Annotated in this window: 208 protein-coding genes, 5 tRNA genes, 1 other RNA gene and 3 pseudogenes (1 of these 217 running past the window's edge); 117 read left to right on the top strand and 100 right to left on the bottom strand. The window is 61.4% G+C overall.

The window, feature by feature from the left end:
- Positions 1-131 precede the first annotated feature (131 nt).
- A complete protein-coding gene (locus tag REH34_RS11920; protein ID WP_226506382.1) occupies positions 132-1,871 on the bottom strand; it encodes an IlvD/Edd family dehydratase in 1,740 nt (579 codons plus the stop codon).
- A gap of 329 nt (positions 1,872-2,200) precedes the next feature.
- On the opposite strand from REH34_RS11920, the gene REH34_RS11915 reads away from it, so the two are divergent.
- Positions 2,201-3,526, top strand: a complete 1,326-nt coding sequence (locus REH34_RS11915; protein ID WP_226506383.1) for an MFS transporter — start codon at positions 2,201-2,203, stop codon at positions 3,524-3,526.
- A 232-nt stretch (positions 3,527-3,758) separates the two neighbouring features.
- Positions 3,759-5,423 (top strand): energy-dependent translational throttle protein EttA, encoded by a 1,665-nt coding sequence (gene ettA / locus REH34_RS11910; RefSeq protein ID WP_226506384.1) that lies wholly within the window; start codon positions 3,759-3,761, stop codon positions 5,421-5,423.
- A 133-nt stretch (positions 5,424-5,556) separates the two neighbouring features.
- Here the strand turns inward: ettA and REH34_RS11905 are convergent, their stop codons facing one another.
- The 4 genes from REH34_RS11905 to REH34_RS11890 form a co-directional block, all read right to left on the bottom strand.
- The gene (locus REH34_RS11905) at positions 5,557-6,054 is read right to left on the bottom strand and encodes a GreA/GreB family elongation factor (RefSeq protein WP_226506385.1); all 498 of its coding nucleotides are present in this window, start codon (positions 6,052-6,054) and stop codon (positions 5,557-5,559) included.
- 292 nt (positions 6,055-6,346) lie between these two features.
- Positions 6,347-6,727, bottom strand: coding sequence for a hypothetical protein (locus REH34_RS11900; RefSeq protein ID WP_311971744.1), 381 nt, complete (start codon positions 6,725-6,727; stop codon positions 6,347-6,349).
- A gap of 184 nt (positions 6,728-6,911) precedes the next feature.
- Complete coding sequence (locus REH34_RS11895; protein WP_311971742.1) at positions 6,912-8,765, bottom strand: DUF4105 domain-containing protein; 1,854 nt, start codon at positions 8,763-8,765, stop codon at positions 6,912-6,914.
- Positions 8,766-8,914: 149 nt separating this feature from the next.
- On the bottom strand, positions 8,915-9,403 hold the full coding sequence (locus REH34_RS11890; protein ID WP_226506388.1) for a DUF3015 domain-containing protein: 489 nt from the start codon (positions 9,401-9,403) through the stop codon (positions 8,915-8,917).
- A gap of 269 nt (positions 9,404-9,672) precedes the next feature.
- On the opposite strand from REH34_RS11890, the gene REH34_RS11885 reads away from it, so the two are divergent.
- The 5 genes from REH34_RS11885 (at position 9,673) to REH34_RS11865 (ending at position 14,613) form a co-directional block, all read left to right on the top strand.
- The gene (locus REH34_RS11885) at positions 9,673-12,114 is read left to right on the top strand and encodes a Lon protease family protein (RefSeq protein WP_226506389.1); all 2,442 of its coding nucleotides are present in this window, start codon (positions 9,673-9,675) and stop codon (positions 12,112-12,114) included.
- Between the two features lie 384 nt (positions 12,115-12,498).
- Complete coding sequence (locus REH34_RS11880; RefSeq protein ID WP_311971741.1) at positions 12,499-12,825, top strand: hypothetical protein; 327 nt, start codon at positions 12,499-12,501, stop codon at positions 12,823-12,825.
- Between the two features lie 196 nt (positions 12,826-13,021).
- Entirely contained in the window at positions 13,022-13,510 is a 489-nt protein-coding gene (locus tag REH34_RS11875) for a TIGR00645 family protein (protein ID WP_226506391.1), read from the top strand.
- Positions 13,511-13,542: 32 nt separating this feature from the next.
- The gene (locus REH34_RS11870) at positions 13,543-13,854 is read left to right on the top strand and encodes a DUF6482 family protein (protein ID WP_311971740.1); all 312 of its coding nucleotides are present in this window, start codon (positions 13,543-13,545) and stop codon (positions 13,852-13,854) included.
- A gap of 141 nt (positions 13,855-13,995) precedes the next feature.
- Positions 13,996-14,613, top strand: coding sequence for an FKBP-type peptidyl-prolyl cis-trans isomerase (locus tag REH34_RS11865; protein ID WP_226506393.1), 618 nt, complete (start codon positions 13,996-13,998; stop codon positions 14,611-14,613).
- A 189-nt stretch (positions 14,614-14,802) separates the two neighbouring features.
- Here REH34_RS11865 and REH34_RS11860 read toward each other — a convergent pair whose 3' ends face one another.
- The 3 genes from REH34_RS11860 to REH34_RS11850 form a co-directional block, all read right to left on the bottom strand.
- Positions 14,803-15,069: a hypothetical protein gene (locus REH34_RS11860; RefSeq protein ID WP_226506394.1), complete on the bottom strand. Its 267-nt coding sequence runs from the start codon at positions 15,067-15,069 to the stop codon at positions 14,803-14,805.
- A gap of 115 nt (positions 15,070-15,184) precedes the next feature.
- The gene (locus REH34_RS11855; RefSeq protein ID WP_311971739.1) at positions 15,185-15,526 is read right to left on the bottom strand and encodes a zinc ribbon domain-containing protein YjdM; all 342 of its coding nucleotides are present in this window, start codon (positions 15,524-15,526) and stop codon (positions 15,185-15,187) included.
- Between the two features lie 161 nt (positions 15,527-15,687).
- A complete protein-coding gene (locus REH34_RS11850) occupies positions 15,688-16,656 on the bottom strand; it encodes a polyprenyl synthetase family protein (protein ID WP_226506396.1) in 969 nt (322 codons plus the stop codon).
- Between the two features lie 240 nt (positions 16,657-16,896).
- Between REH34_RS11850 and rplU the strand changes: the two genes are divergently transcribed.
- The 8 genes from rplU to REH34_RS11810 all read left to right on the top strand — a co-directional run bounded on the left by rplU (position 16,897) and on the right by REH34_RS11810 (position 23,037).
- Positions 16,897-17,211 carry a 50S ribosomal protein L21 gene (gene rplU / locus REH34_RS11845; RefSeq protein ID WP_003176051.1) on the top strand — a complete coding sequence of 105 codons (315 nt, stop codon included), beginning with the start codon at positions 16,897-16,899 and terminating at the stop codon, positions 17,209-17,211.
- A gap of 36 nt (positions 17,212-17,247) precedes the next feature.
- Positions 17,248-17,505, top strand: coding sequence for a 50S ribosomal protein L27 (gene rpmA, locus REH34_RS11840; protein ID WP_226506397.1), 258 nt, complete (start codon positions 17,248-17,250; stop codon positions 17,503-17,505).
- Positions 17,506-17,698: 193 nt separating this feature from the next.
- Positions 17,699-18,925, top strand: a complete 1,227-nt coding sequence (gene cgtA / locus REH34_RS11835; protein ID WP_226506398.1) for an Obg family GTPase CgtA — start codon at positions 17,699-17,701, stop codon at positions 18,923-18,925.
- Positions 18,926-19,135: 210 nt separating this feature from the next.
- Positions 19,136-20,254, top strand: coding sequence for a glutamate 5-kinase (gene proB / locus REH34_RS11830; protein WP_311972078.1), 1,119 nt, complete (start codon positions 19,136-19,138; stop codon positions 20,252-20,254).
- Between the two features lie 13 nt (positions 20,255-20,267).
- Complete coding sequence (locus REH34_RS11825; protein ID WP_226506399.1) at positions 20,268-20,732, top strand: CreA family protein; 465 nt, start codon at positions 20,268-20,270, stop codon at positions 20,730-20,732.
- A 213-nt stretch (positions 20,733-20,945) separates the two neighbouring features.
- Positions 20,946-21,326, top strand: a complete 381-nt coding sequence (locus REH34_RS11820) for a carboxymuconolactone decarboxylase family protein (RefSeq protein WP_311971738.1) — start codon at positions 20,946-20,948, stop codon at positions 21,324-21,326.
- Positions 21,323-22,675, top strand: coding sequence for a thiamine pyrophosphate-binding protein (locus tag REH34_RS11815; RefSeq protein ID WP_311971737.1), 1,353 nt, complete (start codon positions 21,323-21,325; stop codon positions 22,673-22,675). Before REH34_RS11820 ends, REH34_RS11815 begins: the two co-directional genes overlap by 4 nt.
- The gene (locus tag REH34_RS11810) at positions 22,576-23,037 is read left to right on the top strand and encodes a thiamine pyrophosphate-dependent enzyme (RefSeq protein ID WP_311971736.1); all 462 of its coding nucleotides are present in this window, start codon (positions 22,576-22,578) and stop codon (positions 23,035-23,037) included. The genes REH34_RS11815 and REH34_RS11810 overlap by 100 nt, the downstream gene beginning before the upstream one ends.
- A 75-nt stretch (positions 23,038-23,112) precedes the next feature.
- Here the strand turns inward: REH34_RS11810 and rpsT are convergent, their stop codons facing one another.
- The gene (rpsT, locus tag REH34_RS11805) at positions 23,113-23,388 is read right to left on the bottom strand and encodes a 30S ribosomal protein S20 (protein ID WP_226506402.1); all 276 of its coding nucleotides are present in this window, start codon (positions 23,386-23,388) and stop codon (positions 23,113-23,115) included.
- Between the two features lie 256 nt (positions 23,389-23,644).
- Here rpsT and murJ point away from each other — a divergent pair, with 256 nt between their 5' ends.
- From murJ to ispH, 6 genes are all read left to right on the top strand, one after another.
- A complete protein-coding gene (gene murJ / locus REH34_RS11800) occupies positions 23,645-25,183 on the top strand; it encodes a murein biosynthesis integral membrane protein MurJ (RefSeq protein ID WP_311971735.1) in 1,539 nt (512 codons plus the stop codon).
- A 128-nt stretch (positions 25,184-25,311) separates the two neighbouring features.
- Entirely contained in the window at positions 25,312-26,235 is a 924-nt protein-coding gene (gene ribF / locus REH34_RS11795; protein WP_226506404.1) for a bifunctional riboflavin kinase/FAD synthetase, read from the top strand.
- Between the two features lie 37 nt (positions 26,236-26,272).
- Entirely contained in the window at positions 26,273-29,104 is a 2,832-nt protein-coding gene (ileS, locus tag REH34_RS11790; RefSeq protein WP_311971734.1) for an isoleucine--tRNA ligase, read from the top strand.
- Positions 29,097-29,606 carry a signal peptidase II gene (lspA, locus tag REH34_RS11785; RefSeq protein WP_226506406.1) on the top strand — a complete coding sequence of 170 codons (510 nt, stop codon included), beginning with the start codon at positions 29,097-29,099 and terminating at the stop codon, positions 29,604-29,606. The genes ileS and lspA overlap by 8 nt, the downstream gene beginning before the upstream one ends.
- Positions 29,599-30,036, top strand: coding sequence for a peptidylprolyl isomerase (locus REH34_RS11780; RefSeq protein ID WP_226506407.1), 438 nt, complete (start codon positions 29,599-29,601; stop codon positions 30,034-30,036). The genes lspA and REH34_RS11780 overlap by 8 nt, the downstream gene beginning before the upstream one ends.
- Before the next feature lie 16 nt (positions 30,037-30,052).
- A complete protein-coding gene (gene ispH, locus REH34_RS11775) occupies positions 30,053-31,000 on the top strand; it encodes a 4-hydroxy-3-methylbut-2-enyl diphosphate reductase (RefSeq protein ID WP_226506408.1) in 948 nt (315 codons plus the stop codon).
- Here the strand turns inward: ispH and REH34_RS11770 are convergent.
- Positions 30,984-31,514: a GspH/FimT family pseudopilin gene (locus REH34_RS11770; RefSeq protein ID WP_226506409.1), complete on the bottom strand. Its 531-nt coding sequence runs from the start codon at positions 31,512-31,514 to the stop codon at positions 30,984-30,986. The genes ispH and REH34_RS11770 overlap by 17 nt on opposite strands.
- Before the next feature lie 179 nt (positions 31,515-31,693).
- Here REH34_RS11770 and REH34_RS11765 point away from each other — a divergent pair, with 179 nt between their 5' ends.
- From REH34_RS11765 to thiO, 7 genes are read left to right on the top strand one after another with little or no spacing between them, the layout of a single operon-like run.
- Positions 31,694-32,164 carry a GspH/FimT family pseudopilin gene (locus REH34_RS11765; protein ID WP_226506410.1) on the top strand — a complete coding sequence of 157 codons (471 nt, stop codon included), beginning with the start codon at positions 31,694-31,696 and terminating at the stop codon, positions 32,162-32,164.
- Positions 32,161-32,637: a type IV pilus modification protein PilV gene (gene pilV / locus REH34_RS11760; RefSeq protein WP_226506411.1), complete on the top strand. Its 477-nt coding sequence runs from the start codon at positions 32,161-32,163 to the stop codon at positions 32,635-32,637. Before REH34_RS11765 ends, pilV begins: the two co-directional genes overlap by 4 nt.
- A complete protein-coding gene (locus tag REH34_RS11755; RefSeq protein ID WP_311971733.1) occupies positions 32,634-33,380 on the top strand; it encodes a prepilin-type N-terminal cleavage/methylation domain-containing protein in 747 nt (248 codons plus the stop codon). Before pilV ends, REH34_RS11755 begins: the two co-directional genes overlap by 4 nt.
- A gap of 59 nt (positions 33,381-33,439) precedes the next feature.
- Positions 33,440-33,895: a PilX N-terminal domain-containing pilus assembly protein gene (locus REH34_RS11750; RefSeq protein ID WP_260524887.1), complete on the top strand. Its 456-nt coding sequence runs from the start codon at positions 33,440-33,442 to the stop codon at positions 33,893-33,895.
- Entirely contained in the window at positions 33,876-37,082 is a 3,207-nt protein-coding gene (locus tag REH34_RS11745) for a PilC/PilY family type IV pilus protein (protein ID WP_311971732.1), read from the top strand. Before REH34_RS11750 ends, REH34_RS11745 begins: the two co-directional genes overlap by 20 nt.
- Before the next feature lie 11 nt (positions 37,083-37,093).
- Positions 37,094-37,492 (top strand): type IV pilin protein, encoded by a 399-nt coding sequence (locus REH34_RS11740; RefSeq protein ID WP_226506415.1) that lies wholly within the window; start codon positions 37,094-37,096, stop codon positions 37,490-37,492.
- Between the two features lie 53 nt (positions 37,493-37,545).
- On the top strand, positions 37,546-38,649 hold the full coding sequence (gene thiO / locus REH34_RS11735; protein ID WP_311971731.1) for a glycine oxidase ThiO: 1,104 nt from the start codon (positions 37,546-37,548) through the stop codon (positions 38,647-38,649).
- Between the two features lie 130 nt (positions 38,650-38,779).
- Here thiO and REH34_RS11730 read toward each other — a convergent pair whose 3' ends face one another.
- The 4 genes from REH34_RS11730 to REH34_RS11715 form a co-directional block, all read right to left on the bottom strand.
- Positions 38,780-40,120, bottom strand: a complete 1,341-nt coding sequence (locus tag REH34_RS11730; RefSeq protein ID WP_311971730.1) for a sigma-54 dependent transcriptional regulator — start codon at positions 40,118-40,120, stop codon at positions 38,780-38,782.
- The gene (locus REH34_RS11725) at positions 40,117-41,715 is read right to left on the bottom strand and encodes an ATP-binding protein (protein ID WP_311971729.1); all 1,599 of its coding nucleotides are present in this window, start codon (positions 41,713-41,715) and stop codon (positions 40,117-40,119) included. Before REH34_RS11725 ends, REH34_RS11730 begins: the two co-directional genes overlap by 4 nt.
- A complete protein-coding gene (locus REH34_RS11720; protein ID WP_226506418.1) occupies positions 41,705-41,947 on the bottom strand; it encodes a PP0621 family protein in 243 nt (80 codons plus the stop codon). The genes REH34_RS11725 and REH34_RS11720 overlap by 11 nt, the downstream gene beginning before the upstream one ends.
- Before the next feature lie 260 nt (positions 41,948-42,207).
- Positions 42,208-43,227 carry an outer membrane protein assembly factor BamD gene (locus tag REH34_RS11715; RefSeq protein WP_226506419.1) on the bottom strand — a complete coding sequence of 340 codons (1,020 nt, stop codon included), beginning with the start codon at positions 43,225-43,227 and terminating at the stop codon, positions 42,208-42,210.
- A 150-nt stretch (positions 43,228-43,377) separates the two neighbouring features.
- Here REH34_RS11715 and rluD point away from each other — a divergent pair, with 150 nt between their 5' ends.
- From rluD to REH34_RS11680, 7 genes are all read left to right on the top strand, one after another.
- Positions 43,378-44,340: a 23S rRNA pseudouridine(1911/1915/1917) synthase RluD gene (gene rluD / locus REH34_RS11710; RefSeq protein ID WP_226506420.1), complete on the top strand. Its 963-nt coding sequence runs from the start codon at positions 43,378-43,380 to the stop codon at positions 44,338-44,340.
- Complete coding sequence (gene pgeF, locus REH34_RS11705; RefSeq protein WP_311971728.1) at positions 44,337-45,083, top strand: peptidoglycan editing factor PgeF; 747 nt, start codon at positions 44,337-44,339, stop codon at positions 45,081-45,083. The genes rluD and pgeF overlap by 4 nt, the downstream gene beginning before the upstream one ends.
- Before the next feature lie 193 nt (positions 45,084-45,276).
- On the top strand, positions 45,277-47,841 hold the full coding sequence (gene clpB, locus REH34_RS11700; protein ID WP_311971727.1) for an ATP-dependent chaperone ClpB: 2,565 nt from the start codon (positions 45,277-45,279) through the stop codon (positions 47,839-47,841).
- Positions 47,842-48,292: 451 nt separating this feature from the next.
- A tRNA-Asn gene (locus REH34_RS11695) sits at positions 48,293-48,368 on the top strand.
- Positions 48,369-48,378: 10 nt separating this feature from the next.
- A tRNA-Pro gene (locus tag REH34_RS11690) sits at positions 48,379-48,455 on the top strand.
- A 5-nt stretch (positions 48,456-48,460) separates the two neighbouring features.
- A tRNA-Lys gene (locus REH34_RS11685) sits at positions 48,461-48,536 on the top strand.
- 97 nt (positions 48,537-48,633) lie between these two features.
- Positions 48,634-48,710, top strand: a tRNA-Pro gene (locus tag REH34_RS11680).
- Between the two features lie 147 nt (positions 48,711-48,857).
- Here the strand turns inward: REH34_RS11680 and hutC are convergent.
- From hutC to pilB, 20 genes are all read right to left on the bottom strand, one after another.
- Positions 48,858-49,592 (bottom strand): histidine utilization repressor, encoded by a 735-nt coding sequence (gene hutC / locus REH34_RS11675; RefSeq protein WP_226506423.1) that lies wholly within the window; start codon positions 49,590-49,592, stop codon positions 48,858-48,860.
- A gap of 94 nt (positions 49,593-49,686) precedes the next feature.
- Positions 49,687-50,493, bottom strand: coding sequence for an amino acid ABC transporter ATP-binding protein (locus tag REH34_RS11670; protein WP_311972077.1), 807 nt, complete (start codon positions 50,491-50,493; stop codon positions 49,687-49,689).
- A gap of 74 nt (positions 50,494-50,567) precedes the next feature.
- Complete coding sequence (locus REH34_RS11665) at positions 50,568-51,239, bottom strand: amino acid ABC transporter permease (RefSeq protein ID WP_226506424.1); 672 nt, start codon at positions 51,237-51,239, stop codon at positions 50,568-50,570.
- Complete coding sequence (locus REH34_RS11660; protein WP_311971726.1) at positions 51,236-51,895, bottom strand: amino acid ABC transporter permease; 660 nt, start codon at positions 51,893-51,895, stop codon at positions 51,236-51,238. Before REH34_RS11660 ends, REH34_RS11665 begins: the two co-directional genes overlap by 4 nt.
- A 234-nt stretch (positions 51,896-52,129) precedes the next feature.
- A complete protein-coding gene (locus REH34_RS11655) occupies positions 52,130-52,975 on the bottom strand; it encodes a transporter substrate-binding domain-containing protein (RefSeq protein ID WP_311971725.1) in 846 nt (281 codons plus the stop codon).
- 209 nt (positions 52,976-53,184) lie between these two features.
- The gene (gene hutH, locus REH34_RS11650; protein ID WP_226506427.1) at positions 53,185-54,714 is read right to left on the bottom strand and encodes a histidine ammonia-lyase; all 1,530 of its coding nucleotides are present in this window, start codon (positions 54,712-54,714) and stop codon (positions 53,185-53,187) included.
- Between the two features lie 485 nt (positions 54,715-55,199).
- Positions 55,200-56,501, bottom strand: coding sequence for an NAD(P)/FAD-dependent oxidoreductase (locus tag REH34_RS11645; RefSeq protein ID WP_311971724.1), 1,302 nt, complete (start codon positions 56,499-56,501; stop codon positions 55,200-55,202).
- 343 nt (positions 56,502-56,844) lie between these two features.
- A complete protein-coding gene (locus REH34_RS11640; protein ID WP_226506429.1) occupies positions 56,845-57,474 on the bottom strand; it encodes a DUF1780 domain-containing protein in 630 nt (209 codons plus the stop codon).
- Between the two features lie 210 nt (positions 57,475-57,684).
- A complete protein-coding gene (locus REH34_RS11635) occupies positions 57,685-58,908 on the bottom strand; it encodes an acyl-CoA dehydrogenase family protein (RefSeq protein WP_311971723.1) in 1,224 nt (407 codons plus the stop codon).
- Between the two features lie 111 nt (positions 58,909-59,019).
- Positions 59,020-60,396 carry an LLM class flavin-dependent oxidoreductase gene (locus tag REH34_RS11630; RefSeq protein ID WP_311971722.1) on the bottom strand — a complete coding sequence of 459 codons (1,377 nt, stop codon included), beginning with the start codon at positions 60,394-60,396 and terminating at the stop codon, positions 59,020-59,022.
- Positions 60,397-60,411: 15 nt separating this feature from the next.
- Positions 60,412-62,133, bottom strand: coding sequence for an ABC transporter ATP-binding protein (locus tag REH34_RS11625; RefSeq protein ID WP_311971721.1), 1,722 nt, complete (start codon positions 62,131-62,133; stop codon positions 60,412-60,414).
- Complete coding sequence (locus tag REH34_RS11620; RefSeq protein ID WP_311971720.1) at positions 62,130-62,990, bottom strand: ABC transporter permease; 861 nt, start codon at positions 62,988-62,990, stop codon at positions 62,130-62,132. The genes REH34_RS11625 and REH34_RS11620 overlap by 4 nt, the downstream gene beginning before the upstream one ends.
- A gap of 52 nt (positions 62,991-63,042) precedes the next feature.
- Positions 63,043-64,002: an ABC transporter permease gene (locus REH34_RS11615; protein WP_311971719.1), complete on the bottom strand. Its 960-nt coding sequence runs from the start codon at positions 64,000-64,002 to the stop codon at positions 63,043-63,045.
- A 100-nt stretch (positions 64,003-64,102) separates the two neighbouring features.
- Entirely contained in the window at positions 64,103-65,731 is a 1,629-nt protein-coding gene (locus REH34_RS11610; RefSeq protein ID WP_311971718.1) for an ABC transporter substrate-binding protein, read from the bottom strand.
- Positions 65,732-65,755: 24 nt separating this feature from the next.
- Complete coding sequence (locus REH34_RS11605; RefSeq protein ID WP_311971717.1) at positions 65,756-66,895, bottom strand: LLM class flavin-dependent oxidoreductase; 1,140 nt, start codon at positions 66,893-66,895, stop codon at positions 65,756-65,758.
- Between the two features lie 478 nt (positions 66,896-67,373).
- On the bottom strand, positions 67,374-67,577 hold the full coding sequence (gene yacG, locus REH34_RS11600) for a DNA gyrase inhibitor YacG (RefSeq protein WP_226506437.1): 204 nt from the start codon (positions 67,575-67,577) through the stop codon (positions 67,374-67,376).
- Entirely contained in the window at positions 67,574-68,194 is a 621-nt protein-coding gene (coaE, locus tag REH34_RS11595; RefSeq protein WP_311971716.1) for a dephospho-CoA kinase, read from the bottom strand. The genes yacG and coaE overlap by 4 nt, the downstream gene beginning before the upstream one ends.
- Entirely contained in the window at positions 68,195-69,064 is an 870-nt protein-coding gene (locus REH34_RS11590; RefSeq protein ID WP_311971715.1) for an A24 family peptidase, read from the bottom strand. It abuts the gene before it with no gap.
- Positions 69,065-69,068: 4 nt separating this feature from the next.
- The gene (locus REH34_RS11585; protein WP_311971714.1) at positions 69,069-70,286 is read right to left on the bottom strand and encodes a type II secretion system F family protein; all 1,218 of its coding nucleotides are present in this window, start codon (positions 70,284-70,286) and stop codon (positions 69,069-69,071) included.
- Between the two features lie 3 nt (positions 70,287-70,289).
- Entirely contained in the window at positions 70,290-71,990 is a 1,701-nt protein-coding gene (pilB, locus tag REH34_RS11580) for a type IV-A pilus assembly ATPase PilB (protein ID WP_311971713.1), read from the bottom strand.
- 229 nt (positions 71,991-72,219) lie between these two features.
- Here pilB and REH34_RS11575 point away from each other — a divergent pair, with 229 nt between their 5' ends.
- The 3 genes from REH34_RS11575 to REH34_RS11565 all read left to right on the top strand — a co-directional run bounded on the left by REH34_RS11575 (position 72,220) and on the right by REH34_RS11565 (position 73,253).
- Complete coding sequence (locus REH34_RS11575; RefSeq protein WP_311971712.1) at positions 72,220-72,615, top strand: pilin; 396 nt, start codon at positions 72,220-72,222, stop codon at positions 72,613-72,615.
- 74 nt (positions 72,616-72,689) lie between these two features.
- Positions 72,690-73,115: a pilin gene (locus REH34_RS11570; protein WP_311971711.1), complete on the top strand. Its 426-nt coding sequence runs from the start codon at positions 72,690-72,692 to the stop codon at positions 73,113-73,115.
- A 62-nt stretch (positions 73,116-73,177) separates the two neighbouring features.
- A tRNA-Thr gene (locus REH34_RS11565) sits at positions 73,178-73,253 on the top strand.
- Between the two features lie 132 nt (positions 73,254-73,385).
- On the opposite strand, the gene REH34_RS11560 is transcribed toward REH34_RS11565, so the two are convergent.
- Both REH34_RS11560 and REH34_RS11555 read right to left on the bottom strand, forming a co-directional pair.
- Positions 73,386-73,670, bottom strand: a complete 285-nt coding sequence (locus REH34_RS11560; protein WP_311971710.1) for a type II toxin-antitoxin system RelE/ParE family toxin — start codon at positions 73,668-73,670, stop codon at positions 73,386-73,388.
- 10 nt (positions 73,671-73,680) lie between these two features.
- Entirely contained in the window at positions 73,681-73,914 is a 234-nt protein-coding gene (locus tag REH34_RS11555; protein WP_311972076.1) for a type II toxin-antitoxin system Phd/YefM family antitoxin, read from the bottom strand.
- Between the two features lie 953 nt (positions 73,915-74,867).
- Between REH34_RS11555 and REH34_RS11550 the strand changes: the two genes are divergently transcribed.
- The gene (locus tag REH34_RS11550) at positions 74,868-75,146 is read left to right on the top strand and encodes a DUF3077 domain-containing protein (protein ID WP_311971709.1); all 279 of its coding nucleotides are present in this window, start codon (positions 74,868-74,870) and stop codon (positions 75,144-75,146) included.
- A gap of 377 nt (positions 75,147-75,523) precedes the next feature.
- On the opposite strand, the gene REH34_RS11545 is transcribed toward REH34_RS11550, so the two are convergent.
- On the bottom strand, positions 75,524-77,146 hold the full coding sequence (locus REH34_RS11545) for a methyl-accepting chemotaxis protein (RefSeq protein ID WP_311971708.1): 1,623 nt from the start codon (positions 77,144-77,146) through the stop codon (positions 75,524-75,526).
- A 213-nt stretch (positions 77,147-77,359) separates the two neighbouring features.
- Between REH34_RS11545 and REH34_RS11540 the strand changes: the two genes are divergently transcribed.
- Entirely contained in the window at positions 77,360-78,031 is a 672-nt protein-coding gene (locus tag REH34_RS11540) for a hypothetical protein (RefSeq protein WP_311971707.1), read from the top strand.
- A gap of 489 nt (positions 78,032-78,520) precedes the next feature.
- Here REH34_RS11540 and REH34_RS11535 read toward each other — a convergent pair whose 3' ends face one another.
- The 4 genes from REH34_RS11535 to REH34_RS11520 form a co-directional block, all read right to left on the bottom strand.
- Positions 78,521-79,930, bottom strand: a complete 1,410-nt coding sequence (locus tag REH34_RS11535) for a hypothetical protein (RefSeq protein ID WP_311971706.1) — start codon at positions 79,928-79,930, stop codon at positions 78,521-78,523.
- A gap of 3 nt (positions 79,931-79,933) precedes the next feature.
- Positions 79,934-81,178, bottom strand: a complete 1,245-nt coding sequence (locus REH34_RS11530) for an AAA family ATPase (RefSeq protein ID WP_226507358.1) — start codon at positions 81,176-81,178, stop codon at positions 79,934-79,936.
- Positions 81,179-81,188: 10 nt separating this feature from the next.
- Complete coding sequence (locus tag REH34_RS11525) at positions 81,189-81,809, bottom strand: hypothetical protein (protein WP_311971705.1); 621 nt, start codon at positions 81,807-81,809, stop codon at positions 81,189-81,191.
- Between the two features lie 131 nt (positions 81,810-81,940).
- Positions 81,941-82,420 carry an OsmC family protein gene (locus REH34_RS11520; protein WP_226507360.1) on the bottom strand — a complete coding sequence of 160 codons (480 nt, stop codon included), beginning with the start codon at positions 82,418-82,420 and terminating at the stop codon, positions 81,941-81,943.
- Between the two features lie 105 nt (positions 82,421-82,525).
- Here REH34_RS11520 and REH34_RS11515 point away from each other — a divergent pair, with 105 nt between their 5' ends.
- Positions 82,526-82,927, top strand: coding sequence for a cupin domain-containing protein (locus REH34_RS11515; protein ID WP_311971704.1), 402 nt, complete (start codon positions 82,526-82,528; stop codon positions 82,925-82,927).
- A 43-nt stretch (positions 82,928-82,970) separates the two neighbouring features.
- Here the strand turns inward: REH34_RS11515 and REH34_RS11510 are convergent, their stop codons facing one another.
- The 4 genes from REH34_RS11510 to REH34_RS11495 form a co-directional block, all read right to left on the bottom strand.
- Positions 82,971-83,900 (bottom strand): sulfonate ABC transporter substrate-binding protein, encoded by a 930-nt coding sequence (locus REH34_RS11510; RefSeq protein ID WP_311971703.1) that lies wholly within the window; start codon positions 83,898-83,900, stop codon positions 82,971-82,973.
- Positions 83,901-83,911: 11 nt separating this feature from the next.
- Entirely contained in the window at positions 83,912-84,949 is a 1,038-nt protein-coding gene (gene mgrA / locus REH34_RS11505; RefSeq protein ID WP_311971702.1) for an L-glyceraldehyde 3-phosphate reductase, read from the bottom strand.
- Positions 84,950-84,957: 8 nt separating this feature from the next.
- Entirely contained in the window at positions 84,958-86,289 is a 1,332-nt protein-coding gene (locus REH34_RS11500) for an LLM class flavin-dependent oxidoreductase (protein ID WP_311971701.1), read from the bottom strand.
- Positions 86,290-86,445: 156 nt separating this feature from the next.
- Positions 86,446-88,662 carry a TonB-dependent receptor gene (locus tag REH34_RS11495; RefSeq protein ID WP_409373284.1) on the bottom strand — a complete coding sequence of 739 codons (2,217 nt, stop codon included), beginning with the start codon at positions 88,660-88,662 and terminating at the stop codon, positions 86,446-86,448.
- A gap of 222 nt (positions 88,663-88,884) precedes the next feature.
- Between REH34_RS11495 and REH34_RS11490 the strand changes: the two genes are divergently transcribed.
- Both REH34_RS11490 and REH34_RS11485 read left to right on the top strand, forming a co-directional pair.
- On the top strand, positions 88,885-89,934 hold the full coding sequence (locus REH34_RS11490) for a LacI family DNA-binding transcriptional regulator (protein WP_311971700.1): 1,050 nt from the start codon (positions 88,885-88,887) through the stop codon (positions 89,932-89,934).
- Between the two features lie 115 nt (positions 89,935-90,049).
- Positions 90,050-90,313: a hypothetical protein gene (locus REH34_RS11485; RefSeq protein ID WP_226507367.1), complete on the top strand. Its 264-nt coding sequence runs from the start codon at positions 90,050-90,052 to the stop codon at positions 90,311-90,313.
- On the opposite strand, the gene REH34_RS11480 is transcribed toward REH34_RS11485, so the two are convergent.
- Positions 90,299-90,493: a hypothetical protein gene (locus tag REH34_RS11480; protein WP_311971699.1), complete on the bottom strand. Its 195-nt coding sequence runs from the start codon at positions 90,491-90,493 to the stop codon at positions 90,299-90,301. The genes REH34_RS11485 and REH34_RS11480 overlap by 15 nt on opposite strands.
- A gap of 182 nt (positions 90,494-90,675) precedes the next feature.
- Here REH34_RS11480 and REH34_RS11475 point away from each other — a divergent pair, with 182 nt between their 5' ends.
- A complete protein-coding gene (locus REH34_RS11475; protein ID WP_226507369.1) occupies positions 90,676-90,897 on the top strand; it encodes a hypothetical protein in 222 nt (73 codons plus the stop codon).
- Positions 90,898-91,107: 210 nt separating this feature from the next.
- On the opposite strand, the gene nadC is transcribed toward REH34_RS11475, so the two are convergent.
- Complete coding sequence (gene nadC, locus REH34_RS11470; protein ID WP_311971698.1) at positions 91,108-91,956, bottom strand: carboxylating nicotinate-nucleotide diphosphorylase; 849 nt, start codon at positions 91,954-91,956, stop codon at positions 91,108-91,110.
- 373 nt (positions 91,957-92,329) lie between these two features.
- Here nadC and REH34_RS11465 point away from each other — a divergent pair, with 373 nt between their 5' ends.
- The 3 genes from REH34_RS11465 to ampE all read left to right on the top strand — a co-directional run bounded on the left by REH34_RS11465 (position 92,330) and on the right by ampE (position 96,006).
- Positions 92,330-94,537 (top strand): DUF1631 domain-containing protein, encoded by a 2,208-nt coding sequence (locus REH34_RS11465; protein ID WP_311971697.1) that lies wholly within the window; start codon positions 92,330-92,332, stop codon positions 94,535-94,537.
- A gap of 72 nt (positions 94,538-94,609) precedes the next feature.
- Entirely contained in the window at positions 94,610-95,173 is a 564-nt protein-coding gene (gene ampD, locus REH34_RS11460) for a 1,6-anhydro-N-acetylmuramyl-L-alanine amidase AmpD (protein ID WP_311971696.1), read from the top strand.
- Positions 95,170-96,006, top strand: coding sequence for a regulatory signaling modulator protein AmpE (gene ampE, locus REH34_RS11455; RefSeq protein ID WP_226507373.1), 837 nt, complete (start codon positions 95,170-95,172; stop codon positions 96,004-96,006). Before ampD ends, ampE begins: the two co-directional genes overlap by 4 nt.
- Here the strand turns inward: ampE and REH34_RS11450 are convergent.
- Positions 96,000-96,812 (bottom strand): TatD family hydrolase, encoded by an 813-nt coding sequence (locus REH34_RS11450; protein ID WP_311971695.1) that lies wholly within the window; start codon positions 96,810-96,812, stop codon positions 96,000-96,002. The genes ampE and REH34_RS11450 overlap by 7 nt on opposite strands.
- 2 nt (positions 96,813-96,814) lie before the next feature.
- Positions 96,815-97,810 carry a catabolite repressor/activator gene (gene cra, locus REH34_RS11445; protein ID WP_311971694.1) on the bottom strand — a complete coding sequence of 332 codons (996 nt, stop codon included), beginning with the start codon at positions 97,808-97,810 and terminating at the stop codon, positions 96,815-96,817.
- Between the two features lie 394 nt (positions 97,811-98,204).
- Between cra and ptsP the strand changes: the two genes are divergently transcribed.
- From ptsP to REH34_RS11430, 3 genes are read left to right on the top strand one after another with little or no spacing between them, the layout of a single operon-like run.
- Positions 98,205-101,072, top strand: coding sequence for a phosphoenolpyruvate--protein phosphotransferase (ptsP, locus tag REH34_RS11440; RefSeq protein WP_311971693.1), 2,868 nt, complete (start codon positions 98,205-98,207; stop codon positions 101,070-101,072).
- Complete coding sequence (gene pfkB, locus REH34_RS11435) at positions 101,072-102,013, top strand: 1-phosphofructokinase (RefSeq protein ID WP_311971692.1); 942 nt, start codon at positions 101,072-101,074, stop codon at positions 102,011-102,013. The genes ptsP and pfkB overlap by 1 nt, the downstream gene beginning before the upstream one ends.
- A gap of 11 nt (positions 102,014-102,024) precedes the next feature.
- Positions 102,025-103,761, top strand: a complete 1,737-nt coding sequence (locus REH34_RS11430) for a PTS fructose-like transporter subunit IIB (RefSeq protein ID WP_311971691.1) — start codon at positions 102,025-102,027, stop codon at positions 103,759-103,761.
- A gap of 230 nt (positions 103,762-103,991) precedes the next feature.
- Here REH34_RS11430 and REH34_RS11425 read toward each other — a convergent pair.
- Positions 103,992-104,114: pseudogene (locus REH34_RS11425) on the bottom strand (hypothetical protein); the annotation flags it as partial.
- A 337-nt stretch (positions 104,115-104,451) separates the two neighbouring features.
- Here REH34_RS11425 and REH34_RS11420 point away from each other — a divergent pair.
- The gene (locus REH34_RS11420; protein WP_311971689.1) at positions 104,452-104,892 is read left to right on the top strand and encodes an HNH endonuclease signature motif containing protein; all 441 of its coding nucleotides are present in this window, start codon (positions 104,452-104,454) and stop codon (positions 104,890-104,892) included.
- Entirely contained in the window at positions 104,889-105,137 is a 249-nt protein-coding gene (locus REH34_RS11415) for a bacteriocin immunity protein (RefSeq protein ID WP_311971688.1), read from the top strand. Before REH34_RS11420 ends, REH34_RS11415 begins: the two co-directional genes overlap by 4 nt.
- 205 nt (positions 105,138-105,342) lie before the next feature.
- On the opposite strand, the gene REH34_RS11410 is transcribed toward REH34_RS11415, so the two are convergent.
- Together REH34_RS11410 and REH34_RS11405 are read right to left on the bottom strand one after the other, a co-directional pair.
- Positions 105,343-107,913, bottom strand: a complete 2,571-nt coding sequence (locus REH34_RS11410; RefSeq protein WP_409373283.1) for a PepSY domain-containing protein — start codon at positions 107,911-107,913, stop codon at positions 105,343-105,345.
- A 121-nt stretch (positions 107,914-108,034) separates the two neighbouring features.
- Positions 108,035-110,278 carry a TonB-dependent siderophore receptor gene (locus tag REH34_RS11405; protein WP_311971686.1) on the bottom strand — a complete coding sequence of 748 codons (2,244 nt, stop codon included), beginning with the start codon at positions 110,276-110,278 and terminating at the stop codon, positions 108,035-108,037.
- A gap of 205 nt (positions 110,279-110,483) precedes the next feature.
- Between REH34_RS11405 and REH34_RS11400 the strand changes: the two genes are divergently transcribed.
- Positions 110,484-111,164, top strand: coding sequence for a Fe2+-dependent dioxygenase (locus tag REH34_RS11400; RefSeq protein WP_311971685.1), 681 nt, complete (start codon positions 110,484-110,486; stop codon positions 111,162-111,164).
- 1 nt (position 111,165) lies between these two features.
- Positions 111,166-111,927, top strand: coding sequence for a tetratricopeptide repeat protein (locus tag REH34_RS11395; protein WP_311971684.1), 762 nt, complete (start codon positions 111,166-111,168; stop codon positions 111,925-111,927).
- A 176-nt stretch (positions 111,928-112,103) separates the two neighbouring features.
- Here REH34_RS11395 and REH34_RS11390 read toward each other — a convergent pair whose 3' ends face one another.
- The 5 genes from REH34_RS11390 to REH34_RS11370 form a co-directional block, all read right to left on the bottom strand.
- The gene (locus REH34_RS11390) at positions 112,104-113,267 is read right to left on the bottom strand and encodes a type III PLP-dependent enzyme (protein WP_226507383.1); all 1,164 of its coding nucleotides are present in this window, start codon (positions 113,265-113,267) and stop codon (positions 112,104-112,106) included.
- A 494-nt stretch (positions 113,268-113,761) separates the two neighbouring features.
- A complete protein-coding gene (locus tag REH34_RS11385) occupies positions 113,762-114,919 on the bottom strand; it encodes an ABC transporter ATP-binding protein (protein WP_311971683.1) in 1,158 nt (385 codons plus the stop codon).
- Complete coding sequence (locus REH34_RS11380) at positions 114,916-115,569, bottom strand: ABC transporter permease (RefSeq protein WP_226507385.1); 654 nt, start codon at positions 115,567-115,569, stop codon at positions 114,916-114,918. The genes REH34_RS11385 and REH34_RS11380 overlap by 4 nt, the downstream gene beginning before the upstream one ends.
- On the bottom strand, positions 115,566-116,483 hold the full coding sequence (locus tag REH34_RS11375) for a glycine betaine ABC transporter substrate-binding protein (protein ID WP_311971682.1): 918 nt from the start codon (positions 116,481-116,483) through the stop codon (positions 115,566-115,568). The genes REH34_RS11380 and REH34_RS11375 overlap by 4 nt, the downstream gene beginning before the upstream one ends.
- 14 nt (positions 116,484-116,497) lie before the next feature.
- A complete protein-coding gene (locus tag REH34_RS11370; protein WP_226507387.1) occupies positions 116,498-117,211 on the bottom strand; it encodes an ABC transporter permease in 714 nt (237 codons plus the stop codon).
- A gap of 637 nt (positions 117,212-117,848) precedes the next feature.
- On the opposite strand from REH34_RS11370, the gene REH34_RS11365 reads away from it, so the two are divergent.
- The 4 genes from REH34_RS11365 to REH34_RS11350 all read left to right on the top strand — a co-directional run bounded on the left by REH34_RS11365 (position 117,849) and on the right by REH34_RS11350 (position 121,346).
- On the top strand, positions 117,849-118,592 hold the full coding sequence (locus tag REH34_RS11365; RefSeq protein ID WP_311971681.1) for a phosphatase PAP2 family protein: 744 nt from the start codon (positions 117,849-117,851) through the stop codon (positions 118,590-118,592).
- Between the two features lie 98 nt (positions 118,593-118,690).
- A complete protein-coding gene (locus REH34_RS11360; protein WP_226507389.1) occupies positions 118,691-120,274 on the top strand; it encodes a peptide chain release factor 3 in 1,584 nt (527 codons plus the stop codon).
- A 140-nt stretch (positions 120,275-120,414) separates the two neighbouring features.
- Positions 120,415-120,573, top strand: coding sequence for a hypothetical protein (locus REH34_RS11355; protein ID WP_311971680.1), 159 nt, complete (start codon positions 120,415-120,417; stop codon positions 120,571-120,573).
- A 179-nt stretch (positions 120,574-120,752) separates the two neighbouring features.
- Positions 120,753-121,346 carry a TetR/AcrR family transcriptional regulator gene (locus REH34_RS11350; protein ID WP_226507390.1) on the top strand — a complete coding sequence of 198 codons (594 nt, stop codon included), beginning with the start codon at positions 120,753-120,755 and terminating at the stop codon, positions 121,344-121,346.
- Here the strand turns inward: REH34_RS11350 and REH34_RS11345 are convergent.
- The 18 genes and pseudogenes from REH34_RS11345 to REH34_RS11265 all read right to left on the bottom strand — a co-directional run bounded on the left by REH34_RS11345 (position 121,343) and on the right by REH34_RS11265 (position 147,643).
- The gene (locus REH34_RS11345) at positions 121,343-122,563 is read right to left on the bottom strand and encodes a hypothetical protein (protein WP_311971679.1); all 1,221 of its coding nucleotides are present in this window, start codon (positions 122,561-122,563) and stop codon (positions 121,343-121,345) included. The two genes, REH34_RS11350 and REH34_RS11345, sit on opposite strands and share 4 nt — an antisense overlap.
- Complete coding sequence (locus REH34_RS11340) at positions 122,560-125,703, bottom strand: outer membrane lipoprotein-sorting protein (RefSeq protein ID WP_311971678.1); 3,144 nt, start codon at positions 125,701-125,703, stop codon at positions 122,560-122,562. Before REH34_RS11340 ends, REH34_RS11345 begins: the two co-directional genes overlap by 4 nt.
- Positions 125,696-126,163 (bottom strand): SRPBCC family protein, encoded by a 468-nt coding sequence (locus REH34_RS11335; protein WP_311971677.1) that lies wholly within the window; start codon positions 126,161-126,163, stop codon positions 125,696-125,698. Before REH34_RS11335 ends, REH34_RS11340 begins: the two co-directional genes overlap by 8 nt.
- Positions 126,160-130,143 (bottom strand): amino acid adenylation domain-containing protein, encoded by a 3,984-nt coding sequence (locus tag REH34_RS11330; RefSeq protein WP_311971676.1) that lies wholly within the window; start codon positions 130,141-130,143, stop codon positions 126,160-126,162. The genes REH34_RS11335 and REH34_RS11330 overlap by 4 nt, the downstream gene beginning before the upstream one ends.
- A complete protein-coding gene (locus REH34_RS11325; protein ID WP_311971675.1) occupies positions 130,140-130,415 on the bottom strand; it encodes an acyl carrier protein in 276 nt (91 codons plus the stop codon). Before REH34_RS11325 ends, REH34_RS11330 begins: the two co-directional genes overlap by 4 nt.
- Positions 130,396-132,192, bottom strand: a complete 1,797-nt coding sequence (locus REH34_RS11320; RefSeq protein ID WP_311971674.1) for an acyl-CoA dehydrogenase family protein — start codon at positions 132,190-132,192, stop codon at positions 130,396-130,398. The genes REH34_RS11325 and REH34_RS11320 overlap by 20 nt, the downstream gene beginning before the upstream one ends.
- Entirely contained in the window at positions 132,189-133,106 is a 918-nt protein-coding gene (locus REH34_RS11315) for an AMP-binding protein (protein WP_311971673.1), read from the bottom strand. Before REH34_RS11315 ends, REH34_RS11320 begins: the two co-directional genes overlap by 4 nt.
- A pseudogene (locus REH34_RS30190) lies at positions 133,060-133,947 on the bottom strand (AMP-binding protein); the annotation flags it as partial. The gene REH34_RS11315 and the pseudogene REH34_RS30190, both read right to left, overlap by 47 nt.
- A gap of 340 nt (positions 133,948-134,287) precedes the next feature.
- On the bottom strand, positions 134,288-135,256 hold the full coding sequence (locus REH34_RS11310; protein WP_311971671.1) for a peptide ABC transporter ATP-binding protein: 969 nt from the start codon (positions 135,254-135,256) through the stop codon (positions 134,288-134,290).
- Positions 135,256-136,224 carry an ABC transporter ATP-binding protein gene (locus tag REH34_RS11305; protein WP_226507395.1) on the bottom strand — a complete coding sequence of 323 codons (969 nt, stop codon included), beginning with the start codon at positions 136,222-136,224 and terminating at the stop codon, positions 135,256-135,258. Before REH34_RS11305 ends, REH34_RS11310 begins: the two co-directional genes overlap by 1 nt.
- Positions 136,225-136,234: 10 nt before the next feature.
- Positions 136,235-137,146 (bottom strand): ABC transporter permease subunit, encoded by a 912-nt coding sequence (locus tag REH34_RS11300; protein WP_311971670.1) that lies wholly within the window; start codon positions 137,144-137,146, stop codon positions 136,235-136,237.
- A gap of 10 nt (positions 137,147-137,156) precedes the next feature.
- Entirely contained in the window at positions 137,157-138,167 is a 1,011-nt protein-coding gene (locus REH34_RS11295) for an ABC transporter permease subunit (RefSeq protein WP_311971669.1), read from the bottom strand.
- A 77-nt stretch (positions 138,168-138,244) separates the two neighbouring features.
- Entirely contained in the window at positions 138,245-139,840 is a 1,596-nt protein-coding gene (locus REH34_RS11290) for an ABC transporter substrate-binding protein (RefSeq protein WP_311971668.1), read from the bottom strand.
- 69 nt (positions 139,841-139,909) lie between these two features.
- Positions 139,910-141,313 carry an OprD family outer membrane porin gene (locus tag REH34_RS11285; RefSeq protein WP_311971667.1) on the bottom strand — a complete coding sequence of 468 codons (1,404 nt, stop codon included), beginning with the start codon at positions 141,311-141,313 and terminating at the stop codon, positions 139,910-139,912.
- 64 nt (positions 141,314-141,377) lie between these two features.
- Complete coding sequence (locus REH34_RS11280; RefSeq protein ID WP_311971666.1) at positions 141,378-142,973, bottom strand: ABC transporter substrate-binding protein; 1,596 nt, start codon at positions 142,971-142,973, stop codon at positions 141,378-141,380.
- A gap of 217 nt (positions 142,974-143,190) precedes the next feature.
- A complete protein-coding gene (locus REH34_RS11275; RefSeq protein ID WP_226507401.1) occupies positions 143,191-144,789 on the bottom strand; it encodes an ABC transporter substrate-binding protein in 1,599 nt (532 codons plus the stop codon).
- A gap of 252 nt (positions 144,790-145,041) precedes the next feature.
- Positions 145,042-146,631: an ABC transporter substrate-binding protein gene (locus tag REH34_RS11270; protein WP_275948763.1), complete on the bottom strand. Its 1,590-nt coding sequence runs from the start codon at positions 146,629-146,631 to the stop codon at positions 145,042-145,044.
- A 313-nt stretch (positions 146,632-146,944) separates the two neighbouring features.
- On the bottom strand, positions 146,945-147,643 hold the full coding sequence (locus REH34_RS11265) for an SIMPL domain-containing protein (protein ID WP_226507403.1): 699 nt from the start codon (positions 147,641-147,643) through the stop codon (positions 146,945-146,947).
- Positions 147,644-147,877: 234 nt separating this feature from the next.
- Between REH34_RS11265 and REH34_RS11260 the strand changes: the two genes are divergently transcribed.
- The 6 genes from REH34_RS11260 to REH34_RS11235 all read left to right on the top strand — a co-directional run bounded on the left by REH34_RS11260 (position 147,878) and on the right by REH34_RS11235 (position 154,672).
- The gene (locus REH34_RS11260) at positions 147,878-149,143 is read left to right on the top strand and encodes an ATP-binding protein (protein WP_226507404.1); all 1,266 of its coding nucleotides are present in this window, start codon (positions 147,878-147,880) and stop codon (positions 149,141-149,143) included.
- On the top strand, positions 149,136-149,696 hold the full coding sequence (locus REH34_RS11255) for a response regulator transcription factor (RefSeq protein ID WP_226507405.1): 561 nt from the start codon (positions 149,136-149,138) through the stop codon (positions 149,694-149,696). The genes REH34_RS11260 and REH34_RS11255 overlap by 8 nt, the downstream gene beginning before the upstream one ends.
- An 82-nt stretch (positions 149,697-149,778) precedes the next feature.
- A complete protein-coding gene (locus REH34_RS11250; RefSeq protein ID WP_311971665.1) occupies positions 149,779-151,509 on the top strand; it encodes an ABC transporter ATP-binding protein/permease in 1,731 nt (576 codons plus the stop codon).
- A gap of 104 nt (positions 151,510-151,613) precedes the next feature.
- Positions 151,614-152,363 carry a FadR/GntR family transcriptional regulator gene (locus REH34_RS11245; RefSeq protein WP_226507407.1) on the top strand — a complete coding sequence of 250 codons (750 nt, stop codon included), beginning with the start codon at positions 151,614-151,616 and terminating at the stop codon, positions 152,361-152,363.
- 234 nt (positions 152,364-152,597) lie between these two features.
- A complete protein-coding gene (gene kdgD / locus REH34_RS11240) occupies positions 152,598-153,509 on the top strand; it encodes a 5-dehydro-4-deoxyglucarate dehydratase (RefSeq protein WP_226507408.1) in 912 nt (303 codons plus the stop codon).
- Positions 153,510-153,730: 221 nt separating this feature from the next.
- The gene (locus REH34_RS11235; RefSeq protein ID WP_226507409.1) at positions 153,731-154,672 is read left to right on the top strand and encodes an AEC family transporter; all 942 of its coding nucleotides are present in this window, start codon (positions 153,731-153,733) and stop codon (positions 154,670-154,672) included.
- Positions 154,673-154,877: 205 nt separating this feature from the next.
- Here REH34_RS11235 and REH34_RS11230 read toward each other — a convergent pair whose 3' ends face one another.
- From REH34_RS11230 to gatC, 6 genes are all read right to left on the bottom strand, one after another.
- Positions 154,878-155,336, bottom strand: a complete 459-nt coding sequence (locus REH34_RS11230) for an REP-associated tyrosine transposase (protein ID WP_311971664.1) — start codon at positions 155,334-155,336, stop codon at positions 154,878-154,880.
- A 617-nt stretch (positions 155,337-155,953) separates the two neighbouring features.
- Positions 155,954-156,991: a calcium/sodium antiporter gene (locus REH34_RS11225; RefSeq protein ID WP_409373280.1), complete on the bottom strand. Its 1,038-nt coding sequence runs from the start codon at positions 156,989-156,991 to the stop codon at positions 155,954-155,956.
- 57 nt (positions 156,992-157,048) lie between these two features.
- Complete coding sequence (locus tag REH34_RS11220) at positions 157,049-157,426, bottom strand: septal ring lytic transglycosylase RlpA family protein (RefSeq protein ID WP_226502866.1); 378 nt, start codon at positions 157,424-157,426, stop codon at positions 157,049-157,051.
- 75 nt (positions 157,427-157,501) lie between these two features.
- Complete coding sequence (gatB, locus tag REH34_RS11215) at positions 157,502-158,947, bottom strand: Asp-tRNA(Asn)/Glu-tRNA(Gln) amidotransferase subunit GatB (protein ID WP_311971663.1); 1,446 nt, start codon at positions 158,945-158,947, stop codon at positions 157,502-157,504.
- Positions 158,948-158,958: 11 nt separating this feature from the next.
- Positions 158,959-160,410 carry an Asp-tRNA(Asn)/Glu-tRNA(Gln) amidotransferase subunit GatA gene (gene gatA / locus REH34_RS11210; RefSeq protein WP_311971662.1) on the bottom strand — a complete coding sequence of 484 codons (1,452 nt, stop codon included), beginning with the start codon at positions 160,408-160,410 and terminating at the stop codon, positions 158,959-158,961.
- Between the two features lie 16 nt (positions 160,411-160,426).
- Entirely contained in the window at positions 160,427-160,714 is a 288-nt protein-coding gene (gatC, locus tag REH34_RS11205) for an Asp-tRNA(Asn)/Glu-tRNA(Gln) amidotransferase subunit GatC (RefSeq protein ID WP_226502869.1), read from the bottom strand.
- Between the two features lie 204 nt (positions 160,715-160,918).
- On the opposite strand from gatC, the gene mreB reads away from it, so the two are divergent.
- From mreB to tldD, 8 genes are all read left to right on the top strand, one after another.
- Positions 160,919-161,956, top strand: coding sequence for a rod shape-determining protein MreB (gene mreB, locus REH34_RS11200; RefSeq protein WP_008371426.1), 1,038 nt, complete (start codon positions 160,919-160,921; stop codon positions 161,954-161,956).
- A gap of 194 nt (positions 161,957-162,150) precedes the next feature.
- Positions 162,151-163,344 carry a rod shape-determining protein MreC gene (gene mreC, locus REH34_RS11195; protein ID WP_409373321.1) on the top strand — a complete coding sequence of 398 codons (1,194 nt, stop codon included), beginning with the start codon at positions 162,151-162,153 and terminating at the stop codon, positions 163,342-163,344.
- Complete coding sequence (gene mreD, locus REH34_RS11190) at positions 163,344-163,832, top strand: rod shape-determining protein MreD (protein ID WP_226502870.1); 489 nt, start codon at positions 163,344-163,346, stop codon at positions 163,830-163,832. The genes mreC and mreD overlap by 1 nt, the downstream gene beginning before the upstream one ends.
- 49 nt (positions 163,833-163,881) lie before the next feature.
- Positions 163,882-164,466, top strand: coding sequence for a nucleoside triphosphate pyrophosphatase (locus tag REH34_RS11185; RefSeq protein ID WP_311971661.1), 585 nt, complete (start codon positions 163,882-163,884; stop codon positions 164,464-164,466).
- Between the two features lie 86 nt (positions 164,467-164,552).
- Positions 164,553-166,010 carry a ribonuclease G gene (rng, locus tag REH34_RS11180; protein ID WP_226502872.1) on the top strand — a complete coding sequence of 486 codons (1,458 nt, stop codon included), beginning with the start codon at positions 164,553-164,555 and terminating at the stop codon, positions 166,008-166,010.
- 142 nt (positions 166,011-166,152) lie between these two features.
- A complete protein-coding gene (locus tag REH34_RS11175) occupies positions 166,153-170,049 on the top strand; it encodes a YhdP family protein (RefSeq protein ID WP_311971660.1) in 3,897 nt (1,298 codons plus the stop codon).
- Positions 170,050-170,092: 43 nt separating this feature from the next.
- Entirely contained in the window at positions 170,093-170,944 is an 852-nt protein-coding gene (locus REH34_RS11170) for a carbon-nitrogen hydrolase family protein (RefSeq protein ID WP_226502874.1), read from the top strand.
- Between the two features lie 2 nt (positions 170,945-170,946).
- A complete protein-coding gene (gene tldD / locus REH34_RS11165) occupies positions 170,947-172,389 on the top strand; it encodes a metalloprotease TldD (RefSeq protein ID WP_226502875.1) in 1,443 nt (480 codons plus the stop codon).
- 99 nt (positions 172,390-172,488) lie between these two features.
- On the opposite strand, the gene yjgA is transcribed toward tldD, so the two are convergent.
- Positions 172,489-173,010 carry a ribosome biogenesis factor YjgA gene (yjgA, locus tag REH34_RS11160; protein ID WP_226502876.1) on the bottom strand — a complete coding sequence of 174 codons (522 nt, stop codon included), beginning with the start codon at positions 173,008-173,010 and terminating at the stop codon, positions 172,489-172,491.
- Between the two features lie 108 nt (positions 173,011-173,118).
- On the opposite strand from yjgA, the gene pmbA reads away from it, so the two are divergent.
- From pmbA to REH34_RS11130, 6 genes are all read left to right on the top strand, one after another.
- On the top strand, positions 173,119-174,465 hold the full coding sequence (gene pmbA, locus REH34_RS11155) for a metalloprotease PmbA (protein ID WP_226502877.1): 1,347 nt from the start codon (positions 173,119-173,121) through the stop codon (positions 174,463-174,465).
- Positions 174,466-174,642: 177 nt separating this feature from the next.
- Entirely contained in the window at positions 174,643-175,038 is a 396-nt protein-coding gene (locus REH34_RS11150) for a FagA protein (RefSeq protein ID WP_311971659.1), read from the top strand.
- Positions 175,031-176,407, top strand: coding sequence for a class II fumarate hydratase (locus REH34_RS11145; protein WP_311971658.1), 1,377 nt, complete (start codon positions 175,031-175,033; stop codon positions 176,405-176,407). The genes REH34_RS11150 and REH34_RS11145 overlap by 8 nt, the downstream gene beginning before the upstream one ends.
- A gap of 42 nt (positions 176,408-176,449) precedes the next feature.
- Positions 176,450-176,899, top strand: coding sequence for a hypothetical protein (locus REH34_RS11140; RefSeq protein ID WP_311971657.1), 450 nt, complete (start codon positions 176,450-176,452; stop codon positions 176,897-176,899).
- A 1-nt stretch (position 176,900) separates the two neighbouring features.
- Entirely contained in the window at positions 176,901-177,512 is a 612-nt protein-coding gene (locus REH34_RS11135) for a superoxide dismutase (protein WP_226502881.1), read from the top strand.
- A 35-nt stretch (positions 177,513-177,547) separates the two neighbouring features.
- Complete coding sequence (locus REH34_RS11130) at positions 177,548-178,441, top strand: ZIP family metal transporter (protein ID WP_311971656.1); 894 nt, start codon at positions 177,548-177,550, stop codon at positions 178,439-178,441.
- Between the two features lie 38 nt (positions 178,442-178,479).
- Here REH34_RS11130 and REH34_RS11125 read toward each other — a convergent pair whose 3' ends face one another.
- The 10 genes from REH34_RS11125 to REH34_RS11080 all read right to left on the bottom strand — a co-directional run bounded on the left by REH34_RS11125 (position 178,480) and on the right by REH34_RS11080 (position 185,506).
- Positions 178,480-178,752, bottom strand: a complete 273-nt coding sequence (locus REH34_RS11125; RefSeq protein ID WP_226502883.1) for an HPr family phosphocarrier protein — start codon at positions 178,750-178,752, stop codon at positions 178,480-178,482.
- A 16-nt stretch (positions 178,753-178,768) separates the two neighbouring features.
- Positions 178,769-179,626, bottom strand: a complete 858-nt coding sequence (gene rapZ / locus REH34_RS11120; RefSeq protein WP_226502884.1) for an RNase adapter RapZ — start codon at positions 179,624-179,626, stop codon at positions 178,769-178,771.
- A 2-nt stretch (positions 179,627-179,628) separates the two neighbouring features.
- A complete protein-coding gene (gene ptsN, locus REH34_RS11115) occupies positions 179,629-180,093 on the bottom strand; it encodes a PTS IIA-like nitrogen regulatory protein PtsN (protein WP_311971655.1) in 465 nt (154 codons plus the stop codon).
- Positions 180,094-180,104: 11 nt separating this feature from the next.
- Positions 180,105-180,416 carry a ribosome hibernation-promoting factor, HPF/YfiA family gene (gene hpf, locus REH34_RS11110; protein WP_226502886.1) on the bottom strand — a complete coding sequence of 104 codons (312 nt, stop codon included), beginning with the start codon at positions 180,414-180,416 and terminating at the stop codon, positions 180,105-180,107.
- Between the two features lie 77 nt (positions 180,417-180,493).
- Entirely contained in the window at positions 180,494-181,987 is a 1,494-nt protein-coding gene (locus tag REH34_RS11105) for an RNA polymerase factor sigma-54 (protein ID WP_226502887.1), read from the bottom strand.
- 182 nt (positions 181,988-182,169) lie between these two features.
- Positions 182,170-182,895 carry an LPS export ABC transporter ATP-binding protein gene (gene lptB, locus REH34_RS11100; RefSeq protein ID WP_226502888.1) on the bottom strand — a complete coding sequence of 242 codons (726 nt, stop codon included), beginning with the start codon at positions 182,893-182,895 and terminating at the stop codon, positions 182,170-182,172.
- Complete coding sequence (lptA, locus tag REH34_RS11095) at positions 182,895-183,437, bottom strand: lipopolysaccharide transport periplasmic protein LptA (RefSeq protein ID WP_311971654.1); 543 nt, start codon at positions 183,435-183,437, stop codon at positions 182,895-182,897. The genes lptB and lptA overlap by 1 nt, the downstream gene beginning before the upstream one ends.
- Positions 183,424-183,999: an LPS export ABC transporter periplasmic protein LptC gene (lptC, locus tag REH34_RS11090; protein WP_226502890.1), complete on the bottom strand. Its 576-nt coding sequence runs from the start codon at positions 183,997-183,999 to the stop codon at positions 183,424-183,426. The genes lptA and lptC overlap by 14 nt, the downstream gene beginning before the upstream one ends.
- Positions 184,000-184,007: 8 nt before the next feature.
- Positions 184,008-184,532 carry an HAD family hydrolase gene (locus REH34_RS11085; protein WP_226502891.1) on the bottom strand — a complete coding sequence of 175 codons (525 nt, stop codon included), beginning with the start codon at positions 184,530-184,532 and terminating at the stop codon, positions 184,008-184,010.
- A complete protein-coding gene (locus REH34_RS11080; protein ID WP_226502892.1) occupies positions 184,532-185,506 on the bottom strand; it encodes a KpsF/GutQ family sugar-phosphate isomerase in 975 nt (324 codons plus the stop codon). Before REH34_RS11080 ends, REH34_RS11085 begins: the two co-directional genes overlap by 1 nt.
- 230 nt (positions 185,507-185,736) lie before the next feature.
- Between REH34_RS11080 and REH34_RS11075 the strand changes: the two genes are divergently transcribed.
- The 10 genes from REH34_RS11075 (at position 185,737) to hisC (ending at position 193,639) form a co-directional block, all read left to right on the top strand.
- The gene (locus tag REH34_RS11075; RefSeq protein WP_226502893.1) at positions 185,737-186,546 is read left to right on the top strand and encodes an ABC transporter ATP-binding protein; all 810 of its coding nucleotides are present in this window, start codon (positions 185,737-185,739) and stop codon (positions 186,544-186,546) included.
- The gene (mlaE, locus tag REH34_RS11070) at positions 186,546-187,343 is read left to right on the top strand and encodes a lipid asymmetry maintenance ABC transporter permease subunit MlaE (protein WP_226502894.1); all 798 of its coding nucleotides are present in this window, start codon (positions 186,546-186,548) and stop codon (positions 187,341-187,343) included. The genes REH34_RS11075 and mlaE overlap by 1 nt, the downstream gene beginning before the upstream one ends.
- Positions 187,343-187,819: an outer membrane lipid asymmetry maintenance protein MlaD gene (gene mlaD, locus REH34_RS11065; RefSeq protein ID WP_226502895.1), complete on the top strand. Its 477-nt coding sequence runs from the start codon at positions 187,343-187,345 to the stop codon at positions 187,817-187,819. The genes mlaE and mlaD overlap by 1 nt, the downstream gene beginning before the upstream one ends.
- 11 nt (positions 187,820-187,830) lie before the next feature.
- Entirely contained in the window at positions 187,831-188,484 is a 654-nt protein-coding gene (locus tag REH34_RS11060; RefSeq protein WP_226502896.1) for a phospholipid-binding protein MlaC, read from the top strand.
- Positions 188,481-188,783, top strand: a complete 303-nt coding sequence (locus REH34_RS11055) for an STAS domain-containing protein (protein ID WP_311971653.1) — start codon at positions 188,481-188,483, stop codon at positions 188,781-188,783. Before REH34_RS11060 ends, REH34_RS11055 begins: the two co-directional genes overlap by 4 nt.
- Before the next feature lie 117 nt (positions 188,784-188,900).
- A complete protein-coding gene (locus REH34_RS11050) occupies positions 188,901-189,140 on the top strand; it encodes a BolA family protein (protein ID WP_226502898.1) in 240 nt (79 codons plus the stop codon).
- Between the two features lie 22 nt (positions 189,141-189,162).
- Positions 189,163-190,428 carry a UDP-N-acetylglucosamine 1-carboxyvinyltransferase gene (murA, locus tag REH34_RS11045; protein ID WP_226502899.1) on the top strand — a complete coding sequence of 422 codons (1,266 nt, stop codon included), beginning with the start codon at positions 189,163-189,165 and terminating at the stop codon, positions 190,426-190,428.
- Positions 190,429-190,496: 68 nt separating this feature from the next.
- Entirely contained in the window at positions 190,497-191,132 is a 636-nt protein-coding gene (gene hisG, locus REH34_RS11040; RefSeq protein ID WP_226502900.1) for an ATP phosphoribosyltransferase, read from the top strand.
- Between the two features lie 144 nt (positions 191,133-191,276).
- Positions 191,277-192,599, top strand: a complete 1,323-nt coding sequence (gene hisD / locus REH34_RS11035; RefSeq protein ID WP_226503664.1) for a histidinol dehydrogenase — start codon at positions 191,277-191,279, stop codon at positions 192,597-192,599.
- The gene (hisC, locus tag REH34_RS11030) at positions 192,596-193,639 is read left to right on the top strand and encodes a histidinol-phosphate transaminase (RefSeq protein ID WP_311971652.1); all 1,044 of its coding nucleotides are present in this window, start codon (positions 192,596-192,598) and stop codon (positions 193,637-193,639) included. The genes hisD and hisC overlap by 4 nt, the downstream gene beginning before the upstream one ends.
- Before the next feature lie 102 nt (positions 193,640-193,741).
- Here hisC and algW read toward each other — a convergent pair whose 3' ends face one another.
- The gene (gene algW, locus REH34_RS11025) at positions 193,742-194,905 is read right to left on the bottom strand and encodes a Do family serine endopeptidase AlgW (RefSeq protein WP_226502902.1); all 1,164 of its coding nucleotides are present in this window, start codon (positions 194,903-194,905) and stop codon (positions 193,742-193,744) included.
- 115 nt (positions 194,906-195,020) lie between these two features.
- Between algW and REH34_RS11020 the strand changes: the two genes are divergently transcribed.
- The 6 genes from REH34_RS11020 to REH34_RS10995 all read left to right on the top strand — a co-directional run bounded on the left by REH34_RS11020 (position 195,021) and on the right by REH34_RS10995 (position 201,180).
- Complete coding sequence (locus REH34_RS11020; protein WP_226502903.1) at positions 195,021-195,779, top strand: Nif3-like dinuclear metal center hexameric protein; 759 nt, start codon at positions 195,021-195,023, stop codon at positions 195,777-195,779.
- Between the two features lie 168 nt (positions 195,780-195,947).
- Positions 195,948-196,865 carry a sulfate adenylyltransferase subunit CysD gene (cysD, locus tag REH34_RS11015; RefSeq protein ID WP_226502904.1) on the top strand — a complete coding sequence of 306 codons (918 nt, stop codon included), beginning with the start codon at positions 195,948-195,950 and terminating at the stop codon, positions 196,863-196,865.
- A 13-nt stretch (positions 196,866-196,878) separates the two neighbouring features.
- Positions 196,879-198,777: a sulfate adenylyltransferase subunit CysN gene (cysN, locus tag REH34_RS11010; protein WP_311971651.1), complete on the top strand. Its 1,899-nt coding sequence runs from the start codon at positions 196,879-196,881 to the stop codon at positions 198,775-198,777.
- 555 nt (positions 198,778-199,332) lie between these two features.
- Positions 199,333-199,821, top strand: coding sequence for a type VI secretion system tube protein Hcp (locus REH34_RS11005; RefSeq protein ID WP_311971650.1), 489 nt, complete (start codon positions 199,333-199,335; stop codon positions 199,819-199,821).
- Between the two features lie 11 nt (positions 199,822-199,832).
- Positions 199,833-200,804, top strand: a complete 972-nt coding sequence (locus REH34_RS11000; RefSeq protein ID WP_311971649.1) for a hypothetical protein — start codon at positions 199,833-199,835, stop codon at positions 200,802-200,804.
- Positions 200,788-201,180 carry a hypothetical protein gene (locus REH34_RS10995; protein ID WP_311971648.1) on the top strand — a complete coding sequence of 131 codons (393 nt, stop codon included), beginning with the start codon at positions 200,788-200,790 and terminating at the stop codon, positions 201,178-201,180. The genes REH34_RS11000 and REH34_RS10995 overlap by 17 nt, the downstream gene beginning before the upstream one ends.
- Before the next feature lie 49 nt (positions 201,181-201,229).
- On the opposite strand, the pseudogene REH34_RS30185 reads toward REH34_RS10995, so the two are convergent.
- Positions 201,230-201,343: pseudogene (locus REH34_RS30185) on the bottom strand (DUF3077 domain-containing protein); the annotation flags it as partial.
- Between the two features lie 138 nt (positions 201,344-201,481).
- Here REH34_RS30185 and REH34_RS10990 point away from each other — a divergent pair.
- On the top strand, positions 201,482-201,646 hold the full coding sequence (locus tag REH34_RS10990) for a hypothetical protein (RefSeq protein WP_311971647.1): 165 nt from the start codon (positions 201,482-201,484) through the stop codon (positions 201,644-201,646).
- Between the two features lie 130 nt (positions 201,647-201,776).
- Here REH34_RS10990 and REH34_RS10985 read toward each other — a convergent pair whose 3' ends face one another.
- Positions 201,777-202,214, bottom strand: coding sequence for a YhcB family protein (locus REH34_RS10985; RefSeq protein WP_226502908.1), 438 nt, complete (start codon positions 202,212-202,214; stop codon positions 201,777-201,779).
- Between the two features lie 139 nt (positions 202,215-202,353).
- On the opposite strand from REH34_RS10985, the gene REH34_RS10980 reads away from it, so the two are divergent.
- The 3 genes from REH34_RS10980 to zapE all read left to right on the top strand — a co-directional run bounded on the left by REH34_RS10980 (position 202,354) and on the right by zapE (position 205,550).
- On the top strand, positions 202,354-202,989 hold the full coding sequence (locus REH34_RS10980; protein ID WP_311971646.1) for a thioesterase domain-containing protein: 636 nt from the start codon (positions 202,354-202,356) through the stop codon (positions 202,987-202,989).
- A gap of 25 nt (positions 202,990-203,014) precedes the next feature.
- Positions 203,015-204,370, top strand: coding sequence for a tryptophan--tRNA ligase (locus REH34_RS10975; RefSeq protein ID WP_226502910.1), 1,356 nt, complete (start codon positions 203,015-203,017; stop codon positions 204,368-204,370).
- Positions 204,371-204,455: 85 nt separating this feature from the next.
- Positions 204,456-205,550, top strand: a complete 1,095-nt coding sequence (gene zapE / locus REH34_RS10970) for a cell division protein ZapE (RefSeq protein WP_226502911.1) — start codon at positions 204,456-204,458, stop codon at positions 205,548-205,550.
- A 183-nt stretch (positions 205,551-205,733) separates the two neighbouring features.
- Here zapE and REH34_RS10965 read toward each other — a convergent pair whose 3' ends face one another.
- Positions 205,734-206,753 carry a GlxA family transcriptional regulator gene (locus REH34_RS10965; protein ID WP_311971645.1) on the bottom strand — a complete coding sequence of 340 codons (1,020 nt, stop codon included), beginning with the start codon at positions 206,751-206,753 and terminating at the stop codon, positions 205,734-205,736.
- A gap of 356 nt (positions 206,754-207,109) precedes the next feature.
- On the opposite strand from REH34_RS10965, the gene rplM reads away from it, so the two are divergent.
- From rplM to REH34_RS10930, 7 genes are all read left to right on the top strand, one after another.
- Complete coding sequence (rplM, locus tag REH34_RS10960) at positions 207,110-207,538, top strand: 50S ribosomal protein L13 (protein ID WP_226502913.1); 429 nt, start codon at positions 207,110-207,112, stop codon at positions 207,536-207,538.
- 14 nt (positions 207,539-207,552) lie between these two features.
- Positions 207,553-207,945 carry a 30S ribosomal protein S9 gene (gene rpsI / locus REH34_RS10955; RefSeq protein ID WP_226502914.1) on the top strand — a complete coding sequence of 131 codons (393 nt, stop codon included), beginning with the start codon at positions 207,553-207,555 and terminating at the stop codon, positions 207,943-207,945.
- 127 nt (positions 207,946-208,072) lie between these two features.
- A complete protein-coding gene (gene petA / locus REH34_RS10950) occupies positions 208,073-208,666 on the top strand; it encodes a ubiquinol-cytochrome c reductase iron-sulfur subunit (RefSeq protein ID WP_311972073.1) in 594 nt (197 codons plus the stop codon).
- Positions 208,666-209,874: a cytochrome bc complex cytochrome b subunit gene (locus REH34_RS10945; protein WP_311971644.1), complete on the top strand. Its 1,209-nt coding sequence runs from the start codon at positions 208,666-208,668 to the stop codon at positions 209,872-209,874. Before petA ends, REH34_RS10945 begins: the two co-directional genes overlap by 1 nt.
- A gap of 2 nt (positions 209,875-209,876) precedes the next feature.
- Positions 209,877-210,524, top strand: a complete 648-nt coding sequence (locus REH34_RS10940) for a cytochrome c1 (protein WP_409373320.1) — start codon at positions 209,877-209,879, stop codon at positions 210,522-210,524.
- 188 nt (positions 210,525-210,712) lie between these two features.
- Positions 210,713-211,330 (top strand): glutathione S-transferase N-terminal domain-containing protein, encoded by a 618-nt coding sequence (locus tag REH34_RS10935; RefSeq protein WP_226502916.1) that lies wholly within the window; start codon positions 210,713-210,715, stop codon positions 211,328-211,330.
- Positions 211,331-211,347: 17 nt separating this feature from the next.
- On the top strand, positions 211,348-211,779 hold the full coding sequence (locus REH34_RS10930) for a ClpXP protease specificity-enhancing factor (protein ID WP_226502917.1): 432 nt from the start codon (positions 211,348-211,350) through the stop codon (positions 211,777-211,779).
- 67 nt (positions 211,780-211,846) lie between these two features.
- Here REH34_RS10930 and REH34_RS10925 read toward each other — a convergent pair whose 3' ends face one another.
- The 4 genes from REH34_RS10925 to REH34_RS10910 form a co-directional block, all read right to left on the bottom strand.
- Positions 211,847-212,425, bottom strand: a complete 579-nt coding sequence (locus tag REH34_RS10925) for a BON domain-containing protein (protein WP_311971643.1) — start codon at positions 212,423-212,425, stop codon at positions 211,847-211,849.
- Positions 212,422-213,015 (bottom strand): phosphoheptose isomerase, encoded by a 594-nt coding sequence (locus REH34_RS10920; RefSeq protein ID WP_226502919.1) that lies wholly within the window; start codon positions 213,013-213,015, stop codon positions 212,422-212,424. Before REH34_RS10920 ends, REH34_RS10925 begins: the two co-directional genes overlap by 4 nt.
- A gap of 137 nt (positions 213,016-213,152) precedes the next feature.
- Entirely contained in the window at positions 213,153-213,539 is a 387-nt protein-coding gene (locus tag REH34_RS10915; RefSeq protein WP_311971642.1) for a YraN family protein, read from the bottom strand.
- Positions 213,539-215,317, bottom strand: coding sequence for a penicillin-binding protein activator (locus tag REH34_RS10910; RefSeq protein WP_311971641.1), 1,779 nt, complete (start codon positions 215,315-215,317; stop codon positions 213,539-213,541). The genes REH34_RS10915 and REH34_RS10910 overlap by 1 nt, the downstream gene beginning before the upstream one ends.
- A 232-nt stretch (positions 215,318-215,549) precedes the next feature.
- On the opposite strand from REH34_RS10910, the gene rsmI reads away from it, so the two are divergent.
- From rsmI to murG, 12 genes are all read left to right on the top strand, one after another.
- On the top strand, positions 215,550-216,401 hold the full coding sequence (gene rsmI / locus REH34_RS10905; protein ID WP_311972071.1) for a 16S rRNA (cytidine(1402)-2'-O)-methyltransferase: 852 nt from the start codon (positions 215,550-215,552) through the stop codon (positions 216,399-216,401).
- A gap of 159 nt (positions 216,402-216,560) precedes the next feature.
- Positions 216,561-216,921, top strand: an RNA gene (gene rnpB, locus REH34_RS10900) — RNase P RNA component class A.
- 314 nt (positions 216,922-217,235) lie between these two features.
- Positions 217,236-217,691, top strand: coding sequence for a division/cell wall cluster transcriptional repressor MraZ (gene mraZ / locus REH34_RS10895; protein ID WP_226502922.1), 456 nt, complete (start codon positions 217,236-217,238; stop codon positions 217,689-217,691).
- Positions 217,688-218,635, top strand: a complete 948-nt coding sequence (rsmH, locus tag REH34_RS10890; protein WP_409373279.1) for a 16S rRNA (cytosine(1402)-N(4))-methyltransferase RsmH — start codon at positions 217,688-217,690, stop codon at positions 218,633-218,635. The genes mraZ and rsmH overlap by 4 nt, the downstream gene beginning before the upstream one ends.
- A 35-nt stretch (positions 218,636-218,670) precedes the next feature.
- Complete coding sequence (gene ftsL / locus REH34_RS10885; RefSeq protein WP_226503668.1) at positions 218,671-218,964, top strand: cell division protein FtsL; 294 nt, start codon at positions 218,671-218,673, stop codon at positions 218,962-218,964.
- Positions 218,964-220,706, top strand: a complete 1,743-nt coding sequence (locus REH34_RS10880; protein WP_226503669.1) for a penicillin-binding protein 2 — start codon at positions 218,964-218,966, stop codon at positions 220,704-220,706. The genes ftsL and REH34_RS10880 overlap by 1 nt, the downstream gene beginning before the upstream one ends.
- The gene (locus REH34_RS10875) at positions 220,706-222,169 is read left to right on the top strand and encodes a UDP-N-acetylmuramoyl-L-alanyl-D-glutamate--2,6-diaminopimelate ligase (RefSeq protein ID WP_409373278.1); all 1,464 of its coding nucleotides are present in this window, start codon (positions 220,706-220,708) and stop codon (positions 222,167-222,169) included. The genes REH34_RS10880 and REH34_RS10875 overlap by 1 nt, the downstream gene beginning before the upstream one ends.
- On the top strand, positions 222,162-223,529 hold the full coding sequence (gene murF, locus REH34_RS10870) for a UDP-N-acetylmuramoyl-tripeptide--D-alanyl-D-alanine ligase (RefSeq protein ID WP_311971640.1): 1,368 nt from the start codon (positions 222,162-222,164) through the stop codon (positions 223,527-223,529). Before REH34_RS10875 ends, murF begins: the two co-directional genes overlap by 8 nt.
- Entirely contained in the window at positions 223,529-224,611 is a 1,083-nt protein-coding gene (mraY, locus tag REH34_RS10865) for a phospho-N-acetylmuramoyl-pentapeptide-transferase (RefSeq protein ID WP_311971639.1), read from the top strand. Before murF ends, mraY begins: the two co-directional genes overlap by 1 nt.
- A gap of 5 nt (positions 224,612-224,616) precedes the next feature.
- On the top strand, positions 224,617-225,963 hold the full coding sequence (gene murD, locus REH34_RS10860) for a UDP-N-acetylmuramoyl-L-alanine--D-glutamate ligase (RefSeq protein ID WP_311971638.1): 1,347 nt from the start codon (positions 224,617-224,619) through the stop codon (positions 225,961-225,963).
- On the top strand, positions 225,960-227,174 hold the full coding sequence (gene ftsW / locus REH34_RS10855; RefSeq protein WP_260524665.1) for a putative lipid II flippase FtsW: 1,215 nt from the start codon (positions 225,960-225,962) through the stop codon (positions 227,172-227,174). Before murD ends, ftsW begins: the two co-directional genes overlap by 4 nt.
- Positions 227,164-228,073, top strand: partial view of an undecaprenyldiphospho-muramoylpentapeptide beta-N-acetylglucosaminyltransferase gene (gene murG, locus REH34_RS10850; protein ID WP_226502927.1) — the 5' portion only. The gene runs 161 nt beyond the window's last position; 910 of the gene's 1,071 nt are visible here — the first part of the coding sequence; the start codon lies at positions 227,164-227,166; the stop codon falls past the right edge of the window. The genes ftsW and murG overlap by 11 nt, the downstream gene beginning before the upstream one ends.

The raw sequence follows: 228,073 nt of genomic DNA, 5'->3' as shown, positions 1-228,073 counted from the left end.
TCGCCGTCGGAGGGGATTTCGACGAAAACGCGGCCCCCTGTGGGAGCGAGCGCTGCTCGCTAGGGGCGTTATGCGGTGTAAGGGCCGGCTTCTTCGCTCGCAACGTTCGCTCCCACAGGGTTTGATGTGCCTCAGTGAGAATGCCGCGGCACCGCCGAGCCGCGGCACCCGACCAGGAAGTCGAAGTCGCAACCCTGATCGGCCTGCAGCACATGATCGACGTACAAGCGTGCGTAGCCGCTGGAGAAGATGTTGGCGCTGGTGTCCGGTTGCAAATCGCTGAGGCGTGCGGCCAGCTCCGCGTCGCTGATATCCAGATGCAGGCGGCCACCGGCGCAATCGAGCTCGATGAAATCGCCGTTGCGCACGGCTGCCAACGGGCCACCGGCGGCTGCTTCCGGGGCGACGTGCAACACCACGGTGCCATAGGCGGTGCCGCTCATGCGCGCATCCGATATGCGCACCATGTCGCTCACGCCTTTGGCCAGCACCTTGGGCGGCAGGCCCATGTTGCCGACTTCGGCCATACCGGGGTAACCCTTGGGGCCGGCATTCTTGAGCACCAGCACGCAGGTTTCATCGACATCCAGGTCGGGGTCGGCGATGCGGGCCTTGTAGTCGTCGAAGTTCTCGAACACCACCGCGCGGCCGCGATGCTGCATCAGTGCCGGGGTCGCCGCCGAGGGCTTGAGCACCGCGCCCCGTGGCGACAGGTTGCCGCGCAGGATACACAGGCCACCGTCGGCGACCAGCGGCTTGTCGAGGGGGCGGATCACTTCGTCGTTGTACTGCGGCGACGCCTGGCAGTTCTTCCACAAGCTCTGACCGTTGGCGGTCAGCGCCTCGGGGTTGGGCAACAGGCCGGCCTCGCCGAGACGACGGATCACCGCCGGCAGGCCGCCCGCGTAGTAGAACTCCTCCATCAAAAAGCGCCCCGAGGGCTGCAGATCGACGATGGTCGGTGTGCCGCGGCCGATGCGGGTCCAGTCTTCGAGGTCGAGCTCGACGCCAATGCGCCCGGCAATGGCCTTGAGGTGAATGACGGCGTTGGTCGAGCCACCGATGGCGGCGTTGATGCGGATAGCGTTCTCGAACGCCGCCTTGGTGAGGATTTTCGACAGGCGCAGATCTTCGCGGACCATGTCGACGATACGCATGCCCGACAGGTGCGCAAGCACATAGCGGCGCGAGTCCACGGCGGGGATGGCCGCGTTGTGCGGCAACGAGGTGCCCAGCGCTTCGGCCATGCAGGCCATGGTCGAGGCGGTGCCCATGGTGTTGCAGGTGCCGGCCGAGCGCGACATGCCGGCTTCGGCGGAGAGGAACTCGTCCAGGCTGATCTGCCCGCCTTTATAGGCTTCGTGCATTTGCCAGACCACCGTGCCGGAGCCGATGTCCTTGCCGTGGTGCTTGCCGTTGAGCATCGGCCCGCCGGTGACCACGATGGCCGGCACGTCGCAGCTGGCAGCGCCCATCAGCAGGGCAGGGGTGGTCTTGTCGCAACCAGTGAGCAGCACCACGCCGTCGATCGGGTTGCCGCGGATGGCTTCTTCGACATCCATGCTGGCGAGGTTGCGGGTGAGCATGGCGGTCGGGCGCAGGTTCGATTCTCCGCTGGAGAACACCGGGAACTCCACCGGAAAGCCGCCGGCCTCGAGTACACCTTTCTTCACGTGTTCGGCGATCTTGCGGAAGTGGGCGTTGCAGGGGGTCAGCTCCGACCAGGTGTTGCAGATGCCGATGATGGGTTTGCCCTGGAATTCGTGGTCCGGGATCCCTTGGTTTTTCATCCAGCTGCGGTACATGAAGCCGTTCTTGTCGGCGGTACCGAACCATTGCGCGGAGCGAAGCGGAGTCTTTTTGTCGGTCATGGCACGGATCACTCTTATTGTATGACTATATTGGAGAGCTATAGGGCGACTTTACCGGATAAAAAACCGTTTTGAAACGATTGCGGGCTAAATAGTAATACTATATTGTCTTTGCACTTGACCCGTGTCGTTGCGGTACGGGTGCTGGCCTCTTCGCCGCCGCCGCATGCAAGCTCGCTCCCACAGGTTTGACTCAATACCGTGGCTTGGCTTTCGCGCGAATGAGGCCCGTGCCGCCTGACTAGAGCCATGAAGCCTTGCGCAGATCGGCACTGCGAGCGGTCGGTAAAACGCTTCCATCCATTACAAAAATAATTATGGAGAAGACTATGCATCCGGAAGCTCGGATCATTCGCACGCTCACGCTCAGGTTGATCCCCTTCCTGGTGCTGCTGTACCTCGTCGCCTACGTCGACCGCTCGGCGGTGGGCTTCGCCAAGCTGCACATGAATACCGATCTCGGTATCAGCGATATAGCCTACGGTTTCGGCGCAGGGCTGTTCTTCATCGGCTATTTCCTTTTCGAAGTCCCCAGCAATCTGTTGCTGGAGCGCTTTGGCGCGCGCCGTTGGTTCGCGCGGATCCTCATCACCTGGGGCGCGATCACGGTAGGGATGGCCTTCGTCCAAGGCTCGCAGAGCTTCTATGTCATGCGGTTTCTGCTGGGCGCGGCGGAGGCGGGATTCTTCCCCGGGGTGCTGTACTACATCACCCGCTGGTTCCCAGTGCGCAACCGCGGCAAGGTGCTGGGGTTCTTCATTCTGTCGCAGCCCCTCGCGCTGCTAGTGACCGGGCCCTTGGCGGGCGGCTTGCTGGGGCTCGATGGGGTGCAGGGGCTGGCCGGCTGGCAGTGGCTGTTCATCGCCATCGGTGCACCGGCCATCGTGCTGGCCTGGCCAACCTTGAAGTTTCTGCCTGATACGCCGAAGGATGCACGTTGGCTGCCAGAGGCGGATCGCCAATGGTTGCTGGCTGAACTGGAGAGCGATCGCAAGCAGTACGGTCAGACCGAGCACAGCAACCCGCTGCGCGCGCTGACCGATCGCCGGGTGCTGATCCTGGCGCTGTTGTACCTGCCGGGCACGCTCAGCATCTATGGCTTGAGCATGTGGTTGCCGACTCTGGTGCATCAGTTTGGCGGCAGCGACCTGACCACCGGCTTCGTCTCGGCCATTCCCTATCTGTTCGGCGTGATCGGCTTGTTGCTCGTGCCGCGCAGCTCCGACCGCTTGAACGACCGTTACGGCCACCTCACCGTGCTGTATATGCTGGGCGCACTAGGGCTGTTTCTGAGCGCCTGGTTCGCCTTGCCGAGCCTGCAACTGGCAGCGCTGTGCCTGGCGGCGTTCAGCCTGTTCTCGGTGACGGCGATTTTCTGGATTCTGCCAGGGCGTTTTCTGTCCGGTGCCTCAGCCGCTGCGGGTATCGCCTTGATCAATTCGTTTGGCAACCTGGGCGGCTATATCGGCCCGTTCGGGATCGGCGCCTTGAAGGAGTACACCGGGAGCTTGTCGTCGGGGCTGTATTTTCTGTCGGCGGTAATGCTCAGCGGCGTGGTGCTGACCTGGATCGTCTATGCGCGACTGGAGAAAAAGGCCGTAGCACCTGTAGCGGCGGGGCTCGCCCCCGATCCGGCCCCCCAGACACCTCGATAAGACGGTATTTCTCGGCGGCGAGCCGCCTCGCAACTTGGTGTTAGACTCAGACGGCGTCCCGCCTTAGGGGCGCCGTTCGTCGTTTATGCCGAGAGCAGTTTTGGCCTATAAAGGCGGCTGACTACCCTAGAGTCAGTTAAAAGCGTTTGTTTCCCCTCATCGCGAATAGTCGCCCCTGTGCTTTTGTCTTATGCTTCGCGCCTATTTTCACCGTTCCAGCGAGGTCCAGATTTTGGCTCAATACGTTTACACCATGCATCGGCTGAGCAAAGTTGTTCCGCCGAAGCGGGAAATCCTCAAGAACATCTCCCTGTCCTTTTTCCCAGGCGCCAAGATCGGCGTGCTGGGCCTCAACGGTTCGGGCAAGTCCACGCTGCTGAAGATCATGGCCGGCGTCGACAAGGAGTTCGACGGCGAAGCCCGGCCGATGCCTGAGCTGAACGTCGGCTACCTGCCGCAGGAACCGCAGCTGGACCCGAGCAAGACCGTGCGTGAAGTGGTCGAAGAGGCCGTCGCAGTGATCAAGAACGCCCAGGCACGCCTGGACGAGGTCTACGCCGCCTACGCTGACGAAGACGCCGATTTCGACAAGCTGGCCGCCGAGCAGGCCAAGCTTGAAGCCATCTTGCAGGCCAGCGATGGTCACAATCTGGAGCGCCAGCTGGAAGTCGCCGCCGATGCGCTGCGCCTGCCAGCCTGGGATGCAAAGATCGAGCACCTGTCCGGTGGTGAAAAGCGCCGTGTGGCCCTGTGCCGCCTGCTGCTGTCGGCTCCGGACATGCTGCTGCTCGACGAACCGACCAACCACCTGGACGCCGACTCCGTTGCCTGGCTGGAGCACTTCCTGCACGACTTCCCGGGTACTGTGGTCGCGATCACGCACGACCGTTACTTCCTCGACAACGTCGCCGGCTGGATCCTGGAGCTCGACCGCGGCGCCGGTATCCCGTACGAAGGCAACTATTCGGGCTGGCTCGAAGCCAAGTCGGATCGTCTGGCCCAGGAATCCAAGCAGCAATCGGCCCATGAAAAGGCCATGAAGGAAGAACTGGAGTGGGTGCGCCAAGGCGCCAAGGCCCGCCAGTCGAAATCCAAGGCACGTCTGCAGCGCTTCGAAGAGATGCAGTCGCAGGAATTCCAGAAGCGCAGCGAAACCAACGAGATCTACATCCCGGCCGGGCCGCGTCTGGGCGACAAGGTCATCGAGTTCAAGAACGTCAGCAAGGGCTACGGCGACCGCGTATTGATCGACAACCTGTCGTTCGTGATGCCCAAGGGCGCAATCGTCGGCGTGATCGGCGGTAACGGTGCCGGTAAATCGACCCTGTTCCGCATGCTGATGGGCAAGGAACAGCCGGATTCGGGTTCCATCGAGGTGGGCGAAACCGTGCAGCTGGCCTGCGTGGATCAAAGCCGCGACGATCTGGACGGCAGCAAGACGGTGTTCCAGCAGATTTCCGACGGCTCCGATCAGATCCGCATCGGCAACTACGAAATCCCTTCGCGCACCTACGTGGGCCGTTTCAACTTCAAGGGCGGCGACCAGCAGAAGTTCGTCAAGGACCTTTCCGGTGGTGAGCGTGGACGCCTGCATCTGGCGCTGACGCTGAAGGAGGGTGGTAACGTCCTGCTGCTCGACGAACCGTCAAACGACCTTGACGTCGAGACCCTGCGTTCGTTGGAAGAAGCGCTGCTGGACTTCCCGGGCGCCGCCATTGTGATCTCTCACGATCGCTGGTTCCTGGACCGTGTGGCGACCCACATCCTGGCTTACGAGGACGACTCACAGGCGGTGTTCTTCGAGGGTAACTACACCGAGTACGAGGCCGATCGCAAGAAGCGCCTCGGTGAAGCAGCGGCGCAACCGCACCGCGTGCGTCACAAGAAGCTGGCGTAACACCGGCTGGCGGCGGTACGCATACCGCCGCCTTCGCCAGCAAGCTGTGCTGCGGCAGTGCAAACGGATCCAGAATCGTACGTCTGTGGGAGCAAGGCTTGCCTGAGAAGGGGCTCGCCCAGGCGCTACGAATTCAAGGTGTGACCGAAATCTCGGTCACTTCCAGAGTCACGTTCCCCGCGGGACGTTCCCACAGCACCTCATCACCTACCGCTGCACCCAGTAGCGCTCGCCCCAGCGGCGACGCCCAGTTGATCAACCCCAACGCGACATCGGCCTGATCCTCGCCCACCAGGCATACCTGCTGCTGCGCGCCGGTTTCATCGACGAAGGTCGCCCAGCTGCCAATCTGAATGGTTTCGGTGCAGGTCACCGGCGGTACCAGCTGCGCGCTCTGCATCCGCTGCTGGAAGTAGCGCAGGTCGCGCTCGAGTTCGGCAACCAATTGCTGGTCGGCCTTGTCGCCGCAGGTTGCCTGTTCGGCGTGCAGCTCCTGCACTTCATCCACTCGGGCGCGCAATTGCGCCATCCCGCTCTCGGTCACGTAATTGGGTTGCATGCTGATCGGTCGTTCCACCGGAGGGCTGGCGTGCGCGGTGGCGTGATCTTCGTTGACGAATGCGCGGCTCATGGCAAGTCTCCAAGTCGAGTTTGGTCGATGCCTGTGGTGTATGGCGCTCCTGCCCGCAGGAGATTCCATGGTGCTTAGGCAACCTTGTAGCGTGGGGGATGGCCCCCATGGCAGCACGTCAGCCGGGCAGATGAAGCAGGCTGACCGCAATGGCATGCTTGCCCCTCGCGATGGGGCCGACGTGCCGAAAAACCATAATTGCTTGTAACTTTTTTTGGCGCATTGAACGCCGGTTACATAAACTTGGGCAGGCGAAACGATCAATAAGTTGCATCCAGATACGTGTTATCTATCAGTGTGACCGATAGGCTCTGGCTTCGCCCTGGGCTTTCTCCTGGTCCCAGTTGCGATCTCGATCACTCCAGAAATGCTGGTCGAACTGCTGTTTGTCGCTATTGGTCAACTGCGCCTGGCATTGCCGGAAGCCATCGTCCCAACCGCCGCTATAAAAGGTTTCGCTGGTATAGCGCGGTACGTCCTTGTTGAAAGTGGCCATCGCCCCCGCTGCCTGGCGTCCGCTGCCGCAGCCGTCCTTGTAGCCATCGGCATAGGCGGGCGGGTAGCCACGAGACAACAAATCATCATGGGTCGATTGGCACCCTGCCAGTGCGGCCAGCACCGTCAAGACTCCAGCTAACGACAACAACGCGACTTTACTACTGTGCCGGCGCATGTTTGATGCTCCCGATAGACCACAGCCAGTGCAGCGCCGAAAAGCACTGCACCTGTGGTTGATTATAGACGGCGGGAGTGTGGCGGCGGATCTGGCGACAGTCGGTCAAGTAATTGTCAAAAAACTGTATTGCACATCGCCCTGGCGAGGGGACGAGCCCCCTCGCGCAGAGTTCGCAGTGGGTTTAGTAGTGATACCACTTGAGCGATACCATCACCTCGTTCTGCGCCGAGGTCAGCCCGCTGAACTGGCGTTGGGCGCTCAGGCGCAGGCCCAGGTTGCGGCTCAATTCCCACTGCTGATTCAGGCTTAGGGTGCGGCGCACCTCGCCGTTGAGGAAGTAATCCCCTTGCGCTTCGACGCTGAAGTTGCCCAGCGGATTGCGCCACAGCAAGCCAGTATCGAACCCCGCCGCAGGGCTGATGAAGGCGTCGAAATCGGCGTTGTGCTCGACCCTCACGGTGCCCAGCGCGAAGCCCAGCGTTTGCTCGCTCAGCTGCCAGGTACCGCCCGCGCCACCGTTGACATGGCTGACCAGGGTTTCGTCGCCGTGCTTGCTCAGCACCCGCTCCAGCCCGCTGCTCACCTGCCAGGACAGCGGCTGGAGCATTTGATTACGCGGCGTCAGCGAGCGAATGGTGGCCAGATCCAGACGCTGCAGCTGCCATTGGTTGCCCTCGTACTGGCGCACCTTGAGCCCGAGAATCTCGATCTGCGCGCCCAGTGGGAAACCATAGGCGTTGTCGTTGAGGTCGTGATAAGCCATGCGCAGGCCATATTCGGCGTAAGCACGGTCGTCGCGGCTGCCCGCGCCAAGTTCCCAAGTTCGCGAGTCGTGGCCGTTTTCCGGCAGGCCTGGACGTTCCAGGGTGAGCGGTGGTGGCGGATTCTGGTTGATGGCGCGCAGCAGTTCGAAGCTGCGCCGGGTACGTGCCGGATCGCGCTCCTGCCCGGTCGCTCGGTAGCGTTCGAGGCGAAACGCGGTGTCCTGGATCAACGCTTGGCGCGCCTTGGGCAACGCAACAAACGCCGGGTTTTGCAGTTGGCCGGTCTCTTCGCTGAGCGCTAGTGCCTGCGCTTGCTCCGCGCTGCTCAGCGGCTTGGCGCGCCCCAGCAGTTCGCGTTCGCGAGACGGGCGGTAATTGATCTTGTCGACCAGGCCAGCGTCTTTGACCGCCTTGACCGTATCGGTGGGGATCGCCGTCAGCGGGAATTGATCGGTCAGGTGCAGCCCCGGTCGCGCTACTTGCAGCAACTCCAGCAAGCGGTACGAGCAGTTTTCGTCGAAGAAGAAGTAGTCGAAGCGTACCTGCTGCAGCTCCCAGACATGCTCGACCATGCGCGCGGTTTCGGTCGGCGTCAGGTTAAGTCGGTATTCCCACAGATCGCGGTTTTCAAGGCGGCTGTATTCGGCGAGTTTCTGCTGATAGGGCACCATCGAGAACAGGCCGGGATAGCCCCCCGCCAAGCCCTTCCAGGCATACAGGATGCTGTTGTCGCTGCCCTCGATATAAGCGCCGAAGTTGATCGCGTAGCTGAGCAGCGCGGTCTTGTCGGTTTCGACATCGGCCTGATCGACCCGCAGCAGGGTATGGCCGAACATCGACGACGGGCTGTTGAGGTAGGCCGCCGGAAAAATCAGCACCGTGCTGTGCGGCGAGACATCCTTGAACCAATCGTTGAAACCCTTGCAGTCGACCGTCGGCAGGTCAGTGAGATGCAGTTGGTCGCGCAGCCAGCGAGTGCGGGCCGGATACACGCATTGCGCCTGCTTGTCGCCCAGCGTCGGTGAATCGTAGAGCGCTTGCAGCGTGGCTTGCAGCTCTTGATCCGGATGATGGGCGCCGTCAGCGGCGAGGAAGAATTTGGCATCGTCGACATAGCTGCGCCAGCCGCCGAACTTGCCGGGGGTGTAATGCCCCAAGGCAATCCAGTACGGATCTTTGGCCAGTTGCTGAAGATGGGTAGAGTCCACCGCCGTGGCGGCATGCAGAGGGGCACAGGCACAGAGCGCCAGATAGGCGAGGCGTTTGAGCATGGAGGTGGCGGCGTCCGGAAATCGAAAGTCTATTATGCGGATTCAAATGTAGCGAGGGGGCTTGCCCCCGAATACGGCCCATCAGTCACTACTATGTTGGCTGGCGGGTCGCAATCGGGGGGCAAGCCCCCTCGCTACAGATGTTTCAATTACGCTTGGGTAGCGTATTTGGCCAGGCGTGGATCGCCTTTGATCACAGCCAGGGTGTTGTTGTGTACATCTTCGGCAGTCGCTTCGCTGCTGGTGAAGATCTGCTGGAAGTGCTGGTGAGTGACGGATTCGAAGTAAGTGCGATCTTCCGGCGCAACACCCATGACCACTGCATAGGTGGTCAGCGCTTCGCCTTGACCCTTGGCCATGTCTTCGGAAAGCTCATCCATCATGCCGTTCATGGCCAGCCACGATTTGCCGCCGTAGGTCAGTGGCGCATTGGTGGAGCAGCCGTTGGTGCCGGAGGTCATGCCGAAGGTGGCGTTGCCCGAGGAACCGTTGGTGGTGGAGGCCAGGAAGTGCGCAGGGGTGCCGCGCTGGCCCTCGAACAGCAAGTTGCCCCAGCCGCAATCCGGACCGCCTGGCGCTTGGGCCATGGCATTGAGAGAGGCGGCGGCTAACAGAGTACCCAGAAGAATCCGTTTCATAGCGTTTATCTCTTTGTGTGTTGATCAAGGTCGGTTGGCCAGTACAGCTGCAGGCCCAGGGCTGGTTATCGATCCAGCCGCGAAGGTTGGAGTTTAGGCACGATCTTCAGGTTCCGCGTTTAATTGCAAATTATTGCTAGAAATTTTCGGGTTAAAGCCAATCTCTACCTTGACGCGGATATGTTTCAAAACTGTGCGATGTGCCTTGCCAGCCGTTGCCGAGCGGCGCCAGAATGCCGTCATCTGCCCCGCCGAAGTAAGGAAGCCCGATGCCTGATCCTGTAGCTGCCAGCCTGCGTCTTGCGCCCGAGGCGCTGACGCGCCCGTTCTCCGCTGAACAGTTCAGCTTCTCTACCACCAATGATCTGGAGCCTTTTCGCGGTGTACTGGGGCAGGAGCGCGCTGTCGAAGCCCTGCAATTCGGGGTGGCCATGCCGCGCCCTGGTTACAACGTATTCGTCATGGGGGAGCCGGGCACCGGCCGTTTCTCGTTCGTCAAACGCTACCTCAAGGCCGAGGGCAAGCGCCTGCAAACCCCGTCGGACTGGGTGTACGTCAACCATTTCGACGAGCCCCGCGAACCTCGCGCCCTGGAGTTGCCACCCGGCACTGCGGCGGATTTCATCGCCGACATCGGCGTGCTGATCGATAACCTGGTATCGACGTTCCCCGCGGTGTTCGAGCATCCGTCGTTCCAGCAGCGCAAGAGCGCCATCGATCGCGCCTTCAATCAGCGTTACGACCGGGCGTTGGACGTTATTGAACGCTTGTCGCTGGAAAAAGACGTCGCCCTCTATCGCGACAGCAGCAACATCGCGTTCACGCCGATGCTCGACGGCAAGGCCTTGGACGAGGCCGAATTCGCGCAACTGCCCGAGGCCGATCGCGACCGTTTCCATAAGGACATCTCCGACCTCGAAGAGCGTCTCAACGAGGAGCTGGCCAGCCTGCCGCAGTGGAAGCGCGAGTCGGGCAATCAGTTGCGCGAGCTGAACGAAGAAACCATCACCCTGGCGCTGCAGCCATTGCTCTCGCCGTTGTCGGAAAAGTACGCCGAAAACGCCGGGGTCTGTGCGTATCTGCAGGCCATGCAGGTGTACCTGCTCAAGACTGTGGTCGAGCAACTGGTCGACGACAGCAAGATCGACGCCCAGGCGCGCAAGCTGCTCGAAGAGCAGTACAGCCCCAGCCTGGTGGTCGGCCATCACTTCAGCGGTGGCGCGCCAGTGGTGTTCGAGCCGCACCCGACCTACGACAACCTGTTCGGCCGTATCGAGTACAGCACCGACCAGGGCGCGCTCTATACCACCTATCGGCAGCTGCGCCCCGGCGCACTGCACCGCGCCAATGGCGGCTTCCTGATTCTGGAAGCCGAGAAAATGCTTGGCGAGCCGTTCGTGTGGGATGCGCTCAAGCGCGCCCTGCAATCGCGCAAGCTGAAGATGGAATCGCCACTGGGCGAGTACGGTCGCCTCGCCACCGTGACCCTCACGCCGCAGCACATTCCGTTGCAGGTGAAGGTGATCATCATCGGTTCGCGCCAGCTGTACTACGCGCTGCAGGATCACGATTCGGACTTCCAGGAGATGTTCCGGGTGCTGGTGGATTTCGATGAAGACATCGCCATGCACGACGACAGCCTCGAGCAGTTCGCGCAGTTGCTCAAGACCCGTACTTCGGAGGAGGGCATGGCGCCGCTGACGGCTGATGCGGTGGCGCGCCTGGCCACCTACAGTGCACGCCTGGCCGAGCACCAGGGGCGTTTGTCGGCGCGTATCGGCGATCTGTTCCAATTGGTCAGCGAAGCGGATTTCATTCGCCATCTGGCCAACGACGAAATGACCGACGCCGGCCATATCGAGCGCGCGCTCAAGGCCAAGGCCACGCGCACCGGGCGGGTGTCGGCGCGCATTCTGGATGACATGCTGGCGGGGATCATTCTGATCGACACTGCGGGCGCGGCGGTGGGCAAGTGCAACGGCCTGACTGTGCTGGAAGTCGGTGACTCGGCGTTTGGCGTGCCGGCGCGGATCTCGGCGACGGTGTACCCCGGCGGCAGCGGCATCGTCGATATCGAGCGCGAGGTCAACCTGGGGCAGCCGATCCATTCCAAGGGGGTGATGATCCTCACCGGGTATCTGGGCAGCCGGTATGCCCAGGAATTCCCGTTGGCGATTTCGGCCAGTATCGCGCTTGAGCAGTCTTACGGTTACGTGGACGGCGACAGTGCGTCGCTGGGCGAGGCGTGCACACTGATTTCGGCGCTGTCGAAGACGCCGCTCAAGCAGTGCTTCGCCATCACCGGCTCGATCAATCAGTTCGGTGAAGTGCAGGCGGTGGGTGGGGTCAACGAGAAAATCGAAGGCTTCTTCCGCCTTTGCGAAGCCCGCGGCCTGACCGGCGAGCAAGGGGCGATCATTCCCCAGGCCAACGTCGCCACATTGATGCTTGACGAGCGGGTGTTGCAGGCCGTACGCGCAGGCCAATTCCATGTGTATGCAGTGCGCCAGGCCGATGAAGCCCTGAGCCTGCTGGTGGGCGAGCCTGCCGGTGAGCCGAACGCCGAGGGGGAATTCCCGGAAGGCAGCGTCAATGCCAGGGTGGTGGAGCGCCTGCGGGCGATTGCCGAGATGATCAGCGAGGAGGACCTCAAGGAGGCCGAGAAGGAAGCCGCTGTGGAGGCGTTGGTGGAGGTCAAACCAACGCTGTAGAAGCAATGCTTGTTGGCGAAGACGTCAGCTGCACCCGCGAATGGCCGGCGATTTGCGCCGGCCTTGACGGCCTCTTCGCGAGCAAGCTTCACTCCCACAGGTGTACGACTCAGGACCAGTCCACTCTGTGGGAGCAAAGCTTGCCCGCGAAGGGGCCAGTCTTTTGGAGCAAATCCATAGAGTCTTGCTGAGAGGCGAGGCTTGAGCATTTCAAGCGTCAGCCTCCCGCTGCCTGACCATTCGGCGCCCGCCGATGCCATGCATTGGCCATACTCGAAATTTTCCTCTATTCTGCAAAGAGATCTCCACTGGTCGTCGGAGCGAACCGACCTTTGCCGCGAACGCGTTGAAGGTTGAAAGCAGGCCCTCCCGAGGAACGACGCCATGCCGCGCAACCTCTGCCTCACTCGCCAATGCCTGGGTCTGGTGACCCGCATTGAATGCAGTATCCGCCCGCTGACGGGCGAAAACGGTTTGTGGACCTTGCTGTTTGCCGCTGGCATGAGCGGCGAGCAACCCACTGCACTGAAATCCCAGGGCCCCTTTAACGGTCCGCAAGCTGCCGAGTCGGTACTGACAGCTATTGTCGACAGCCTGACGCTGCATGGTTATTGCGTTGAGGAACAGGCGCCGCCGATCTGGTCGCTGCACCTGCAAGCGCAATGGCGCAAGGTGTGTGGCGGCCACACGGGTGGCCTGTCGCTGGGCTAGCGAAGCTTTGAGGGGCGGGAAACAATTGGTGACAGAGTCATACTGCCTCGCCCAGAGCTGCGGCGATCGTGCCGGCCCGCGTGTCTTGGGCTGTCGGCCTGTTGGCTGCAGTATTGCGGCTGTGACTACAGGTCGCACCTGTTTGAAACATCCATCGTTATAATCGGGGCCATTTTCAATCGCTCTGTGAGTTGCAATGGAACGTTTTGTCGAAAAAACCATGTACGCCTCGCGCTGGTTGCTGGCGCCGATCTATCTGGGGCTGTCGCTGGGCCTGCTGGCACTGGCAGTGAAGTTTTTCCAGGAAATCATTCATGTCATGCCGCTGTTGCTGGAAACCTCCGAGGCTGACCTGATTCTGCTGCTGTTGTCGTTGATCGACATGGCACTGGTCGGCGGCCTGCTGGTGATGGTGATGATCAGCGGCTATGAGAACTTCGTCTCGCAACTCGATATCGATGACGACGCCGAGAAGCTCAGTTGGCTCGGCAAGATGGACTCGACCTCGCTGAAAGCCAAGGTTGCAGCGTCGATCGTGGCCATTTCGTCGATTCATCTGTTGCGGGTGTTCATGGACGCCGCCAACCTCGAAGTGGAACATTTGAAGTGGTACGTGATCATCCATATGACGTTTGTGGTGTCGGCGTTCGCCATGGGCTACCTGGACAAGCTGACCAAGCATTGATCCAGTCATTTATCGGGTGACGAGGGGACGGGATGAATCTGCAGGAATTGACTGAGCACGTTCACGCTGGCCGTGTCGATGAGCTGAACCTCATCTCCATCGAAGGCGGTATCTATCTGCTGGAGGTGCGCCACGGTGAGCGCGCCCATCCCCTCAACGACGCCAAGGGCAGGGCAGTGCGGCTCCGCTCGGTGGAGCATGCGCGGACGTTTCTGGAGAACGTGCCAGTCGTGCCCTTTCATCTGGTGCACGCCAGTGCTCATGATGAGATGTGCGGACTGGGCAGTCGCGCCGACGAGCCGTTGAAGGTGGCTATCTCTTTGCGTTCGGCGCTGTATCGCTGAAACGCCCGAGTGAGTAGGCAGGCGGGTTACAGGCGCTGGTGCTGAATCCTGGTGGCGCTCTGTGCTAGTCTGCTCGCCCTTTTGATCAAGGGCGCAGCGGCTGCTGACCAGCCCATTGCGACCCTTCTGCGGAGCGAAGACATGTCCGAAGTAAACCTGTCGACCGACGAAACCCGTGTCAGCTACGGCATCGGCCGTCAGCTGGGTGACCAGCTGCGCGACAACCCGCCACCGGGTGTTGCCCTGGACGCCATCCTGGCCGGTCTGACCGACGCCTTCAACGCGCTGCCGAGCCGTGTCAGCCAGGAAGACCTGTCCGCCAGCTTCAAGGTGATCCGCGAAATCATGCAGGCCGAGGCCGCCGTCAAGGCCGAAGCCGCCGCAGGTGAAGGCCTGGCGTTCCTGGCTGAAAACGCCAAGCGCGATGGCATCACCACTCTGGCCTCGGGCCTTCAGTTCGAAGTGCTGACCGCCGGTGAGGGCGCCAAGCCAAGCCGTGACGACAGCGTGCGCACCCACTACCACGGCACCCTGATCGACGGCACCGTGTTCGACAGCTCTTACGATCGCGGCCAGCCGGCTGAATTCCCGGTCAGTGGTGTGATCGCAGGCTGGACCGAAGCCCTGCAACTGATGAACGCAGGCAGCAAATGGCGCTTGTACGTGCCGAGCGAGCTGGCTTACGGCGCCCAAGGCGTCGGCAGCATTCCGCCGCACAGCGTGCTGGTGTTCGATGTAGAGCTGCTGGACGTTCTGTAAGTAGAACCTGGCGAGTTCGGCTGGCCTCTGCGCCGCCGAACGCGCTCCCTTGCTCCCACATTGTTAGCCGAACCGGCGACGCGCCCCTGTGGGAACAAGGCTTGCCCGCGAAGGCGTCGGCAGCCCTGACAAGAATGCCAGGGCCATGCTGATGGCCTGTTCGCGAGCAAGCTCTCACAGTCTTTCGCTTCAGAAATAATGCTGTGCCTTGGCCGGGAACCCTGCGCCAATCGGGCGCAAAGCCCGCGCATAGCAGAAGAGGAACAGGTTGCGCACCAGCTCCTTGAGGACTACCGGTTCGCTTGAATTCAGCCCGGTCAGGTCCAGATCACCCTGATCACGCAGTTCGTCCAAGGCTTCCTCTTCCAGCACCGCACACACTTCACCGGTTTCGCGGTGAAGAATGCGCAGATAGGGGTGTGGGCGATCCAGCCAGGCGTCGATCAAATAAGTCATGTCTTTCTCCGTGGGAACTTCCTGAAGCACCCAATGAGAATAATTCTTATTCAAATAATAGCAAGTCGCATTTGCAGATTTCTTGCTTCAGATCATTACCGCCTGACGGATGGGATCATACCTTGCGTACGAATTCGGACTTGAGCTTCATGGCCCCGATGCCATCGATCTTGCAATCGATGTCGTGATCGCCATCGCACAGGCGGATGTTCTTGACCTTGGTGCCAACCTTGACCACCAGGGAAGAGCCTTTGACCTTGAGGTCCTTGATGACCGTGACGGTGTCGCCGTCCTGCAGCACGTTGCCTACCGAATCCTTTTTCACCTCGGCGCTACCGGCCGCTTCGCTCTCACCTTGGGCAGACCATTCGTGGGCGCATTCGGGGCAGATCAGCTGGGCGCCGTCTTCGTAGGTGTATTCGGAATTGCAGTTAGGGCAGGGTGGCAAAGTGCTCACAGGTATCCTCGACAAGGCGGCGCAAATAAAGGCGCGCATTGTATAGGGTTTTTGCTGTGACTGCAGGACGGCATATAGCACTGTGGGAGCGAGCTCTGCTCGCGAAGCTTTTAACGGCTTCGCGAGCAGAACTCGCTCCCACAGGGAAAAGACCGGGGCCTTTAGTGCGTGCGTGCGACCGCGAACTCGCTGAGCTCGACCAGGGCGTCGCGGTACTCGCTGGCGGGCAGGGCGTCGAGGCAGGCGATGGCGCGTGCCACGTAATCACGGGCCAGTTGCGCGGTGTAATCCAGCGCCCCTGAGGTTTCGACGGCTTCGCGAATGCTTTCCAGGTCCTCGATGCCGCCTTTCTGGATCGCCCGACGTACCAGCGCTGCCTGTTCGGCAGTGCCTTCACGCATGGTGTAGATCAGCGGCAAGGTCGGCTTGCCCTCGGCCAGGTCGTCGCCGACGTTCTTGCCCAGGGTCTCGGCATCGCCGCGGTAATCGAGCAGGTCGTCGACCAGCTGGAAGGCTACGCCCAGATGATCGCCGAAGGTACGCAGGGCTTCACGCTGGACTTCGCTGGCATCGGCCAGGGCCGCGGCGCTGTGGGTCGAGGCCTCGAAGAGCATCGCCGTCTTGCCGCGGATGACCTCCATGTAAATCTCTTCCGTGGTGCTGGCGTCACGCACCTTGGACAGCTGCAGCACTTCGCCTTCGGCGATGATGCGCGTGGCCTTGGACAGGATGCGCATGACCGGCATCGAGCCTAGCTCGACCATCATTTCGAACGAGCGGGAATAAAGGAAGTCGCCCACCAGTACGCTTGGCGCGTTGCCCCACATGGCGTTGGCGGTCGAACGGCCGCGGCGCATGCCGGACATGTCGACCACATCGTCGTGCAGCAGTGTGGCGGTGTGCAGGAACTCGATGGTGGCCGCCAGCAGATTCAGGTCCGGGCCTTGATGGCCAAGCGCCTTGCCGCACAGCAACACCAGCAGCGGGCGCAGGCGTTTGCCCCCGGCCGAGGTGATGTAATCGCCGATTTTCGACACCAGCGGCACGCGCGACGTCAGCTGCTTCTTGATGATTTCGTCAACGGCGATAAAATCATCCGCCACCGCGCGGTAGAAAGCTTGGGGTTGCATCAGCGAAAGGCGCTCCAGAAGGGTTGCGCGGCATGCTAGGTCGGGGGCGGGAGCCTGTCAAGGCGACACTTTCGACCTCTTGCGCCGCAGGCAAAGCTTACGTACAATCGCGCACCCTGAACTTCCTGGGCATCACCTGCCTTACGCAATTGCATTTGGGCCGTTCCAGCCCCGTGCAGCCATGCCAGCCGACACTCTACTTATAAAGAGCTGGGTGAGCAGGATTATCGGAGAAATACCATGTCTTATGCAGTAATCGTTACTGGCGGCAAGCAGTACAAAGTCGCCCCAGGTGAATACCTGAAGATCGAAAAACTGGAAATCGCCACTGGCGAATCCGTAACTTTTGATCGCGTTCTGTTGGTTGCCAACGGCGACGACGTGAATATCGGTGCTCCAGTCGTTGCTGGCGCTACCGTTGTGGCTGAAGTGATCTCCCAAGGTCGTCACGATAAAGTCCGCATCATCAAGTTCCGTCGTCGTAAGCACCACATGAAGCGTATGGGCCACCGCCAGTGGTACACCGAGATCAAAATCACCGGTATCCAGGCTTAATTCAGCCTCGACACCCTCTACTGGAGTATTGAACTCATGGCACACAAAAAAGCTGGTGGTAGTACCCGTAACGGTCGCGACTCAGAAGCCAAACGCCTTGGCGTGAAGATGTATGGCGGCCAGGCTATCATCCCAGGCAACATCATCGTGCGTCAGCGCGGTACCCAGTTCCACGCCGGTTACGGCGTTGGCATGGGTAAGGATCACACCCTGTTCGCTAAAATCGGCGGCGTGATCAAGTTCGAAGTAAAAGGCGCCTTCGGTCGTCGTTACGTGAGTGTTGTCGCGGCCTGATCGCGTTGACGCTGGAGAAGCCCTGTCTCGCGACGGGGCTTTTTCGTTTGTGGGGTGAGTCTCTTGCAAAGCTGTTTGTATGGGCTGCCGGCGCTGGATTCTACGGTCGTTGACGGGGGCCGCCGCGCTCATCTTTGCAAGAGCCTTATGTCTTTAAGTTTTTCAGCTCGCCCATGTGGCGAGGGGCGTGTCTATGAAGTTTGTTGATGAAGTGTCCATCCGCGTCAAGGCGGGTGATGGTGGTAACGGTTGCATGAGCTTCCGTCGGGAAAAGTTCATCGAGAACGGTGGCCCGAACGGCGGTGATGGCGGTGATGGCGGTTCGATCTACCTGGTGGCTGACGAAAACCTCAACACCCTGGTCGACTATCGCTATACCCGTCACTTCGACGCGGAGCGTGGCTCCAACGGCGGCAGCACTGACTGCACCGGTAAAAAAGGTGATGATCTGCTGCTGCGCGTGCCGGTCGGCACCACGGTGATCGATGCTGGCACCCAGGAAGTCATCGGCGACCTGGTCAAGGCCGGTCAGCGTTTGATGGTGGTGCAGGGTGGCTGGCACGGGCTGGGCAACACCCGCTTCAAGTCCAGTACCAACCGCGCGCCGCGCCAGACATCACCAGGCAAGCCGGGTGAGCAGCGTGACCTCAAGCTGGAGATGAAAGTGCTGGCCGACGTGGGCCTGCTGGGCTTGCCGAACGCCGGTAAGAGTACCTTCATTCGCTCGGTGTCCGCCGCCAAGCCGAAAGTGGCCGATTATCCGTTCACTACCCTGGTGCCGAACCTGGGCGTGGTCAGTGTCGACCGCTGGAAGAGCTTCGTCGTAGCCGACATTCCAGGCTTGATCGAAGGCGCTTCCGATGGCGCGGGTCTGGGGATTCGTTTCCTCAAGCACTTGGCCCGTACGCGCATCCTGCTGCACCTCGTCGACATGGCGCCGCTGGATGACACCAGTGCAGCTGACGCGGCTGAAGTGATCGTCAACGAGTTGCAGAAATTCAGCCCGGCATTGGCTGATCGCGAGCGTTGGCTGGTGCTGAACAAGGCTGACCAGTTGCTCGAAGAGGAGCATGAGGAGCGCATCAAGGAGATCGTCGATCGCCTGGAGTGGGAAGGTCCGGTCTACGTGATTTCGGCGATTTCCAAGCAGGGCACCGAGAAGCTCAGCCAGGACATCATGCGCTTCCTCGAGGATCGTGCTGACCGCCTCGCCAATGACCCGGCGTACGCTGCTGAATTGGCTGACCTGGATCAGCAGATCGAAGACGAAGCCCGTGCGCAGTTGCAAGCGCTGGACGACAAGCGTGCGCTGCGCCGCAGTGGCGTCAAGAGCGTGCACGACTTCGGCGAAGACGATAGCGACGATTGGGATGAAGAAGACGCCGAAGACGGTCCGGAAATCATCTACGTGCGCGACTGATTTTGATGTTGTGGGGTGGCTGATGGCCTCTTCGCGAGCAAGCTTTGCTCCCGTCTATGGGGGCAAGGCTTGCTCACGAAGGCATCGGTACGGCTGGCGTCGTCTTAACTGACGCACCGCAGTCACCCAGACCCGTAGTAAACTACAACGCCGCTCACTCGAGCGGCGTTTTGGTTTCTACGATTTCTACCGGGTAAAGGTTGGAAGATGATGCGGAGCAAGGTGACGGGTGCGCAACGCTGGGTCGTGAAGATCGGCAGCGCTCTGCTGACGGCAGACGGCAAGGGCCTGGATCGCGCGGCGATGAGCGTCTGGGTCGAGCAGATGGTGGCCCTGCGTGAGGCGGGTGTCGAGTTGGTGCTGGTTTCCTCGGGGGCGGTGGCTGCAGGCATGAGTCGGCTCGGCTGGACTGTACGACCGAGCGCCATGCACGAGCTGCAAGCCGCCGCCGCCATCGGCCAGATGGGGCTGGTGCAGGCCTGGGAGTCGAGCTTCGCCGAGCACGGTCGCCATACCGCGCAGATCCTGCTGACCCACGACGACCTCTCCGACCGCAAGCGCTACCTCAATGCCCGTAGCACCTTGCGGGCGCTGGTGGAGTTGGGCGTGGTGCCGGTGATCAACGAAAACGACACCGTGGTCACCGACGAGATCCGCTTTGGCGACAACGACACCCTCGCGGCGCTGGTCGCCAATCTGGTGGAGGCTGACCTGCTGGTGATCCTCACCGATCGCGATGGCATGTTCGACGCCGATCCGCGCAACAATCCCGATGCCCAGTTGATCTACGAGGCCCGCGCCGATGATCCGGCCCTGGATGCGGTCGCCGGTGGCACCGGCGGTGCGCTCGGTCGTGGCGGTATGCAGACCAAATTGCGCGCAGCGCGTCTGGCGGCCCGTTCCGGGGCGCACACCATCATCGTCGGTGGTCGCCTGGAACGTGTCCTGGATCGCCTCAAGGCGGGTGAGCGCCTCGGCACGCTGCTGTCGCCCGAGCGGGAGATGCTGGCGGCACGCAAGCAGTGGCTGGCAGGGCATCTGCAGACTCGTGGCACGCTGGTGCTCGATGATGGCGCGGTCAAGGCGTTGATTCAGGATCACAAGAGCCTGCTGGCCGTCGGGGTCAAGACCGTACAGGGTAGTTTCCGCCGTGGCGAGATGGTGGTGTGCGTGGCGGCGGACGGTCGTGAAATCGCCCGCGGCCTGACGAACTACAGCGCGCTTGAGGCGCAGAAAATCATCGGTCTGCCGTCGGACGCCATTGAAGGCGTGCTGGGCTATATGGCCGAGCCGGAGTTGCTGCATCGCGACAATCTGATTCTTGTCTGAGGGGAAAGCCGTCATGCGATTGATTCATGGAGTACTGGGCGCGCTATTGGCGTTGCCACTGCTGGCGTCGGCCGAGGAAATCGGGCAGGTGTCGACGGTGTTCAAGTTTGTCGGGCCCAATGACCGGATCGTCGTCGAGGCCTTCGATGATCCCAAGGTGCCAGGGGTGACCTGTTACCTGTCGCGCGCCAAGACGGGTGGCGTCAAAGGTGGGCTGGGTCTGGCGGAGGATCGCGCCGAGGCGTCGATTGCCTGCCGTCAGGTCGGGCCTATCCAGCTGCCGGCCGATCTCAAGGATGGCGAAGAAGTGTTCAAGGAGCGCACCTCACTGGTATTCAAGACCATGCAGGTGGTGCGCTTCTATGATCAGAAGCGCAATACGCTGGTGTACCTGGTGTACAGCGACAAGGTGATCGAGGGCAGTCCGCAGAATGCGGTGACGGCGATTCCGATCATGCCGTGGCCACATCAGCAATAAGTCCGTGTATCAAACGCAGATAACGAATCAGTTGAAAGTTTAAATTCAAGTTTGCCCTGTATGAATTAATACAGGGCTTTGATGTTGTGGCTGTTATCGCCATTAAGTATAAGTGGGATAGGTTGTTTTTTTGGGTCGCCTGCTAGGCTGGTTTTGAACTGTGCACCTGGATCAATAATAAGGTGCCGCTTAAATAACCAGTGGAGGCCTGTTGTGTCCGGCGATCATGAAAAAAAATCCCTTGGCATGGATGAGCTGAAAAATAAATATCACCCCGAAGACGTTGCCGAGCTGCAGCGATTAACCGAGTTCTTCCCTGATTATATGAACATGGTGGTCGAATTCGGCTTGGGTGAGATTTGGCAGCGTGCTGGTTTATCTGCTCGAGAAAAAGAGTTGGTTGTGCTCTCCAGCCTGATATCGCAGGGAGACGCCGAGCGCGCGCTACGGCAGCATGTATATACCTCTTCTCAGCGGCAATTGCCCCTTGAGGATATTCTCGAGTGCTTGCTGCTACTGTCCCTGTATCTGGGTATTCCGCGCACATACAACGCCTTGGAGATTATCCGTTCGGCCAGTGAGGCGCGGCCATGATCGTCGCGGCAGCGGTGCTCGATGTCATGCGTCAAGAAGGGGCGTCCCATATTTTCTGTGTGCCTGGGCAGTCCATCGATTGCTTCCTTGAGCGCCTAAGCGAAAGCCACAAACTGGTGACGATAGTCGCTGCGCATGAGGCGGGTGCTGCATACATGGCCGACGGCTACAGTCGCGCCAGCGGGCGGTTTGGTGTCTGCCTGACGATTGGTGGGCCCGGCGTCACCAATACCGTTACGGCAATGGCGACGGCTCGCACCGATCGATCGGCGGTATTCTTGATCACGGGCGAAACCGGCACCGAAGTGCAAGGCTGCGGCGGGCTTCAGGATTCCAGTAGCGCGGGTATCGATGCTTCGGCGATCCTCTCGCCGCTATTGGTCGCTCAGCGGGAGGCGGCATCCGCGCAGATTTATCGCCAGTTGGCTTATCTGTTTCGCAGGATGCTAAGTCCTGATTCTCGGGGGGCCGTGCGTCTGTCAGTACCGATGGATGTGCAGGTGTCGGATGTTGCTGGTCAGTGGAAGGCGTTGCCTGGGGCGTTGTACTGTCCGCGATTTATCGATGTTGAGGCGTGTCGCTCATTCTGGAGTCGGGTAGGAAGCAGTCCCAGGATTGCGATTCTGGCGGGCTCGGGTTGCGTTCAATCGGCTGCGGATGGCGAGCTGCTTCGTTTTGCCGAACGCTTCAGTATCCCGGTCGCAACTACGTTGGCGACCAAGGGTATATTTCCTGAGAATCATCCTTTGAGCATGGGTGTTTTTGGTTGGTATGGCAATGACCCCGCTATTAGAGCGCTGGGTACGCAGGCGCTGGATGTCCTGATAGTCATCGGCTCTCGGCTGAACATGCTCAGTACTTTGCGCTGGGTAAAGGAGTTTCAGCCAGTAGCGGCGTTAATTGTCAACGATATAAATGTCAGCGCAGTGTTCAATATTTTTTCTATTGAACTGGCAGTGCACGGCGATGCACGCACTTTTCTTGCGACTTTAAATTCGGTGGGTGAGGATGAATGCTCGGCATGTTTAAAAAGTGCGTCCCAGCGAAGAGTGTGGTGGTCGGACCTGACGAATGTTACCCCTCGCTATAAGCCGATAATGCCTGAAGACCAGGATCAGGTACTGATTCATCCCGCACGAATAGTGACTGCTTTACAGCAGGTTATGCCGAGCAACGGCATGGTGTTTTCCGATAGCGGCGCCCATGCGTTTTTCGTTGGCCATTATTTTTGTAGTTGTAGTCCGGGAGGGTGGTATTCATCGATCAAGTATATGGGGGCGATGGGTTGGGCAATTCCTGCGCTATTGGCGCGCTCCTGGCTCGGCCAGATAAGCCTTGTGTGGTTGTGACCGGTGATGGCTGCATGTTGATGCACGGTATTGAAATGCAGACGGCGGCCCGATACGGCATCCCATTGATTTGTATTGTCATGAACAATGCTGCCTTGGGCAATCCTAAGCTTCGTGCTGAGCGGATTAGTCCGGCGATGGGTAAACTTCATGAGTTGCCCCGGCACGATTGGGCGGGCTTTGCTCGGGCTTTGGGTGTGGAGGGGGTAACTGTTACTGAGGTATCCGAGCTTTTACCTGCACTGGCCCTGGCGTTTAGCGCAAAGAAGGCCATCGTGATCGACGTGTTCTGCGAGAACTCTCCCGCCCCCACTGATCGATTCGATGCGGTGGGGGGTGGGGAATCGCTGCATTTTGAGTAAGACGTCAGTGTCGCGCTACTCGCACGCACAAAAAAGCCGACCCTGGGGTCGGCTTTTTGTACATCAAGCGACTAATCAGGCAGCAGCCTGGCTCAGTGCTTTGATGTGGCCGTTCAGGCGGCTCTTGTGGCGAGCAGCCTTGTTCTTGTGGATGATGCCCTTGTCGGCCATACGGTCGATGACAGGCACAGCCAGAACGTAAGCAGCTTGTGCTTTTTCGGCGTCTTTTGTGTCGATGGCTTTGACTACATTCTTGATGTAGGTGCGAACCATGGAACGCAGGCTGGCGTTGTGGCTGCGACGCTTCTCAGCCTGTTTTGCACGTTTTTTGGCAGAAGGTGAGTTGGCCACCGTCGAGCTCCTCGAAAGACTTGGTAAATATAGCGAACAAAATAGGCCGCGAATAATGCCGATGCACTGACGCGTTGTCAAGAGCATGGCGGACGTTCCGCTGAGCGGTCAACGTTGCCAGTGAAGTGATTCACTTATTGCCCGCGACCTGTAAACTCGCGGATCTTTAGGCTCTGCCTGCTTTAGCGGCGCGCAGTATTGCACAACTGGGCGCTGCACGGGCCTGCTCTTTGTCCATAGGCGCAAAAAACTTTCGATGAACCTCCTCAAATCCTTGGCTGCAGTCAGCTCCATCACCATGGTTTCGCGGGTCCTGGGCTTCGTGCGCGATACATTGGTCGCGCGAATTTTCGGTGCCGGCATGGCCACCGATGCCTTCTTTATTGCCTTCAAGTTGCCCAATCTGTTGCGCCGCGTGTTCGCCGAGGGCGCTTTCTCCCAAGCGTTCGTGCCGATTCTGGCCGAATACAAGAATCAGCAAGGCGAGGAGGCAACCCGCACGTTCATCGCCTATGTCGCCGGCTTGCTGACCCTGATGCTGGCCGTGGTGACGCTGATCGGTGTGTTGGCCGCGCCGCTGGTGATCTGGATCACGGCCCCCGGTTTTGCCGATACGCCCGAAAAGTTCAAGCTCACCAGCGATCTGCTCAGGGTTACGTTTCCTTATATATTGCTGATCTCGCTGTCGTCTTTCGTCGGCGCGATCCTCAATACCTGGAATCGTTTTTCGGTCCCGGCCTTCACGCCTACGCTGCTCAATGTCAGCCAGATCATCTTTGCCCTGTTCCTCACGCCGTATTTCAACCCGCCCATCATGGTGCTGGCCTGGGGGGTGCTGGCCGGTGGCCTGGCGCAGTTGCTGTACCAACTGCCGCACTTGAAGAAGATCGGCATGCTGGTGCTACCGCGTCTCGATCTGCGCAACAGCGGCGCCCTGCGGGTGATGAAGCAGATGGGGCCGGCGATTCTCGGGGTGTCGGTCAGCCAGATTTCGCTGATCATCAATACCATCTTCGCCTCGTTTCTGGCGGCCGGATCGGTGTCGTGGATGTATTACGCCGATCGCCTGATGGAGTTGCCTTCGGGCGTGCTGGGTGTGGCCTTGGGCACTATCCTGTTGCCGACGCTGGCCAAGACCTATGCCAACAAGGATCGCCACGAGTATTCGCGCATCCTCGACTGGGGCCTGCGCCTGTGCTTCGTGCTGGTGCTGCCGTGTTCGCTGGCCCTGACGCTGTTGGCCGAGCCGTTGACAGTGGCGCTGTTCCAGTACGGCAAGTTCGGCGCCTTCGATGCGGCCATGACCCAGCGCGCGCTGGTCGCCTACGCCGTTGGTCTGCTTGGCATCATTCTCATCAAAGTGCTGGCGCCCGGCTTTTATGCGCAGCAGAACATTCGCACACCGGTGAAGATTGCGATTTTTACGCTGGTGGCCACGCAGGTGCTGAATCTGCTGTTCATTAGTCATCTGCAGCACGCCGGGCTGGCGTTGGCTATCAGTGGCGGCGCGTGCATGAACGCCGGGCTGTTGTTCTGGCAGTTGCGCAAGCAGAATATGTTCGAACCACAGCCGGGTTGGGCGGTGTTCCTCGGCAAGTTGGTGATTGCCGTGCTGGCGATGTCGGCGGCGCTGCTGGGGATGATGCATTACATGCCGGCCTGGAGTGATGGCAGCATGCCGGAGCGTTTCCTGCGCCTGGGGCTGTTAGTGGGCACCGGGGTAGTGGTTTATTTCGGCATGTTGCTGCTGTTGGGCTTTCGCCTCAAGGATTTTGCCCGCCGCGGCCTGAGCTGATCGACGCTTGGCAAATTCATGACCCAAACGTCGGTTTCTCGATTTCAAAGTGAAAGCATGCTCGCGTCGCCTGTCGTCGGGGCCCGGGTGTGGTTATAATCGACCACTTTATGAGCAAGAAGCGTGTTATGCAGCTGGTTCGAGGTCTCCACAACCTGCGGCCCCAGCATCGGGGCTGTGTCGCCACCATTGGCAATTTCGACGGCGTTCATCGCGGTCACCAGGCTATCCTGGTGCGGCTGCGCGAGCGTGCCGTGGAGTTGGGCGTGCCCAGCTGTGTGGTGATTTTCGAGCCTCAACCGCGCGAGTATTTTGCGCCCGAGAGTGCACCGGCCCGTTTGGCCCGCTTGCGCGACAAGCTCGAGCTGCTAGCCGCCGAGGGCGTCGATCAGGTGCTTTGCCTGGCGTTCAACCAGCGCCTGAGCAAACTGAGCGCCGCTGAATTCGTCGATACCATTCTGGTCGACGGCCTGGGCGTCAAGCACCTCGAAGTCGGCGATGATTTTCGCTTCGGCTGCGACCGCCTGGGGGATTTCGATTTCCTCACTCAGGTCGGCAGTGCCAACGGCTTCACCGTCGAGGCCGCCCGTACCGTCGAGATGCAAGGCGTTCGCGTCAGCAGCACCCAGGTGCGCAAAGCGCTGGCCGTCGCCGATTTCAAGCTGGCCGAGGCTTTGCTCGGGCGGCCGTTCCAGATCACGGGGCGAGTGCTGCATGGCCAGAAGCTCGCCCGACAGCTGGGCTGGCCTACTGCCAACGTCCAGCTCAAGCGCCGTCGCGTGCCGTTTACCGGGGTGTACCTGGTGAGCGTCGAGATCGATGGCAAGCAATGGCCGGGAGTCGCCAACATAGGCGTGCGGCCAACCGTTGCAGGTGATGGCAAAGCCCACCTGGAAGTGCACCTGCTGGATTTTGCCGGCAATCTTTACGACCGGCGTTTGACGGTGGCTTTCCACCACAAGCTGCGCGATGAGCAGCGTTTCGCCTCCCTGGAGGCGCTGAAGTCGGCGATCGATGCGGATGTTGCCGCCGCACGAGCCCACCGCCCTTAACTGAAAGCAGCGGCCAGCCGCTATTGAAGAGCCTGAAATGACCGACTACAAAGCCACGCTAAACCTTCCGGACACCGCCTTCCCCATGAAGGCCGGCCTGCCCCAGCGCGAGCCGCAAACGCTTGAGCGCTGGAACAGCATCGACCTGTACCGCAAGCTTCGCGAAATTGGCAAGGATCGTCCGAAATTCGTCCTGCACGATGGTCCTCCTTACGCCAACGGCACTATTCACATCGGTCACGCGCTCAACAAGATTCTCAAGGACATGATCACGCGCTCCAAGACCCTCTCGGGTTTCGACGCGCCTTATGTCCCGGGTTGGGACTGCCACGGCCTGCCGATCGAGCACAAGGTCGAGGTCACGCACGGCAAAAATCTGCCCGCGGACAAGACTCGCGAGCTCTGCCGCGCCTACGCCACCGAGCAGATCGAAGGGCAAAAAGCCGAGTTCATCCGTCTGGGCGTGCTGGGTGACTGGTCCAATCCCTACAAGACCATGAACTTCACCAACGAAGCCGGCGAGATCCGTGCCCTGGCGGAAATGGTCAAGGGCGGCTTCGTGTTCAAGGGCCTCAAGCCCGTCAACTGGTGTTTCGATTGCGGTTCGGCCCTGGCCGAGGCCGAGGTCGAGTACGCCGACAAGAAATCGCCGACCATCGACGTCGCCTTCCCGATCGCCGACCAGCAAGCTCTGGCTGACGCCTTCGGCCTGCCAGGCTTGAGCAAGCCGGCCGCGATCGTCATCTGGACCACTACCCCGTGGACCATTCCGGCCAACCAGGCGCTCAACGTGCACCCGGAATTCCAGTACGCCCTCGTCGATGTCGGCGACCGCCTGCTGGTGCTGGCCGAAGAGCTGGTCGAATCCTCGCTGGCCCGGTTCGGCCTGCAAGGCACCGTTGTGGCGCTGACCGAAGGCGCCAAGCTTGAGCTGATCAACTTCCGTCACCCGTTCTACGACCGTCTGTCGCCGGTGTACCTGGCCAACTACGTCGAGCTGGGTGCTGGTACCGGCGTGGTCCACTGCTCGCCTGCCTATGGCGTCGACGACTTCAATATCTGCAAGCAGTACGGCCTGAGCAACGATGACATCATTGGCCCGGTGCAGAGCAACGGCGTTTACGTCGACTCGCTGGAGTTCTTCGGTGGCCAGTTCATCTTCAAGGCCAACCAGAACATCGTCGACAAGCTGGCCGAAGTCGGCGCGTTGATGCACACCGAAGTCGTCAGCCACAGCTACATGCACTGCTGGCGCCACAAGACCCCGCTCATCTACCGCGCCACCGCGCAGTGGTTCGTGGGCATGGACAAGCAACCGGAAACCGGCGACACCCTGCGTGTGCGTGCGGTCAAGGCCATCGAAGAAACCAAGTTCGTCCCGGCCTGGGGCCAGGCGCGCCTGCACTCGATGATCGCCAATCGCCCGGACTGGTGCATCTCGCGTCAGCGTAACTGGGGCGTACCGATTCCGTTCTTCCTGCACAAGGCCACCGGCGAGTTGCACCCGCGCACCGTCGAACTGATGGAGCAGGTTGCACAGCGCGTCGAACAAGAGGGCATAGAGGCCTGGTTCAAGCTCGACGCCGCCGAACTGCTGGGCGATGAAGCCAACCAGTACGACAAGATCAGCGATACTCTGGACGTGTGGTTCGACTCCGGTACCACTCACTGGCACGTGTTGCGCGGTTCGCACCCGATGGGCCACGAGACCGGCCCGCGTGCCGACCTGTACCTCGAGGGTTCCGACCAGCACCGCGGCTGGTTCCACTCCTCGTTGCTGACCGGTTGCGCCATCGATAACCACGCGCCGTACCGCGAACTGCTCACCCACGGCTTCACGGTCGACGAGAACGGCCGCAAGATGTCCAAGTCGCTGGGCAACGTTATCGCGCCGCAAAAGGTCAACGACACCCTGGGTGCCGACATCATGCGTCTGTGGGTGGCCTCCACCGACTATTCCGGCGAAATCGCCGTGTCGGAAACCATCCTGCAGCGCAGCGCCGACGCCTATCGGCGGATCCGCAACACCGCGCGCTTCCTGCTCTCCAACCTGAGCGGTTTCAACCCGGCCACCGACCTGCTGCCCGCCGATGAAATGATCGCCCTGGACCGCTGGGCCGTCGACCGCACCCTGCTGCTGCAGCGCGAGCTCGAAGAGCACTACGGCGAATACCGTTTCTGGAACGTCTATTCCAAGGTGCATAACTTCTGTGTGCAGGAGCTGGGCGGTTTCTACCTGGACATCATCAAGGACCGCCAGTACACCACCGGCGCCGACAGCATCCCGCGGCGTTCCTGCCAGACCGCGCTGTACCACATCAGCGAAGCGTTGGTGCGCTGGATCGCGCCGATCCTGGCGTTCACCGCCGACGAGCTGTGGCAGTACCTGCCGGGCGAGCGCAACGAATCCGTCATGCTCAACACCTGGTACGAAGGCTTGACCGAGCTGCCGCAAGGCTTCGAGATGGGCCGCGAGTACTGGGAGCGGATCATGGCGGTCAAGGTCGCGGTCAACAAGGAAATGGAAAACCTGCGCGCGGCCAAGGTCATTGGCGGCAACCTGCAGGCCGAAGTGACCCTGTATGGCGACGAAGCCCTGAGTGCCGACCTGAACAAACTTGGCGACGAGCTACGTTTCGTGCTGATCACCTCCAAGGCCGCCGTAGCGCCGTTCGTGCAGGCACCGGCCGACGCCGTGGTCACCGAAGTGCCTGGCCTCAAGCTGCAAGTGGTCAAGTCCGGTGGAGTCAAGTGCGCTCGTTGCTGGCACTTCCGCGAAGACGTCGGCGTGAATCCCGAGCATCCGGAGATCTGCGGTCGCTGCGTCGACAACATCAGCGGTGCCGGCGAGGTGCGTCACTATGCCTAACTCTGCGGGGCGCTTCGGGCGCCTTGGCTGGCTGTGGATCAGTGTGCTGGTGTTCATCGTCGATCAGACCAGCAAGTACTACTTCGAGCACAGCCTGGATCTGTACCAGCAGATCGTGGTCATCCCCAACTACTTCAGTTGGATGCTGGCCTACAACACCGGTGCGGCCTTCAGCTTTTTGGCGGACGGCGGCGGCTGGCAGCGTTGGCTATTCGCGATGATCGCGGTGGTGGTCAGCGCCGTGCTGATCGTCTGGCTCAAGCGCCTGGGGCGCAACGACACTTGGCTCGCCGTCGCCCTGGCGCTGGTGCTGGGTGGCGCGCTGGGCAACCTGTACGACCGCATCATGCTCGGCCATGTGATCGATTTCATCTTCGTGCACTGGCACGAGCATGGCTTTCCGGCCTTCAACGTCGCTGACAGCGGCATTACCGTGGGCGCCATCATGCTGGCCCTGGATATGTTCAAAACCAAGAAGTCGGGAGCGCCTGTCCGTGACTGAACAACGTATTTCGCAGAACACTGAGGTGACTCTGCACTTCGCTCTGCACCTGGAAAACGGTGACACTGTCGACAGCACGTTCGACAAGTCGCCGGCGACTTTCAAGGTCGGCGACGGCAACCTGCTGCCCGGCTTCGAGGCCGCGCTGTTCGGCTTCAAGGCCGGCGACAAGCGCACAGTGACCGTGCTGCCAGAAAACGCCTTTGGCCAACCGAACCCGCAGAACGTGCAGATCATGCCGCGTTCGCAGTTCGAGGGCATGGAGCTGTCCGAAGGCCTGTTGGTGATTTTCAACGACGCCGCCAACACCGAGCTGCCGGGCGTGGTCAAAGCCTTTGACGCCGCCCAGGTGACAGTCGACTTCAACCACCCGCTGGCGGGCAAGACCTTGAGTTTCGAGGTTGAAATCCTTTCGGTTACGGCCCTTTAAGGGCCCCGAGGCAAGCATGCACATCAAACTCGCCAACCCCCGTGGCTTCTGCGCTGGTGTGGACCGGGCGATCGAAATCGTCAACCGCGCCCTTGAAGTCTTCGGCCCACCGATCTACGTGCGCCACGAAGTGGTCCACAACAAGTTCGTGGTCGAAGACCTGCGCAATCGTGGCGCGATCTTCGTCGAAGAACTCGACCAGGTACCGGACGACGTCATCGTCATCTTCAGCGCCCACGGCGTCTCCCAGGCCGTGCGCCAGGAAGCGGCAGGGCGCGGCCTCAAAGTCTTCGACGCCACCTGCCCGCTGGTCACCAAGGTGCACATCGAGGTCGCCCGCTACAGCCGTGACGGCCGCGAGTGCATCCTCATCGGCCATGCCGGTCACCCGGAAGTCGAAGGCACCATGGGCCAGTACGACGGCAGCAATGGCGGCGCGATCTACCTGGTCGAAGACGAGCAGGATGTCGCCAACCTGCAGGTGCGCAACCCAGAAGCCCTGGCGTTCGTGACCCAGACCACCTTGTCGATGGACGACACCGGCCGCGTCATCGACGCCCTGCGCGCGCGCTTCCCCAACATCGGCGGCCCGCGCAAGGACGACATCTGCTACGCCACCCAGAACCGCCAGGACGCGGTCAAGCAACTGGCCGACGAGTGCGACGTGGTCCTGGTGGTCGGCAGCCCCAACAGTTCCAACTCCAATCGCCTGCGCGAACTGGCTGAACGGTTGGCGACGCCGGCATACCTGATCGACGGCGCCGAAGACATGCAACGCAGCTGGTTCGATGGCATCGAGCGCATTGGCGTTACGGCCGGGGCGTCGGCGCCTGAGGTGCTGGTGCGCGGTGTGATCGAGCAGTTGCAGGCCTGGGGCGCTACCGGGGCTGATGAGCTGGCTGGGCGGCCGGAGAACATCACGTTTTCGATGCCTAAAGAGTTACGCGTCAAGACCATTGGCTGACGCTGCACGGCTCGGTATTGTCCGGGCCCGCGAGCAGTTGTACCCGCCCGGGAACGTTTATAACGACCCGGGAGTGGGTCAGCCCGGTACCCTCATCGCAGATGAAGAGGGTGCCATTGCCGGGTGATGCCCCGGCGTAAGACGGTGTCCCCATGCCGTTGAAGCGAACCCATTTCTCCAGTCGGTAATTACCGACGATCCGCACCTTGCCGCCACTCTGGCGTACCGCCAGCACTGGATTGTCCGGATCGCTCAGGCCCTTGCCGCTCACATCCGCAATCATCCTCCAGCCGAACGCCCAGTCGCCCTCGAGCGGCTGAATGATCACCGACTGATTTCGCAGGACCGCTTCCGTACGGGCGGAACGCACAGCGTTCAGCAACTCGTTCGCAGCGACTTGTTGCCGATTGCTGTTGATCAACTGGCGAAACGACGGCATCGCCAGGTGCAGCAAAATGGCGAGGATAGTCACGGTAGCGAGCAGTTCGATCAGGGTGAGGCCGCGTTGATGCATGGTAGATACCGTCCTTGGAATGAGAATTGCTGGAGCAGGGGATAGGTGTCAAAAGCCCGGCGAGAATTGAATCAACATGTTCCATCACGCTGATCCAGCCGGAACAACCGTATATTCTGATGTGCGCTTGCCAAGCGGCACAGTTGGCTTATAGTCGCCGGGTCTCGGGGAGTATCGCAATGCGGGATCGTAACAAGGGGTTTTCATTGATCGAGTTGATGGTGACGGTGGCCGTCATCGCTATCGGCGCGAGCATTGCGATCCCGTCGTTCAGCACGCTCATTCGTAACAACCGGGCCGATTCGGATACCGGCGACTTTTATCGGGCGCTCAACTATGCGCGCCTTGAAGCGATCAATCGTGGCGTCAATGTGCGGATTACCCCCGCCACTACCGGGGCAACCTGGGTCACCAGTCTCAACGTGCAAACTACCAGTAGCCCTCCTTCTGTGCTGCGGGTCATCGCCCCCATGTCGCCCGGTTCAGCGTTGGCCCCTTCGGTCACGGCGACCTATATCGAATTCAATAACCTCGGGGCCTTGGCGTACCCGGCGACTGCGCTGACGATGGTCTACACCAACGGCTCGACCAGCCGTAATGTCGGCATTTGCCTCAACGGCCGGGTCATCCTCAACGGAGCCTGCCCATGAGCGCGCGCCAGTCAGGGTTCAGCCTGATCGAAGTGCTGGTGGCCTTGCTGGTCATGTGCATTGGCCTGCTCGGGGCTGCAGCCATTCAGTTGAATGCCCTGAAATACACCGACAGCTCCTCGATGAGCAGCCAGGCGAGCTTTATCGCTTACGACATGATGGACCGCATTCGCGCCAATACCGACAACGCCAGCCAGTATGCGCTGGCGAATCTTGCTGCGGCTCCCACCACGGCCGGCAGTACCGCCGCGGTGAGCCAGGATTTGAGTGATTTCGGCAACAACATCAGGGCCATGAATGGTACCGAGGCGAGCATCGTGCTCAAAGGCTATGTGGTGACCATCACTATCAAATGGGACGACACACGGGCAGGCAAGCTGGTGCGGGCCGATAACAGTGTCGACGCCAATTCACCGATCCGCAGTTTTGTCTTGGTCAGCCGAGTAGCAGCCGATGGGACGGCTTATCCATGAAGACACCAGCCAAGGGTTACGGCCTGGTCGAGCTGATGGTCGCCATGGCGATCGGCTTGATCATCGTGTTGGGGGTGACGCAGATTTTTATCTCCGCGAAAAACACCTTCATGTCGCAAAATGCTGCCTCGACCATGCAAGAAGACGCCCGTTACGTGCTCAGCCGCATGGTGCAGGAACTGCGCATGGTCGGCATGCAGGGGTGTATCGCACAAGGCACCACTTCGTTCACCGATGCGAGTAACGGACTGTCCTTCACCGCGGCGACCATAAACCCGATCATCTACACCTCGGTGACCAGCGGTGGCGCTACCAGCAACGTCCTCACGCTGGTGACGGGCGATGTGGGCGCCAACGGCGGTGTGCCGACCTGGACCATCGTGTCCGATTGCCTGACCACCGCCAAGGCCTACACCGGTACGGCTGCTGCGAACGCCTCCGCTGGCGAGTTAGCCTTCCCCATCCGCAAAGTGATCTACACCTTTGCCAACAGCCAACTGTCCACCACGGTGAATGGCACCACCTCGGTGCTGATCAACGGCGTCAAGACCTTCAACGTAAGCTTCGGGATGGCCACGGCGGCTTCGCCCTATGCCGTGCAGTCTTATACGGCCGCGCCTGCGCTGGCGGACTACGGCAACATCCGTAGCGTGCGCATCAGCATGATCCTCACCGACCCTAATAGTCGCGTCCGTGATCAGCCCTTCAATGTCGTGGCCTCGCTGCGTAATCGGTTGCGCTAGGGATGAGAGATATGAAGAGGCGATCCTCTGGTTTTGATTCCTCCGCGCGGCAACGCGGCATGGCATTGCTGATCAGCCTGATCATGCTGCTGCTGCTGACCATGATTGGCATCTCGTCGATGCAGAACGCGACGATGCAGGAGAAGATGAGCGGCAGCGTGATGAACCGCAACCAGTCGTTTCAGGTGGCCGAGGCATCATTGCGGGTGGGCGAAAATGTTGTGTCCGCCTCGGCGTACGCACAGGTGAAGTGTGCTTCCGTGGCGGCCTGTGCACCGCCTACGGACGCCACTAGTGTGGAAAACGCAGGCGCGGGTGCCAACGGCAACACTTGGGTCGCAGCCGCCACCGGGTTCTATGCCATCCAGAACATCGGCAGCAACGGCGCGCCGGTCAATATGCCATCGGGTTGCAGCTCCTCATCCGCCATCACCCTGTATCGAATCACCGGTGTCGCGCTGGTCGGCAGCAGTCGCTCAATTGTGGAGAGTATTTATGCCAAATGCAGCGGCTGAGGGCAGGTCGTACTGGCGACGTTTGAAGGCGGCGTTGCTGGGTAGTGCGCTGGCCATGTATCTCGCTGCTCCGGCCATGGCGGCGTTCACGCCGTCTTCGGCACCTTTGCTCAGCACCGCCGCGGTCACGCCGAACGTGATGCTGCTGGTGGATGACTCCGGCAGTATGAACAACTTGATTCGTGCTACCGCCTTCGACCAGTCCGTCGACCGGGCGCAGGTGTACAACTGCAGTAGTGATTTAAGTTGCAATAGAATTACCGCGCTGGATATGGACAGTGAAAACCTGTTCATCGGCGATCTCAACCGTGGTGGCTGCAGTAACCTCTATTACGGTTTCTACCGTTATTCGAACAACACGGTGTTGTGCCTGAAGCTCCCAGACCCGGTGGGTAGCGGGAATACCCGCTATTCGAGCAAATACATCGCGTACTTGATCGGCCTGGTTTCAAACTCGGTGAACTCAAAGGACTACACCGACGGCAGTATCCCCAACGACTACCGCATCAATGTAGCCCGCTCCGTGTCCAGCACGCTGGTCACCGCCAACCGCGCGTTGCGTATGGGGCTGGCCACCTTCAACCCGCCGGCGTTTGGCGACTCCGGGCCCGGTGGCTATATCGCCCGCACCGTCGCCGACCTGCAGGCAACGACCAACACGACGACAGCCCAGGCGACCACCAACTACAACAACCTGATCTCGTCGATCAATGGCTTGGGCGCCGTGGCCAACACGCCGTTGGCGGAAACCTACTATGAGATATCCCGTTACTTCCGGGGAATGTCCTCTTATTACAACTCGGGTGTTTCTTACACCAGCCCTATCCAATATCGCTGCCAGAAGAACTACGGCATCGTCATCACCGATGGCTTGCCCACCTACGACCGCACTTTCCCCACGGCGGTCAGCAGCGTCGAACCCAACAACACCGCCACTATCAAACTGCCGAACTGGGATAACAAGGCCAATGACGGCGACAACCTCAATGGCGATGGTGAAGGGGACACCTTGTATCTCGATGACCTGGCCAAATTTGCCTACGACATCGATATGCGCTCGACGGGTAACGATGCCGCTGGCAAGAGCTGGGATGCGACCGACTTTCCCAAACAAAATCTGCTGACCTACACCGTAGGTTTTACCGCCGCCAACCAGATGCTATCGGATGCAGCGGCCTATGGGCAGGGCAAGTACTACCAAGCCACGGACAGCGCTTCGTTGACCACAGCGCTGACGGCGGCGCTCAACGCGATCAGTTCGACCGCCGGATCCGGTGGAGGCGGCGCGGCCAACAGCACCACCCTGACCAGTAACACATTTTTCTATCAAACCGCCTACGATCCGACTGACTGGCGCGGCACGATCGGTGCCTATGCGATCAGCACCGCAGGGGTCATCAGCGATACGCCAACCTGGAGTACGGATATCAAGGTGGCGGTGGGTACCACTACCCCGACCTACGAGTCATTCAATACCACGACCAACCTTCCTATCGCTCTGGCGTTCGCCAACTTTTCGGCCACCCAGCAAGCCACCCTGAACACCTCGGCCACCTCCAATTTCGGCGCTACGTCCGGTATCACTGGCGCCAACCTGGTGGACTGGTCGAAGGGCATCAACAAGACCGGCCTCAAGCAGCGCACTGTGTTGCTCGGCGACATCATCAATTCGCCGCTGGTGCTTGCCTTGCCAAGTACCCAAACGTCGTCGTCGGCCGATAGCGGCTATTCCGACTACCTGACGGCCAAAGCGGCGGCGATGGTGCCGAGTCTGGTGGTCAATTCCAACGACGGCATGACCAGCGTCATCAACGCCAACACTGGCGCTCGACTCTATGCCTACATGCCTTCGAGTGCAGTGCCGAACCTGTACGCGGTAGCCGACCCCGCCTATATCAACGGTACATCGCACAAATTTCTCGACGACGGCCAGATCACGGTTTCTGACGCCAAGACCAACAGTTCCTGGAAGACTCTGGCAGTAGGCGGCACCGGGGCCGGGGGCAAAACGTTCTTTGCCCTGCAGCTCTACAACCAGGGCAGTGGCAGTGCGCCAAAGGCACTATGGGAAATCAGCGCACCGGCGACGGCTTCCACAACCGCCACTTTCAATGACCTCGGTTACGCCTATGCCAAACCCGAGATTGCTCAACTGGCCGACGGTACCTGGGCTGCGTTCATCGCCAACGGCTATGGCAGCAACTCGGGCGTCGCCGCGCTTTATGTGGTGAGCCTCACCGATGGGTCGCTGATCAAGAAGATCGTCGTCGACAGCACCGAGACCACTAACGGCTTGTCCTCGGTCAAACTCACGGTCAACGCCTCCAACGTCGTGCAAGCGGCCTATGGTGGTGACCTTAAGGGCCGCATGTGGAAGTTCGATTTAAGCGCTGCGTCGCCTACCAGTTGGGGGGTGGCATTCTCGAACAAGCCGTTGTTCACGACCCCAGGCGCAGCGACGCAACCCATCACTGCCCAGCCGCTGCTGGTGGCCTACCCCACCACCGGCTATATGGTGTATTTCGGTACGGGCAAGTTCAACGAGGTGACGGACAAAGCCACCACTGACCCGCAAGGTTTCTACGCGGTCTGGGATGCCGGCACCGGCGCCGTGGGCAACTACACCACCGCTAATCTGCGTGCCCAGGCCGTGGTCAGCACGTTCGCCGGCACTGGGGGACAGTACGTCACCAGCTCCGCCAATACGGTCGATTACACCACCCAGAAGGGCTGGTACCTGCCCTTGGTGTACGGCACCACCATGGTCGGTGAACGGGTGATTTACCAGGCCCAGATCAAGTTGGGCCGGATACTGTTCACCACCGCCAAGGTCGACTCTACCGACCCGTGCGCCAGTAGCGGCTCCGGGGAGTTCTTCGAGCTGGACGCGTTGTCAGGGGGGATGCTGAGTTATCAGGTCATCGATACCAGCGGTGATGGGTTGATCAACGCCAGTGACACCGTCACTTCCGGGCTGATCATCTCTACGGGTATTCCGACGTTGAGCGCAATCATCGACAAGCCGACGACCACGACGAACTCGGACGGCTCGGTTAGGACGGTATCCAGCGCGACAGACCCCAGCGAGAAGGTCATCATCGATTCCAAAGGCAACCGGATCATCATCGATGAAAAAGGCGGGGCTGGTAGTGGCGCTGGCCGCATCATGTGGCGACAAATTCAATGAGGACTAGAGACATGGCAGCCAGAAGCAGAGGTTTTTCATTGATTGAACTGATGATCGTTGTGGCGATCATCGGTATTATCGCCGCTATTGCTTACCCCAGTTACACCAAATATGTCCAGCGCAGCCATCGGGCGGAAATTGCCGAGGTGCTGGCGGAGAGCGCGCAGACGTTCGAGCGTGTTTATTCGCGGCTTGGTACCTATGTCGATGCGACTACGCCCAATCCAGCGAGTAATAACTGGTACACGGTGGCGACGACTCGCAACGCTCAAGACTTCACTATCGTAGCAACGCCAGTTGCGGGTGGGCTGATGTCGTCCGACGCCTGTGGCGCGTTCACGATCACCCAGACGGGGGCCCGTACGGTATCAGGCACGACCATAACCGCCGCTACTTGCTGGGGGCGCTGAGCCCGATATGCCGAATATCCCTCAGGCCGCTCGGTTTCAACATTGGATTCTGCATGTCTGATTCAAGTCATATTCTAATCATCGGCGGCGGCGCCATCGGCCTGCTCACGGCCCTGAATCTCGCCCCCCACGTTGGCTCGATCACCATCCTCGACCGCAGCGAAGCTGGACGTGAATCCTCATGGGCAGGCGGCGGCATCGTCTCGCCGCTGTATCCCTGGCGCTACAGCGCCGCCGTCACCGCTCTGGCCCACTGGTCCCAAGACTTTTATCCACAGCTGGCTGACGAGCTGTTCAGCCGCACCGGCATCGATCCTGAGGTGCACGTGACCGGCCTGTACTGGCTGGATCTGGATGACGAAGCCGAAGCATTGACCTGGGCGCAGCGTCTGCAGCGGCCGTTGAGTGCCGTGAACATCGATGCCGTTTACCAGAAGGTGCCAGTACTCGGCACAGGCTATGAGCGAGCGGTGTACATGGCCGACGTCGCCAACGTGCGCAACCCACGCTTGGTCAAATCGCTGAAGGCGGCGCTGCGTGCTCTGCCGAATGTGGACATTCGCGAACACTGTGCGGTCACCGCCTTTCTCCGTGGTGGCGACCGTATCGTCGGTGTGCAGACCGAGCAGGGTGATCTGCTGGCCGATCAGGTGGTCCTGACGGCAGGCGCCTGGAGCGGTGATTTGCTGAAGACCCTGGGCATCGACCTGCCGGTGGAGCCGGTCAAGGGCCAGATGATCCTGTTCAAATGCGCTGATGATTTCCTCCCGAGCATGATCCTGGCCAAGGGCCGTTATGCGATCCCGCGGCGCGACGGGCATATTCTGGTAGGCAGCACCCTGGAGCATGAGGGCTTCGACAAAACGCCGACCGTACCCGCGTTGGAAAGTTTGAAGGCTTCGGCAATCGAGCTATTGCCGGCACTCAGGGATGCCGAGTTGGTGGGCCATTGGGCAGGGTTGCGGCCAGGGTCCCCGGACGGCATTCCGTTTATCGGGCCGGTGGCAGGGCAGGAGGGGTTGTGGCTGAACTGTGGGCATTACCGTAACGGACTGGTGCTGGCGCCTGCGTCCTGCCAATTGTTCGCGGATTTGCTATTGGGGCGTAAGCCGATTATCGATCCGGTGCCTTATGCGCCGGCAATTCGCCTGGCTTGATAACGGTATCGTTTATGCGTGCCTCTTCGCGGGCAAGCCTTGCTCCCACAGGTGTACAACTCATCAACTGTCGAATCTGTGGGAGCAAGGCTTGCCCGCGAAGGGGCCAGTGAACCCCGCGCAAGCCCCCTCAGTCCAGCCCTAGCTTCTTGAGCCGATAGCGCATCGACCGAAACGACATATTCAACCGCTGCGCCGCCGCAGTGCGGTTCCAGCGAGTTTCTTCGAGGGCTTGGAGGATCAGTTTGCGCTCCACGCTCTCCAGGTAATCCTCGAGATTATCCACCTCCGCCAAGCTCGGCTCCCCGGCTTCGACACTGGCAGTCTGATCGGTCACCCGCAAGTCACCGGCATCGATCCGGTCGTCCTCGCACAGCGTGTAAGCCCGCTCAAGCATGTTCTCCAGTTCCCGCACGTTCCCCGGAAATCGGTAGTTTTTCAGGGTGTCCATCGCGCCAGGAGTCAGTATCGCGGGCGGCAATCCGCTGGCGGATGCGAGGCGCTTGAGCACGGCATCCGCCAACTGCGCGATGTCTTCGCGGCGCTCGCGCAGTGCCGGTACGCGCAGTTCGATGACGTTGAGCCGATAGTACAGATCCTGACGAAAGCGCCCGGCCGCCACTTCGGCGGCGAGATCCTTGTGGGTAGCGCACAGAATCCGCACATCCACCACCACCTCGGCTTGCCCGCCCACGCTGCGGATGGCCTTTTCCTGAATGGCGCGCAGCAGCTTGACCTGCATGGCCAGCGGCAGGTCGGCGACTTCATCGAGGAACAGCGAGCCACCGTTGGCGGCCTGGAACAGTCCGGGTTTGTCTTCGGTGGCGCCGCTGAAGCTGCCTTTGCGATGGCCGAAGAACTCGCTTTCCATCAACTCCGACGGAATGGCGCCGCAGTTGACGGGTACAAAGGTGCCTTCGGAGCGTGGGCCTTGTTCGTGGATAGAGCGGGCCACCAGCTCCTTGCCGCTGCCGGATTCGCCACTGATATACACCGGCGCCTGGCTGCGGGCGAGGCGGGCGATCTGTTTGCGCAGCGCGGCCATGGGCGGGGACTCGCCCAGCAGGCGGCCGTCGATGGGCGCCGCGGCAACGGCGGGCCCTTGCAGGCGCAGGGCGGTGCCGACCAGTTCGCGCAGGCGGATAAGGTCTACGGGCTTGCTCAAGAAGTCGAATGCGCCGGCCTTCAACGCAGCGATAGCGGTATCGACGCTGCCAAACGCGGTGATCATCGCCACTGGCACCTGTGAATAGCGCTGCTGAATGTGCTGCACGAGCTCAAGGCCCGTGCCATCGGGCAGGCGCATGTCGGTCAGGCACAGGTCGAAGGGTTCACGGGCCAGCCAGTCACGGGCTTCCTTGACGTTGCGGGCGCTGCGCGTGTCGAGCTTCATCCGGCCCAGGGTGATTTCCAGGAGTTCGCGGATGTCCGGCTCGTCGTCGACAATCAGGATCTTTTGCCGTGGGCTCATGTTCGACTCTGCTTTTTGGCGTGGGCGAAGGTAATGCGCATGCAGCTGCCGCCTTGTTCACGTGGCTTGTAGTCTAGGTGCGCCTGGTTGCTTTCGCACAGCTCTTTGGAGATATACAGGCCCAGCCCCGTTCCCTTGGCCTCGGTGGTGAAGAAGGGCTCGAAAATGTGCTGCAGGCGGTCCGCCGGGAAGCCGGGACCGTCATCGAGCACGTCGAGGATCGGCAGGCCGTTGGTCGGTTCGATGAACAGGTTCAGCCACACTTGCGCTTGGCCGTGTTGCTGGCCGCTGTAGCGCAGGCCGTTCTGTACCAGATTGTTGAGTACCTGATGCAGCTGGCTGGGGTCCATGCGCGTTTCGATCGGGTCGTCCGCCAGATAGATGTACAACTGCTCGCTGGGCTTGGCGATTTCGCGGAATTCTGTGACGTACTGCTGCAGCCATTGGCTGAGGTTGATGACTTCAGGCTCGGCCTCGCGTCGGCGGGAGAGCTGCAGCACGTTCTCGATCACCAGGTTCATGCGCCGGGACTGGTCGATGATGATCTGCGTCAGGCGTCTGTCGGCATCGGGCAGCTCTTCGGATTCCTGCAACAGCTGGCCGGCGTGGCTGATGGCGCCCAAGGGGTTACGGATTTCATGGGCAATGCCGGCGGTCAGGCGGCCGAGCGCGGCCAGCTTGAGTTGCTGCGCTTGCTGGATGATTTGCGACAGGTCCTCGAGAAACACCAGCGTTTGCTGCTCTTCGCGCCGGTTGAGGGCGATGAAGTTGACCTGCACCGAGGGGCCGGTAGAGGTCAAGCGCAGGCTCTTGATGCGCAGGCTCGGGTTGACCTGCCACTGCAACAGCCGCTCGATCAGGTCCGGGGCGAAGTGGCTGATGTCTTCACCGATCAACTGGTCGCGCTTGAGCAGGGTCAGCGCGCCTTGGTTGGCGAGCAGCACCCGTTGCTGGGCGTCGAGCACCAGAATGCCGGTGCGCATGCGTTGCAGGATCAAGGCATTGAGGGCTTCGAGATTGGTCAGGTCCCCCGCGCGTTTTTCCGCCAGGGTTTCGCTGGTCCGCAGCAGATGGCTCAGGCCCTGCACGATCAGGGCTACGGCGAAGCACAACACCCCCAGGGTGCTGGCCTGCAGGTAGTCGTTGGCTGCGGTGGGGCGAGTGAAACTCAGGTAGAAGGTCAGGTAGATGATGCCGCTGGAGGCCACCGCCGCAATCAGCAGGCCGAGGCGGTTACGTAGCAGCAGGTTGCCCATGGCCACCGAGGCGATCATCAGGTTGCCAATGCCGCTGGGCGTGCCACCGCCCGCGTAGAACACCGCGCTGAGCAGGACTATGTCGGCCATGGTCAGCGCGAAGACCTTGGCGGGATGGCGCAGGTTGCCGAAAAACAGCACCGTGGCGATGTTGAGTATCAGGTAAAACCAGCTGCAGGCGCGGAACAGGTGGACGTTGGCCAGTTCCAGCAGGCTGCTGTCCATGTCGCTGGAGATCAGCGCCACCAGGCAGATGCCGATCAGCAGCCGATACAGGTGGTACAGCCGCAGCATGCGCTGCGCTTGGGTGTGGCCGGCAGTCAGTGACTCAGCGAGCACGCGGGCGTGGGCCTTCTTGCAGATGTGGCTGGGTGCAATACCAGTCGCCGTCCTGCTGCAGAGCGCGGGTTTGCAGGAGGTGCACGCCGCAATTGGCGCAGCGAACCATGGGTGGCGCGTGCTCGTCGGGGTTGCTGCGCGGTTGGGCAGATTGCCGAGCCGGCGCCTTGAAGCGTCGCCAGGCCCAGAAGGCGATGTAGATCAGGGCAGCCCAGAAAACGATGCGGATCATGTTGGCCAGCTTCAGCGGAGAGAGTTCGCCAGTTTAGCTGTGGGCGGGGGCGTGGGACAGGGGCTATCGGGTAATAAAATCTGTACGTTTCGTGTTGGGGCTGCCGGCCTCTTCGCGGGCAAGCCTTGCTCCCGCAATGGTAAGTCCTAACCCTGTGGGAGCAAGGCTTGCCCGCGAAGAGGCCATCAGCGCCCCGACAAAATCCCGACAAAAAAAGAGGCCCTGTTCACAGAGGGCCTCTTTTTCATCGCAGCATCAGATCAGTCAAACAGACCAAAGGTCGCGTAACTGAACCACGAGCGGCTTTTCTTCACTGGCTCGCCAGGTACCTGGTCTTCCAAGTTGCCGCCTTCGTCCTTGGGCAGCAGCTCTTTAGGAATGGATTCCTTGTAGTCGCGATACTGCTTGGTCAGCTCTTCGTTGGCGCGGGTTTCACCCGGTGGCAGCGGCGGGGTGCTGCCGATCCAGCCAAGCGTTGCCTTGGACAGCCACGAACGGTTGTCGGCCTCTTGCTGCTGCGGCACGAACTTGCCGTCCTTGAGGCTCGGGTGGGTCGGGTAGTTGAGCTTCAGGGTCTCGAGGCTGGTGGCGGCCAGGTCGTCCAGGTGCAGACGCTGGTAGGCCTCGGTCATCACTGCCAGGCCGTCGCCGACCGACGGGGTCTCCTGGAAGTTTTCCACCACATAACGGCCACGGTTGGCGGCGGCAACGTAAGCCTGACGGGTCAGGTAGTAGTCGGCAACGTGAATCTCGTAGGCGGCCAGCAGGTTGCGCAGGTAGATCATGCGCTGCTTGGCGTCCGGCGCGTAGCGGCTGTTGGGGTAGCGACTGGTGAGCTGCGCAAACTCGTTGTACGAGTCGCGGGCAGCGCCAGGGTCACGCTTGGTCATGTCCAGCGGCAGGAAGCGGGCGACGATGCCCCGATCCTGGTCGAACGACGTCAGGCCTTTCAGATAATAGGCGTAGTCGACGTTCGGGTGCTGGGGGTGCAGGCGGATGAAACGTTCGGCAGCGGACTTCGCGGCCTCGGGCTCCGAGTCCTTGTAGTTCGCATAGATCAGCTCGAGCTGCGCCTGATCGGCGTAGCGACCGAACGGATAGCGCGAGTCCAGGGCCTTGAGCTTGGCCACGGCGCTGGTATAGCTATGGTTGTCCAGGTCGGCCTGCGCCTGCTGGTACAACTCGACCTCGCTGAGGTTTTCGTCGACGACTTCCTTCTTCGACGAGCAGGCAGCGGTGAGTCCGAGGATGGCGATCAGCAGCAGGTGTTTCACTTGCATGGCGGCTTGCGTCCCTATGACGGCCGCTGTCTCGGGCGTGGCCGTCCTGTTATGATGTGCACCCCGAGCAACCCTCGGGACAAAAGACGCCGTATTTAACCACAAGCGTGCAGCTGAAACCAAAGGCTGTGCCCGCCGCCTAGTCCGAGCATGTCCGATATAATCAAACTCAGCGCCGAGGTGACCTCCGAAATGGGCGGTCAGCGCCTCGATCAAGTCGCCGCACTACTCTTCGCAGAGCACTCACGCTCGCGCCTTTCCGCCTGGATCAAGGAGGGCCGCCTGACCGTGGACGGTGCGGTGTTGCGTCCGCGCGACATCGTGCACGGCGGCGCCCTGCTGGAGCTCGAAGCCGAGCAGGAGGCCCAGGGTGAGTGGGTCGCTCAGGACATCGCGCTCGATATCGTCTATGAAGATGACCAACTGATGGTCATCAACAAGCCGGCCGGCCTGGTGGTCCATCCGGCTGCCGGTCACGCCGATGGCACGCTGCTCAATGCCTTGCTGCACCACGTACCGGACATCGTCAATGTGCCGCGTGCGGGCATCGTCCACCGTCTGGACAAGGACACCACTGGTCTGATGGTGGTGGCCAAGACCATTCAGGCGCAGACCGCCCTGGTGACGCAGCTGCAGAATCGCTCGGTCAGCCGCATCTATGAATGCATCGTGATCGGCGTAGTGACCGCTGGCGGCAAGATCAACGCGCCCATCGGTCGCCATGGCCAGCAGCGCCAGCGCATGGCGGTGATGGAAGGCGGCAAGCCGGCCGTCAGCCACTATCGCGTACTGGAGCGCTTCCGCTCGCACACCCATGTGCGGGTCAAGCTCGAGACCGGTCGCACCCACCAGATTCGCGTACACATGTCGCACATCAACTTCCCGTTGGTGGGTGATCCGGCCTACGGCGGGCGTTTCCGCATTCCGCCAGCGGCCAGCGCGACCATGGTCGATGCCCTCAAGACCTTCCCGCGTCAGGCCCTGCACGCGCGCTTCCTGGAGCTGGAACACCCGGTGACCGGCGAGCGCATGAGTTGGGAATCGCCGCTGCCGGATGATTTCGTCTGGTTGCTGTCGCTGCTCAAGCAGGATCGCGAGGCGTTTATCGGATGAGTGGCTTCGCGCAGACCCTGCTGATCCCCGACTGGCCCGCGCCGGCATCGGTGCAGGCCTGCGTGACCACACGCGCTGGCGGTGTCAGCGCTGCGCCCTATGACAGTCTCAATCTGGGCGACCATGTGGGCGATGCGCCTGAGGCCGTGGCGATCAACCGCCGACGTCTGACCGAGCATTTCGACATCCAGCCCGCGTGGTTGAGCCAGGTGCACGGTGTAGTCGTCGCCGAGGCGGATCCGGCGCGAATCGTCGAAGCCGATGGCAGCTGGACCGCGACGCCGGGCATCGCCTGCACGGTGATGACCGCCGATTGCCTGCCCGCGCTGTTCTGCGACCGGGCTGGCAGCCGTGTCGCGGCGGCTCATGCCGGTTGGCGCGGATTGGCCAATGGCGTGCTGGAAGCCACGGTTGAAGGCATGGCCGTGGCGCCCGAGGAGATCCTCGTGTGGCTGGGCCCGGCCATCGGACCGCGCAACTTCGAGGTCGGCAGCGAGGTGCGTGAAGCCTTCGTCAGTTGCCATCCGCACGCGGCGGAGGCGTTCGTGCCCGGTGCTGCGCCGGGCAAGTACCTGGCGGATATCTACCAGCTGGCGCGGGTGCGGCTGGCGGCAGCAGGGGTGACGGCGGTGTATGGCGGTGGCTTATGCACCATCGACGACACCCGCTTCTTCTCATACCGCCGCGCCAACCCCACCGGCCGCTTTGCTTCCTTGATCTGGCTAAACACGCCTGACGCATAAACACATAACCCTGTGGGAACGCGCAAGTTCGCTCCCATGGGTGCCAAGTGCTGCTTTAGTTGACCTGCATCAGCAAATCTTGCCCTACCGCTTGAATCTCCCCCAATCCCCCCCATCTAACTGATCATCTCAGGCAGGTTTTCTTCATCAGGTGTGTCCATCGCTCCGGCCTGCCCTTTCAGGAAGGTGACTCATGCGTATTGACCGTTTGACCAGCAAGTTGCAATTGGCCTTATCCGATTCTCAATCCTTGGCGGTGGGCCTCGACCATCCGGCCATCGAGCCCGCGCACCTGATGCAGGCGCTGCTCGACCAGCAAGGCGGCTCGATCCGCCCACTGTTGATGCAGGTGGGCTTCGATGTCCCCAGCCTGCGTCGCGAGCTGACCAAGGAGCTCGACCAACTGCCGAAAATTCAGAACCCGACGGGCGACGTCAACATGTCCCAGGATCTGGCGCGCCTGCTCAATCAGGCCGATCGCCTGGCGCAGCAAAAAAGCGATCAGTTCATCTCCAGCGAGCTGGTGCTGCTGGCAGCCATGGATGAGAACAGCAAGCTCGGCAAATTGCTGCTGGGCCAGGGCGTGACCAAAAAGGCCCTGGAAAACGCCATCCTCAACCTGCGCGGCGGCGATGCGGTCAACGACCCCAATGCCGAGGAATCACGCAAGGCGCTGGAAAAATACACCGTCGACCTGACCAAGCGCGCCGAAGAGGGCAAGCTCGACCCGGTGATCGGCCGCGACGACGAAATTCGCCGCACTATTCAGGTCCTGCAGCGCCGCACCAAGAACAACCCGGTGCTGATCGGTGAGCCCGGCGTCGGCAAGACCGCCATCGCCGAAGGCCTGGCCCAGCGCATCATCAATGGTGAGGTGCCGGATGGCCTCAAGGGCAAGCGCCTGCTGTCGCTGGACATGGGCGCACTGATTGCCGGTGCCAAGTTCCGCGGCGAGTTCGAGGAGCGCCTCAAAGGCCTGCTCAACGAGCTGTCCAAGCAGGATGGGCAGATCATCCTGTTCATCGATGAGCTGCACACCATGGTCGGCGCAGGCAAGGGCGAAGGCTCCATGGACGCGGGCAATATGCTCAAGCCGGCCCTGGCCCGCGGCGAGCTGCATTGCGTCGGTGCCACCACGCTCAACGAGTACCGGCAATATATAGAGAAGGACGCTGCCCTTGAGCGGCGCTTCCAGAAGGTCCTGGTGGAGGAGCCGAGCGAAGAAGACACCATCGCCATCCTCCGTGGCCTCAAGGAGCGCTATGAGGTGCACCACAAGGTCGCTATCACCGATGGCGCGATCATCGCCGCGGCCAAGCTGAGCCATCGCTACATCACCGATCGCCAGTTGCCGGACAAGGCCATCGACCTGATCGACGAAGCGGCGAGCCGTATCCGTATGGAAATCGACTCTAAGCCCGAAGTGCTCGATCGCCTGGAGCGGCGCCTGATCCAGCTCAAGGTCGAGGCTCAGGCCCTGAAGAAGGAAGACGACGAGGCGGCGATCAAACGCCTGGAAAAACTGAAGGAAGAAATTACCCGGCTGGAGCGCGAATACGCCGATCTCGAAGAGATCTGGACCTCGGAAAAAGCCGAAGTGCAGGGCTCGGCGCAGATCCAGCAGAAAATCGAACAAGCCCGCCAAGAGCTGGAAGCCGCGCGGCGCAAGGGCGATCTGAGCCGCATGGCCGAGTTGCAGTACGGGGTCATCCCCGATCTGGAGCGCAGCCTGCAGATGGTCGACCAGCACGGCAAGCCTGAAAACCAGCTGTTGCGCAGCAGGGTCACCGAGGAAGAAATCGCCGAAGTGGTCTCCAAGTGGACCGGCATCCCGGTCGCCAAGATGCTCGAAGGCGAGCGCGACAAGCTGCTGAAGATGGAAAGCCTGCTGCACCAGCGCGTGATCGGTCAGCACGAGGCGGTGGTGGCGGTTTCCAACGCTGTGCGCCGTTCCCGCGCGGGGCTGTCGGATCCGGACCGCCCGAGCGGCTCGTTCATGTTCCTCGGCCCTACCGGTGTGGGCAAGACCGAGCTGTGCAAGGCCTTGGCGGAGTTCTTGTTCGATACTGAAGAGGCCATGATACGCATCGATATGTCCGAGTTCATGGAGAAGCATTCCGTGGCGCGGCTGATCGGTGCCCCGCCTGGCTATGTGGGCTACGAGGAGGGCGGTTACCTGACCGAGGCGGTGCGTCGCAAGCCATATTCGGTGGTGCTGCTGGATGAGGTCGAGAAGGCTCACCCTGACGTGTTCAACGTGTTGCTGCAGGTGCTGGAAGATGGCCGCCTGACTGACAGCCACGGGCGTACGGTGGATTTCCGCAATACCGTGATCGTGATGACCTCCAACCTGGGGTCTGCGCGGATTCAGGAGCTGGTGGGTGATCCCGATGCCCAGCGTGCGGCGGTGATGGACGCGCTGGGTTCGCACTTCCGGCCGGAGTTCATCAACCGTGTGGATGAAGTGGTGATCTTCGAGCCGCTGGCCCGCGATCAGATTGCCGGCATCACGCAGATCCAGTTGGCGCGCCTGCGCAGTCGGCTGACCGAGCGCGAGCTGACCCTGGAGCTGAGTTCCGAGGCGTTGGACAAGTTGATCGCCGTGGGGTACGACCCGGTCTATGGTGCGCGGCCACTCAAGCGCGCGATTCAGCGCTGGATCGAGAATCCGTTGGCGCAGTTGATTCTGTCGGGGCAGTTTCTGCCTGGCACGTCAGTGACCGCTACGCTCGACAACGACGAGATCGTCTTCGCCTGACGCATAGGCCCCTCCAAACCCCTGTGGGAGCGGGCTCTGCCCGCGAAGCTTCAAAGGCTTCGCCGGCAGAGCCTGCACCCACCGGAACGGCGGTGTAGGCTCAGTTGAATATTTTCCTTTGCATTTTCGCTTCGCTGCTTCTAAAATGCGCCCCGCTGTACGGTCACCTGCAGAAACACCGGCTCTGTCGGAATTCTGAAAAAAGTTGCAAATTCAGTGTCTTGAAAGCGATTTAAGGGTTGACAGAGGTTTTGAAACTTGTAAAATAGCGCGCCTCAGAGGCACTAACGTAGCGATACGGAAGGGTCGAAGAGTTCAAGGCGGTAGTGATACAGCTTTTGAAATTGCAGTAATGAAGTTGCAGTAATGAAGTTGCAGTAATGAAGTTGCAGTAATGAAGTTGCAGTAATGAAGTTGCAGTAATGAAGTTGCAGTAACTGAAATTGATAGTTCCGTGATAGCTCAGTCGGTAGAGCAAATGACTGTTAATCATTGGGTCCCAGGTTCGAGTCCTGGTCACGGAGCCAAATTTCATATCGGGGTATAGCGCAGTCCGGTAGCGCGCCTGCTTTGGGAGCAGGATGTCAGGAGTTCGAATCCCCTTACCCCGACCATTTTTGGGTCGTTAGCTCAGTTGGTAGAGCAGTTGGCTTTTAACCAATTGGTCGTAGGTTCGAATCCCACACGACCCACCATTTTTGATTCCGGTTCGCTGGGTCAGATCTTAAAAAGTCCTTTGATGTAACAGTTCAAGGCATCAGAAAAGGCGCCTTATGGGTGCCTTTTTTGTACCGGGGTATAGCGCAGTCCGGTAGCGCGCCTGCTTTGGGAGCAGGATGTCAGGAGTTCGAATCCCCTTACCCCGACCATATTCAGCAAAAAGGCGTCCTGCAAAGGACGCCTTTTTTGTTGCGCTTAATAATGTGCTGGCAGTGCCGACGCCTTCGCGGTCTAGCCTTGCTCCCACAGGTGTACATCGAGGGCTCTGTTTGCATTGTGGGAGCAAGGCTTCTGATTCAGCCATCCCGCTGTGCGCCGTTAACGGCCATCCGGCTGCCCAGCCTATACCGCGACGACGGGTGCACCAGGCGCACATAGGTCACCACCTTGCCGCTGTTCCAGGTGCGGCGCATCAGCACCAGGCAGGGCTCCGTAGCCTCCACCTGCAAATGCCGGCTTTCATCGCTGGAAGGATGCGCCGCCTCGACGATGTGCTCCATTTCATCCGGGCTGATCACCTGCAGCAAGTACCGCGCCGGCTGCAGTTGCCCGCCGAACTGCTGTTGCAGGAACTCCGGCACCAGCTCCGGGCTGACGTAACGGTCTTCGAGTTGCACCGGTACGCCTTCTTCAAGGTGCACGCACACCAGGTGGAACACCGAGGCGCCCGTGGGCAGCGCCAGCGCTGCCGCGACCGTCATCGAGGCGGCCTCGCGGGAGAGCTGCAGCACCTGGCAATCGTAGCGATGGCCGCGGGCGGTGATCTCGTCGGCGATATTGGTGATGGTCAGCAGATTAGACTTGGGCTTGCTCTCGGCCACAAAGGTGCCGACGCCGGAGACCCGCAGCAGCAGGCCTTCTTCGGTGAGTTCGCGCAGCGCACGGTTGACCGTCATCCGCGACATGCCCAATTCCACCACCAAGCGGTTTTCCGACGGGATCAGGTCGCCGGTCTTCCATTCGCCGGCGCGCAGTTTGCTCTGCACGTAATCCTTGGCCCGTTGGTAAAGCGCTTGTGGAGGATTCTTCATCGGCCCGTGTTCCCGGTCATGGCCGCAAGTGCGGCAAAAGGCGTCGCAAGGTACCGCAAATGCGGGGTGCAGGGAACCGCTTCAAGGGACGATCTCATGGTGCGGCGGCGTCCTTGCCGTCCTGCCAGAACGCATTGCGATCCAGATAATTCTGTAGAAACTGCTGCAGGCGTGGGTGCTCGGCCTGATGGAAAATCTGCTGCGGCGTACCGCGCGCGACCACCTCACCCTTGTCGAGGAAAATCACCGAGTCGGCGACCTGCGCGGCAAAGCCCATCTCATGGGTGACCACGACCATGGTCATGCCTTCCTTGGCCAGGTCCTTCATCACCTGCAACACTTCGCCGACCAGCTCGGGGTCGAGGGCCGAGGTCGGTTCGTCGAACAGCATGATGTGCGGCTCCATGGCCAGCGCCCGGGCGATTGCCACGCGCTGCTGCTGGCCGCCGGACAACTGCACCGGCCAGGCCTCGGCCTTGTGCGCCAGGCCGACCTTGTCGAGCATCGCCAGAGCGCGCTCGCGGGCTTGCGCCTTGCTCTGTTTGCGCACCTGTTGCAGCGCTTCACAGACGTTACCGAGCACGGTCATGTGTGGCCACAGGTTGAACTGCTGGAACACCATGCCGACGTTCTGGCGGACCTGGTTGATCTTCGATTGCGCCGCCCGTTTGCGCGCGGGGCCCTCGACATCGACGTTCTGCCAGCCAAGCAGCTGGCCTTCGATATGGATCTGCCCCTCGTCGTACTCCTCGAGGAACGCCATGCTGCGCAGCAGCGTGCTCTTGCCGGAGCCGGAAGGGCCGATCAGGCACACCACTTCGCTGTGATGGATAGTCAGGTCGATGCCCTTGAGCACCCGCAGTGGCCCGAAATGCTTGCCGACGTTGCGCAGCTGCACCATGGCCTTGCGGCTGTCGGGAGCATTGCTGGCGGAGTGCTTGTCGGGGGCCAGCGTAAGGGAAGCGTTGCTTTGATTCATCGAGGTTGCCTCTGCATAAAGCGTCCGACCCGCGTTTCCAGGAGCATGCCCAGGCGCGAGCAGGCTTCGACCAGTATCAGGTAGCCGATGCACAACGCCAGCAGGGTTTCGACGAAGGCGAACGTCTGCGAGCCGATACCGGTCAGCACCATGGTCAGTTCGGGGATTGTGATGATCGACAGCACGGCGGTTTCCTTGCACAGCACAGTCACCAGATTGACCAGCGCTGGCAGGATGATCACCAGCATCTGCGGCAACTGGATGCGCAGGATGCAGCGCAGTCGGCCGATGCCCAGGCAGTCTGCCGCCTCCAGTTGCCCGCGCGGGATGGACTCGAAGCCACCCCGAAAGATTTCCGCGAAGTACACGCTGCCATACACCGCTAGGCCGAGAATGCCGGCGGGGATCGGGTCCAGTTCGAGGCCGAACGACGGGCCGCCGTAGTACAGCAGAAACAACTGCACCAGAAACGGCGTGCTGCGGATGATCTCGATGAATACCCGCAGCGGGGCGCGCACCAGGCCGTTACCGAATACCTGGGCCAGGGCAATCAGCAGCCCCAGCAGGAGGCCGAGCACTACACCGCTGCTCCAGGTGGCAAGGGTCATCAGAAAGCCGTTGCCGATGTCATCCAGATGATCGGTGAGGATGTGCGGATCGAAATTCATGCGCCGCGCTCCTTCAAGCGTTTTTCCAGGCGCCCGCCGGCGTAGGCCAGGGGGATGTTGATCAGGCAGTAGAACGCCGCCAGCATCAGGTAGTCCTGGACGAACATGTAGTCACTGGCGGCGAGGTTCTGGGCGGTGCGGGTGAGGTCGGCCAGGCCCACCACCGAGACCAGTGACGAGGCCTTGATCAGCAGGATCATTTCGTTGATCAGGCCCGGGAGGGTCAAGCGTACGGCCTGGGGCACGCGGATGCGCACCAGCATCTGCCGGCTGTTGAGGCCTAGCAGCCCGGCGGCTTCCAGCTGCCCGCCTGGGATGGCGAGCAAGCCGCCGCGCAGGATTTCGGCGATATAGGCCGCGCAGCACAGCGCCAGGCTGATGATCGCTGCCGCCATTGGCGACATGTTCGGCAGGCCGGCGCGAGGCAGGAAGTAATAGATGAACAGCAACTGCACTAGCAGCGGGATGCCGCGGAACACGAAGATATAGGCGCCGCCGAGACGTCGCAGAATGGGGTTGGGCGACAGGCGCATGGCTGCCACGCCGATGCCGATGAAAAAGCCGATGAACAGCGCGGCGGCGGACACCTCGGCGGTGGTCCGCAGCGCGCCGAGCAGTAGCGGGAAATTCTGTTGGAGCAGTGGCCAGTCGAACATCGTTTATTCGTCCATCAATGCACGGTACCGGGATCTGTGGCGGTCATTCTGGCCTCTTCGCGAGCAAGCCTTGCTCCCACAGGTGTGCGCACTGGCATTGGCGGACACCTATCAGAGCAAGCTTTGCTTCCACCGTGCGAGCCGGTCCCGCGCCGTACAGTTGTGGGAGCAAGGCTTGCCGCGAAGAGGCCAGCACGTTCACTCGCATGCCAGCGCCCTGCGCGCACCCAAATATCACCAGCTCGGGGTGAAGTCCGCCTTCGGCACATCCATCTCGGCACCCAGCCACTGTTTCTGCAACGCGGCCAAGCGGCCATCGGCATGCATTTTCAGCAAGGCGGCGTCGAGCGCTGCGATCAGGCTGTCGGCATCGGCGTCCTTGCGACCTAGGAAGGCGAAGTAGGACTTCTTGCCGAACGGCGGCTGCACCACTTTGTACAGATTGCTCTTCTGCGCGGCCACGTAGGAGATGTTCGGCAGCGAGTTGGCCACCGCCGACAGGCGATGGGCCGCGAGGTCGGCGTACGCCTGGTTGTTGTCGACGTATTCGCGGATGGTGACCTTCTCCGGCAGCGTCGCCGCATAGGCCTTGAGCTCTTCAAGCTGCGCCGAGCCCTTGCCGGCACCGACCGTTTTGCCGGCGATATCGGCAGGTTTGGTCAGCTTGTCATCCTTGGCGCCGGCCATCAGCGATACCGTGGCTTCGGCGATCGGCAGCATGAAGTGGTAGCGCTCCTGGCGCGCCTTGGTCTCGATGATCGGCCCGGCGACCACGTCGAATTTTTTCGCCTCAAGGCCTGGCAGCACGCTAGGCCATGGCAGGTCGATGAACTTGATCTTGACCCCCAACTCCTTGCCCAGCTCGGCAAAGAGTGCCTTGTTGAGGCCGTCCTGCTCGCCCTTGGTGAGAAAGTCGAACGGCGCAAACTGCATCTCGGTACCGACCACCAACTCGCCGGCCTGTTTCACGTCGGCCAACTGATCGGCCTGCGCGGCCATGGATCCCATTGCCATCGCCAAGGCCAGAGCCAGGCCGCCGGCGGTTTTGCTGAGCTTGCTGTACTGGGAATCGAGTTGCATGGATCACTCCTTCATCAGACGGTCAGTCGTGTGGCGTTCGAGATGGATGAGTGCCTGCAGTTCGCGTGCCATACCGGTATATACAAGTTGTGTGCGGGGCGCGGATCGGTCAGCGGGCCAGGGGTGATCAGGAATGAGTCACCAGCTTAACGGCTAGCACCGTTTCAGGTCATTCCCCCGCTCTCACAGGGGATGGCGTATGACCGCTCTTAGTCATACAAACGAGCGAATGCCAGCCATTGCGCAAACTTGCCATCCTCTACCCACGCCCGCGCTGCGGCGATATCCGGGGCGAAATAACGGTCTTCATCATAATGCGCGACATCAGCGCGGATCATCGCCAGCACCTCTACCAGAATCGGCGAGGTTTTCAGCGGTGCATGCAGATCGACACCTTGAGCCGCGCCGAGCAACTCGATGGCCACCACCGCGCTGCTGTTGCCGGCCATGTCCAGCAGGCGGCGGGCGGCGAAGGTCGCCATCGACACGTGGTCTTCCTGGTTGGCCGAAGTCGGCAGGCTGTCGATCGATGCCGGGTGGGCGAGGGTCTTGTTCTCCGAAGCGAGTGCGGCGGCGGTCACCTGGGCGATCATGAATCCGGAGTTGAGACCGCCTTCCAGCACCAGAAACGCCGGCAGGCCGGACAGCGCCGGGTCCACCAGTTGGGCGATGCGCCGTTCCGACAGCGCGCCGATTTCCGAGATAGCCAAGGCCAGCACGTCAGAGGCCATGGCCACCGGTTCGGCGTGGAAGTTGCCGCCCGACAGCACGTCACCGTCGGCACTGAACACCAGTGGGTTGTCCGATACCGCGTTGGCTTCACGCAGGAACACCCCGGCGGCAAAGCGCAGGTGATCCAGGCAGGCGCCCATCACCTGTGGCTGGCAACGCAGCGAGTACGGGTCCTGTACGCGGGCGCAGTTGACGTGGGATTCGCTGATCTCGCTGGTGGCCAGCAACTCGCGGTAAAAGGCTGCCACGGCGATCTGCCCCGGTTGACCGCGCACTGCCTGAATACGCGGGTCGAATGGCACGCGCGAGCCCTTGAGCGCCTCGACGCTGAGGCTGCCGGCGACCACGGCGGCGCTGAACAGTTTTTCCGTGGCGAACAGACCGCGCAATGCCAGCGCGGTGGACACCTGAGTGCCGTTGATCAGCGCCAGGCCTTCTTTCGGCCCCAGCTCCATCGGCTCCAGGCCGGCCAGCGCCAAGCCTTCGACCGCATCCATCTCGCGACCCTGATGACGCACGCGGCCGACGCCGATCAGCACCGCCGACATATGCGCCAGCGGGGCCAGGTCGCCGGAAGCGCCCACCGAACCTTGCGACGGAATGCACGGGAACACCTTGTGCGTGTACAGCGCGTTCAACGCTTCGATCAGCTCCCAGCGTACCCCCGAGAAACCTCGGGCCAAGGACGCGACCTTGAGCGCCATGATCAGGCCGACACTGGCATCATCCAGCAGTGGCCCGGTGCCGGTGCAGTGGGATAGCAGCAGATTGCGCTGCAGTTTGGCCAGCGACTGGTCCGGGATCGACGTGCGTGCCAGCAGCCCGAAGCCGGTGTTGATGCCGTACACGGTGCGTTTGTTTTCGATGATCTGCGTCACGGTGCGCGCCGCCTCGTCCACCACCGTGCGCGCGGCCGGATCGAGGCTGAAGTCGACCTGCTGCTGGTAGATAGCACGCAATTGGTCGAGGTCGAAGTGGCCGGGCTGGATGACGAGGGGCGCTGGCATGGCGATGTCCTGGATGAGGTGAAAAGAGGTGGCTATCTAAACCTGTATATACAGGTAAGGCAAGATGCAGGCCAGAAATCTTTCTCACTAGCCTAGACCAGGGAAGGCGGGGGCAAGGCGGGATACGGACGGAGTGTCGAAGGGGAAGGATGTCACCGAAAGTTGCACCGTGGCGGTACCTGACGCACCGCAGCAGTGCCCGAGTAACGTGCAACCTGTGGAAGCGGCCGCTGTCCGCGAATGGGCCAGCAGGGTAATGGAGCATTGTTCGAAGGGATTTTAGCTGTGTGGTGCCTGCTCTGACGCGTTTCTGGCTGCGCCCAGTCCCACGCTGACCGCAGTCGGCTCAGGATTCTTGCTGTATATACCGGTAACCACCCCCTCTGTAGTGAGCGGGCTTGCCCCCGATACGGAGTGTCAGGCACGAATGTGCATCTGATACACCGCAATCGCAGGCAAGCCGCCTCGCTACAGGGCAGACGATATCAGTGCAGTTTGAGCCGCGGCTCGGTCCCGCGGCCGATCCGGCTACCGAGCATCAACATGGCCGTGCGGAATATCCCGAACAGCGCCATCTGGTGCATGCGGTACAGCGACACATAGAACATCCGCGCCAACCAGCCTTCGAGCATCACGCTGCCGGTCAGGTTGCCCATCAAGTTGCCCACCGCCGAGAAGCGCGACAGCGAGATCAGCGAGCCGTAATCCTTGTAGGTAAATTCCGGCAGGCTGCTGCCACCCTCGATGCGCAGCTTCAGCGACTTCACCAGCATCGACGACTGCTGGTGCGCGGCCTGGGCGCGCGGCGGCACGTTGCGGTCGGTGCCGGCTTGCGGGCAGGCGGCGCAGTCACCGAAGGCGAAGATATTCTCGTCGCGGGTGGTCTGCAGGGTCGGCAGCACCTGCAGTTGATTGATGCGGTTGGTCTCCAGGCCGTCGATGTCCTTGAGAAAGCCCGGCGCGCGGATGCCCGCCGCCCAGACTTTCAACGCCGCGGGGATTTCCTTGCCGTCGGCGGTGCGCAGGCCATCGGCCGTCACCTCGCTCACGGACGCGCCAGTCAGGACCGTCACGCCGAGTTTTTCCAGGGTCTTGTGCACCGGCGCGCCGATACGCTCCGGCAACGCTGGCAGTACCCGTGGGCTGGCCTCGATCAGGGTAATGTGCATGTTCTCGGGCTTGATCCGCCCCAGGCCATAAGCCGCCAGCTCCTGTGCGGCGTTATGCAGCTCGGCGGCCAGCTCGACCCCTGTAGCACCGGCGCCGACGATGGCGACGCTGATCGAGGCGATCTGATCCTCGTCACCGGCGTGGGCGCGCAGGTAGTGGTTGAGCAACTGCTGGTGAAAGCGCTCGGCTTGCTTGCGGGTGTCGAGGAACAGGCAGTGCTCGGCCGCGCCCAGGGTGCCGAAGTCGTTGGTGGTGCTGCCAACGGCCATGACCAGGGTGTCGTAGTTGAGCGAGCGTGCCGGCACCAGTTCGTCGCCATTCTCGTCGAGGGTGGCTTCGAGGTGAATGCGCTTGGCGGCGCGATCGAGCCCGCCCATGCGGCCCATCTGGAAGGTGAAGTGGTTCCACTTGGCCTGGGCGACATAGTTGAGCTCGTCTTCAGACGAGTTCAAGGAGCCGGCCGCGACTTCGTGCAGCAGCGGTTTCCAGATGTGCGTGAGGTTGGCATCCACCAGCACGACGCTGGCCTTGCCCTTCTTGCCCAGGCTGTTACCCAGGCGGGTCGCCAGTTCCAGGCCGCCGGCGCCGCCGCCGACAATCACGATACGATGAGTCATAGGGATATCTCATAAGGTTTACGGAATTCGGCCGAGTCCCCTGGGCGAGCGCGAAGCAGCTCACAGCGCCAGGGAGATCGGGGGAGGCTTGGCTGCGACCGGCCGGATCACAACGACGATCGCCCTGGGCAGGAGCATAGGCTCGACTGCTGGCACAGGGCTGATCATCGGGGTTCAGGCGGCGGGTCATGCGGGCCTCGGGGGGTAGACGTTTGTGACTGCGCGAATGTTACACGGTTCAATGCTGGGGAGCGTATACCCTGTGGCGACGGGGGGGCTGCCTGACCACAGGGTCGGCTTTGAAACTTTGTACCACTGCTGCAGATCCTCGGCAATCAATGCCTCAAAGACTGATCCCCACATCGAAGACGATGCTGCGCCCTAAGTTGTTGCGCAAGAAATCCGGCGCATCCGGATGGGCGAACAGCACCCGCGCGAAGGTCGGCCCCACCAGCGACAGCGAACGCCAGCCCTGACGCAGGTATTCGGTCGGCGGCGGGAAGTGGCTGTTGAGGTCGAGCACTTCGCGCTTGAGGCTGGTGAAGGCGATGATGTCCAGCTCGCCCAGGTCAATATCGCGCTCCTGGTAGTTGTGCGCCTTCTTGCGCAAGGTCGGCCCCAGGCGCTGCAGCAACTCCGGGGCGCGAATACGCTTGGGCCGGGCCTCGCGGCGCACCAGCTGGCTGAGGGAAAAGGCACTGCGGCGGCGTTGCAGTTCTTCGCGCCATTCGTCATTGAGGCGCCGGCCTTCGTCGAGCACGAAGAACACCTCGAAGCACGCCTCGCGAAACAGCACGTCCGGCGGCTCCTGGCCGGCGGGCACGAACTCTTCAGTACGGTAAGGAATGTTCAGCCCTTGCAGCAGGCGCTCGCAGACCCAACGCTCGCGCTCCCATTTGCGGGCATTGGACAGGAACGCATTGGCTTGTTCGGCCTGGTTGGTCAGCAGGCGCAGGTAATCTGAGTCATCCATGAGCTCAAGCTTAGCGCTCAAATGTGACGGTGAAGAATAAAAAACTCGGGGTGTTGCGTTGTGCTTACAGGCCTCTTCGCCGCCGAACGCACCCCCCTTGCTCCCACAGTGTTGGCGGATCTGGAGTCGTACACCTATGGGAGCAAGGGGGCGCGTTCGGCGGCGAAGAGGTCGGTAGCATCAAAGCCATTCCCGACCTGAACCTTACCTTCAAGCAATCCCGATCTTCCACTGCGCCGGCGGCGGGGTGCCGTTGACGGCGAAGTCGCCGACGATGCGGTCCTTGTAGATTCGCGGGTTGTGCGACGCCAGGGTCCGGGCGTTGCGCCAGAAGCGATCCAGCCCATGGGGACGCAGGGTCGCCGAGGCGCTGAGGGCGTCGAACAGCCGCGAGCTGGCGTCGATGATCAGGTCGCTGACGATGGTCTGCGCCTGGGCGACTTCCAGTTCGGCGATATTCACCGCATGAGTCAGGGCGGCGGCGTCGTCCTGCTGGCTGGCCTCGTACGCGCGCTGCAGCGCCTCGGCGTTTTTCAACACGATGGCGCCGGCGCTGTACGCCGCCGCGCGCACGCTGCCGACCACTTGCAATACCTGCGGGTCCTGAGCCACCCGTGGCGCGTTGCCGTGGCTGAAACTGCGCGTGCGTTGCCCCACCGCCGCGGCCAGTTCACCACTCAATGCGCGGCCGATACCGGCGAGGTTGGCGAGGTGGAAGATCTGGTAAAAAGCCGGTGAATACTGGAAGCGCTCTTCGTTACTCACGATATGACGCGGGTCGACCGCCACGCTGCGCAGGTGCGTGGTGCCGCTGGCGGTGAGGGTCTGGCCGAAGCCGTCCCAGTCGTCGATCACCTCGACGCCCGGGTCATCGCGGCGCACGGTGACGAACATGCGCTTGCCCTCGTAGTCGCTGACGGTCACATCGAGCCAATCGCTGTACAGGCACCCGGTGGTGTAGAACTTGCTGCCGTCGATGCGCCATTGTTCGCCATCCAGATACAGCCGCGAGTTGTGTTGCGCCTGGGCGGCCTGGCCGATTTCACCGGTGGCCGGGCCCACCGTTTCGCCGCGGGCGATGCGCTCCAGCCACAGCTGCTGGCGCGCCGGGTCGCGGCTGTTGAGGACGTTTTCGGTAAAGCCGAAATGGCCACGCAGGGCCTGCACCAGGTTGGAGTCGGCTTCGCCCAGTTCGATGAGCAGGTTGGTCAACTCGGTCAGGCTGGCGCCCGCGCCGCCATAGGCCACCGGCACGCGCACGGCGGTGAAGCCAGAGGCTTTGAGCTGTTGCAGTTCTTCCACGGGCAAGCGCCGCTGCCGTTCACGGTCGATGGCGCCTTCGCGTAACTGCGCGAACAGCGGCCGGAAGCGTGCGGCGAGTTGTTCGTATCCGGGGGTAGGGCCTGCGCCCCATGCTGCGTCGATTTGGGTCATGGTGGGTCTCTCTGAATTTGCGGTGGCCATACCGGCCTCTTTGAGTCGTACACCTGTGGGAGCAAGGCTTGCCCGCGAAGAGGCCGGTATGGCCAAAAAAAAAGGTGGCAGTCAGATCGCGATCGACCATTCCTGCAGTTGAACCTGCGCCGGGTGCCGCGGATACGGCAGCCCTAGCCGCTCACGCAATGTCTTGCCCTGCGGCCCCTCCACCGGCACCAAACCGCGGCGGCGCAACTCCGGCAGGATCAGCGCAATAAAATCATCCAGCCCCTCCGGATAGGTCGGCGGCAAAATATTGAAACCATCAGCGCCGCGGCCTTCGAACCAACTCTGCAATTGATCCACTACCTCGGTCGGCGAGCCCACCAGCGTCCAGTGCCCGCGTGCGCCGGAGAGCTTGAGATACAGCTCGCGAATGCTCAGGCCTTCGGCCGCCAGTTTTTGAATCAACAGCTGGCGGCTTTTCGAGGCGTTGGTAACGGGCAGCTCCTTGGGCAGCGGGCCGTCCAGCGGCAGTTGCGAGAGGTCGACGCCGCCCAGCAGGCTCGACAGCAGCGCCAGGCCCACCTGTGGATGCACCAGGTCCTGCAGGCGCTGGTGCTTGGCGTGGGCCTCGGCCGAGGTCGGGGCGGTAAAAATCGTCACCCCCGGCAGAATCTTGATGTGCTCGGGGTCGCGGCCCAACGCGGCGGCCTGGGATTTGACGTCGCTATAGAACTCCTGAGCATCTTCCAGCGATTGATGCGCGGCGAAAATCGCTTCGGCGGTAGCAGCCGCCAGCGCGCGGCCATCCTCCGAGGCCCCGGCCTGTACCAGCACCGGCTTGCCCTGCGGCGAGCGCAACACGTTCAGCGGCCCGCGCACATTGAAATGCTCGCCCTCATGATGGGCGAAGTGCAGTTTGTTGCGGTCGATGAACACCCCGCTGGCCTTGTCAAGCAACAACGCGTCGTCTTCCCAGCTGTCCCACAGCTTGCTTACTACGTCGTGGAATTCCCGCGCGCGGCTGTAGCGATCGGCATGGGCGGCCTGTTGGCGCTGGCTGGCGCCGCCGAAGTTCTTGGCGGCTTCCGGGTCGCTGCTGGTCACCAGGTTCCAGCCGATACGCCCGCCGCTGATCTGGTCCAGCGAGGCGAACTGGCGGGCCAGGTTGTAGGGTTCGCTGTAGCTGGTGCTGGCGGTCGCGATCAGGCCGATCTTTGAGGTCACGGCAGCCAGCGCGCCGAGCAAGGTCAGCGGTTCGAAACTCAGGCTCGGGGCGATGACGCGGTCGAAGGTCGGCGCATCGATGCCGCGGATCGACACGCTGTCGGCGAGGAACAGCGTGTCGAAACCCGCTGCCTCGGCCTTGCGCGCCAGGTCGACATAGTGGTCCAGACGAATGCCGGCGTCGGCCTGCGAACCACTGTCGCGCCAGGCCGCCAGGTGGTGCCCGGTGGCGCGCAAGAAGAGGCCGAGCTTGAGCGTGTCTTTACGTTGGGGCATGAAAAGGCTCCTTGGTTAGCAGGCCACAGCGAACGGCAAGCGCTGCTGGGCCAGTGGCAGTGGGCTTTGGATCAATGCAGGCACCCGCGTGCCGGGGATCGCCGCCAGCAAGCGTCGGCTGTACGCATGCTGAGGGTTCTCCCACAGGCTGTGGGGCGTGGCCTGTTCAACGATGCGTCCGTCATGCATGACCAACACTCGGTCAGCGAAATAGCGCACCACGGACAGGTCGTGGGAAATGAACAGATAGGACAGGTCGAAGGCCTCGCGCAGCTCCACCAGCAGGTTGAGGATCTGCGCCTGGGTCGACACGTCGAGCGCCGACACCGGCTCGTCGCAGATCACCAGCCGCGGCCTGACGATCAACGCCCGCGCGATACCGATGCGCTGGCGCTGGCCGCCGGAAAACTGATGGGGCAGGCGGTTCAGGCTGCTGCGCGGCAAGCCCACGGCGTCGAGGATCGATTCGCGCGCGCGTTGCCGCTGGCGAGCATCGTCCTGGCCGTGCAGGCGCTGCACGCGGTCGAGCAGGGTCTCGACGCTGTGGCGTGGGTTGAGCGCCGCGTAGGGGTCTTGAAAGACCATCTGCAATTGGCTGCGCCATTGGCGTCGTTCCACCCTGTCGAGGGTGGCGATGTCACGTCCGGCGAACTCGATATGGCCTTCGCGCGGCGCCAGCAGACCGAGCAGTGCGCGGCTCAAGGTCGACTTGCCGCACCCCGACTCGCCCACCAGCCCGACCGTCTCGCGCGCGCCGATGCGAAACGACAGTTGGCTGAGCACATCGCGCTGGCCATAGGCGAAGCTCAGGTTGTCGGCGCGCAACAGCGCCGTGCTCTGCGCGGGCGTTGCCTGCGGCGTCTTGCCGGGCGCGTGCAAGGTGCTGCTGATGGTGTAGCTGTTGGGCTGCCCGGCACGGCGGGTGACCTGGATCTCGGCCAGGCGATTGTGCCGGTAATGCTGGTCGTGATCGCGGTCCAGCGAGGCATTGAGCAGGCCGTGGGTGTAGGGGTGCGTCGGACAGCGGAACAGCTCGGCAGTCGGTCGGTGCTCCAGCGCGACGCCATCGTGCATGATGATCACCCGGTCGGCCTGCTGCTTGACCACGCCCAGGTCGTGGGTGATCAACAGCAGGCCCATGCGCAACTCGCGGCGCAGGCGGTCGAGCAATTCGAGGATCTGCGCCTGCACGCACACGTCCAGCGCGGTGGTCGGCTCGTCGGCGATGAGCAATCGTGGTTCGCAGGCGATGGCCATGGCGATCATCACCCGTTGCCGCTGGCCGCCCGACAAATGCTGCGGGTACTCGCGCAAGTGCGCGGCGGGGCGCGGCAACTGCACTAGCCCGAACAGTTCCTCGGCGCGCTGCCAGGCCTGACGGCGAGTCAGGTTCGTGTGGGCGAGCAGGGTTTCGGTCAATTGCTCGCCAAGGGTGAGCACCGGGTTGAGGCTCGACAGCGGCTCTTGAAAGACCATGGCCAGGTCCTTGCCCTGCACCTGGCGCAATTGCCGAGGCGACAGGCGCAGCAGGTCGCGGCCTTCGAACAGCACCTCGCCGCTCAGTTGCGCGTTGCCCGGCAACAGCCCCATCAACGCCAGCGCGGTGGTGGACTTGCCGCAGCCCGATTCCCCCACCAGCGCCAAGGTTTCGCCTGCTGCGAGGCTGAAATCCAGGCCCTGCACCGCTTCGACACCTTGATACCCCACGCGCAGCCCGCGTACTTCGAGCAGGCTCATGGGATGTACCGGCGCAGGCGCGGGTTGAGGGCATCGTTGAGGCCGTCGCCGAGCATGTTGAAGGCCAGTACCACGAGGATGATCGCCAAGCCCGGCAGCGCAGTGAGGTACCAGGCGCTGGCGATCTGCTCGCGGCCGGCGCCGATCATGCCGCCCCAACTCGGCCGGTTGGGGTCGCTCATGCCGAGAAACGCCAGGCCGGCTTCGATGAGGATCGCCGAGGCCACCAGGATCGAGGTGGTGACGATCAGCGGCGCCAAGGCGTTGGGCAGAATCTCGTCAAGGATGATGGTGCGCGTACTGAAGCCCTGAGCACGCGCCGCCGTGACGAAATCGGCTTCGCGCAGGGTGCGAAATTCGGCGCGGATCAGCCGGGCGATGGTCGGCCACGACGAGATGCCGATGGCCAGGGCGATGATGTTCACCGTGGGGTTGCCGATGGCGACGATGACGATCACCAGCAAGAATGACGGCACCGTCTGGAACACTTCGGTGATGCGCATCAGCACGTCCCCGAGGCGACCGCCGTGGTAGCCGGCGATAGCCCCGACGAACACGCCGATGACCACGCTTAGCAAGGTCCCGGACACCGCGATCAGCAACGAGGCCCGCGCGCCATAGGCGATGCCCGCCGCCACGTTGCGGCCCAGCGAATCGGTGCCCAGTGGATAGGCCGGATCGGCGCCGGGCCACAGCAGCGGCTCGGCGACCATGTCCGAGGGATCACCGGGGAAGAAGTAGCTCGCGCTCAGCGCCATGGCCAGCATCGCCAGCAGCACCCCGGCGCCGATCAACGCCGCCGGGCTGCGCCGCAAGGCGGCCCAGAGGCTTTCGCTATGGCCTGTAGTCATCGACATTGCGCACTCACTCATCAAATTGTCCGGTTACCTGTAGCGCGGGGGGCTGCGTTCATTGCACCTGGATACGCGGGTCGAGCCAGGCTTGCAGCAGGTCCATGGCGACGTTGACCACCACCACCAGCATCGACGACAGCAGCAGAATCCCCAGCAGCAGGTTGTAGTCGCGCGACAGCACCGCATCGAGGGTCAAGCGCCCCAGCCCGGGCCAGCCGAACAGCGTCTCGGTGACCGCGGCGCCGCCCAGCAGCGCGGCGAAATGCAGGCCCGCCAAGGTGGTCACCGGCAGCAGCGCATTGCGCAGTACATGGCGCACGGCGATACGGGCGGGAGGCAGACCCTTGGCGCGGGCGGTGCGCACGAAATCCTGACGCTGCACCTCGAGCATCGAAGCGCGAGTCAGGCGTGCATACAGCGCGATGTAGAAGGTCGCCAGGGTGAGGATCGGCAAGATCGCGTGCTTGAAGCGGTCGAACAGCCAGGCGCTGCCGTGCAGGTCCAGCCCGAGGGTTTCGATGCCGTCGCTGGGCAGCCAGCCCAGCGTCACCGAGAACAGCACCACGGCCATCAAACCGATCCAGAAACCCGGCGTCGAATACAGCAGCAATACCGTCAGCGACAACAATCGATCGGGCCAGCGCCCGACGCGGCTGGCCATGATCACCCCGGCGCTGATCCCGATCGCCAAAGCCAATGCCAGGGCGCCGACCATCAGCAACAAGGTGTTTGGCAGGCGCTCGGCGATCAACTGGCCCACCGGCAGGTTGAAGCGCGGCGACACCCCCAGGTCCAGGTGCACCAGATGATTGAGGTAAGCGAGCAACTGCTGCCACAAGCTCAAGTCCAGGCCGAAGTGGCTGCGCCATTGCGCCAAGGTCGCCTCGGTGGCGCCGCCAGACTCGCTGGCCAGTACGTCCACCGCGTCGCCGGGAATCAAGCGCAGCAGCAAAAAGTTAAGCACCAGAATGCCCAACACCGTGGGTATCGCCTGCCATACAGTGCGCCGCGCCAACCTGAGAATCCGCCGCGCCTGCCCTCGATTACCACGCTGCGCAGTCTCGGGCCCCGAAGGCGCCTGTGGGAGCGGGCTCTGCCCGCGAAGCTCCAAAGGCTCACCCATTAGCCAGCGCCGTATTACCCAACTGCACCAACGCCAGGCTGCCATCCAGCCCGTTGCCATCCCCCTCGAAACCCGACACCCGAGCGTTGTAAACAGTCACCTGCTGCTGCATCACCAAGGTCAGCGACGGCACTTCCTCGATAACGATCTTCTGGAACGCCTTGAACAACTCGCCGCGCTTCTGCTCGTCGGTCTCCACCGCAGCGGCCTCCAGCAAACGGTCCACCTCGGGATTGTTGTAGTGGGTACCGTTGGAGAAGGGCAGGCCCTTGCGGAAGTTCTTCGACCAGAACAACCGCTGCACGCCCACCGTCGGGTCGAACATGGTGCCCATGCCGACCACAGCGAAATCGAAATCGCGGTCGGTGTAGATGCGCTTGCTGTAGGTCGGGAAATCCTGCGAGCGCAGTTGCACGTCGATGCCGATGCGTGACAGGGCCGTGCGGATATAGGCCGCCGTGCGCGCATAACTGTCGCCATAGGGCAGCGGATCGAGGGTCAGGCTGAAGCGCGAAGTGCCCTTTTTCGGCAGATTGGCCGCATCCAGCAGGGCGTTGGCCTTGGCGATGTCGAAGGGGTACGGGTCCGGCCCGGTGTATACGTACTGCGGGAAATTCTTGGGAATCGGCGACACGCTGACATCGGCATAGCCGTAATACACCACCTTCTTGATCACCTCGCGGTCGATGGCGTGAGCGATGGCCTGACGCACTTCGAGGCGCGACAGCAGCGGGTTGTCGAGGTTGAACTCGAGCATGGTCGGCGTGATGCTGTAGTTGTAGCCGCGGGTGGTGAACTTCAGCTTGCCGGACGCGGTGATACGCGCCAGGTCGCTCAGCGGCACCGGGCTTTGCCCGCCGGCGTCGAGGCTGCCGTTTTCGAAGGCAGCCAGGCGCGAGGCCGAATCCGGCACCACTTTCAGGTACAGGGTATCGACGCCCGGTGGGTTGGCGCCCCAGTAATCGGCGTTGCGCTCGAACTCGATGTAGCTGCCGCGCTGCCACTGCTTGAAACGATACGGGCCGGTGCCGATGGGCGCGTTGTTGTGCGGGTTGCTCAGCGGGTCGCCCGAATCGTAAAGATGCTTGGGCAGGATCGGCGTTTCACCACCGGCGAAGGCGCGGATCAGGTACGGCGCCGGTTTGGCAAGGCGCACGATGGCGGTATGTTCGTCCGGCGTTTCCACCGTGGTCAGGTTGGCGAAGGTGCTGCCGCCGCGGGGGTGATAGCGCTTGATGAGGTCCAGCGAGAAGGCCACGTCGGCCGAGGTGAACGGCTGGCCGTCATGCCATTTGACCCTCTGGCGCAGATCGAAGTGATAGCTCAGGCCATCGTCGGCGACCTTCCAGGCCACCGCCAGCCCCGGCTGCGGCGCCAGTTGTTCGTTGTAGCCGAGCAAGCCTTCGAGGACCTTGCTGCTGGCGGTGATAGTGGTGCCCGCCGTGGTGTTGAACGAGCTCAGCGACGGCGGCTCGGGATTGACCAGCAGGTTGAAGATCCGCTTGCCGCTCGCCGCTTCGGCAGTGGCGGCGGCGAGGGCGCTGGGCAGGAACGGCACGCTGGCACCGAGCAAGGGGAGAGCGGACAGCCCAGCGATAAATTGACGACGAGAAAAGGCCATGCACAGTCATCCTTGAAGAGTTGATCAGTGGCGCAGACCGGCCTGGTACAGCAGCGGCAAGACGCGCGCGCCGAACTGTTCCAGATCAGGGGCAAAATCGAAGAAGCTCAGTTGAATGCCATCGATACCGGCTTGCCTGAGGCGGATGATGTCGCGCACCACCGTCTCGGGGCTGCCCACCAGCTGGATGTTGCCGCCCACGTAACGGTGCGCCGCCTGATGGCCACGCCAGGCATGGGCATCGCTGGCCTCGCGGGCATGGCCTTCGAGGGTGCCAGGGTCGCCGGCGGCGGTGATCGCGGCGTGCACTTCCCAGGCTTCGGCGTCGGTGTCGCGGCAGATCACCAGCGGGTTGATGAGGGTCCGCACTTCGCGGCCGTAGCCCTTGGCGGCCTGTTTGATGCGCTGCAGGTGGTCGGGCAGCTTGGCCAGCGCGTCTTCGATCTCGGCGCTGCCGGGGCTGGTGGTAAAGATGATGTCCGAGTGCCGCGCGGCGAAATCGATGCCGGCCGTGGAGCCGGTGGCATTGACCAGCACGGGCCGGCCGAAGCGCGGCTTGACGCTGCTGTAGGCTTCTTCGAGGCGGTAATAGTCGCCGTTGAAATCGAGGTTTTCGGTGCCGGTCCAGAGTTGCTGGACCACGCGAATGAATTCATCGGCTTGATGGTAACGCTGGTCGTGCTCGATGGGTTCCTGACCGAAGCGGCGGTGCTCGCGATGGCGGTGGCCGGTCACCAGGTTGAGGCCCCAGCGGCCGTTGCTGATATGGTCCAGAGTGGCGCCGAACTTGGCCAGGTGCAGCGGGTGCCAGGGGCCGTAGAGCACGTGCAGGGTCGAGATCAGCAGGATGCGCTCGGTCACCGAGGCCAGCGCCGCCTGGGTGATGAAGGCGTCCAGCGACTCGTCGTGGTAACGGATCTCGCCGCCATAGCCGCCCTTGCCCAGCCATTCGGCCAAGGCGAACACCAGGTCGAAGCCCAGGGCCTCGGCGCGCAGGGTCAGCTGCTTGTTGTACTCGAAACGCCAGTCGGTGCTGCGGGGCAGGGCCGAGGGACTCCAGCCGCCGGATTGCACCGGCAGGAACAAACCGAGCATCAAGGGCTGAGCGAAAGCGCGGGAGACTGGGCTGTCGGGAAAATCCAGGGGCGAGGGCAACAAAGGCAAAGGGCACACTCCGACGTTCACGTTCGTCAGAGGGTGATTGCAACGGCTGTGCCGCTACCTTGGGATCGGTTGCAGGGTGTTGAAATAGCTGGGGATTTTATGGGGGCGGGGGTAGGCGGACAGGGTGTGGCGGTGTTGGCTGCCGTGCTTATTGTTCTGCAAGTGTTGGAAACCCAACAGTTGCTGTTGGCTGATGGTGTTCTCACGGGCCCCTTCGCGGGCAAGCCTTGCTCCCACAGAGTTGACGGACCTGAGTCGTACACCTGTGGGAGCAAGGCTTGCCCGCGAAAGGGCCCTCAGCCCCCACCCAAAAATCAATGCTCGCGCGGCGGCGAAACGCAACAGTTGCTGTTGGCTGATGGTGTTCTTCAGTGCCCCTTCGCAGGCAAGCCTTGCTCCCACAGAGTTGACGGACCTGAGTCGTACACCTGTGGGAGCAAGGCTTGCCCGCGAAAGGGCCCTCAACCCCCACCCAAAATCAATGCTCGCGGGGCGGCAAATCATCCGAGAACAGATCATCCTCGGCATCCGGACTCACCGGAATCTTGTGCTCCTCCGACGCCCAGGCGCCCAGGTCAATCAGTTTGCAGCGATCAGAACAGAACGGACGGTTGATATTGGCCGCGTTCCACTCCACAGGCGCGCCGCAGGTAGGGCATTCGACGGTCAAGGGTTGGCTCATTCAGAAGCTCCAGGCAAATTCAGATAAAAGTGATGCAAGCGATCGACCTCACTGTGCAGCCAGGCCAGATCGCGGTCGTTGAGCACGACGTCGTCAGCCAAGGCCAAGCGCTGTTCGCGGCTGGCCTGGGCCTTGAGGATGGCCTCGACCTGTTCGGCGGTCGTGGTATCGCGTTTCAGCGTGCGCGCGCGTTGCAGCTCGGTGGGCGCGTCGATCACCAGCAACCGGTCGGTACGCTTGTACTGCCCGGACTCCACCATCAACGGCGACACGAACACCGCGTAAGGCGACGTCGCCTGAGCCAGATTATCGGCGATCTCCTGCGCGATCAGCGGATGCAACAGCGCCTCGACCCAGCGCCGCTGCTCGGCATCTTCAAAGATGCGTTTACGCAACGCTGATCTATCCAGCGCCCCGCTGGGCTGCAGAATATCCACGCCAAAATGCTCGGCCAGTTGCTGCAACGCCGGCCGCCCGGGCTCCACGACCCAGCGCGCGGCCTGATCGGCATCCACCACATGAATGCCATGCTCGGCGAAGCGTTCGGCGGCGGCACTCTTGCCGCTGCCGATACCACCGGTCAGGCCCAACACCCAGGGTTTTGCAGCTGTGGTCATTTAGAATCCGGCGAAGTGCATGTACGAGGCGGTTATTTGACCACCCCACAGCAATGCAATCCAGCCCGCAATCGCCAGATAAGGACCAAAGGGGATCGGCGTGCTGGTCGCCTGATCGCGCAGCTTCAGCAGGATGACGCCCAACACCGCGCCTACCAGGGATGACAGCAGCACCGTCAACGGCAGGATCTGCCAGCCTCCCCAGGCGCCGAGCATGGCCAGCAGCTTGAAATCGCCGTAGCCCATGCCCTCTTTGCCGGTCACCAGCTTGAACAGCCAGAACACCAGCCACAGCGACAGATACCCGAACACCGCGCCCCACAGCGCGCTGGAGAGGTCGGTGAACAGGCCGAAGTTGTTGACGATCAGGCCGAGCCAGAGCAATGGCAGCACAATGGCGTCGGGCAGAAGCTGGCGGTCGACGTCGATCATGCTCATCGCCAGCAGGCCCCAGGTGAGGACCATGAAGGCGCCTGCCGGGTAGCCGAAGCCGAAATGGTAGGCGATGAAGGCGGTCAGCAGGCCGCTGGCGAGTTCCACGAGGGGGTAGCGTTTGCTGATGGGGGCCTGGCAGGCGGAGCAGCGGCCTTTGAGGAACAGGTAGCTGAGGATCGGGATGTTTTCGCTGGCGCGGATTTTGTGGTTGCAGTGGGGGCAGGTGGAGTTGGGGAGGATCAGGTTGTAGCGCTCGGTTGGCGGCTCGGCGGGCAGGTCGAGGATTTCTCGGGATTGGGTGCGCCAGTCGCGGTCGAGCATGATGGGGAGGCGGTGGATGACCACGTTGAGGAAGCTGCCGACCAGGAGGCCGAGGAGCAGGGAGCAGAGGGTGAAGGCCAGGGGGGAACTGGCCAGGAATTCGGGTAGGGACATGGGGTTAGACGACTGAGCCGAGTTGGAAGATGGGGAGGTACATGGCGACTACTAGACCCCCGACGACGACACCGAGGATGACCATGATCATTGGTTCCATCAGGGTGGTAAGGCTGTCGACCATGTTGTCGACTTCTGCTTCATAATAACCTGCTACTTTATCCAGCATTTCATCCAGCGCACCCGACTCTTCGCCGATGGACGTCATCTGAATAGCCATACTTGGAAACACTCCAGTGGCGCGCATCGAGGTATTGAGTTGTGTGCCGCTGGAAACATCTTGCTTGATTTTCCCTACAGCGATCTTGAACACCACGTTGCCGGCAGCCCCTGCTACAGAGTCCAGCGCCTCCACCAAGGGTACGCCCGCGGCGAAGGTGGTTGATAACGTGCGAGCGTAGCGGGCGATGGCCGATTTATAGAGTATTTGGCCAATGACCGGTATTTTCAGCAGGCCTCTGTCGATACCGTCGCGCATGCGTTGGCTACGTTTAAAAGCGTATTTGAATGCGTACATGAATGCGATAATCGCGCCCAAGACCACCCACCACCATGCCTGCATGATTTCTGAAAGATTGACGACCATCAGTGTGAACGCCGGCAACTGCGCGCCAAAGCCGGAAAACACGGCCTGAAATTGCGGCACTACTTTAATAAGCAAGATCGACGATACGATGAGCGCGACGACCAAAACCGTTATTGGATAAGTCATTGCCTTCTTGATTTTTGCTTTGAGCGCCTCGGTTTTTTCCTTATAAGTCGCAACTCGATCCAGCAATGCTTCGAGTGCGCCTGCCTGTTCGCCGGCATCGACGAGGTTGCAGTATAGGTCGTCGAAATACTCGGGCTTTTGCCTTAGCGAGGTGGCAAAGCTATTGCCTGCCGCAACCTCTAGCTTCAAAGCTAGTACCAGATCGCGCATTTTTGGATTTTCAACGCCCTCGGCAATGATGTCGAACGATTGCAGTAGCGGAACGCCGGCTTTCATCATGGTTGACATCTGGCGCGTAAACAACGCGATGTCCATCGGCTTAATTTTTTTGCCTTTGCTGAATATAGAGGTGGTTTTTTTCTTTATCTTCCCGGGTGAGATACCTTGCCTACGTAGTTGCGCTTTGATCAGCGGAATACTAGTGCCGGTCATTTCACCGGAGATAGACGAGCCTTTCCGGTCAGTGCCTTCCCAAATATAGACATTGGTCTTTACTGCTTTGGAGGCCATTGCTTAGTCCTTGGTGACGCGATTGATTTCGGCGAGGCTAGTCAGCCCCTGCATGACTTTTTGCAGACCAGAGGTTCGTAAGTCATTGAAGCCTTCCTTGCGCATAAGCGCCGAGATTTCGATCGAGTTACCCGACTCCATGATCAGTTGTTGAAGCGCTGGTGTGTTTCGGACCACCTCGTAGATACCGAGTCTGCCTTTATAACCCCCAGTACAAAGGTCGCATCCCACGGGCTCATAAATAGTAAATGTCCCGATTCGATCAACCGGTATACGCTCGGCTATCAGCGCCTCGCGTGGAATCTCAGCGGATTTCTTGCACACGGGGCAAAGCTTGCGCGTCAATCGCTGGGCAATGATCAGACTGACAGAGGTCGCGATGTTAAAGCTGGCCACGCCCATGTTCTGCAGGCGTGTCAGGGTCTCAGCGGCACTATTGGTGTGGAGCGTCGAGAGAACAAGGTGACCTGTCTGGGCAGCCTTGATAGCAATCTCTGCAGTCTCGAGATCTCGAATCTCGCCGACCATGATGACGTCTGGATCCTGTCGTAGAAAAGACCGAAGCGCAGAAGCAAAATCTAATCCTTGGCGGTTGTTCACGTTGACCTGATTGATGCCCTCCATATTGATTTCAACCGGGTCTTCTGCGGTCGAGATATTGATATCGACCGTGTTCAGAATATTGATACCGGTATACAGAGAGACCGTCTTACCTGAGCCCGTAGGACCAGTAACAAGGATCATGCCCTGAGGTTGCTTCAGCGCTTGAAGGTACAGTTCTTTCTGCTCGGGCTCGTAGCCGAGCGCGTCAATACCCATTTGCGCGCTTGAGGGATCAAGGATCCGCATTACGATCTTCTCGCCCCACAACGTAGGCAGGGTATTGACCCGAAAGTCGATCGCCTTGTTCTTGGATATCCGCATCTTGATCCGGCCATCCTGCGGCTTGCGACGTTCCGAGATGTCGAGACTGGCCATGACTTTGAGGCGCGCGGCGATCCGGTTGGCCAAATTTATTGGAGGGCGTGCAATCTCCCGGAGCATGCCGTCGGTCCGAAAGCGTACGCGATAGATTTTTTCATAGGGCTCGAAGTGCAGGTCTGATGAGCCGCCGCGAATTGCATCGAGTAGCATTTTGTTAACAAAACGTACCACAGGAGCGTCATCAGCGTCCTGGCCTGCGATGTTTTCATTGCGGTCGTCGTTGACAGATTCAACGTCTAATCCGTCCAGATCGACATCCGCCAAGTCTTCCAAACCAGTGCTGCCGGAGTCAAAGAAGCGCTCTATTGCCTCCGTAAGCTTGTCATCTTCTACAAGAATTGCCTCTGCTGTCAGACCTGTACTGAACTGGATATCGTTGATGGCTTGGTGGTTGGTAGGATCGGACAGACCGATGAACAGCTTGTTGCCGCGGCGCCACAGCGGTAGCGCATGGTGTTGGCGAATAAGCTTCTCGCTGACGACACCGCGTGGGTTTGACTCTTTATCGAGGGTCTTGAGATCAAGCAATGACACGCCGAACTGATCTGCTGCGACCTCAGCGATTTCTCTGCTTTTGGCAAGCTTGTTCTGTACCAAGTAATGGACGAAGGGCGTCTTGTTGCGAAGCGCCTGAGCGTAAGCCTGTTGCGCGGCCTTGTCAGTGATGACTTCTGCCTGAACCAGCTGCTTAGCCAAGCCTGAAAGAGCGATATCGTTCATGGTCGTACCTGATGCTTCGGATAGGTGGTTTATAGCGTAGTCGGGCACTAGATCCAAATCGGACGTGCAGCGTGACGTAAAATGTCAGTTTCTAGCGTTTTCTCGTCCCACCAACCGGTGGAGCAGCCGTAAATACCGCTTGAGGACACGTTCAGGGACATGGCACGACGCTTGCTAATACTCCTGCAACGGTCAAACGACCTGATTGTCCATTGGAGGCGTAGTAAATATGAAAGCTCAAAAAGGTTTTACACTCATTGAATTGATGATCGTGATTGCGATCATTGGTATTTTGGCTGCGATTGCAATTCCTGCCTATTCCAAATACCAAGGTCGTGCAAAAGCCACTGCGGGTTTGGCTGAGGCTAAAGCGCTTACCACTAACTTCGAAGATCTGCAAAATGGTGGGACAGCACCAACGGCCGCTAACTTGAACGCCGCGACTACTCAGAACTGTGCTTGGACAATTACAGCCGGTGTTAGCGGCTCCATCAAGTGCACATTGCAGAATGCGCCATCAGCAATCTCAACTGGCACAATCACCTTAAATCGGGTTGACACTTCTGGCTGGTCTTGCACGGCTGCCAACATAGACGCAGCCTATATGCCTAAAGGGTGCTCGTGATCCTAGACGGTCGGTAATGGCTCTGGAGACGGCCTCGTAGCGAGGCCGTTTTGCGTTAATGTCGAGGTGCCTTTATGACGGACCAGAAAGGTTTCACGCTGATAGAGATCATGATTGTGATCGCCATAATCGGTGTCCTCGCAGCCATCGCTATTCCTGCATATTCGCTTTACCAAGGACGTGCATCTGTTGTGGCAGGTGTTGCAGAGGGCGGAAACCTCAAGCAAATATTTGATATCAGCTTGGTGCAAGGTACGACCATTACCTCCGCAGCCGATATAGGCGCAGCAGCCAGTTCCTATAGCTGCAGTAGTCAGGTTGTCACCAGCAATGCAAATACGGGAGCTGGGACAATTGTCTGCACGCTTGCCAATGGCCCTGCCTCGGTAAAAGGGCAGACTGTAACCTGGACGCGTAACAGCGTGACCGGTTGGTCATGCTCAACATCGGCTGATGCTTCTCTAGCGCCAGCTGGCTGCCCACATGGCTCGTCCAATTAACACGCAACCCGCACTGGCGTTGCACGGTCGCGACGACAGTGCTAATTTACGCCACCATCACCGCCGGTGTAGCTCAGTCGGTAGAGCAGCGCACTCGTAACGCGAAGGTCGTAGGTTCGATTCCTATCTCCGGCACCATTTCTCCCGTCACCAGCACGCCACGGCCGCCTTGAGCGGTTTTTTTTCGTCTTGAATTACTGTTCCGGCCAGTAACAGCGTGATAGAACTCCCGCATTAAATGAAAAACCCCACCGAAGCGGGGTTTGTTATTCACAAGCGTTTGGTGACCGTTTCGTAAACATCGTCGTTACGACGGGGACCTACGCAGACCACCAAAACGATTTCGGTTCCGTTGATACGGTAGACGATGCGTACGTCCCCGACCCTTAACCGCCTAAAGCCGGCCAGCGTCCCGTTCAGCGGTTTCCCGATCTTGTCAGGCTCCCCGTTAGCGATACGTTCATCAATCGCTTTCAGGACTCTTTTCGCGTCAGTGTTGCCCAGTCGCTTGAGGTCGTCGTACACAGCAGGGTGAAACTGAACATTCCATTTCATGTGAGTTTGCCTACTTAAAACGAGCCATCATGTCCTCGAGGCTCACCGTATTCGTATCATCCAGACTGGGCAGGCGCTCGATGGCAAGCAGTTCAGCGCGAAGATCTTCGAGCTCATCCTGCATGGCCTGGTAGGTTTCAACACCTACCAAAACAGCTGCTGGCTCGTTGTCTTTGAAGATTACCAAGTGGGGCACCTCACCACTGGTAACATCCTTGAGGCGCGCACCAAAACTACGAACCATAGCGGTGGCCGACACTGCCTGCTCAGCCCGGTTCAAGAGTGCACTCATGCTATTTATCCTCGGTAGTCGATTATCAGTAGTCGGTTCGTCGTCAGTGTGAGTCGTCTGTCGTCAGTTCATTATCAGAATCGCTGTCATCATCATTCGGATGTGCATGGTGGTTCTGGATGCAAAGTATTACGCAAGATATTACGCAAAGCAATACGCATTTTCGCGCGCATGGTCGACGGTCTCCATGCGGTCTGGAAGCTTTGATACCTTGCAGTCAGGCATCCCGCCGGGCGTACCGATTATGCATTTGGTCGAGTATCGAGTCTTCCAGGCAGGCCCGCTCCCGCTGACGCACTCTGCGCTGTGAACGCTTGGGCGGACCTATGTGAATCTTTTGGGGCGATGTGAGCACGCAGCCCGAACTTCATTATTTTGTACGAGCACCTATTGATCACGCTTTAGCCGGCGTCATTCTCAGCGAGATAGCGCGGCTCCGCATTGTTGCGCAAGACCCTGAGCAGGGTGGGCTCCCTCTCGGCTGGCATGCTCATCAGCCTTTATCCCTCCAAGGTTATTGCAGCCTTGTCCGATGCTCGGTATCGTTCGCCCCGTCGCTGCAAATTCAGCGAACGGGTTTGACGGCCCGATCAACTCTAGGCGCACAGGCGCCCCCATTACGATTGCAGGCGCTTTTTTGTGCCTGCACATCTTGTTTATGGCGGCTGTGCGTGGGAGACCTTCGGGTCTGCCGGGTTCCTAGAGTTCCGGTCCGTCAACCTGCGCACAGCTGCCACCCTTATTCGTTTGACGGCGAACCGTGGCAGCTCTTGAACTCTAGGAGCTACACCGATGACCAATAATGTTTTATCTCTTTCTCTAGCCTGCCTTCCTGGCAACGTCTCGAATGAGTTTTTCCGCCCTCTGGCCAATCCGCGCGCAGCGGCAAGCCTCGGAGGCACCCAATGAACAAACCATTGGTCACTACCGAGCAAAAATTTTCAGACTATGGCTCAGATGGCGAAAGGAGCTACGTGTTCGCCGTTAACGCCGGGGTGGGTGGTGAGTGCGCGCTTAACCAAGCGTCCGACCTGATCGCCAGCGTCCTGGACGCGGTAAAGGAGGCGGCCATGGGCAAGCCTCTGCAGGGCAACCAGGCCTGGCTGGTCCACCACTCGCTTGCCAGCGCAAAGGCGGTCGTCGATGCACTGAGCTCCACGTATCAATTCGATGACGGTATGTAGACTGGACCTGACCCGACTGAGTCCCGAATCGGATAGCGGCCTTGGGCCGTGAGTAATCCTGCGCTCATGGCAAAAGTGCTATCTCCAGTCGTATTCCCGACCAGTCATTGATAGGTCCCATTTTGGGACCTATCGTTCCCATTCTGGGACCGTCTTGATGGCCGTCGAATGACTGCTCGGCCGCACTATCCACCCGACGTTGTACACGACGGCAAACTGGCAGAGTAAACAAGCCGCGGGCCACAGTTTTGTCGTTCGTGTTGTAGCGCAGGCGCAAATTGATTTGCTGGATCGCAGCGGGAGCCGGCGGCCTCTTCGCGGGCAAGCCTTGCTCCTACAGTAATTTCACTCCAGTACGAGGCGACCCGCCATTCACCTCAAATCTGAAAATGCTTCACCATCGTATTCAACTCATAAGCCAGACTCGCCAACGACTGCGAAGCCGTCGTGGTCTGCGTCGACCCTTCCGCCGATTGAATCGACAACTGCTGAATATTCAACAAGTTCTGATCCACCGCCCGAGCCACATGTGCCTGCTCTTCCGCCGCCGTAGTAATCACCAGATTCCGGTCATTGATCTCATCGTTAGCCGCCAGAATATCGGTCAGCGCTTTCTGCGCCAGCTCAGCCAACTCCAGCGTCTGCTGGGTCATATTGCTGCTATCGAGCATGGTATTCACGGTGCTGGCGGTGTTGGCCTGAATACTGCCAATCATCTGTTCAATCTCTTGCGTCGACTGCGCCGTGCGGTGGGCGAGGGCGCGCACTTCGTCGGCGACCACGGCGAAACCACGGCCGGCCTCACCCGCGCGGGCGGCTTCGATGGCGGCGTTGAGGGCCAGCAAGTTGGTTTGTTCGGCGATGGTGCGGATAACGTCCAGTACTTTGCCGATATCCTTGGCTTGTGTGGCCAGGCCGCCGACCTGCCCGGAGCTGACTTCCACGCCGCGGGTCAGCGCCCTGATGGCGTTCAACGCTTCGACCATGCGCTGCTGGCCTTTCAGGGCGATGCTGCGTGATTCCTGGGACAGGTCGGAGGTCGATGCGGCGTTGCGTGCGACTTCTTCAATGGCGGTGGTCATCTCGGTGACGGCCGTGGCTGCCTGTTCGATTTCACCGTGTTGCTCTTGCAAGCCCCGGCTGCCCTCGGCGGTCACGGCATTGAGTTCTTCGGCGGCGGCGGCGAGCTGGTTGGATGAGCCGGTGATTTGCTTGAGAGTCTGCACCAGGCTGTTGCGCATGGTTTCCTGGGCGCGCAGCAGGCGCGTGGCTTCGTCGTTGCCGGTGGGATTGATCGGGTGGGTAAGGTCGCCCTTGGCAATGGTTTCAGCCACGTGAACCGCTTCGATGATGGGGCCGGTAATGCTTTTGGTCAGCAGCCAGGCCACCAGAATGGTACCGGCACTCACGAGCACGATAACGATGGCGATGCCGCTGACGGCGTGTTGGTAAGCGTCAACGGATTGCTTGCCGGCTTGCTCTGCGCCTTTGTTGGCCAACTCGATCAATTGATCGAAGTTCTTGGTCATCTGCTCATAGCTTGGCCGAATGCTGTTGAGGAAGTCCACGGCACCGGCTTTGTCGCCGGAGCGCGAGCGTTTGAGCATTTCGGTGTGGTTCTTCGCGTAGGCGTCGAGGCTCTGGTTGAATACATCGAGGCGCGACTTTTCGTCGGCGGTCGTGAGGAGCGCGGCGTATTGGGTCAGTTGTTCTTTGACGGCTTTCAGGCGGCCGGCGGATTTATCTTCGTAGGTCTGCATGTCCGCATCGGCCGACGACAGGATGTGCGCCATTTCCCCCAGGCGATAACGATCGAGCGAGGCGTTGGCGAGTGCCAGGATTCGGACGCGTTGCATCCAGTTGTTCTGAATGTCTGAGGCTTCGGACTGGACTACGTTGATCTGCTTCAACGCGAACAGGCCTAGGAACACACTCAGCAGCGCGATAGCGGCGAAGCCGATGAAGGCTCTGGCGGCGATTTTTATATTTCTCAAAAACATGGGTTTTTCGCTCGGGCTGGGAGTGCGTTGGGCAGTCGTTTGGGGCAAGAAATCTTGGGGTGATCTGCAAGGCAGTCGTGTCAGACCACCACAATATCTAGTCGGCTGGGCGCTGAAAGTCTTTAGCCGTTTCGTCGAATATAGGGGCTGGAACTCAAGCTTTTGTTACCGCCGCCGACATTTTCGATCAAGCCATCTATTCAGCGAACGCGCATGGAAGTTCTCGACATCATCTTGGGTTTCTCCCCCGTTATCATCTGCGTCGTGACCATATGGCTGGGCATTGCACGCAGGCGTCCCAAGGACGGCTATACGGTCGATGGTCGGATCACGTATCTGGAGGGTAAAACCGCCGGGCTCCCGCTACTGACCTTCAGCTATTCAGTGGGCGGCTCGCGGTTTCATAAATCCTGGGCAGACACGCTGGATCGCAGTGACGACTACAGGCTCCGAGAGGCTGTCGTGCGTTTTTCTGTGGGCGATACGGTGTCGGTATGGTGCGCCAGGAAAAATCCCGAGGCGTGCCGGATTGTTCTGCCTGAAGAATGGAAAGCCTCCCCGGACCCACTGGCCGCCATCGAGAAAGTGCGCATCCCCGAGTATCGGGTGAAGATGTATTCCACGTTCGGATTGCTGGTTTCAGTGCCGCTCACGTTCGACACCTTTAAAGATGTCAGTAAGGCGTGGGCGGATCTGCAGTTTGTATGGAACACTGGATCCCGTCGGGAGCCCTTTTTGCAAACGCTCGGTTGGGCACATCAGCCGCTCGAGTTTGGAATTTACTTTTCCCATGACTTGCTGATGCTGATAGTTGCAGCGCTGGTCAGTACGGGGCTGATATGGCGCATCGTGCGAGGGCGTGGAGCGTTTGGGCGGTGGTTCTGAGCGTCCAGCTATGCGCTGGTAGCTCAACCGGCACACGTGACGGCTCCGAACTGGAAAGTCACCTGCCCATCGCCTTATGTCCGAGCAACACGCGAAGCCAGCTTTTTTTCCAAGCGGCGCATCCATATCTCCAATTGGATGATCGCGGTTATCGGTGTAGATACGATGAAGAACACCATCCCGAAGAACATTCCTGCGCCGATCCAGCCTTGTATGTCCGTGCCGTTCCACATACAGGCTGACGAGATACTTTTGCCGCCATGGCAACCCAGGCGATCATGTACCCAGAGGGACACGCGCCACCAAGCCAGGAACAGAGCTGAGGGTGTCCAGATCAACAGGTCTTTCCATCTCATCTGTTTTTCCCATCGGGGAGTACTGGAAAAATAAATGCGCCTTGGATACGCGGCGCATGGGCGCCGACTGCTGTCCTGGCGATCACTTCATGCAGGTTCCCGGCGCGCCGATAGTAGGGGTACTCTACTCTCCTCAACGCATCGCATTAACCAACATGAACCACCCAATCGCCCAATCCACACGGGCTTTCACAAACTTCTGAATCGAATCGAAATTTTTGATCTGCACCGGATTCCACGGGTTGCTCACCCAATCCACAGTCCCTGCCGGCTGTTGATCTGAAAACGCGTAGTACTGCGTGGTCACTGAAAAGTCGCGGGTGGCCTTGTGAAAACCGCTGACCAGCGCCGAGTCAGGCACGCTGAAACCCCGGTCCTTCAGGCGGCTGGCGGCGGCGCGATAGACGGGTTGCTGCCAGGGGGCCTCACTGTGATTGACCCAGTAGCACTGTTGCAGCCCTCGGGGCTGGTTCAGTTCCACTCGGGCGGTATAGTCGGCGGGCTGACTGCAGGCGCCATAGGCGGGAAAGCCGTTGTTGTCGGTGGCTGTCTCAAGGTGCGTGACCATCAATTCCAGAAGCCGCCCTTTGTCGCTGCGCGCGAGCACCAGCATTCGATCCTGGCCGCGTGGCGAGGGTGTGTTGTCGGTGGCTAGCACTTCCCAGGCGCCGTCGGGAAGCGGCAAGGTCTTGCCTGCCAAGTCAATGAAGTTGCTGACTACTTTGCCGACTACGTTATCCGCGGTGGGATTCTTTACGGCGGTTTGCTTGTTGCCCAGCCAGCGCTGGATGGTGAAGTGATCGCCCTGATAGCCCCCTTGGAAGGAGGTGGGCTCCAGACCGGTCAATGATCTGAGCCGAAGCATGGCGCTTGAGTATTCAGGCCTGCTGGCATCGTATGCCCAGAATCCGCCCGGCTGGCGCGAACAGTTGCCGCATGGGGACAGGTCATGGCTGTAGACTTCGACCGGCACACCGCTGGGGACACCTTGAATGTCGGGGCCGGAGTAGCCGGCGACGATAACTTTGCGAAGGTCGATGCCTGGGCGCACGGCGATTTTCCAGCTGACCGCCTCATAGGCCATCAACACCAGCACCATGGGCGCGGTGGTGCGTTCGACATCGACATTGATAGTGCGGTAATCGGCGTGCGCATTTTCGAACTGCCGTTTGCAGTCGATCATCTGCGGCGTGCCCATGACCGCCTTGCAGGCCTGCATCCATTCGATACGCTGCGGGCCGGATGTCGCCGGCCCATAGACACCGACGACGTGCATCTCGACATCACTGCCATAGGTCTGTGCAGCGATGGTCACGGGGCGGTCAAAAGCGGGATCGCGGGGCGATTGGCGGTTCTGGCTGGCGGAAACCGTCTGCACACGGGCAATTGCGGCCGCAGGCGCCTGGTACTGCCCCACAGTCAGTGGAGCAGGTGATAGGCGCCAAGGTGCTGCGAGTATGCATAACGCCGTTATTAGCACGGTGCAGCAGAACACCCAGCGCCATGCCGGCGCGTCATGCCACAGGCTGTCAGCATCGCCCATCGTCTAGCCTCGTGAAGGGGTGGCGAGCGGGGGGCGTACCGCCACTTGCTGCTCTTCGTCCATGTGTAACTCGACGCGTAGCTGCCCGGCTTTCTTGGCCTCGATCAACGAGTCCGCCAATTGCTCTTCGATGGCCCGGATGAGGTCCCGCGAAGAGGTCGAGCGTTTCTGCCGTTGATAGCGCGCCATCAGCGTCAGAATGATATTCGGATCAATGCCCTGTTCAGCCACTTGCAGTCCGTACCCATGAATCATGCTTTCTATTTCGAGGGCGCAGACTCGAGCGATATCGAGTCCCTGAAAAGGCTGAAATACAAAAATTCGGTCGATCCGGTTGAGCACTTCAGGCGCGAAGTTGGCATCGTGCAGGGTGTTTACCGCCGCGTCGCGCAAACTGTCGGGGTCGGCGGCAAACTGCGTCGACACTTCCGCCAGGCGCTGAGTGCCCGCGTTGGTGGTGAGGATGAAGATGGCTTGCGTGGTAGCGATCTGCTGACCGTCGGACCGTTCAGTGATGAAACCGTCGTTCCAGGCCGTGAGAAATGCCTTGAGCACATCAGGGTGGGCCTTCTCGATTTCGTCCAACAGCACGACAGCATTCGGCGAGTCCAGCAAGCCTGCGGTCAACTTGCCGTAGGTGTCTGAGCCCACGTAGCCCTTGTTCATGCCCAGCAACTGCGAAAGCGAATGGCTGCCGGAGGCGAATTGGCTCATGTCGAAATGGAGCAGCGGCCGCTCCAGTTCCTTGGCGAGGACTTTAGCCAGATAAGTCTTGCCAGTGCCGGGCGGCCCTGCGAGCAGGAACACGCCTACCGGCTTGCCGCGTTGCGACAGTGCCAGGCGCCGACGAATCTGTGCGGCAATGTCATCGCAGACGGCGTTTTGTCCGACGACGCTAAGCTTGAGTGCTGCAGCGAGGCTTTTCGCATCGATGAAGGTGGCCGAGTCGAGTTTTTCCATACCCTCTTCCAGCACCTGCTTGTTGGTGAGTCTGTCGAGAATGTCCATAAGCGCACCTGTCTTGAAAAGGGTGGGGAGTCGGTCGGTCGCGTGCAGCCAGCCCAGGATAAGCAGGAACCAGCCGAGTAGGGCAGCCGCGCAGAGGTACCAGCCGATACCGTGCAATGAGGCGATGAAAGCCGCGACGGCGGCCGGTTTCGGCCAATGAGTCTCGATGAACTGGAACAGCATCACGAAAACCATCAGCGCGAACATCAGCGGCATGTAGCGGGGCAATCGGTTGAGCATGGTTTGCTCCTTAAATCCCAAGTGGCAACTGCAGCGTTTGCCCAGGGGCGAGCACTGGCAGTAAGACCGGCCCGGTGTTGGTATGGATGCCCAGGGTGATGCCGCCCCCGCCATCGACTGCTCCTGTCACGGTCAAGCGGTGTGTAGCGTCCACCGGTATCGCGATTCGCTGATGCGCGTTGAGCAAGTTGCAATCGATGCTGAATCCGGCAGAGGCGAGATGGACGACATCGCCATCTTCTGAGGCGAAATCCCAGACCTCAACCCATACCAAACGGGTCTGATCGGTCTGGCGGGTAGCCAGTGACGACGTGACGGCGGCACGCAGCTGGGCGCGCTGAGGTGTGTCGAGGTGCATGGTATCCAGCGCGCGCTCCATGTCTTGAGGTGCAACTGGTTCAAGTTGCAGGGGCGCCAGGGTCGCGAAGGATTTTTGCAACTCGTTGCGGGTAGCGTTCGATACGTGGTCGGAGCTGCCCGGCCACCAGGCCGTCAGAAGGCTACCTCCGCCCAGGACCAGCAGGGCGGCAATGATCGCGAGGCGAAACTTGGGGAGACCTTTCTTCACGCGTGGGGCGATGATGGTGGTGCTTGAGGATTGAGGAACAGGTTCCAGATGCTTGCCGGCCATCAACATCGTCCTTGAATATACGTTTCGGTATTTAACCACTTCTGGATGTACCGGCAGCGGGTCCGCGATCATAAGGTTTTACTGTCTGGCTTCCTGATGCACGCTGGTAGAGGGCGGTGAAACGCCCTGCATCAAGGGTATTGGTTGATGACCTGCGCCTCATGCCCCACCGCAAAATTCACCGACCGCGCAATAAAGCACTTCTCGTGCGCCACCCCATGCAGCGCCTTCGCCTTGTCGACATCCGCCCCCGGCGCCAGCACCACCTTGGGCTTCAATACCACCGAGGTAAACTGCCCGGCGCCATCGCTTTGTTCAATCATCGTGCCTTCGGCGTGGTCTTCATATTCCACCACCACAATGCCTGCCTCGGCACACAGCCCGAGGTACCACAGCTTGTGACACGCCGATAACGACGCCAGCAGCAATTCCTCCGGGTTCCAGCGCGCCGGATCGCCACGAAAGCTGGGGTCGGACGATCCTTCGATCGTCGCCTTGCCTGGGGCCTGAATCTCATGCGCCCGGCTGTAGCCGCGATAGGTCGCGGTTCCGGTGCCTTGGTTGCCGGTCCAGATGACGTGAACCTGGTAGTGGTGTTCTTTGTTGGCCATGGATCCTCCCTGTGATTGCTACCGACAAGTAACAAGCTGTTGCCATGATGATTCCAGGCGATATCCTGCCTGATTCTCTCGGCCATTATCAAAGAAAGGAACACCATGGAACTGGGTCGCACCATCAAAGCCTGCGCTGTCCTGGCAATCATCGCCGCCATGGCGGGTTGCGCCACACCGGCCAGCGCGCCGTCCAAGGGCTCGCGCACGACGCTGCAGCATGTGGCCTATCCCAACGGCTATGAAGTCAACGTGATCCGCATCGTGCTGCCGGCCAATGCTAATTCACCGCATCACACCCATCCTGGATTGGAGTCCGGTTATGTGGTGCGTGGCTCGGTGACAGTGGCGATCGATGGCCAGCCGGAGCATGTGCTGCACGCTGGCGACACCTTCGAGACGCCGGCCAATGCTCCGCATATCGTCAAGAACGGGCCGCAGGAGACGGAAATCGTTTCGACCTATATCACCGAGGTGGGCAAGCCGTTGACGCAGGTGATTCAGTAAGACGAAGCTTCAATCTCGGCGTGGCGGGGTGCGTTTTTCGCATTCACTTCCAAACCACATCCCCCACCACAATCTTCTTCGGCAACAACCCGTTCCCATAAAACAGATCCGCCGTCGCCTGCTGCGCCTTCACCACCCCATCGTCGATCGGCAAGATCGGCGAAGGCGGGCGGTTGTCCATATACCGCTCGATAATCCCCTGCGGCAATCCCATCGACTGCGTCAGCACCTTGATGCTCTCGTCCCGATGGCTGCGCGTCAGCGCCTCGGCCGCGGTCAACTCGCCCAGCAATGCATGGACGAAGTCGCCATGGTCCTGCGCATAAGCCCGGCGCGCCGTGTAGATCGGCCCGGACAACCCTAGCCCCGTGCCATCGGCCAGCAGCCGTGCATGCCCCTCGCTCAACGCCAGTGACGCATAGGGATCCCAGATCGCCCAGGCGTCCACGCTGCCCTGTTCGAACGCCGCACGGGCATCGGCGGGGGTGAGGTACACCGGCTGAATATCCTTGTAGCTCAGCCCGGCCTTGTTCAGCGCGCGCAGTACCAGGTTGTGGGAGCTTGAGCCTTTCTGGAACGCGACCTTCTTGCCCTTCAACTCCGCCACGTCATGCAGCGGGCTGTCGTTGCGCACCAGGATGTTTTCGGCCTGGGGCTTGGCGGGTTCTGCGCCGATATACACCAGTTCGGCCCCAGCGGCCTGGGCGAACAGGGGTGGAATATCGCCGGTGGAGCCGACGTCGAGCGCGCCGACGTTCAGGGCCTCGAGCATCTGTGGCCCGGCGGGGAATTCCACCCATTTGACCTGGGTATTGGGGAAACGCTTTTCCAGCAGGCCGTGCTCCTTGGCCAGCACCAGGGCGATCGAGCCCTTTTGATAACCGATGCGCAGGGTGGCCGGATCGGCCGCCCAGGCGCTGAGGGTAAAGGCCAGCGCAAGTACGCTGGCAACTGCTTTGACGACGATGTTCATGACGCTCTCACTTACTCAGCGCTGGAAGGTTTTTCCCACAGATTGATGCCGCCCTCGACGGCGAAACGATCGATTTCAGCCAGCTCTTCGGCGCTGAAGCTCAGGTTGTTCAGGGCCGCGACGTTTTCGATGATCTGCTCCGGGCGGCTGGCGCCGATCAGCGCCGAGGTCACCCGTGGGTCGCGCAGGGTCCAGGACAGGGCCATTTGCGCCAGGCTTTGGCCGCGACGTTGGGCGATGTCGTTGAGGGCGCGCACGTGAGCGAGATTGGCGTCGGACAGGTGGCTGGCTTGCAGCGAACCGCCGCCGGGGCGGTTGACCCGCGCGTCGCTGGGCGTGCCGTTGAGGTATTTGTCGGTCAGCAGGCCTTGCGCCAAGGCGGTAAAGGCGATGACCCCGGCGCCGAGGTCTGCGGTGGCTTCGAGCAGGTCTTTTTCGACCCAGCGGTTGAGCAGGTTGTAGGCCGGCTGGTGAATCAGCAACGGAATTTTCCACTCGCGCAGCAGCGCAGCGATTTCGCGGGTCTTGCTGCCGGAGTACGAGGAAATACCGATGTACAGCGCCTTGCCCTGCTGCACGGCAGTGGCCAGGGCGCTGGCGGTTTCTTCCAGCGGGGTAAGCGGGTCGAAGCGGTGCGAATAGAAGATGTCGACGTAATCGAGGCCCAGGCGCTTGAGGCTTTGATCGAGGCTCGCCAGCACGTATTTGCGCGAGCCGCCGCCCTGGCCATAGGGGCCGGGCCACATGTCCCAGCCGGCCTTGGTGGAGATGATCAGTTCGTCGCGGTACTGGCTGAAGTCTTCTTGCAGCAGGCGGCCGAAGTTGGTTTCGGCGCTGCCGTAGGGTGGGCCGTAATTGTTGGCGAGGTCGAAGTGGTTGATGCCCAGGTCGAAGGCGGTGCGCAGCATGGCACGCTGAGTGTCGATGGGAGTGCTGTCGCCGAAGTTATGCCACAGGCCGAGCGACAGCGCGGGCAGGACAAGGCCGCTGCGGCCGACGGCGCGGTAGGGCATATTCTCGTAGCGATTTTCGGCAGCGATATAGGTCATGGGGCGGTTTACCTGTGGGCAGTGAAAGAAGGGCGCGCGAGGCCAAGATGGTCGCGCAGCGTGGTGCCAGTGTAGTCATGGCGGAACAATCCGCGACGCTGCAGTTCAGGAATGACGTGGTGCGCGACATCCTCAAGGCCGCCGGGCAGGTGCGGTACCAGAATATTGAAGCCATCCGCGCCGCGGCCTTCGAACCAGGCCTGCATCTGGTCGGCAATATCGCTGGCGGTGCCGATCAGGCTGTAGTGACCGCGGCCGCCGGCGATCTTGCGGCCCAGTTGCGCGAGGCTGAGATTTTCATCACGGGACAGCTGGATCAGCAGTTGTTGGCGGCTTTGCTGGCCACTGTCGGTGAGGGGTAAATCGGGCAGCGGTTGGTCCAGCGGGTAGGCGGACAGATCGAAGTTGCCGAGCATGCGCCCAAGCAGTGCGACGCCGACTTCGGGTTCGACGAGGTCCTGGAACTGCTCGAATTTTTCCACCGCCTGGGCGGTGCTGTCGCCGACGACGACGAACGCGCCGGGCATGATTTTCAACGCGTCCGGATCACGCCCGAAGCGCGTCATGCGGCTTTTGAGATCGAGATAGAACGCCTGCGCCGCCGCCAGTGACGTTTGCGCGGTGAACACCACTTCGGCCGTTTCGGCCGCCAGTTCCAGGCCGACGGGCGAAGAGCCGGCTTGCACGACGACGGGCCGACCTTGAGGCGCGCGGGCGACGTTGAGCGGACCTCTGACCTTGAAGTGCTCGCCGTGGTGGTCCAGCACGTGCAGCTTGGCCGGGTCGTAATACTGGCCGCTGGCTTTGTCGCGGATAAAAGCGTCGTCTTCCCAGCTGTCCCACAGGCCGGTGACCACCTGATGAAACTCCCGCGCCCTGGCGTAGCGCTCGGCGTGCCCGACATGACTGTCGCGGCCGAAGTTGAGGGCCTCGGCGGCGGCATCCGAAGTTACCAGGTTCCAGCCTGCGCGGCCGCTGGAGAGGTGGTCCAGGGACGCGAACTTGCGCGCCACGTGGTAGGGCTCGTTGTAGGTGGTGGTCGCGGTGGCGATCAGGCCGATGCGGTCGGTGACGGCGCTCAGCGCCGAGAGCAGGGTCAGGGGCTCGAAGTAGTCAGAGCGGGCCATGTGGCTGGCGATGTCGCCGGTCGCGGCAGCGATGCTGTCGGCGATGAAGAGCGCGTCGAACTTCGCCGCCTCGGCGACTTGCGCCAGGTGCTTGTAGTGCTTGAAGTCCAGGCCGGCGTTGGCCGGGACCTCGCGGTGCCGCCAGGCCGCGACGTGGTGCCCGGTGGCCATCAGGAAGGCGCCGAGCTTGAGTTGTCGTGTTGCGGTGGTCATAGCGGTGTCCTTGTAAGTGTGCGGTGTGGCGGCGGGCGTCTTCGCGGGCAAGCCATGCTCCCACAGGTATCCGCCAATACATCTTGTGGAAGCAAGGTTGCGCTCGGCGGCGAAGAGGCCGGATCAGGCGACATCTCCCTATTGGCCTTCAGCCCATCAAAAATCCTTGCGCAACTGCACCCCGAAATACCGCTGATCATCGCGCGCCACCGCCCGGTAGATATACCCGGTGCCACTGGCCAGCAGCGGCGAATAGGACTTGTCGGTCAGGTTCTTCGCCAACAATGCCACGCGCCAGCCGTTGTTGTAATCGGCCAAGGCGACGCTGGCATTCCAGATGCCATAGGCGCCCTGTTTGGTGTCGGGGTTCTGGCTGATGTCGTACTGCACTTCGCTCTGCCAGTTGTAATCGGTGCTCAGCTCGACATCCAGGCCGTTGTCCAGCGGGATGCTGTAGTCGGCGCGCACGTAGCTTTTCCAGTCCGGGCTGAAGGGCAGGGTCTTGCCGTTGACGTTGCACGAGGCCGCCGCGCCTGCCGGGCAAGTGAAGCTGTCGATGCGCGCGCGCGTATAGGCCAGCGCGCCGGAGAGTTTGAGGTTGCGGCTGGCCTGCAATGCGTAGTCGGCCTCGACGCCTTCGGTACTGACGCTGCCGGCATTGATCAAGCGAGTCACCACTTGGCCGGCAACGGTGTCGTAGAAGTTGGCCTGGTAGTTGTCGTATTCGCTGTGGAACACCGCCAGGTTGGTGGTCAGGCGGTTGTCGAAGCTGGTCGCCTTGAGGCCCAGCTCCCAGTTGTTCGAGGTCTCGGGCTTGAGCGCGCCGGTGTCGCGCGGCTGCATATTGAAGAACACGTTGTAGGCCGGGCCCTTGTAGCCGCGCGAGTAGGTCAGGTAGGCCATGACGGTGTCGGTCAGATCGAACTGCGCGCCCAGGCGCCCGGACCAGCCGTCTTCGTCCACCGAGCCGGAGCTGCTGGTGCTCGGCTGAATGCCGCTGACGGTGGTGGCCGAGGTCGACACGCGGCGGTGATCGTACTCGAGCTGGTCGTGGGTCCAGCGCAGGCCGGCGATACCGCGCAGCCGCGAGGTGAAGTTGAGCGTGGTCTCGCCGAACGCCGAGTAGCTGTCGCTGGTGGTGCTGTAGTTGGCGACGCCGCGGTTGACCGCCGTGGTGGTGCGCAGCGTGCGGCTGTACGTCTCGTCGTCCTTGCCGTGCATGTAGAACAGACCGCCGACGTATTCGAGGAATTGCCCTTTGGGCGATGCCAGACGCAGTTCTTGCGAATACTGGTCGTAGCTCAGGTCGCCCTTGTCCTCGGTGCCGGGGAACGCTGTGCTGATGGTCGCCAGGCGGTCGCCGTCCTGCCACTGAGTGTTGTCCCAGCCGCGCCAGGCGGTGATCGAGGTCAGGGTGTAATCACCCAGGTTCCAGTCGAGCTGGGCGGACAGGCCCTTGTTGGTGTCCTCGACGTGGCTGCGGTAGTCGCTGACGATATTGCGGTTACCGTTGCTGGCGGTCACCGGCGACAGGGCGTTGGCGAAGGCCGGGGTCAGCGACTGGCTGATCACGCCGTTGGGCGCGTCGCTGTGGTTTTGCATGTAGTCGCCGATCAGCGTCAGCTTGATGTCTTCGTTGGGCGTGAACTCCAGCTTGCCGCGCAGGCCCTTGCGGTTGTAACCGTTGACTTCCTGGCCGTTGGCCTTGTTGTCGACGTTGCCGTCGTAGCTGCCCACCAGGCCGGTCAGCGAGCCCCTGAGCACATCGGGCACCAAGGTGCCGCCAATGCCGAAGCGCGTGCGGCTTTCGGTGCCGGTGTAGAACGACTGGTCGATGTAGCCGTGGGTTTCGGCGCTGGGCGCTTTGGTGATGACGTTGAGCACGCCGGCCGAAGCGTTCTTGCCGAACAGCGTGCCTTGGGGGCCGCGCAGCACTTCGATGCGCTCCAGGTCGAGCAGGTCGAGAGTGGCCTGACCGGGGCGACCATAGACGACGCCGTCGACCACGGTCGCCACGGTCGGTTCGACGCCGGGCGAGGTCGAGATGGTGCCGACGCCGCGAATGAACAGCGAGGTGTCTTTGTTAGAGGCGTTGGTTCGGAAATTCAACGTCGGTATCTGCTGGGCGATGGTGGCGATATCGGTGCGGTTGTCGCGTTCCAGCTGTTCGCCGTCGACCACGGTGACGGCCACCGGGACTTTCTGCAGCGATTCCTCGCGGCGGGTCGCGGTCACGGTGACGGCTTGCAGTGATACTGACTGGCCGTCGCTGCTGTCGGTGCCGTAGCCCGGCAGACTGATCAGCGTCAGCGCGGCGGCAACGGCCTGGGCCAGCTGGGCGGGTTTGAGTGTGTCCCCGAAGTGTTGATGCATGGATTTGATGCTCGCTTGGGTGAGTGCCGAACTGCTACGGTTCTGCGACCGCTGCAGCGATAGAGTGCATGGAGTGTTCGGCGGCATTCGCTCATGCGAGTAGCAAGCGATAAAACACTTCGTTAGCGCTAACGGTGCAAGTATCATCAACTCTTGGATAGATCGTCAAATAATCAAAAATTACCTTCTTATGCCTTTTTTCAATACCGCAGGAGCATCCCTTTGAGCGATTCCAAAGGCCCGCCGCGCAGCAAGCGGCGTTCGGCCGGGCGCACTACCCTGGCCGCCGTGGCGGCGCATCTGGGGGTGTCGACGATGATGATTTCGCGCTACTTCAATCAGCCTGATCAGGTCTCGCCCGAGCAACGCGAGAAGATCGCCGCAGCGGTAGCCGAGCTCGGTTATGTGCCCAATCTGGTGGCGGGTGGCCTGGCGTCGGCGCGCGGGCGTATCGTCGGCATGGTGGTGCCCAACATCTCCGGGCCGATCTTCGCCAATACCCTGCAGGGCTTCAGCGATACTCTGAGCCGCCATGGCTACCAGACGCTGCTGGCCTCGAGCTATTTCGATCAGGACAAGGAAGAAAGCGCAGTGCGGGCCTTTCTAGGCTGGTCGCCGGCGGCCTTGGTGGTGACAGGACACTTTCATTCGCCCGCCACGGAAAAGATGCTCGCCCAGGCCGACATCCCGTTGATCGAAACCTGGGACTATCAACCCGAGCGCGCGCCGGTACAGATCGGCTTCTCCCACCATGAAGTCGGGGTTCAGAGCGCGCGCTACCTGTATGCCAAGGGCTATCGGCGTATCGCCTATGTGCTCAACAGTGCCCCTGGCGACCTCAGTGCAGTGGAGCGCAGCGAGGGGTACGCCGCGACGCTGGCCGAGTTCGGCTTGACGCCCCAGGTGTTCACCCCCGATGCCGCCAATCCTCCCCTCGAAGCCGGCAAGCAGGCGATGCAGGCACTCATGGCCAGTGCCGAGCCGCCGGACGCCATCATCTTCGCCAACGACAACCTCGCCGCCGGCGGCTTGCTGGCCGGGCAGCGTGCGGGTCTGAGCATTCCTGGCGATTGCGCGATTCTGGGCTTTGGTGATTTCCCCTTCGCGCAGATGCTGATGCCGAGCCTCAGTACCCTCAAGCCGCCGGCGCTGGAGATTGGCGTGCTGGCGGCCACCCGGGTGCTGGAAAGCCTCGGCGTGCTGGCGCTTGAAGGGGAGGTGCGGCGTTTGAATCTGCTGGGTTGCGAGGTGATAGAGCGGGAGAGCTGCTGACGGGCAGGCGTATTGCAAAGACCAATAGCGGCTATAGATTCAAGCCTCTTTCGGACGCGGCCATCGTTGCTCTACACTCAGACCAGCTTCCCGCCACCACCCAAGAGAGGCCAATGTGAACGCGCCGCAAAAACGCCGTACCTTCGACCGCATTCGTGAAGCCGTCTTGCCTGAATACCGTGATCGGGTCGATGAGTATCTCGAGCAATATGAACGTGTCCTGCACGACGAACTGGCCGAACCTGCAGCCCGACAAGAGGCCGGGCAGCAACTGAGAGGCTATCTGCGTGGCCTCAATACCACCCGCGTGATCGGTATGGCTGATTGGGAAGACCTGGACCACCGTGTCGTCGAAGCCTGGTTGCTAGTCACCGCCTGAGTCGTGCTTCTCCTGCTCGCTCAGCTCCACCGCCAACGCCGCCGCTGCCACATCCGTATGTCGATAATGGATTTGCCCATCTGCCCCCTCGACCTGGAAAACCACGTCGGCTGTCGGGTCCTGTGCGCGCAGATGCTCCGGGATTTCATCGCCGCTGAGTTTCTTCACTGAAATTGCCATCTGCCTACCCTTGAAGGTCCTAAAAACAGTGGGACTGCGCTGGGGGGGAGGAGTGCGGTTGGATTGCCCGTTAGCGTCACCCGATCAAGCGCGTCAGGCCACCATTCGTCGCCTCCGGAAACTTTCCTCCCGAGCCTCGCACTAAGTCCCCAGAGCACAACAACGTGCAGGGGACGCAATCGATGGAAACGACCTACACCTTGACCCGCTATCTGGCGCTGGGGCTGGCGATTCCCTTGGTGGGATTGACGGCGATGTTCATGGAACTGCACGCTCAGGCGCAGCCTGACCACAGTTGGTGGCATGACTGCCGCCAGCCCATCCAGTGGGTAGGACGGGCGTCGACGGCAGTGTCGGTAGGCTTGTTCGCGATCGCTGCTCTGCTGATGTGGGGGAGTGCTTGAGCGCGCCACATCATGGCGATCAAGATCGATCAATAGTCGGTACCTAGCAGCCTGCAGAAATAGCAGCGATGCCGTCCAGGTTGGTCGTGTTGTCTGATCCGCAATATCCGCAATATCCGCGCTATCAGGACGACCACGATTGTCCAGCGGTGTCGCAAGCAGTAAGCAGGAGTGCCTGAGGCGGGGGGCGGCTCTCAGGCCCAATTTGCGTTACAGGCTCAAGCGCATCGACAGGTCCACGGCTTTGACATCCTTGGTCATGGCACCGATGGAGATGTAATCGACGCCGGTTTCGGCAATCACCCGCAGGGTGCTGTCATTGATGCCGCCGCTGGCTTCGAGCTTGGCGCGGCCGGCATTGAGGCGCACCGCTTCGCGCATGTCGTCGAGGCTGAGCTCGTCGAGCATGACGATGTCGGCTCCGGCATCCAGCGCTTCCTTCAGTTCGGCCAGGCTCTCGACTTCGATTTCCACCGGTTTGCCTGGGGCAATGCGGTGGGCGGCGCTGATCGCCAGGGCGATGCCGCCGCAGGCCGCGATGTGGTTTTCCTTGATCAGGAAGGCGTCGTACAGGCCGATGCGGTGGTTATGGCAGCCGCCGCAGGTGACGGCGTATTTCTGTGCCAGGCGCAGGCCGGGCAGGGTCTTGCGGGTATCGAGTAATTTCACCTGAGTATCGGCGACCTTGTCGGCGAAATACTGCGCGCGGGTGGCCACGGCCGAAAGCATCTGCAGGAAGTTCAGCGCCGTGCGCTCGCCGGTCAGCAGCGAACGTGCCGGGCCTTCGAGGTGGAACAGTGGTTGATTGGCCGTGGCACGCTGGCCGTCACTGACCTGCCAGTGCACCGCAACACGCGGATCCAGCTGGCGGAATACTGCGTCGACCCAGGCAGTACCGCTGATGGTGCAGTCTTCTCGGGTGATGATCGTGGCCTTGGCCAGGCGCTCGGCGGGGATCAACTGAGCAGTGATATCGCCACTGCCGACGTCCTCGAGCAATGCGCGACGCACATTGGCTTCGATTTCGGCGGTGAGGTCGGCGAGGCGTAGATTCGGCATGGCGGGCTCCCTGAACAAGTGCGGCGATTATAGGCAGCAAACTGCAGGGAGGTAACCTTTGGCATATGGCCACTATGCGCCGGAAAAAATCGTGCCTTTGGTCGGTATTCGATCAACTTTATTTTTGTTTTGTGGTCTATCACTCAGCAGGTGTCCTTTGCAGTGAAGGCACTGGCAAGCCACAGGCATTTAGCATAATAATGCGCGCCTAGTTATTGACGTCACGTCTTTGACGTTTCTTCCATGATCCGTGAACTTTTGCTGTTCAACTCTGCCAAAGAGTGCTCAGCAGGTGCGCGGTGCGTGGATGCCAGGGCTTGCAGTGAACGATCTCTCATATTGGGTTCCGAATTTACTCTGGCAGGGGGCAAGCATGCAGAACGACGGTAAAGTGGTGCCATTGAACAAAGCAGCCGAACAGGCAGCTAGTGCGCCGCTTGCTCGTTTGCCTGTGGTCCTTCTGCAGGTGCGTGATAAAGCCGCACAACAGTTGAAGCATGCCCTGCAGGCATTGTTCGACAATGCCGACGATACCTTGTTCGAGATGGCCGACAAGGCCCAGAACAACGTCGATCAAAACAACTTTTTCGAAGCCATGCGCGACTTGCGCCTCAAGCGAAAGAGCATCGAACGAGGGTTTCTGGACAAGTTCTATGAAGCCTTCGTTCGTATCGGTCAATATGATGTTGCTCACGAGCCAGCCCCGGCCATGAGCTATGACAAGCTCGCACTGGTGCCCAACGACGAACTGGAGCGCACTGTCGCCCTGGATGCCATGGTCGGCAAGGTGTTTGCGCGTGACGGGTTTGCGCTAGGCCAGCTCACCACGCGCCTCAATACGCTGGTACCGCGCCGTCTCGAAGACTCCACCAACCCGATGGGCCCCGCGATGCTCTGCGATTTTTTCCTGCAGGCCGGGCGTAATCTCGGGGTGGAGATCAAGGTCAAGCTGATCATTCTCAAGCTGTTCGAGAAGTACGTATTGAGCGACACCGAAAAACTCTACGGTGACGCCAACCAGTTGCTCATCGCCACCGGTATTCTGCCAGAGCTCAAAGCTGCGCCGACTCGCCGAGCCGAAGATCGTCCGCCACCGCGCCCGCGCAGCAACAACGACATCCCCACCAGCGGTGGCGCACCCCAGCCGCCGCCGGACCAGGCGGTGCAGGAAGTCTTCACCGCGCTGCAGGATCTGATTCACGGCCTGCGTGGCACTGTCGCGCCGAAGATGGAAAGCCACAGCGAGCCGCAGCCCATCTCCACCAACGACCTCATGCGCCTGCTGTCGCACTTGCAGCAATACGTGCCGAACGCGCTCGCGCACCAGGACGATTTCGACCTGCGGTCTCAGCTCGAACAGCTGCTGACCCGGGTCAGCGTCAAGAGCGGCAAGTTTCGCGTGGTGGGGGTGGTCGACGAAGACGTCATCAATCTGATCGCCATGCTGTTCGAGTTCATCCTCGACGACGGCAGCCTGCCGGATTCTCTCAAGTTGCTGATCGGCCGCTTGCAGATTCCGATGCTCAAGGTGGCGGTGCTGGACAAGAGCTTTTTCTCCCGCGGCAGCCATCCCGCGCGCCGTCTGCTCAACGAAATCGCTTCGGCGGCGATGGGCTGGGGTGGGCGTGACGATCACCAGCGCGACAGCCTCTATATGCGCATCGAGCAGATCGTCCAGCGCCTGCTCAATGATTTTGTCGATGATCCGGCGCTGTTTTCCGAGCTGCTGGTGGATTTTCTCGCCTTCAGCGCCGACGAGCGCCGTCGCAGCGAGCTCCTCGAACAACGTACCCGCGATGCCGAAGAAGGTCGGGCCAAGGCCGACCTTGCACGGCGCCTGGTGCAGGTCGAGCTGAACCAGCGATTGTTCGGCAAGACCCTACCCGAGGTGGTGGTGCGTTTGCTGGAAGAGGCATGGAGCAAGGTCCTGCTGCTGGTGTGCCTCAAGCACGGCGTCAAATCGCCTGAATGGGCCAGCGGCCTGCGCACCATGGACGACTTGATCTGGAGCGTCGAGCCCCATGACGAACCGGCCGCGCGCATGCGCCTGCTGGAGCTCGTACCGGGCTTGCTCAAGGCTCTGCGAGACGGTCTGACCAGCTCGGCGTTCGACCCGTTCGCCACCGGCGAATTCTTCAGCCAGCTCGAAGCGCTGCATGTGCAGGCCTTTCAGCGTGAACTGCAAAGCATCGACCCGGCGGCTGCCCACGACGATCCGCCCATGGTCGCGATACTCGAAGAGATCGTGCTCGAAGGCACCGAGACGCTGGCGGCCGACGCGCAAATCGCCCTGGCCGATGACGATGCCGGGCTGGTGGAGGTCGACAAGCTGCGCCTGGGCAGTTGGATCGAAATCCGCGAAGATGACGAGTTCACCCTGCGCTGCAAGCTGACGGCCATCATCGAGTCCACCGGCAAGTACATTTTCGTCAACCGCACCGGCATGAAAGTCCTGGAACGCACCCGCACTCAGCTGGCGCTGGAGTTTGACGAAGGCCACGTGCGCGTCCTGGACGACACCCTGTTGTTCGACCGCGCGCTGGATTCGGTGGTCAGCAATCTGCGCAAGCTCAAGGCTTGATACACACGCAGCTGCACAGGGGCTACGCTTCCCGGCATACTCTCCCGGTCGCCCCGCGTTCAAGGTAAGCCCATGCAGTTGGACCCTACCACCGGCTGGTGCGCCGGTGTGCAGCATTGCCCCTCGCCCAATTTCAATGAACGCCCTGCAGGCGAAATCTCGCTGCTGGTGATTCATAACATCAGCCTGCCGCCGGGCCAGTTCGGCACCGGCAAGGTGCAACCGTTCTTCCAGAATCAGCTCGACCACAGCGAGCATCCGTTCTTCGCGCAGATCGCCCACCTGCGGGTGTCGGCGCACTTTCTGATCGAGCGCGACGGCGGGGTCACCCAGTTCGTTTCCTGCCTGGGACGGGCCTGGCACGCGGGTGTCTCGTTGTTCAACGGGCGCGAGGGCTGTAACGACTTTTCCCTCGGGATTGAATTGGAAGGCACCGACACCCTGGCATTCACCGATGCGCAGTACCAGGCGCTGATCATCTTGACCCGACAGTTGCAGGGGGCCTGGCCGGCCATTACTGTGGAGCGAATTTGCGGTCATAGCGATATCGCCCCAGGCCGCAAGACCGATCCAGGCAGTGCCTTCGACTGGGCGCGCTATCGCGCCGGGTTGCGTGCCGAAGAGGATGTAAAATGAGTTTTCTGGTGTTGTTGCTGGTGTTGTTGATCGAGAAGTTCTCTGCGTTGCGCCAGCGTTTCCAGCGTGACGGGTTTTTCCTCGGCGAGCTGGCGCGTCTTGAAGTGCAACGCAGTCTGGCGGCTCGGCCCTGGTTGCTGCTGATCATTCTGGTGCTGCTGCCGGCGGTACTGCTGGGGCTGCTGCTGTTGGTGCTCAAGCCGGTGGCCTACGGTTTGCTGGCCTTGCCGGTGCATTTGCTGGTGGTGGTCTATAGCCTCGGCCGCGGCGACATCAAGGCGTCCCTTGGGCCGTTGCGCGACGCCTGGCGCCGGGGCGATGAGCAAGCCGCCGTGCATGTGGCCGAGCGCGACCTGGGGTTGGTGGCCGAGACCCCGAAAGCCCTGCTCGAAGGGGTCGAGAACCATCTGCTGTGGCACGCCTACCAGAGTTTTTTCGCCGTGGTGTTCTGGTATTTCCTGTTGGGGCCCGTGGCGGCGCTGAGTTATCGCCTGCTGGCGTTGATCGCCGAGCAAGGGCGCAATCCGGCGCTGGTCGAGCGCGCCGCGCAATTGCGTCATGCCTTTGATTTTCTGCCAGTGCGGGTGTTGGCGGCGAGCTTTGCGATGGTGGGCAACTTCCTGGCGGTGAGCCGGGTGATGCTCCACGAGTTGCTGAACTGGCACCTGAGCGCCTGGGATTTCATTGCCCGAGCCGGGCGGGTAGCGGGGGAGTTGTCGGCACCGCAGGTAGGTGCCGAAGGCGTCGAAAGCCTGGCCAGCCTATGGGAACTGCTGCTGCGCTCGGCGGTGCTGTGGTACGCCGCGTTCGCGCTATGGACCCTGTTTTACTGACCCGCCGAGCTCCCTGTGGGAGCTTCAATATCCCAGCCGAACAACTCACAGGCATTGGCGCTACTGGCCTCGGCCAGCGCGTCAGCCGTACAGCCCATGATCTCGGCCAGGGCCTCACAGATGGCCGGCAAATGCACCGGGCTGTTGCGCACCCCTGAAAACATCGCCGGGGCCATGTCCGGCGAGTCGGTTTCCAGCACCACGCTGTCCAGCGGCAACTCGGCGATCACCTTGCGCAAGCGCAGCGCCTGGGGCCAGGTCGCTGCACCGCCCAGGCCCAGCTTGAAACCCAGCTTCAGATATTCTCGCGCTTCTTCCCGACTGCCTGAAAACGCATGGATAACCCCCGCGCGCTTGAGCTTGAAGCGCTTGAGCGCGGCCGTCACTGGCGCGTGGCTGCGGCGCACATGCAGCAATGCCGGCAACTCGAAGTCGGCGGCCAGCTGCAACTGTGCTTCGAACAACGCCTGCTGACGTTCGCGGTCGAGCTCGGGCAAATAGTAATCCAGGCCGAATTCTCCCACCGCGCAGAGCTGCGGATCACCGGCCAGACGTTCCAGCCACTCGCGCAGGTGCTCCAAGTGCTCCGGGCGATGCGTATCGAGATACACCGGATGCATTCCCAGCGCGGCACACAGGCGAGCATCGGCCTTGACCCCGTCCCACACCCGTTGCCAGTTGCCGTGCTCGACGCCCAGCACGACCACACGCTCGATCCCCAAGGCTTGCGCCTGGGCCAGCAGCGCGGGTCGATCGGCGTCGAAATCGGGAAAATCCAGGTGGGTGTGGGTGTCGATCAGGCGCATGCTCAGGCCTCGGCAATGCGCTGCTTGAAGGTCCGGGCAATCGCGTGCACGCCCGTGTCGTAGGTATTCTGCTCGATGGCTGCCAGCGCCAGTGCCAACGCCTGTTCGGCGATCAGCTCGTGCTGCTGGGCCATGGCGTTGACCGGCAACGGCAGAAAATCCAGCAGTTGCGTGTCGCCGAAAGTGGCCAGGTGCAGCGGTTGCGTATCGAGCTTGAGGCCCTGCAGGATGTCGAACACCCCCTGCAGCAGCACGTAGGAAGTGGTCACCAGCGCATCCGGTAGTTGCCCCAGATGTTGCAGCAGGTCGCTCATCAACTGCCGCCCGCATTCACGGCTGAAGGCCTCGCCATGTTGCAGCAGGACGTTGCCATCGAAGCCTTCGAGGGCTTCCTGAAAGCCGCAGGTCCGCTCCTGGCTGACGCTCAGCTCTGGCCGCGCGCCGATCAGCGCGATATGCCGCGGCGCGGGGTGCAACAAGCTGCGAGTCAGTTGCAGGCTGGCGTTGCGGTCATCGCTGATGACCGAACAGAAATGCCGCGGATCGAGGCACCGGTCGATGCCGATCACCGGTGTACCTTTGCTTTGCAGCAACTGGTAGCTGTCGTCTTCGGCGGGCAGGCAGGTGGCCACGAACAAGGCGTCGCACCGCCTGGCGCGAAACAACTGCTGCAGCTGGCGCTCGCTGGCGGGGTCGTCATCGGAGCTGGCGATCAGCAGTTGATAACCCTTGGCGCGGGCGCGCTGCTCGAGGATCTTGGCGATCCGCGCGTAACTGGGGTTCTCGAGATCAGGCAGGATGAAGCCCAGCGTGCGCGTGTGGCGGCTGCGCAAGCCGGCCGCCTGGGGGTTGGGCGTAAAGCCATGGGCGTCGACCACCGCGCGCACACGCTCGACGGTGGCGGCGCTGATGCGTTGTTGTTCGGCCTTGCCGTTGATGACATAACTGGCGGTAGTGACTGAGACCCCGGCCAGGCGGGCGATATCGCTGAGTTTCAACCGAGTTTTCCTTGTTCTGCTGAGCGAGACGACACAAGCGTCGGCCTAGACTCTATTGTTACCGATCCGCAGTGCCAGCGGCAGTTCAACCTGTTTTTTGCAGCGCTGGGCGACAGGAAGGGCTTCATTGCACGCAGATTATCGAGTAACGTGCCTGTCATTCTAGATTAAACGATTCAGCTGACGACTCCATGCGGTAAATCTGCTTCGACCGGGGTCTGAGACCTATCCTGAACGATTGCTGCGGAAATTTTGAGGATTTTGAGCAAGGTGACTGGCCCCTTCGCGTCCAATGACGAAAGCGTCGGTACAGACTACCCAGTTGCTCGGCCTTGGTTTGATTCATCTACAACAATACCTCAGCGCCCCAATGACGCTGCAAAGGAGTAAGGCAATGCTCGAGCTCACTATAGAGCAGATTTCCATGGGCCAGACGGCAGCGGACAAGCCCGCGGCCCTGCAATTGCTGGCAGACAAGCTGGTCGCCGATGGCCTGGTCGCCGAGGGTTACCTGGCCGGCCTGCAGGCCCGCGAAGTGCAAGGCTCGACGTTTCTGGGGCAGGGCATCGCCATACCCCACGGCACGCCCGAAACCCGCGACCTGGTGTATGCCACCGGTGTACGCCTGCTGCAATTTCCCGAGGGTGTGGATTGGGGCGACGGCCAGATCGTTTACCTGGCCATCGGCATCGCCGCCAAATCCGATGAGCACCTGCGCCTCCTGCAACTGCTGACCCGTGCCTTGGGCGAGACCGATCTGGGCCAGGCCTTGCGCCGCGCCGGTTCCGCCGAGGCCTTGTTGAAACTGCTGCAAGGAGCCCCGCAAGAGCTGGCCCTGGATGCGCAGATGATCGGCCTGGGTGTGGCTGCCGACGACTTCGAAGAGCTGGTATGGCGTGGCGCCCGTCTGCTGCGCCAGGCCGATTGCGTGAGCGGTGGATTTGCCGCCGTGCTGCAGCAGGTCGAAGCGCTGCCATTGGGCGATGGCCTGTGGTGGCTGCACAGCGAACAAACAGTCAAACGCCCCGGCCTGGCGTTCGTCACCCCGAGCCAGCCGTTGCGTTATCTCGGCCAGCCGTTGACCGGGCTGTTCTGCCTGGCCAGCCTCGGCGAGGCGCACCAAGCGCTGCTCGAACGCTTGTGCGCGTTGTTGATCGAAGGCCGCGGCCAGGAACTGGGGCGCGCCACCAGCACCCGCGCAGTGCTCGAAGTGCTGGGCGGTGAAGTACCGGCCGACTGGCCCAGCGCGCGCATCACTCTGGCCAATGCCCACGGCCTGCACGCCCGCCCGGCGAAGGTCCTCGCGCAACTGGCCAAAAGTTTTGAAGGCGAGGTGCATCTGCGCCTGGTCGACAGCGCCGAGCCGGCGATCTCTGCCAAGAGCCTGAGCAAACTGTTGAGCCTGGGCGCACGTCGCGGCCAGGTGCTGGAGCTGATCGCCGAACCGAGCGTTGCGGCCGATGCGTTGCCGGCGTTGCTGGCGGCCATCGAGTCCGGGCTGGGTGAAGAGGTCGAGGCGCTGCCTGCGGCCACGGCGGTGGCAGACAAGGTCGCCGAAATCGAACCAGAGATCAGCGTTCAAGCCCCCCTGGCAGGCCAGCGTGTGCAAGGTATCGCCGCGGCGCCCGGCATCGCGGTCGGCCCGGCCCATGTACAAGTATTGGCCGATTTCGACTATCCGCTGCGCGGCGAAACCCCGGCGGCCGAGCGTCAACGTCTGCAAGCGGCGTTGACCGCCGTGCGCGCCGATATCGAAGCGCTGGTGCAGCGCAGCACGGTCAAAGCCATTCGCGAGATCTTCATCACCCACCAGGAGATGCTCGACGACCCGGCCCTTACCGACGAAGTCGAAGCGCGGCTCAAGCAGAACGAAAGCGCCGCCGCCGCCTGGAACACCGTCATCGAAGCCGCCGCCCGCCAGCAAGAGTCGCTACAGGATGCGCTGTTGGCCGAACGCGCCGCCGACCTGCGCGACATCGGTCGCCGCGTGCTGGCCGAACTGTGCGGCGTGCAGACCCTCGAAGCGCCGGACGACGCCTATATCCTGGTGATGGACGAAGTCGGCCCCTCCGACGTCGCCCGTCTCGATCCAGCCCGCGTCGCCGGTATCCTCACCGCCCGCGGTGGCGCGACGGCCCACAGCGCTATCGTCGCGCGTGCGCTGGGGATTCCTGCCGTGGTCGGCGCTGGCGCGGCGGTGCTGTTGATCAAGCCGGGTACGCCGTTGCTGATCGACGGCCAGCGCGGCCTGCTCACTGTCGAACCTGCCGCCGAGGTGCTGGAAAAAGCCCTCGTCGAGCGCTACAGCCGCGAGCAACGTTTGCAGGCCGCCGCCGCCCGCCGGCATGAAACCGCTGTCACCCGTGACGGCCATGCCGTGGAAGTGTTCGCCAACATCGGCGAAAGTGCCGGCGTGGCCGCTGCGGTGGAGCAGGGCGCCGAAGGTGTCGGCCTGCTGCGCACCGAACTGATCTTCATGGCCCACTCCCAAGCGCCGGACGAAACCGTGCAGGAAGCCGAGTACCGCCGCGTGCTCGATGGCCTGGCCGGGCGGCCGCTGGTGGTGCGCACCCTGGATGTGGGCGGCGACAAACCGCTGCCGTATTGGCCGATCGCCAAAGAGGAAAACCCCTTCCTCGGCGTGCGCGGCATTCGCCTGACCTTGCAGCGCCCGCAGTTGATGGAAGGCCAGTTGCGCGCGCTGCTGCGGGCCGCCGACAACCGCCCGTTGCGGATCATGTTCCCGATGGTCGGCAGCGTCGAAGAATGGCGCGCGGCGCGGGACATGACCGAGCGCCTGCGTGCCGAGATTCCGGTGGCCGACCTGCAACTGGGGATCATGATCGAGGTGCCATCGGCTGCCCTGCTGGCGCCGGTGCTGGCCCGCGAGGTGGACTTCTTCAGTGTCGGCACCAACGACCTGACCCAGTACACCCTGGCCATCGACCGTGGCCACCCAACGCTGTCGGCCCAGGCGGATGGCTTGCATCCGGCGGTGTTGCAGCTGATCGACATCACCGTGCGTGCCGCCCATGCCCATGGCAAATGGGTGGGCATCTGCGGCGAACTGGCAGCAGACCCGGTCGCCGTACCGTTGCTGGTCGGCCTGGGTGTGGATGAATTGAGTGTCTCGGCGCGCAGCATTGCCGAGGTCAAGGCCGGGGTCCGCGAGTTGACCCTGGCGCAAGCACAAGCGTGGGCGCAGCAAGCCCTCACGCTGGGCACTGCCGCGCAAGTGCGGGCCCTGGTGGAGAACACATAATGGCCAAGATCCTGACCCTTACCCTCAACCCCGCGCTCGACCTGACCATGGAGCTGACATCGCTGCGCCTGGGCGAAGTCAACCGCGGCGACGCCCTGCATGTGCACGCTGCGGGCAAAGGCATCAACGTCGCGCAGGTGCTGGCCGACCTGGGCCATGAACTGACCGTGGCGGGCTTCCTCGGGGCCGACAATACCGGACACTTCGAAGAGTTGTTCACGGCGCGTGGCTTCGTCGACGAGTTCGTCCGCGTGCCGGGCGAGACGCGCCGCAACATCAAGCTGGCCGAGACGGGTGGCCGCGTCACCGACGTCAACGGCCCCGGCCCGCAGGTCGATGAAGACGCGCAGCAGGTCTTGCTCACGCGCCTGGAGCAGATCGCCCCAGGCCACGATGTGGTGATCGTCGCAGGCAGCCTGCCCCGTGGCATCAGCCCGCAATGGTTGCAGGCTCTGCTCGAACGCTTGCACGCGCTGGGCCTCAAGGTGGTGCTCGACACCAGCGGCGCCGCCTTGCGCGCCGGCCTCACCGCACAGCCTTGGCTGATCAAGCCCAACACCGACGAGTTGACCGAAGTGCTTGGCGAGACCGTCAGCACCCTGGACGATCAAGCCAGGGTCGCCGCGCAGTTGCGCGCTCGTGGCATCGAGCATGTGGTCATCTCTCAAGGCGCCCAAGGCGTCAACTGGTTCAACAGCCAGGGCGCCTGGCAGGCCTTGCCGCCGACGGTCGATGTCGCCAGCACGGTAGGCGCGGGTGATTCGCTGCTGGCCGGAATGGTGCACGGGTTGCTCAGCGAGCACGATGAGGCCCAGACGCTGCGCAAGGCCACGGCGATCGCCGCCATGGCGGTGATGCAAATCGGCTTCGGCATCAGCGATCACGATGAACTGGAACGGCTCGAAAGCGGCGTCAGCGTCCGCGCGCTCGCAGAACAATAAGAGGGTCTGAAATGAAGTTAGCCATTGTCACGGCGTGCCCCAACGGGCGCGTCTCCAGCGTGCTCAGTGCGCGCCTGCTGGACGCCGCCGCGCAGCGTCAGGGCTGGAGCACCAGCGTTGAAGTGCATGATCCGCAGCATCCGGAACGCCAGCTGAGCAAGGCCACCATCGATGAGGCCGAGTGGGTGCTGGTGGTCAACACCGGGCCGCTGGATTTGAGCCGTTTTATCGGCAAGCGCGTGTACCAGAGCACACCGGCTCACGCGCTGCAGGATGTCGAGACGTTTCTGCGCGACGCGGCCGAGCAGGCTCAGCCCTATGTGGCCGTTGCCGAGGCGGCGCCTGCAGCCGCCGCTGATCGAGCGCCGCGCCTGATCGCGATCACGGCGTGCCCGACGGGCGTCGCCCACACTTTCATGGCCGCTGAAGCCTTGCAGCAGGCGGCCAAGCAACTGGGCTACGAGATCAAGGTCGAGACTCAGGGCTCGGTGGGCGCGCGCGATCCCCTCAGCGCCACGGCGATTGCCGAGGCTGACGTGGTGTTGCTGGCCTGTGATATCGATGTCGCCACCGAGCGTTTTGCCGGCAAGCGGATTTACCGCTGTGGTACCAGTATTGCGCTCAAGCAGTCCCAGGCGACCCTGAAGAAGGCGCTGGCCGAGGCCAAGGAAGAATCCGGCGCCAAGGCCGAAGGCGCTGCCCCGGCGCGCAAGGAGAAGACCGGCGTCTACAAGCATCTGCTCACTGGTGTCTCCTACATGCTGCCGATGGTGGTGGCGGGGGGCTTGATGATCGCGCTGTCGTTCGTGTTCGGCATCAAGGCCTTTGAGGAACCGGGCACGCTGGCGGCGGCCCTCAAGCATGTCGGCGATGCCGCCTTCACCTTGATGGTGCCGCTGCTGGCGGGCTATATCGCCTATTCGATCGCCGACCGTCCGGGCCTGGCGCCCGGCATGATCGGCGGCCTGCTGGCGAGCACGTTGATGGCGGGATTCCTGGGCGGGATCGTCGCGGGCTTTATCGCCGGCTACACGGCGTTGGCGATGAGCCGCTATATCCGCCTGCCGGCCAGCCTTGATGCGCTCAAGCCGATCTTGATCATTCCGCTGCTGGCGTCCCTGATCACCGGGCTGTTGATGCTCTATGTGGTCGGTTCGCCGATTGCCGGCGTGATGGCCGCGCTGACCGAATTTCTCAAGAGCATGGGCACCACCAACGCCATTCTGCTGGGGATCTTCCTCGGCGGCATGATGTGCGTCGACCTCGGCGGGCCGGTGAACAAAGCGGCCTATGCGTTTTCCGTCGGTTTGCTGGCCAACGGCAGCCAACTGCCCATGGCCGCGGCGATGGCGGCGGGTATGGTGCCGCCGATTGGCCTTGCCATTGCGACCTTCATCGCGCGCCGCAAGTTCGCCCAGAGCGAGCGTGAGGCCGGCAAGGCGGCATTGGTCTTGGGGCTTTGCTTCATTTCCGAGGGCGCGATTCCGTTCGCGGCCAAGGACCCGCTGCGGGTCATCCCGGCGAGCATCGCCGGCGGTGCGCTGACGGGCGCGCTGTCGATGTACTTCGGCTGCCAGCTGGCCGCGCCCCATGGCGGCTTGTTCGTGTTGCTGATCCCGAACGCCATGAACCACGCGCTGCTGTATCTGCTGGCGATCGTGGCGGGGAGTGTGGTGACTGGGGTGGTGTATGCCCTGATCAAACGGCCTGAAGCTCAGGAAGTCGCCTTGGTGCCTGAGGCGGCCTGAGTTTTGTTGCGGTCTTGAGTCCTTCGCTGGACTCAAAGGCCTCTTCGCGAGCATGACTCGCCATCGCTGGAGAGCCTGCATCTGTGGGGGACTCCAGGGTGCTGGGCAAGCAGGACCGGCCCCTTCGCGAGCAAGCTTTGCTCCCACGGGTGTACGGCTCAGATGCGCACTGTGGGAGCAAGGCTTGCCCGCGAAGGGGGCGGCAGCGTCACTGTAATTTCAGCCCTGGATCAATAAACATCCCGCCGATACCGCCCCTGCTCGACCAACTGCTCCACAGCCTCCTCGCCGAGCACCTGCTTCAATACCTCATCCACCCCGCCAGCCATGCCGATCAGGCTGCTGCAGGTATAGGTCAAATAATACCTGGGCACTAGGTATGCCCATAGGCGTGCTCACCGGACGGCATTTTTGCATGTAAAACCTCAATATCGATCATTCGCTAGATGAGCGGGCGGTGCGGAGCGGCCACGGCATGAAGTTCGAGTGAGAGTAATTACGTTGTGCTCATACATTAGGTCATGAATCTTTGAATTAAACTGTGTCTATTTGTGTTATGGCATAGACGTAATAGTTGTCCTTTGTTAGAGGGAAATGTTTCCCTGGTTGTTGTTTGGTAATGTCATATGTACAGTCTTTGGGCGCATTGCTCTATAAGTAAGGAGCCATCGTAGAGTTATAGCGATATGAATGGAGGGAAAATCGGGAACTGGGCTTATAGTTGAATTGCCCGATCAATGGGTTTTCCCAGGCCGTGAACAAACTTTCGGTGATCGCGAGGGCGGGGGCTGTTCCGGGAATGGGCATCCCGTATTCGATGGAGACACTCCGCAAACAGGGCAAGTTCGTAATAAAGATTTCAGAAATTTCAATAAATTTAGAGAGGCGCTATGGAAGGCCGTAGCTAACGATGCTGAACTAGCAAAGCAATTCGAGCCTAGCATTTTAGCTACAATGAAAAAAGGACGAGCTCCGCTGGCAAAGAGAAGCGAGCGGCGAGGGCTTCGAATAAAATTAGAGCTTCATCATAAAGTGTATATTGCGGCGGGTGGGGGTGTTTATGATATTGATAATATTGTTATTTTGACACCAAACCGCCACATCAATACACATAACGGGAGCGGAGAATGAGTGCGCTAATAAGTGAAATGTCTGAGGCTGAGTTTTTGATTTTTGTGAAGAAGATTTATAATGATGAGTATGAAACAGAAGAGGGTCATATCGATGCGATTCTTAAGTTTGAGAGGTTGGTTGGGCATCCATCTGGTTCAGATCTGTTGTTTTACCCAGAGCCTGGCAAAAGCGGGCCTGAAGCGGTGGTAAAGGAGGTTAAAGAGTGGCGTGCCGCTAACGGAAAAGTCGGTTTCAAAATTTAGTGGTTTAGTACTGTGCTTAGTCACCATCTTAAAGAGTCGTGACTAAGCGAAACAGAAGCAGGCTGGTTATCGTATCTACAGCGATCTGCCTCAGATTGCGGTCATTCAGCCACATCTCTGGCCGCTGACACACCGCAATCGGGGGCAAGCCCCCTCGCTACAATGGAGTGCAATGCCAGCCCCGTGCATGGGAGTGTGGTATCGGTCAGTACACGTCCCGCCGATACCGCCCCTGCTCGACCAACTGCTCCACAGCCTCCTCGCCGAGTACCTGCTTCAATACCTCATCCACCCCGCCAGCCATGCCGATCAGGCTGCCGCACACGTAGATGTAGGCGCCGTCGGCCAGCCATTGCTGCAACTGCACTGCGGCGTCGAGCAACCGATCCTGGACATAGATCTTCTCGCTCTGGTCCCGTGAAAACGCCAGATCGAGCCGCTGCAGATCGCCGCGCTCAACAGCGCCTTGCAGCTCATCCCTGCAGTAGAAGTCATGCTCGGCATTGCGCTCGCCGAAGACCAGCCAGTTGCGCCGCTGCCCCCGCGCAATCCGCGCCTGCAGCAGGCTGCGCAACCCCGCCAGCCCGGTACCGTTGCCCAGCAGAATCAACGGTGCATCCTCGCTCGGCAGGTGGAAGCTGCTGTTGCGACGAACCCGCAGGCTGATATGGGTACCCACCGCCGCGTGCTCACACAACCAGCCCGATCCCAGCCCCGAGGTGCCGTCTGGATGGCGCTCCAGGCGCACGATCAGTTGCAGCGCGCCACCCTCGGCGACCGAGGCGATGGAATATTCACGGGCATCCACCGGAATAAGCGCGTCCACTACCGCTTGGGCGTGCAGGCCCACCAGGTGCTCGGTGCTGACCGGCAACTGCCGCAGCGCCAAGGCATGCGCCAGCGGTTCTTGCAGGTCATTGAGGCGAACTTTGGCATCGGCCGACAGACCCAGGCGCTTGAGCATTCCTTGCACCGAAGGGGTACCGTTGCGCGGCAGCACCTCGACCAGATCGCCCGCTTCCCAGTGGCTTGCGGGCGGCCCTTGCAGGTCCAGCAAGTACACCGGCGCGCCGGCACTGCCGGGGTTGAGCAGTGTGCGTTTTTGCAGGCTCCACGCCTCGAACACTGGCGCCTGCCAGGCCGCCGCTGGGGCGCTGCCGGTGAGCTGGCCCAGTTGCCGTTGCCACTGCTGCAAGGCCTCGGTGTCGGCGTTGTCGACCTCCACCGGGGTAAAGGCCGGGCGAGCGCCGTGCTGTTCCAGCCAGCCCTGCAGGCGCTGGCCGAAGGCGCAGAAGTTCGCGTACTGACGATCCCCGAGCGACAGCAGGGCGAAGCGGATATGCCCCAGCGCATAAGCCTGGCCGAGCACCTTGCGCTCGAAACCGCGGGCGTTGTCCGGTGCCTGGCCATCGCCGAAGGTGCTGACCACGAACAACACCTGCTGAGTGGCCTGCCAGTCGTTGTCATCCAGTTGCGCCAAGGAACGCACCCGCACGCCATGGCCTGCGGCCTGTAATTGGCCAGCGGACTGCCATGCCAGCTGTTCGGCCAGGCCGCTCTGGCTGGCGAAGGCCACCAGCCAGTCGCCGGTACCCCCCGGCTGGTTGACTACGGCACCACGGGAGAGGGCAGTCGCGCGTTTTTTGCGCCGACGGTCCAGATACAGCAGCCAGCCGGTCACGAAGAACAGCGGCATGCACAGGCTGGCCAAGGTCATCAGAATGCGCCCGACGATGCCGAAGTAGCTGCCGACGTGCAGGGCGTAAATGCTGGCGAACAGCTGCCCGCCCAAGGGCTGCTCGGCGTAGCGCTGTTGCTTGAGGACTTTGCCGGTGTTCGGCTCCAGCGAGATCTGATTGAGCGCGCGCTCATGGGGCGAGCTGCGCAGCAGATAGAACACGGTTGCCGGTTGCCCGCCGTTGGGCGCGACTCGCAGCACGAAGGTAGTCAGGTCGGGCCCGGCGGTGCGCTTGATGCTGTCCCACAGGGCGTCGTAATCAACGGTGGCGACCGGCTCGGCATCGGTTTTTGTCCGGTCCTGTTTGCCACCGGGCGGCGGCCCCTCACGGCGGCGTTGTTCGCCTGCGGGTGGGCCGCCCACCAGGAGCAGATTCAGCCCATCGCGGAACCAGCTGTACGACCAGGTCAGCCCGGTCACCGCCGACATCAAATAGAACACCAGGCACCAGGTGCCGAACACCGAGTGCAGATCCCAATTGAACGCGCGGCCTTTTTTCGCCCAGTCCAGCGTCAGCCAGGCGCGCCAATCGAGCGCCTTGCGCGGCCAGCGCAGGTACAGGCCCGACAAGGCGAAGAACAGCAGAATCAGGGTGCAGGCGCCGGTGATCTGCCGGCCGGTGTCACCGATGGTCAAAAAGCGATGAAATTGCAGCACGAATTCGAAAAAATCCTGCCCCACCACGTCGCCTTGCATCTGCCCGGTAAAAGGATCGAAGTAGCGCATTGGTCCGCGCCGCTCGCCTGGAGCGGGCATGTAGTTGACCCGTGCGGCATCGCCTAATGCGGTATCGATACGCAGCCCGAAGACCTTCTCGCCCTGCGCGGCCTCCAGCAACGGCACCAGTTGCGACAGCGGCATGATGCCCTCGGGCCTTACCTCGACGCTCATGCTCTGTGGGTTGAGGCCATGCAGGATCTCATCCGAAAACGAGTACAGGGCGCCGCTGATACCCATGACGGCCAACACCAGCCCAGCAGTGATGCCGAAAAACCAGTGCAACTGGAAGAGGACTTTCTTGAACACGCAAACCACCATGAAATCGGTAAAAGAGACAGGGCGCCGGGATTATGGCAAAAAGCATTAAGAATTATTCAGCTTTTACACGCAAAAACCCCGCTTAGGTCAATAAGCGGGGCTGGTGTGCGGTGCTACAGAATCAGAAGTGGAAGCTGGCACTCATCATTGCGGTGCGGCCCGGGGCCACGTGCGCGTAGTGAGTGGTGAAGATCTGATCGAAGTAACGCTTGTTCGTCAGGTTCTGCACGTTGAGTTGCAGGTCGACGTTTTTGGTCAGCTTGTAGCTGGCCATTGCGTCGTAGCGCCAGTACGAGGGAATCTCGATGGAGTTGGCTTCATTGCCGAAACGTTGGTCGACAAAGGTCGCGCCAGCGCCCACGGTAAGCTTGGGCACCACTGCATAGGTCGACCACAGGTTGAAGCTATTACGCGGCGTGCTAGGCATGTGATTGCCTTTGTCGGCAGCGGTGGAGGTCTTGACCAGCTCGCTTTCCATGTAGGTGTAGCCACCAAACACTTTCCACTGGCGGGTGATATTGCCGGTGTAGGTGAACTCGAAACCTTGTACGCGCTGCTCGCCATCCAGGACCTGGAAGCTGGAGTTGTCCGGATCGGTGATACGGGCGTTGGTCTTTTCGGTGCGGAACAGCGCGGCGGTCAGCGACAGGTCGTCGTCGAAGAAGTCCCACTTGGTACCGACTTCATAGTTGCGGCTCTTTTCCGGATCGAGGTCGGCGTTGTTGGCCGCGATCTCCTGCCCACCGTTACCGGCGGTTTCACCCGACGGGTTGCTGGAGGTGGACCATGCCGCATAGACGCTGCCGTTGGGCAGTGGCTTGTACACGACGCCAAGTTGATAGCTCCAGATGTCGCTGGTTTTTTCGCGGTTGAAATTACCGGCCACCGAACCGCGACCACCGGTGGAGTAGCCACTGGAGGCGATTTCGTAGTGATCCAGACGCAGGCCCAGATTCAACGACCATTGTTCGTTGAATTTCAGCGTGTCGAACACATAGGCCGCGCTGTTTTTGGCGTCGGTGTCGGTGTATGCCAGGCTGTCGGTGATCGAGCCGTTCCAGCTGTCATGGGGATTTGGATCGTAGGCGCTGGTGCAGTCGTGGGACGCCAGCAAGGCGGCGTTACAGGTGTTGCCGGTGCTTGCCACGCCGATGTTGTAGCCGCGGTTGTGGGTGTCCTGATACGAAAACTCGATACCGGTCGCCAGGCTGTGTTCAAGGCTGCCTGTGTTGAATTTGGTGGTCAGGTCAGTCTGGTTGACGAAGCCCGAGGACGTCGAATTGCGGTTCTTGGACGAACGATACAGCAGGCCGTTGGCGACGTTGCCACGGCTGTCGTCAGGGTTGGTGACGATGTAGTCCAGCGTCGAACGCGACATGCGGAAGCTGTTGGAGAGGGTCGTATCTTCGTTGAGGTCATGCTCGATGCGGATCGTGCCGCTGTCGTTGACGCTTTTACGGTAGTCACGGTCGTTCAGGCCGTAGAAGTTGCTCTTGCTGACGTTGGCCGGCCCATCGACGTGATACTTACTGCGGTTGCTGCTCAGGGTCAGCGGAATGCCGTAGTCCGGCATGTCGTCGGTGCGCAGGTGATAGTAATCGACCATTACACGGGTATCGGTACCCAGGCCGAAGGCGAACGAGGGGGCGAAGCCCCAGCGGCTGTTGTCGACATCGTCGCGGCCCGCCACGTTGTTCTCGTGTTTCATCAGGTTGAGACGGAACGCCGAAGTCTCGGTCAGCTGTTTGTTCACGTCCAGGGTGTAACGCTGGGTCTGATCCGAGCCGAAGCTGTATCCGCCGTTGTAGGCGTCGCCTAGTTTGGCGCTCTTGGTGATCAGGTTGAGGCTGCCGCCGGTGGAACCGACGCCGGTATAGGCAGAGCTTGGGCCTTTGCTGACTTCGACGGATTCGACGTTGAAGATCTCGCGGCTCTGCGCCGCCACGTCGCGCATGCCGTCGATGAAGATATCGCTTTCGGCACCGAAGCCGCGAATGATCGGACGGTCGGAGTTGGGGTTGCCGCCTTCACCGGCTCCGAAGGTGATACCCGGCGTAGTGCGCAGCGCGTCGGTCAGCGACATCGCACCCGTATCACGGATCACCTGTTGCGGGATGACGGTGAGCGTCTTGGCCGAATCGCGCAGAGGTGCCGTCATTTTCTTCGACTCGGAGACGTCGGTCTTGTAACTGGTCTCCGATTGCTGCGCATTGATGTCGGTAGCGCCCAGCGAAATGGATTTGCCATCGCTCTGCTCGGCGGCCTGGGCCAGATGCCCTGCCGAAAAGGCCGTGATCGCCATACCGACCGCAGAAGCTAAGGCGCGCGGAGCGCCCAGCGCATTTTGCATGTTTTGACGCGACATGAATTGTTACCTTCCCCAAGGTTGAGGCGGCGAAATATAGGGGAAGTGTTCCTCTGTAGCAATTGAGACACATTGCTATTTGCGGTTAATTTACATTCTTTACACATTTCGACGATGGGATTTTCACGATTCCTTCACGAGGTAGTTGTGCTCAGGCAATAAGAATCAATATCATTGACGCCTTTCCGCTTTCAGGCCGCGCACCATGCTCATTCACATCCCCGGCGTCTTCAGCCACGACGAAGTCGGCCGCATCCGCGAGGCGCTGGAGCAGGCCGATTGGGCTGATGGCAAGATCACCGCCGGCCATCAGTCGGCCAAGGCCAAGCACAATCTGCAGTTGCCCGAGAGCCACCCGTTGAGCAAGGAAATCGGCGCCGCGATGCTCGAGCGCCTGTGGAGCCATCCGGTGTTCATGTCGGCGGCCCTGCCGAACAAGGTGTTCCCGCCGCTGCTGAACTGCTACAGGGCCGGCGATACGTTCGATTTTCATATCGACAACGCGGTACGCCAGGCCAGGGGCAATCCGGAGCGAGTCCGTACGGATCTGTCCACGACGCTGTTCTTCAGCAACCCCGAGGATTACGACGGCGGCGAGTTGGTGATCCAGGACACCTTCGGCACCCGCGAGATCAAACTGGCGGCGGGCGACCTGGTGCTGTATCCGGGCACCAGCCTGCACAAGGTCAATCCGGTGACCCGCGGAGTGCGCTATGCCTCGTTCTTCTGGACGCAAAGCCTGGTGCGCGAAGACGCCCAGCGCGCCTTGCTGTTCGAGATGGACACGGCGATCCAGCGCCTGACCCAGGATGTGCCCGATCACCCGTCGCTGATCCAGCTCACCGGCACGTACCACAACTTGCTGCGTCGCTGGGTGGAGGTCTGACATGGGCTTCGAGATGCGTCGTGAAGAGGTCCTCGATGCCGACAGCCTGCGCGCGATGCTCGACGAGCAGCCGGGGCGTGCGGCCCAGGCGATTGTTGCGGCGGCCGGGCAGAACGTGGTCGAGGCCCAGGCGTTGCTGGGGCAGATCCTCCTCGATGGTCGCGGTATCGCTCAGGATCAGCCCCTGGCCTTGCGCTGGTTCGCCATCGCCGCCGACGCCGGGCACTTGATGGCGCGCAACATGCTTGGCCGTTGCCATGAGCACGGTTGGGGCTGCACGGCCGACGCGCAAGAGGCGGCAGTGCACTATCGTCTGGCTGCCGCGGCAGGGTTGGATTGGGGGTTGTACAACTATGCCAACCTGCTGAGCACCGGTCGTGGCGTGGCGCAGGATCAGGAGTTGGCGCTGGCTTGCTACCGCAAGGCGGCGAACCTGGGGCACGCCAAGTCGATGAACCTTTACGGTCGCTACCTGGAACAGGGGCTGGCCTGCAAGGCGAACCCGGCTGAGGCTTTCGACTGGTACGAGCGCTCGGCCGAAGCGGGGGACTTTCGCGGGCAGTTCAGCCATGCCTCGGTGCTTGCCAGCAAGGGGCAGGTGGATCTGGCGCTGGCGTGGTTCGAAGAGGCGCTGCGTATCGGCAACGCTAACTTTCTGAGGGTCAGTGGGCCGCAGTTGGAGAGCGCTGGTGATCCGCGTATTCAGGCTTTGGCGGTGCGTTATCAGGCGCGTTTGCTGGAGCTTGGTGGCTCGCTGGCTTAGCGGTTTTCTCAAAATGTGGAGAGTGGTTTTTGGATCGGGATCGTTCTGCTTTCGAGCCGGCCTTGGCCCTTCGCCTAGGCTCGGGGTGCCCGTGCTCCGCCAATCTCAGAAACACCAACTACAAACCCACAAAAAAGCCCTGAACACTGTCAGGGCTTTTTCACATCCAGCGTAGCTTAGACGTAGTAAGACTTCAGCGGCGGGAAGCCATTGAATTCCACTGCGCTATAGCTGGTGGTGTAGGCACCGGTCGAAAGCCAGTACATACGGTCACCGATCGCCAGGTTCAGCGGCAGGCCGTACTTGTAGTTTTCGTACATGATGTCGGCGCTGTCGCAAGTCGGGCCGGCGATGACCACTTCTTCCATCTCGCCCTTTTTCTCGGTCCAGATCGGGAACTTGATGGCTTCGTCCATGGTTTCGATCAGGCCGGAGAATTTGCCCACATCCGTGTACACCCAACGCTCTACTGCGGTGCGGGATTTACGCGACACCAGCACCACTTCGCTGACCAGAATGCCGGCGTTGGCGATCAACGAACGGCCTGGCTCCAGAATGATTTCCGGCAAATCATCGCCGAAGTCTTCTTTCAGATAGCGAATGATTTCTTCAGCGTAGGTTTCCAGGCTGTTGGTGCGGGTGATGTAATTGGCCGGGAAGCCGCCACCCATGTTGATCAGCTTGAGGACGATGCCGTCTTCTTCTTTCAAGCGTTCAAAGATTACTTTGACCTTGGCGATGGCGGCGTCCCACACGCTGATGTCGCGCTGCTGCGAACCGACGTGGAAGGAGAGGCCGTAAGGCACCAGGCCCAGGTCGCGAGCGAGGATCAGCAGATCCATGGCCATGTCGGTCTGGCAGCCGAATTTGCGCGACAGAGGCCAGTCGGCCGTGGTCGAGCCTTCGGTGAGGATGCGCACATACACTTTCGAGCCCGGCGCGGCCTTGGCGATGTTGCGCAGGTCGGCTTCGGAATCGGTGCTGAACAGGCGCACGCCCTTGTCATAGAAGTAGCGGATGTCCTTGGATTTCTTGATCGTGTTGCCATAGCTGATACGGTCGGGGCTGACGCCACGGTCCATGACCTTGTCCAGCTCGTAGATCGAGGCGATGTCGAAGCTCGAGCCCTTGTCTTTCAACAGGTCGATGATTTCGACGGCCGGGTTGGCCTTGACCGCGTAGTAGACCTTGGCGAATTCGAAGCCGGCGCGCAGATCGTCGTACGCCTTGCTGATCATCGCGGTATCGATGACCACGAACGGGGTTTCTTGTTTGTCGGCGAAAGCCTTCATTTTATCGAAGGTTGCGCGCTCGAAATAATCTTCGACCTGGATCGACATGCTAGGGACTCCTGGTGGCAAACATCATGGCAGTCATGGGATTGAAAGCTGCATGAAGATGAAAAATGGGTGCAAATGAACGCCCTCCGTATCCCCACTTTGGTTCGCCTACTTCCCAAGGCATGTCGCCGAAAGCAAAAAGGCCACTGGAAGCGGGTTCCTCATGGCCTTGCTGTCTCGTCGTCAGTACTTGAGCCGGATGGATCGTTTCCAGCATGGACGTTCGGCGCGAACTTTAGGACGTGAGGGGCCATAGATCAACTAAAAATGTCGCGTTTTTACACGCTTTGATCGCGATGCACTTCTGTGCTCTTGTTTAACCGACCCGGATGACAGGTTGATGTTCCCGAGAATTCGGCGAACGGTGCCAGTCCCTGTGGGAGCGTGCTCTGCCCGTGAAGGCGTCCCACAGGTGTACGGCCCAGGAGCGGTTCACACTGTGGGAGCAAGGCTTGCTTGCCAAGAGGCCGGTACGTCGAGCCCCGATAGCGGAATCAGGCGCTGACCTGCTCCGCTGGTGACACGATGCTGGTCTTCATGCCCCGCGAACGTCCCGAACTCAGGTAGGCGGCAATCGATTCCTGAGTCACTTCACCCAGGAACACGTTCTCGGCATTGAGCACCGGCAGCCAGCTGCGGTTGAACTCGTACATGCGCGACAGCAGGATGCGCAGGTGCTCGTCGTACGCCGCGGTGGCGTTGAACGGCCGCAAGAAGTCACCGCAGGCGCCTTGCTGGCGGTGCAGGTCGCGACGGCGCACGTAGCCCATGGCCTTGTTCTCGGCGTCGGTGACCACTACGTAGCGGCGGTCGTGTTCGTCCATCAGTTCCAGCGCTTCGGCCACTGGCGTGCTCGGGCTGACGGCCGGGGCGTTGTCGGCGGCGTCTTCGGCCCTGACCAGCAAGAGGCGCTTGAGGGTGCTGTCCTGCCCGACGAAGCTGCTGACGAAGTCGTCCACCGGGTGGGCCAGCAGAGTATCCGGGTGGTCCAGTTGCAACAGCTTGCCGGCACGGAAGATGGCGATCTTGTCGCCCAGCTTGATGGCTTCGTCGATGTCGTGGCTGACCATGATCACGGTCTTGTTCAGGGCCCGCTGCATCTCGAAGAACTCGTTCTGGATCATCTCGCGGTTGATCGGGTCGACCGCACCGAAGGGTTCGTCCATCAACAGCAAGGGGGCATCGGCAGCCAGGGCGCGAATCACGCCGATCCGCTGCTGCTGACCGCCGGACAGTTCACGCGGGTAGCGATGCAGGTACTGCTTGGGCTCGAGCTTGATCATGCTCATCAGCTCGCGGGCCCGCTCGTGGCACTTTTGCTTGTCCCAGCCCAGCAGCCGCGGGACTACAGTGATGTTTTCCTCGATGGTCATGTTGGGGAACAGGCCGATCTGCTGGATCACGTAGCCGATGTTGCGGCGCAGCGTCACCTCGTCGAGGCCGGTGGTGTCTTCGCCGTTGATCAGCACCTTGCCCGAGGTCGGCATGATCAGGCGGTTGATCATCTTCAGCGTGGTGCTCTTGCCGCAGCCCGATGGCCCGAGGAATACGCAGATCTCGCCTTCGTTGACGGTCAGGCTCACGGAATCAACGGCGGTGACGGTCTTGCCGTTGCTTTGGAAGGTCTTGGTCAGGTTCTGAAGTTCGATCATTTGAGTAATCCTTTGGGAGTCAGGGCGCGTTGCAGCCATTGCAGGAACAGGTCGGCGATGATCGCCAGGACACTGACCAGCACGGCGCCGACGATCAACATCGACATGTCGCTGCGGCTGATGGAAGTCAGGATGAGTACGCCCAGGCCACCGGCGCCGATGGTGGCGGCGATGGTCATGACGCCGATGTTCATCACCACGGCGGTGCGCACGCCGGCGAGAATTACCGGTACGGCGATGGGCAGCTCGACCATGCGCAGGCGCTGGCCGAAGGTCATGCCGATGCCCTTGGCGGCTTCGCGGATGCCTGGGTCGACGCCAGTGAGCGCCAGGTAAGTGTTACGCAAGATCGGCAGCAGTGAATAAAGGAACACCGCGGTAATGGCTGGCAGCGGCCCCAGGCCCTGGCCGAACTTGGAGTACACCGGCAGGAGCAGGCCGAACAGGGCGATCGACGGGATGGTCAGCAACACCGTGGCGCTGGCCTGGATCGGCCCGGCGGCGGCGGGGAAGCGCGTCATCAAGACACCCAGGGGCACGCCGATGACTATCGCCAGGGTCACGGCGATCCCGACCAGGGTGATGTGCTGCCAGGTGAGGTGCGCGACCTGCGCCCAGTCCAGCTGATTGAACGCATCTAAAAAGCTCATGGCGCCTCCTGCGGTTGGGGCGCGGCCACTGGGTGGCTGCGCAGGAAGTCGGCGGCGACCACGGACGGGTTCTTGTGCTCGACGTCGACCTGGGCGTTGAGTTCGCGCATGGTCGCGTCATCCAGCTGTTCGGCCAGCGGCTTCATGAGCGCCGCGATGTCCGGGTGCTTGTCCAGGAAGTCCTTGCGGATCACCGGCGCGGCGGTGTAGTCAGGGAAGTAATGCTTGTCGTCTTCCAGCAGCTTGAGGTGGAAGGCGTTGAGGCGCCCGTCGGTGGTGTACACCAGCCCGGTGAACACCTGACCATTGCGCAGCGCGGTATAGACCAGCCCGGCGTCCATCTGGCGGATATCCGCGCGGGTGAAGCTCAGACCATAGGCCTTGGTCATGCCCACCAGGCCGTCGGAACGGTTGGCGAACTCGGTGTCTAGGGCGAGGATGTGGCCCTTGTCCTGCTCGCTTTGCACCACGGTGTTGAGCTGGCTGATGGTGTTGATCTGCGGGTATTGCTCGGCGATCTTCTGCGGCAGCGCCAGGGCGTAGGTGTTGCTGAACTTGGAGGGCGCAAGCCAGACCAGCCCCTTTTTAGCGTCCAGCTCCTTGACCCGCTGGTAGGTGGCAGCGCTGTCGAGCTTCTCGTCGACATGGTTGTACGACACCAGCGACACCCCGGTGTATTCCCAGAGCATGTCCAGCTGATTGGTTTCCTGGGCACTGCGCGCCAGGTTGCTGCCCAAGCCGCCGGTGATCTGGACGTCGTAGCCTTTGCTGCCCAGGTATTGGGCAGTAAGGGTGGCGAGCACGGTCTGCTCGGTGAATACCCGGGCGCCGAGGCGAATCACCGGTTTTTCTGCGGCCTGTACGGCGCCTGCACAGAGCAGGGCCAGGGCCATTAGCACACTTGTCTTGTTCATCTTTATTCCTTTGCTCAACGGGCCAGGCCTTTTTCCAGCCAAAGCCGGCTGGCCAACGTGACCAGGCCGTCGAGAATCAACGCCAGCAGGGCCGTGCACACGGCGCCCAATAGCAGCTGCGCATGATTGTTCAGGGCGATGCCGGGGAAAATCAGGCTGCCCAGGCTGTTGGCGCCGATCAAAAACGACAGCGGTGCGGTGCCGACGTTGATCGCCAGCGCCACGCGCACGCCACCGATGATGATCGGCACGGCATTGGGCAGTTCGACCTGGAACAGCACCTGACGCGGGGTCATGCCGATGCCGACGGCAGCTTCCTTGAGTGAGCCCTGAACGTTTTTCAGTCCCTCATACGTGTTGCGCACGATGGGCAGCAAGGAGGCCAGGAACAACGCGAAGATCGCCGGACCACTGCCGATGCCCAGGATGCCCAGAGCGATGGCCAGTACGGCCAGGGGCGGCACGGTGTTGCCGATGTTGAATATCTGCATGAACCGCTCGGCGCGCCCGACCATGCTCGGGCGGCTGAGCGCGATACCGGCAGGGATACCGACCACCAGCGCGGCCAGCATCGAGGCCAGTACCAGCAGCAGGTGGGCTTGCAGATAGAACCAAAGATCGTCTTGGTATTGCTTGAGGGTATCGATGCCGATCCAGTAGACCAGCAGGGCGAGGATCACGACCGCAGCCGCACATCCCGTCAGCCCTTTGCCATAGCCTTTAGCCACAGAGGAGCTCCTTTTTTTCAGTCGGCGCACGGGGTGTCTGTGGCGCCAGCCTGCTTGGAGGACCGACACCCGATACGCGAGAAGCAGTTCGCTGCAGCGCCCGCTGTAGAGGGGCTGTAGAGGAACCATGAGCGCAACCTGCCGCAGCTAACGTATTGATTCTGAAAGCCCTGCGGGTTGCTCGACTCGGGGAGTGGACGTGCGCGGGGCAGAAAAGGTTCCCCGTGAGTTGGCATTTGGCCATGTATCGGCAGTGCGTGAAATTTTGAGATGCCAGTGTTCCCACCCTGTCGAGAAGGAAATTCCTCCCTCTCAAATCGGCCAAGACCAAGGGGTAGGGATGCCGAACGCTGTCTAAAAATAAATCACTTAAGGGGATCTTCCTCAGAAGGTGGATTTGTCACTGGCAAGTCGAAATTTGCGATGAGTTCATCCCCTGCCGCCGAAGCCCCGAGCAAGGAAGGCCGGTGCTGTTCGAACGGGATAGCGGATAGCTACTATCTCAGGCGTTTGACGCTATTTTCACTTCTAAATGATGTGTAACAAACAGTTTCAGGCCCAGACTGCAGCGCGCCTGCAGTACTCGAGCCTCATTGCCATAACGTGAGGTGCCGTTTCTTTCCGCAGTGGACCCCTCATGTCAGCCACCTTCTCGCGTCCCACGTCACGTCCGTTAAATTACTGGATCTGCCTGGGCATTCCAGCCGTCATCGCCATCGCGCTATGCCTGCTGGAACTGACCAACATCGATATGGACATCGAGAAGCTCTTCTACAGCACCGTCGACCATGCATTCATTGGCCGGCACAGCCATTGGCTGGAAGACATCCTGCACGACCGAGCCAAGCAGTTGGTGATTGCCATCGGCGTATTTGGCGCGCTGGGCTATTTTGCCAGCTTCAAGGTCAAGCGCTTGATGCCGATCCGCAAGGAGCTGGCCTGCCTGGTCGTCGCCATGACCCTGGCCACCAGCTACACCCCGCCGCTGAAAACCGTGACGGGTGTGCAATGCCCCTGGGATGTGACCGAGTTCGGCGGCAAGGAAACCTACAGCAAACTGTTCGAGCACCGTCCGGTCGCTATCGAAGCTGGGCGCTGCTGGCCGGGCGGGCATGCCGCCACCGGTTTTGCTCTGTTCGCGCTGTTTTTCGTGCTGCGAGACCGTCGTCCGCGCATGGCCCGTGCTGGCCTGCTGTTCGCGTTTGGTCTGGGGACGCTGTTCTCGGTGGTGCGGATGATTCAGGGTGCTCACTTTTTGTCGCACAACGTCTGGGCAGCGATTTTCTGCTGGTTGATCTGCCTCGCGACCTACCGCGTGATGCTCTACCGTCCGCATCCCGCCGTGCAGAAAGCACCTAAGGTAGCCTTGGCGACGGCTTGAGAATGGGGCGACCGGCGAGTTGGCCTCATGGTTTCAGCTCGCCCCCCTTTAGGCTATAATCTGCGCCCTTTTTTGAATCACCTCGCAGGCGATCTCTCATGACCCAACAGGCCGCCGAAGTCGCGAAACGCCGCACCTTCGCCATTATTTCCCACCCGGACGCCGGTAAGACCACCATCACCGAGAAACTCTTGCTGATGGGCAAGGCCATTGCCATCGCCGGTACGGTGAAGTCGCGCAAGTCCGACCGGCACGCTACGTCTGACTGGATGGAAATGGAGAAGCAGCGCGGGATTTCCATCACCACCTCGGTGATGCAGTTCCCCTATCGCGAGCACATGATCAACCTGCTCGACACCCCGGGTCACGAAGACTTCTCGGAAGACACCTACCGCACCTTGACCGCAGTGGACTCGGCGCTGATGGTGCTCGACGGCGGTAAAGGCGTCGAGCCGCGCACCATCGCCTTGATGGACGTCTGCCGCCTGCGCGATACGCCCATCGTCAGCTTCATCAACAAGCTCGACCGCGATATCCGCGACCCGATCGAACTGCTCGACGAGATCGAAGCCGTCCTCAAGATCAAGGCCGCGCCGATCACCTGGCCGATTGGTTGCTACCGCGACTTCAAGGGCGTGTACCACCTGGCCGATGACTACATCATCGTCTACACCCCGGGGCACGGTCACGAGCGCACCGAAACCAAGATCATCGAGAAGCTCGATTCCGATGAGGCCCGCGCGCATCTGGGCGACGAGTACGATCGCTTCGTCGACCAGTTGGAGCTGGTTCAGGGCGCCTGCCACGAATTCAACCAGGACGAGTTCATGAACGGCCAGCTGACGCCGGTGTTCTTTGGCACCGCGCTGGGCAACTTCGGTGTCGATCACGTGCTCGATGCCGTGGTGAACTGGGCGCCGCGCCCGCTGGCTCGCGTCGCCAACGAGCGGACGGTCGAGCCGGTCGAAGAGAAATTCACCGGCTTTGTGTTCAAGATCCAGGCGAACATGGACCCTAAGCACCGTGACCGCATCGCCTTCATGCGCATCTGTTCGGGCAAGTACGACCAGGGCATGAAGATGCGCCACGTGCGCACCGGCAAGGACGTGCGCATCGGCGACGCGTTGACGTTCTTCTCGTCCGAGCGCGAGCAACTGGTCGAGGCCTGGGCCGGCGACATCATCGGCCTGCACAACCACGGCACCATCCAGATCGGCGACACCTTCACCGAAGGCGAGGCGCTGGGCTTCACCGGTATCCCGCACTTCGCCCCAGAGCTGTTCCGCCGCGTGCGCCTGAAAGATCCGCTCAAGTCCAAGCAGCTGCGTCAGGGCCTGCAGCAGCTGGCCGAGGAGGGCGCCACTCAGGTGTTCTTCCCGACCCGCAGCAACGACATCATTCTCGGCGCCGTGGGTGTGCTGCAGTTCGATGTGGTCGCCAGCCGCTTGAAGGAAGAGTACAAGGTCGAATGCGCCTACGAGCCGATCACCGTGTACTCGGCGCGCTGGATCGAATGCGGGGACAAGAAGAAACTCGAGGAATTCGAGAACAAGGCGGTGGAAAACCTCGCGGTCGACGGCGGCGGCCACCTGACCTACCTGGCCCCGACACGGGTCAATCTGGCGCTGATGGAAGAGCGCTGGCCGGATGTGAAATTCCGCGCGACGCGGGAACATCACTGATAGAAAAAGCAGCCTTCGGGCTGCTTTTTCTATGGGGGGATTTACGGCGAAGGGGCCCCAGTGGAGCAACGAGTTGCCGATGGCCGTCGGCCTGATCGCGGCAGGCCTTGGTATCACCCTGGTGCCGGAGTCTGGTGCCGGTGCGCATTCTGCACCGCGATGATATTCGCGAGGTGAGCCTGCAGGAAGCCAACGTGACGTTGCCGATCATCCTCAGCCACCGCGCCGGGGCTGTCTCGGCAAGCTTGCAGCATCATCTGCGGTTGATCGAGACATTGCGTGCCCACCCCTCGACATGATCATCGGCTGCCGGGGTGATGAGGGGAGTCGGCAGGAATGTTTTATTGTCCAAATCTGGCTTCAGCACAATCCACGTAGGGATAAGGTATTCTATGCCACTTTCCCGGCGTCAACCAAAAGGCGTCGCGCGGTTTCCTACCCGCCATTGATAAGGTGACGTTCCGTCGAGAGGCCCTTGATGTCAGCTGCCAGACAAAAACTTCTAACGACCGCCCTGGAACTCTTTCTTGATGAAGGGCTGCAGAATGTCGGCATCGATCGCCTCATCAAGGTGTCCGGTGTCAGCAAGATGACGCTGTACAAATACTTCCCCTCCCGCGACAACCTCATCGTCAACGTGCTGGCCTTGTATCATGAACAAATCGTCAGCGAAGTGATGCAGTGCGTTGCCGATGCGCCACCGGTGCTGGAGGTGCGTTTTGCACTGCTGCTGGACTGGTACAGAGCCAGGTTCGTCGAGCCCGTCTCGCGTACCTGTCTGTTCGTGATCGCCGCCAGTGCCTACCCCGATCCTGCCGATCCGGTGCATCAGATGTGCCTGCGTCACAAGCGTACCTTGGTTGATCTGTTTGCCGCGATGCTGGCCAATCTTGGCTACGCCGACGCACCTTGCCTGGCACTGCAATGCCTGATGCTGTTCGAGGGGGCGCGTAATCTGGCGTTCATCGGCGTGTCCGGCCAGCCGCTGGATGCCGCGACTCAGGCCATGCTGGTACTGTTGCACCAGCACCCGCCGGGGGCCGCCCAAAGCCTCAGCGTGGCCAGCCGCTAGAAGCGATACTCGGCTTGCGTGTAGACCGTCTGGTCGTCACGCAACTGGCCGAAGAAGGTGAGCTTCGGGCCATAGTAGTAGTCCATCCCGGCAGTCAGCTTGATGTTATCGGTCAGGGCATAGTCGGCTTTGAGGCGGGCGATGCCGCTGCCCGAGGTTTGCTGCGCCACACCGCTGAATTCCACCCTGAGCAGCTCATTGAACCAGGTATCGGCCAGGCGCCAGGTGAAGCCTGCCTGGTCCCTTGACGTCTGGCCGCTGGTGGCCGCCTGGCGCAGCGCCACTTCACGCTCGAACCCGGGGGCCAGGTCATGGGCGTCGGCGTAGTCGAATACATGGGTGTAGGTCAACTGCAGCCCCAGCGTCGCGGTATCGAAGAGACGCCATTCGCCGCCCCCCACGAACCACAACTGGTTTTTCTTGTGCCTGAAATCATCGGAGCCACTGCTTTGGGTCTCAGACAGGGCAGTTTCGGCGCGCCAGATGGTGCCGCCTTGCGTCATGCTCATGTCTGCCCCCCAGAACCGCGTGCGCTGGGCCTTGACCTTGACCGTCGCACCGGTGCTGGTCAGCATTCCCGGCACCAGATCGGGCATGGGGTCGACGCCATCGAAGTAGGACACGGAGCCATCGATGTTATCGCCGCTCATGTCCCATTTCAGTGCCCACTGCGATTGATCGGGCTGCTGCACGTCGTAGCTGACATTGGCCAGCCGGGTCAGTGGGATAGTGTGAGCCGCCGCTTGCGGGAACCATAGGGCGGTCAGGGTCCCCATTTCCCATTCATAGCTCAGATTCAGCGCGGTGTTGCCATAACGCTGGTCGCCATCCACGGGGGTCAGCAGCGTAAAGTCTCGTGGCGACAGATTATCCGTGGGGTTGAGGCCGTCGGCCCGCCCCCAGACGATGATCTGCCGCCCGGCCTTGATGCTCAGATTACCCACGTCGTCGCGCCAATAAGCCTCGCGTACCAGGCCGTGGCGCGGCGCGCTGGTGTTCTGGACATTGGCCCAGGCATCGAAGATGCCTTGGCCGGCAGACTCGGTATCGAGTCGCGTGCGGATGCCCGCGGTGCCCGTGACGATGTCACTCTGCGAGGTGAGGGAGCGATCGCCGCTCCACTCGCCACCGCGCAATGTCAGCGCGTTATCGACCTCTACATTCGCCATGGCCAGCACTGGTACGGTACTCAGCAACAGCGCAGCCAGAGGCCTCATCGGTCCAGTGCCTGTGGTTTGAAGAGCTGATCCGCCACCCCCTGATCCGCCACGAAGTGCTCGAAGCGGATCGTGGTCTTGTGCCCCGTTTGCAGGTTTTCGGCCTCGGAGTTCATGGGCTGCCACTTGCCATGGTTGCCGACCGGCTGCAGTTGGTTGGCGACGATGCGCTTGATCGGCTGCCCATTGAGGTCAGCGAACTCCACTTTTACCGCCACGAAGTTGTCGGCCCGCACCCAGCTCTGCATCTTCGAATAGCCGGTGTCCTTACCGACTTTTTCGGTCTTTGGCGTCGATTCGATCACATAGGCTTGAGTGCCATCGGGCAGCGCCTCCATGCGCACCAGGCGCTGCTGCCATTGCGCCGGATTGTGGCCGATGATGTCGCCGTAGCTGAAGTCGGTGCCAACGAAGCTGTCGCGCTTGTTGGACGCCGAGAGCCGGCGCACCTTGCTTAGTGCCGGCAGGTACACCCACATGTCGTCGTCGGCGCCACTGTGTTCCACCAGCAGCGTCGCGGTACCCTTGATGTCAGGGGGGGAGACGAACTTCACATAACGGGAATTATCATCGCTGCCGTCGCCTTGCAGGCGCGTGGCGCCTTCGGTCTTGCGGACTCGCTGTTCGCCGTTAGCGTTGGTGAGGGTAAAGGTGGCGTCGGTGGAAGAGTCCAGCACCTTGGTGCTCACGAAGCTGTTCTGCATGACTTGTTCGGGGCTCAAGGTGGCGGCCTTTGCCGAGGGCGTATTGCCTGCCAACAACGCGACGCCCAGCAGCACCAGGCCCGCGTTCAACTGAGTGGCGTACTGCGTTCTGCCCTTGAAGATGAAAGCCGGCTTGAACGCCAGGGCCAGGGCCGGTACCAGCGTCAACGACGCGCAGACGCTGACGAGCATGGCGATGACGATGAACATCGACAACCACAGATGCACGTTGTAGCCCAATGACAGCGATAATACCCCGTAACCCCCCGCCACCGCCGTGGCGACGAACAGCGATGCCTTGCCAGCGGTGGCCAGGGTGTTGCGCACGGCGGCGGCGGGCTCTTCGCCACTTCGCACTTGCTCGCGCAGGCGGTAGAGAATGTAGATCGCATAGTCCGCGCCGATGCCGACTGCCATGGCGGAAATCAACGAATTGGGGATGTTGAGGGGAATGTGCAGCAGCCCCATGATGCCGAATACCGCCACCACCGATAATGCCAGTGGCGTAAGGACGATGAGACCGGCGAAGGCCGAACGGAACACCAGCGCCGAGATCAGGAAGATCGCCAGGCCGACCTGAACGATGTTGCGGATCTTGCCATTGACCAGGGTATCGGTGAGCGCCACGGTCTGCGCCACATCACCGCCGAAGCTGACTTTGACATCGGCAGGGAAGGTACGGTCGGCTTCGCTCTGCAACGCGTCTAGGAGTTTCTTGACCACGGCATTGTTGCCGGTCTTGAGCAACAGGGTCACCTTGGCGCGCCGGTAGCTGTAATCCACGTACGAATCGAAATCCCCCGGCTCGCCTGACATCGAGTACAGCAACAGGTACTGGGAGATGAGGTTTTCACTGGTGGGCACGGTGCTGAAGGCGCGGTCATCGGCGTGCATGGCCTGGTTCATGCGGCGGACGAAGTCGACGATCGACAGGGTCTTGCCGACTTCCGGCCGGGTTTGGGCGAAGTGCTGCAGATTGGCGATGGCCGTCAGTACGTCGGGGCGCTTGATGGCATCAGGCGCCTGGCCCTCGACCATCACATACAGGCTGTTGGTGCCGCCGAGCTGCTGATTGAGGAACGCATCGTCCTTCTGGATATCGAGGTTGGCGGAGAAGAAGTTCTTGGTGGCGTTGTCGATCACCACGTTCTGCATCGCCAGTACCAGGCCGACAGTCGCCAGGAAATAGAGGACGAACATCGATTTGCGTCGGGTCGGATCAATCACCCAGCGTGCGGCTGCGGCAGGAATGCGATCCCATATACGCTGCTCTTGTTCCAGACGCAGGGCTTTATCGCCCGGCGGCTTGAGCAGGGAGCGGATGGCCGGGATGAACGTCATCTCAAGCAGCATGGCGCTGAGGATGCCGACACCGGTAAAGATCCCGAAAGCACGGATGGTGGCAATATCGAAAACCAGCAACGAGAAGAAACCAATGGCGGCGATGCTCCCCGCAATCAGCATGACCGGGCCGACGCCTACCATGGAGTTGACCACGGCCTGGCGATTGGCGGCGTCGGGGCTGAGCTCGCCGGTCTGCCGCAAGCGCGCGTATTCCTCGTAGTAGCGCTTGAGGAGCTGCACCGCGTGTCCGGCCGCCACAGCGAGGATCAGGATGGGTGTGGGGGAGTTGAAGATGTCCATCGACTGGCCCAGTACGCCCATGAAGCCGGTGCCCCACATTACCGCCATCAGTGCGGTCACCAAGGGCAGGATCAGGCCCTGCTTGGTCCGGAAGGCTTCGAAGTGCAGCAGGCCGATGACCAGGATGGCGATCGGGAAGAGAATGTTGATGCGGTTGGCGAACTGCTCGGTTTTTTCCAGATAGACCGGATTGCCCCCATAGGTGATGGTGTAGTCATCCGACTGGAAAGCATCGACCACCTTGTGAATCGGCGCCACCATGTTGCTGAAACCATCCGAGCGCTCCTTGAGCTCGACCAGGATCGCGGCGGTACGGCCATCGGCCGAGATCACCGCGTTCTGATAGACCGGGTTGTCGGCCAGGGTCTTGCGCAGCGCAGCGTAGTCGACTGGCTCGCCGGGTTCTCCCAGCAGTTGGCGTGCCTCCATGCCCTCGGCCGTGCCCTCGATGCCCTTGGCCTGATGACTGCCCAGGCTCAGCAACGTGGAGCGCACCACGCCGGGCGTAGCGTCCAGCTGGCGGGTGATCGCGCTGACGGTCTCGAGCACGTGGGGTTGATAGATATCGCCCTGCTTGGGTGTGATGCCAATGAGCATCAGGTATTTGGAGCCGAAGATTTTTTCGACCTGGTTGGTCGATTTGATCAACGGATGGCCCTGAGGGGCGAGGGTAGCAGGGTCGATGATGACCTTCAGGCCGGCTCCGAAGCTTCCCAGCACGGCGGTGATTGCCACTGTCAGGATGATCACCCAGAGCCGATAGCGGATGATGAAGTGGGCGTACTTATTCATGGATCAACTCCTTGGAAGTCGCTGGGTCGACGTGTCGAAGCAGGGTTGCCAGCTTCGCGAAGTCCTTTTCGATCTGGGAAACCAGAACCTTTTTTAATAATGAAACCGGCACGATGCCGAAAAATCTGCCGGGCTCGACATCGAACTGCCAATGCAGGCGCGTGCCGTCCTCGGCTTCTTCGAAGCGATACAGGCCTTCGTATTCAAATGACCCCTGCAGCACTTTGAAGCCATACCTCGCGGGGGCCTCGACGCAGGTGATCTGGCATTCGAAGTTCATGCGTCGGCCAAGAAAACTGAACACGATCGCATACCGACTCCCCACCTCGGTGCTGTCCTGAAGCAGGCGTGCTTCTACGCACGAGGCCTGCCAGTGCAGGTCGTTGGCCGGGTTGCTGAGATAGTCGAATAATCGCGAGCGGGGCACGTCCAGCGTGCAGCTGTATTCAGCGCGAATCATGATTCAGGCTCCAGCACATAGGTATTCAGGAAGTGCAGATTGAGTTGCTCGGCAACGGCGTGGACTTGCGGGGCATACATGATGCTGTTGTGGTCCCCGGCCAGCGCGACAGTGGTGAGGGGGCCGTGCGCGAGTTGCTCCCACCCAAGACGTGGGCCGTAGTCGGCCTCCTCGTCGCGGGCCAGCAACAGCAGTAAGGCTTTTGCGCTGGGCGGCGGGAAGTACAACTGCAGGGCGATGCCGTTGGCCAGGTAGGTTTCGAAGTAACGGGCCAGTTGCGCACCGTCGGCTTGCTCGCTCAAGACGCCGAGGCGCTTGCCTTCGACCAGCACGTGATCGAAGGCCAGGTCGCTCTCCAGCGCGCGCAGGCGAGCAGGCTCGATGTTCCAGCGTTTGCCATGGGGCGTTGCCAGGTCGCGGGCGAACCACGACAGCAAGGTCGAATCATCGGCGTCGTCGGGTACGTTGGCGGCGATCGGCGCCCGTGTATCGATCAGGAACGTGCCCTGCACGGTCTCACCCATGGCTTCGAGTTGCAGCCCGATTTCATAGGCAATCGCGCCACCGAAGCACCAGCCGCCGAGCAGGTAGGGGCCCTGAGGTTGGACCTGTCGGATCTCGTGCAAGTAACCGGTGGCCATGGCCTCAATCGTCACCTCCACGGCCTCGGCGTCTTCAAGCCCAGGGGATTGCAACGCCAGAATCGGCCGCGTACCCGCCAGATGGCGGCTCAGCTCGCGGTAGCTGAGCACATTGCCGCCAATCGGGTGGAACAACCAGATTGGCACGCCTTGGCCTTTACGCAGGGTGATGATATTGCCCCGATCAGGATTGCCTCCCTCGCGGATGCGCTGGGCCAGGCTGGCGACGCTGGGGTTGTCCAGTAGCTCGCCGACGCTCAGCGTGGCGTGCAGGTCTTTTTTCACCAGGCCGAGTAGCTCGACCGCGAGCAGCGAATGGCCGCCGAGTTCGAAAAAATCGTCTTCGATGCACAGCGTGGTGCGACGCAATACCTTCTGGAACAGCGCTGACAGCTGCCGTTCCAGTTCGTCCCGCGGGGCGATGACGGACTGACGTTCGGCCTGTGCCCCACGTGAGGGTGCAGGCAGGCGCTGGCGGTCGATCTTGGCATTAGGTGTGAGCGGCAGCGCGCTCAGGAAAATGAACTCGCCGGGCACCATGTAGGTTGGGAGTTGGCCTTTGAGGTGCTGCTTGAGGCTTGCGGCAGTGGGCGGGTTGTCCATACGGGGTATCACGTAGGCCACGAGGACACTACCCAGGTCGTCGCTGAACACGGTCGCGATGGCTTGTTCGATGCCATCCACCGCCAATAGACAGGCCTGGACCTCTTCGAGCTCTATGCGGTAGCCACGCAGCTTGACCTGAAAATCCAGGCGGCCCAGGTGTTCGAGTTGCTGGCGGCTGTTCCAACGCACCTGATCGCCGGTGCGATACCATCGTCCGGGTGCTGCGAGCAGGTCGTCGCGGAATTTCTCCGCGCTCAGCTCCGGGCGTTGCCAATAACCTTTGGCCAGCCCCAGGCCGCCGATCCACAGCTCACCGAGCATTCCGGGTGGCAGCACGCGCCGGTGCTCGTCGAGCACTAGAAAGTCCGTATTGCAGATCGGCTGGCCCAGGCTTGCCGGGCACCCAGCCTGTAGCCTTGCCAAAGATGACCAGATGGTCGTCTCGGTTGGCCCATAGAGGTTCCAGGCGTCGGCGCAGCGGCTCAGAAGACGTTCGGCCAGTGGTTGCGGCAGCGGGTCACCGCCGCACAGTGCCGTTACGGCCCGCAGGCTCTGGGGGGCGGCCTGATCGAGCAGCATTTGCCAGGTCGCGGGCGTCGCCTGCATCGCGTTGATGGTGTGGTGCTCTATCAGCTCGGCCAGCAGCGCGCCATCGCGAGTGCTTGGGTAGTCAGCGATGTGGCTCAGGCCACCTGCCAGCAACGGCAGGAAAAGCTCCAGCACACTGATGTCGAACGACGGTGTCGTGACTGCCAGCAATCGGGTTGCCGGATTGAAATCCAGGTGGTCCTGCATGCCGAGCATGAAGTTGATCAGTGCCTGCTGACCGACTTCGACGCCCTTGGGTTTACCGGTAGAACCCGAGGTATAGAGGATGTAGGCCGTCGCATCGACCGCCGACGGCATCGGCAGCGCCTCATGCAGCGTGCTGCCGAGCGTGTGGAGGTACAAGCGCGGCAGGGCGCTCGGGAAGTCATCGAGCTCGGGGCTGGTAATGACCATGCGCAGTTGCGCATCTTCGGCGATATAGGTCAGACGGTCCTGTGGAAAGTGCGGGTCCAACGGGACATAGCAGGCGCCCAGACGCCAGATACCGAGGATCGTCGTGGTCAGTTCGGTGCCACGTTCGAGTTTGAATCCGACCCGGTCGCCGGCCACTACACCCCCCGCACGCAGCGCTTGGGCGATCTGCTCGCTGCGTTGCCACAGGCGAGCGTAGCTCAAGCTCTGGTGTTCGTCGGCGACCGCCATGCTGTCGGGGCGCACGCGCACGTGGTGGGCGATATGCTGCAATACGCTCTGGTCACGCAGCATCAGCGCTTGTCCTCGGCCTGCAGCGCGCCATTGCCGTTGTTGCTCGCTGTCACCCTGAGTCAGCGTATCAATGGGCCGCTGCGGCTCGGCCAGCAGGCGCTCGGCCAAGGTGATTAGAAACTCGCCCATGCGCTGAACAGTGCTGGCGTCGAACAGTTGCGGGTTGTATTTAAAGATCGCGTCGTAGGCGCCGTCAGTTTCGCCACCCATTTCCAGCATCAGGTCGAGCTGGCCCTCCTGTTGCGGGACATGGAAGCTGCCCAGTTGCAGGTGCTCACCGATCTGCATCGCCGCGCTGTCACCCTGGCTGTAAAATTCGGCGAAGTCAGCGAGACCGGGCAGGCGCTCCCACGAAAACCCCAATTGCGCGATGGCCGTGTAGCTGTTGTCGCGTTTGGGAGCCAAGGCCTCGACCAGCTTGGAGAACGGCATGGCTTGATGGCGAATGGCATCGGTGACGGTGGCCTTGACCTGCTCTACCCGTTCGCTGAAAGACTGCGTGCTCGGTGTGTGGATGCGCAGGCACAGGGTGTTGACGAACTGCCCAAGGGTATTGCGCACTCGCCGAGAGGCGCGGTTAGCCACGGGGGTACTGATGACGACCTCGCTGGCGGCAGACCAGTAGCCGAGGAAGGTGGCGTAGATCGCCAGCATCATCATATAAGGCGTGGCGTGCAGTTCGCGCGCGCGGGCCCGGAGGGCTTCGCTGCTGGAGGCGCTGAGCCCGAAGGTATGGGAGGCACCCTGAAACTGCTGCTTGGCGGGCCGCGGGTGGTCGAGGGGCAAGTCATGGAGTTCAGGTGCACCGCGCAGCTGAGCGAGCCAATAGCGGGTTAGTTGCTCCAGGCGTTCATCATCGAGTGCCGTGCGGGCGTAGTCGGGGAAGGCGTTGGCCTGCTCCAGGCTCCAGATCGAATGCTGACCTTGCAGGCGCGTCAGGGCCTCTTTGAGCAGCAGGCCCATCGACCAGAAGTCAAAGGCGATATGGTGCATCACCAACACCAGCAGGTATTGGTCCTCGCTCATCCGATACAGATGCACACGCCACAGCCCCGGATTGCCGAGATCGAAGGGCGCTCGGCTGTCGAGTCGCGCCAGTTCGCGCAGGGCGTGATGGTCGAGGTGGCGGACGTCGCTATGGAGGATTTTGGCGTCGAGGGTCTCGACGACACGTTGTTGTACGCCTTGTGGGCTGGCGACCAGCGCTGAACGCAACAATGGGTAGTCGGCGGTCATCTGCGTGACGAAATCGGTGTCTGGCCACCGGCCGTTCAAGGTACGCACGGTGCAGCTGAACAGCAGATTGTAGGCACCTATCTCGGGGTCGAGTTGTTGCAGATACCAGAGCCCTTTCTGTTCGGCCGAGATCGGCCAGGCGGCTAAAGGCTCATCCGGGTGTTCCCCGGCCGCCAGGCTCACGCGGCGTCTCCTGCGCGGGCGGTCATGATGCCGTACAGGTAGTTGGCCAGCGCATCGATGCTTGGATAGTCCCAGAGCAGGGTCGAAGGCAACTCGATGCCCAGCTCGTCTTCAAGATCGCCGGCGATGGTCAGGGCGGTGATGGAGTCAAGGCCGTATTCGGCCAGGTTGCGATCCGTGGCGACGCTGCCGTCGCTCAAACGCATTTCGCGCTCGACCATGCTGCCCAATTTGCCGCGGTAGTGGTCCAGATCAAACAGTGCGCTGTTCATCGAGGTTTTCCTTTTCCAGATCGAAGCCATAGTTGCGTTCCGCTTCACCTGCAGCGGCCAAGGGCCAGCGCATCAGGGAGAACATTTCGTTGTGTTGTCGTTGCTCGTCCATCTGAGCAAACAGCGCGCTGGTCAGGGCCGGATCGAGGGTGCCAGGGGCGAATTCGGCTGAAAGCCCGCGCTGCAGTACCGCGCTGAGCCACAGTCCACTCTTGAAGGCACTGCCGAATTTTTCCCGGTTGAACAGCCAGATACCCATGCACGCGGCCACCCCGAATACCGCGCAATAACGCTGCGCCTGAGCCAGGCGCCTTGCGCTGTTGCGCCCGGAGCGCACGCTGCTTTGGCGGATCTGCGCCTTGAGGTGTTCGACATCGGCAAGAAACCTGCGGGCACCGGTCTTGATGTTTTGCAAGGTCTGGGCGGTGCAGCTCTCGTCGGCGTTGAGTAGGTCAAGCTGCTCGATCAACTGGGCAACCGAGCCGAGCAATGGGTCGCCTTGGCGGGAAAAGAGTTTGAGGCGCGAGTAATCGAGGTCCGGCATGGCCGACTCGAGATCGAACAGGACATGCAGGCAGCCTTCTTCAGGCTTGGGGGCGTCCTCGCGGGTGAGGGTATCAAGCAAGGTGGCAAGGCTGTCGAGGCACACCACGCTGCTGCCATCGAAAATTGAAACCACCGCGCCGTCGCGCATGAATTTCTGGAAAATGCCGACGCCTTGCTGATCGCGCATGTAAAAACGCGCACCGAGTACGCTGGCGAGCTGCTGGCAGGAGAAATCCACCAGATGGCAGACCTCGACCTTGGCGATCGATGACCAAGATGAATACAGCTCGGGGCATACGTGCAGGCCACGGGCCGAGACGATCGACACGCATTCGGCGATCAGTTGCGAGACGTAGGTGTTGGCCAGAACATCCTGAACGTGCGGCAGGCGACTGATCGCATCGCCATACAGCCGGCGGCGCGACGCATAGTCGGCCACTAGCCGCAATGCGGTATCGCCAACGCCCAGGGACAGTGCAGTACAGAAGGTGCGGGTAACCTGAAACCCCTTGAGCGCCAGTTCCAGTCCGTGGCCCTGTTCACCGACCCGGCAACTCGCGGGGATGACACAGTCGCGAAAGCCGATACCGCTGATGTCGCAACCCTTGAGGCCGTGCGTCTTGACCCGCGGAAGGTGGTAATAGCGCCGACTCAGTTGGTCCTTGCGCACGATGAACAACGAATGGTTACGCATATGCACGCCGTCGTCGGTCCGCGCCAGCAGCACCAGGAAGTCGGAACGGATGGCTCGGTTGATCGGCCATTTCTCGCCGTTCAGGGTGTAGGTGCCGTCGGCGTTGAGGCGTGCGCTCAACTGGTTGGAAGTCAGGTCGGCGCCATGCTCGGATTCCGAATACGCCAGGCACGGAAAGCTGCCATGGCTGATGATCCAGCGGGCGATCTCGCGCTTCTGGTCGTCGCTGCCACCCAACCACCCGAGCGTGCTCCAGAGCATTGTGCTGTAGGCCACGGCCACGGACATGTTGCGCCGGGCCAGCACCCGGCCCATGGCGACGAAGGTCTCGCAATTGCGAAAGGTGCCGCCATAGGTGTGTGGCACGTAGCTTTTATTGAATCCCAGCGCGTTGAGGGCCGTTACCTGGGCCTCGGGGAACGCATCTTCCTCGTCCATGCTAAGCGCCTGGGCGTAGGACAATGAGTTGTCGGGCAGCCATGGGTCGCCAAGCGACTGCTCCATCCATACCGCTTCAAAATACTGTGCAGGGATCATTGTGCTGTCTCCATGCTCAGCGGCCGTAGCTCGCCGCGCAGCAGTTGCTCGCGGGTACGACCACGCTGGATCTTGCCGCTTGAGGTCTTGGCGACTTGATTGATAGCGACGAACGTCAGTTGCTCGACCCGCAGCTGATGATGTCGCGAAACCTGCGCGATCAATGTGTCGCGCACCGCATTGAGGTCCAGCTCACTCCAGCCGCGTTCGAGCTCGACCACCAAAGCCAGCGCCTCCTCGCCGTGGCGGTCGATGGCGAAGGCGGCGACGCCATTGGCACGAACGGCGCTGTGGGAGGCCACGACCGTCGATTCGATGTCGCTGGGATAGTGGTTGTGGCCCGCAACGATGATCAGGTCCTTGATGCGGCCGGTCACGTAGACCTGATGATCGACGATGGCACCCAGGTCACCCGTGCGTAGCCAGTGGTGCTCACCGCCGTCCAGCGTCACGAAGAAGGTTTCGCGTGTGGCCTCGGCGTTGTTCCAGTACCCATCGGCGACCATGGGCCCGGCGACCCAGAGCTCACCTACAAAACCATCGGCCAAGGGCTGCAGGGTCTCGGGATCGACCACGCAGAGGCTGGCGTCGCGATCGACAACACCGCTGCTGACGACATCGATCGTTTCGCTCCCACCCGCGACCAGGCGCCCTTGTGCCAGTTGTCGACGATCCGCCACGAGGTGCCGAAACGGCAGATGGGCCGGGGTCGAGGCGACCAGCAGCGTGGTTTCCGCCATGCCATAGCTTGGGGAGAACGCCGAGGCTCGAAAGCCCACGGGGCCGAAAGCCTCCTGGAAGGCATCCAGAGTCTGTTTGTTTACCGGCTCGGCACCGTTGACGGTCAGGCAGCCAGCTGGACAGGTCCAGTTGTGCCCGTTGCTCCGGCTTGATGCGGCGGGTGCACAGGTCATAGGCAAAGTTGGGTGCGGCGCTGACGGTACCTTTGAGCCGGGAGATCATTTCCAGCCAGCGTAGCGGGCGCTGAAGGAAGGCGGCCGGTGCCATGAGGTGTACGGGATAACCACGGTAGAGGGGTTGCAGGATGCTGCCGATCAGCCCCATGTCATGGTAAGGCGGTAGCCAGAACACCCCGATGTCATCCTCACGGGTGTCCATCGCGCGATGAATCATCTCCGAGTTCTTCAGCAAGTGGCGGTGTTGCAGGCGTACGCCTTTAGGAGCACCGGTCGAGCCGGAGGTGTACTGCAATACCGCCAGGGTCTGACTGCTCAGGCTTGGTGTGCGCCAGTTCTGGGCCGTTTGCGGTGCCACTTGATCGATGGCTACAAGGGCTATTTCGCCTTTGCCGCCGCTGCGCCACTCGCCGCGGTCGAGGTCGCTCAGCACGCTCGCGGTACTGAGCACCGCGCGTGCGCCGGCGTCCTGAAGAATCAAGCGTACCCGTTCATTGGACGAATTTTCGCGGGGTGAAAAGACCGGGACCGCAGTCACCCGCGCGTACCAGCAACCCAGCAGCGCGAGAATGTAGTGCGTGCCGGGTTGCAACAGGATCACCGCGCGTTCGCCGGCGCAATGGTGCTGTTGCAGTGTGGCGGCGATTGCTCGAGCGCCCAGATCGAGTTGGGCGTAGGTGAAAGATTGTGCCTGTTCGCTACTGCTCGCGAATGTCAGCGCAAGGCGATCAGGTGTAGCCCCGGCGCGCCAGCGCAGTAGATCGACGAAAGTGTCAAAGCGGTTGAAAAGCGCGTGCGCAGGGGCACTTTCCCCAATGCCAGAGCTGGAGACGTCCATTGTGATTAGCTCGCGAAAAGAAGGTCGCCGCAGTATACATACAAGTCTGTATATAGCAATACGGAGCCCATGCAACTCGGGCGGGCACCTTTGAGTGGGCGCCACGGCGGCCCCGACTGGTGGTCATCGAACCTGATAGTTCTGCTCGCTAAAGACCAATACCCTTGGAGTAATGGACTCCGGCTCTTAGCTCTGGGAGCAGGCTGGACCTAGGGAGCCAGTGCACGTGCTATTGAATCTGTAGCGAGGGGGCTTGCCGCCGATAGCCCCGCTCCGACACTGCGCGAATCACAGGTCGGGTGTTTCGGGGGCAAGCCCCCTCGCTACGCAGTGTGGCGGGTTACAGGAACTGCTCCGCGTAATGGCACGCCACCTGCCGCGTATCCACTTTGCGAAACTCCGGAATCTCATCGCTGCAACGTTGCGTCGCATAGGGGCAGCGCTTGTGGAAGGCGCAGCCGGAGGGTGGATTGAGCGGATTTGGCAGTTCCCCGACGATCTTGATCTTCGGCTTGAGCGGGTCCGGCTTGAGGGTCGGCGTGGCGGACAGCAGCGCCTGGGTGTAAGGGTGCAACGGCCGGGTATACAAGTCCTCCTTGGGGCCCATCTCCGCCGGTCGGCCGAGGTACATCACCAGCACATCGTCGGCCACGTGACGTACCACGGCCAGGTTGTGAGAAATGAACACGTAGGCGGTCTGGTATTGCTGTTGCAGGTCCATGAACAGGTTCAGCACCTGGGCCTGGATCGACACGTCCAGCGCCGAGGTCGGTTCGTCCGCCACCAGCACCTTGGGCTGCAGCATCATCGCCCGCGCCAGGGCGATACGCTGGCGCTGGCCACCGGAGAACATGTGCGGATAGCGCTGATAATGCTCGGGGCGCAAGCCCACCTGCTGCATCATCGCCTGGACCTTCTCGCGCCGCTCGACCTTGCTCAGCGAGGTGTTGATCAGCAGCGGCTCGCCCAGTTGATCGCCGATCTTCTGCCGCGGGTTGAGCGAGGCATAGGGGCTCTGGAAAACCATCTGCACGTCTTTGCGCAACTGCTTGCGTTCGGCCTTGGTGGCGCCGTGCACCTCTTGGCCGGCAATCTGCAGCGAGCCCGATGAAGGCTCTTCGATCAGGGTCAGGGCGCGGGCCAGGGTGGACTTGCCACACCCCGATTCACCCACCACGGCCAAGGTCTTGCCGGCTTCCAGCTCGAAGGACACGCCATTGAGGGCGCGCACCACGGCTTGGGGTTTGAACAGGCCGGTGGAGACATGATAGTGACGGGTCAGGTCACGGGCGGTCAGTACGACGCTCATCACGCCACCTCCTGGTTCAGCGGATAGAAACAACGGGCCAGGCTGTGGGCCTTGGGGTCGAGGCCGGGGCGTTGGGTGCGGCAGTTTTCCTGTACATAGGGGCAACGTGGCGACAACAGACAGCCTTGCGGCCGGTCATAGCGGCCGGGAACGATACCCGGCAGTGTTGCCAGGCGCTCGGCGCCTGCGCTGTGCTCGGGAATCGCCGCCAGCAGCGCTTCGCTGTAAGGGTGCCCTGGCACGTCGAACAGTTGCGGGACATGGCCCACTTCGACCGCCTGGCCGGCGTACATCACGCACACGCGCTGGGCGGTCTCGGCGACCACGGCGAGGTCGTGGGTGATGAGGATCAGGGCCATGTTCTGCTCTTGTTGCAGGTTGAGCAGCAGCTCCATGATCTGCGCCTGAATGGTCACGTCCAGGGCGGTGGTCGGCTCGTCGGCGATGAGCAGTTTCGGCTCGCCGGCGATGGCCATGGCAATCGCCACCCGCTGGCTCATGCCGCCGGACAGCTGGTGCGGATAGGCATCGAGACGGCTTTCCGGGGCCGGGATCTCGACTTTTTTCAGCAGCTCCAACGCCCGTTGACGCGCCGCTTTTCCGGACATGCCCAAGTGCTGGCGCAGCACTTCTTCGATCTGGAAACCCACGGTGTAGCTGGGGTTGAGGGCGGTCATCGGGTCCTGGAAGATCATCGCCAGGTCCTTGCCCACCACCTTGCGGCGCTGGCGACTGCTCAGGTTGAGCATATCGTTGCCATCGAACACCAGTGAGTCGGCGGTGACGATGCCGGGCGCATCGACCAGGCCCATCAGCGCCATCATGGTCACCGATTTGCCCGAGCCGGATTCGCCGACGATCGCCAGCACTTCGCCCTTGTCGACCTTGAGGTCGAGGCCGTCGACCACCGGTACCGCGTTACGGTCGCCGAAGCGCACCGAGAGATTGGAAATATTCAACAGTGACATGGTCGGCTCCTCAGGCGGCATTCTTGAGTTTCGGGTCCAGCGCATCGCGCAGTCCGTCGCCCATCAGGTTGATTGCCAGCACGCTGAGCAAGATGGTCAGGCCAGGCAGGCTCACCACCCACCAGGCGCGTTCGATGTAGTCCCGCGCCGAGGCGAGCATGGTGCCCCACTCTGGCGTCGGCGGTTGCACACCCAGGCCCAGGAAGCCCAAGGCGGCAGCGTCGAGGATTGCCGAACTGAAGCTCAAGGTTGCCTGCACGATCAGCGGCGCCATGCAATTGGGCAGCACGGTAACGAACATCAGCCGTGGTAGCGAAGCACCCGCCAGGCGTGCAGCGGTAACGTAGTCGCGGTTCAGTTCGCCCATCACCGCTGCCCGAGTCAGGCGCACATAGGAGGGCAGCGAGACCACGGCGATGGCGATCACGGTATTGATCAGGCCAGGGCCGAGGATGGCGACGATCGCCACAGCCAGCAGCAGCGATGGCAGAGCCAGCATCACGTCCATCAGGCGCATGATCGACGGCCCCATGATGCGCGGGAAGAAACCGGCGATCAGGCCCAGGAAGATCCCTGGAATCAGCGACATCAATACCGATGACAAACCGATCAGCAGCGACAGCCGCGAGCCGTGGATCAGCCGCGACAGCAGGTCGCGACCCAGTTCATCGGTACCCAGCAGGTACTGCCACTGGCCACCCTCGAGCCAGGATGGCGGAGTGAGCAGTGCATCTCGGAACTGCTCGCTAGGGTCATGCGGCGCTACCCAGGGGGCGAACAGCGCGCAGAACACGATCAGGATCATGAACAGCAGGCCGGCGACGGCGCCTTTGTTCTTGGCGAACGCTTGCCAGAATTCCTTGTAGGGGGAGGGGTAAAGCAGACTTTGATCGACTGCGACCGCAGGGGTTGGCGTACTCATGATTAGGGTCTCAGCGCTGATGACGGATACGTGGGTTGGCCAGGCCGTAGAGGATGTCCACGACGAAGTTGACCAGAATGACCAGGCAGGCAATCAACAGAATGCCGTTCTGCACCACGGGGTAGTCGCGGGCGCCGATGGCTTCGATCAGCCATTTGCCGATGCCCGGCCAGGAGAAAATGGTTTCGGTCAGCACGGCGCCGGCCAGCAGGGTGCCGACTTGCAGGCCGAACACCGTCAGCACCGGGATCAGTGCATTGCGCAAGCCGTGCACGAATACCACGCGGGCCGGCGACAGGCCCTTGGCCCGGGCGGTTCGCACGTAGTCTTCACGCAGCACTTCGAGCATCGAGGAGCGGGTCATGCGCGCGATCACCGCCAGCGGGATGGTGCCGAGCACGATGGAGGGCAGGATCAGGTGACGTACGGCGTCGACGAAGGAGCCTTGTTCGTCGCTGAGCAAGGTGTCGATCAGCATGAAGCCGGTGCGGGGCTCGATGTCGTAGAGCAGGTCGATGCGCCCCGACACGGGCGTCCACCCCAGGCTCACGGAGAAGAACATGATGAGGATCAACCCCCACCAGAAGATCGGCATCGAATACCCCGCCAGGGAGATGCCCATGACCCCATGGTCGAACAGGGACCCTCGCTTGAGTGCGGCGATGACCCCGGCCAGCAGGCCGAACACCCCGGCGAAGATCAGCGCCGCGATGGACAGCTCCAGGGTGGCCGGAAACAGCGACTTGAACTCGCCCCACACACTGGTGCGGGTGCGCAGCGATTCGCCCAGATCACCGTGGGCCAGTTTGCCCACGTAATCGAGATACTGTGCGTACAGCGGCTTGTTCAGACCCAGCCGTTCCATGGCCTGCGCGTGCATCTCGGGGTCCACACGGCGTTCGCCCATCATCACTTCGACGGGATCTCCGGGGATCATCCTGATGAGCGCGAACGTCAACAAGGTGATGCCGAAGAAGGTAGGGATCAGCAATCCCAATCGGCGGGCAATAAAACTCAACATCTTTCGTGATACCTCATCAGCCGGCTAGGCATGCCTGCATCGGGCGTTCGGATAGAACGCCCGACTCAGCGTTGTCTTCACTTCACATGCGTGGTGGCGAAGTTGTTATTGGTCAGTGGGCTTATGTGAAAGCCTTCGACATCGGTGCGTGTAACAGTGAACAGCTTGGGGTAGGCCAGGGCGATCCACGGGTGTTGCTGCTGGAAAATCACCTGCGCCTGTTCATAGAGTGCCGCGCGCTTGGCCGGTTCAGTGGTGGCGCGGGCGCCAGCCAACAGTGCATCGAAGTCCTTGTCGCACCAGCGGGCGATGTTTTCGCCGTTGCTGGCGGCCGCGCAGCTCAGGTTCGGGGCCAGGAAGTTGTCCGGGTCGCCGTTGTCGCCGGCCCAGCCATAGAAGCCCAGGTCGTGCTCGCCGCTCTTCAGGCGCTTGAGCAGCTCGCCCCATTCCAGCACGTGGATATCCACCTTGAGCCCGACCTTGGCCAAGTCAGCTTGCAATAATTGCGCCCCCAGCGCCGGATTGGGGTTGGTCGCGCCGCCGCCGTTGCGGGTGAACACGGTCAGCACGGTGCCTTCGGGCACGCCTGCCTGCTTGAGCAGTTCGCGCGCACGGGCCGGATCGTAGGGGGTGTCCACGAGCGCGCGATTATACCCCAGCAACGTGGTCGGGTAGGGGCCGATTGCCGGCGTGGCATTGCCTTCGCCGAACAGCGTGCGCACGAAATTCTGTTTGTCGAGCGCCAGGGCGATGGCCTCGCGCACGCGGATATCGCTCAAGTACTTATGCTGGGTGTTGATGCCCAGGAAGCTGGTCATCAACGCGTCCATCTCTTCGACCCGCAGATTCGGGTCGGCCTTGAGCGCCTTGATATCGTCGGGCTTGGGATACACCGCCACCTGGCACTCGTTGGCGCGAATCTTTTGCATGCGCACGTTGCTGTCCACGGTGATGGCGAACACCAGCGGATCGGCCGGCGGCTTGCCCTTGTAGTAGTCCGGGTTGGCCTTGTAGCGCACCTGAGCGTCTTTGTTGTAACGGCTGAAGATGAACGGCCCGGTGCCGACCGGCTTGCTGTTGAGGTCGGCCTGCTTGCCTTGCTTGAGCAACTGGTCGCCATATTCGGCGGAGTAGATCGAGGTGAAGCCCATGGCCATGTCGCGCAGGAACGGCGCTTCGGCGCGCTTGAGGGTGAAGGTGACGGTGTGGTCGTCGACCTTGTCGATGCGCGCGATCAGGTCCTTGAAACCCATGGTTTCGAAATAGGGATAACCGAAGCTGGTCTGTTCATGCCAGGGGTGCTTGGGATCGAGTTGGCGCTCGAAGCTCCACAGCACGTCATCGGCGTTGAACTCACGGCTGGGCTTGAAGTAGTCGGTGGTCTGGAACTTGACGCCTTGGCGCAGGTGGAAGGTGTAGGTCAGGCCATCGGCGCTGATGTCCCAGCTGCTGGCCAGGCCCGGCTCGATGTCGGTGGTGCCGGGCACGAAGTCCACCAGGCGATTGAAGATGGTTTCCGATACCGCATCGGCGGTCGTCGCAGCGGTGTACTGGACGATGTCGAAGCCCTCGGGGCTGGCCTCGGTACAGACTACCAGCGGTTTGGCCAGCAGACCGCCAGAAAGGCTCAGCAAGGCAACCGCGAGTGCTGCGTGGAGTGGATGCGCTTTCATTGGAACCCTCTTCGCTCAAGTGCAGATTAGTCGCTGCGGCCGATCCGTCGAATCGACCGCAGCCGTTGGTTACAGCAGGTTGAATGGGATCTGCGTGACCACGCGCAGCTCTCTCAGGCTGCCATCGGCCTGATTGGCGCTGGCGCGGTGGGTCGCGTAGGTGGCTTTGATACGGCTGTTCTTGAGTGCGCCGCTCTGGATCACGTAGCTGGCGCCGATGCCGTATTCGATGTGTTTTTCGCCGTCGAGGGCGAGCACGTCATAGGCGCCGCCTTTGTAGTGGGTGCCGTCGATGCCCCAGCCACGCGCCGTGTAGATATTCATCGCCAGGCCGGGCACGCCGTAGCCGGCCATGTCCAGGCCGTAGGCGACTTGCACGGACTTCTCGTTAGGGCCGTTGAAGTCCGAGAGCAGCGAGTTGGCCAGGTAGATGCCGTTGGTTTCGTGCAGGTAATCGAAGTACTCGTTACCGTCGACCTCCTGGTACGCCAGGGTCAGGTTGTGGGCCTTGTGGCTGGCGGTGAGGCTCAGGCTGTAGGTGTTGTTGTCGATGGCGCCCAGCTTGCGCTGGCCGGTGTCGCGGGTCTTGTAGTAGTTGAAGGCGGTGTCGAGCTGCAAGCTGGCGTTGTCGCCGGCCGAGTGCTCGATGTTGAGGTAGTACTGGTTCCAGAAATCCTTGACGTTGGCGGCGTAGAGCTTGGTGGCAAGGTTGTGGAATGGCTGGTAGCTGAGGCCCGCCAGCGCGACGTGATCGGCGGTGATCGAGCGATCGGCGTATTCACTGACGAAGCGCGTCTGGCTTTGCTCGGTACGCGGCGAGACGCGGTCGAAGGCGGCGAAATCGAACGTCAGGTTGTCGAATTCGGCGCTGTTGATGGCCACGCCTTCGAAGCTCGACGGCAAGGCGCGGTTGCCGATTACATCGACGATCGGCGAGTTGTAGGCCATGCGCCCGGCAGTCAGCGTGGTGTTGGAAACGCGAGCCTTGAGGTTGGCCAGGCCCAGCTTGCTCCATTGCTCGACCGCTTCGCCGTCGTGGTCGGTGAGGGTGCGGTTGCCGCCGCCGGCGATGCGACCTTTGCCCTGTTGCAAGGCGATTTCGTTGTAGGCCGCCACCTGCGCCGCGATGCCGACCGTGCCCTGAGTGAAGCCCGAGCTGTAGTCGAGCACGGTGCCTTGGGTCCAGGTCTCTCGCAGCCGGGTGCTTTCGCTGCGGCCGTTGCCCTTGTCGATGGCGAATCTCGTCTTGCGCTGAGTGCGTTCCTGGGCGAAGAAGTTGCGCGTCCAGCCGCTCAGCGATTGTTCTTCGACAAAGCCCTTGGCCTCGCTCTGGGCGTTGCTGGTTTTGAAACGAGTGGATTGAAAACCGCGGCCTTCGGCTTCAGGGGCGGTTTCGGCCTCGGATCGTGCTTCAGCGCCGAGGCTGAAGGTGCCGATGGACAGGGCCAGCAGGGAAATTTTCTTCAAGTGCACAGTGATGCTCCTTTTCTTATTTAACCCCAGGCGTCTTTGTGCGCTCGGGAACTGCGGGTGAATCTCAATCAACGATCGAAACGCCGCTGAAAGCGTTGCGTCCGAACGGGCTGACATGGAAGTCCGCGACCTTGACGCTCAACGGTTGGCTGACCGTGGAGTGGGCGATCGGGGTCATCGGCACCTGGCTCTTGAGGCGCTGCTGGGCCTGCTTGTAGAGGTCGCTGCGGGCATCGCGATCGGTCAGTTGCTTGGCCTTGGTGACCAACGCGTCATAGGGCTGATCGCACCAGCGGCTGGCGTTGTTGGCGCCCACCGAAGCGCAGCTGTAGAGGGTGCCCAGCCAGTTGTCGGGGTCGCCGTTGTCGCCGGTCCAACCCATCAGAGCGACATCGTGCTCGCCGTTTTTCACGCGCTTGAGGTATTCACCCCACTCGTAGCTGACGATGCGCGTCTTGATGCCGACCTTGGCCCAGTCGTCCTGGAGCATCTCGGCCATCAGCTTGGCGTTGGGGTTGTAGGGACGTTGCACGGGCATGGCCCAGAGGGTGATCTCGGTGCCCGGCTTGACCCCGGCGGCTTCGAGCATGGCCTTGGCCTTGACCGGGTCGTAAGGAGCGTCCTTGATGCTGTCGTCATAGCCCCACTGAGTGGGCGGCATAGCGTTTACCGCGCGCTGGCCGGCGCTTTGGAACACGGTATCGAGGATCGCCTGCTTGTCGACCGCCATGTCCAGAGCCTGGCGCACCTGCAGTTGGTCGAAAGGCGCGCGCTCAACGTTGTAGGCGACGTAGCCGAGGTTGTAGCCGGCCTGTTCGACCACCTTGAGCTTGGCGTCCTGCTTGAGCGCGGGCAGGTCTGCCGGGCGTGGATTGAGGGTGACCTGGCACTCGTTCTTGCGCAGTTTCTGCATGCGCACCGACGCATCGGTATTGATCGAGAAGATCAACTGGTCGAGCTTGACGTCGCTGGGGTTCCAATAGCCTTTGTGCGCGACGTAGCGGATCTGCGAGTCCTTCTGATAGCGCTGGAAGGCGAACGGCCCGGTGCCGATGGGCTGATGATTGATGTCGCTGGGCTTGCCGCGGTCGAGCAGTTGCTCGGCGTATTCGGCGGACAGGATAGAGGCGAAGTTCATCGCCAGGTTCTGGATGAACGCGGCATCGACTTCATTGAGGGTGAAGACCACGGTCAGCGGGTCGGTCTTCTCGATGTTGGCGATGTTCTGGTGCAGGCCCATGCCGACGAAGTACGGGAACTCGGTGGCATACGCCAGGCGGAACGGGTGCTGAGGGTCGCGCATGCGATTGAACGTGAACAGCACGTCGTCGGCGTTGAACGCACGGCTGGGCACGAAGGCCTTGCTGCTGTGGAACTTGACCCCTTCGCGCAGGTGGAAGGTGTAGGTCAGGCCGTCCTCGGAGATGTCCCAGCTTTTGGCCAGCGACGGGATGGCCGCGGTGCCGCCTTTTTCGAACTCGGCGAGGCGGTTGTACAGCGGCTCGGCGGCGTCGTTATCGGTGCCGCCGGTGTACTGCGCGGTATCGAAACCGGCCGGGCTGCCTTCGGAGCAGAACACCAGGGTTTTGGGTGCGGCATGGCTCAGGCCGGACTGCACGGCCAGAGCAAGGGTCGAGGCAAACATTAACGCGTGTCGCATGGCTTTTCCTTCTTGTCGTTTGGGGAGAGCTGCCCCGGAAACTAAGTAGCCATGGAGGTCGTGTAAATCAGACAAATCGCCGTGGCTTGTAGGAAAAATCTGAAGGCCCCGTAAGGGTTGGGCGAAAATTTTCCCGACATCTGCTGGGGTATTGTTTTTCCAGGCAAGCCGCTCCCAATGCAGCGCCCGAAGGCACTACAGAGGTCGCAGTTGGGGGTTACTTGATGCTGACGCCGTAGAACGAGTTCAGGCCAAATGGGCTGATCTTGAAGTCCTGGACGTTGTTGCGCATCGGCTGGTACACCGTGGAGTGCGCGATGGGGGTCATCGGCACCTGGCTCTTGAGGTACTGCTGAGCCTGCGTATACAGCTCGGTGCGCTTGGCCTGGTCGGGGGTGGACTTGGCCTGCTTGATCAGCTTGTCGTAGACCGGGTCGCACCATTTGCCGAAGTTGTTGCCATTGACCGCGTCGCAGCCGAACAGCGTGCCCAGCCAGTTGTCCGGATCACCGTTGTCGCCGCTCCACCCGATCAGCATGGCGTCGGTTTCGCCGGCCTTGGCGCGCTTGATGTACTCGCCCCATTCGTAGCTGACGATCTTGGCCTTGATGCCGATCTTGGCCCAGTCCGACTGCAGCATTTCGGCCATCAGCTTGGCGTTGGGGTTGTAGGGCCGCTGCACGGGCATGGCCCACAGCTGGATTTCGGTGCCATCTGCGACGCCGGCCTGTTTGAGCAGGTCCTTGGCTTTCGCGACGTCCATCGGGGCGTCCTTGATGCTCTTGTCGTACGACCATTGGGTCGGCGGCATGGCGTTGACCGCCAATTGGCCGGCGCCCTGGTACACCGCGCCGATGATCGCCGGCTTGTCGATCGCCATGTCCAGCGCCTGGCGTACCTGCAGCTTGTCGAGCGGCTTGTGGGTCACGTTGTAGGCGATGTAGCCGAGGTTGAAGCCGGCCTGCTCAGGCATCTTCAGGTTCGGGTCTTTCTTCAGCGGCTCGATGTCGGCCGGACGGGGGAAGAGGGTGACCTGGCACTCGTTCTTCTTGAGCTTCTGCATGCGCACCGAGGCGTCGGTGGTGATGGCGAAGATCAGGTTGTCGATCTTCACGTCCTCGGGCTTCCAGTAGCTCTTGTTGCCGACGTAGCGGATGTTCGAGTCTTTCTGGTAGCTCTTGAACGCGAACGGGCCGGTGCCGATGGGCTTCTGGTTGATGTCCTCGGGCTTGCCTTGCTTGAGCAACTGAGCGGCGTATTCAGCCGACTGGATCGAGGCGAAGCTCATGGCCATGTTCTGGATGAACGCGGCATCGACTTCCTTGAGGTTGAACTTGACGGTGTGGTCGTCGACCTTCTCGACCTTGGTGATGTTGTCGTTCATGCCCATGTCGGTGAAGTACGGGAACTCGGTGGGGTAGGCCTTGCGGAACGGCATGTCCTTGTCGAGCATGCGGTTGAAGGTGAACAGCACGTCGTCGGCGTTGAAATCACGGGTCGGCTTGAAGTAGTCGGTGGTGTGGAACTTGACGCCCTGGCGCAGATGGAAGGTATAGATGAGGCCGTCCGGCGACACGTCCCAGCTGGTGGCCAGGCCCGGCTCGACGGCGGTGCCGCCACGCTCGAACTGCGACAGCCGGTTGAAGATGGTTTCGGCCGAGGCATCGAAGTCGGTACCGGTGGTGTACTGGCCCGGGTCGAAGCCGGCAGGGCTGCCTTCGGAGCAGAACACCAGGTTGGTCGCAGCTTGGGCGAAGGGGGTACTGGCGAGCAAACCTGCGCCTAGGATGAACGGAATGACCGCGTGTTTGAGCATGGTGGCCTCAGTGTTGTCATTTTAATTAAGAGGGCGACCTTGTGAGTCGTCCTGCCGATACTTATGCAGGGCTCATACCGTTGCAATGCCTAAGGGCAGGAGAAGGGCAAAAAAGTGGTACGGGCGTACTTGAATGTCGCTTGTGTATAACTAATTACAATCTTGTATGTTCAAGTAAAGACGAGTTGGTGTCATTTACCCGGCGTGGCGCCCCATCTCGAAGCCGAAGGCTCTGAAATGGGGCGCCGAGGCTCAAGGCCGCACGCTGACACCATAGAAAGGCGTCAGACCGAAGGGGCTGATCTTGAAATCCTGGACCTCTTTGCGCATCGGCTGGTAGACCACCGAGTTGGCGATCGGGGTAATCGGCACCTGCGCCTTGAGGATCTGCTGGGCCTGCTGATACAGGCGAATGCGGGTGTCGCGATCGCTGGTGGTCTTGGCCTGCTGGATGAGTTTGTCGTAGGCAGGGTCGCACCATTTGGCGTAGTTGCTGCCCTTGACCGCCGCACAGCTGTAGAGCACGCCGAGCCAGTTGTCGGGGTCGCCGTTGTCGCCGGTCCAGCCGTAGATCATCGCATCGTGCTCGCCGGCCTTGGCGCGCTTGATGTACTCGCCCCACTCGTAGCTGACGATATTGGCCTTGATGCCGATCTTGGCCCAGTCGCTCTGGATCATCTGTGCCGACATCCGCGCATTGGGGTTGGAGGCGCGCTGCACCGTCATGGCCCACAGGTTGATCTCGGTGCCGGGGGCGACGCCGGCCTCCTTGAGCAGGGCCTTGGCCTTGTCCGGATTATAGGGCGCGTCCTTGATGCTCGGGTCAAAGGACCACTGGCCCGGCGGCAGGGCATTGCTCGCCAGTTGCCCCGCCTGGCCGTAGACCGCCTTGATGATCGCCGGCTTGTCGATGGCCATGTCCAGTGCCTGACGCACTTTTAGCTGATCCAGCGGCTTGTGGGTGACGTTATAGGCCAGGAAGCCCAGGTTGAAGCCCGGTTGATGCAGCACTTTAAGGTTCGGGTCCTGCTCCATCAGGGTGATGTCGCTGGGGCGCGGATAGCCGCTGACCTGGCATTCGCCGGCCTTGAGTTTCTGCAGGCGCACGGCCGGGTCGGTGTTGATCGAGAAGATCAGGTTGTCGATCTTCACGTCCTCGGGTTTCCAGTAGCTCTTGTTGGCCGTGTAGCGGATCTGCGTGTCCTTCTGGTAGCGCTTGAACACGAAGGGGCCGGTGCCGATCGGCTTCTGGTTGATGTCTTCGGCCTTGCCTTCCTTGAGCAGCTGGTCGGCGTATTCGGCGGATTGAATGGACGCGAAACTCATGGCCAGGTTCTGGATGAACGCGGCGTCGATATGGTTGAGCTTGAACACCACGGTCTGAGCGTCGGTCTTGTCGACCGAGGCGATGGTGGTGTTGAGGTCCATGTCGCCGAAGTACGGGGACTCCGACGGGTAGGCCTTGCGGAACGGGTGATTGGGGTCGAGCAGGCGACGGAAGGTGAACAGCACGTCGTCGGCATCGAAATCGCGGCTGGGGGTGAAGTAGTCGGTGGTGTGGAACTTGACGCCCGAGCGCAGATGGAAGGTGTAGGTGAGGCCGTCCGGGGCCACGTCCCAGCGCGTGGCCAGGCCGGGTTCTACCTCGGTGCCGCCGCGCTTGAACTGGGTCAGGCGGTTGAAGACGGTTTCGGCCGAGGCGTCGAAGTCGGTGCCGCTGGTGTACTGGCTGGGGTCGAAGCCGGCGGGGCTGGCTTCGGAGCAATAGACCAGGGTGCTGGCCGCCTGGGCCAGAGGAGCGCAGGCGAGCAGGGCGGTGGTCAGAAGCAGGGGTTTGAGCATTGCGGGTTCTCCGGGAGTCAGGACCATTGCCGTTGTTGCGGATGGCGCTTTCGCGGGCAAGCCTTGCTCCCACCATGTGGGAGCGCAGCTTGCTGGCGAAGGGGCCGGTGCGCTTTCGCGGGCAAGCCTTGCTCCTACCGTGTGGGAGCGCAGCTTGCTGGCGAAGGGGCCGGTGCGCTTTCGCGGGCAAGCCTTGCTCCTACCGTGTGGGAGCGCAGCTTGCTGGCGAAGGGGCCGGTGCACTTTCGCGGGCAAGCCTTGCTCCTACCGTGTGGGAGCACAGCTTGCTGGCGAAGGGGCCGGTGCAGTCACCTTACGGCATCTGCACTTCAATCGTACCGTCGGCGTTGACGCTGACATCGCTGGTGCCGGCTTCGACATCCGGGGTCACGGCGTCGCTGGCGCGGGCGGCTTTCATCATCATCGGCGCGCGGGCGAAAGGCTGTGGATAACCGGCACTGTTAAGGTTGAGGTTGACCACCTTGTAGCTTTTACCACCCAAGGCATCCGTGGCGAGTTGCGCGCGCGCTTTGAAGGCCGCCACGGCGTCCTTGAGCAGTGCATCTTCGCTGGCCTTGCGCGTGGCCGGGGCAATGCTGAAGTCCATGCCGCCCATTTTCAGTTGCGTCAGCAGTTCGCCAGTGAGCTTGGACAGGGCCGGGAAGTCGGCGCTTTCGAGGCGCAGCTCGGCGCGCTCGCGCCAGCCGGTGATGGCCTGGCCCTTGTCGTCATAGATGGGGTAGCTGTTGCGGCTGCCCTGGCGAATGGTCACGGCCTTGACCTGCCGGGCTTCGGCCAGCGCCTTGTTGAGGGTTTCGCTGATCTGGCCGGCGAGTTTGCCGGCGTCGGCGTCCTGGGCTTCGGTATAGAGGGTGACCTGCATGAGGTCGCGCGGGACTTCCTGGCTGACTTCGGCGCGCAGGGATATCTGGTTGTAGTGCGGCTCGTCGGCCAGCGCGGGCAGGCTGATCAGCAGGCTGGCGCCGAGGATCAATGGGGTCGTGCGAAGCATGGGCAGTCACTCCTTGTTGTCGTTTGGTGGGGTGCAAGGGTATGCCAAACAGAGTTCAAAGGTGAGGGCGGGTTCAGCCCTCGTCAGCAAAATTGTCCCACCCAGCGCAAGCCCGCTCCCCACAGGGGGCGCCGTGTGTCCCTGAGGATGTGGCCGTTTGCCGCATCGTCGGTCGTCAGCGGCGCGATTTGGTTATACTTGCCGATCCACGTGGAGCACTCATCAGGAGAGCTCATGCTCGCCCCCGTATTACCACTGTCCGCTACCCGTCAGAATCTCTGGCGCCTGACCTTCGTACGCATCCTGGTGCTGGCCGCGCAAGCCGGTTCGGTGGGGTTCGCCTACCTGACTCATTTGCTGCCGCTGCCCTGGCTGGCGCTGAGCGTGACCCTGGGTTGCTCCATGGGCCTGTGCCTGCTGACGGCGTTGCGGCTGCGCACCTCGTTGCCGGTCACCGAGCTCGAATATGCCGTGCAGCTCGCCTGCGATCTGTTGATCCACAGTGCGCTGCTCTACTACTCGGGCGGCTCGACCAACCCGTTCGTCTCCTACTATCTGGTGCCGTTGACCATCGCCGCCGTCACCCTGCGCTGGGTGTATTCGCTGATTCTCACGGGCGTCGCGCTGGCCTGTTACACCTTCATGCTGGTCAGCTTCCACCCGCTGGAACCGACCGTGATCGGCCGCGAAAGCATGCAGATCTACGGCATGTGGCTGAGTTTCGCCCTGGCCGCAGCAGTAATCACCTTCTTCGCCGCGAAAATGGCCGAAGAGCTGCGCCGTCAGGAGCAACTGCGTGCCGAACGCCGCGAAGAGGGCCTGCGCGACCAGCAATTGCTGGCAGTGGCCACCGAAGCCGCCGGCGCCGCCCACGAACTGGGCACGCCGCTGTCGACCATGAGCGTGCTGCTCAAGGAAATGCGCCAGGATCACCCCGACCCCGCGCTGCAGGAAGACCTGTCGATCCTTCAGGATCAGGTCAAGCTCTGCAAAGAGACGTTGCAGCAGTTGGTGCGTGCTGCCGAGGCCAACCGACGCCAGGCCGTGGTCGAGCAGGAAGTGACCTTCTGGCTCGACGAAGCGCTCAACCGCTGGCACCTGATGCGCCCCGAGGCCACTTATCGCTTCACGCGCCTGGGGCAAGGCGCCGTGCCGACCCTGGCGCCCGCGCCGGACCTGACCCAGGCGCTGTTGAACCTGCTCAACAACGCTGCCGATGCCTGCCCCGACGACCTCGCTGTCAAGGTTGATTGGGACGATGAAAACATCTTCATCCATATTCGCGACCGCGGGCCCGGTGTCCCGGTAGCAATTGCCGAACAAATAGGTAAACCTTTCCTGACCACCAAAGGAGGCAAGGGCTTCGGCCTGGGCCTTTTTCTGAGCAAGGCCAGCGTGACTCGCGCAGGCGGCTCGGTAAAACTCTATAGTCATGAAGAGGGCGGCACATTGACCGAGCTGCGCCTGCCCCGTGACGCCCGAGGAGATAGACATGAGTGATGAAAACCAGGTCGAAAGCGAAGAGCTGCCGCACCTGCTGCTGGTCGATGACGATGCCACCTTTACCCGCGTCATGGCCCGCGCCATGAGCCGCCGCGGCTTCCGGGTAAGCACCGCCGGTTCCGCTGACGAAGGGCTGGAGATCGCCAAGGATGATCTGCCTGACTTTGCCGCGCTGGACTTGAAGATGGAAGGCGATTCCGGCCTGGTGCTGTTGCCCAAGCTGCTGGAACTCGACCCAGAGATGCGCGTGGTCATCCTCACGGGCTATTCCAGCATCGCCACTGCCGTCGAGGCAATCAAGCGCGGCGCCTGCAACTACCTGTGCAAGCCGGCCGATGCCGACGACGTGCTGGCCGCGTTGCTGACCGAACACGCCGACCTCGACAACCTGGTGCCCGACAACCCCATGTCCGTCGACCGCCTGCAGTGGGAGCATATCCAGCGCGTACTGGGTGAGCATGAGGGCAATATCTCGGCCACCGCCCGTGCGCTGGGCATGCACCGCCGCACCCTGCAGCGCAAATTGCAGAAACGCCCGGTTCGGCGCTGAGCGCCTGCCCTACGCTATCCCGTGCAGCCCGGGCGCCCAGGACGGGTCGCTGTGGCTGGCTTTCTGGTAACCGAGCCTGAATATGAATCGAAACGCAGAAACTGCGGCGATCAACTCCGTCGTGCACCGTCATTTTTTTCGCAAGGTCTGGCAGCTGGTGACGCCTTACTGGCGCAGTGAAGAGAAGGGCAAGGCCTGGGCGCTGCTGATCGCGGTAATTGCCCTGTCGCTGTTCAGCGTCGGCATTTCGGTATGGCTGAACAGCTGGTACAAGGACTTCTATAACGCCCTGCAGGAAAAGAACTCCACCGAGTTCTGGCGGCTGATCCTCAACTTTGGCGGCATTGCCACGGTCGCCATTCTAGGCGCGGTGTATCGCCTGTATCTGACCCAGATGCTCACCCTGCGCTGGCGTCGCTGGCTCACCGAACAGCATTTCAAGCGCTGGCTGGATCACAAGAATTACTACCACCTCGAACGCCACCCCTATACCGACAACCCTGACCAACGCATCAGTGAAGACCTCAACAACTTCACCTCCGATACCCTCAGCCTGAGCATCGGCCTGCTGCGCAACGTGGTCAGCCTGGTATCGTTCTCAGTGATTCTGTGGGGCGTGTCGGGCGATATCGAAGTGTTCGGCATCAACATCCCCGGCTACATGTTCTGGTGTGCACTGCTGTATGCCGTGGTCGGCAGCTGGCTGACGCATTTGATCGGTCGCCATTTGATTCCGCTCAACTACCTGCAACAGCGCTATGAAGCCGATTTGCGTTTCTCCATGATGCGCGTACGCGAGAACGCTGAAAGCATTGCGCTTTACCAGGGTGAGGCCAACGAAAAGCGCCACCTCGGCAAGCGCTTCAGCGATATCTGGAGCAACTACTGGTCGCTGATGCGAGTCACCAAGCGCCTGACGTTCTTTACCGCTGGCTATGGTCAGATCTCGACGATCTTCCCGTTCATCGTCGCTGCGCCACGCTACTTCACCGGCAAGATCGAGCTGGGCGGGCTGATGCAGATCAGCTCGGCGTTTGGCAACGTGCAAGAGAACATGAGCTGGTTCATCGATTCCTTTGCGGCGCTGGCCAGTTGGACGGCGACCTGTAATCGTCTCCTGAGTTTTCGCTCGGCGATGGATGAGAACGAGCAACGCAGCCCGGCCATCGACGTGCAGCACGGCGGCAATGCCCTGGTAGTAGAGCGGCTGGATCTCGATCTGGGTACCACTCGCCATCTGCTCAGCGGCGCCGCCATGACCGTTGCGCCTGGCGAACGGGTGATGATCAGCGGCCGCTCCGGCAGCGGCAAAAGCAGCCTGCTACGCGCCATGGGCGAGCTGTGGCCTGAAGGTGGCGGGACCATTCGCCTGCCCGAAGGGCGCTTGCTGTTCTTGCCGCAAAAACCCTACCTGCCGATCGGTACCCTGCGTGAAGCGCTCAGTTATCCACAGGAGGGGGACGCGTACGGCGAAGAGAGTTATGCACAGGCACTCACAGATTGCCGCCTCGAGCAGCTGATTCCCCGGCTTGACGAGGAGCAGCACTGGCAGAGCCTGCTGTCGCCGGGCGAGCAGCAGCGTCTGGCGTTTGCCCGCGCCTTGTTGTTCAAGCCGCAGTGGCTGTTCATGGACGAGGCGACGTCGGCCATGGACGAAGAGGACGAGGCCGCGCTGTATGAAGGGCTCATGGCGCAGTTGCCCGGTTTGAGCATCGTCAGCGTGGGCCATCGCAGCAGCCTCGATCGGTTCCACCCGCGTCGGGTGCGGATCGAGTCCGGGCAGTTGCAGGCGCAGGGACCGGCCTTGGTTTGAAACATCCATCCTCAAGTCAACTGTAGTCGTACAACCGCGATGCGCTATTATGGCGAAATCAAACTTATGTCACCGCCCGATGGCAACAACGGATAAGCAGAACCATGGATAACCAGAGCGCCCAACCTCGCGCCCGCCGCAAACCTCGCAGCCTCGCTCAGGAGCTGGTCACCGTCCTGTCCGAGCGCATCCGCAGTGGTGAGCTCAAGCGTGGCGACAAGTTGCCGACGGAGTCGGCGATCATGGAAGAGCAGGGCGTCAGCCGTACCGTGGTCCGTGAAGCGATTTCACGGCTGCAGGCGGCCGGTCAGGTAGAAACCCGCCATGGCATCGGTACCTTCGTGCTCGATACGCCGAGCCCCAGTGGCTTCCGCATCGATCCGGCGACCATCGTCACTCTGCGCGACGTGCTGGCGGTGCTGGAATTGCGCATCAGCCTGGAGGTGGAATCGGCAGGTCTCGCGGCCACGCGTCGCACCGATGAGCAATTGCAGGCGATGCGCACGGCCCTCGATGCGCTCAACGACAGCGCGGCCCATGCCCGCGATGCCGTGGCTTCGGACTTCCAGTTCCACTTGCACATCGCGTTGTCCACGGGCAACCGCTATTTCACCGACATCATGACCCACCTGGGCACCAGCATCATTCCCCGCACGCGGCTCAATTCGGCACGTCTGGCCCATGATGACCAGCAGCACTACATGACCCGCCTGAGTCGCGAGCACGAGGAAATCTTCGATGCCATCGCCCGCCAGGACCCGGATGCAGCCCGTGCGGCCATGCGTCTGCACCTGACCAATAGCCGCGAACGGTTGCGTCAGGCCCATGAAGAAGCCGAGAAAGCTCCCAGCTGATTCTCCGTTTGACCTTTGTGCGAGCGGGCTCTGCCCGCGAAGCCTTCAGCGCTTTAAAACCCTGAAAAGGTTCGCGGGCAGAGCCCGCTTCCACAGGGATCGTAGCTCCCCCATAAATTTATGTAACACCCCCCTTGAGGCTTTCCATTTATGGTTGTACGATGACGTACGACTTCGGCAATGGGTGCTGAAGCCCATGTCTTTCATCACAGTACTTTCAAGGGTGTTCGAACAATGACTCCACAAGAACTCAAGTCCATCCTCTCGTCCGGTCTGCTGTCTTTCCCGGTCACCGACTTCAATGCCCAAGGCGACTTCCACAAGGCTGGCTACATCAAGCGCCTCGAGTGGCTCGCCCCGTACGGCGCCAGCGCGCTGTTCGCCGCCGGCGGTACCGGTGAGTTCTTCTCCCTGGCGGCCAGCGAGTACTCGGAAGTCATCAAGACTGCGGTCGACACTTGCGCCACCAGCGTGCCAATCCTTGCCGGTGTCGGCGGTTCGACCCGCCAGGCCATCGAATACGCTCAAGAAGCCGAGCGCCTGGGTGCAAAAGGCCTGCTGCTGCTGCCGCACTACCTGACTGAAGCCAGCCAGGACGGCGTTGCCGCTCACGTCGAAGCCGTGTGCAAATCGGTCAAGATCGGTGTGATCGTCTACAACCGTAACGTCTGCCGCCTGACTGCTCCGCTGCTGGAGCGCCTGGCCGAGCGTTGCCCCAACCTGATCGGCTACAAGGATGGCCTGGGCGATATCGAGCTGATGGTCTCGATCCGCCGCCGTCTGGGCGATCGCTTCAGCTACCTGGGCGGCTTGCCGACCGCTGAAGTCTACGCCGCTGCCTACAAGGCGCTGGGCGTGCCGGTTTACTCGTCGGCCGTGTTCAACTTCATCCCGAAAACCGCGATGGACTTCTACCACGCGATTGCCAAGGATGATCACGAAACCGTTGGCAAGCTGATCGACGATTTCTTCCTGCCGTACCTGGACATCCGTAACCGCAAGTCGGGCTACGCTGTCAGCATCGTCAAGGCAGGCGCCAAGATCGCTGGCTACGACGCAGGCCCGGTGCGCACCCCGCTGACCGACCTGACCGGCGAAGAGTACGAAATGCTCGCCGCCCTGATGGACAAGATGGGTCCGCAGTAAGCCGTAACGGTGTTCCCCTATGGGAGCGAGCTCTGCCTGCGCAGAGCCCGGTCCCACAGGGATTCGTATCGCTGCAAGACGGATCACCTGGCCACAAGCCCCCGATCCTGACCTCACCTATTGGCTGCCTCGCGCAGCACCGAAGCGCGCCATGAGCGCGCTTTTTTATGGTCGGCTGGCTATGATAGCTCGCTAACGACAGGCAACAGGTCCCCCTCCGCATGCTGGCAATCTTTCTGCAGACGCTCGCCATCACCGCTCCGGTGTTCGTCATGCTGTTTCTGGGTCTGATGCTCAAGCGCATCGAGTGGATCGACGACAACTTCATCCGTGTCGCCTCTGGCCTGGTCTTCAACGTCACCATGCCGGCGCTGCTGTTCCTCGGCATCCTCCACGCCGATTTGCGCACGGCGTTGCGCCCTGCGGTGCTGATCTATTTCATCGTGGCGACGCTGCTGAGTTTCTTCGCGGCGTGGGGCTGGGCGATCTGGCGCTGCCCCAAGGTCGACCGCGGGGTTTACGTGCAAGGAGCCTTCCGTGGCAACAACGGCATCATCGGCCTGGCGCTGGCGGCCAGTATGTACGGCGCCTACGGTATCTCGATGGGCGCGGTGCTCGCTGGCCTGGTGATTCTGTTCTACAACGCCTTGTCGTCGATCATTCTGGCCATCTACAGCCCGGCCATGAAGTCCGACCCGTGGAGCCTGTTCGTCAGCATTGTGCGCAATCCGTTGATCATCAGCGTGCTGGCCGCCATCCCCTTCGCCTACTGGCAGATCGGTTTGCCGCGCTGGCTCGAGGGCTCGGCGCAGAGCCTGGGCAACATGACCTTGCCGCTGGCGCTGATCTGCGTGGGCGGCACCTTGTCGCTGGCATCGCTGCGCGAAAGCAGCCGGCTGGCAATCAGTGCCAGCCTGGTGAAGATGGTCGGTTTGCCGTTCATTGGCACCTTGGGCGCCTGGCTGTGCGGATTCCGCGGTGCCGATCTGGGCATTCTGTTCCTGTATTTCGCCGCGCCCACGGCTTCGTCCAGCTACATCATGGCCCGCGAGGCTAAGGGCAATCACCAACTGGCGGCCGCCATCGTGGTGATCACCACGGTCGCGGCGGCGGTGACCACCAATATCGGTGTGTTCATCCTGCAGTGGGGTGGGTGGATCTGAGGGCTCCTCGCCGCCGAACTGGCACCCTCCCACAGGTGTATCACGATAGCTCAACCAACTCTGTGGGAGCACAGCTTGCTGGCGAAGAGGCCGGTACAGCTTGCCCAAAACCATAGAATGTCCCAAGGCGTAAGAGGTCGGCATGTGGAAGCAACGCTGGCCCGCGATGTGGTCAGGCCTTGCGGCATGGATTCGAAGGCTTGCCTCAAAGCCAGACAGCATCCCACATTGGATAATCATCGATCTTTTCCACCAAGCCCGCTCTTACTGGGTTGGCCACGATGTAGCGCGCGACGTTCTTCACATCCTCTTCGCGGCGCAGCACTCGATCATGAAACCCTTTCTGCCAGATCGGCCCCGTGCGATTCAAAAGGCGATTCATTACGACGGTCGAGCGCGACTTCATACGGCCTAGCACGTGAGCAAGTCGAGGGTGCTTAAGTTCGATTAGCCAGTGAAGATGATCAGGCATGACGACCCAGCATAGGGATTCGACATCTGCATCTTGCTGAGCGCGTTTGAAGGCGTCGATAGCAGGATAGGCCAGGCGCCACGATGTGAATAACCGTTCACGATTCGCTGTCACCAAGGTAATCAGATATTGACGGCCGGTCTCGCTGTAACGACCTTTGCGTAATTTTTTTGATTCATAGCGTGTGGGCATTCCGTTGCGTCCATTGTTTAGAGGCTTAGGATTTTGCTGGTTACGCGGGTAGGTATGCTGGGGAAATTTCGTACGGGGTGTTGCGAGCGGCCATTAAAGCGCCTGACGATATACATCGTATTTGAGGGGTTCTTCGCCGCCGAACGCGCACGCTTGCGTTATTGGGCAAGCCATGCCGGCCCCTTCGCCAGCAAGCTGTGCTCCCACAGGTGTGGGGCTTGGGGCGGTTAGCACGGAGGGAGATTCTGTGTTTTTGCGCAAGCCATGCCGGCCCCTTCGCCAGCAAGCGGTGCTCCCACAGGTGTGGGGCTCAGGCGCGTTTACATTGTGGGAGCGAGGCTTGCCCGCGAAGGCGTCAGTGCTGTCGCCGCCAGGCCCGCCAATGACTCAGGCGCAGTTTGCACGGCGGGAGATTCCGTGTTTTTGCGCAAGCCATGCTGGCCTCTTCGCCAGCAAGCTGTGCTCCCACAGGTGTGGGGCTTGGGGCGGTTAGTACGGAGGGAGATTCTGTGTTTTTGCGCAAGCCATGCCGGCCCCTTCGCCAGCAAGCTGTGCTCCCACAGATGTAAGGCTCAGGCGCGTTTACACTGTGGGAGCGAGGCTTGCCCGCGAAGGCGTCAGTGCTGTCGCCGCCAGGCCCGCCAGGTAGTGAAGGCAATCACCAGTGCGATCGGCGCCAGCAGGTAGCGCAGCATCGCGTGCTCCAGCCGGGCGGCAAGCGGCATGCCGGTGGCGAACGACACCAGATGCAGGCCGTACATGGCATACAGCGCCAGCAGCATCAGGCCTTCACCACGGGTGATGCGCATCCCCGAATAGAACAGCGGCAGGCTCAACGCCGCCACCCCGAGCATCACCGGCAGGTCGAAGGCCAGTGCATTGGGAGATACCGACAGCGGCAGCGGTGCCAGCAGCGCGGTAAACCCCAGCACGCCGAGGAGGTTGAACAGGTTGCTGCCCACCACATTGGCGACGGCGATATCGCGCTGGCCGCGCAGGGCCGCAATCAGCGAGGTGACCAACTCTGGCAGCGAGGCGCTGACGGCCACCAGCGTCAGGCCAATCACTCGCTCCGACAGCCCCAGGTCGCCGGCCACATCGACCGTGGCGTCCAGCAGCCAGCGCCCGCCACCCACCAGCAAGCCGATGCCCACTACGAACATGACCGTGCAGCGTGGCCAGGTACGGGTCGGCACAGGCGCCGCGGGGTAGGTGCGGCCATGCTCACGGGCCTGGCGCAACAGCAATATCAGATAACCCGACAGGGCCGTCAGCAGCACGATGCCTTCGACAGGGCCCAATGGCCCTATGAACGCCAGCACGAAGACCAGCGCGCTGGCGCCCAGCATCACTGGCAGATCCAGGCGCACCAGTTGCCGAGACACCCGCAGGGGGGTGATCAGCGCGCAACAGCCTAACGTCACCAGCAGACTGAAGACGCTGCTGCCCACCACGCTGCCGACGGCAATGTCAGGTGCATCGTTGAGCACGGCCTGGGTGCTGATTGCCATTTGCGGCGCGCTGCTGCCGAACGCTACCACAGTCAGGCCGATGATGAGCGGGCGTACCTGCAACCTTGCGGCGACACGCACGGCCGAACGCACCATCAGCTCGGCGCCGACGATGAGCATCATCAGGCCCAGAGCCAGTTGCATCAGGCTGAAGGCGGGCAGGTTGGCGAGATCGAAGATAGCGGTGCTTCCTGGTGAGGGTCAGTCGATAAGATCCTGGACGCGGACTTTGGCGGTACCGGTGCCGATCATGCCCAATTGCTCGGCTGCCGCGCGTGAGACATCGACGAGGCGATTGCGCGTGTGCGGGCCGCGATCGTTGATGCGCACCACCACGCTGCGGTCGTTGTTCAGGTTGGTGATCTTGACCCGCGTACCGAACGGCAGGCGCCGATGGGCGGCGGTGAGGTCCTGCTGATCGAAGCGTTCACCGCTGGCGGTGCGGTTGCCTTGATGAGCCGAACCATAGAAAGAGGCTACGCCGGTTTCGTCATAACCGTGGGGGTCGATAACGGAATCATCCTGGCTGGCACAGCCGGCGAGCAGGAGCAGGGCGGTAGCGAAAAACAGGTAGCGCATTGCCGGTTCCTTGTTTTGAGCCGCAAGCCGCGAGCCGCGAGCTTGCAGCTTGCGGCTCGCGCGAAGCGCGCCCGATCAGCCCTCGAGCTTGCGCTTGAGCAGTTCGTTCACCTGTTGCGGGTTGGCCTTGCCTTTGGAGGCTTTCATGGCCTGACCGACGAAGAAGCCGAACATCTTGCCACGCTTGGCCTCGTCGGCGGCGCGGTACTGTTCGACCTGCTCGGCATTGGCGGCGAGCATTTCGTCAAGCACCTTCTCGATCGCGCCGCTGTCAGTGACCTGCTTGAGGCCCTTGGCTTCGATGATCTGGTCGGCACTGCCTTCACCGTTGGCCATGGCTTCGAAGATCACCTTGGCGATCTTGCCGGAGATGGTGTTGTCCTTGATGCGCAGCAACATGCCACCCAACTGCTCGGCGCTGACCGGCGACTCGTCGATCTCGACCCCCAGCTTGTTGAGCAAACTGCCCAGCTCGACCATCACCCAGTTGGCCGCCAGCTTGGCGTCGCCACTGATGCCCGCGACCTGCTCGAAGTAGTCCGCTTGCTCGCGGCTCGACGCCAGCACGCTGGCGTCGTACAACGACAGGCCGAACTGACTCTGGAAGCGCTCGCGCTTTTGCGGCGGCAGCTCGGGCAGGGTGGCGCGGGTGGCCGCCAGGAAAGCGTCCTCGATGACCACCGGCAGCAGGTCCGGGTCGGGGAAGTAACGATAGTCGTTGGCTTCCTCCTTGCTGCGCATGGCGCGGGTTTCGTTGGTGTTCGGGTCGTACAGGCGAGTTTGCTGGATGACCTTGCCGCCGTCCTCGATCAGCTCGATCTGGCGCTGGATCTCGCTGTTGATGGCCTTCTCGATGAAGCGGAACGAGTTGACGTTCTTGATCTCGCAGCGGGTACCGAACTCGACCTGGCCCTTGGGTTTGATCGAAACGTTGCAGTCGACGCGCAGCGAGCCTTCGGCCATGTTGCCATCGCAGATGCCCAGGTAGCGCACCAGCGAGTGCATGGCCTTGACGTAGGCCACGGCTTCCTTGGCGCTGCTCATCTCGGGCTCCGAGACGATTTCGAGCAGCGGCGTGCCGGCGCGGTTGAGGTCGATGCCGGTGCTGCCGGCGAAGTCCTCGTGCAGGCTCTTGCCGGCGTCTTCTTCGAGGTGCGCGCGGGTCACGCCGATGCGCTTGATGGTGCCGTCTTCGAGGGTGATGTCCAGGTGGCCCTTGCCGACGATCGGCAGCTCCATCTGGCTGATCTGGTAGCCCTTGGGCAGGTCCGGGTAAAAATAGTTTTTACGCGCGAACACGTTGTGCTGGCCGATCTCGGCATCGATGGCCAGGCCGAACATCACGGCCATGCGCACGGCTTCCTGGTTGAGCACCGGCAGCACGCCGGGCATGCCGAGGTCGACGAGGCTGGCCTGGGTGTTGGGCTCGGAGCCGAACGTGGTGGAGCTGCCGGAGAAAATCTTCGACTGGGTGGCGAGCTGGGTGTGAATCTCCAGCCCGATCACGACTTCCCATTGCATAGTCATATTCCTTAAAAGCCCTGAGGAGCGCGGGTGTGCCAGTCGGTAACTTGCTGGTACTGGTGCGCCACGTTGAGCAGACGGCCTTCCTGGAAGTACGGCGCCAGCAATTGCACACCCACCGGCAGGCCGTCGGCAAAACCGGCTGGCATCGACAGGCCCGGCAGGCCGGCGAGGTTGGCGGTGATGGTGTAGACGTCTTCGAGGTACGCGGCGGTCGGGTCGGCATTCTTGGCGCCGAGCTTCCAGGCCGGATTCGGCGTGGTCGGGCTGAGGATCAGGTCGACGTCATGGAATGCGGCCATGAAATCGTTCTTGATCAGGCGACGGATCTTTTGCGCTTGCAGGTAGTAGGCGTCGTAGTAGCCGGCCGACAGCGCGTAGGCGCCGACCAGAATGCGCCGCTGCACCTCGACACCGAAGCCTTCGGCGCGCGAGCGCTTGTAGAGATCGGTGAGGTCTTTAGGGTTGTCGCAGCGATGGCCGAAGCGCACGCCGTCGAAACGCGACAGGTTGGACGACGCTTCGGCCGGGGCAATCACGTAGTAGGCCGGGATGGCTTGCTGCATGTTCGGCAGGCTGATGTCCTTGATCACGGCGCCGAGTTTTTCCAGCTCCTTGATGCTGGCCTGTACCAGGCTGGCGATGCGCGGGTCGAGGCCGGCCCCGAAGTACTCTTTCGGTACGCCGATGCGCAGGCCTTGCAGCGGCGCGGCCAGGGTGGCGCTGTAGTCGGCTACCGGCTCGTCGATGCTGGTGGAGTCAAGCGGATCGAAGCCGGCCATGCCTTGCAGCAGCAGCGCGCAGTCTTCAGCGGTGCGGGCCAGCACGCCGCCCTGGTCGAGGCTCGAGGCGTAGGCGATCATGCCCCAGCGCGACACCCGGCCGTAGGTGGGCTTGAGGCCTGTGAGGTTGGTGAAGGCTGCGGGCTGACGGATCGAGCCGCCGGTATCGGTAGCCGTCGCCACGGGCAGCAGGCGCGCCGCCACTGCGGCAGCCGAGCCGCCCGACGAACCACCAGGTACGTGCTCGAGGTTCCACGGGTTCTTGACCGCGCCGTAGTAGCTGGACTCGTTGGCAGAGCCCATGGCGAACTCGTCCATGTTGGTCTTGCCCAGGGTCACGGTACCCGCAGCGGCCAGTTTGGCGACCACGGTGGCGTCGTAGGGCGCCTTGAAGTTGTCGAGCATCTTCGAGCCGCAGCTGGTGCGGATGCCCTGGGTGCAGAACAGGTCCTTGTGCGCCAGCGGGGCACCCAGCAGGGCGCCTGTCTCACCTTGGGCGCGGCGGGCATCGGCGGCCTGGGCCTGGCTGATGGCCAGTTCCTCGGTCACGCTGATGAAGCTGTTAAGCTGCGGATCGAGCTGGGCGATACGCGCCAGCAAGGTGCGGGTCAGCTCTTCGGAAGAAAACTTTTTGTCGGCGAGTCCGCGAGCGATCTCGGCCAGAGTCATTTCATGCATGGCAGGCTCTTTTCCCTTACTCGATGACTTGCGGAACCAGATACAGGCCGCTTTCGACCGATGGCGCGATGGCCTGGTAGGCGTCGCGCTGATTGGTTTCGGTAACCTGGTCGGCACGCAGCCGTTGGCTGGCCTCCAGGGGGTGGGCCAGGGGTTCGATGCCCTGAGTGTCGACGGCTTGCATCAAATCGACCAGCCCGAGAATGCTGTTGAGGGCGTCGAGGGTGTGTGGAATATCGTCTTCGGCCAGGCCCAATCGGGCGAGGTGAGCGATCTTTTCCACGTCAGAGCGTTGAAGCGCCATGGGGAGTCTCCAGTGGAAAACAAAACGGATACATTCCGCCTGTCAGGGAACACAATTGCGATTTTACGGTCATATGGCGCGATTGTGTGGTGGCGTGTCCGGAAAAACAGCCAATTTAACATATTGGCGCCTTGCCCAAAATCCCCGTCGTTGTTAGAGTTTGCCGCACTTTTTTACCCACGCGTTGCCTAGGGTCACTTTCCCATGTTCAAGAAACTGCGTGGCATGTTTTCCAGCGATCTTTCCATCGACCTGGGGACTGCCAACACCCTTATTTACGTGCGTGAGCGCGGTATCGTCCTCAATGAGCCATCAGTTGTGGCCATTCGTACCCACGGCAACCAGAAAAGTGTTGTCGCCGTCGGTACCGAGGCCAAGCGCATGCTCGGCCGTACGCCGGGCAACATTGCCGCCATTCGGCCAATGAAGGACGGCGTGATCGCCGATTTCAGCGTCTGCGAGAAGATGCTGCAATATTTCATCAACAAGGTTCACGAAAACAGCTTTCTGCAGCCCAGCCCTCGTGTGCTGATCTGCGTGCCGTGCAAGTCCACCCAGGTGGAACGTCGTGCCATTCGCGAATCGGCCCTCGGTGCCGGTGCGCGCGAAGTGTTTCTGATCGAGGAGCCAATGGCGGCTGCGATCGGCGCCGGTCTGCCGGTTGAAGAAGCCCGTGGCTCGATGGTTGTCGACATCGGTGGTGGTACTACCGAAATCGCACTGATCTCTCTGAACGGTGTGGTTTACGCCGAATCCGTACGGGTGGGTGGCGACCGTTTCGACGAAGCCATCGTCACCTACGTGCGTCGCAACTACGGCAGCCTCATCGGTGAATCCACCGCCGAGCGCATCAAGCAGGAGATCGGCACCGCTTACCCGGGTGGCGAAGTCCGTGAAGTCGATGTGCGCGGCCGCAACCTGGCCGAGGGCGTGCCTCGTGCGTTCACCCTGAACTCCAACGAAGTGCTCGAAGCCCTGCAGGAATCGCTGGCGACCATCGTTCAGGCGGTCAAGAGCGCCCTGGAGCAATCGCCGCCCGAGCTGGCTTCGGACATCGCCGAGCGCGGTCTGGTGCTCACCGGTGGTGGCGCACTGCTGCGTGATCTCGACAAGCTGCTGGCACAGGAAACCGGCTTGCCGGTGATCGTCGCCGAAGACCCGCTGACCTGCGTCGCTCGTGGCGGTGGTCGTGCTCTGGAAATGATGGACAAACACACCATGGACCTGCTCTCCAGCGAGTAAGCTGGCCAGTCGGTTTCAAGGTGCCCGGTTTACAGGCAGCGCCAGCGGTGCTACCTGTAAGCGTCGGGTCGACGCCCTCACGGGCGTTTTCTGTTTATCTGCTTTTCAGTCGGTTTGTCTGCTCATGAATCACTCTTCGAACATCTCCCCGCGAGGAGCGGCTTATTAAACCGCTTTTCGCCAAGGGCCCCACACTGGGTGTCCGCCTGCTGGTGCTGGCCGTGTTATCGGTCGCGCTGATGGTGGTCGATGCCCGCTTCACGCTGCTCAAGCCCGTGCGCAGCCAGATGTCGCTGGTGTTGATGGAGTCCTACACCCTCACCGATCTGCCTGGCCGGCTGTGGCAGGGTGTGGCCAGCCAGTTTGGCAGCCGCACCGAATTGATCGCCGAAAACGAAAAACTCAAGACCGAAGCCCTGCTGCTGCAAGGTCGCCTGCAAAAGCTCGCGGCCCTGACCGAGCAGAACGTGCGGCTGCGCGAGTTGCTCAACTCCTCGACGCTGGTGAACGAAAAGGTCGAAGTGGCTGAGTTGATCGGTATCGATCCCAACCCCTTCACCCATCGCATCCTGATCAACAAGGGTGAGCGCGATGGCGTGGTGCTGGGGCAGCCGGTACTGGATGCCCGCGGCCTGATGGGGCAAGTGGTCGAGTTGATGCCCTATACCTCACGGGTGCTGTTGTTGACCGACAGCACCCACAGTATTCCCGTGCAGGTCAATCGCAACGGCTTGCGCGCCATCGCCAGTGGCACCGGCAACCCGGAACGTCTGGAGCTGCGCCACGTAGCGGATACCGCCGACATCAAGGAAGGCGACCTGCTGGTGAGTTCCGGCTTGGGACAGCGCTTTCCGGCGGGCTATCCGGTGGCGACGGTGAAGGAGGTCATCCATGATTCCGGGCAACCGTTCGCTATTGTCCGTGCCGTGCCGACGGCGGCCATGAACCGCAGCCGTTACGTGCTGTTGGTATTTACCGACAACCGTTCGCCGGAAGAGCGCGCAGCGCAGGCGGCCCAGGCTCAGGAAGCAGCAGATGGGCAACCGGTAGCGCCGGGCATTGCCGCTGTTCGAGATTCAGCTGCGGCGGCCGCGGCGGCCGCTGCGGCTGCGGCCGCCGCAGCACCTCCGGTGACCGCCGGTAATCTGGTCGGTGCGGCGATCGTCAAAAACGTCGTGCCTGCCACTCACAGTGCTGCGCCTGTCCACACTCGGGCGCCAGGTGAAGCTGCACCGACGCACTCAGGCAATTCGCCGGCCAGCCCGGCAGCGCCTGCCCCCAGCCCGGTGCCACATGCCGCAGCGCCCGCTACCGCCCCCGCGCGCAGCGCTACACCCAACGCTGCGCCTGCCCGCAGCGCCACCCCCGCCGCGCAGGAGAGGGAATAATGCCCAGTTCGCGTAAAAGCCGTGGGTGGATCGTGTGGTTCACCTTTCTCGTCGGGTTGCTGCTGACCATCTCGCCGCTGCCGCAGTTCATGGAGGTCTTGCGGCCGATGTGGCTGGCCCTGCTGATGGCGTTCTGGTCGCTGGAGTTGCCGCAGAAGATCGGCATGACCACCGCCTGGCTGCTCGGCCTGTGCATCGATGTGCTGTATGGCACGTACCTGGGGCAGAACGCTCTGATCCTGACGCTCATCACTTTTCTGGTGCTGTCGTTGCAGCAGCGCATGCGCACTTTTCCGATGTGGCAGCAGAGCCTGATCATCCTCGTGGTGTTCGGCCTGGCGCAGTTGGTGCAACTGTGGCTCAGCGCGCTGACCGGCAATCGCCAGCCCACCCTGGCCCTGTTGCTGCCCGCGCTGGTCAGTGCCTTGCTCTGGCCGTGGGTGAGTTTCGGCCTGAGTGGCCTGACCCGTCGCTACAAAATCAATTGATCTGCGCGCGTCCTCGCGCGGCGCGCCCATGCCGACAGGGAGATGTCCGATGAACCCGATCTACCTGGCCTCCGGCTCTCCACGGCGACGCGAACTGCTGACCCAGATCGGCGTGCCCTTCGTGCCCCTCAGCGCCGCCATCGATGAAACCCCGCTGCCTGGCGAGGCGCCGGCCGACTATGTCGCTCGCCTGGCGCTGGGCAAGGCGATCGCAGGATTTGCCAGCGTGCCCGCCGATGCTCGGCAGGGCGTGGTGCTAGGCGCCGACACCGCGGTGATCGTCGACACGCGCATCCTCGGCAAGCCTGTGGATAGAGCCGATGCCCTGGCCATGCTCGCCAGCCTGTCCGGCCGCGAGCATCAGGTGCTGACCGCCGTGGCGCTGTTCGATGGCACTCGCAGTGAAGTGGTCAACGTCAGCGCCCAGGTGCGTTTTCGCGTCTTCGAGCCGGCCGAGGCGCAGGCCTACTGGGCCAGCGGTGAACCGGTCGACAAAGCGGGTGGCTACGCGATACAAGGGCTGGGGGCGGTGTTCGTCACCAGCCTGCAAGGCAGCTATTCGGCCGTCGTCGGGCTGCCGTTGTGTGAAACCGCCGCCTTGCTGGGGCGTTTCGGCGTACCCTGCTGGCAATAGAGTTGCGTCGACTGGTGCGTCAGTGTGACAGTCGTCCTCAATAACAAGACTTCGCAATCGATGTCGACAACGCACGGGACCGCGCCATGAGTGAAGAGATTCTGATCAATATCACGCCAATGGAATCGCGCGTGGCGGTGGTAGAAAACGGTGTATTGCAAGAGGTGCACGTCGAGCGCACCCAGCGCCGCGGCATCGTCGGCAACATCTACAAGGGCAAGGTGGTGCGGGTATTGCCGGGCATGCAGGCGGCCTTCATCGATATCGGCCTGGAGCGCGCGGCGTTCATCCATGCTTCGGAGATCTCCTTGCGTGAAGGCTCGGCGGTCGAGACCATCAGCGCCCTGGTGCATGAAGGCCAGAGCCTGGTGGTGCAGGTCACCAAGGACCCGATCGGCTCCAAGGGCGCGCGCCTGACCACCCAGCTATCGATTCCGTCGCGCTACCTGGTGTACATGCCGCGGACCAGTCACGTGGGCATCTCGCTGAAAATCGAAGACGAAGCCGAGCGTGAGCGCCTTAAACAGGTGGTCAGCGATTGCGTTGCCCAGGAAGGCATCAAGGAGAACGGCGGATTCATTCTGCGCACGGCGGCCGAGGGCGCCCGCGCCGAAGAGATCCTCATGGACATCCGCTACCTGCGCCGGTTGTGGGATCAAATCGCCGCGCAGATCAAGACCGTCGGTGCCCCGACAGAAATCTACGAAGACCTCGGCCTGGCCCTGCGCACCTTGCGCGACCTGGTCAGCCCGAAGATCGAAAAAATCCGCATCGATTCCCGCGAGACCTTCCAGAAGACCACGCAGTTCGTTGCCGAGCTGATGCCGGAAATCGCCGATCGCCTGGAGCACTACCCGGGCGAGCGACCGATTTTCGATCTGTACGGTGTCGAAGACGAAATCCAGCGCGCCCTCGACCGCAAGGTGTTGCTCAAGTCCGGCGGCTACCTGGTGGTTGATCCGGCCGAGGCCATGACCACCATCGACGTCAACACGGGCGCCTTCGTCGGCCACCGCAACCTTGAAGAGACCATCTTCAAGACCAACCTCGAGGCGGCCACCGCCATTGCCCGGCAACTGCGCCTGCGCAATATCGGCGGCATCATCATCATCGACTTCATTGACATGGAAGACGAAGAACACCAGCGTCAGGTGTTGCGCACCCTGGGGAAACAGCTGGAGCGCGATCACGCCAAGACCAACATCATCGGCATCACTGAGCTGGGCCTGGTGCAGATGACCCGCAAGCGCACGCGAGAGAGCCTTGAGCAGATACTCTGCGAGCCGTGCTCCTGCTGCGCCGGGCGGGGCAAGCTGAAGACTCCTGAAACGGTCTGCTACGAAATTTTCCGGGAGATTCTGCGCGAAGCCCGTGCCTATCAGGCGGTTGGGTATAGAGTGCTGGCCAATCAAAAAGTGGTCGATCGCCTGCTGGATGAAGAGTCTGGCAATGTGGCGGAGCTCGAGGCGTTCATCGGCCGCACCATTCGCTTTCAGGTAGAAACTTTGTACTCACAGGAACAATACGACGTGGTGCTGCTCTGAATCAGCGTGAAACCGCTGTAGGTGTCGTCACGAGGGATCGGGCTGTCGAGTCGCTGCAGCCCGGTGTCCGTCTGCAAAGCGTTGCCCGGTTTGAACTGCGGCGCGCCAATGTTCATCTTTTTGTTTCCGGGAAATTTCTTGCATGGGGCGTCTGACGCGTTTCCTCGGCGCCCTGACCCGCTGGGGCTTGGGGCTGGCGGCCTTGCTGCTGGTGCTGATGGCGCTGTACGTGAGCCTGGGGCGGCAGTTGACGCCGCTGGTGGCCGAGTATCGTGACGAAGTCCAGAGCAAGGCCGCAGCGGCGCTGGGCATGCCTGTGTCGATCGGCAGCCTCGAGGGCCGCTGGAGCGGTATGGTGCCGGTCATCCTGGTCCACGACGTGTTGCTGGGGGAGGGCCGCAATGCCTTGCGCCTGGATGACGTGCGGGTGGTGCCCGACCTTTGGGCAAGCCTGACTCACCGCGATGTACGCATTGCCCATCTGCAACTCGGTGGCCTGCAACTGACGGCCGCGCAAGGCCTCGATGGCCGCTGGGCGCTCAAGGGCCTGCCACCTGTCACCGGCAGTGACAACGCCGCTGGCGATCCGGTGCAGATGCTTCAGCGTTTGCAGCAACTGGAGCAGATTTCGATTCTCGATAGCCAGCTGACCCTGGTGCCCAACGATCATGCGCCGATGACGCTCACCTATGTGGGTGTCAATCTGCGCACCGGCGCTTCACGCCAGCGTCTGGATCTGCGCCTGACGTTGCCGGATGGCCAGCCGTTGGCCCTCAACGTGCTGGCCCGCGTGAATCCCCAGCAATGGCGCGACAGCCAGGCACAGGCGTATCTGAGCCTGCCGCAAAGCGATTGGGCCAAGTGGTTGCCACCTTCATTGCAGCAGCAGTGGAAGCTGGGCACCTTCAAGGCGGGCGGCGAGTTCTGGCTGGATTGGCGTCAAGGAGCGCTGCAGAGCGCGGCGGTACGCTTCAACGCGCCCAGCATCAAGGCGGGGTATGCCAGCCGTACCCCTATCGCGCTGGACAACCTGGCACTCAACGCCTGGGTGCAGCGCTCCGATCAGGGCCTGAGTGCCACGGTCGATTCGCTGGCCTTGAACCTCGGCAAGCGTCACTGGGAGTCGCGCTTGCAGTTGCAAGGCAGCGGCGCCGGTACCCCGGACGAGCGCTGGCACCTGCAGGCCGATCGGCTCGATCTGACGCCGGTGACGCCCGTGCTCGACGCGCTGGCGCCGTGGCCGGACAAGGTCGCAGCGGTCATCGATGCACTCAAGGTCACCGGTGCCGCACGCAATGTAGTGCTCGACTATCGACCCCAGGTCCAGGGCAACCAGCGCCTGGCGTTCGCCGCCAATCTCGACAAGGTCGGGTTCAGTGCCACCCACGGCGCGCCGGCGGCCGGCAACGTCAGCGGCAGCATCAGCGGAGATCTCGGTCAAGGGGAACTGCGCCTCGATACCGACGACTTCATGCTGCACCTTGAGCCGATCTTCGCCAAACCCTGGTATTACAAGCACGCCAATGCGCACCTGACCTGGACCCTCACACCTGACACCTTTACCCTCGTCGCGCCCTATATCAAGGTATTGGGCGACGAGGGCAAGATTGCCAGTGACTTCCTGATCCGCATCCCGCTGACCCCCGAACACGAGCCGTACATGGACCTGCGCGTCGGCATGACCGAGGGCGACGGCCGCTATACCAGCAAGTACCTGCCCACGGCGCTCAGCCCGCAGGTGACTGAATGGTTGAGCACGGCGATTCTCAAGGGCACGGTCGATCAGGGTTATTTCCAGTATCAAGGTTCGCTGGCCAAGGCGGCGCCGGACCACGCGCGCAGTATCAGCCTGTTCTTCAAGGTGCGCGATGCCAGCCTGGCATTCCAGCCCGGCTGGCCACAGCTCGATGGCGTGGATGGCAATGTCTATGTGCAGGATGGCGACGTGCGGGTCGAGGCCAGTAAAGGGCAATTGCTCGGAGCAGCGCTGAGCCAGGTGGTGGTGCATGTGCCTCATGTCCCAGCGACCGAGCACGCCCATCTGTTCGTCAACGGCGCCTTCGATGGCGGCTTGGCAGATGGCATCCATATCCTGCAACAAGCGCCGATCGGCACGGGCCCGATCTTCGCCGGCTGGCAGGCCGATGGTCCGCTGTACGGCAAGGTCGATCTGGACATTCCACTGGTCAAGGGCCAGGACCCTAAGGTGGTGGTGGATTTCAGCACCCAGGCGGGGCAGCTCAAAATCGCCAATCCGGCCCTGGAGCTCAGCCAGTTGAACGGCACCTTTCGCTTCGATCTGGACAAGGGCCTCAGCGGCCAGGGCGTAACCGGGCAGGCGTTCGGCCAGCCGATCGCCGCGCAGATCATCGCTGACGGCAGGCCGGGCAGCCCGCTGACGCGGGTCAACGTCAATGGCCAAATCGGCCTCAAGACCCTCACTGACTGGTTGAACGTCAAGCAGCCGCTGCCGGCCTCCGGCAATTTGCCCTATCAGTTGCAATTGGCGCTGGGCGGCGCCGCCAGTCGGCTGACCATCGATTCCGACCTCAAGGGCTTGGCGGTCGATCTGCCCGCGCCTTTCGGCAAGGGCGCCGGCGATGCCCGCGCCAGCCGCTTCACGATGAATCTGCAAGGCGATGAGCGACGTTTCGAGGGCGGCTATGCCGACTTGGCGAAATTTGCCTATGCCGCTCCGGCCACTGATCTGGCCCAAGGCCGCGGCGAATTGGCCGTAGGTGGCGGACCGGCGACGGTGCCTGCCGAAAAAGGCATTCGGGTCAGCGGCCAATTGGCGGAGCTCGACCTGGCGCCTTGGCAAGCGGTGGTGGCGCGTTATGCCGGCCAGGGTGCTACGGCGGCTTCCTCGGGAGCCGCTGCGCCTGCTGCGGCCGCCACGTCGCCTCCGGCCGCATCTGCGTCGGCCAGCTCGCCGGGCAACACCCTGCTCAGCGGCCTGAATCTGCAGATCACTAAACTGACCGGCTACGGCGTCACGCTCGATCAAGCCACGGTCGCGCTCAAGCGTTCAGCGGCGGCCTGGGATGCCACGGTCGCCAGCCAGCAAGTGACTGGCTCCGCGCGGCTGCCGGACGCCAGCGGGCAACCGATCGTGGTCAATCTGCAGACGGTACACCTGCCGCCTGCGGCCACGCCGAAACCCGATGCGCCGCCGCCTGAAGACACGCCTGACCCGTTGGCCAGTGTTGACCCGCGCAAGATTCCGGCGGTAGACCTCAGCATCGCCAGCCTCTATCAGGGCGAGGACCTGATCGGCGCCTGGTCGATGAAAGTCCGGCCAACCCCCACCGGGGTGCTGTTCAATGACCTCGATCTGGGCCTCAAAGGCCTGCACCTCAAGGGCATGCTGGGATGGGACGGCAGTCCGGGGGCCAGTAACAGCTGGTTCCGCGGGCATTTGGAGGGCAAGAACCTGGCCGATGTGCTCAAGGCCTGGAAGTTCGCGCCGACGGTCACCAGCCAGGATTTCAGCCTTGAAGCAGAGGGCGGCTGGCCCGGTTCGCCGGCCTGGATTTCGCCCAAGCGCTATTCCGGCAGCCTGGATGCCACGCTGGATCGCGGCCAGTTCGTCGAGGTCGAGGGCGGGGCGCAAGCGCTGCGGGTGTTCGGCTTGCTCAACTTCAACTCGATCGGCCGACGTCTGCGCCTGGATTTCTCCGACCTGCTAGGGAAAGGCCTGAGCTATGATCGAGTGAAGGGCGTGCTGGCGGCGAGCAATGGCGTATATGTGACGCGCGTGCCGATCACCATGACCGGGCCGTCGAGCAACTTCGAACTGGATGGGACGTTGGACATGGTGGCCGATCAGGTGCACGCCAAGCTGTCGGTGACCTTGCCGGTCACCAATAACTTGCCGATTGCCGCATTGATCGTCGGGGCGCCGGCCATCGGTGGTGCGTTGTTTCTGGTGGACAAACTGCTGGGCGATCGCGTCGCGCGGTTCGCGAGTGTGCAATACAGTGTCGAAGGGCCTTGGAAGGAACCGAAGATTACCTTTCTCAAGCCGTTCAAAAAGTAATCCCACAGGGTTTGTGGCGCCGCAGCACTATGGAGTCTGGTTCATGTCATTCGCCGTCATTCAAATGGTCAGCCAGCCTGACGTTGCCACCAACCTGGCGCAGGCTCGCGCACTGCTCGAACAGGCCGCCGAGCGCGGTGCGCGGCTGGCAGTGCTGCCAGAAAACTTTGCCGCCATGGGCCGCAAGGACGCCGCCGCCATCGGCCGTGCCGAGGCCAAGGGTGAAGGGCCGATCCTGCCATGGTTGAAACAGACCGCCCGCGACCTCACCTTATGGATAGTGGCCGGCACAATTCCCCTGCCGCCGGCCGACGAGCCCGACGCCAAAGTGCGTGCCTGCTCGCTGTTGGTGGACGATCAAGGTGAAATCGTCGCGCGTTATGACAAGTTGCACCTGTTCGATGTGGACGTCGCCGATGCCCGTGGTCGCTATCGGGAGTCGGATGACTATGCTCATGGTCAACAAGTCGTGGTGGTGGATACGCCGGTAGGACGGTTGGGCTTGAGCGTGTGCTACGACCTGCGCTTCCCCGAGTTGTACACGGCGTTGCGTGAAGCCGGCGCCGAGTTGATCACCGCGCCCTCGGCCTTTACGGCCGTGACGGGTGCGGCGCATTGGGACATATTGATCCGTGCACGGGCCATCGAGAGCCAGTGTTATATGCTGGCGGCAGCGCAAGGCGGCATTCACCCCGGCCCACGAGAGACTTACGGGCATGCCGCGATCATCGACCCCTGGGGGCGTGTGCTGACACAACAGGATTCAGGCGAGGCCGTACTGCTGGCCGATCGCGACAGTAACGAACAAGCGTCCATCCGGGCGCGCATGCCGGTCAGCAGTCACCGGCGCTTTTTCTCGCGGGACGCCTTGCGGCCTGCGCACATCGCGGAGTGAATATGAGCGAGATGTTATCCACCGTCAGCGAACAACTGCTGGCCCCCGGCGGCCTGACCCTCGACAGCCTGCAATCGGTGCTGGGCGAGCTGGCGGGTCCGGGCATTGACGCCGCCGACCTGTATTTTCAAGGGCAGATCTCCGAATCCTGGGCGTTGGAAGACGGTATCGTCAAGGAAGGCAGCTTCAACCTCGATCAAGGGGTGGGCGTGCGTGCCCAATCGGCGGAAAAAACCGGTTTCGCCTATAGCAATACCATCACCGAAGACGCTCTGATGCAGGCCGCCCGTGCCGCCCGCTCGATCTCCCGCGCCGGGCAGAACGGCCGCGTGCAGACGTTCAGTTCCCATGATGTCACCCAGCTTTACGGCGAAGGCAATCCGCTCGAAGTGCTGACCCGCGCCGAGAAGGTCGACCTGCTCAAACGCGTCGATGCCGCCACCCGCCTGCTCGATCCGCGTATTCAGCAGGTCACGGTGAGCATGGCCGGGGTCTGGGAGCGCATTCTGGTGGCCGCCGCCGACGGTAGTTTGGCAGCCGATATTCGGCCGCTGGTGCGCTTCAATGTCAGCGTGATCGTCGAGCAGAATGGCCGGCGCGAGCGCGGCGGGCATGGCGGTGGCGGGCGGACCGACTACCGCTATTTCCTCGAAGATGACCGCGCCATGGGCTATGCCCGAGAGGCGCTGCGCCAGGCGCTGGTCAACCTCGAAGCGATTCCTGCGCCCGCAGGCACCTTTCCGGTAGTGATGGGCTCGGGCTGGTCCGGCGTACTGCTGCACGAAGCTGTCGGGCATGGCCTGGAAGGCGACTTCAACCGCAAGGGCAGCTCCGCCTACAGCGGCCGTATCGGCGAAAAGGTCGCCTCCAGCCTCTGCACCATCGTCGATGATGGCACGTTGGCGGGCCGTCGTGGCTCTCTCAGTGTCGACGACGAGGGCACACCGACCTCCTGCACCACCCTGATCGAGAACGGCGTGCTCAAGGGCTACATGCAGGACAAGCTCAATGCGCGGCTGATGGGCGTGGCGCGCACCGGCAACGGCCGGCGCGAGTCCTACTCCCATCTGCCGATGCCGCGGATGACCAACACCTACATGCTGGCCGGTGAAAGCGATCCGGCGGAAATCATCGCCTCGGTGAAGAAGGGCATCTACTGCGCCAACCTCGGCGGCGGTCAGGTCGACATCACCAGCGGCAAGTTCGTCTTTTCCACCAGTGAGGCTTACTTGATCGAGGACGGCAAGATCACCGTCCCGGTCAAGGGCGCGACCCTGATCGGCAATGGGCCAGAGGCGATGAGCAAAGTGTCGATGGTCGGGAACGACCTGTCGCTGGACAGCGGCGTGGGGACTTGCGGGAAGGACGGGCAGTCAGTGCCTGTGGGCGTTGGCCAGCCGACGCTGAAGATCGATGCGATCACCGTCGGTGGTACCGGCGGCTGATGTTTCAGGTACTCCGTGTGGGAGCTGGCGCTGCCCGTGAAGCTGTTGAACGCTTCGCGAGCAGTCCCGCTCCCACAGAAGTCCTTGCAGCATTGGCGATCAGCTCAAACCGCGTTTGCTGTCATCCAGATCGCGGATGTATTTGAAGATTTTGCGCGTGGACGCCGGTGGTTTGTTATGGGCGTTCTCGTGCTGGGCCTGGCGGATCAGCCCGCGCAGGTGCTGTCGATCCGCGTCGGGGTATTCGCCGACGAAGGTCTCCAGGACCGCATCGGTGCCCGTGATCAGGCGGTCACGCCAGCGTTCCAGATTATGGAAGCGTTCGTTGTACTGGCGCGTCGAAGCGTCGAGCTGGTCGAGCAACTGCAGGATGGCGTCGGTGTCCTGGTCGCGCATCAGCTTGCCGATGAACTGGATGTGCCGTTTGCGGGCGATATTCGCCGTGTGCTTGGGCGCATCGGCCAGCGCCTTGCGCAGCGCATCGGTCAGCGGCAGCTTGTTCAGCGTGTCCGGCTTGAGGGTCGTCAGGCGCTCACCGAGATCCACCAGCGCATGCAGTTCACGCTTGACCTGAGTTTTGCTTTTTCCCTCGTCGAGGGAGTCGTCGTAAGAATCAACCATGGGGGCAGTCCGAAAATAATCGCCGCCATGATAACCAGTCGGGGGCCGCTTGTCCGGCCCGGTCGTAGATTGACCCGTGCCGAACACAGAATTTGAGTGGAGAGCACTATGAGCGCAGTCCAAAGCGTCGGTCCGCAGGCCTTGCCGGCACTGCAGGAGCAAGTCGAGCAGATCATCGCCGAAGCCAAGCGTCAGGGCGCCAGTGCCTGTGAAGTGGCGGTATCGCTGGAACAGGGGCTGTCGACGTCGGTGCGTCAGCGCGAAGTCGAAACCGTGGAGTTCAACCGCGACCAGGGTTTTGGTATCACCTTGTACGTTGGCCAGCGCAAGGGCTCGGCCAGTACCTCGGCCAGCGGCCCGGACGCCATTCGCGAAACCGTGGCGGCGGCCCTTGCGATCGCCAAGCATACGTCCGAAGACTCCGCGTCCGGGCTGGCCGATGCTGCCCTGATGGCCCGCGAGCAGCAAGACTTCGATCTGTACCATGCCTGGGATATCACCCCCGAGCAGGCCATCGAGCAGGCGCTGGCGTGCGAGGCGGCAGCCTTCGATACCGATCCACGCATCAAGAACGCCGACGGCACCACCCTCAATACTCATCAGGGCTGCCGCGTGTACGGCAACAGCCACGGCTTCGTCGGCGGTTACGCGTCCACCCGCCACAGCCTCAGCTGCGTGATGATCGCCGAGGCTGACGGGCAGATGCAGCGCGACTATTGGTACGACGTCAATCGCAAGGGCCCCTTGCTGGCCTCGGCGCAGAGCATCGGCCAGCGTGCCGCGCAACGAGCGGCCAGCCGTCTGGGCGCGCGGCCAGTGCCGACCTGCGAAGTACCCGTGCTGTTTTCCGCCGAGCTGGCGGGAGGGCTGTTCGGTAGCTTCCTGGGGGCTATTTCGGGCGGCAACCTGTACCGCAAATCGTCGTTCCTCGAAGGCACCCTGGGCCAGCGTCTGTTCCCGGAGTGGTTGACCCTCGACGAGCGGCCACACCTGCGCGGCGGTATGGCCAGCGCCTCCTTCGACGGTGATGGCCTGGCAACCTACGCCAAGCCGTTCGTCGAAAACGGCCATTTGGTGTCCTACGTGCTCGGTACCTATTCCGGGCGCAAGCTGGGCCTGCCAAGCACCGCCAACTCGGGCGGCGTGCACAATCTGTTCGTCACCCATGGGGTCGAGGACCAGGATGCGCTGATTCGGCGCATGGGCCGTGGCCTGTTGGTGACCGAGCTGATGGGCAGCGGCTTGAACATGGTCACCGGCGATTACTCCCGTGGCGCGGCGGGCTTCTGGGTCGAAAACGGCGAAATCCAGTTCCCCGTTCAGGAAATCACCATTGCCGGCAATATGAAGGACATGTTCCAGCAGATCGTGGCGATCGGCAGCGATCTGGAGACGCGCAGCAATATCCATACGGGCTCGGTTCTGATCGAGAAAATGATGGTGGCAGGTAGCTGATACAAAGCTGTCCCCCTGTGGGAACGGAAGGCGTGCACAACCGCGTTCACAGGTCATCATGCAGTTGTAGGTGAGAAGGGCGCCCCGTGGCAGACGGGGCGCCCTTTTTTTGCGCTTGCGTCGATTCTCAATATCAAATAATAATAAATATCATTATCGAGATTCGCAGGCGTATCGATGAGGGCTGCCTTTCCGGATACACCCTACCAAGACAACTGGCGTCGGCTGAGCCTGCGGATTCGTTGTGCTCTGGAGCCTGACGAGCCGCGCCTGATCGATCATTACCTGGCAGAGGGTCGTTATCTCGCCAGTTGCACGCCGACTTCACCCTGGACAGTCGCCGAAACCTCCTTGCGACTGCTCCTCGATACCGCGTGTGATCACGCGCTGCCCTGGCATTGGCGCAGCCTGTGCCTCGATCTGGCGTGGCGACCCCTGCGCGACCTGCGCGCCGCCGCCAGCAGCCTCGAACATCGCCGCCGCTGGCAGGGGTGGGCCGCGCAGCTGGCCGGCTGCCGCCTCACGCCGTCTCTTTCCTCAACTGAACTGCTGCAAGGATATTCCGATGAGTAATACCCGTATCGAGCGCGACAGCATGGGCGAACTGCACGTCCCCGAGCAGGCCTTGTATGGTGCCCAGACTCAGCGCGCGGTCAATAATTTCCCGATCAGCCATCAGCGCATGCCGACGCAGTTCATCCGTGCCCTGATCCTCGCCAAGGCCGCCGCCGCCCACGCCAATATCGAGCTGGAACAGATCAGCGCCGCGCAGGGCAAGGCCATCGTCGGCGCTTGCGAGCAATTACTGGCCGGGGATTTCATGCAGCACTTCCCTGTGGATATCTACCAGACCGGCTCCGGCACCAGTTCCAACATGAACGCCAACGAAGTCATCGCCACCTTGGCCACGCGGCTGCTGGGCGATACCGTCAACCCCAACGACCACGTCAACTGCGGCCAGAGCAGTAACGACATCATCCCCACCACCATTCACGTCAGCGCCTCTCTAGCCCTGCACGAACAGCTGCTGCCAGCCCTCGGCTATCTGGTCGACGTCACCGAGCGCAAGGCCGCCGAGGTGCATCAGTACATCAAGACCGGCCGCACCCATTTGATGGACGCCATGCCGGTCCGCATGAGCCAGGTCCTCAACGGCTGGGCCGCGCAACTCAAGGCCAATATCGTCCACCTGCAAGCGCAGCTGCCAGCCCTGCAATCCCTGGCCCAGGGCGGCACTGCTGTGGGCACGGGGATCAATGCGCATCCGGAATTCGCCTTGCGCTTCAGCAGCCACCTCAGCGCGCTGACCCGTGTGCAGTTCGTGCCGGGCAAGAACCTGTTCGCGCTCATCGGCTCTCAGGACACCGCCGTGGCGGTGTCGGGGCAGCTCAAGGGTACTGCGGTGTCGCTGATGAAAATCGCCAACGACCTGCGCTGGATGAACTCCGGGCCGCTGGCCGGCCTCGGCGAGATCGAGCTCGAAGGCTTGCAGCCTGGCTCTTCGATCATGCCCGGCAAGGTCAATCCGGTGATCCCGGAAGCCACCGCGATGGTCGCGGCACAGGTCATCGGCAACGACGCCACCATCACCGTGGCCGGACAGTCGGGGAATTTCGAGCTCAACGTGATGCTGCCGATCATCGCTCAAAACCTGCTGAGCAGCATCGAGTTGATGGCCAATAGCTCGCGGCTGCTGGCCGACAAGGCGATTGCCACTTTCCGCGTCAACGACGCCAAGCTCAAGGAGGCGTTGTCGCGCAACCCGATCCTGGTCACGGCGCTTAACCCGATCATCGGCTACCAGAAGGCCGCCGAGATCGCCAAGCTGGCCTACAAGCAGGGGCGTCCGATCATTGATGTCGCGCTGGAAAATACCGATCTGCAACGCAGCCAGCTGGAAGCCTTGCTGGATCCCGAAAAGCTGACGGCGGGCGGTATCTGACAGCGCTCGCGCCTGATCATCGCTACGCCTGGGAGACTCACCATGCAGCACTGGAAACGCACCATCGAACGGGCCAACGAGTGTTTCAACAAGGACGAGCTGGTCGACGCCCGCGAGCATTACCTGCAGGCGCTGGCCTGGGCACAAGTGCTCTTCGAACGATGGCCCGAGCCGGACGAGGCGGTGGCCGCGTGTGTGATCTCCCACCACAACCTGGCCGATCTGCATTTGCGCCTGAACCAGCCGGAGGAGAGTGCCGAGTACCTATGCGCCATTCATCAGCGGCTGTTGCAGGCGGCCCAGGATCCGCGGCTAAAACCTGAACTTCGTCAGGCGGCCCTGCGTCACAGTGGTAAGACCTACGCCGAATTGCTGGCCTTCATCGGCGAATACGGCGAATACCCCCGCACCTCACGCCTGCTCTACAGCGGCGTGCAATCTGTCGAAAGCGCTGCCGTCGGCGCTGCGACCCACCGATATGGAGTTCATTGACATGGCTTACACCTTGCCTGCATTGCCTTACGCTTACGATGCCCTGGAACCGCATCTCGATGCCAAGACCATGGAAATCCACCACACCAAGCACCATCAGACCTACATCACCAACATCAACGCAGCGATCGAAGGCACCGAATACGCCGAGTGGCCAGTCGAGAAGCTGGTGGGCGCGGTCAAGCAGCTGCCGGAAAAACTCCAGGGCGTGGTGACCAACCACGGTGGCGGCCACGCTAATCACTCGTTGTTCTGGACCGTCATGGCGCCTGATGCCGGTGGTACACCGACGGGGCCGGTGGCCAAGGCCATCGACGAGCAGCTGGGTGGTTTCGACGCCTTCAAGGACGCATTCACCAAGGCCGCCGTGTCGCGCTTCGGTAGCGGTTGGGCGTGGCTGAGCGTCACCCCGGAGAAAAAACTGGTGGTCGAAAGCAGCGGCAACCAGGACAGCCCGCTGATGCACGGCAATACGCCGATCCTCGGTTTGGACGTCTGGGAACACGCCTATTACCTGAAGTATCAGAACCGCCGCCCGGAATACATCTCGGCGTTTTACAGCGTGATCAACTGGGCCGAAGTCGAGCGCCGTTACCAGGCTGCCGTGGCCTGATCATCGCCTTTGTATGACTCTGCCCAAGGCCTTTTATGCGTTCTGATAGTCTGTCGATCAGCGGTGGGCGTATGTCTCGCCTGACTTTGGGTGCCCTGCTGTTGTTGATCGGCATGGCGGCGCTGGTGGGCACGGCATTGGCCTGGGTCGACCTTGATCCACCGATGATGCGGGCCCTCGAAGGCGGAGCGATCTGTGCCTTGGGTACGGCGCTGGGCGCTGTTCCGGTATTGGTGATTCGCAGTATGCCCGTGGCGATCGCCGATTGCCTGTTGGGTTTCGGCGCCGGTGTCATGCTGGCTGCAACGGCGTTCTCGCTGGTCATGCCCGGTATCGATGCAGCGCAAAGCATCGGTCTTGGGCGTTGGGGGGCGGGAGGCTTGATCAGCTTCGGCATCATGTTCGGGGCGTTTTGCCTGTTCTTGCTGGACCGCAAAGTGTCAGCTCCTGGGCCAGAGTTACTGGTGGGTGACCCAGCCCACCCGCACATCCCTGCGCGTATCTGGGTTTTCGTGATCGCCATCGTCGCTCACAATATTCCTGAAGGGATGGCCGTTGGTGTATCGGCGGGCGGTGCCATGCCGGACGCCAACAGCCTGGCCATGGGCATTGCACTGCAGGATGTGCCGGAAGGCTTGGTCATTGCGCTGGTGCTGGCCGGGGCGGGGATGTCGCGGTTCAAGGCGTTTCTGATTGGCGCCGCGTCCGGGCTGGTGGAGCCAGTGGCGGCGGTGCTCTGTGCCTGGTTGGTGCGTTTGGGGGAGGTTCTGCTGCCGCTCGGGCTTGCCTTCGCTGCGGGGGCCATGTTGTTGGTGGTGACCCAGGAAATCATCCCCGAATCCCGGGCCAACGGCCACCATCGACTGGCCAGCGCAGGCCTGTGCGTAGGGTTCTGCCTGATGATGCTGATGGATACCGCTTTGGGTTAGCGGGGAAGGGCGCAAATCAATCCTGTGTGGGCACGGTATTATTCGCCTTCGTCGAACTTGTCGTTTATCAGTTTCACCAATCCATCCAGAGCGTCCTGCTCCTGCTCACCCTCGGTGCTCAGGTGGATCTGTGTGCCTTTGCCGGCTGCCAGCATCATCACGGCCATGATGCTTTTACCATCGACCATGGTCTCAGGGGTGCGGCCGACACGGACCTGACAGGGAAAACGGCCGGCGACGCCGACGAACTTGGCGGCCGCGCGGGCATGCAAGCCAAGCTTGTTGATAATGGTGATTTCAAGAGCGGGCATCGCGGGGTGGGTCCTTTCAGCTGAGGTCGCGGTGGCGGACCTGGACATTCTTGAGGGCAGGTTGCAGCAGCTTGCCCAAGCGTTCGGTGAGATATACCGAACGATGGTGCCCGCCGGTGCAGCCGATGGCGATCGTCACGTAAGCACGGTTGCTGGCGGCAAAGCGCGGCAGCCATTTGAGCAGGTAGCCGGAGATGTCCTGGAACATCTCTTCGACATCCGGCTGAGCGGCCAGGTAGTCGGCCACCGGTTGATCCAGCCCCGATTGCTCGCGCAATTCGGGCTTCCAGTAGGGGTTGGGCAGGCAGCGCACGTCAAAGACCACGTCGGCGTCAACCGGCATTCCGCGTTTGAACCCGAAGGACTCGAACAGGAAAGCCGTGCCCGCTTCGGGTTTGTCCAGCAGCCGCAGTTTGATGATGTCGCGCAGCTGATAGAGGTTGAGGCTGGTGGTGTTGATCTTGAGGTCGGAGAGGTCTGCAATCGGCCCCAGCAGATCGCTTTCGACACGAATGGCTTCGGCGAGGGAGCGATTGGCGCTGCTCAGCGGGTGTCGCCGGCGAGTTTCGGAAAAGCGTTTGAGCAGTGTCTCTTCGTCGGCATCCAGATAAAGCACGTCGCACTGGATATGACGGCCGCGGACTTCATCGAGCAGCTCCGGGAAGCGGCTCAGATGGCTGGGCAGATTGCGGGCATCGATGGAGACGGCTACCAGTGGCTGGGCCAGTTCGGTATGGATCAGTGCGCGCTCCGCCAGCTCGGGCAGCAAGCCGGCCGGCAGATTATCGATGCAGTAGAAGCCGTTGTCTTCCAGTACATCCAGGGCTGTGCTCTTGCCGGAGCCGGAGCGACCGCTGACGATGATCAAACGCATGATTACTGACCGTTCTGGGCGTCCAACACGACTTGGTACAGGGCCTCGCTACTGCTGGCCTTGCGTAGGTTGTCACGAACTTCCTTTCGATCGAGCATGCTGGCGATCTGGCGGAGCAATTCGAGGTGTGCGTCGGTGGCAGCCTCGGGCACCAACAACACGAACAACAGATCCACCGGCTCGCCGTCGATTGCATCGAAATCTATGGCGTGTTGCAAATGGAGCAGGGCACTGATGGGCGCGTCACAACCCTTCAGGCGGCAATGGGGGATGGCGATACCGTTGCCAAAACCGGTCGAGCCGAGTTTTTCACGGGCAAGCAACGCTTCGTACACGGTCTGCTGAGGCAGCGCGGGCACCTGTTCAGCGATCAGATCGGCGATCTTTTCGATGGCGTTTTTTTTACTGCTCCCCAGCACGTTCACGAGGGAACGGCCAGGGGTCAGGATATTTTCAAGTCGGATCATGGGTTGGGGTATCAGCGAGCAGCAGCACCTTGAAGCTGGCTTAGCTGTTTTTCCTTATGCTTGAGCAATTGTCGGTCGAGCTTGTCGGTCAGCAGGTCGATGGCAGCGTACATGTCATCATGTTCGGCATTGGCAACGATATCCTTGGCGCCAGCGACGTGCAGGGTGGCTTCGATTTTCTGTTTCAGCTTCTCGACCTCCATGATCACCTGCACGTTGGTAATCTTGCCGACGTGCCGCTCAAGTTTGGCGAGTTTTTCGCCTACGTAGCTGCGCATGGGCTCGGTCACATCCAGTTGGTGTCCACTGATGTTGACTTGCATACCGCTTCTCCTTATTGCCAGTGCATAAAGAGACAGGCTGAAGGCCTGCCACTGGAACGCTGTGGCGCATCCAGGCGCTACATCAACCGCTTGCGTTCGCTGGAGGGAGCGATTCCCAAAGACTCGCGATACTTGGCGACGGTGCGACGTGCTACCTGGATGCCTTGTGCCTCCAGTAAACCAGCGATCTTGCTGTCGCTCAATGGCTTTTTCTGATTTTCCGCTGCGACCAGTTTCTTGATGATTGCCCGAATCGCCGTAGACGAGCATTCACCGCCTTCGGAGGTGCTGACATGGCTTGAAAAAAAGTATTTCAATTCATAGATGCCGCGGGGCGTGTGCATGTATTTCTGCGTGGTGACCCGTGAAATCGTCGATTCGTGCATGCCGACCGCTTCGGCGATATCGTGGAGGACCAGCGGCTTCATGGCCTCGTCGCCGTAGTCCAGGAAGCCGCGTTGGTGCTCGACGATCTGCGTGGCGACCTTCATCAGGGTCTCGTTGCGGCTCTGCAGGCTCTTGATGAACCAGCGGGCTTCCTGCAGCTGGTTACGCATGAAGGTATTGTCGGCGCTGGTATCGGCGCGGCGGACAAAGCCTGCGTACTGAGGGTTGACCCGCAGGCGCGGCACGCTTTCCTGGTTTAGCTCGACCAGCCAGCGCTCGTTGTCCTTGCGCACGATGACGTCAGGGACCACGTATTCGGGTTCGGAAGATTCGATCTGCGAGCCTGGGCGTGGGTTGAGGCTCTGGACCAGTTCGATGACCTGGCGCAGTTCGTCTTCCTTGAGCTTCATGCGGCGCATCAGCTGGCTGTAATCGCGGCTGCCGAGCATGTCGATGAAGTCAGTGACCAAGCGCTGCGCTTCCGCCAGCCAGCGAGTGCGCGGGGGCAACTGGCGCAATTGCAGTAGCAGGCATTCGCTGAGGTTGCGCGCGCCGATCCCGGACGGCTCGAATTGCTGGATGCGGTGGAGAACGGCTTCAACCTCGTCGAGCTCGATATCGAGCTCCGGGTCGAACGAGTCGCAGACTTCCTGCAAGGTCTCGTCCAGGTAGCCCTGGTTGTTGATGCAGTCGATCAGGGTCACGGCGATCAAACGATCGGTATCCGACATCGGCGCGAGGTTCAATTGCCAGAGCAAATGGCTCTGCAGGCTCTCGCCAGCCGAGGTACGGGTGGTGAAGTCCCACTCGTCATCGTCATTGCTGGGCAGGTTGCTGGCGCTGGTTTGGTAGATGTCTTCCCAGGCGGTATCGACCGGCAGCTCGTTGGGAATACGCTCTCCCCATTCGCCTTCTTCGAGGTTGTCGACGGTAGGGGCGCTGCTCTCGAACGTGGGCTCCTGGATGTCCGGCGTGGTTTTCTGCTCGATATTGTCCGCCAGCGGATCGCTGTTATCGAAGTCGTCACCTTCCTCCTGGCGTTCGAGCATAGGATTGGATTCCAGCGCTTCCTGGATTTCCTGTTGGAGATCCAGAGTCGATAGCTGGAGAAGGCGGATGGCCTGTTGCAACTGCGGTGTCATCGTCAGTTGCTGGCCCATTCTTAGGACGAGCGATGGTTTCATGGCTGGGGCTTAACACCTTATTCGCCGGCGCAGAGCGCCATCCACTACAAGGCGCCGAAGCGCCCGGCTTTATGTCGTAAGCAAATTATATGCCTGAAACCCGAGTGTTTGCCTAGAGCGTTTGTCCAATTTAAACCAAAAGGTTTGGAGGACCGCGGAAAACGCTCCGGGCGCGGGGACTTCTACAGGCGGAACTCGTGCCCGAGGTACACTTCCTTGACCAGCTCATTGGCCATGATAGCGGCTGCGTTGCCTTCGGCAATCAGTTGCCCATCGCTGACGATGTATGCGGTTTCGCAGATGTCCAGCGTCTCACGTACGTTGTGGTCGGTGATCAGAACGCCGATGCCCTTGGCCTTGAGGTGGTGGATGATCTGCTTGATGTCGCCGACCGAGATAGGGTCCACGCCCGCGAAGGGTTCGTCCAGCAGGATGAACTTGGGCGCCGTGGCCAGGGCCCGGGCAATCTCCACGCGGCGGCGTTCGCCGCCGGACAGACTCATGCCGAGGTTGTCACGGATGTGGGTAATGTGGAATTCCTGCAAGAGGCTTTCGAGTTCCTTGCGCCGGGCATCGCCGTCGAGCTCCTTGCGGGTCTCGAGGATGGCCATGATGTTGTCGGCGACCGAGAGCTTGCGAAAGATCGAAGCTTCCTGCGGCAGATAGCCGATACCGGACTTGGCGCGACCGTGCATGGGCTGGTGGCTGACGTCGAGGTCGTCGATCAGCACGCGCCCTTGGTCGGCCTGAACCAGGCCGACGATCATGTAGAAGCACGTGGTCTTGCCCGCGCCGTTGGGGCCCAGCAGGCCTACGATCTGTCCGCTGTCGATCGACAGGCTGACATCGCGCACGACTTGCCGGCCCTTGTAGGCCTTGGCCAGGTGTTGTGCTTTGAGGGTCGCCATTAATTGGCCTTCTGGTCGGCAGGCTTGTTCTTCGGCTGGATCACCATGTCGATACGAGGGCGCGGCGCAGTGATCTTGGAGCCATTGCCACGGCCAGCGTTGACCACCTGCTTGACGGTGTCGTAGACGATCTTCTCGCCTTCGGAGGTGTTGCCATCATTGATGACCTTGGCCTTGTCGATCAGCACGATACGGTTTTGCGGCGCAAAGTACTGGATGGTGACGCCCCAGGCCTGAACGATAGGCTTGTCGACCTGCGGCTTCTGCTCGTAATAGGCCAGGTTGCCGACGGCCGTGAACACGTCGACGTCACCGTTGGCGGCGCGAGTGATGGTCACCGTGTTGCCAGTGATCTTCAGCGTACCCTGAGTGATGATCACGTTGCCCTTGTAGGTCGCAACGCCTTGTTTGTCATCGATCTGCGCGTCATCGGACTGAATATGAATAGGCTGATCGCGGTCTGTCGGCAGAGCCCAGGCGCTCGCGCTTCCCAGTGCTGCGCTCAGGCTGAGCAAAAAAGGGAGGGTTTTAACGAGCCTCATACTGTCCTCTTACGTTGGATAGCAGGTTCATCCTGCTGTCGTTCAAGTACGCCTTCATCCCTGTCGCCGTGGTGACACTGCCGGCAGCTTCGATTCTAACGTTTTGCTCGGTTTGCGCATATTGCTTCTGCGGGAAGACAGTCATGCGCGGACCGGTGATGATAGTGGTGCGTTTCTTTTCGTCGGTACGGGCAACCCTGACGTTCTCGATCAGCTCGACCTGAGTGCCGTCCGGATTGACCTCGGCGCGTACGCTCTGGATGTGCCAGGGGAACTCGGTGCCACGGTACATGTAGACGTCGGGCGTGGTCACGTAGGTGATCTGGCTGACCTTCATATGCTCGACCTTGGCCCCGGTCATTTCATACTGGCGCTTGCCTTCGAGGTTGAACTGCACGGTGTGGGCGTTGGTCGCGTAATAGTCGATCTGGGTCGGATCGGCCTGTGCGGCGGCCTGCGGGTCCAGCAGCCGTTCGGGGCTGATATTCCAGTAACCCACGGCGACCAGCACGGCCGCCAAGGCACACATTAATAGAATGTTGCGAAACTTTTTGCTCGGCATATCTGACTCTACAGGTAGTCGGCGTAAGCCGCATCGAGGTTGCCCTGCGCTTGCAGGATCAACTCGCAGAACTCGCGGGCAGCGCCTTCACCGCCGCGCGCCTGGGTGACCCCATGGGCATGCTGGCGCACGAAAGGTGCAGCGTTGGGTACGGTCATGCCCAACCCAACGCGGCGAATGGCCGGCAGGTCGGGCAGGTCGTCGCCCAGATAGGCGACTTGTTCGTAACTCAGACCCAGTTCGGCCATCAATTGTTCGAGAACCACGCGCTTGTCTTCGCGCCCTTGTACTAGATGCGCTACGCCCAGCGCCTTGGCGCGGCGCTCGACCATGGGCGATTTGCGCCCGGTAATGATCGCGATGGTCACGCCCGAGGCGATCAGCATCTTGAACCCTTGGCCGTCGAGAGTGTTGAAGGCCTTCATCTCGCTGCCGTCTTCAAGAAAGTACAGGCGGCCATCGGTGAGGATGCCATCGACATCGAAAACCGCCAGTTTGACGGGCTTGCCGCGTTCTAGCAAATTCATGGTCATCAAATGACTCCGGCGCGCAGCAAATCGTGCATGTTCAGGGCGCCGACCGGGCGATTGTCGCCGTCGATCACGGTCAGGGCGCCTATTTTATGGTCTTCCATGATTTTCAGTGCTTCGGCGGCGAGCATCTCGGGGCGGGCGGTCTTGCCACGGGGGGTCATGACGTCGTCGATCAGCGCCGTGCGCAGGTCGATCTCGCGGTCCAGGGTGCGGCGCAGATCGCCGTCGGTGAAGATCCCCGCCAGGCGCCCGTCGCTCTCCAGAACCACCGTCATGCCCAGGCCTTTGCGGGTCATTTCCATCAGCGCCAGTTTCAGCGAAGTGCCGCGTTGAACCTGAGGCAGGTCGGCGCCGCCATGCATGACGTTCTCGACCTTTAACAGCAGGCGTCGGCCCAGTGCACCACCGGGATGGGAAAAGGCGAAATCCTCGGCGGTGAAGCCGCGCGCCTCGAGCAGGGCGATGGACAGGGCGTCGCCCATCACCAGCGCGGCCGTGGTCGAGGAGGTCGGGGCGAGGTTCAGCGGGCAGGCTTCCTGAGCCACGCGCACATCGAGATTGACCTCGGCAGTCTTGGCCAGCGTCGACTCGGGGTTGCCGGTAACGCTGATCAGCTTGATGCCCAGGCGTTTGATCAGCGGCAGCAGGGTGACGATCTCGGCGGTAGTGCCGGAGTTCGACAGGGCCAGGATTATGTCGTCGCGGGTGATCATGCCCATGTCGCCATGGCTGGCTTCGGCCGGGTGAACGAAAAACGCCGGCGTGCCGGTGCTGGCCAGGGTGGCTGCGATCTTTTTGCCGACATGCCCGGATTTGCCCATGCCCAGCACCACGACGCGGCCCTTGCTGCCCAGGATCATCTCGCAGGCGCGCACGAAATCGGCGTCGATATGGGCCAGCAGGCCCTCGACCGCTTCGATTTCATAGCGGATGGTGCGCTGGGCGGATTGGATCAGTTCGTTGGCCTGAGTCATGTCGAAAATCGGAATGCCTGATGAAAAGGCGGCGATTATAGCGGTAATACGTGAAACCCTCACGTGCGATCATAACTTTCATGCATTTGAAGAAACTCTGTTGCGTTTCGAGCTTTGGCCGTCTGTGTCTGCGGTGATATAGTTCGCCGCCTGTTCGGCCATCTCGGTCCTCGTATGGCACTTTTGCGTCCATGCGCACGAGCAAGAGGCTGCATCGAAAGGAGTTTCAATTGAGTGCCGATAACGCCTACGCGGTCGAATTGAAGGGCGTGTCCTTCAAGCGAGGATCGCGCAGCATTTTCAACAACGTCGATATTCGTATTCCCAAGGGCAAGGTAACCGGCATCATGGGGCCGTCCGGTTGCGGCAAGACTACCCTTCTCCGGTTGATGGGAGCGCAGCTGCGGCCTTCCGCCGGCGAGGTCTGGGTCAATGGCCAGAACCTGCCCAAACTCTCGCGCAGCGACCTGTTCGATGCCCGCAAGCACATGGGGGTACTGTTTCAGAGTGGCGCGTTGTTTACTGATCTGGATGTCTTCGAAAACGTCGCCTTTCCGCTGCGTGTGCACACCGAGCTGCCCGAAGAGATGATCCGCGACATCGTCCTGATGAAACTGCAGGCGGTGGGCTTGCGCGGTGCTGTCGAATTAATGCCTGACGAGCTGTCCGGCGGGATGAAGCGCCGTGTGGCGCTGGCCCGGGCGATCGCCATGGATCCGCAGATCCTCATGTACGACGAACCTTTCGTAGGGCAGGACCCGATCGCCATGGGCGTCCTGGTGCGTCTCATCCGTTTGCTCAACGATGCCCTGGGCATTACCAGCGTGGTGGTCTCCCATGACCTGGCCGAGACCGCCAGCATCGCCGACTACATCTATGTGGTCGGTGACGGTCAGGTGCTGGGGCAGGGGACGCCGGCAGAGCTCATGGGCTCCGATAACCCGCGCATTCGCCAATTCATGAAAGGGGACCCCGACGGTCCCGTGCCCTTCCACTTTCCGGCGCCGGCTCTCGACGCTGATTTCCTGGGGAAGCGCTGATGCGTCGCAAGACATTGACCGACCGCGTGGCCTTGTTCGGCCATTCCGCCATCGAGGCTGTGGCCATTCTTGGGCGTTCGACGCTCTTTCTGCTTCATGCTCTGTTCGGCCGCAGCACCAGTGGCGGCGGTTTTCAACTGCTGGTCAAGCAGCTGTATTCAGTCGGTGTGATGTCCTTGGCCATCGTCGTGGTGTCCGGGATGTTCATCGGCATGGTGCTGGCGCTGCAAGGTTTCAGCATCCTGAGCAAGTACGGGTCCGCGCAAGCCACGGGGCAGATGGTTGCCCTGACCCTGCTGCGCGAGCTGGGGCCGGTGGTCACGGCGCTGTTGTTCGCTGGCCGGGCCGGCTCGGCGTTGACCGCCGAGATCGGCAACATGAAGTCGACCGAGCAACTCTCGAGCCTTGAGATGATCGGCGTCGACCCGCTCAAGCACATTGCCGCGCCGCGCCTCTGGGCCGGTTTTGTCTCGTTGCCGGTGCTGGCGCTGATCTTCAGCGTGGTCGGTATCTGGGGTGGCTCGTGGGTCGCGATCGAATGGCTGGGTGTGTATTCCGGTTCGTTCTGGGCCAACATGCAAAACAGCGTGACCTTCAATACCGATGTTCTCAACGGCGTGATCAAAAGCGTTGTTTTCGCCTTTGTAGTGACCTGGATCGCCGTGTTCCAGGGGTATGACTGCGAGCCCACTTCCGAGGGGATCAGCCGTGCCACGACCAAGACCGTTGTCTACGCCTCGTTGGCCGTGCTCGGCCTGGATTTCATTCTGACCGCTTTGATGTTTGGAGATTTCTGATGCAAAACCGCACCCTTGAAGTCGGTGTCGGCCTGTTTTTACTGGCCGGGATCCTGGCTCTGCTCTTGTTGGCGTTGCGCGTCAGCGGTCTTGCAGCCACTCCGTCCGCCGACACCTATAAACTTTATGCTTATTTCGACAATATCGCCGGTTTGACGGTCAGAGCCAAGGTGAGCATGGCCGGTGTCACCATCGGCAAGGTCACGGCGATCGATCTGGATCGCGATAACTTCACTGGCCGAGTGACCATGCAAATTGACAAGAAGGTCGACAACCTGCCGATCGACTCCACCGCATCGATCCTGACGGCTGGCCTGCTGGGCGAGAAATACGTCGGTATCAGTGTGGGGGGCGACGACAAGCTGCTCGCCAACGGCGGCACGATCCACGATACCCAGTCCTCGTTGGTGCTGGAGGACCTGATCGGCAAATTCTTGCTCAATAGCGTGGGCAAAGACGCCAAAGACGCCAAATGAGGAGTGGTTCAATGATTTCGACTTTGCGACGTGGCCTGCTGGTCCTGCTGGCGGCCCTGCCAATGTTTGCCAACGCGGCTCCTAGCGTTTCGGCCCATGATCTGGTGCAGAACACCACGCACGACTTGCTGGGCGATCTGGCCACCAATCGTGCGCAATACAAGTCCAACCCCCAGGCGTTCTACGATGCGCTCAACCGCATCGTCGGGCCGGTCGTGGATGCCGAAGGAATCTCCAAGAGCGTGATGACGGTCAAGTACTCGCGCAAAGCGACGCCTGAGCAGATGGCGCGCTTCCAGGAGAACTTCAAGCGCGGCCTGTTCCAGTTCTATGGCAATGCGCTGCTCGATTACAACGATCAAGGCATCACCGTTGCGCCAGCCAAAGACGAAAGCGGCGACCGCACCAGTGTCGACATGACCGTCAAGGGCACCAACGGTGCGGTCTATCCCGTGTCCTACACCCTCGAGAAAATCAACGGCGAGTGGAAAGTGCGCAACGTGGTGCTCAATGGTATCAACGTCGGCAAGCTGTTCCGTGATCAGTTCGCCGATGCCATGCAGCAGAACGGCAATGACCTGGACAAGACCATCGATGGTTGGGCTGGCGAAGTTGCCAAGGCCAAGCAAACCACCGACAGCGCTGCTCCGGCGCCTGCCCAATGACCGCCAGTGTCAGCCTGCAAGGCGCCGGCGTGCTGGCGCTCGCCGGTGTGCTCGACTATCGCTCAGGGCCGGCCTTGCGTGAACAGGGCCGCAAGCTGATCGCCAGCAGCAGCGTGGATCCGTTGATCGTCGACTGCGCAGCGGTCGAGAAGGCCAACAGCGTCGGCGTGTCGCTGCTGTTGGGCTTCACCCGTGACGCCAGGGCGGCCGGCAAGGCCTTGGTCATCCGTGGCTTACCCAGCGACATGGCACAGATTGCCGAAGTATCCGGGATCAGCGCACTGCTGGTCCGTGACTGAAAGCGCCATCAGCGTCAACGCCCCTCCGTCAGAGTTCTCGTATCCGGGTTCGCAGGCGCGGGGCTTTTTTTGTATGATGGCCGACCCGCGCGCACAGGGCGCCGATTGAGGTTGAGCATGCAGGCCGTAGAAGTTAAGAGCTTCCTTGAAGGAAAGCTGCCGCAAGTCCAGGTGGAAGTCGAAGGCGAAGGCTGCAACTTCCAGTTGAATGTGATCAGTGACGAAATCGCCGCCCTCAGACCGGTCGCCCGTCAGCAGCAGATCTATGCTCATTTGAACCCTTGGATTGCCGACGGCAGTATCCACGCGGTAACGATGAAATTCTTCAGCCGCGCAGCCTGGGCTGAGCGCACCTGAGCCCTTTGGGGTCGAGATTCTAATGGACAAACTGATTATTACTGGCGGCATCCCTCTCGATGGGGAAATCCGCATTTCCGGGGCGAAGAACTCCGCCCTGCCGATTCTGGCCGCTACCTTGCTGGCCGATGCGCCGGTCACGGTCGCCAACCTGCCGCACCTGCACGACATCACCACGATGATCGAGTTGTTCGGCCGCATGGGCATCGAGCCGATCATCGACGAAAAGATGGCCGTGGAAATCGACCCGCGCACCATCAAGACCCTGATCGCACCCTACGAGCTGGTGAAAACCATGCGCGCGTCGATCCTGGTGCTGGGCCCTATGGTTGCCCGCTTTGGCGAGGCCGAAGTGGCTCTGCCGGGTGGTTGCGCCATCGGTTCGCGTCCAGTCGACTTGCATATCCGCGGCCTTGAAGCCATGGGCGCAGTGATCGAAGTCGAAGCCGGCTACATCAAGGCCAAGGCGCCGGAAGGCGGTTTGCGCGGTGCCAACTTCTTCTTCGATACCGTCAGCGTGACCGGTACCGAGAACATCATGATGGCCGCATCGCTGGCCAATGGCCGGACCGTGCTGCAGAACGCGGCGCGCGAGCCGGAAGTGGTCGACCTTGCCAACTTCATCAATGCCATGGGCGGTAACGTCCAGGGCGCCGGTACCGACACCATCACGATCGAAGGCGTCAAGCGCCTGGGCTCGGCTCACTACAAAGTGATGCCGGACCGTATCGAGACCGGCACCTACCTGGTGGCCGCTGCCGCCACCGGTGGTCGCGTCAAGCTCAAGGATACCGATCCGACCATCCTCGAGGCCGTACTCGACAAGCTGCGCGAAGCCGGTGCCGAAATCACCACCGGCAATGACTGGATCGAGCTGAACATGCATGGCAAGCGGCCCAAGGCCGTCAACCTGCGTACCGCTCCGTACCCAGCGTTCCCGACCGACATGCAGGCTCAGTTCGTTTCGCTCAACGCCATCGCCGAAGGCACGGGTGCGGTCATCGAGACCGTGTTCGAGAACCGTTTCATGCACGTCTATGAAATGGTCCGCATGGGCGCACACATCCTGGTCGAAGGTAACACCGCAGTCGTGACCGGCACGCTGAAGCTCAAGGGCGCGCCAGTGATGGCCACCGACCTGCGCGCTTCCGCCAGCCTGGTCATCGCCGCGCTGGTCGCCGAGGGCGATACCCTGATCGATCGCATCTACCACATCGACCGTGGTTACGAGTGCATCGAGGAAAAACTGCAGATGCTCGGCGCCAAGATTCGCCGCGTACCGGGCTAGTGCTTCCGGGCGCAGGGATGCGCCCCATGGGGTTATTGCCGAATAAATTATAAGGATCGATGTTTTTCATGTTGACCATCGCGCTGTCCAAGGGCCGCATCCTCGACGACACTCTGCCGCTGCTGGCTGCAGCGGGCATCGTGCCCACCGAGAATCCGGACAAAAGCCGCAAACTGATCATTCCGACCACGCAGGATGATGTACGCCTGCTGATCGTGCGTGCCACGGACGTTCCGACCTATGTCGAGCACGGCGCCGCCGACCTCGGTGTGGCGGGCAAGGATGTGCTCATGGAGTACGGCGGCCAGGGCCTGTACGAGCCGCTGGATCTGCAGATCGCCAAATGCAAGCTGATGACCGCCGGTGCCATCGGGGTTCCCGAGCCCAAGGGCCGTCTGCGCGTCGCTACCAAATTCGTCAATGTCGCCAAGCGTTACTACGCCGAGCAGGGCCGTCAGGTCGATATCATCAAGCTGTATGGCTCGATGGAACTGGCACCCCTGGTAGGTCTGGCCGACAAGATCATCGACGTCGTCGATACTGGCAACACCCTGCGTGCCAATGGCCTGGAACCCCAGGAAATGATCGCTGACATCAGCTCCCGGCTGGTCGTCAACAAGGCATCGATGAAGATGCAGCATGCCCGCATCCAGGCCTTGATCGATACCCTGCGCACTGCGGTCGAGTCGCGACACCGCGGCTGAATCACTTGCACGCCCTCTGTGCGTGCCCATCTATCCGCGTCATAGCCAAAATCTCAGGTGCCCACGCGGATGGCTTGGTAGTCTAGCGACGCCTGAGTTTTGCCCTTTGTGCCCCCGCCAATTATTGAGGCCCACGTCATGACCCTGACCGCTCCCACTGCAATCCGTCGACTCAACGCGCTTGACCCGGACTTCGCACGCCATCTGGATCATCTGTTGAGCTGGGAAAGCGTGTCCGACGAGTCGGTCAACCAGCGTGTGCTGGACATCATCAAGGCCGTGCGCGAACGCGGCGACGAAGCCGTCGTGGAGTTCACCAAGCGTTTCGATGGCCTGGATGTGGCCTCGATGGCCGACCTGATCCTGCCGCGCGAGCGTCTGGAGTTGGCGCTGACGCGGATCACCGCGCCTCAGCGCGAAGCCTTGGAAACAGCCGCCGCCCGTGTGCGCAGCTACCACGAAAAGCAGAAGCAGGACTCCTGGAGCTACACCGAGGCCGACGGCACGGTGCTGGGCCAGAAGGTCACGCCACTGGATCGTGCCGGCCTGTATGTGCCGGGTGGCAAGGCCTCGTATCCGTCCTCGGTGCTGATGAACGCCATTCCGGCCAAGGTCGCAGGTGTCGGCGAAGTGGTCATGGTGGTGCCAACGCCCCGTGGTGAAATCAACGAGCTGGTGCTGGCTGCGGCCTGCATCGCCGGCGTCGACCGGGTATTTACCATCGGTGGCGCACAAGCGGTCGCCGCGCTGGCCTACGGCACCGAAAGCGTGCCCAAGGTCGATAAGGTGGTCGGGCCGGGCAACATCTATGTGGCGACTGCCAAGCGCCACGTGTTCGGGCAAGTGGGCATCGACATGATCGCCGGTCCGTCCGAGATCCTCGTGGTCTGCGACGGCGGCACCGATCCGGACTGGATCGCCATGGACCTGTTCTCCCAGGCCGAGCACGACGAAGACGCTCAGGCGATTCTGGTCAGCCCGGACGCCGAGTTCCTCGACAAGGTCGCGGCCAGCATCGACAAGCTGCTGCCGACCATGGAGCGCGCTGAAATCATCAAGACTTCGATCAACGGCCGCGGTGCGCTGATTCAGGTGCGCGACATGCAGCAGGCCATCGAAGTGGCCAACCGCATCGCGCCGGAGCACCTTGAACTGTCGGTGGCCGACCCTGAGGCCTGGCTGCCGCAGATCCGTCACGCCGGTGCGATCTTCATGGGCCGTCACACCTCCGAGGCACTGGGCGACTACTGCGCAGGCCCCAACCACGTGCTGCCGACCTCCGGCACCGCGCGGTTTTCGTCGCCACTGGGGGTGTATGACTTCCAGAAGCGTTCGTCGATCATCTTCTGTTCCGAAGCCGGAGCTTCCGAGCTGGGCAAGACCGCCTCGGTGCTGGCTCGCGGCGAGTCCTTGAGCGCCCACGCCCGCAGCGCCGAATACCGCATTCTGGAAGGTAAACAAGCATGAGCAAGTTCTGGAGTCCTTTCGTCAAGACCCTGGTGCCTTACGTGCCGGGCGAGCAGCCCAAACTCACCAAGCTGGTCAAGCTCAATACCAACGAGAACCCCTATGGTCCGTCGCCCAAGGCGCTGGAGGCCATGCGTGCCGAGCTGAACGACGACCTGCGCCTGTACCCCGATCCGAATGGCGATCTTCTCAAGCAAGCGGTGGCCGAGTATTACGGCGTGCAGACTGGGCAAGTATTCGTCGGCAACGGTTCGGATGAAGTGCTGGCGCACATTTTTCATGGTCTGTTCCAGCAGGATCTGCCGCTGTTGTTCCCGGATATCAGCTACAGCTTCTACCCAGTGTATTGCGGGCTGTATGGCATCGAGCACGTTCTGGTGCCGCTTGACGAGCAGTTTCAGATCCGTGTCGCCGATTACGCACGCCCCAACGGCGGGATCATTTTCCCTAACCCCAATGCGCCGACTGGCTGCGTGCTGGCACTGGACGCGGTCGAGCAGATGCTCAAGGCCAGCCCGGATTCAGTGGTGGTGGTCGATGAAGCGTATATCGACTTCGGCGGCCAGACGGCGATCAGCCTGGTGGATCGCTATCCCAACCTGCTGGTGACTCAAACGCTGTCCAAGTCGCGCTCGCTGGCGGGCCTGCGTGTCGGACTGGCGGTGGGTCATCCGGATTTGATCGAGGCGCTGGAACGGGTCAAGAACAGCTTCAATTCTTACCCGCTGGATCGCATGGCCATCGTTGGCGCCGCCGCGGCGTTCAACGACAAAGCGTATTTTCAGCAGACCTGCAAAGCGGTGATCGACAGCCGAGAGCATTTGGTGGCCGAGCTGCAACAGCGTGGCTTCGAGGTATTGCCGTCAGCGGCGAACTTCATCTTCACCCGCCACCCGCAGCAGGACGCCGCAGGGATCGCCGCCAAGGTGCGCGAGAAAGGGGTGATCGTGCGGCACTTCAAGCAAGAGCGAATCGCTCAGTTCCTGCGCATCAGCATCGGTACGCCGGAACAGAATCAGGCGTTGCTCGACGCCCTCTGATCGATTTACTTCGCCCGCTCCCACAGGGCCGTCCTGAGTCGTACGCCTGTGGGAGCAAAGCTTGTTCGCGAAGAGGCCATGAGCCTCAACCGCGCTATTGGATTACTTCTCTTCCGGCGCCACCGCAGCCGGCGCCGGTGGGGGGCGCAGGCCCACTTCAGCCATCATCTTCAACTGCTTACCGTTGCGCATGACTTCAATGGCGATCTTGTCGTTGGGTTTGGTCCGCGCTACTTGATTCATCGAGCGGCGCCCGTCGCCGGCCGGCTCGCCGTTGATGCTCAGGATCACATCGCCCAACTGCAGGCCGGCTTTCTGTGCCGGGCCGCCGGCGAAAATGCCCGCCACCACGATGCCGGGTTTGTCTTTCAGGCCGTAAGACGCGGCCAGATCTTCGGTCAGCGGTTGCACTTCGATGCCCAGCCAGCCGCGGATTACCTGGCCGTGCTCGATGATCGATTTCATGACTTCGACCGCGAGCTTGATAGGGATCGCGAAGCCGATGCCTTGGGAGCCACCAGACTTGGAAAAGATCGCCGTATTGATGCCGGTCAGATTGCCATTGGCATCCACCAGCGCGCCGCCGGAGTTGCCGGGGTTGATGGCCGCGTCGGTCTGGATGAAGTCCTCATAGGTGTTAAGGCCCAGCTGGTTGCGGCCAGTGGCGCTGATGATGCCCATGGTCACCGTCTGGCCGACGCCGAAGGGATTGCCGATGGCCAACGCGACATCACCAATATGGATGTTGTCCGAGCTGCCGATAGTGATCGATGGCAGGTTCTTCAGGTCGATCTTGAGGACCGCCAGGTCGGTTTCCGGGTCGCTGCCGATGACGCGCGCCAAGGTCTCGCGACCATCCTTGAGCGCTACCACGATCTGGTCGGCGCCAGCGGTGACGTGGTTGTTGGTCAGCAGGTAGCCTTCCGGGCTCATGATCACCCCCGAGCCGAGGCTCGACTCCCAGCGCCGTTGCTTGGGCAGGTTGTCGCCGAAAAAACGGCGGAACTGCGGGTCTTCGAACAGCGGATGATTGGTCTTGTTGACCACCTTGGTGGTGTACAGATTGGCCACGGCAGGTGCAGCAAGGGTGACGGCGCTGGCATAGGACACGGGGCCCTGGACCACGGTGGCCGATTGCGGCGCCTGTTGCAGATTGATGTCCTGGCTCGGCAAGCCGACCCATTCGGGGAAACGCTGGATGACCAGCAACGCAATCAGGATGCCGGTCAATAATGGCCAACCAAAAAAACGTAGCGCCTTGAACATTTAACGATTCCCGGGAGATGGCGGTCGGGCGTTTCCACATGGCTTGGGACGCCCCATAATGGCCGCCATTATACGAGGCCTTTAGCGGCTCCGAACGGCCTTTATGGAGACTTTTATGGCTATTGCCTTGACGACCCTGGTGCAGGAGGCGGATCGCTACCTCGCCAGTGCAAAAATTCAGGATTACTGCCCCAATGGCTTGCAGGTCGAGGGCCGCTCGCAGGTGCTGCGTATCGTCAGTGGGGTTACAGCTAGCCAAGCGCTGCTGGATGCCGCAGCCGAGGCGGGCGCCGACGTTGTATTGGTACACCATGGGTATTTCTGGAAAGGCGAAAACCCCTGCGTGACCGGGATGAAGCAGCGGCGCCTGAAGACCCTGCTGCAGAACGACATGAGCCTGCTGGCCTATCACCTGCCGTTGGATGTGCACCCGGAGGTCGGCAACAACGTGCAGTTGGCGCGCCAGCTCGATATCACCGTGGAAGGGCCGCTGGACCCGAGCAATTCGCGGGTGGTGGGGCTGCTGGGCTCGCTTGACGAACCGATGAGCGCCCGTGATTTCGCCCGCAAGGTGCAGGAAGTGATGGGCCGCGAGCCGCTGCTGATCGAGGGCAGCGCCATGATCCGCCGGGTAGGCTGGTGCACCGGCGGCGGCCAGGGCTACATCGATCAAGCCATTGCGGCCGGCGTCGATCTGTTCATCAGTGGCGAGGCCTCGGAGCAGACTTTCCACAGTGCCCGAGAGAACGACGTGAGTTTCATCGCCGCAGGTCATCACGCCACCGAGCGCTATGGCGTGCAGGCGCTAGGGGATTATCTGGCGCGGCGCTTTGCGCTGGAGCACATCTTTATCGATGTTCCCAATCCGATCTGAATATTGGTTTATGAGCGCGTAGGTCATCAGCGACACCCTAACCAGCGGGTATAACCTTATAACCTTTGCGTCTAGTCGGCTTTTTTCATAGAAACGGCCCCCATGTTAAAGTGCGCGGCTCGAACACGGCCCGTGGGCCGTCCATAAAGAATGTATCCGTGAGTAACCATGGTCGACAAACTGACGCACCTGAAACAGTTGGAGGCGGAAAGTATCCACATCATTCGTGAAGTGGCCGCCGAATTCGATAACCCGGTGATGCTGTATTCGATCGGCAAGGACTCCGCCGTCATGCTGCATCTGGCGCGCAAGGCGTTCTTCCCGGGCAAGCTGCCGTTCCCGGTGATGCATGTCGATACCCGGTGGAAATTCAAGGAGATGTACCAGTTTCGCGACCGCATGGTTGAAGAAATGGGCCTGGACCTGTTGGTGCACATCAATCCTGACGGCGTCGCCCAGGACATCAACCCGTTCACCCACGGTAGCTCCAAGCACACGGACATCATGAAGACCCAGGGCCTCAAGCAGGCGCTGGACAAGTACGGCTTCGATGCCGCCTTCGGTGGCGCACGCCGCGACGAAGAAAAGTCCCGCGCCAAAGAGCGCGTGTATTCGTTCCGCGACAGCAAGCACCGCTGGGACCCGAAAAACCAGCGTCCTGAGCTGTGGAACGTCTACAACGGCAAGGTCAACAAGGGCGAATCCATTCGCGTGTTCCCGTTGTCGAACTGGACCGAGCTGGACATCTGGCAGTACATCTACCTCGAAGGTATCCCGATCGTGCCGCTGTATTTCGCCGCGGAGCGTGAAGTCATCGAGAAGAACGGCACCCTCATCATGATCGACGACGATCGCATCCTCGAGCACCTTAGCGAGGAAGAAAAGTCCCGTATCGTCAAAAAGAAAGTGCGTTTCCGTACGCTTGGCTGCTACCCGTTGACGGGCGCAGTGGAGTCCGAGGCCGAAACCCTCACGGACATCATTCAGGAAATGCTCCTGACGCGAACTTCCGAGCGCCAGGGCCGGGTCATCGACCACGATGGCGCAGGCTCGATGGAAGACAAGAAACGTCAAGGCTATTTCTAAGTAGGGTCAGACCATGTCGCACCAATCAGAATTGATCAGCGAGGACATCCTCGCTTACCTGGCCCAGCACGAGCGCAAGGAACTGTTGCGTTTCCTGACCTGCGGCAACGTCGATGACGGCAAGAGCACCCTGATCGGGCGCCTGCTGCACGACTCCAAGATGATCTACGAAGATCACCTGGAAGCCATCACCCGCGACTCGAAAAAGTCCGGTACCACCGGCGATGATATCGACCTCGCACTGCTGGTCGATGGCCTGCAGGCCGAGCGCGAGCAGGGCATCACCATCGATGTCGCCTATCGCTACTTCTCCACGGCCAAGCGCAAGTTCATCATTGCCGACACTCCGGGCCACGAGCAGTACACCCGCAATATGGCCACCGGTGCGTCTACCTGTGACCTGGCGATCATTCTGGTCGACGCTCGCTATGGCGTGCAGACCCAGACCCGCCGACACAGCTACATCGCCTCGTTGCTGGGCATCAAACACATCGTGGTCGCCATCAACAAGATGGACCTCAAGGGTTTTGACGAGGGCGTGTTCGAGTCGATCAAGGCTGATTATCTGAAGTTCGCCGAGGCCATCAACCTCAATCCGACTACCTTGGCCTTCGTGCCGATGTCGGCGCTCAAGGGCGACAACGTGGTGAATCACAGCGAGCAATCGCCGTGGTACACCGGTCAGACCCTGATGGAAATCCTCGAGACCGTTGACGTTTCGACCGATCGCAACATGACCGACCTGCGCTTCCCGGTGCAGTACGTCAACCGCCCGAACCTGAACTTCCGCGGTTTCGCCGGCACCTTGGCCAGCGGCATCGTGCACAAGGGCGACGAAGTCGTGGTGCTGCCATCGGGCAAGAGCAGCCGCGTCAAATCCATCGTCACCTACGAAGGTGAGCTGGAGCATGCCGGCCCAGGCCAGGCCGTGACCCTGACCATGGAAGACGAGATCGACATCTCCCGTGGCGATCTGCTGGTGCACGCCGATAACGTGCCGCCGGTGACCGACCAGTTCGACGCCATGCTGGTGTGGATGGCCGAAGAGCCGATGCTGCCGGGCAAGAAATACGACATCAAGCGCGCGACCAGCTATGTGCCAGGCTCGATCGCCAGCATCGTCCACCGCGTCGACGTCAACACCCTGGAAGAGGGCGCCGCGAGCTCTCTCAACCTCAACGAGATCGGCAAGGTCAAGGTCGCGCTGGATGCCGCCATCGCCTTGGACGGCTATGAAAGCAACCGCACCACAGGCGCCTTCATCGTCATCGATCGCTTGACCAACGGCACCGTCGGCGCCGGCATGATCATCGCGCCGCCCGTGGTCGTCCAGGGTGGCGGCCATCACGGCAAGCTCGCCCACGTCGCCACTGAAGAGCGCGCCCAGCGTTTCGGCCAGCAGCCCGCTACCGTGCTGTTCACCGGCCTCTCGGGCGCCGGCAAGAGCACCTTGGCCTATGCGGTCGAGCGCAAGCTGTTCGACATGGGCCGTGCGGTCTACGTACTGGATGGCCAGAACCTGCGCCACGACCTCAACAAGGGCCTGCCCCAGGATCGCATCGGTCGCACCGAGAACTGGCGGCGTGCCGCGCATGTGGCGCGCCAGTTCAACGAAGCGGGCCTGTTGACCCTGGCAGCCTTCGTCGCACCGTCGGCCGAAGGTCGCGAGCAAGCGAAGACCCTGATCGGCACCGAGCGCTTGATCACGGTGTATGTGCAGGCTTCGCCGCTGGTATGCCGTCAGCGTGATCCACAGGGCCTGTACGCGGCCGATGGCGACAACATCCCGGGTGAGTCCTTCCCGTACGATGTGCCGTTGAATGCTGATCTGGTGGTGGATACCCAGAGTGCGTCGGTGGAGGAGGGGGTGAAGCAGGTGCTGGAGTTGCTGCGTTCGCGTGGGGCTATCTGATCTAGCCCGTCACACAAAACCTCGCCGCTGCGGGGTTTTGTCGTTTAAGGGGCTGCTCAAGACGTGTCTCATCCAGGCTGGGTTGACTCAAGCACAATGCACCGAGGCGCTAGGTCGTCCGCATTCGTTCATGAGCGACGTCGAGCGCGGGTCGCGGCGGCTCGATCTGGTGCGGCTCAGAGTGCTGCTCGACGTGTGAGGGACGGAGCTGATTCAATTTGTGGCTCGGTATGAGGCTTTGTGCCTGAGAATTGAATGGAAATGTAACGGTGGATCGTTCATCTGTATTGGAATTCGTTCATAACTGGCTGTGGATAAGTTTGCTCTGTCGCTCATGTAAAGATTAGCGTGGCTAGGGTTTCCGGTGGTGCGCCAATTATGTTTCAAGATATTCAGATATATCATGTTACTTTCTGCCAATCTGTATGGTCTCCATGGCTAATTACCATTGTCCGAGGCTCGTGAATCAATATAAAACTCCAGCTTGAATACGCGTTAACACGCGGCGTATGGTGCCTTCCTCTTGTCTCGACAACAAAAAAGGAGCTACCAGTAATGGCACTGGATGCATTCATGAAAATCGACGGCATTGCCGGCGAAGCAAAAGACAGCGATCATAAAGAGTGGATTGAAATCACCGGATACAGCTTCGGGAACACGCAGCCGACTACCCTCACGGCCACCAGCGCCGGGGGTGCAACCTCAGGTCGTACCCAGCTCGCTGATTTTCACGTCAGTAAACGGTTGGATTTCGCTAGCGTCAAGCTGTTCGGCGAAAGTTGTGCCGGTAAGCATATCAAAGAGGTGACAATTGCTGTTCACCGTGCCGGTGGGGAGAAGCTCAAGTACTTCGAGATAGTGCTGGAGGAAGTCATTATCTCCAGTTACACACAGATAGCGCAGGATGGGATTCCGCTCGAGTCCATCCAATTCAACTACGGCCGAATCAAGACAACCTACACGCAGCAACGTCGTAGCGATGGCGGCGAGGCCGGCAATGTAGCCGCTGGCTGGGATCAAATCGCCAATAAACAGTACGCTTGAGGAGCGGGCCTATGTCCAGCCAATACAGCTTCGTCAATCCTCGGCCCCAGCCTTATGAGACGATCAAACGCTCGCTGGACCTAGGCCCGAACGCGGCCAGCAAGTTCGACACACTCAACGCCCATGTCCGAAACATCGTGGTCATGCCCGGCGAGCTGATTATTCTTGGCGATGGATCGACGCGGTCTTGCACCAGTCATGAAGCCTTCCTGATGACCAAAGCAAGCGAAGTGCACCGCGCGCTGATGCTCAGCGGCGGGGGAGATGGGTTCATTCACAGCAACTTCGAAATGATCAGCGCCATGCTTGGGCATACATCGTTGGGCATCAGCACCGCTAGCGGTGCGTGGGGCAAACGCCTGGATGATATCCAGCAAACGCTGGCCAGGATCGAAATGCTGTACCAAGAATCGCTCGGTAAAAACTCGATCCTGTCTCGGAATGAGTTCATCACCCGGCGGCGGGTGATGTTCGATCTGCTGGACAGGCAGCTGAAGGGATTTGCTGGGACAGGGTCAGGACTGAGGAACACTCATGGGATCAGAAATATGCTCGGGGTTTCGACGAACAGCTATCTGCGGCACGGAGAAATCACCGGGTACGCGGACAGGATGGCGAAGGTGTCGAAAGCAGCATCATATATCAAGGCCGGTGGTTATATCGGGGTTGCTTTGAATGTCGCTGCCAGCGGTTTGGCTATTCAAAAGGCTTGCTCAATCGGGCGTGAGGAGGAATGTATTGAAGCTAAATACGTGGAAGGTGGGAAGTTATTAGGGGGTGTTTGGCTCAGTTCCATGATAGGAGCGTACGGCGGCTCCGCAGGTGCTGCGATCTGCCTTGGACTGGGAGTGCTGACTGGCGGAGCTGGTGCATTTTTTTGCGTTATCGCAGGGGCGGCTATTGGAGGTTATGTCGGAGGCCTTGCGGGCGGCGCCTTCGGGGAGAAAGCTGGTCAGGAGTTGTACCGTGCTCAACTGGACTGAAATTATTACCCTTGTCTCGATTCTAGTAGTTGTTGTTATTGCTATGATTTATACAGGGCTCATATTCTATATAATGCATTCGAAGCTTGATAGAATAGAGAGTTTTATCACCTCTGCTACTTGGGTGGTGCCGGTCAAGACAATGCTTGCAGGTACTGGGTGGGTGTCTAGGTTTCATCGTCTGACTTTGGTTAGCTTATTGTTTTTGATGCCTGCCTTTTTTATTAAAAGGGGGGATGTTGATGCTCGTGAACTTTTACTGGTGCCAAAATCCCTGCGCCGCCTAGTGTTAGGCACCTATATGTTTGGCATTGCGGGAGTAATGGCGGCCACAGCCCTTTATCTTTATTTATGGTTTGATGGTCAATTGGCCTGATCCAGTGAGCTGGAGGTACAGTGGGAGCGTACGGCGGCTCCGCAGGTGCGCTGATCGCCGATGCGCAACGCAGGAGCGATGACGCCTGCTGGAGTGCATCCGTCGCATCAAGCCCCGGGTTGACGCTGAAAAGATTGGGTTCTTTGGCGCCGCCGTGTTGAATGCCAAGTGTCGAGTCTTTTTATTATTCATTAGGTCTGTCCGTCTGTCGGTGAAGTGAGCAGAATTGAGCTGTATCTGACTTTCAGATATCTGAAAAGTGGATATAGCGTGCTTGGCTTCACCAGCGCCGGGACAGGTCATGACTAAAGCTATCTACTCTCGGGAATACGAGGTCTACGTGGCGCTGCTCAAGGCGTACCGGGTCGAGGCAGGTCTGACCCAGGCGCAATGCACCGAAGCGTTAGGTCGTCCGCAGTCGTTCATGAGTGATGTCGAACTCTGGTTCAGCTCAGAGAGTTGCTGATGGTGCTGGGAACGGATCTGTTTCGATTCGTGGCGCGCTATGAGGTAGCACTAGTTGAACTGAGCAAGGGTGATATACGCCAGCCATAAAAAACGGAGCCCGCAGGCTCCGTCGTTTTTTGAGCGAAGCGTTACTTGCGCTTCAACCCATACTGCTCATCCAGCATCCCCGGCGAGTTGGGCGCTTTTGGCGCGTAGTCGAGCGGCGGCTCGGCGCCTTGTGGCGGGGTCAGGCGCTCGCGAGGGCCGATTGGCGCTTCGGAGTGCAGCGAGGCCAGCAGGCGCTGGCGGGTCAGTTCGTCGAGGGCCAGGCTGTTGGCGCCCTCGGCGAGGTGATCTTGAACCTCCTGGTAGCTCTGAGTGAGCTTCTTGACCAGGATGGCGGTGCTGTTGAAGTGGGTGACCACCTCGTGCTGGTAGTTATCGAAACGTTCCTGAATTTCGTCCAGCTGACGCTGCGTGCTGCTAGGCGCGGCGTTGGGCGCGAGGCGGGCGATCAGGAAACCGGCGACCACACCGACCACCAGGGCCAGGGTAGGCAACAACCAAACTAAGAGCGAGTGTTCCACGAGTCCTTCCTCTATAAACGGCTTTGCTTTACGTTAACGGCTCGGACCTGCACTGTACACTGCATTACGATGGCAAATATGTCAGACAGGATCTTTCAGCTAGACGAGTCGACCCTATCAGAGGTCACGGAGTTCATCCTTGCTCACCCGCGAAACCCCTTTGATGCTTGATGGTCCGCTGGGCCAACTGGAAGCGCTGTACCTCGATACCCCCGATGCCACCGGCGTAGCGTTGATCTGTCATCCTAACCCGGTGCAGGGCGGCAATATGCTCAACAAGGTCGTGTCGACGCTGCAGCGCACTGCGCGGGATGCGGGTCTTGTGACGTTGCGTTTCAATTATCGCGGCACGGGTGCCAGCGCCGGCAGCCACGACATGGGCAGCGGCGAAGTCGATGACGCCCTGGCGGCGGCCACCTGGCTGCAGGCCCAGCACCCTGAGCTGCCGCTGACGCTGTTCGGCTTCTCCTTTGGGGGCTTTGTGGCCGCCAGCCTCGGCGGGCGCCTGGAGGCCCGGGGAAGCGCCTTGAAACACTTGTTCATGGTGGCCCCGGCGGTGATGCGCCTCAAGCCCGAGCATCCGCTGCCACAACATTGCCCCATCACGGTCATCCAGCCAGAAACCGACGAAGTGGTCGAGCCGCAGTTGGTATACGACTGGTCCTATGCGCTGGACCGTCCCCATGAGCTGCTGAAAGTGGCAGAATGCGGACACTTTTTTCATGGCAAGCTGACCGATCTCAAGGATCTGGTCGTACCCCGCCTTTCGAACTGACTGCAGCCTGACTAAGCGACCCGACATGACCACCACTCGTATCCTCACCGGTATCACCACCACCGGGACCCCGCACCTGGGCAACTACGCCGGCGCCATCCGCCCGGCTATCGTTGCCAGCCGCCAGAGCGATGCCGATTCGTTCTACTTTCTGGCCGACTACCACGCCCTGATCAAATGCGATGAGCCATTGCGCATTCAGCGCTCGCGCCTGGAAATCGCCGCGACCTGGCTGGCGGCGGGGCTGGACGTGGATCGAGTCACCTTCTATCGGCAGTCCGATATTCCCGAGATCCCCGAGCTGACCTGGCTGCTGACGTGCGTCGCGGCCAAGGGCTTGCTCAACCGCGCGCACGCCTATAAAGCCTCGGTGGACAAGAACGTCGAGACCGGCGAAGACCCGGACGCCGGCATCACCATGGGCCTGTACAGCTACCCGATTCTGATGGCAGCGGACATCCTGATGTTCAACGCGCACAAGGTGCCCGTCGGTCGCGACCAGATCCAGCACGTCGAAATGGCTCGCGACATCGGCCAGCGCTTCAATCACCTGTTCGGCCAGGGCAAGGAATTCTTCGTCATGCCTGAAGCGCTGATCGAGGAGAGCGTCGCCACCTTGCCGGGCCTCGACGGTCGCAAGATGTCCAAGAGCTACGACAACACCATTCCGTTGTTCAGCAGCCCCAAGGACATGAAAGAGGCCATCTCGCGGATCGTCACCGATTCGCGCTTGCCGGGTGAGGCCAAGGACCCTGACAACTCGCACCTGTTCACCCTGTTCGAAGCCTTCGCCACACCTGAGCAGGCAGCCGAATTTCGCGCCGACCTCCTGCAGGGCCTGGGCTGGGGCGAGGCCAAGAACCGCCTGTTCACCTTGCTCGACGCCGATCTGAGTGAAGCGCGGGATAAATACGCGACCTTGATCGAGCGCCCGGCCGACCTTGAGGACATCCTCCAGGCTGGCGCCGCCAAGGCGCGCAAGGTAGCGACGCCGTTCCTCGGTCAACTGCGCGAAGCGGTGGGCCTGCGCTCGTTCCGCGAGCAAGTGCAAGTCGCTGCCGCTGGCAAGAAAAAGGCCAGCAAGGCGGCGCGCTTTGTGAGCTTCCGTGAAGACGACGGCAGCTTCCGCTTCCGCCTATTGGCCGCCGATGGCGAGCAACTGCTGCTGTCGCGCAGCTTTGCCGATGGCAAGGCCGCAGGGGGCGTCAGCAAACAACTGCAGCAAGGCGGCGAGCTGGATATCCGCGTTGATGCCGATAACGGTTTCACCTTGTGGCTCGACGGTGCCTGCGTGGCCGACGGACCGCAGTTTGCCGACAGCGCTGCGCGCGAGCTGGCCGTAGAGGCTCTGCGTCAGGCGCTGCAGCCTCAAACGGACTGATGCGACAGCCTGTCGCACTGTCCATTGCCATTCATCAGGGGCGCCGCTACAGTGGCGACCCGTTTTTGTTGCCTTGCTGACGAATATGACGCCTCTAGAACGATATCAAGCCGACCTCAAGCGCCCCGACTTCTTCCACGATGCCTCCCAGGAGAACGCCGTGCGCCACCTGCAGCGTCTATACGACGATCTGGTGGCCGCGCAGCACAGCAAGCCGGGCATGTTGAGCAAGCTGTTCGGCAAGAAAGAGCAGGTACCGGTGACCGGCCTGTATTTCTGGGGCGGTGTCGGCCGCGGCAAGACGTATCTGGTGGATACCTTTTTCGACGCGCTGCCGTTCGAGCAGAAGGTGCGCACGCACTTTCACCGCTTCATGAAGCGCGTGCACGAAGAAATGCGCACCCTCAAGGACCAGAAAAACCCGCTGACGGTGATCGCCAAGCGCTTTTCCGATGAGGCGCGGGTAATCTGCTTCGACGAGTTCTTCGTGTCTGACATCACCGACGCCATGATCCTGGGCACCCTGATGGAAGAGCTGTTCAAGAACGGCGTGACCCTGGTGGCGACCTCCAACATCGTGCCTGATGGTCTGTACAAGGACGGCCTGCAGCGCGCGCGCTTCCTGCCGGCCATCGCGCTGATCAAGCAGTTCACCGAAGTAGTCAACGTCGACAGCGGCGTCGATTATCGTCTGCGCCACCTCGAGCAGGCTGAGCTGTTCCATTCCCCGCTCAATGAAGCGGCCGAAAAAAGCATGCGCGACAGCTTCAAGGCGTTGACCAACAACAGCACCAAGGTCAAGGAAAACGACCCGCTGATGATCGAGAACCGCGAGATCAAGGCGCTGCGTACCTGCGAGGACGTGGCCTGGTTTCAGTTTCGCGAGCTCTGCGATGGCCCGCGCAGCCAGAATGACTACATCGAGCTGGGCAAGATCTTCAACACCGTGCTGCTCAGCGACGTAGAACAGATGAGCGTGACCATCGATGATATCGCGCGCCGATTCATCAACATGGTCGACGAGTTCTACGACCGTAACGTCAAGCTGATCATTTCCGCCGAAGTGGAGCTCAAGGACCTGTATACCGGTGGGCGCCTGAACTTCGAGTTTCAGCGCACCCTGAGCCGGTTGCTGGAGATGCAGTCCCACGAGTTCCTGACTCGCGCGCACAAGCCCTGACTTCGCTGCCGAACGCGCAAGCCCGCTCCCGCAGGGCGATACGTAACTTGTGGGAGATTCTATGGTCTTGCGCAAACCGTGCCGGCCCCTTCGCCAGCAAGCTGTGCTCCCACAGGTGTACGGCTCAGGCCAGGTTTGCACTGTGGGAGCCGGGCTTGCCCGCGAAGAGGCCCTCGCAAACGCCTAGGACTCCTGCATGAACTGCTGCCGATACTGATTCGGCGACAGCTGCGTGTGGTGGCGAAACAGTCGGGCGAAAAAGCTGGCATCGTCATAGCCCACTTCGTAGCTGATCGTCTTGATACTCTCCCGCGTCGCCGACAGCAGGCCTTTGGCGGTCTCGATACGCAGCCGCTGCAGATAATGCAGCGGCTTGTCTCCCGTGGCGGTATGAAAGCGGCGCATGAAGTTGCGGATGCTCATGCCATGCTCGCGCGCCACATCCTCGAAGCGGAATTTCTCGGCGAAATGCACCTCCAGCCACTGCTGGATGCCGAGGATCGTCGGGTCGTGATGCAGCTTCTGTCCGCCGAACCCGAGTCTGCCGGGTGAATAGTTTCGCTGCACCTCGAACAGAATCTCCCGCGACACCGCTTGAGCCACGGCTACGCTGCAGAAACGCTCGATCAAGTACACGTACAGATCGCAGGACGACGTCGAGCCCGCCGCGCAGTACAGCGAGTCGCTATCGGTCAGGTGTTTGTCGCGGTTCAGCGTCACCAGCGGGTAGCGCTCGGCGAAGTCATCGAAAAACCGCCAGTACGTGGTGGCTTCCTTGCCATTCAGCAGCCCGGCCTCGGCGAGCCAGTACACGCCGCTGGCCTCGGCGCACAGGATGGCGCCCCGTGCATGCTGGGCGCGTAGCCAAGGCAGTATTTGCGGGTAGCGCGCCTGCAGGGTGGCGAAATCGCCGCCAAAGGCCGGCAGGATGATCACGTCGGCGTCTTCCAGGCCGCCATCGACCGGCAGCACCACACCGCTGAAGGTGCAGGCCGGGAGGCCGTCGGGGCTGACCAGGCGGGTTTCCAAGCGCGGGATGCTGGGCGGCGATGGCAGGGCGGACGGCGACTCCGGCAAGCGACCATGGCGCAGGTCGGCCAGGTGAAACAGATCCTTGGCCTGCATCGCGGTGGTGGCGAACACCTTGTCGATAACCAGGATGTGGATCCTGCGCGGCGAGGGGGCAGGGGGCGTTGTGGTCATGGGTATCTTGTTCTTGTTCGAATTTTTATAGGGGGCCGCTGAAAGGGGATAGCGGTCAGATCACGGCTGGATCGTCTTATTTTTCCGCGCGGCTGTCCAGCCATGGCAGGATACGCAGCGAAACCTGAAGCCTTTTGAAAAAGCTGCTTGAAATTTCCCCGTCAATCTGGATAATTAGCCCGCTCTTTCTGCAGTGGAAGTGATGCGCCGCCGCCGAAGAATCTTGCCGTTGAACGGACGCGCTGACCCGAGCCCCCGATAGCGTCTGTATCCGGCTGCCTTTGACTTGTCAAAGTACGCACTATTCAGTAAGATCCGCCGTCTATTTTGTTGGGCGGCCCCTGAGGCTATAAAGAATGAAAACTTTTACTGCTAAACCAGAAACAGTTCAGCGCGACTGGTTCGTCGTCGACGCCGCTGGCCAGACCCTGGGTCGTTTGGCTACCGAAATCGCGAGCCGCCTGCGTGGCAAGCACAAGCCAGAATACACTCCGCACGTTGACACCGGTGATTACATCGTCGTCATCAACGCTGAGCAGGTACGTGTGACCGGTGCCAAAACCACCGACAAGATCTACTACTCTCACTCCGGTTTTCCGGGCGGGATCAAGTCGATCAACTTCGAAAAGTTGATCGCCAAAGCTCCTGAGCGCGTGCTCGAGACCGCAGTCAAAGGCATGCTGCCTAAGAACCCGCTGGGTCGCGACATGTATCGTAAGCTGAAAGTCTATGCGGGCACTGTACACCCTCATACTGCTCAGCAGCCCCAAGAACTGAAGTTTTAAGAGAATAGTTACCTATGTCGGCGACTCAAAATTACGGCACTGGCCGTCGCAAGACCGCAACCGCACGCGTTTTTCTGCGTCCGGGGACCGGTAACATCTCCATCAACAACCGTTCGCTGGACAATTTCTTCGGCCGCGAGACTGCCCGCATGGTAGTTCGTCAGCCGCTGGAACTGACCGAGACCACCGCCAAGTTCGACATCTACGTCACCGTTATCGGTGGTGGTGTCAGCGGTCAGGCCGGTGCGATCCGCCACGGTATCACTCGCGCTCTGATGCAGTACGACGAAACCCTGCGTGGCGCTCTGCGCAAAGCTGGCTTCGTGACTCGCGATGCTCGTGAAGTTGAACGTAAGAAAGTCGGTCTGCGTAAAGCACGTAAGCGTCCACAGTACTCCAAGCGTTAATTCGCTTTCTGGTACTGGCTTTCGAGCCCAAAAGAACCCGGTTCCTAAACGAGCCGGGTTTTTTTTCGTCTTATGGAACGAGAAGATGTGTGATGACGCAGGCGCGCAATTGACAGCAGAGGGCTCGATGGACGGCGATGGCATCAATCCAGGTCGGCGCCGCTTTCTGGTGGCCGCTACTTCGGTGGTAGGAGCGGTGGGGGCGGTCGGCGCGGCGGTGCCTTTTGTCGGTTCCTGGTCGCCGGGTGCGCGAGCCAAGGCTGCGGGCGCGCCGGTGCGGATCAGTATCGCCAAGCTCGAGCCCGGCCAGCAGATGGTTGTCGAGTGGCGCGGTCAGCCGGTGTTCGTGTTGCGTCGCAGCGAGGCGATTCTGGCCGATCTCGGCAAGGTCACGCCGCAACTGGCCGATCCCCAGTCCGAGGACTCGGTGCAGCCGGATTACGTCGATCATCGCCTGCGCTCTATCAAGCCCGAAATTCTGCTGGTGGTCGGCATTTGCACGCATCTGGGCTGTTCGCCGACCTTTCGACCACAGGTCGCTCCAGTCGATCTGGGGGCGGATTGGTTGGGAGGGTATTACTGCCCCTGCCATGGCTCGCGCTACGATCTGGCTGGGCGGGTTTTCAAGTCGCAGCCCGCACCGCTGAATCTGCCGGTGCCGCCGCACGCCTATGAGTCCGCTGACATCATCGTCATCGGTATCGATCAGGAGCACGCCTGATGGGCAAGTTGATGGACTGGGTGGATGCGCGCCTGCCGGTCACCAAGATGATTCGCGAGCACCTGACGCAGTATTACGTGCCGAAGAATCTGAATTTCTTTTACATCTTCGGTTCCCTGGCGTTGCTGGTACTGGTCAATCAGGTGTTCACCGGCATCTGGCTGACGATGAATTACACCCCAACGGCCGAGGGTGCCTTTGCCTCGATCGAATACATCATGCGCGATGTGCCCTACGGTTGGATCCTGCGCTATCTACACTCGACCGGGGCCTCGGCATTTTTTATCGTGATCTACCTGCACATGTTCCGCGGCTTGCTTTACGGCTCCTATCAGAAGCCCCGAGAGCTGGTGTGGATCTTCGGCATGCTGATCTATCTGGCGCTCATGGCCGAGGCGTTCATGGGCTACCTGCTGCCTTGGGGACAGATGTCCTATTGGGGGGCGCAGGTGATCATCTCCCTGTTCGGCGCCATTCCGCTGATCGGCGGCGAGCTGACCCAGTGGATTCGCGGGGATTACCTGGTGTCGGGCATCACCCTCAATCGCTTCTTCGCGCTGCACGTGATAGCCCTGCCGATCGTGATTGCGGGCCTGGTGGTGCTGCATATCCTGGCCTTGCACCATGTCGGGTCCAACAACCCGGACGGCATCGATATCAAACGGTACAAGGACGAGGCAGGGCGCCCGCTCGACGGGATTCCTTTCCATCCGTATTACACGATCAAGGACCTGCTGGGCGTGGCTATTTTCCTGCTGGTGTTCTGCTCGGTGGTGTTTTTCTTTCCGCAGATGGGCGGCTACTTCCTTGAGGGGGCCAACTTCGAGCAGGCGAATGCCTTCAAGACCCCGGAGCATATTGCCCCGGTATGGTACTTCACGCCGTTCTACGCCATCCTGCGCGCCGTTCCCGACAAGTTGCTGGGGGTAATCGCCATGGCAGGGGCGATCGCCGTGCTGTTCGTGCTGCCGTGGCTGGATCGCAGTCCGGTCAAGTCGATGCGTTACAAGGGTTGGATCAGTCGCGTGGCGCTGGCGTTGTTCTGTGTGGCGTTCGTGGTGTTGGGAGCGCTGGGTGCGCAGGCGCCGACGCCGCTGGGTACGCTGCTGTCGCGAATCTGCACCCTGGTGTACTTCGCCTACTTCCTGACGATGCCGTTCTATACCTGTCGGGAACGCACTCGGCCCGTGCCTGAGCGAGTGACCTGATGATCAAGGCCCTATTGCTGTCATGCCTGATGTGGCTGTGCCCGGCGGTTGTCATCGCCCAGGAGGCGCCACTGGAGCGGGTCGATATCGACCTGGCGGACAGGTCCGCGTTGCAGGATGGCGCGCGCACGTTCGCCAGCTACTGCATGGGCTGCCATGGTGCGAAATTCCAGCGCTACGAGCGGGTGGCCGATGATTTGGGTCTCTCGCATGATCAGATGCTCAAAGAGCTGGTGTTCACCGGTGCCAAGATTGGCGATCCCATGGCCAGCAGCCTGCGGGCGAGCGATGGCAAGCACTGGTTCGGCGCCGCGCCGCCGGATCTGACTCTGGTCGCGCGGGTGCGCGGCAATGACTGGCTGTACGGCTACCTGCGCGGGTTCTATCCCGATGCGACCCGACCCTGGGGAGTGAACAACCACGTGCTGCACGACGTCGGCATGCCCAATGTGCTGGAGCCTCTGCAAGTGAGACTGCCGCCTGCGCAGTTCGATGCCAAGGTCAAGAATCTGGTGACCTTCCTGGCTTACTCCGCCGATCCGGTCAAACTGCAGAGCCAGCGGATTGGTATTTACGTTCTGTCATATCTTCTGGTGCTGCTGGGCTTCGCTTTCCTGCTCAAGCGCGAATACTGGAAGGATGTGCGTTGAAATTACTGTAATATTCAGCCCCTGTTGCGCGCGCCCTTGGGCGTCTCCGTGCGATGACTCATGGATCGGCCGCACGGTGTGCAGCGTTTTGCTGCCTTCGCCGGCGATTGATCCGAATCATGCTGGGGCCGGCTGGGGGCGCGTTCGTATTTGCAGATCCATTATTTTTATACGCGAGGAGGACCGCCATGGGCGTGACCAATCGGTTGGCCTGTTACTCCGACCCCGCCGACCACTATTCTCACCGAGTGCGCATTGTGCTGGCCGAGAAGGGTGTCAGCGCCGAGATCATCGATGTCGTGGCCGGGCGTCAGCCTGCCAAGTTGATCGAAGTGAATCCCTACGCCAGTGTGCCGACGCTGATCGATCGAGACCTGGCGCTGTACGAGTCGACAGTCGTCATGGAATATCTCGACGAGCGCTATCCGCATCCACCGTTACTGCCCGTTTATCCTGTCGCTCGCGCCAACAGCCGGCTGCTGATGCACCGTATCCAGCGCGATTGGTGTGGCCTGGTCGATACCATCCTTGACCCGCGCAGCAAGGAAAACGCCCGAGTGCAGCCGCGAAAGGAGCTGCGCGAGAGCCTTACCGGGGTTTCTCCGCTGTTTGCGGACAAGCCGTTTTTCTTGAGTGATGAGCAAAGTCTTGTAGATTGCTGTCTATTACCCATACTTTGGCGCCTGCCCATCCTGGGGATCGAGCTGCCGCGGCCGGCCAAGCCACTGCTCGATTACATGGATCGCCAATTCGCCCGAGAGGCTTTCCAGGCAAGTCTCTCAGCCGCCGAACGTGAAATGCGTTAAGTTTTCAAGGAGCCATGATGAACTCCAGTCGTCCCTATCTTGTGCGAGCGCTCTACGAGTGGATCGTGGATAACGATTGCACCCCCCACATGCTGGTCAATGCCGATTTCGCTGAGGTGCAGGTCCCTCAGGGCTTCGCCAGCGATGGCCAGATTGTCTTGAACGTATCGCCCAGTGCCGTGCGCCATCTGCATATGGATAACGATGCAGTGAGCTTCGAGGGACGCTTTGGCGGTGTTCCGCACAGTCTGTTCGTGCCTATTGGCGCCATTCTCGGAATCTACGCTCGCGAGAACGGCCAAGGCATGGTGTTCGACCTGGAAGCGCCGGATGTTGATGAGGAAGAAGTCGACTTTGCTGAAGTGGTCGACTCCGATGACGACGTGCCTCCGCCTGATGGCCAGCCACCTCGCCCCACCGGCCGGCCGAGCTTGAAAGTGGTCAAGTAACGATCATTTGGCTTGAATAAAAAAGGCGACCTCACGAGGTCGCCTTTTTTTGTGCGCTGCTGGGCCGTCAGTTGATGTATTCGAACAACTTGACGATCTTTTGCACGCCGGAAACGCTTTGCACCAGGTTGGTGGCCTGGGCGCCTTCCTGTTGAGTGACGAGGCCGAGCAGATAAACGATGCCGTTCTCGGTGACGACCTTGATGCGCGAGCCCGGAACGCTGGCATCGGTGAGCATTTGCGTCTTGATCTTGGTGGTCAGCCAGGCGTCATTGTTGCGCGCAAGAAGGGAGGAGGGCTCAAGGACCTGCAGCTCGTTGTGCACGGTTTTCACGCGTTGCACTTGGCCGGCCGCCTGTTCGGCGGCAGCCTTGAGGTCGGCGCGCGGGGTTTGCCCGGCCAGCAGTACGACGCCGTTGTAGCTGGTCACCACGATGTGAGAGTTCTGGTCCAGGTCAGGGCTGGCCTTGGCGACGTTGACCTTCACTTTGGTTTCGATCAGCGAGTCGTCGATCTTGCTGCCGAAAGTGCGCGTGCCGCGGTCGTCGTCGATGGGTTTGTCGCGGGTAGCGGTAATTACCGAGCTGCAGCCCGACAGGGCCAGGCACAGGGTCAGGGCCATGAGGCCAAGGCGATTAGGGGTCATTCTTCACTCCCGAACAATTGGCTGTCGATCAGATCGCAGAGGCAGTGGATCGCCAGCAGGTGGACTTCCTGGATACGCGCGGTGACGGTAGCAGGTACTCGGATTTCGACGTCTTCGGGCAGCAGCAGCGATGCCATGCCGCCGCCATCGCGACCGGTCAAGGCTACGACAATCATTTCACGATCATGTGCCGCCTGGATGGCTTGAATGATGTTCGCCGAATTACCGCTGGTGGAGATTGCCAGCAGAACATCGCCTGGCTGGCCGAGTGCGCGGATCTGCTTGGAAAAGATTTCGTTGTAGCTGTAATCGTTGGCGATCGAGGTGATCGTCGAGCTGTCGGTGGTCAGTGCGATCGCCGGCAGGCTGGGGCGCTCGCGCTCGAAGCGATTGAGCAATTCGGAGGAAAAGTGCTGGGCGTCGCCGGCCGAGCCGCCGTTGCCGCAAGACAGCATCTTGCCGTCGCTGAGCAGGGTGTTGACCATGACCTGACTGGCTTGTTCGATGTACGGTGCAAGGACTTCCATCGCCTGTTGCTTGGTATCGATACTAGCCTGAAAAAGCTGGCGAATTCGGGATTGCATGTCCATCAATGAGACCTTAAGTAGGGCGGCTGGTCGGGGAGTTTCGAGTGGTCTCGAATGCTGCCCGGCACATGAATGTGCGGCCCGCAAAACAAAGCGTTAGAAGTCGTGAGTATGAAAAGGGGCGCGGCAAGCATCGCGTATCAGCTCTCGAAAGCGTTTTTCAGCCAGTTGAGACCTGCTGTCGAAGGATCGCTGCCTTCAATGGCGACCACGTCGAACCGGCAGGGGGCATCGGCCCAACGCGCTTCTTGCAACAAAAAATACTGGGCGGCCAATACCAGCTTCTTACGCTTGCCGGCATCGACGCTACCCGCCGCTCCGCCCCATTGTGAATGCAGGCGATAGCGAACTTCGACGAATACTACTGTATCGCCATCAACCATGACCAGATCCAGCTCACCTCGTTTGCAGCGCCAGTTCCTGAACAGGGTGCGCATACCCTGCTCGAGCAGGTGGCGTTCGGCCCACTGCTCGGCTTGCTGGCCACTGCGCTGACGTGTCTGCGGCGGGGAAAGCGGTGCTGGCATCAGCGCGGCGTATCGGGAAGGCGCTTGACCTGCCCGCCGTCGAATTGTGCCCAAGGCAGTTGACGCTCGATGCGCTGGCCGGTGGTCATGCTGAGGCTGCCCGACAGGCCGTCGATACGGTTATCCGGCAGGGCCTTGAGTTGATCCAGGCGCGGTGCGAGCAGAAAGGCGTCGGCGCCCATGGCGTAGAGGCGCCCGAGGCTGCCAGCCGATTGTGGCCATTGGCGCACGACTTGCTGACGCAGGGCGTTGCCGGTATCCAGCAGCCAGGGTGTTTCGCAAAAGCGCACGCCAGCCATGTCGTTGTATTGAGCCTGGTCGCCACTGGCGCTATAGACGTGGGAGGTGGCGTAGACAGGCACGTCGCCCGCGTACTGGTAGTTCAGGGTCGGTTTGATCTGCTGTGCCAGCTGCGGCGTGGCGGCCAGGAAGATGAAGTCGATGTCCTGGCGGCGGGTAGGTGTGGCGCCGGTGGTATTGCCGGCGCCGTGCAGCTGGAACATGTCGGCGATCTGGTTGGCCAGGGCTACGGGTTGGTCGACGCGTTCGACGGCCATGATCTTGCCGCCGCCGCCCTCCCAGTCCTGGCGGAAGGCTGCGAGTACGCGATCGCCCCATTCGCCCTTCGGTACCATGGCCGCGGCGTTGTGCAGGCCGTCGGCGCGGGCCCGGCGGGCGACTTCGTGGGCTTCGTCTTCAGCCGCCAGACCAAACTGGAACAGCTGGGGCGGCCCAGCCTGGGTCGAATCGCTGTAGTTGAGGGCGAGGGTAGGCAGCGGCAGTTGCGGTTTGCCATTGAGTTGCTTGACCAGGTTCTTCTCCAGGGGGCCGACCACCAGTTGTACGCCGGCCGCCTGGGCCTGGCGGTAGAAGTCATCCATGGAGGTGATGCGCGAGCTGTCGTAGATCTCGATGGCGGGGACTTTCTGGCCGCTTTGCTGGGCCTGGAATTGCGCAGCCATGAAGCCTTCGCGCAGGGCGCGCGCGACAGATACCAGCTGGCCCTGTTGTGGCAGCAGCAGGGCGATCTTGTCCAGCGGCTGGTTCTTGAGGTTCTTGATGGTCACCAGCTGTTGCGGCAACTGCTTGGCGGCAGGGTGGTTGGGATGCTGGGCGATCCAGTTGTCGATGGCGGCCTGCTGTTGCTGCAGGGTGCCCGGGGTCTTGGCAGCCAGGGCCAGGCTCAGCCAGCCACCGAGGTCGTCATTGCTGGTGGCCTGCAGCTGCTCTGGCGGCAGCGCCATGACCAGCGACCAGATGGCCTCTTGGTTGGTCGCGGCTTCGGCGCCATTGAGCAGCGGAGCGATGAAGATGCGTTCACGGGCCGCTGCCAGGGGCTGGTTGTCGGCTTCCAGCGCCTTGGCCTTCACGGTCGAGGTGCGGATCTGCTGTTCTACCGGCAGCTCTGCCAGATGGCTCATGCTCGGGTGATTGAGGCTGCTCAGGGCTGCCTTGAAATCGTTGCGGGTCATGGCCAGTTCGGCGCTCAGGGTTACCGCGAAAATCTGCTGGGCGGGCTTGAGCGAGTCCAGCGGCACGGTGCCGAGGATTTGCGCGGCGCGGGCGGCATCGCCCTGGCGCGAAGCCTGGTCGGCGGCGCTGAGGCGTAGCAGCGCGGCTTCTTCCGGTTTGGCTGTGGCGGCTTTTTCGAGCAGTTGTTCGATGCTCGCATCCGGCGTGCGCGGCAGTTCACCCAGTGTCGATGACGGGGAGCTGGCGCAAGCTGCCAGCAGGGCAGCGAGGCAAAGGGCGGTCAGCAGCCGCAGGCAAGCTATCATTTAGATCTTCCTGATACCGGTTCGGTTTAAGCGAGCAATTGTACCCAAGCACTGGCCTGGGCGCGATGTTACTGGTGTGAAAGCGTTCATGCATTGCGCCAGTGGTTGCAAAACATCTCCAAGGTGGCCGCAGCCCTCGTCGTCGTATCGAGTGTCGACCGGCGCGCGCAAGACGGTACAATGGGTCTTTTGCCAAACCATTAAGGTGTGTGCTGTGACTGTGACGGGCGCTTTGAATTCCACGACTGGCACACTTTATGTAGTGGCGACGCCCATCGGCAATCTCGATGACATGAGCGCTCGCGCCCTCAAGGTGCTCGCCGACGTGGCCCTGATTGCGGCCGAGGATACCCGGCACTCGATCCGCCTGTTGCAGCACTTCGGTATCGAGACGCCATTGGCGGCCTGCCATGAGCACAATGAGCGCGAAGAGGGCAGCCGTTTCATCACCCGGCTGCTGGCGGGTGACAGCGTGGCGTTGATCTCCGATGCCGGCACGCCGCTGATTTCCGACCCTGGCTATCATCTGGTGCGCCAAGCGCGGGCCGCCGGTGTGCCGGTGGTGCCGGTCCCAGGTGCCTGTGCCCTGATCGCCGCGCTGTCGGCGGCGGGTCTGCCGTCCGATCGCTTCATCTTCGAGGGTTTCCTGCCGGCCAAGACGACCGGGCGCAAGGCGCGTCTCGAACAGGTGCGCGAGGAGCCGCGAACGCTGATCTTTTACGAAGCACCGCACCGGATTCTCGAATGCCTGCAGGATATGGAGCAGGTGTTCGGTGCCGAGCGCCCGGCGCTGCTGGCACGGGAGCTGACCAAGACGTTCGAAACCCTCAAGGGCTTGCCGCTGTCCGAACTGCGCGCCTTCGTCGAGGGCGACAGCAACCAGCAACGCGGCGAGTGTGTGGTGCTGGTGGCGGGGTGGACCGCACCCGAAAGCGACGAGGCCGTGAGTACCGAAGTGATGCGTATCCTTGATCTGCTGCTCAAGGAGATGCCACTCAAGCGCGCGGCGGCTCTGGCTGCGGAAATCACCGGCGTGCGCAAGAACCTGTTGTATCAGGTCGCCCTCGAGAAGCAGAAGGATTGAACCTGTGGGAGCGGGCTCTGCTCACAAAGCTGTCCGGTTTGTGCGGGTTCAAGAGCTTCATGGGCAGAGGCCGCTCCAACCTTGGAGGATGTCCACACATCCCCTCAAGCCGCGATAAAGCTTGTTCTTGAGGGCCGCTGCCGTTAATCTTGCCGGCGGAGAGTCGATCGGACAGTCGCTGCCTTCTTTTGTTCCGCAAAAGGGGGGGGAGGAAAGTCCGGGCTCCATAGGGCGGAGTGCCAGGTAATACCTGGGGGGCGTGAGCCTACGGAAAGTGCCACAGAAAATAACCGCCTAAGCGCTTCGGCGCCGGTAAGGGTGAAAAGGTGCGGTAAGAGCGCACCGCGCGACTGGCAACAGTTCGTGGTCAAGGTAAACCCCACTCGGAGCAAGACCAAATAGGGTTCCATATGGCGCGGCCCGCGTTGGAACCGGGTAGGTTGCTAAAGGTGTCCAGTGATGGCCACCGTAGAGGAATGACTGTCCTCGACAGAACCCGGCTTACAGATCGACTCTCCACCTTTTTCCCTCGCTTCATTGGCAAAACGCCATCCGATACCCCTCGTCGTAATCCTGAAAAATTCTTGCTCTTGATAAAACACTTTAACTTTGGCCGCTAGTTGCCTGATTTATCAAACGTTGTTATCCGAAAATCCCCCTCTTTTTGCTGTTCTGTATCCCAAATGCACTGTAAATCTCCGATCTGTAAGGCTTTTCGTCGCGTGCGCGCCTTGACGGTGTGGCAGGCGGGTTCCTATAGTGTGCGCGAGTGGAGAGAAGTGGCACAAAGTGGGTTTTTTGGACGCAAAAAAGTAAAAAAGGGGAAGCGCAGCTGTGTTTCGCGGAGCGAATGCCATCAGTCTCGATGCCAAGGGTCGTCTCGCTATGCCGAGCCGGTACCGTGACGAGCTGAATTCGCGTAGTTCCGGACAGTTGGTGATCACGATCGATACCGTCTCCCCGTGCCTTTGCGTCTATCCGCTGGATGAATGGGAAATTATTGAAGCCAGGTTGAGCAAGTTGCCGTCGTTCGATGACGAAGCCCGTCGCCTTCAGCGTTTGCTGATTGGTAATGCGGTGGATCTCGAACTCGACGGCAGCGGTCGTTTCCTGGTTCCGCCGCGTTTGCGCGAGTACGCCAAGCTCGACAAGCGCACCATGCTGGTCGGCCAGCTGAACAAGTTTCAATTGTGGGACGAAGACGCCTGGAACGTTGTTGCGACAGCGGACCTGGAAGCCATACAACGACCGGGCGCGATGCCCGCTGAACTGCGTGATTTGATTCTGTGACTATAGATAGCGGCTTTAACCACATCACCGTGCTGCTCGACGAAGCTGTCGAGGCTCTGGACGTGCGCGTCGATGGCTGCTATCTGGATGGCACGTTCGGCCGCGGTGGGCACAGTCGATTACTGCTCTCCAAGCTCGGGCCCGATGGCCGCCTGCTAGGGTTCGACAAGGATCCTCAAGCGATTGCCACCGGGCAAGCGCTGGCGGCCGAAGACGGCCGCTTTGTCATTGTGCAGCGCAGTTTTGCCGAAATGGCCGCGGTCATCGCCGAGCAAGGTCTGGCCGGCAAGGTTCAAGGCGTGCTGATGGACCTTGGCGTGTCGTCGCCCCAGCTCGATGACCCCGAGCGCGGTTTCAGCTTCATGAACGACGGCCCGCTGGACATGCGCATGGACCCGACGCGCGGCGTCAGTGCCGCCGAGTTCATCGCCCAGGCGCCGGAAGAAGAAATTGCCCGGGTCTTCAAGGAATACGGCGAAGAGCGTTTCGCCCGGCGCATGGCCCGTGCCGTAGTGCTGCGTCGCGAAACCGAGCCCTTTCTGCGCACCGGTGACCTGGCCGAAGTGCTCAAGGTTGCCAACCCTGCCTGGGAAAAGGGCAAGAACCCGGCCACGCGCGCCTTTCAGGGGCTGCGTATCCACGTCAACAACGAATTGGGTGATCTGGAGGCTGGCCTCGAAGCGGCACTCGACGCCCTGGAAGTCGGCGGACGCCTGGTCGTCATCAGCTTCCATTCGCTCGAAGACCGTATCGTCAAACTCTTCATGCGTCGCTTGGCCAAGGGCGAAGCCGACAATCTGCCGCGCAACCTGCCGGTGCGTTTCGAAGCCTTCGTGCCGAAGATCAAGGTCCACGGCAAGGCGCAGTTCGCCTCCGAGGCCGAGCTCAAGGCCAACCCGCGCTCGCGCAGCGCGGTCATGCGCGTGGCGGAGAAGCTCCGTTGAGCAAACTCTTGAAAAAGCCTCTGCCCAGCGCGCCGCTGAGCAAGCTCATGAACAAGCCTCTGCCGGGCGGCAGCTTCCTGATGCTGCTGTTGTTCATCGCGGTGCTGGTCTCGGCCATTGCCGTGGCGTACAGCGCGCACACCAATCGCATGCTGCTCAACCAGCTGTACACCGAGCTGAACGACGCCGACAAAGTGCAGGCTGAATGGGGCCGCTTGATCCTTGAGCAGAGCACCTGGACTGCCCAGAGCCGTATCGAGGCCCTGGCGGCCGATCAATTGAAAATGCGCGTGCCCGACGCCGCCGAAATTCGCATGGTGACGCCATGATGAAACTCGAAGGCGCACTGTACCCGTGGCGGTTCCGGGTAATGGTCGGTTTGTTGATGAGCATGGTCGCGGCCATTTCCTATCGTATCGTCGACCTGCAGGTCATCGACCATGACTTCCTCAAGGGTCAGGGCGATGCCCGCAGCATGCGCCACATCCCGATTCCCGCCCACCGTGGCTTGATCACCGACCGTAATGGCGAGCCGCTGGCCGTCAGTACGCCGGTGACCACCTTGTGGGCCAACCCCAAGGAAATGCAGGCCGGCAAAGACAAATGGCCAGCGCTGGCGGCTGCCCTGCAGCAGGATCCCGCGCAACTGACCGAGCGTCTTGAAGCCAACGCTACCAAGGAGTTCATCTACCTGGTGCGCGGCCTGACTCCGGAGCAGGGCCAGACGGTGCTCGACCTCAAGGTACCGGGCGTCTACGGCCTCGAAGAGTTCCGCCGCTTCTATCCGGCTGGCGACGTGACCGCGCACATGGTCGGCTTTACCGACCTGGACGACCACGGCCGCGAAGGTGTCGAGCTGGCCTATGACGATTGGCTGGCCGGTGTGCCGGGCCGTCGTCAGGTGCTCAAGGATCGCCGCGGTCGTTTGATCAAGGACGTGCAAGTCACCAAGAACGCCAAGCCAGGCAAGACTGTGGCGCTGTCGATCGACTTGCGCCTGCAATACCTGGCGACCCGTGAATTGCGCAAGGCCATCACCGAGAACGAGGCGAAGGCTGGCAGCCTGGTGATCCTCGACGTCAAGACCGGTGAAGTACTGGCCATGGTCAACATGCCCACCTACAACCCCAACAACCGCCGAACCATGTTCCCGGCGGCAATGCGTAACCGTGCCATCACCGACGTGTTCGAACCCGGTTCGACCATGAAGCCGCTGTCGATGAGTGCCGCGCTCGAGACCGGGCGCTGGAAGCCAAGCGACAAGGTCGACGTGTACCCAGGGACCCTGCAGATCGGTCGCTACACCATTCGTGACGTGACCAAGACCGAAGGCCCGGTGCTCGACCTGACCGGCATCCTGATCAACTCCAGTAACGTCGGCATGAGCAAGGTCGCCTTCGATATCGGCGGCGAAGCCGTGTTCAAGGTGATGTCGTCGGTAGGCCTGGGGCAATATTCCGGCCTGGGCTTCCCGGGCGAGCGTGTGGGTAACTTGCCTAACCACCGCGAATGGCACAAGGCCGAAACCGCAACGCTCTCGTACGGCTACGGCCTGTCGGTGACCGCGCTGCAACTGGCCCATGCCTACGCGACCATCGCCAACCATGGCCGCCTGACACCGCTGTCGATCCTCAAGGTGGACAAACAGCCTGACGCGGTGCAAGTGATTCCGGAAAAAGTCGCCGACACCGTGCAGTGGATGCTCGGCCAGGTGATCGAAGACCCGCGCGGCGTCTATCGCGCACGGGTACCGGGCTATCACGTGATGGGCAAATCGGGTACCGCCCGTAAAGCCACCATCGGTTCGCGCGGCTATACCGAAAATGCCTACCGTTCATTGTTCGCCGGTTTCGGCCCGGCCGCCGATCCTCGGTACGCCGTGATCGTGGTCATCGACGAACCTGGCAAGGCCGGCTACTTCGGCGGCTTGGTATCGGCACCCGTATTCAGCAAGGTGATGTCCGGTACCTTGCGCCTGATGAACGTGCGTCCCGACAACCTGCCGAGCACCCCGCAGCAGCAGGCCGAAGCGGCTCCCGCTGCGGCCCCGGTCAAGGGAGGGCGCGGCTGATGGTCATGTCACTCAATCAGTTGTTCATCCAGGTCGAGCGCGATCCATTGATCCGCGAGTTGACTCTGGACAGCCGCAACGTACGGCCGGGCGACCTGTTTTTGGCGGTGCCAGGGCTCAAGGTCGACGGCCGCGATCACATTGCCGATGCCATTGCCCATGGTGCTGCTGCCGTGGCCTATGAAGTCGAAGGCGCCACCGTACTGCCCTTGACCGACATTCCGCTGATTCCGGTCAAGGGCTTGATCGCCCAGCTGTCAGACCTGGCCGGGCGTTTCTACGGCGAGCCGAGCCGGCAGATGAACCTGCTGGGTGTCACCGGCACCAACGGCAAGACCAGCGTCACCCAGTTGGTCGCCCAGGCGCTGGACTTGCTCGGCCAGCATTGCGGGCTGATTGGCACCTTGGGCACGGGTTTCCATGGCTCGCTGAAAAGCGGCCGCCTGACCACGCCCGATCCGATTGCCGTGCAGGCGACCCTGTCGGACCTGCGCAAGGCCGGTGCTCGCGCCGTGGCCATGGAGGTTTCCTCCCACGCGCTGGATCAAGGTCGCGTAGCGGCGCTGGACTTCGACGTGGCCGTGTTGACCAACCTGTCGCGCGACCACCTCGATTACCACGGCAGCATGCAGGCCTATGCCGACGCCAAGGCGCGTCTGTTCGCGTGGCGGACACTCAAGTGCCGCGTATTGAATCTCGATGACGACCTGGGCCGTGAACTGGCCGGTCGCGAGGCCGAATCGCGCTTGATCACCTACAGCCTCAAAGACCCAGCCGCTACCTTGTACTGCCGCGAAGCGTCGTTCGATGACAGCGGCGTGCGCGCCACGCTGGTCACCGCACAAGGCGAGCGCAGCCTGCGCAGCGGCCTGCTCGGGCGCTTCAACCTGAGCAACGTACTGGCGGCGGTCGGTGCCTTGCTGGGCATGGATTATCCACTGGACGACATCCTCAAGGTGCTGCCAGTGCTCGAAGGTCCGGTCGGCCGTATGCAGCGCCTGGGTGGCGGCAAGCGGCCCCTGGTGGTGGTCGATTACGCCCATACCCCCGATGCCCTGGATCAGGTGTTGCAGGCAATGCGTGCGCACGCCAAAGGCCAGCTGGTGTGCCTGTTCGGTTGCGGTGGCGACCGTGACAGTGGCAAGCGCCCCTTGATGGCCGCCGTGGCCGAGCGCCTGGCCGATCGCGTGGTCGTCACCGACGACAACCCGCGCAGCGAAGAACCGCTGGCGATTTTCGACGACATCCGTGCCGGGTTCGTCAACCCCGGCTCCGTGCCATTCGTGCCGGGCCGCGGGGCGGCCATCGCCCAGGCCATCGCCACTGCCGCTGCCGACGATGTCATCGTCCTGGCCGGCAAGGGCCACGAGGATTATCAGGAAATTCACGGCCAGCGCCTGCCGTTCTCCGATCTGAACGAGGCCGAAATGGCGCTCGCCACCTGGGAGCTCAATCATGCTTAAGCCCTTGGCATTGAGCGAAGTGTTACAGCCCTTGAACGGCCGCCTGCAAGGCGGCGATTGTCATTTTAGCGGGGTCAGTATCGACAGCCGCGCGATCGAGGCCGGGCAGTTGTTCGTCGCCTTGAGCGGGCCGAATTTCGATGGCCACAATTACCTGAACGATGTCGCCGGCAAAGGCGCTGTGGCCGCGCTGGTCGAGCGCCCCGTCGCCGACAGCGACCTGGCGCAGATCATCGTCGCCGATACCCGCGCCGCGCTCGGCCAGCTGGCGGCGCTCAACCGCGCCGCGTTCGACAAACCCGTAGCCGCCATCACCGGTTCCAGCGGCAAGACTACGGTCAAGGAAATGCTCGCGAGCATTCTGCGCACCCGCGGCCTGGTCCTGGCCACCCGCGGCAACTTGAACAACGATCTGGGCGCACCGCTGACCCTGCTCGAACTGGCGCCGGAGCACAGCGCCGCGGTGATCGAGCTGGGCGCTTCACGTCTGGGTGAAATCGCCTACACAGTCGGCCTCACTCGCCCGCACGTCGCCATCCTGAACAACGCCGGTACTGCCCATGTCGGCGAGTTCGGCGGCCCGGAAAAAATCGTCGAAGCCAAAGGCGAGATCATCGACGGTCTGGGCGCCGACGGTGTGGCCGTGCTCAACCTCGACGACAAAGCGTTTACCATCTGGCAAGCCCGTGCCGGCGCGCGTCAGGTGCTGACATTCGCCCTGAGCAACCCGAGCGCTGACTTCCATGCCAGTGCCATCAGCACAGACGCCCGCGGTTGCCCTAGATTCGAATTGCATTGCAAAGAGGGTGTGGCACCGGTGCAATTGAACCTGCTCGGCACCCATAACGTGCAGAACGCCCTCGCGGCCGCTGCGGCCGCCAGCGCCATGGGCGTTTCCCTGGCGGGCATCGTTGCCGGCCTTGACGCGGTGCAGCCGGTCAAGGGCCGCACCGTGGCGCAGCTGGCCAAGGCTGGCATGCGCGTCATCGATGACACCTACAACGCAAATCCCTCCTCCATGTGCGCGGCCATTGATATACTCGCCGGCTTTTCCGGTCGCACCGTCCTGGTGCTCGGAGATATCGGCGAGTTGGGCGAGTGGGCGATAGAGGGGCATCGGCAGGTTGGTGACTATGCGCGTGGCAAGGTTGACGCGCTATATGCCGTCGGGCCGCTCATGGCTCACGCCGTCAGTGCCTTCGGTGAAGGCGCCGCACACTTTTCCAGTCAGGCCGAACTGATTTCTGCGCTCGAGGCCGAGCAAGGTTCCGACACCACTATTTTGATCAAGGGTTCACGCAGCGCGGCGATGGAAAACATCGTCGCGGCCTTGTGCGTACCCGGCGGGGAGAAACATTAATGCTGCTGCTGTTGGCCGAGTATCTGCAACAGTTCTACAAAGGCTTCGCGGTCTTTCAATACCTGACCCTGCGCGGGATTCTGGGTGTGTTGACCGCGTTGGCGCTCGCCCTGTTTCTGGGCCCATGGATGATCCGTACCCTGCAGATGCGCCAGATTGGTCAATCGGTGCGTAACGATGGTCCGCAATCGCACCTGTCCAAGTCGGGCACCCCGACCATGGGCGGCGCGCTGATCCTCTCGGCGATCGGTGTCAGCACCTTGCTGTGGGCCGACCTGAGCAATCGCTATGTCTGGACCGTGTTGATCGTCACCTTCCTGTTCGGCGCGATCGGCTGGGTGGATGATTATCGCAAGGTCATCGAGAAAAACTCCCGCGGGTTGCCAAGCCGCTGGAAGTACTTCTGGCAGTCGGTTTTCGGCCTGGGCGCGGCGGTCTTCCTTTATATGACGGCGCCGGGCAGCAACGAAACCACGCTGATCATCCCGATGCTCAAGGACGCCAGCATTCATCTGGGCCTGGGCTTCATCGTGCTGACCTACTTCGTGATCGTCGGCTCCAGCAACGCGGTCAACCTTACCGACGGCCTCGACGGCCTGGCGATTCTGCCCACGGTCATGGTCGGCGGCGCGCTGGGCATCTTCTGCTACCTGTCGGGCAACATCAAATTCGCCGATTACCTGCTGATTCCCTATGTACCGGGGGCTGGCGAGCTGATCGTGTTCTGCGGCGCGCTGATCGGTGCGGGGCTGGGCTTCCTGTGGTTCAACACCTATCCCGCGCAAGTATTCATGGGTGACGTCGGCGCGCTGGCGCTGGGCGCGGCCCTCGGCACCATCGCCGTGGTGGTGCGTCAGGAAATCGTGCTGTTCATCATGGGCGGGGTGTTCGTGATGGAGACCTTGTCGGTTGTCATCCAGGTGGCGTCGTTCAAGTTGACCGGCCGCCGGGTGTTCCGCATGGCGCCGATCCATCACCATTTCGAACTCAAGGGTTGGCCTGAACCACGGGTCATCGTCCGATTCTGGATCATCACCGTGATTCTGGTGTTGATCGGCCTTGCCACCCTGAAATTGAGGTAGAACGAGTGTCTCTGATCGCTTCTGACCAATTCCGCATCGTTGTCGGCCTCGGCAAGAGCGGCATGTCCCTGGTTCGCTTCCTGGCGAATCGGGGCGTGTCCTTTGCCGTGGCCGATACGCGCGAGAATCCGCCAGAACTCGCGACCTTGCGCCGTGACTACCCGCACGTCGATGTGCGTTGTGGCGAGCTGGACGTCGAATTTCTTTGCCGCGCGTCCGAGCTCTACGTGAGCCCGGGCCTGGCGCTGGCGACCCCGGCCTTGCAGCAAGCGGCAGCCCGTGGCGTCACCCTGTCGGGCGACATCGAGCTGTTTGCGCGCAATGCCAAGGCGCCGATCGTGGCAATCAGCGGCTCCAACGCCAAGAGCACCGTGACCACCCTGGTGGGTGACATGGCGCGGGCCTCGGGCAAACGCGTCGCGGTGGGCGGCAATCTCGGCACCCCAGCGCTCGACCTGCTCGCCGACAACGTCGATCTATACGTGATGGAGCTGTCCAGCTTTCAGTTGGAAACCACCCATCATCTGGGCGCCGAAGTGGCGACCGTGCTCAATGTCAGTGAAGACCACATGGATCGCTACAGCGGGCTACCGGCCTATCACCTGGCCAAGCACCGGATCTTCCGCGGCGCCCGCCAGGTGGTGGTCAACCGCCAGGACGCGCTGTCGCGGCCATTGCTGACCGAAGGCCAGCCGTGCTGGACCTTCGGCCTCAATCGTCCGGACTTCAAGGGCTTCGGCCTGATCGAAGAAAACGCCGAGAAGCACTTGGCGTTCGAGTTCAAGACCCTGATGCCCGTCAGTGAATTGAAGATCCGTGGCGCACATAACTACGCCAACGCTCTGGCTGCGCTGGCGCTGGGGCACGCGGTCGGCTTGCCGTTCGCCGCCATGCTGCACACCTTGCGCGAGTTCGGCGGCCTGGAGCATCGCTGCCAATGGCTGCGCGAGCGTGCAGGGGTAAGCTATTACAACGATTCCAAGGCCACCAATGTCGGTGCCGCGCTGGCGGCCATCGAAGGCCTGGGCAGCGACATCGACGGCAAGCTGGTGCTGATCGCCGGCGGTGATGGCAAAGGGGCGGACTTCAAGCCCCTGGCCGCGCCGGTTGCCGCTCATTGCCGTGCGGTCGTGCTGCTGGGCCGCGATGCCGAGCAGATCGCCGCCGTGCTGGGCGACCGCGTGCCGCTGGTGCGCGTGCAATCGCTGGAGGACGCCGTGCTGCGCAGCGCCGAACTGGCCCAGCCCGGCGATGCCGTGTTGCTGTCGCCGGCCTGCGCGAGCCTCGATATGTTCAAGAACTATGAAGAGCGCGGACATTTGTTCGCCCGCGCCGTGGAGGCTTTGTCATGATTTTCGGTGTGATCAAGCCTTATCCGTCACCGCTGATCAGCGGCCGCGGTATCGATATCGATTTCCCCATGCTGGTCGGCTGCCTGGCGTTGCTGGGCCTGGGCCTGGTGATGATCACGTCGGCTTCGTCGGAAGTAGCCGCGGCGCAGTCCGGCAATCCGCTGTATCACATGATTCGCCACCTGATCTATCTGGCCATCGGCCTGGGGGCGTGCATCGTCACCATGATGGTGCCGATCGCCACCTGGCAGCGGCTGGGCTGGTGGATGCTGGTGGGTGCGTTCGGTCTGCTGGTGGCTGTGCTGCTGCCGGGCATCGGCCGCGAGGTCAACGGCTCGATGCGCTGGATCGGCTTCAGTTTTTTCAACGTGCAGCCTTCGGAAATCGCCAAGGTGTTCGTGGTGATCTTCCTTGCCGGTTATCTGGTACGCCGTCAGCAAGAGGTTCGCGACAGTTGGATGGGCTTTTTCAAGCCGTTCTTCGTGTTGCTGCCGATGGCAGGCCTGTTGCTGATGGAGCCGGACTTCGGCGCAACCGTGGTGATGATGGGCGCCGCGGCGGCCATGCTGTTCCTCGGGGGTGTCGGGCTGTTCCGCTTCGCGCTGATGGTGGTGTTGGCGGTGGCTTCGGTCATTCTGCTGGTCAAGGCGCAGCCTTATCGGATGGCGCGTTTGGTGACCTTTACCGATCCGTGGTCCGATCAGTTCGGTTCCGGCTACCAGTTGACCCAGGCGTTGATCGCGTTCGGGCGTGGCGAATGGTTCGGCGTCGGCCTGGGCAACAGTGTGCAGAAGCAATTCTATCTGCCGGAAGCGCACACCGACTTCGTGTTCTCGGTACTGGCCGAAGAGCTGGGCGTCGTGGGCTCGCTGTGCACCGTGGCGCTGTTCGTGTTCGTGTGTATTCGCGGCATGTACATCGGCATATGGGCGGAGCGCGCCAAACATTATTTCGCCGCGTACATGGCCTATGGTTTGTCGTTCCTGTGGATCGGACAGTTCTTGATCAACATTGGCGTGAACGTCGGCCTGCTGCCGACCAAGGGCCTGACCCTGCCATTCCTCAGTTACGGCGGCAGCTCGTTGGTGATCTGCTGCATGTGCCTGGGCTTGCTGTTGCGCATCGAGTGGGAAAGCCGTGCGGCGCTGGGCAGTGAAGAAACCGAATTCAGCGAAGACGATTTCGCCGAGGAGCCTGCCCATGGCCGGTAACGTGCTGATCATGGCCGGCGGCACCGGCGGGCACGTGTTCCCGGCCCTGGCCTGCGCGCGCGAGTTCCAGGCTCGTGGCTACAGCGTGCACTGGCTGGGAACCCCGCGCGGGATCGAGAACGACCTGGTCCCCCAGGCGGGTTTGCCGTTGCATTTGATCAACGTTGCCGGGCTGCGGGGCAAAGGTATCAAGTCGCTGCTCAAAGCGCCGTTCGTATTATGCAACGCGCTGTTGCAGGCGCGCCGTGTGGTGCGCCAGATCAGGCCGGTGTGCGTGCTCGGCTTTGGTGGCTACGTGACCGGCCCCGGCGGCCTGGCTGCGCGCCTGGCCGGCGTACCGGTGATCGTGCACGAGCAGAACGCCGTGGCCGGTACTGCCAATCGCCTGTTGGTGCCGTTTGCCAGCCGCGTCTGTGAAGCGTTCCCGAACACCTTCGGGGCGTCCAGCAAGCGCCGCACCACGGGTAATCCGGTGCGCCCTGAGCTGTTCCTCGAAACCCCTCGCCAGAGCCTCGCCGGGCGCAAGCCGCGCTTGCTGATCACGGGCGGCAGCCTCGGCTCCGAGCCGTTGAACAAGTTGCTGCCCGCCGCTTTGGCCCTGGTGCCCGCCGAATTTCGCCCAGAAGTCTTTCATCAGGCCGGCAAGAAACATGACCAAGTGACCCTTGAGCGTTACCAGGCTGCGGGTGTCGAGGCGCAGGTCGCGCCTTTCATCCAGGACATGGCCCAGGCCTATGGCTGGGCCGACATGATGGTCTGCCGCTCCGGTGCGCTGACCGTCAGCGAGCTGGCGGCGGCCGGGCTGCCGTCGTTCCTGGTGCCGTTGCCCCACGCGATCGACGACCACCAGACTCGCAATGCCGAATATCTGGCCCGTGAAGGCGCTGCCTTCCTCATGC

This window comes from Pseudomonas baltica, from assembly GCF_031880315.1.
Lineage (GTDB): Bacteria > Pseudomonadota > Gammaproteobacteria > Pseudomonadales > Pseudomonadaceae > Aquipseudomonas.
Note: the sequence above shows the minus strand (reverse complement) of the source record. Positions and strands in the feature narration are given on the sequence as shown.

Coding starts and splice junctions, on each gene's coding strand:
- REH34_RS11560 (WP_311971710.1), bottom strand. CDS start 73,670: ATGAAATGGAATGTTCAGTTTCACCCTGCTGTGTACGACGACCTCAAG.
- REH34_RS11590 (WP_311971715.1), bottom strand. CDS start 69,064: ATGTCCCTACCCGAATTCCTGGCCAGTTCCCCCCTGGCCTTCACCCTC.
- REH34_RS11665 (WP_226506424.1), bottom strand. CDS start 51,239: ATGAATTTCGATCCGCACATCCTCACCGATCATCTGGATGACATCGGC.
- REH34_RS11520 (WP_226507360.1), bottom strand. CDS start 82,420: ATGGCCAACAAAGAACACCACTACCAGGTTCACGTCATCTGGACCGGC.
- REH34_RS11300 (WP_311971670.1), bottom strand. CDS start 137,146: ATGAGTACGCCAACCCCTGCGGTCGCAGTCGATCAAAGTCTGCTTTAC.
- REH34_RS11915 (WP_226506383.1), top strand. CDS start 2,201: ATGCATCCGGAAGCTCGGATCATTCGCACGCTCACGCTCAGGTTGATC.
- hisG (WP_226502900.1), top strand. CDS start 190,497: ATGTTGACCATCGCGCTGTCCAAGGGCCGCATCCTCGACGACACTCTG.
- ileS (WP_311971734.1), top strand. CDS start 26,273: ATGACCGACTACAAAGCCACGCTAAACCTTCCGGACACCGCCTTCCCC.
- REH34_RS11150 (WP_311971659.1), top strand. CDS start 174,643: ATGAGGGCTGCCTTTCCGGATACACCCTACCAAGACAACTGGCGTCGG.
- REH34_RS11365 (WP_311971681.1), top strand. CDS start 117,849: ATGTCAGCCACCTTCTCGCGTCCCACGTCACGTCCGTTAAATTACTGG.
- petA (WP_311972073.1), top strand. CDS start 208,073: ATGGACGGCGATGGCATCAATCCAGGTCGGCGCCGCTTTCTGGTGGCC.
- REH34_RS11085 (WP_226502891.1), bottom strand. CDS start 184,532: ATGACCATGAATTTGCTAGAACGCGGCAAGCCCGTCAAACTGGCGGTT.
- yacG (WP_226506437.1), bottom strand. CDS start 67,577: ATGAGCCAACCCTTGACCGTCGAATGCCCTACCTGCGGCGCGCCTGTG.
- REH34_RS11745 (WP_311971732.1), top strand. CDS start 33,876: ATGCCAAATGCAGCGGCTGAGGGCAGGTCGTACTGGCGACGTTTGAAG.
- rapZ (WP_226502884.1), bottom strand. CDS start 179,626: ATGCGTTTGATCATCGTCAGCGGTCGCTCCGGCTCCGGCAAGAGCACA.
- REH34_RS11555 (WP_311972076.1), bottom strand. CDS start 73,914: ATGGTTCGTAGTTTTGGTGCGCGCCTCAAGGATGTTACCAGTGGTGAG.
- REH34_RS11625 (WP_311971721.1), bottom strand. CDS start 62,133: ATGAGCCTGCTCGAAGTACGCGGGCTGCGCGTGGGGTATCAAGGTGTC.
- mreB (WP_008371426.1), top strand. CDS start 160,919: ATGTTCAAGAAACTGCGTGGCATGTTTTCCAGCGATCTTTCCATCGAC.
- ampE (WP_226507373.1), top strand. CDS start 95,170: ATGAGTTTTCTGGTGTTGTTGCTGGTGTTGTTGATCGAGAAGTTCTCT.
- REH34_RS11545 (WP_311971708.1), bottom strand. CDS start 77,146: ATGTTTTTGAGAAATATAAAAATCGCCGCCAGAGCCTTCATCGGCTTC.
- REH34_RS11475 (WP_226507369.1), top strand. CDS start 90,676: ATGGAAACGACCTACACCTTGACCCGCTATCTGGCGCTGGGGCTGGCG.
- REH34_RS11315 (WP_311971673.1), bottom strand. CDS start 133,106: ATGACCTGTGCACCCGCCGCATCAAGCCGGAGCAACGGGCACAACTGG.
- rluD (WP_226506420.1), top strand. CDS start 43,378: ATGTCCGATATAATCAAACTCAGCGCCGAGGTGACCTCCGAAATGGGC.
- mreD (WP_226502870.1), top strand. CDS start 163,344: ATGCCCAGTTCGCGTAAAAGCCGTGGGTGGATCGTGTGGTTCACCTTT.
- lspA (WP_226506406.1), top strand. CDS start 29,097: ATGCCTAACTCTGCGGGGCGCTTCGGGCGCCTTGGCTGGCTGTGGATC.
- REH34_RS11640 (WP_226506429.1), bottom strand. CDS start 57,474: ATGGATGACTCAGATTACCTGCGCCTGCTGACCAACCAGGCCGAACAA.
- REH34_RS11655 (WP_311971725.1), bottom strand. CDS start 52,975: ATGCAACTCGATTCCCAGTACAGCAAGCTCAGCAAAACCGCCGGCGGC.
- REH34_RS11920 (WP_226506382.1), bottom strand. CDS start 1,871: ATGACCGACAAAAAGACTCCGCTTCGCTCCGCGCAATGGTTCGGTACC.
- ptsN (WP_311971655.1), bottom strand. CDS start 180,093: ATGATCCGACTTGAAAATATCCTGACCCCTGGCCGTTCCCTCGTGAAC.
- REH34_RS11860 (WP_226506394.1), bottom strand. CDS start 15,069: ATGACTTATTTGATCGACGCCTGGCTGGATCGCCCACACCCCTATCTG.
- REH34_RS11515 (WP_311971704.1), top strand. CDS start 82,526: ATGGAACTGGGTCGCACCATCAAAGCCTGCGCTGTCCTGGCAATCATC.
- kdgD (WP_226507408.1), top strand. CDS start 152,598: ATGACTCCACAAGAACTCAAGTCCATCCTCTCGTCCGGTCTGCTGTCT.
- REH34_RS11885 (WP_226506389.1), top strand. CDS start 9,673: ATGCCTGATCCTGTAGCTGCCAGCCTGCGTCTTGCGCCCGAGGCGCTG.
- REH34_RS11585 (WP_311971714.1), bottom strand. CDS start 70,286: ATGGCCTCCAAAGCAGTAAAGACCAATGTCTATATTTGGGAAGGCACT.
- REH34_RS11050 (WP_226502898.1), top strand. CDS start 188,901: ATGCAGGCCGTAGAAGTTAAGAGCTTCCTTGAAGGAAAGCTGCCGCAA.
- pilV (WP_226506411.1), top strand. CDS start 32,161: ATGAGCGCGCGCCAGTCAGGGTTCAGCCTGATCGAAGTGCTGGTGGCC.
- REH34_RS10990 (WP_311971647.1), top strand. CDS start 201,482: ATGACTAAAGCTATCTACTCTCGGGAATACGAGGTCTACGTGGCGCTG.
- ispH (WP_226506408.1), top strand. CDS start 30,053: ATGCACATCAAACTCGCCAACCCCCGTGGCTTCTGCGCTGGTGTGGAC.
- algW (WP_226502902.1), bottom strand. CDS start 194,905: ATGTTCAAGGCGCTACGTTTTTTTGGTTGGCCATTATTGACCGGCATC.
- REH34_RS11570 (WP_311971711.1), top strand. CDS start 72,690: ATGACGGACCAGAAAGGTTTCACGCTGATAGAGATCATGATTGTGATC.
- REH34_RS11220 (WP_226502866.1), bottom strand. CDS start 157,426: ATGCGCTACCTGTTTTTCGCTACCGCCCTGCTCCTGCTCGCCGGCTGT.
- REH34_RS11175 (WP_311971660.1), top strand. CDS start 166,153: ATGGGGCGTCTGACGCGTTTCCTCGGCGCCCTGACCCGCTGGGGCTTG.
- ptsP (WP_311971693.1), top strand. CDS start 98,205: ATGCTCGAGCTCACTATAGAGCAGATTTCCATGGGCCAGACGGCAGCG.
- rplM (WP_226502913.1), top strand. CDS start 207,110: ATGAAAACTTTTACTGCTAAACCAGAAACAGTTCAGCGCGACTGGTTC.
- hutC (WP_226506423.1), bottom strand. CDS start 49,592: ATGAAGAATCCTCCACAAGCGCTTTACCAACGGGCCAAGGATTACGTG.
- murJ (WP_311971735.1), top strand. CDS start 23,645: ATGAACCTCCTCAAATCCTTGGCTGCAGTCAGCTCCATCACCATGGTT.
- REH34_RS11290 (WP_311971668.1), bottom strand. CDS start 139,840: ATGAAAGCGCATCCACTCCACGCAGCACTCGCGGTTGCCTTGCTGAGC.
- REH34_RS11080 (WP_226502892.1), bottom strand. CDS start 185,506: ATGACTCAGGCCAACGAACTGATCCAATCCGCCCAGCGCACCATCCGC.
- REH34_RS11340 (WP_311971678.1), bottom strand. CDS start 125,703: ATGAATAAGTACGCCCACTTCATCATCCGCTATCGGCTCTGGGTGATC.
- REH34_RS11350 (WP_226507390.1), top strand. CDS start 120,753: ATGTCAGCTGCCAGACAAAAACTTCTAACGACCGCCCTGGAACTCTTT.
- REH34_RS11670 (WP_311972077.1), bottom strand. CDS start 50,493: ATGGTGCAGCTGCGCAACGTCGGCAAGCATTTCGGGCCACTGCGGGTG.
- REH34_RS11280 (WP_311971666.1), bottom strand. CDS start 142,973: ATGCGACACGCGTTAATGTTTGCCTCGACCCTTGCTCTGGCCGTGCAG.
- yjgA (WP_226502876.1), bottom strand. CDS start 173,010: ATGGTTGATTCTTACGACGACTCCCTCGACGAGGGAAAAAGCAAAACT.
- REH34_RS11000 (WP_311971649.1), top strand. CDS start 199,833: ATGTCCAGCCAATACAGCTTCGTCAATCCTCGGCCCCAGCCTTATGAG.
- REH34_RS11380 (WP_226507385.1), bottom strand. CDS start 115,569: ATGAGCTTTTTAGATGCGTTCAATCAGCTGGACTGGGCGCAGGTCGCG.
- REH34_RS11530 (WP_226507358.1), bottom strand. CDS start 81,178: ATGCTCAACCGATTGCCCCGCTACATGCCGCTGATGTTCGCGCTGATG.
- REH34_RS11815 (WP_311971737.1), top strand. CDS start 21,323: ATGATCGTCGCGGCAGCGGTGCTCGATGTCATGCGTCAAGAAGGGGCG.
- pilB (WP_311971713.1), bottom strand. CDS start 71,990: ATGAACGATATCGCTCTTTCAGGCTTGGCTAAGCAGCTGGTTCAGGCA.
- REH34_RS11250 (WP_311971665.1), top strand. CDS start 149,779: ATGAATCGAAACGCAGAAACTGCGGCGATCAACTCCGTCGTGCACCGT.
- REH34_RS11145 (WP_311971658.1), top strand. CDS start 175,031: ATGAGTAATACCCGTATCGAGCGCGACAGCATGGGCGAACTGCACGTC.
- REH34_RS11620 (WP_311971720.1), bottom strand. CDS start 62,990: ATGTCGATGACTACAGGCCATAGCGAAAGCCTCTGGGCCGCCTTGCGG.
- REH34_RS10910 (WP_311971641.1), bottom strand. CDS start 215,317: ATGATAGCTTGCCTGCGGCTGCTGACCGCCCTTTGCCTCGCTGCCCTG.
- gatA (WP_311971662.1), bottom strand. CDS start 160,410: ATGCATGAAATGACTCTGGCCGAGATCGCTCGCGGACTCGCCGACAAA.
- REH34_RS11260 (WP_226507404.1), top strand. CDS start 147,878: ATGCTCGCCCCCGTATTACCACTGTCCGCTACCCGTCAGAATCTCTGG.
- REH34_RS11480 (WP_311971699.1), bottom strand. CDS start 90,493: ATGGCAATTTCAGTGAAGAAACTCAGCGGCGATGAAATCCCGGAGCAT.
- REH34_RS11335 (WP_311971677.1), bottom strand. CDS start 126,163: ATGATTCGCGCTGAATACAGCTGCACGCTGGACGTGCCCCGCTCGCGA.
- REH34_RS11185 (WP_311971661.1), top strand. CDS start 163,882: ATGAACCCGATCTACCTGGCCTCCGGCTCTCCACGGCGACGCGAACTG.
- mlaD (WP_226502895.1), top strand. CDS start 187,343: ATGCAAAACCGCACCCTTGAAGTCGGTGTCGGCCTGTTTTTACTGGCC.
- REH34_RS11275 (WP_226507401.1), bottom strand. CDS start 144,789: ATGCTCAAACACGCGGTCATTCCGTTCATCCTAGGCGCAGGTTTGCTC.
- REH34_RS10965 (WP_311971645.1), bottom strand. CDS start 206,753: ATGACCACAACGCCCCCTGCCCCCTCGCCGCGCAGGATCCACATCCTG.
- zapE (WP_226502911.1), top strand. CDS start 204,456: ATGACGCCTCTAGAACGATATCAAGCCGACCTCAAGCGCCCCGACTTC.
- REH34_RS11270 (WP_275948763.1), bottom strand. CDS start 146,631: ATGCTCAAACCCCTGCTTCTGACCACCGCCCTGCTCGCCTGCGCTCCT.
- pmbA (WP_226502877.1), top strand. CDS start 173,119: ATGAGCGCAGTCCAAAGCGTCGGTCCGCAGGCCTTGCCGGCACTGCAG.
- REH34_RS11375 (WP_311971682.1), bottom strand. CDS start 116,483: ATGAACAAGACAAGTGTGCTAATGGCCCTGGCCCTGCTCTGTGCAGGC.
- REH34_RS11755 (WP_311971733.1), top strand. CDS start 32,634: ATGAAGACACCAGCCAAGGGTTACGGCCTGGTCGAGCTGATGGTCGCC.
- REH34_RS11900 (WP_311971744.1), bottom strand. CDS start 6,727: ATGCGCCGGCACAGTAGTAAAGTCGCGTTGTTGTCGTTAGCTGGAGTC.
- REH34_RS11360 (WP_226507389.1), top strand. CDS start 118,691: ATGACCCAACAGGCCGCCGAAGTCGCGAAACGCCGCACCTTCGCCATT.
- REH34_RS11740 (WP_226506415.1), top strand. CDS start 37,094: ATGGCAGCCAGAAGCAGAGGTTTTTCATTGATTGAACTGATGATCGTT.
- REH34_RS11865 (WP_226506393.1), top strand. CDS start 13,996: ATGTCCGAAGTAAACCTGTCGACCGACGAAACCCGTGTCAGCTACGGC.
- REH34_RS11575 (WP_311971712.1), top strand. CDS start 72,220: ATGAAAGCTCAAAAAGGTTTTACACTCATTGAATTGATGATCGTGATT.
- REH34_RS11140 (WP_311971657.1), top strand. CDS start 176,450: ATGCAGCACTGGAAACGCACCATCGAACGGGCCAACGAGTGTTTCAAC.
- REH34_RS10925 (WP_311971643.1), bottom strand. CDS start 212,425: ATGACCCCTAATCGCCTTGGCCTCATGGCCCTGACCCTGTGCCTGGCC.
- REH34_RS10875 (WP_409373278.1), top strand. CDS start 220,706: ATGGTCATGTCACTCAATCAGTTGTTCATCCAGGTCGAGCGCGATCCA.
- REH34_RS11055 (WP_311971653.1), top strand. CDS start 188,481: ATGACCGCCAGTGTCAGCCTGCAAGGCGCCGGCGTGCTGGCGCTCGCC.
- REH34_RS11550 (WP_311971709.1), top strand. CDS start 74,868: ATGAACAAACCATTGGTCACTACCGAGCAAAAATTTTCAGACTATGGC.
- rng (WP_226502872.1), top strand. CDS start 164,553: ATGAGTGAAGAGATTCTGATCAATATCACGCCAATGGAATCGCGCGTG.
- REH34_RS10920 (WP_226502919.1), bottom strand. CDS start 213,015: ATGGACATGCAATCCCGAATTCGCCAGCTTTTTCAGGCTAGTATCGAT.
- thiO (WP_311971731.1), top strand. CDS start 37,546: ATGTCTGATTCAAGTCATATTCTAATCATCGGCGGCGGCGCCATCGGC.
- cysD (WP_226502904.1), top strand. CDS start 195,948: ATGGTCGACAAACTGACGCACCTGAAACAGTTGGAGGCGGAAAGTATC.
- mlaE (WP_226502894.1), top strand. CDS start 186,546: ATGCGTCGCAAGACATTGACCGACCGCGTGGCCTTGTTCGGCCATTCC.
- REH34_RS11410 (WP_409373283.1), bottom strand. CDS start 107,913: ATGGTGGTTTGCGTGTTCAAGAAAGTCCTCTTCCAGTTGCACTGGTTT.
- REH34_RS11390 (WP_226507383.1), bottom strand. CDS start 113,267: ATGTCGATCCAGGTCGAAGATTATTTCGAGCGCGCAACCTTCGATAAA.
- pfkB (WP_311971692.1), top strand. CDS start 101,072: ATGGCCAAGATCCTGACCCTTACCCTCAACCCCGCGCTCGACCTGACC.
- REH34_RS10975 (WP_226502910.1), top strand. CDS start 203,015: ATGACCACCACTCGTATCCTCACCGGTATCACCACCACCGGGACCCCG.
- REH34_RS11730 (WP_311971730.1), bottom strand. CDS start 40,120: ATGAGCCCACGGCAAAAGATCCTGATTGTCGACGACGAGCCGGACATC.
- clpB (WP_311971727.1), top strand. CDS start 45,277: ATGCGTATTGACCGTTTGACCAGCAAGTTGCAATTGGCCTTATCCGAT.
- murA (WP_226502899.1), top strand. CDS start 189,163: ATGGACAAACTGATTATTACTGGCGGCATCCCTCTCGATGGGGAAATC.
- REH34_RS10945 (WP_311971644.1), top strand. CDS start 208,666: ATGGGCAAGTTGATGGACTGGGTGGATGCGCGCCTGCCGGTCACCAAG.
- REH34_RS11245 (WP_226507407.1), top strand. CDS start 151,614: ATGGATAACCAGAGCGCCCAACCTCGCGCCCGCCGCAAACCTCGCAGC.
- REH34_RS11305 (WP_226507395.1), bottom strand. CDS start 136,224: ATGTCACTGTTGAATATTTCCAATCTCTCGGTGCGCTTCGGCGACCGT.
- rpmA (WP_226506397.1), top strand. CDS start 17,248: ATGGCACACAAAAAAGCTGGTGGTAGTACCCGTAACGGTCGCGACTCA.
- REH34_RS11890 (WP_226506388.1), bottom strand. CDS start 9,403: ATGAAACGGATTCTTCTGGGTACTCTGTTAGCCGCCGCCTCTCTCAAT.
- REH34_RS11825 (WP_226506399.1), top strand. CDS start 20,268: ATGCGATTGATTCATGGAGTACTGGGCGCGCTATTGGCGTTGCCACTG.
- REH34_RS11400 (WP_311971685.1), top strand. CDS start 110,484: ATGCTCATTCACATCCCCGGCGTCTTCAGCCACGACGAAGTCGGCCGC.
- REH34_RS11385 (WP_311971683.1), bottom strand. CDS start 114,919: ATGATCGAACTTCAGAACCTGACCAAGACCTTCCAAAGCAACGGCAAG.
- REH34_RS11310 (WP_311971671.1), bottom strand. CDS start 135,256: ATGAGCGTCGTACTGACCGCCCGTGACCTGACCCGTCACTATCATGTC.
- cysN (WP_311971651.1), top strand. CDS start 196,879: ATGTCGCACCAATCAGAATTGATCAGCGAGGACATCCTCGCTTACCTG.
- REH34_RS11345 (WP_311971679.1), bottom strand. CDS start 122,563: ATGAGGCCTCTGGCTGCGCTGTTGCTGAGTACCGTACCAGTGCTGGCC.
- ribF (WP_226506404.1), top strand. CDS start 25,312: ATGCAGCTGGTTCGAGGTCTCCACAACCTGCGGCCCCAGCATCGGGGC.
- REH34_RS11415 (WP_311971688.1), top strand. CDS start 104,889: ATGAGTGCGCTAATAAGTGAAATGTCTGAGGCTGAGTTTTTGATTTTT.
- REH34_RS10880 (WP_226503669.1), top strand. CDS start 218,964: ATGAAACTCGAAGGCGCACTGTACCCGTGGCGGTTCCGGGTAATGGTC.
- mraY (WP_311971639.1), top strand. CDS start 223,529: ATGCTGCTGCTGTTGGCCGAGTATCTGCAACAGTTCTACAAAGGCTTC.
- coaE (WP_311971716.1), bottom strand. CDS start 68,194: ATGACCACAGCTGCAAAACCCTGGGTGTTGGGCCTGACCGGTGGTATC.
- hpf (WP_226502886.1), bottom strand. CDS start 180,416: ATGCAAGTCAACATCAGTGGACACCAACTGGATGTGACCGAGCCCATG.
- REH34_RS11105 (WP_226502887.1), bottom strand. CDS start 181,987: ATGAAACCATCGCTCGTCCTAAGAATGGGCCAGCAACTGACGATGACA.
- REH34_RS11770 (WP_226506409.1), bottom strand. CDS start 31,514: ATGCATCAACGCGGCCTCACCCTGATCGAACTGCTCGCTACCGTGACT.
- REH34_RS11225 (WP_409373280.1), bottom strand. CDS start 156,991: ATGCAACTGGCTCTGGGCCTGATGATGCTCATCGTCGGCGCCGAGCTG.
- REH34_RS11230 (WP_311971664.1), bottom strand. CDS start 155,336: ATGCCCACACGCTATGAATCAAAAAAATTACGCAAAGGTCGTTACAGC.
- REH34_RS11255 (WP_226507405.1), top strand. CDS start 149,136: ATGAGTGATGAAAACCAGGTCGAAAGCGAAGAGCTGCCGCACCTGCTG.
- lptA (WP_311971654.1), bottom strand. CDS start 183,437: ATGAGGCTCGTTAAAACCCTCCCTTTTTTGCTCAGCCTGAGCGCAGCA.
- gatC (WP_226502869.1), bottom strand. CDS start 160,714: ATGGCGCTTCAACGCTCTGACGTGGAAAAGATCGCTCACCTCGCCCGA.
- REH34_RS11765 (WP_226506410.1), top strand. CDS start 31,694: ATGCGGGATCGTAACAAGGGGTTTTCATTGATCGAGTTGATGGTGACG.
- pgeF (WP_311971728.1), top strand. CDS start 44,337: ATGAGTGGCTTCGCGCAGACCCTGCTGATCCCCGACTGGCCCGCGCCG.
- REH34_RS11880 (WP_311971741.1), top strand. CDS start 12,499: ATGCCGCGCAACCTCTGCCTCACTCGCCAATGCCTGGGTCTGGTGACC.
- proB (WP_311972078.1), top strand. CDS start 19,136: ATGCGGAGCAAGGTGACGGGTGCGCAACGCTGGGTCGTGAAGATCGGC.
- gatB (WP_311971663.1), bottom strand. CDS start 158,947: ATGCAATGGGAAGTCGTGATCGGGCTGGAGATTCACACCCAGCTCGCC.
- REH34_RS11905 (WP_226506385.1), bottom strand. CDS start 6,054: ATGAGCCGCGCATTCGTCAACGAAGATCACGCCACCGCGCACGCCAGC.
- mgrA (WP_311971702.1), bottom strand. CDS start 84,949: ATGACCTATATCGCTGCCGAAAATCGCTACGAGAATATGCCCTACCGC.
- REH34_RS11535 (WP_311971706.1), bottom strand. CDS start 79,930: ATGGGCGATGCTGACAGCCTGTGGCATGACGCGCCGGCATGGCGCTGG.
- REH34_RS11630 (WP_311971722.1), bottom strand. CDS start 60,396: ATGCCCCAACGTAAAGACACGCTCAAGCTCGGCCTCTTCTTGCGCGCC.
- REH34_RS11265 (WP_226507403.1), bottom strand. CDS start 147,643: ATGCTTCGCACGACCCCATTGATCCTCGGCGCCAGCCTGCTGATCAGC.
- REH34_RS11850 (WP_226506396.1), bottom strand. CDS start 16,656: ATGCAACCCCAAGCTTTCTACCGCGCGGTGGCGGATGATTTTATCGCC.
- murF (WP_311971640.1), top strand. CDS start 222,162: ATGCTTAAGCCCTTGGCATTGAGCGAAGTGTTACAGCCCTTGAACGGC.
- REH34_RS11645 (WP_311971724.1), bottom strand. CDS start 56,501: ATGACTCATCGTATCGTGATTGTCGGCGGCGGCGCCGGCGGCCTGGAA.
- rplU (WP_003176051.1), top strand. CDS start 16,897: ATGTCTTATGCAGTAATCGTTACTGGCGGCAAGCAGTACAAAGTCGCC.
- REH34_RS11405 (WP_311971686.1), bottom strand. CDS start 110,278: ATGTCGCGTCAAAACATGCAAAATGCGCTGGGCGCTCCGCGCGCCTTA.
- REH34_RS11060 (WP_226502896.1), top strand. CDS start 187,831: ATGATTTCGACTTTGCGACGTGGCCTGCTGGTCCTGCTGGCGGCCCTG.
- REH34_RS11525 (WP_311971705.1), bottom strand. CDS start 81,809: ATGGCCGGCAAGCATCTGGAACCTGTTCCTCAATCCTCAAGCACCACC.
- ampD (WP_311971696.1), top strand. CDS start 94,610: ATGCAGTTGGACCCTACCACCGGCTGGTGCGCCGGTGTGCAGCATTGC.
- REH34_RS11715 (WP_226506419.1), bottom strand. CDS start 43,227: ATGCAAGTGAAACACCTGCTGCTGATCGCCATCCTCGGACTCACCGCT.
- REH34_RS11420 (WP_311971689.1), top strand. CDS start 104,452: ATGGAGGGAAAATCGGGAACTGGGCTTATAGTTGAATTGCCCGATCAA.
- REH34_RS10930 (WP_226502917.1), top strand. CDS start 211,348: ATGAACTCCAGTCGTCCCTATCTTGTGCGAGCGCTCTACGAGTGGATC.
- ftsW (WP_260524665.1), top strand. CDS start 225,960: ATGATTTTCGGTGTGATCAAGCCTTATCCGTCACCGCTGATCAGCGGC.
- rpsI (WP_226502914.1), top strand. CDS start 207,553: ATGTCGGCGACTCAAAATTACGGCACTGGCCGTCGCAAGACCGCAACC.
- REH34_RS10915 (WP_311971642.1), bottom strand. CDS start 213,539: ATGCCAGCACCGCTTTCCCCGCCGCAGACACGTCAGCGCAGTGGCCAG.
- hisC (WP_311971652.1), top strand. CDS start 192,596: ATGAGCAAGTTCTGGAGTCCTTTCGTCAAGACCCTGGTGCCTTACGTG.
- REH34_RS11235 (WP_226507409.1), top strand. CDS start 153,731: ATGCTGGCAATCTTTCTGCAGACGCTCGCCATCACCGCTCCGGTGTTC.
- REH34_RS11130 (WP_311971656.1), top strand. CDS start 177,548: ATGCGTTCTGATAGTCTGTCGATCAGCGGTGGGCGTATGTCTCGCCTG.
- cgtA (WP_226506398.1), top strand. CDS start 17,699: ATGAAGTTTGTTGATGAAGTGTCCATCCGCGTCAAGGCGGGTGATGGT.
- REH34_RS11295 (WP_311971669.1), bottom strand. CDS start 138,167: ATGTTGAGTTTTATTGCCCGCCGATTGGGATTGCTGATCCCTACCTTC.
- REH34_RS11450 (WP_311971695.1), bottom strand. CDS start 96,812: ATGCGCCTGATCGACACCCACACCCACCTGGATTTTCCCGATTTCGAC.
- REH34_RS11870 (WP_311971740.1), top strand. CDS start 13,543: ATGAATCTGCAGGAATTGACTGAGCACGTTCACGCTGGCCGTGTCGAT.
- REH34_RS11500 (WP_311971701.1), bottom strand. CDS start 86,289: ATGACCACCGCAACACGACAACTCAAGCTCGGCGCCTTCCTGATGGCC.
- REH34_RS11660 (WP_311971726.1), bottom strand. CDS start 51,895: ATGTTCGACTGGCCACTGCTCCAACAGAATTTCCCGCTACTGCTCGGC.
- REH34_RS11895 (WP_311971742.1), bottom strand. CDS start 8,765: ATGCTCAAACGCCTCGCCTATCTGGCGCTCTGTGCCTGTGCCCCTCTG.
- REH34_RS11020 (WP_226502903.1), top strand. CDS start 195,021: ATGGCTATTGCCTTGACGACCCTGGTGCAGGAGGCGGATCGCTACCTC.
- REH34_RS11610 (WP_311971718.1), bottom strand. CDS start 65,731: ATGGCCTTTTCTCGTCGTCAATTTATCGCTGGGCTGTCCGCTCTCCCC.
- REH34_RS11635 (WP_311971723.1), bottom strand. CDS start 58,908: ATGACCCAAATCGACGCAGCATGGGGCGCAGGCCCTACCCCCGGATAC.
- REH34_RS11170 (WP_226502874.1), top strand. CDS start 170,093: ATGTCATTCGCCGTCATTCAAATGGTCAGCCAGCCTGACGTTGCCACC.
- REH34_RS11325 (WP_311971675.1), bottom strand. CDS start 130,415: ATGAACAGCGCACTGTTTGATCTGGACCACTACCGCGGCAAATTGGGC.
- REH34_RS11495 (WP_409373284.1), bottom strand. CDS start 88,662: ATGCATCAACACTTCGGGGACACACTCAAACCCGCCCAGCTGGCCCAG.
- hutH (WP_226506427.1), bottom strand. CDS start 54,714: ATGCCAGCGCCCCTCGTCATCCAGCCCGGCCACTTCGACCTCGACCAA.
- REH34_RS11540 (WP_311971707.1), top strand. CDS start 77,360: ATGGAAGTTCTCGACATCATCTTGGGTTTCTCCCCCGTTATCATCTGC.
- REH34_RS11395 (WP_311971684.1), top strand. CDS start 111,166: ATGGGCTTCGAGATGCGTCGTGAAGAGGTCCTCGATGCCGACAGCCTG.
- REH34_RS11750 (WP_260524887.1), top strand. CDS start 33,440: ATGGCATTGCTGATCAGCCTGATCATGCTGCTGCTGCTGACCATGATT.
- REH34_RS11465 (WP_311971697.1), top strand. CDS start 92,330: ATGCAGAACGACGGTAAAGTGGTGCCATTGAACAAAGCAGCCGAACAG.
- REH34_RS10935 (WP_226502916.1), top strand. CDS start 210,713: ATGGGCGTGACCAATCGGTTGGCCTGTTACTCCGACCCCGCCGACCAC.
- REH34_RS11510 (WP_311971703.1), bottom strand. CDS start 83,900: ATGAACATCGTCGTCAAAGCAGTTGCCAGCGTACTTGCGCTGGCCTTT.
- lptC (WP_226502890.1), bottom strand. CDS start 183,999: ATGCCGAGCAAAAAGTTTCGCAACATTCTATTAATGTGTGCCTTGGCG.
- REH34_RS11875 (WP_226506391.1), top strand. CDS start 13,022: ATGGAACGTTTTGTCGAAAAAACCATGTACGCCTCGCGCTGGTTGCTG.
- REH34_RS11430 (WP_311971691.1), top strand. CDS start 102,025: ATGAAGTTAGCCATTGTCACGGCGTGCCCCAACGGGCGCGTCTCCAGC.
- lptB (WP_226502888.1), bottom strand. CDS start 182,895: ATGGCGACCCTCAAAGCACAACACCTGGCCAAGGCCTACAAGGGCCGG.
- REH34_RS11135 (WP_226502881.1), top strand. CDS start 176,901: ATGGCTTACACCTTGCCTGCATTGCCTTACGCTTACGATGCCCTGGAA.
- tldD (WP_226502875.1), top strand. CDS start 170,947: ATGAGCGAGATGTTATCCACCGTCAGCGAACAACTGCTGGCCCCCGGC.
- nadC (WP_311971698.1), bottom strand. CDS start 91,956: ATGCCGAATCTACGCCTCGCCGACCTCACCGCCGAAATCGAAGCCAAT.
- REH34_RS11005 (WP_311971650.1), top strand. CDS start 199,333: ATGGCACTGGATGCATTCATGAAAATCGACGGCATTGCCGGCGAAGCA.
- REH34_RS11720 (WP_226506418.1), bottom strand. CDS start 41,947: ATGATCCGCATCGTTTTCTGGGCTGCCCTGATCTACATCGCCTTCTGG.
- REH34_RS11320 (WP_311971674.1), bottom strand. CDS start 132,192: ATGATCCCTGCACAGTATTTTGAAGCGGTATGGATGGAGCAGTCGCTT.
- REH34_RS11125 (WP_226502883.1), bottom strand. CDS start 178,752: ATGCCCGCTCTTGAAATCACCATTATCAACAAGCTTGGCTTGCATGCC.